Source organism: Qipengyuania xiamenensis (assembly GCF_019711495.1).
GTDB lineage: Bacteria > Pseudomonadota > Alphaproteobacteria > Sphingomonadales > Sphingomonadaceae > Qipengyuania > Qipengyuania xiamenensis.
The window spans coordinates 1-229459 of the sequence record NZ_JAIGNM010000002.1 but is presented as its reverse complement, the minus strand read 5'-3'; the positions used below and the strand labels follow the sequence as shown (position 1 = coordinate 229459).

Sequence of the window (229459 nt, the reverse complement as noted above, 5' to 3'; positions counted from 1 at the left end):
GTCGTCGCCACGACGCGGCCCGAGACCATGCTCGCCGACATGGCAGTGGCGGTCCATCCCGATGACGAGCGCTTCAAATCGGTCGTCGGCAAGCACATCGTGCTACCCATCACCGGCCGCCGCGTTCCGATCGTGGCCGACGAGCATGCCGATCCGGAACTCGGCTCGGGCTGCGTGAAGATCACGCCGGGCCACGACTTCAACGACTTCGACGTGGGCAAGCGCGCTGGCTTCAAGCCGGCTGAAATGCTCAACATGCTCGATGGCGAGGCGAACGTCTGCCAGACCGCCGACGGGCTGGTGCCGGACGAATTCATCGGCCTCCACCGCTTCAAGCGCGACGGGGTGGACGGTGCGCGCGAACTGGTGGTCCAGCGCCTCAAGGAACAAGGCTACCTCATCCCGCATATCGCCAAGACCAAGAAGGGCGAGGATCAGGAACTCGACGCCGAACCACGCACAATCGCAACTCCCTTCGGCGACCGCGGCGGCGTGGTGATCGAGCCCTGGCTAACCGACCAGTGGTATGTCGATGCCGCAAAGCTCGCCAAGGCGCCGATCGAGGCGGTGAAGGACGGCACGATCGAGATCGTCCCGAAGAGCTGGGAAAAGACCTTCTTCAACTGGATGGAAAACATCCAGCCCTGGTGCGTCAGCCGTCAGCTCTGGTGGGGTCACCGTATCCCGGCGTGGTACGACGCCGAGGGCACGGCCTATGTAGCAATGACCGAGGAAGAGGCTCAGGCGCAGGCCGGTGATGGCGTCGCCCTCACCCGCGACGACGACGTGCTCGACACGTGGTTCTCGTCCGCGCTTTGGCCCTTCGCGACGCTCGGCTGGCCGGACAAAACCGACCTGCTCGACAAGCACTATCCCAACGACCTGCTGATCTCGGGCTTCGACATCCTGTTCTTCTGGGATGCGCGCATGATGATGCAGGGCATGCACCTGACCGGGAAAGCGCCGTGGCCGCGGCTTTACCTCCACGGGCTGGTGCGTGCAGCGGACGGGGCAAAGATGTCGAAGTCGAAGGGCAATGTCGTCGACCCGCTCGGCCTCATTGACCAGTATGGCGCCGATGCATTGCGCTTCTTCATGTCGGCCATGGAAAGCCAGGGCCGCGACATCAAAATGGATGAGAAGCGCGTCGAAGGCTATCGCAACTTCGCGACAAAGCTCTGGAATGCAACGCGTTTCTGCCAGTCCAACGGTATCGGCGCGAGCACCAGCATCGCCGCGCCCGCCGCCACGCAAGCGGTCAACAAGTGGATCATCGGCGAAGTCGTCGAGACCAAGAATGCGCTCGAACAGGCGATGGCCGACCTGCGCTTCGATGCCGCCGCGAACACGATCTACCACTTCGTGTGGGACCGTTTCTGCGACTGGTACATCGAGCTCATCAAGGGCAATTTCGACGAGGAAACCAAGGCCGTCGCCGGCTGGGCGCTCGACCAGATCCTCGTCATGCTCCACCCCTTCATGCCCTTCATCACCGAAGAGCTGTGGTCGAAGCAGGGCGACCGCCCCGACTACCCGCTGATCACCGCCAAATGGCCCGATCCGCAGGCAGAGGTCGACGCCGAAGCGAAGGCCGAGATCGACTGGCTGATCGCGCTCACCAGTGCGGTACGCACGGCCAAGAACGAGCTCGGCATTGCCCCGGGCGCGAAGCTGGAAGCCTTCTGCCCCTCGCCATCGACGCTGGGCCGCAAGGTCGTCGAGGAGAACGCAGCGGCTATCGAACGCCTCGCACGCCTCACGCCGGTGAACTTCGCCGAAGCACCCGGCGGCGCTGCAATGCAGGTTGCCGCGGGCGACGACGCGTTCATCGTCCCGCTCGAAGGCGTGATCGACATCGAAGCCGAGAAGGCGCGCCTCACCAAGGCACTCGAAGCTTCGACGAAGGAGGCCAAGTCGCTCGAAGGGCGCCTCGGCAATGCGAACTTCGTCGAACGTGCGAAGCCCGAGGCAGTCGAAAAGGCCCGCGCCGACCACGCGCATCACACCGCAGAGATCGACCGCTTGAAGGCCGCGCTTACGCGCCTAGGTTAGGCGCATGAAGCTCGATCACATGGTGGTGCTGGTTCGCTCGTTAGAAGCAAGCCTGCCCTGGTACGCGGCCTTGCTGGACCTCATCGGGTTCACCAAGACGCGTGACCACGTGTGGACGAGCGATGACGGGCTGAGCATCGACCTCAAGCAGGCCAAGGCGAGCACTTCGGATTACGAGCGCTATGCCCCCGGCCTCAACCACCTCGGCTTTACCGCACCCGACATGGCGGCACTCGACGCCGTGCGCGAAGGCATGGCCGTTGCCGGTTTCGAAGTGCCGGAAAAGCAGGCCTTCGAAGGCGAGACCGCGACTTTCTTCCGCGATCCCGAAGGCATGCGCGTCGAAGTGACGGTGTATAGCTGAGATGGCACTCGTCCTCGCCACCGATGACGACGGCGGGCCGGAGATTTTCGCCTCCGTACAGGGCGAAGGGCCGAGCGCCGGCATGCCGGTCGCCTTCATGCGGTTGTCGCGCTGCAACCTCGCCTGCGAGTGGTGCGACACGGCCTACACCTGGCATTTCGAGGGCGACAACCGTCCGCACCGCGACGGGGTGACATACGAGCGCAAGGCCAACCAGGTCACGCTGGACGAGGAAGAAGTAGCCGCGCGAATTACGGCGCTGGGTCAAAAGCGCCTCGTCATCACCGGCGGCGAGCCGCTGCTGCAGGCGCCTGCGCTCGCCAAGCTGCTCGACCTGTTGCCCGATATCTCGGTCGAGATCGAGACCAATGGGACGACGAAGGCCGGCACCGCGCTCGACATCCGGATCGACCAGTTCAACGTCAGCCCGAAACTGTCGCACAGTGGCAATCCGGCCGAACTAGCGCTGATCCCCGAACGGCTCGATGCCTATGCCACCGACCCGCGTGCGTGGTTCAAGTTCGTGATTGCAGAACCCTCGGACGTCGACGAGGTGCTGGCACTACGCGACCGCTATCGCTTCAAGCCCGGCCACGTCTTCCTCATGCCCGAAGGCACGGACAGCGAGACGTTGCGCGAGCGGGAGAAATGGCTCGCCGACCTATGCGTGAAGCACGGCTTCCGCATGAGCGACCGCCTGCATATCCATTTGTTTGGCGACACAAGAGGGACGTAGCCCTCTTGTGACCCTCAGACGCCGGGCGCCGCAGTAGCGGCGGCGCGCAGTCGCGCTTTGACTGCCGTGACCAAGAACCGGGCCGGTGGAGGCCCTGCAAGGGCGACCGCCCGCCCGCAGGCGCCCGTAGCGAAGCGAAGGATTAGCGCCGAGGTCGCGCCGACGGAGGTCGGTGCGGAAGACAAAATCAGCCCTGCGAACGCCAGCGCTGTACGGTGCGCTGGACGATGTCTTCCTCGCCGCCCGGGTTGTTCCACATTTCGACGAAGCTCGGGTCTTCCGACGCCGGACGCTTGACCTCTTCGAGGTTGTCGAAGCTTACGCGGATCGGAATTGCGACACCCTCGCCGCAGATGATGCACTCGCGGTTGCGCAGCGCCGGAATGGCGTCGAGGAAGCCTCGTGCACCTTCGGGCATCGCTGCACGGACGAAGTCCTGGTCTCGGTCGTTGTTCAGACGCATCGAGATGATCGTACCGCACTGCGACAGCACGCCTTCGGCAAGGTCGGACGGACGCTGCGTGATGAGGCCCAGCGAGATACCGTATTTACGACCTTCCTTCGCAATACGCGAAAGGATGGTGCCGACCGAGTTTCCGTCGGCGTTCTTCTCGTTCGGGACGTAGCGGTGCGCTTCTTCGCAGACCAGCAGGATCGGCGTACACTTTTCCTCGCGCCCCCAGATAGCGAAGTCGAAGACGAGGCGACTGAGAACGGCCACCACGGTCGAGGTCACGTCCGAAGGAACGCCCGAAACGTCGATGATCGAGATCGGCTTGCCGTTCGAAGGCATGCGGAAGATCTTCGAGATGAAGTCGGCCATGGAATCGGCCACCAGCATGCCCGAGAACATGAACTGGTAACGCGGATCGGCCTTCAGCTCGTCGAGCTTGTTCTTGATGCGCATGTAGGGCGCGGAGTTGGTCGCCTTGTCGAGCTTGCCCATCTGGTCCTGGATCTCGTTGGAGAGGTCCGAAAGCAGGTAGGGAATCGGCGAATCGACCGTAATCTTGCCCATGGTCTGGGCCAGCTTGCTCTTGCTGCGCGCCTTCAGGAGACACTTGGCGAGAATGTCGGCATCGACCTGGCGCTCGTTGCCGTTGCTGGTCAGCAGGACTTCGCAGTGTTCCTCGAAGTTCATGATCCAGTACGGCATCTGCAGGTTCGAGACGTCGAGGATGACGCCCGTCTGGCGGAAGGCTGCCGAATATTCGCCGTGAGGGTCGATCATCACGATGTGACCTTCGGGCGCGGCCTCGCAGATGCGGTGCAGGATCAGCGCGGCACTGGTCGATTTACCGGTACCGGTCGAACCCAGCAGCGCGAAATGCTTGCCGAGCATTGCGTCGACATAGAGGCCGGCGCGGATATCCTTGGTTGGATAGACCTTGCCGATCGTGACCGCGCTGCGGCCGTCGCTGGCATAGACCTGCTTCAGGTCGGCGGTCGACGCCGGATAGACCATCGCGCCCGGCACCGGGTAGCGGGTCACACCGCGGCGGAAACCGTGCAGCTTGCCGGTGAGCTTTTCCTCGATCCCTTCGCCGAGGAAGTCGATGTTGGCGAGGATGCTGCCGGCCTTGCGGTCCTGTTTCTGGTTGCGGACGCTGGCGAGCAGCCAGCTGTTGCCGATACGGATTTTGATCTGCGAACCGACCTGGCCGGCCATGGCGATGGCAGGGTCGGGGTCCTCGCCGCATTCGGTCAGGCGCTGCAGGTCGATCGCGATCATCGATCCGGAACCTGCGATTTCCAGCACGACACCGATGGGCTGGAGTGCATTGTCGCTGAGGGGCTGCTCTTCCTCGGGCTCTTGCGGCTCGGGTTCGGGGGCAGCCTTGGGTGCGAGGTCCGAAGGACGCGGCGGCGCTTCGCCAAGTTTGGCGGCAGGAGCAGGAGCCGGAGCGGATTCGACCGGAGCTTCGGCCTGCGCTTGCGGCTGGGGCTGAGGCTGGGACGCTACAGGAGCTTCGGGCTTGACGGCCTGCTGCTGCGTCGCCTGGGTCTCGGGCTGCGGAGGGGCCTGTTCGCCCTGCGGCTGGTGGACATAGCCCGAGCGCGACTGGGCGGCAGCCGGTGCCTGTTCGCTATCGGCCGAGCGCCGGATACGGTCGCGCAGGCTGTTGCTGCGACGCTGCGGCTGTTCCGCCTCCATCTGGCGCTGCGGATCGTAGGAACCGAAATTTCCGTTGCCCATATCGTTCATTAGTCTGCCCTGGCCCTCGTTTGGCGCACACGCGCCTTCGACCAGCGTGATGGCGGAAAACGGTTAAAATCGCGTCAACGATGGTGCGCGACTGGCCGTGATCAGAGGCGGGCGAACAGCCGGCCTGCGCCCCAGCCCATCAGGACGGAAAGCATGACCGCGACGAAGCCGTAGAGCAGGCCATACTGGTTCGCGCTCAGTTCGACGAAGCGTTCGAACCCGACCTTGCGCACCTCGACTTCAGCTACGGCGGAGGCAATGACACGGCCGCGTGTGACCGCGAAAGTCTCTGCAGAATAGGTGCCGGTCGTCACGTTCGAAGGCAGGGAGATGCGCGCCTGATAAAGCACGCCTTCGCTGATCTGCACGCCGCCGAAGTCTTCCTTGTAGAGCCCTTGCCGACGCTTAAGGTCCACGAGCCCGAGCGAAAAGCGCTCCTGTTCCTCGGGATTGATGCTGCCGCTGGGCGACAGCTGGATATAGCCCGTGCCGAATTCGTAGATCGCGGCGGTCTTGGCATCGACGATCTCCTCGATCGGGCGCGAGGACGCGACAGCGAAATAGCTGGGTACGGAGCGGAAATCGTTGCTGTCGGCATTGACCCAGACGCCCGCGAAACGCTCTTTTTCACGCAGGCGGATCGGTTCGGAGGGGCCCTTCAGGACCACCACGATGTCATAGTCCTGCCCCGCCCTGCCCGCCGGGTCGAGCACGGCGCCGAAGAGGAGGAGTTCGGTCCCCGTGAAGCCCTGCCGGACCTGCACGTCGTGCTGCGAAACCTCTGGCACCAGCACCGGATCGCGCTGGCCGCTCAGCATCAGCGCGGCGAAGAGAAGCAGCAGCGCCCTCACAGCGGATAGACCGTGTAGATTTCGTCGGGCTGGTAGAACAGGCCGAGGAACATGCGGAAGGCGATCAACAGAACGATGCTGGCAAGTACCAGCCGCAGGACTTCGGGTTTGGCCTTCACGGCAAGCTGCGAACCGAACTGCGCGCCGGTGACCGAGCCGATCAGCAGCAGCCCGACGAGGACGATATCGACCGCGCGCGTCGTCAGCGAATGCATGATCGTGGTGGCGATGGTGACGAAGAGGATGTTGAACAGGCTGGTGCCGACCACGACGTTGGCGCTCATCCCGAGGATGTAGAGCATGGCGGGCACGAGGATGAAGCCGCCGCCCACGCCCATCAGCATGGTCAGGATGCCCACTGCAATGCCGACGATCAGCGGCGCGAGCGGGGAAATGTACAGGCCCGAGCCGTAGAACCGCCAGCGCCAGGGCAGGTTGGCGACCAGCGGGTGATGCCGCCTGCGCGCCGCCTGTTTCGTGCCGCTGGATTTGCGCAGCAATTGCAATGATTCGCGCGCCATCAGGATGCCGATCGACCCGAGCAGCACGACGTAGAGCGCATTGATGACCACATCGATCTGGCCGATTGCGCGGAAGAAGCGGAACAGCAGCGCGCCGATTGCTGCGCCGATGATACCGCCGCCGACCATGACGGCGCCCATGCGGTAATCGACACCCTTGCGCTTGCCATGTGCGATGACGCCGGAAACGCTCGCACCTGTCACCTGCGTCGATGCGGATGCGGCAGCGACAGTGGGCGGGATGCCGTAGAAGATCAGCAGCGGCGTGGTCAGGAACCCGCCGCCGACACCGAACAGGCCCGAAAGGACGCCGGTCAGCGCACCGAGTGCGACGATCCAGAGACCGTTCACCGAGAGGTTCGCAATGGGCAGGTAGACGTCCATAGGGACCGCCCTATCGCAGGGCGACCTTGTATGAAAGCCGAACCATTGTCCGGCCCTGCCTATCTGCGTTTTGAGAGCGCTGCGGAGCTCTCAATCATGCGAAGCGGACATCCACAGCATGTCGTGACCGGCGGCGACCGAGCTGTCGATGAAACGGCTGTGCTCGTGCGCGCCAGGGACTGGCTCGAGGCCCTCGACAAGCGTTGCAGGCCCGGAGACCGCGCCTGCCTTGGGCGCCTCGACAGGGGTCGCGGCGAGTTGGCGCGGCGCGGGTTGCGCTGCTTCGGGCGCAGCAGGACTTGCCGGCAGCTGCCAGGCGACCGCGCGCACAGCCACCCAGATCAGCCCTAGAGTGGCGAGGAAGACGAGCGGCCTGCCCTTGGCCGGTTTCGCCCGTGCGCTCATGCCGTCTTCTCCTCGGTGAATATCTGCGCCGGATGGGCGGAATGCTCTGTCTTGTCCCAGACCACCGGCGCTCCCCTCAGCGTGCGGATGTAACCGGCAAGCGCGCGCCTGCCGCTCATGATGGAAATGACGTTGGAAACGATGACACGCGGGATTGCGCGAAACCCTTCGGCAAGGCCGTATTCGCGTCCGGTGAAAACGGCGCGTAACCCCGTCCGCCACACAAGACCGGCGAAAGTGAGGATCAGCAGTCCCTCCAGCCCCGGGGACAGATCTACAGGCTGCATAAGTCCCGCCTGCGACGCGAAGGCAGCAACCACCCCGGAAACCAACAGCGCGTAACCGATGAAAAGCAGCAGCGCGACCAGCGGTCCGCGCCGGTCGCGGAACGTCATCCAGCGTTGCAGGGCGTTGCCTTCCCAGCCGAGCCGGTCCCAGCCCTGCAGCGCAATACCATGCGTCCAGCGGGTCTTCTGGCGCACGGCGGTTACCAGTTCGTCCGGGAAATAGGCGCGCGTGGCGATCAGTCGTCCGTCTTCGGTCCGTAGTCTGAGGAACCGGCTCGAACCACCCGCTGCGCTGACACGCATGCCCAGTTCGTAATCCTCGGTCAGCGCGCCTTGAGCGAAGGGCTGGCCGCCAGCCTCTACGGCGAGCTTTGCCAGCATCTGCCGACTGATCGCGCAGCCGACACCGGCGCCCGGGATCGCGCAGCCAAGCGCGTCGCGCACCACCATGTGCTTGGCATGCGCTTCGGCGAATTCGTCGGAATAGTGGCTCGCGATCCAGCGCGAATCGGACGGCGGCAGCGCCATGACCGGCAGCTGCACGAAATCCGCATTCCAGATCGCGTGGTCCAGAATTGTGAGCGCCGCGGGATCGACCATGTCTTCTGCATCGTGAAGCACGACCATGTGCGCTTTCCTGCCCGAACGCACCTCGTCCTGTGCGAGCGCTTCGTGAAGCCGGTTGAGGCAATGCGCCTTGCAGGTCGGGCCATCCTCGCCGACCACGACGAGCCGCACTCTCTCATCGCCGCGGGCAGCTGCCACGACCGAGGCAATCGTCTCCGCATCGTTGCGATAGCAGCCGACATAGATGCGCAGGTCGTCCTGCGGCCATGCAGCCAGCGCATGCACGATGGTAGAACCGATAACGGCGTCTTCGCGCCAGGCCGGGATGAAGACTGCGGCCATTCCGCTCAGCATGTTGTCCGGAAGCGCCTCTTCAGGGACCCGGTGTGTCCGCGCTCTCCCGGTCAGCCGACACCACGCATAGGCGATATCGATCGCGAGTTCGTCGACGAGGCCGATTGCAAAGAAGACAGCTGCGAACAGCAGCAGCTCGATCTGGACGAGCGCCAAGACCTCCAAAAGCGTTATCTGCGAGATGGTTACGACTTCTTTTTCCCCTGCCCAACCCCTATCGCGCGGAATCCGCCCTTGCAACGGGGCATCGATTGAGAAAAAGAGCCTCCCGACATGAGTGAACGTCCTTCAGCATTCCGCATCGTATTCGCCCCCGTCCGCGCGCTGTTCGTCAGCGACGCCTCGGCCGGCATCCTGCTCATCCTCGTCGCGTTTGCCGCGATGCTGGCTGCAAACTCTGCCTTTGCGGACGAATATCATCACCTCTTCCATGGCGAGATGTTCGACGCCTCCGTGTTCAAGCTGAACACGATGCATTTGTGGATCAACGACGGGTTGATGGCGATCTTCTTCTTCGTCGTCGGGCTGGAGGTGAAGCGCGAATGGATCGAGGGGCAACTCTCGACCGCGCAGCAACGCCGCATGCCAGTGCTGGCAGCGGCGGCGGGCATGGCAATTCCCGCACTCGTGTATCTCTTCTTCGTAAATGCTGAAGGCGCAGGCGAACTGACGCGCGGCTGGGCCATCCCTGCAGCGACCGACATTGCCTTTGCGATGGGCGTGCTTGGCCTGCTGGGTAGCCGGGTACCTGCCTCGTTGCGCCTGTTCCTTCTGACCGTCGCTATCGTCGACGATATCGGTGCAGTGCTGGTGATCGCGCTGTTCTATACCGCCAAGATCAAGATGAGCTGGCTGATCGGGGCAGCGCTGGTCACCGCGGCCATGTTCGCGATGAACAAGATGAAGGTGAAGGCATACTGGCCCTTCATCCTCGCTTCGATCGTGCTGTGGTTCCTGGTGCTGAATTCTGGCGTGCACGCGACCATTGCGGGCGTTGTTGCAGCGCTGACCATTCCCATGATCGGCAAGGACGACGAGACCATGGTCGAGATCATGGAGCACAATCTCGCTCCGTGGAGCGCCTATCTCATCGTGCCGGTCTTCGGTTTTGCCAATGCAGGCGTGCACCTTGGCGATCTGGGCGTGGCAGGCATCCTGGCCCCGCTTCCGCTGGCGATTGCAGCAGGCCTTTTCCTCGGCAAGCAGGTGGGCATCTTCTCGGCGATCTGGCTGGCCGACCGCTTTGGCTTCGCGCCGCGGCCCGACCAGGCGAGCTGGCCCGAGATCTGGGGCGTGTCGATCCTGTGCGGCATCGGCTTCACCATGTCGCTGTTCATCAGCGGCCTGGCGTTTGCCGGCAACGCATTGCTGATCGAGGAAGCCAAGATCGGCATCCTCATGGGCTCGTTGATCTCGGCTGTGGTCGGTTACACCATCCTCCGGATGACCACCGATCATCCGGACGATGCCAAGAACCCCTACGTCGAGGAGTAAGCTCGCGGTTGAATTACCGGCGGTTTACCAGCTGCCGGTGTTCTCCATGCTCGCCCAGGGTTCTACCGGGTCGAGATAGCCGTCCTGCAGCAGTTCGATGGAGATGCCGTCCGGCGTGCGAACGAAAGCCATGTGGCCGTCACGCGGCGGACGGTTGATCGTGTGCCCCGCATCCACCAGCCGCTGGCAGGTGTCGTAGATATTCTCCACGCGATAGGCGAGATGGCCGAAATTGCGGCCGCCCGAATATTCTTCGGGCGCGCTGCCGTCTTCGGGGGGCCAGTTGTAGGTCAGCTCCACCTCGGCCACGCCCTCCTGCCCCGGTGCGGCAAGGAAGATGAGCGTGAAGCGCCCCTTCTCGTTGTCGAAGCGGCGGACTTCCTCGACGCCGATCAGCTTGAAAAAGGCGACGGTGGCTTCCGGATCGGAAACGCGGATCATGCTGTGTAGATATTTGGCCATGCGGGCCATCTAGGTGTGCACCACGCAAAGGAAAAGGGGCGCACCCGAAAGCGCGCCCCCAACCATCGCCAGCGAATTCTCAGAAACTGGCGGTGATCGTCCCGACAATCGCGTCATCGGTGAAACCGTCGATAGAAGGACCTTCGACGCCGACATAGGCAACCCCGACTTCCACAATACCGGACGAAACGCTCGCGCCGATGGACCAGTCGAGTCCGCTGTCGTCCGCATCGCCTGCCAGAAGCGGCGGTGCGAGCACGCCGTCGGTGTAGCCAAGGTGGCCGCTCAGCGAGATCGGAGTGTTCGGCAGGCTGAAGCCGACGTCGGTGTAAAGGTAGAGGTTGTCGTCACCGCCGAGCGAATCCTGCTCGAAGGCGTAGGCGGCACCGACCGTGGCTTCTGCCGGGCCGAGGTTGAAACCGACCGAAGCATAGGGCTCCCAGTAATCGGTATCGAGGCCGAGTTCCTCTGTGGGATAGGCGTAGTAGAGCAGGCCGACATCGACCGTGACGCCTTCGGCGACATCGCCCGACCAGCCGCCGTAAACGTCGAATTCCATCTCGCCATAGGCATCGCCGCCCTCGATCGAGGAAGCCCAGACACCGACGTAGAAACCACTCTCATGGCCGACGTCGAGGCCGCCCTGGATTGCGGGATCGCCGCCCGAGAGCGACACGCCGCGGAAGCGGTAGTCGGTCGTCAGCGCAACATTGGCGGATACGGTGTAGGCACTGTCTTCGGTGGTTTCGTCCGCCTCGTCGGCGGATTGCGCCATCGCCGGTGCAGCGACGCCGAGGGAGAGTGCGGTAATCGAAGCGGCAAGAGTGCCGCGAAAGGACGTGAGCATTTCGAACTCCTTAAAGGTTCGGTTTGGTGCTTCGTCCCACCTGCGTTTTCGCCGGGCCTTGGATTTATTGAGAAAGGATCCTCGGGCGAAATCGAAATGATCGTGCATGACTGTCGGGAGTCGCGCAAGATGTTCGGGAAAACTTTTCGCTACTGCAACATATAGCGTGGCTATTGTGCAACTGCGAAAGCCCGCCGCCCGTCCGGCAAAGCTTGTAGGCTCCGAGCGGGGCCACTAAGTGGTCTCCACCCCAAGTGACCCCGCACATAGCAAGCATGCTCGAAACCATCCGCAAACTCTTCGGCAAGGCGCCGCCCGCACGACGCATCGCACGCGTGCCCGATGGCGAACGCTGGTATGTTATCGGTGACATCCACGGCTGCCGCGACCTGCTCGAAGAGCTCAAGGATGCGATCGAGCAGGACGATGCCGCCGCAGCGCCTGCCGATACGACCGTGGTGTTCCTCGGCGACCTCGTCGATCGCGGTCCCGACAGCGCGGGAGTGATCAAGCTCGCCCGCAAGTGGGGCAAGAAACGCAAGGTGCGCTACCTTGCCGGAAACCACGAGGAGATGTTCCTCCAGGGTTTCGACAACGACGAGATCCTGCGCCACTTCCTCAAGCATGGCGGGCGCGAGACGGTTCTCAGCTACGGGCTGAAGCGCAAGGAATACAACAAGCTCAAGGTCGCCGAAGTCCAGAAGGTGATGCGCAAGATCGTCCCGCAGGAAGATCGCGATTTCCTGGCTTCGTTCGAGGAAATCATCCTCGTGGGCGATTATGCCCTCGTCCATGCCGGGGTAAATCCGGCGTTCCCCGTCGATGCGCAGCAGCGCAAGGACATGCTGTGGATCCGCGAGCGCTTCCTGCGCCACGAAGAACCCCTCACCCATGTCATCATCCACGGCCATACCATCTTCGAGAATGTCGAAGACCGTGAACATCGTATCGGAATAGACACCGGGGCATTCCGAACGGGGCGCTTGACCGCAATGGTGCTGGAAGGCGATAGGCGCCGCATAATTCAGGCCGTCGCCGGCGAAGACGGCGAAATTTCTATCGAAAAGGGGATGCGTAGATGAAGATCGCAATGGTTGGTTCGGGCTATGTGGGCCTCGTTTCGGGTGCCTGCTTCGCCGATTTCGGTCACGACGTCGTATGTATCGACAAGGACCAGTCCAAGATCGATCGCCTGCATGACGGGATCATGCCGATCTACGAACCCGGTCTTGCCGAGCTCGTTGGCAGCAACGTCAAGGCTGGCCGCCTGACCTTCACCACCAGCCTTGCCGAAGGCATCAAGGGCGCGGATGCGATCTTCATCGCGGTCGGCACTCCCAGCCGCCGCGGCGACGGTCATGCCGACCTCTCCTTCGTCTATGCCGTGGCCAAGGAAATCGGCGAGAACCTTGCGAATGACGCGGTCGTCGTGACAAAGTCGACCGTTCCCGTCGGCACGGGCGACGAGGTCGAGCGCATCCTCAAGGACAGCGGCACGAGCCACAAGTTCTCGGTCGTCTCCAACCCCGAATTCCTGCGCGAAGGCGCCGCCATCGGCGACTTCAAGCGCCCCGACCGCATCGTGATCGGTGCCGAGGACGATTTCGGCCGCGAAACCATGCGTGCCGTGTACCGCCCGCTGTTCCTCAATGAATCGCCGATCCTGTTCACCGGCCGCCGCACCAGCGAGCTGATCAAATACGCCGCGAATGCTTTCCTCGCCACGAAGATCACCTTCATCAACGAGATGGCGGACCTGTGCGAAAAGGTCGGCGCGGACGTGCAGGACGTCAGCCGCGGTATCGGCATGGACAACCGCATCGGTTCCAAGTTCCTCCACGCAGGGCCGGGCTATGGCGGATCGTGCTTCCCCAAGGACACGCTCGCGCTACTCAAGACGGCAGAGGATTACGACAGCCCGACCCGCATCGTGGAAGCGGTGGTCAAGGTGAATGACACGCGCAAGCGCGCCATGGGCCGCAAGGTGCTCGACGCGCTGGGCGGTGCAGACAATGCACGCGGCAAGAAGGTCGCGCTGCTCGGCCTGACCTTCAAGCCCAACACCGACGACATGCGTGACAGCCCCGCCATCGCGGTGGCGCAGACGCTGACCGACGCAGGTGTTAATGTCGAAGCCTATGACCCCGAAGGCATGGAGCTGGCCAAGCCGCTGATGCCCGAGGTCACCATGGTCGAGGATCCCTATGCCGCGATCAAGGATGCCGACGTGATCGCCATCGTGACCGAGTGGGACGCCTTCCGTGCCCTCGATCTCGACCGCGTGAAGGACCTCGCCAAGGCACCCGTCCTCGTGGACCTGCGCAACATCTATCGCCCGGACGAGGTCCGCGCGGCAGGCTTCGAATATACGAGCATCGGCCGCGGCTGAACGCCGCTCCGCTCAGCCGAACCAGTGGTGGCGGTTGGCGCGCGGCTTGAGGCCGAGCACGACCGCTGCAATCACGAGCACCCCCGAGACGAGGCAGGCCAGCGCGATCGCGCCGCTTTCCTGTCCGCCGCGAAAATAGATCGCCAGCAGCGCCCAGCAGAAGACTGCCGCATACCACGGGTTGCCGCGGCTGCGCGCGACGGCGATGGCTGCGATGACGCCGCCTATCGCCACGATGATCGAGGTGATCATCGGATACCGGAACTCGCCGCCGATGCCGTAATAGGCGAGCGTCGCGGAAATGTTCACGATGCTGGCGGCCGTCAGCCACGCGGCGAGCGCGCTGAAAGTAACCGCCACGATGATCCGCTCGGCACGGCTCATGGGACGCTCGAATGCCACTATCCTTCGCACGATAACCAATAGTGCGACGAGCGATGTCAGGATGATGATCGCCGAAATCACTGTTAGGTTCTCGAACTGCGTATAGGTCGCCCAGATGCCCTGCATCGATAGCGCGATTACGGACGGCCAGCCGATCTGGTCGAGCAGGACATTGTCGCGCTGGTCCGGCAAGGCCTGCCAGATGGCATAGACCGCAGATCCGAAGAACAACGGCCCCCAGATCGCGAAGGCCCAGCCCGAGGGCGTGATCAGCGTGCGGACGCTGTCCGAACGGTCGCCGATGGGTTCTCCGAAGCCGAGCTGCGGCAGGAAGGTCGCGCCGATCTGGATGACCACGGCAAGGACGATGGCGATGCGCTGCAGGGCGCTGCGATGCGTGTGAGTGCTCATGACCGGCCCAATCGCCGGAGGGGCAACATGTTCCGGATGATAATGCCAGGGGGCCTGTAAGCCGGGTTCTGTTCCGCACGCGGTATGCTTGCACACCAGCCGCGCGGCGGCAGCCATTCGTCTGGACCATGGATTGCTCCATGGTTCGAGCAGCCAACCCGGGCGGTCGATACGAAACGCATCTGCCTTGCGGCGCGCCGCCCCTATTTGGCCTTGCTCCGGGTGGGGTTTGCCATGCGGGCGCTGTTACCAGAACCCCGGTGCGCTCTTACCGCACCCTTTCACCCTTGCCTGATCCCTTGCGGGCCATCGGCGGTATGCTCTCTGTGGCACTTTCCCTGAGGTTGCCCTCGGCGGGCGTTACCCGCCACCCTTGTTTCGTGGAGCCCGGACTTTCCTCGCATAAGCGCGGCTGCCCGGCCCCCTGGCGAAGGCGCATATAGTGTGCGCAAAGCAGGATTGGAAGCGTGCTCAGCCGGCCGCGCTATCGGTGTACTGGTCGTAGGCCTCGAGCGCCTGCGCTGCATACATCGCGCTGGGGCCTGCCCCCATGTAGATCGCCAGCCCCATCGTCTCGGCGATTTCCTCGCGCGTCGCGCCCTTCTTGCGCGCGCCTTCGATATGATAGGTGATGCACGGATCGCAGCGCACCGCGACCGAGATAGCGACCGCCAGCAGTTCCTTGGTCTTGGCATCGAGCGCGCCGCCCTCGTGCGCCGCGGCGCCCATCTCGCGAAACGCCTTCATCACCCCCGGGGCGCCCTTGTGCAGCTCCTTGATCGCGGGGATGAAATTGGCGGCCATGTCCGGCCAGTTCTTGAATTCGGTATGCGCCATGTGCGGCTCCTCGATTGCTGTCGAAAAGCGCCCTGCACGCATTGGCGCGGCACATCATTGATGCAGGTCAATTGTCCTAGCGCGACACGCCCCGGTCGCGGTCCAGCAGGAGCTGGAACAGGATCGCGCGCACCTGTCCGTCGATCACGCCGTCGATCTTTTCCGGACGCCAGCGGCGCTGGAAGGCCTCGACCGCCTTGTGACCGTCGGAGATGTCGTAGCCGAACCGTTCGAGCGCGAGGTAGAAGCTCGCGTCATTGTCGAACGGATCGCCGCGTTCCAGTTTCTCTGGGCGTGGCAGGCACAGGCCGTATTCGGCGAGGCGGTCCCACGGGAATAGCTCGCCCGGGTCGATCTTGCGCTGCGGCGCGACGTCGGAATGACCGACCACATTGGCGCGCGGAATGTCGTATTCCTTGACCATGCGCGCCACCAGCGGAACCAGCGCCTCGAACTGGGCGTCCGAAAAGTCGCGGTAGCCATGGAGGTGGCCCGGGTGGTCGAGTTCGATCCCGATGCTGGCCGAGTTCACGTCCTTGTGCCCGCGCCAATAGGCGACGCCTGCGTGCCAGGCGCGCTTGTCCTCGGGCACCAGCCTCGTGACCGTGCCGTCCTCGGCAATCAGGTAGTGGGCGCTAACTTTCGCCTCGCCATCGCACATCCGTTCGAGAGCGGCCTCGGGGCCGAGCATCTCGGTGTAATGGATGACGACCATGCTGATCGGCAGGTTGCGGTCGTCGAAATTGGGCGACAACCGCTCTGCGTGGACCAGCTCGCCGCCGCTCACCCGATCAGGCCTTCTGCTTCGGGGAGGACCGCGCCAAGCACCAGTGTCTCGTCGGTCCTGGCATATTGCAGGCCGCCGCCGGCTTGTTCGGCCAGCAAGGCGATCATGTGCGCTGCCGCCGTGCGGCTGGACAGTTCCGAGTGCGGCAGGCTGCCGTCGAGCGCCTTGCCGATGCTGTCGTCGAACCCGATCTTCGTGCCGGTCGCGCGGACCACGATCTCGCAGTTCTTGCCGCGGACTTCGGCCCCGATGTCGAGCGAACCGCCACGCACCAACGCGTCGATGGCGATCTGAGCGAAGTTGAGCAGGACCTTTACCGCTGGCTTGGCGAGATTGGCCGTCTCGATCGCCCAGTGGACTTCGACCTTGTCCTTGTCCGCCACCAGCGCATCGATCAGCGCCTTGGGCTCTTCGACGTCCACGCGGTCGCCGAAGCCGCCGGCAGCGCCGAATGCGAGGCGGAAGAACTTCAGTTTGTTGGTCGAGGTCTTCGAGCTCTGTTCGAGCAGTTCGATCACGCTCTTGCGCATTTCGGGATCGGTTTCCATCGCCAGCAATTCGAGCCCGTTGCTGAGCGCGCCGACCGGGCTGAGCATGTCGTGGCACAGGCGCGAGCAAAGCATTGCCGCAAGGTCGATCGATTCACTGTCTTTCATTAAAAATCCCGTAGATACGCTTTAGGCGCAGCCTTCTAGCTGTCCTGAACTTCATAGGGAAGCGCAGTGAAACCGCCAGCCCCGCTGCGGAAAAAGCGCACATCACCTGCCGCGATTATTGCCCAGACCGCCTCGTCGCCCGCGGCAAGCTCCAGATCGGTAGCGGATGGCTGTGCCCGCCCGTTCGGATGCGAGTGGTAATAGCCGATGACCTGCCGCCCGCCCTGCCGCGCCGAACGATGCGCATCGACAAGGACTTGCGGGTCGATTTCGAAGTGCGTTTCGGGCGCGGGATGGACGTTATCCGCCACCGCAATCGCGGCGATGCGATCATCTTCGCCCAGCAGGATGCCGCAGCATTCGCGCGGGTGCGCGCTGCGCGCTTCTGCCAGCAGCCGTTCGACAACTTCGCTTGAGACTTGGAGCGCCATCGCGCATGGCCCTAGCATGTCCACGCCCGATGTCCTCACCGGAACGCTCGAAAATGCCGGCCGCCTCGACAAGGCGCTGGCGGAGGCGAGCGGGCTTTCCCGCGAACGGGTGAAGGGATTGATCGCGCAAGGCGCGGTGGAAATTGCGGGGAAGCCGGCAAAATCGGGTTCCGCCAAGCTTTCGGGCGGCGAGGCATACCGCATCGCCCTGCCCCCTCCCGAACCGCTCGAAACGGTCCCGCAGGATATCCCGCTCGATATCGTGTTCGAGGACGATCACCTGCTGGTGGTGAACAAGCCCGCCGGCATGGTCGTCCATCCTGCAGCCGGAAATCCCGACGGCACGCTGGTCAATGCGCTGCTGCACCACTGCGCGGGCAGGCTTTCGGGCATCAACGGCGTTGCGCGGCCGGGTATCGTCCACCGGATCGACAAGGACACCTCCGGCCTGCTCGTCGTGGCCAAGAGCGACGCGGCGCACGAGGGGCTGGCGAAACAGTTCGCCGACCATTCGATAACGCGGCGCTATCTCGCCGTTTGCGCAGGCCACCCCAATCCCCCGTCGGGCACGGTTTCGGGCCGGATCGGCAGGTCAGACAAGGACCGCAAGAAAATGGCGGTACTTCCCGACGACAGCACGCGCGGAAAGCATGCCGTCACGCATTACGAGACCGTGCAGCGCCTCGATCATGCATCGCTGATCGAATGCCGGCTCGAAACGGGGCGCACGCACCAGGTGCGTGTTCACTGTGCGTCCATCGGCCATGCGCTATTGGGGGATCCGGTTTACGGTCGTACTCCGAAGGCCCTTCGAGGGGTCTTGGAGGCACTCGATTTCAGGCGTCAGGCGCTGCATGCGGCGCGACTCGGATTCATCCATCCTATCAGCGGCGAAAGCCTGGATTTCCGCGCCGAATTGCCCCCCGACATGAACGAACTCATGCGGGAACTGATCGACGAAACCGCACGTTGATATCGACGAAAGTCAGTGCAAGTTAAGGCGGCTTGCGCTATATGTAACCGCGTGGCCCAAAAGAGCGGATGCCCATCAGGGGTCCGGCGAAAGAGGTCGACGCAAGAAAGGTCAGGGTTAAAGTGAGCAGTACCAGAAGTTTGAGCGTACCGGCGCTCGGCGGTGAGCAGAGCCTCAATCGCTATCTCTCCGAGATCAAGAAATATCCCGTGCTGACGCAAGAGCAGGAATACATGCTCGCCAAGCGTTATGAAGAGCACGAAGACAGCGAAGCTGCAGCGCAGCTCGTTACCTCGCACCTGCGTCTCGTGGCGAAGATCGCCATGGGTTACCGCGGCTACGGCCTGCCCGTTTCGGACCTCATTTCCGAAGGCAATGTCGGCCTGATGCAGGGCGTGAAGAAATTCGAAGCCGATCGCGGCTTCCGTCTCGCCACCTATGCCATGTGGTGGATCAAGGCATCGATCCAGGAATACATCCTTCGCTCGTGGTCGCTCGTGAAGATGGGCACCACCGCTGCGCAGAAGAAGCTGTTCTTCAACCTGCGCCGCATGAAGAAGAACCTCGATGCCTACGAGGACACCGATCTGCATCCGGACGATGTGAACAAGATCGCAACCGATCTCGGCGTGCCCGAGCAGGAAGTGATCAACATGAACCGCCGGATGATGATGGGCGGCGATGGTTCGCTCAACGTGCCTATGCGCAATGGCGAAGAAGGCTCTGGCGAATGGATGGACTGGCTGACGGACGACCGTCCGCTGCAGGACGAAACCGTCGCCGATGCCGAGGAAAAGGAAGTGCGTCACGACATGCTGGTCGAGGCGATGGACGCCCTCAACGAGCGTGAGCAGCACATCCTCACCGAACGCCGCCTGACGGAAAACCCGCAGACGCTCGAAGAGCTTTCGCAGGTCTACAACGTCAGCCGCGAACGCATCCGCCAGATCGAGGTGCGGGCGTTCGAAAAGCTGCAGAAGGCGATGAAGGCCATCGCCGGCGAGAGGCTGCTGCCGGGCGTCGCATAAACGCGGACAAACAGATAAGGAGCGGCGCGGGAGGATGGACCTTCCGCGCCGCTTTTGCGTAAGGACCACTCGATGCTGCGCCGCCTGACACTTTTCCTGTTCAAGTTCGCGATCGGGTTCGTCGCCCTCAGCTTCGTGCTGGTGGCGCTGTTCAAGTTTGTGCCCGTGCCCGTCACCGCGACGATGGTGATGGATGGCAATGGCATCACCAAGGACTGGGAGCCGCTGTCGGATATCGACCGCAATCTCGTTCGTGCGGTGATTGCGGCGGAAGACGGCAAGTTCTGCAGCCACGACGGTTTCGATGCCCAAGCGATTGCCAAGGCCATGGCAAGCAATGCCAAGGGCGGCCGCATCCGCGGCGGCTCCACCATCAGTCAGCAGACCGCGAAAAACGTCTTCCTGTGGCAGGGCGGTGGCTATTTCCGCAAAGGCCTGGAGGCTTGGTTCACGCTCCTGATCGAGAATGTCTGGGGCAAGCGGCGCATCATGGAAGTCTATCTCAACGTCGCGGAGACGGGCATCGGGACCTACGGCGCCGAAGCCGGGGCGCAGCGCTATTACCAGAAGGGCGCCAACTCGCTGACGCGAATCGAAGCTGCCAAGATGGCAGCCGCCCTTCCCCTGCCCAAGGAGCGCTCGGTGACCAATCCGAAGGGCTGGCTGCGCGGCCATGGTCGCACCATCGAGGCGCGTATCGGGGTCGTGGGGCGCGACGGTCTCGACGCCTGCGTTTACGAATAAGCGCAGAGACGAATTGCAAAAGCAGTGCAGTTTCACGGGCTTAGTGCTTGCACTGGCCGTGTAATACTATAACATCAAAGGCTTGTTATTCCGTATCATGCTGTTTTTACATGATTTTTCTTGATTGAACGGAGCGCAGCGGTCACATCGCTCTGACGGCTTTGGAATAGGGGAGAGCCTGATTGGGACTGGGTCACAGCCACGATCACACTGACGACCACGGGCATGGCCATGGTCATGGGGGGCACAGCCATGCCCCGGCCGACTTCGGCCAAGCCTTCCTGATCGGCATCATCCTCAATACCGGCTTCGTCATCGTCGAGGCAGCCTATGGCTGGATTTCCGGTTCGATGGCGCTGATTGCCGATGCGGGGCACAATCTTTCCGATGTACTCGCCCTGCTGCTCGCATGGGGCGCCAGCATCGCTGCCAAGAAGCCGCCGACCGAGCGCTTTACCTACGGCTACAAGAGCTCCACCATCCTTGCCGCGCTCGCCAATGCGGGACTGCTGCTCGTCGCCATCGGCGCGATCGCATTCGAGACCATCCACCGCATGGCAGAACCTGCGCCGGTCGAAGGCATGACCATGGTCATCGTCGCGGGCATCGGTATCCTGATCAACACCGGCACCGCCCTGCTCTTCCTTCGCGGGCGCAAGCACGACATCAATATCCGCGGCGCATTCCTGCACATGGCGGCCGATGCGCTGGTAAGCGTGGGCGTGGTTCTTGCCGGTATCGCGATCCTGATGACGGGTGCGCTCTGGATAGATCCGCTCGTCAGCATACTGATCGTCGCAGTGATCGCCTGGGGAACCTGGGGCCTGCTCAAGGATAGCGTAGCCATGAGCCTGCTCGGCGTACCCAAGGGTATTTCGGAAAGCGCGGTACGCGGATATCTTGCAGGCCTGGAAGGGGTGAAGGAAATCCACGACCTGCATATCTGGCCGATGTCGACGACCGAAACAGCACTCACCGCGCATCTGGTGATGCCCGGCCCGCATCCGGGTGACGGCTTCCTCCGCGAGATTTCGACGGAACTGAAGCACCACCACCGGATCAACCACGCGACCATCCAGATCGAACAATCGCGCGCGCATAGCGACAACGGTTGCTGATGAAGCGCGCCACCAGCGAAGCCCGCGAAAAGCTGAAGTCGGCCATGGGCCGGCTGGCGGGCGGCGACCGCGGCGCGCTGGAAGAGATTTATCGCGCGACTTCGACGAAACTTTTCGGAATCTGCCTCCGTATCTTGAAGGACAGAAAGGAAGCAGAGGACGCCTTGCAGGACGTCTACCTCACACTCTGGCGCCGCGCCGATCGCTACGACCCCGAACGGGCGAGCCCGATCAGCTGGCTGGCCACTTTCGCGCGCAACCGCGCGATCGACCGCCTGCGCGTTGGCAAGGTGCGGGGCGGCAGCGTGCCCGAGGAAGAAGCGGCGCCGGTCAGCGACCCTGCCCCGCTCGCAGAAGACATGCTGATCGATGCCGAGCGTGACGAGCGCGTGCACACCTGCCTCGAAAAGCTGGACGACAAATCCCGCGAAGCGATCCGCACGGCCTTTTTCGACGGTGCCACCTATGCCGAGATCGCCGAGAATACCGGTACGCCGCTCGGCACGATCAAGAGCTGGGTGCGACGCGGGCTGATGAAACTGAAGAAATGCCTGGAGGTCGGTCGATGACAGATGATCTGCACCCCGACGACGTGATGGCCGCCGAATATGTGCTCGGCCTGCTCGAGGGCGAGGAACTTCTGGCGGCACGCACACGCGAGGCTTCCGACCCCGCCTTCGCGGCAGACGTCGCCTTCTGGCAAGACCGCCTCGCCGCATTGCTCGACGAAATCGCCCCGCAGACCCCGCGCGAAGAAGTCTGGGAGCGCATCGCTGCCGAACTCGAAGGCGCATCGGACAGTGCAAAAGTCATCTCGCTCAATGCGCGTATCAGGCGCTGGAAGATGGCGACGGGCTTCGCCGCAGCGGCAGCCCTTGCAGCCGTGTCGCTGCTGGTCCTGTCGCCGTCGCAAACGCCTGCACCGGTTGTGGGTCCGGACACTGTCGAAGCCGAACCGCTCGCTGCCTCGATCCCCATCGGCGACACCGCGCTGCGCCTTGCCGTCACCTACCTGCCCGAACGCGAGGAGCTGTTCGTTTCGGCCAGCGGACTGACCGCCGATGGCGTCCACGATCACGAATTGTGGCTCGATCCGCAGGACGACAGCCCGCTGATGTCGCTCGGCGTGATTGCTCCGGGCGAAGAGCGCCGCGTGGCCCTTTCGCCCGAAGTTGCGGCCAAGATGGCAGACGGGTCTCCGCTGCTTCTCACGCGTGAGCCGTTGGGCGGAAAACCGCCCGAGGCTGCTGCCGGTCCGGTGGTCGCACAGGGGCGGCTGCAGAAAATCTGAAAATCTTTGCATCCGGCCTGGGTTGGCCTGCGTAACTCCATGCACAAGTTGGACGGGACTTGTGAACACAAGGAGTTACACAATGTCGATTTCCAATCCGCTCAAGGCCGCAGCGGTCGCTTCCGTCCTCGCGATGGGGAGCTTCGCACTGGCCACCGCCACCCCGGCCGCTGCCGACCATCACAAGTCGAAGCCGGCGCAGGCGCAGAAGAACATCGTCGAGACCGCAGTCGGCACCGGCGTGCACGAAACGCTGGTCGCAGCGGTCCAGGCCGCCGATCTCGTCGACACGCTCGCCTCGCCCGGCCCGTTCACGGTCTTTGCCCCCACCGATGACGCATTCGGCGCCCTGCCCGCAGGCACGGTCGACACGCTGCTCCTGCCGGAAAACAAGCACGACCTGCAGGACATCCTGAAATACCATGTCGTGGCCGGCCGCGTGCCTGCAGCCAAGCTGTCCGCAGCGATCCAGCAGAATGGTGGCAGCTACACCTTCGAGACCGTCGCTGGCGAGGAACTGACCGCCAGCTTCTCGGCCGACAACAACATCGTGATCACCGACGGCGCGAACCGCACCAGCACGGTGACCATGGCCGACGTGAAGACCACCAATGGTGTGATCCACGTCACGAACGGCGTCTTCCTTCCCGGATAACGCCCCTTCCCCTCCCCGTCGCTCCGGTCACCAACAACCGTAGAGCGACGGTCCTGGCCCCGCCCGACCAACCCCATCGGTCCGGCGGGGCCTTTTTTGTCCACCCGAACGAAAAGCGCCGCGAAGTCCGTAGACCGCGCGGCGCTTCGAAGATGTGTCGGAGAGAAGTGCCTAGGCGGCTTCTTCCTTCGGACCGTGGACCTGGATCGGGTCCTTCTTGCCTTCGACGACATCGGCATCGATCACGATTTCCGTGACGCCATCCATGTCGGGCAGGTCGAACATCGTGTCGAGCAGGATGCCTTCGACGATCGAGCGCAGGCCGCGGGCACCCGTCTTGCGGGCGATGGCCTTCTCGGCGATCTTCTTGAGCGCGTCCGGCTTGAAGGTCAGTTCCACGTTCTCAAGCTCGAACAGCTTTGCGTACTGCTTGCACAGCGCGTTCTTCGGTTCGGTCAGGATCGTGATCAGCGCATCCACGTCGAGATCGCGCAGCGTGGCGATCACAGGCAGACGGCCGACGAATTCGGGGATCAGGCCGAACTTCAGCAGATCTTCCGGTTCGCCCTTTTCGAGCAGTTCGCCGATGCGTCGCTTGTCCGGATCGGCGACATGCGCTCCGAAGCCGATCGAACGCTTCTGCAGGCGGTCGGCGATGATCTTTTCGAGCCCCGCGAACGCGCCGCCACAGATGAACAGGATGTTCGTGGTGTCGACCTGCAGGAATTCCTGCTGCGGATGCTTGCGGCCGCCCTGGGGCGGGACGGAGGCGGTGGTGCCTTCCATCAGCTTGAGCAGGGCCTGCTGCACGCCTTCGCCCGACACGTCGCGCGTGATCGAGGGGTTTTCGGCCTTGCGGGTAATCTTGTCGATTTCGTCGATGTAGACGATCCCGTGCTGCGCCTTCTCGACATTGTAGTCGGAAGCCTGGAGCAGCTTGAGGATGATGTTTTCCACGTCCTCGCCCACGTAACCGGCTTCGGTCAGCGTGGTAGCGTCGGCCATGGTGAAGGGCACGTCGAATGTGCGCGCCAGCGTCTGTGCCAGCAGCGTCTTGCCGCAGCCGGTCGGGCCGACGAGCAGGATGTTCGACTTGGCGAGTTCGACATCGCCAGCCTTGCCGCCGTGCTTGAGGCGTTTGTAGTGGTTGTGCACCGCAACCGAGAGGACGCGCTTGGCGCGGTCCTGGCCGATCACATAGTCATTCAGCGTTTCGAAGATTTCCGCAGGGGTCGGCACGTCGCCGTCCTTGCGGCCCGAGATACCGGCCTTCGTTTCTTCGCGAATGATGTCGTTGCACAGTTCCACGCATTCGTCGCAGATGAACACGGTCGGGCCAGCAATAAGCTTGCGCACTTCGTGCTGCGATTTACCGCAAAAGCTGCAGTACAGCGTGGACTTGTTATCGGTTCCGCTCAACTTGGTCATTTCCTGCTCTGCCCCCGCCAGCCCTTGAATACAGGGATTCGCCGACTCTAGGCCGGTGCGGGATTCGGTCAATATGTACCTACCAGCAACCCCTTGCCATAAGCTGAAGGCGCAGGGTTGCCGAATTCCTAGGACATTAATGCAACAGTCCCGTCATGGGACGCTGATTTGACTGGATTATTCGGGCGCGCCGCCCGAACCCTTGTCCTCGTCCTTGGTCGGTTCGTCGTCGCCTTCGGTTTCCGGACGCGCTTCGAAGACCTTGTCCACGAGGCCGAACTTCATCGCTTCTTCCGCTTCGAGGAAGGTGTCGCGATCCATCGCCTTTTCGATCTCGTCGAGGCTCTTGCCAGTGTACTGGACGTAAAGGTCGTTCATGCGCTTGCGGATACGAAGGATCTCGCGCGCCTGGATTTCGATGTCCGAGGCCATGCCGCGCGCACCGCCCGAGGGCTGGTGGACCATGATGCGGGCGTTCGGCAGCGCGATACGCATGCCCGGCTCGCCGGCGGCCAGCAGGAAGCTGCCCATCGAAGCGGCCTGGCCGATGCAGACGGTCGAAACGCGCGGCTTGATGTACTGCATGGTGTCGTGGATCGCCATGCCGGCGGTCACCACGCCGCCCGGCGAGTTGATGTACATGCTGATCGGCTTGGAGGGGTTTTCGCTTTCGAGGAACAGCAGCTGTGCAACGATCAGCGAAGCCATGTTGTCTTCGACCTGGCCGGTGACGAAGACGATGCGTTCGCGCAGCAGGCGGCTGAAGATATCGAACGCGCGTTCGCCGCGGCTCGACTGCTCGACCACCGTCGGAACAAGCGCCCCGGTGAGGGGATCGCGGTCAAACTGGCCCTGGCTGCCGTGTGCGTCGCTTCCGAACAGGTCGATCATGAAAATCCTTCCGTGAAAATATCGTGGGCCTATGTCGCTATAGGCGGCGCGATGTTCAAGGGGGTTAAGCATCACTTTGCCCAAGGATGCGGAACCCATGCCTTGCAGGGCGGTTATCGCAGCGAAGCCGGACTGCCATTCATCGGTTCCAGATCTGCATCTGTCGAACCGATCTTCACATCCTGCGCGGCAAGCACGAGGGCGAAGCTCAAGAGGACTCGCAAACCATCGTTACACGCCCAGCCAGACTGCTGCGTTTCGCAGCCCCCGTCGTTTCATGTGCCGCGCTCGCGCTGGGCATGCCCGTGCACGCGAATGCGGAAGAGGATACCGACGGTCAGATATCGGGCAATGTGAAGACCGACGGAGAGGGCAAGGAAAAGCCCTCGTCGACTATGGATGGACGCAGTTTCGAGCCCTCCTATTTCGAGCAGTTCGCCCCGCGCAACGCGCTGGACATGGTCGACCGCCTTCCCGGTTTCCAGATTTCCGGAGGCGGTGGCGGCGGAGGTCGCGGCTTCGGCCAGGCCAATGAAAACGTCCTCGTCAACGGCTCGCGGCTGACCTCCAAGTCCGACAGCGTGCGCGACCAGTTGCGCCGCATTCCGGCAAGCAAGGTCGTGCGGATCGAACTGCTCGACGGGACCGCGCTCGACATCCCCGGACTGGTCGGACTGGTCGCGAATGTGGTGGTCCGCTCGGGCGGATTGACGGGGCAGTTCATCTGGGAAGGCGCGGTGCGCACGACCGAAGTCGATCCCGAATGGTACGGCGGCGAGATTTCGATCTCGGGCAGCAGCGGCGCGCTCGGATACACTTTCGCCCTCGAGAACAACAACAACCGCTTCGGCGCGACCGGGCCCACCATCTTCCGTGATGCCAGCGGCGCACAGATTTTGCGCGAAGACACGATCTTTGTCGGTGCATTCGACGAACCGCGCGTCAGCGGCGCGCTGAGCTACGACTTCGGCGGCGGCACCACCGCAAACCTCAACGGCTATTTCGCCCGCAGCTTCTTCGACCGCCTGCGCAACGAAACGCGCACCTTTGCCGATGGCACGGTGGTCGATCGTTTCAACGCGCGCGACGGCGGATCTCCCGAATACGAAATTTCGGGCGATTTCAGCTTCCCGCTCGGCCCCGGCCAGATGAAGCTGATCGGCCTTGAGGCATGGGACGAGGAAGTCGCCTCCTCCACCATCATCGACACGCCGCGCGATGGCACGCTGGCGACCGGTAGCCGCTTCGCGGTGGGCGGCGGCGATGGCGAGCGGATCGGCCGTTTCGAATACAACTGGCCGATGCTCGGCGGCGAATTCCAGCTGGCGGGCGAAGCCGCCTTCAACCGGCTGGAACGGATCAGCAGCCTGTTCGAACTCGATGCAAACGGCGAGTTCGTCGAGATACCCTTCCCCGAAGGGACCGGCGGCGTCACCGAAGATCGCTACGAGGCAATCCTGAGCTACAGCCGCCAGCTGACCTCGAGGCTTGCGCTGCAGGCATCGGTGGGCGGCGAATATTCCAAGATCCGGCAAACCGGATCGGCAGCCAATTCGCGCAGCTTCCGCCGTCCCAAGGGTTCCGCCTCTCTCGCGTGGCAGCCGGAGGAGGGAATGGACATCTCGCTCGCGCTCGAGCGCCGCGTCGGCCAGCTCGATTTCGAGGACTTCCTCGCCAGCGTGACGCTTGAACAGGACAACAAGAACGCCGGCAATAACGAGCTGGTCCCTTCGCAGACCTGGGAAGTCACACTCGAAATTGCCAAGACGCTGGGCGAATGGGGGTCGACCACCTTCGTGGCGGAGCAGCGCTGGATCGAGGACTACACCGACCTCATCCCGCTTGCCGGCGGCGGCGAGGCGCGCGGTAATATCGACAAGGCCCGCCGCACCGAACTCGAATGGACCACGACCCTGCGCCTTGCCCAGCTGGGCTGGAAGGGTGCGCAGCTGGATTTGCGACTGGAGTACGAGGAAGGCGAGGTGCTCGACCCGCTGACCGGCGTGCTGCGCGATTTCTCCGGCCGTGCGGACCGTGAGCTGGAGATCGACCTGCGCCACGACGTCCTCGGCACCGACTTCGCATGGGGGGCCAGCCTCAATTACAATCGCATCCGCCCCAGCTTCCGCTTTTCGGAAGTCTCGCGCGACTACGAGGGTCCGGTATTTGCCGACCTGTTCATCGAGCACAAGGACGTGTTCGGTCTGACCGTGAACCTCACGGCCGCCAACCTTCTCGGCGGGCGCAGGTACTTCGACCGCACCGTCTTCGACGGATCGCGAAACGACGGCCTGATCCTGTTCACCGAGGAGCAGGACGAACGTCTGGGTCCGATTTTCCGGTTCAGCGTCGCGGGCAGTTTCTAGCGGCGCGCGCCGTCGAACCGCCCCTGAATCATCAAGAATCCAATACTTTAACAACATCCTGCAAGCAGCGATGGCGAACCCGCTTGGGTTTCGATCCGCCACCAAACTCGACGCTCGTCGACAAGTGTAGTCGTTAGTCGTCGTTCGAATGCTGCCCGTCGATGGCCGATACCGCCGTGCGTCTACAGATGTAGGCGAAGGCTCGGATCGCAGGAGAGCTTATGGCCCGCAGCCAACATTTTACCACCAGCATCATCGCCCTCGCATTTGCTGGCGCCACCCCCGCATGGGCCAATGAGGACCCGTCTCCGAGCGATGCCGCGAGCGGTGACCCGAACGTACCGTCGCAGCCCGTGACCGAGGGGGCGCGCGTGTTCGAACCGTCCTATTTCGAACAATTCGCACCGCGCAATGCGCTCGAAATGGTCGACAGGCTGCCGGGTTTCTCCATCTCAGGGGGCAATGATCAGGGCCAGCGAGGGCTTGGACAGGCGAACCAGAACGTCATCGTCAATGGCGAGCGTTTTTCCAGCAAGTCCGACTCGATCCGCGACCAGCTGGCGCGCATCCCTGCAGGCGATGTCATCCGGATCGAACTGGTCGATGGCAATTCGCTCGACATACCCGGCCTTACCGGCCTCGTCGCCAATGTGATCTACGAGAGCAAGGGCGCCTCGGGCCAGTTCCGCTACAATCCCGGCTTTCGCCCGTACAATACCGAGGCGCGCTATCTCGGCGGAGAGATCTCGCTCACGGGCAGCGACGGCCCGCTCGATTTCACCGTCTCGCTTTCGAACGAGAACAACCGCTTCGGTGCGGACGGCCCTATCCTCGTGACCGCGGCCGATGGCTCGCTGATCGAAGAGCAGCAGACCAAGTTCTCTGGCGGCTACGACAATCCCAAGCTCGCGACCAATTTCACCTATGATTTCGGCGGCGGGGCCTTTGCCAATCTGAACCTGAGCTATGGCGAGGACTTCGTGTTTCGCGACATGCCCGAAACCGGCTTCCCGACCGCGGGTCCGGTGCGCTTCCGCGAAGCCACCTACCATGAGCGCGGCCCCGAATACGAGATCGGTGGCGACATCGAATTCCCTCTCGGCCCGGGCAAGCTGAAGATCATCGGGCTGGAACGGTTCGAGCGCGATATCGGGGAAGCCCAGCTCATCGACACTTTCGACGACGGCAGCGACCCGAAGGGTTCGCGCTTCGAGCGGACCGACGAGGAAGGCGAGCGCATTGGCCGCTTCGAATATGGCTGGAACATGTGGTCCGCCGACTGGCAGCTGTCGGGCGAAGCAGCCTTCAACCGGCTCGACCGCCGATCGAAACTGTTTCTTCTCGACGATAGCGGCCAGTTCGAACGGATCGCCTTTCCGGCCGGGAATGGCGGTGTGACCGAAGACCGATACGAAGCGATCCTGAGCTACTCGACCCAGCTATCGCCGACACTCTCGCTCCAGGCGACGGGCGGCGCGGAATATTCCAAGATCGAACAGACCGGCTCGGCGGCGAACTCACGCTCGTTCCAGCGCCCCAAGGGTTCGCTGGCGCTGAGCTGGAAGCCGGCAGACGATTTCGACGTCTCGCTTACCGCTGCCCGCCGCGTGGGCCAGCTTTCCTTCGGCGCCTTCCTTGGCAGCGTGAACCTCAACGACGACAACCAGAATGGCGGCAACAACTCGCTCGTCCCGCCGCAGAGCTGGGAATTCGACCTCGAGGTCAACAAGGGCCTCGGCGCATGGGGTTTGCTCAAATTCGAGGCCAAGCAGGCCTATTTCGAGGACTTCATCGACTGGTTCCCGCTGGCTAACGGTGGCGAGGCACAGGGCAATATCGGCGACGCCAAAAGGACCCATCTCGAACTGACCGGCACGATCAACCTGGATCCGATCGGCTGGAAAGGGGCACGGCTCGATTTCAACGGCGTGAAGCGCTGGATGAGCGTGACGGACGCCTTCACCGGCGAGGACCGCGTGTTTTCGAACGACCTTGTCGACCGGCTCGAAGTCAACTTCCGTTACGACATTCCTGACAGCGACTGGGCCGTGGGCAACGGCATCAACACCTTCAATCCCGCCGGCTATTCGCGCCGCTACGAAACCGGCCGGGGATGGGAAGGCCCGACCTTCGGCTGGTTCTTCGTCGAGCACAAGGACGTGATGGGCCTGACGGTGCGCGCCTTGGCCGGCAACATGCTGGGCGCGCGCAATTACTTCGAACGCACGGTCTATGAAGGCGACCGGCCCGATGCACCCATCGCCTATCGCGAATACATGGACCGCCGGATCGGCCCGATCTTCAACTTCCGCATCAGCGGCGACTTCTGAGGCGCGCTTGCAATTAGCCGCGGCGCTGTCACTGTGCCGCGGTGGAATTCGACCCGCGCATTTTGATGTTCGTGATCTTCGGGCTCGGCCTGATGCTCGCCGTGCCGCTCGAGAAGTGGCTCGCGCGGTTCTGGCTGTCGCTGCCCATCGTCTACGTCGCTGCGGGATATGCGCTCTATTCGCTGCCGTTCGACCTGCCCCATATCAACCCGACCTTCGACGGGTTCGATGCGCTCGCCCTCGAATACATCACCGAGTTCATCGTCATCGCCTCGCTGATGGCGGCGGGAATTGCGATCGACCGACCCGTCAGCTGGAAGAACTGGCGACAGATCTGGCCGCTGCTGGTGATCGCGATGCCGCTCACAATCGCGGCGGTCGCTTTCCTGGGCTGGTGGGCGCTCGGGCTACCCGTTGCCAGCGCATTGCTGCTGGGCGCCGCGATGGCGCCGACCGATCCGGTCCTTGCGCGAAGCGTACAGGTCGGGCCGCCGGGTGAGAACGAGCGGCACGATGTGCGCTTTTCGCTCACGGTCGAGGCCGGTCTGAACGATGGACTCGCCTTCCCCTTCACCTACCTCGCCATCGCTGCAGTGGGCATGACTTCGCTCGGCGCGTGGACGCTCGAATGGGTGGCGCTCGATCTCGTGTGGCGGATCGCGGCAGGCGTGGCAGTCGGCTGGGCGGTCGGCCGCGCGGGCGCATGGTACGTCTTCGAACGCGAGGCCGATGCGGCGGTCAAGGATATCGAGGAGGATAGCGAGACCCAGCCGAAATACAGCACCAGCGAGGGGCTGATCGTGCTCGGCACGCTGCTGCTGGGCTACGGGCTGGCAGAATTGGTGGAGGGTTACGGTTTCCTCGCGGTGTTCGTGGGCGCTGTGACCGCCCGCCAGCGCGAGAACCGCAGCCGCTATCACAAGCTCAGCCACCATTTCATCGACCAGATCGAGCAGATCGTGCTGGTCGCCGTCCTCTTCGGCTTCGGTGCCATGCTGGCGAGCGGCGTGCTCGATGCGCTGACCTGGCCGGCCGCGCTGGTCGGGATTGCGCTGGTTTTCGTGATCCGCCCGGTCGCAGGGCTAATGTCGGAGGCGCTTAGCGATCTGCCCATGGTCGGGAAGCTTGCCGTCGCCTTCCTCGGCGTGCGCGGGATGGGATCGATCTACTACCTCGCCTACGGCCAGAACCACGCCGACTTCGAAGGGCTGAATATCCTCTGGGCTACCGCGAGCTTCACGATCCTCCTCTCGATCGTGTGCCACGGCATTATCGCCGGCCCCTTCATCGCCTATGTCGAGAAGCGACGCGCGCACATCCATGACGGGCAGGAAGAGGAAATGGCCTGCCTCGCACCGGACGAAAGCCGGTTGGCCGTCGAGCCTCACGCAAAGCCGGAATAGCAAAAGGGCGGCAGGATCGCTCCCGCCGCCCTCTCGATTGCTTGAACCGGATGAAGCTTACTTCTTCTTGGCTGCAGCCTTCTTGGCCGGAGCCTTCTTCTTGGCCGGGGCCTTCTTGGCTGCGGGCTTCTTGTTGCCCTCGTCCTTCTTGGCGGCGGCCTTCTTGGCCGGAGCCTTCTTGGCAGCAGGCTTCTTCTCGTCCTTCTTGTCGTCGGACTTCTTGGCAGCCGCCTTCTTGGCCGGAGCCTTCTTCGCAGCAGCCTTCTTCTTGGCCGGCTTCTTGGCTTCTTCGCTTTCGTCCGCTTCGATTGCGGCTTCGAGTTCCTCGCGCGTCACTTCGCGGTCGGTGATCTCGGCCTTGTCGAAGAGGAAGTCGACGACCTTGTCTTCATAAAGCGGTGCGCGCAGCTGGGCGGCGGCCATCGGCTCCTGCTGGATGTACTGCATGAACCGCTCACGGTCTTCCGGGCGATACTGCTGTGCAGCCTGCTGGATCAGCATGCTCATTTCGTTCGGAGTGACCTGGACATTGTTCGCCTGGCCGATTTCCGACAGCAGCAGGCCAAGACGCACGCGGCGTTCGGCGATGTTGCGGTAGTCGTCCTTCTCGGCGTCCATTTCCTTGAGCATCTCTTCGGGATTTTCCGAACGAGCGGCCTCCTGCTGGAGCTGGGCCCAGATCTGGTCGAATTCGGCATCGACCATGCTCTGCGGCACGGCGAAATCGTGGCCGGCAGCCAGCTGGTCGAGAAGCGAACGCTTCATCTGCGTGCGGGTGAGGCCGGCAGTTTCCTGCTCGAGCTGGCCGCGCAGCAGTTCCTTGAGCTTGTCGATGCCGTCGAGACCGAAGTTCTTGGCGAAATCGTCGTCGAGCTTGGTTTCGCCTTCGACCTTCACCTGCTTCACGGTGACGTCGAATTCCGCCTTCTTACCGGCGAGGTGAGTCGCCTGGTAATCTTCGGGGAAGGTCACTTCGATGGTCTTGGTGTCGCCGGTCTTCACGCCGGTGAGCTGGTCTTCGAAGCCGGGGATGAACATGCCCGAGCCGAGCACGAGAGCTGCGTCTTCGGCCTTGCCGCCTTCGAATTCGGTACCGTCGACGCGGCCGACGAAATCGATGATCAGCTGGTCGCCGTCGGCTGCCTTCTTGGTCTTGGCAGCGTCCTTGTAGCTCTTGTTGTTCTCGGCAAGCTTGCCGATCGCGTCCATGACTTCCTCGTCGGAAACCGGAACAGTCAGGCGCTCGATCTTGAGATCGTCGGTGCTGGGAGCTTCTACTTCGGGAAGAACTTCGAGTTCGACGGTGAGGGTGGCGTCCTTGCCTTCCTCATAGCCTTCGCCCAGCTCGACCTTCGGCTGCATCGCCGGCTTGAGCTTGTTGTCGGCCATCGTCTTGTCGACCGATTCGCGAATCATGTCGTTCACGGCCTGGGCGTGCATCTGCTCGCCATGCATCTTGCGGATCAGGTTGGCAGGGACCTTGCCGGGGCGGAAGCCGGGCATCTTCACCTGCGGGGCGACCTTCTTCACCTCGCCATCGACACGGGCTTCGATTTCCTTGGCCGGGATGGTGATGGCATAGGCCCGCTTAAGGCCTTCGTTGGCGGTTTCTTTGATCTGCATGGGTGTAGAACTCGTAGGTTTGTACTGTCTGTCTGTGCGAGAGTTTGCGATGAGCGAAACTGGTGCGGGCGAAGGGACTCGAACCCCCACATCTTTCGATACTGGTACCTAAAACCAGCGCGTCTACCAATTCCGCCACGCCCGCAAACTTGAAAGCGAAGCCCTGCGCTAACGAGGGTTCGCCGCGCATATAGGCGCGTGCCTCTAGTAGGATGCGACCAAAAGGGCAAGCGGGAGGGAGAGGAATGGAACCGGCAAATATGATAGACCGTTTCTTCCAGCGTCCCATCGAAGGATTTTGACATGGCCACGCAGCCCGACCCAGACACGATAAACCCCGGTGCGCCGCCGGAAATGCCGCCCGGCACCCAGCCTAACGAGGCACCGATGGAAGAACCGCCTTCGATCGAGCCGACGCCGCCCGATTTCGACGAGCCCGGCCCCTCGCCGCTCGAAACGCCGCCGCCGCCCGATTGATCTTGCCGCGCGCCCCCGCGCGCATTACAGGCGCGCGCCATGACCGAAGAAACCAAAGCCCAGACACCGCCCCTGCACCTCTCGGTGAACCCGAAGAGCACGCATTTCGACGTCGACGTGCTCCAGCGCGGCGTGGGCATCCGTTTCAAGGGCCGTACCCGCACCGATATCGAGGAATACAACATTCCCGAGGGCTGGGTGCGCGTGCAGGCCGGCAAGACCATGGACCGCCACGGCAACCCGCTGACGCTGAAGCTCAACGGCCCGGTCGAGGCATGGTTCGAAGACATGGGCGACGAACCGCCCGTCGCGAAGGCCGACTGATACGGCTTTCCTGCTTTCTTACGCCCGTGCCAATGCGGGCAGCATGAGAGCTTTCCGGTCCCGCAAACCGCGCATTTCCGCCATCCGGGCACGAAATGCGCGCCGCGGGACCTTTTCGTTCAGGACCGTGTTCCAAGCGCTCCACCCTGTAGGAATGGCCTCGCAAACTTGCATAAGCAGCGATTTGCGCCCACCTGCCCGCAAGGCACCATCATGACAGCAACCGAAAAACCCACCGTCATCATCATCGGCCGGCCCAATGTCGGCAAGTCGACGCTGTTCAACCGGCTCGTCGGCAAGAAGCTCGCGCTGGTCGACGACCAGCCGGGCGTCACGCGTGACCGGCGCATGGGCGATGCGGAAATCGCGGGCCTGGAATTCACCGTCGTCGACACCGCCGGCTGGGAAGACGAAGACCCCGACAGCCTGCCGGGCCGCATGCGCAAGCAGACCGAAGTCAGCCTCGAAGGCGCCGATGCCGCGCTGTTCGTGGTCGACGCACGCGCAGGCCTCACCCCGCTGGACGAGGAAATCGGCCGCTGGCTGCGCGGGCAGGATGTGCCCGTTGTGCTCGTGTGCAACAAGGCGGAAGGCAAGGCTGCCGAACCGGGCATTCTCGAAAGCTACAGTCTCGGCCTTGGCGAACCGCTGGGTATCTCCGCCGAGCATGGCGAAGGGATCGCCGACCTCTTTACCGGCCTTTGGCCGATCATCGGCGCGAAGGCAGAGGCCGCAGAGGCCGCTGCGGAACTCGAAGCGGAACTGGACGAGGAAGACCTGTCCGGTCCGCTCAAGCTCGCCATCGTCGGGCGCCCCAATGCAGGCAAGTCCACGCTCATCAACCGCCTGCTCGGCGAAGACCGCCTGCTGACGGGCCCCGAAGCAGGGATCACGCGCGATTCGATTGCCGTCGATTACGAATGGCACGATCCCAAGACGAACGAGATGCGCGAGATCAGGCTGATCGACACGGCCGGTATGCGCAAGCGCGCCAAGGTCACCGAGAAGCTGGAGAAGCTCTCGGTAGCCGATGCCCGCCGTGCCATCGATTTCGCCGAAGTCGTCATCCTCCTGCTCGATGCCACCAAGGGTCTCGAACACCAGGACCTCAAGATCGCCGCCCATGCGCTCGAGGAAGGTCGCGCGCTGATGGTCGCGATCAACAAGTGGGACATCGCGGAGAACGCCTCCTCGCTGTTCAACGGCATTCGCGAAGCGCTCAACGAAGGCCTCAGCCAGGTGCGCGGCGTTCCGTTGTTCGCCGTATCGGCCAAGACCGGCAAGGGCCTCGACACCATGCTGTCGGCCGCCTTCGAAATCCGCGAGGCATGGAGCCGCCGCGTGCCGACTGCGGCATTGAACCGCTGGTTCGACGATGCGCTGGCCGCCAATCCCCCGCCCGCGCCCGGCGGCCGCCGGATCAAGCTTCGCTACATCACGCAGGCGAGCGTACGTCCGCCGCGCTTCGTGGTCTTCGGGACGCGTCTCGACGATCTGCCCAAGAGCTACGAACGCTATCTCGTCAACGGTATCCGCGCGAAGCTCGGCTTCGATGCCGTGCCGGTGCGCGTGGTGCTGAAGAGCCCCAAGAACCCCTACGATTCGAACCGCGGAGGTGGCGGCAAGTTCAGCGGCGGTGAAGGCCGTGACTGACGCGCTGCTGTTGATCCCGGGTATCGAGCTTCTCGAACGCACCAGTTCCTCGATCCGTGTGCAGAACGTGGTCCAGCTATCCATGGCCCCCGCCTTCCTGCTGGCAGGCATCGGTGCGGTCATGAACGTGATGACAAACCGGCTCATCTGGGTCGCCAACAAGATCGAGAAGATCCTGAAAGCCGGCAGGGACGACGAGACCAACGACCTGCTGGTCGAAATTCCGGCGCTGGAGAAGCGCCGCGTCCATGCCCAGCGCGCCGTGATGCTGAGTACGGCCTCGGCATTCACCATCAGCATCGTCATCATGCTGCTGTTCGTCAGCGCCTTCGTGAAGGCCCCGCTGGGGACCTTCGTCGCGCTCACATGGCTCATCACCATGGGCCTGCTGATGGCCGGCCTTGCCTCTTTCCTGCTCGAGACGCGGGTGGCAGCACGGCGCAATCGCGAACGGATGGAAGAGCGCACCTACGGCCCGTAGATTTGGCCGACTCGACCGGGCGGTGCTAATCCCGGGGCACAACAGAAAAGAACAGCATCCACTTTCATGGGTCGCGGACGGAGACCGACCATGAAAACCCCCATCACACTGGGCATTGCCCTCGCCGCCCCGCTCGCGCTGTCCGGCCCGATGAGTTCGCCCACGTCTGCTGCGCTGAGCGAAGCGCAACTCGCCGCGCTCGACCCCACCCTGCCCGGCCGCAACGCTTGCCGGGGCTTCTTCACGGGAGCCGCCGCGCTCGACAGGCGGCTGGAACTGGCGCGGTCCTTCGGTGCCAGCCAGCTTGCGACAGGGGCCACCATTGGCCTGATCGGAAATACCGGTCGCTACGACATTCCGGCCACCGAGCTTACCGGCGAAGCGCGCAGCTATTTCGACCAGGGCATCGCGCTCACATACGGGTTCAATCACAAGGCGGCGATCCGCTCTTTCCGCGAGGCGGCCCGGCTCGCGCCCGACTGCGCCATGTGCTGGTGGGGCGTGGCGCTGGCCAATGGCCCGAACATCAACGCCGGCATGGACGATGCCGCAAACCGCGATGCGCTGGCGGCACTCGAACGCGCGACCGAACTCGCGGCGAATGCAAGCGAGACCGAGCGGGCGATCATTGCGGCGCAAACGCAGCGCTATTCTTTCGATGCGGACCGAGCCGCGCTCGACGCGCAATACGCGGACGCGATGGCGGCGCTAGCCGATGCCAATGCCGACAATGACGACCTCCAGATCCTCGCGGCCGAAGCGGCGATGAACACCACCCCTTGGAACTACTGGACGGAAGGCAAGAAAGCGCAGCCGCGGATCGGCAAGGCGGTCGAGCGTATCGAGACCGTGCTCGCGCGCAATCCGCAGCATCCGCAGGCCTCGCACCTGCTCATCCACCTGCTCGAAAACGGGCCCGATCCCAAACAGGCAGAGGCCGCGGCGGACGAGCTCAACCGCAGCGGCCCGCGCGCGCTCGGCCATCTCGTCCACATGCCTGCGCATATCTACTACCGGATCGGTCGCTACGGGGATTCGATCGAGGCGAATATCGCCGCCGCGCGCGCAGACCAGGCCTATCTCGCGAGCGCACCGGAAGATGCGCTCTATCGCTACGGCTACTATCCGCACAACGTCCATTTCCTGCTGACCAGCGCGCAAATGGTGGGCAACATGCGGGCAGTCGCGAGCGAGACAGCGCGGCTCGAGGGCATCCTCGATGCCGATATTGCGCGCCAGCTGGCGTGGGTTCAGGCGATCCATGCCGCGCCGCATTTCGCCCTTGCCCAGACCGGGTCTCCGCAAGCGATCCTTGCGCTGACGAATGAGAAGTCCGACCTCGCCTATGTCGACGCGATGCGGCTCTATGCCCGGGCGGTCGGCCATGCGCTGGCGGGTGACGAGACTTCCGCCGAGGAAGTGATCGGCCAGATCGACGCGATGATCGAAGCTCCCGACGTGCAGGCGATGACTGGGCAGGGCTTCCCCGCTCCCGATATCGTCAAACTCGCGGGACTTGCCGCGCGCGGGCGGCTGGCGCTGGCGAGCGGCGATCCGGCAGCCGCGGTGCGCTATTTCGAACTGGCCGAGAGTATCGAGGCGACCATCCCCTATTCCGAGCCGCCCTTCTGGTACTATCCGGTCGCCCAGTCGCGCGGGGCTGCGCTCTACAAGATGGGCCGTCACGAAGAGGCTGTCGCGGCCTTCCGCAAGGCTTTGTTCCAGGCCCCGAATAACGGCTGGGCGCTTTACGGACTGTCCAAGGCACAGGCTGCGGCAGGCAACCGGATGGAGGCACGTGCGGCCAAGGCCAAGCTCGACGAGATCTGGCAGGGCGAGACCGAATGGCTCTCGATGGACCGGCTCTAGATCACTCGGTTGACCCTGCTTTTCCGCCAGACCGGGGGCAGGCAGTTCCTGTGGTGAGACCGTAGGTGGGCGGTTGCGCGCTGTTCATTCCCGCTGCGCATCAATCCGCCACAGCAAGAGAGGAGAACGCCATGACGCGGATCCACGTGTCGATAGAAGAGCGGTGCTCGAGCGGTGGCGACCCCATGATCGTCGACGCGCTGGACGTGCCCACTGCCCTCGCCATTGCCGACATCAACATGCAGGATGGCAGCGCCGAGCTGTGGGAGGGCGAGCGCAGGCTTGGCCGACTGACCAAGCACGGCGGCGACCATGCAAGCTTTTGGGAGCTGGGGCCGAACTAGCCTTCTTCGCCCTCGCCGGCAGCCTTGGAATTGAGCTGCACGTAATTCTGGAGGCCCATCCGCTCGATCATGTCGAACTGCGTTTCGAGGAAATCGACGTGCTCTTCCTCGCTCTCGAGGATGCGCTCGAAGATTTCGCGGGTGGTGTAGTCGCGGACTTCCTCGCAATGTGAAATCGCATCCTTGAGCAGCGGGATCGCTTCCATCTCGACCGCGAGATCGGCCTTGAGGATTTCCTCGACCGTCTCGCCGACCTTGAGCTTGTGGATTGCCTGGAAGTTGGGGAGGCCGCCGAGGAAGAGGATGCGCTCGGCCAGGACATCGGCGTGCTTCATCTCGTCGATCGATTCGTGCCGCTCGTATTCGGCGAGCTTGGTCACGCCCCAGTCGGCCAGCACGCGATAATGGAGCCAGTACTGGTTGATCGCGGTCAGCTCGTTGGTGAGTGCCTTGTTCAGGAATTCGATGACCTTGGGATCGCCTTTCATGGCTCACTTCTCCGCTAGAAAATCTCAGGCGAAGCTATGCGCGCTCGATGCGGCGGAAACAAGGCCGGATAGCGAGGAAATGGCGGAATTCCGCCAGTTGCGAGCGATTTTCAGTAGCGGAAACTAGGCGGCGACAGTGGTCGGTTCGAAGGCCATTTCGCGCTCTTCGAAGATGATCGCGTCGGCTTCGTCGAGGCAGGTCCCGCAAGCAGGGCGCTTGCCGAGGGCAGCGTAGCACGCCTCTGCATCGCCCGGACAACGGCGCGCCACGTTGCGCAGATCGCTTTCCCGAATGGCATTGCAAATGCAGGTGTACATGCGCCGTGAAATCCTTTGCGATTGATTCGCAAAAGCAGATATAATGCGACTTATTCGCAATAGCAAGCAATCAGCGACGCAGTTGGAAGACCTTGCCGTAGGTCAGGCAGCGCCACAGCCATTCGAGCGGTCCATACCGGAAATGCTCCAGCCACAGGCGCGACCACAGGAGCATTACGACCCAGGACAGAATCACCACGAGGTAGAGCAGTGTCCGCGGCAACTCGCCGAATAGGTCCAGACCCCAGTTGCCGAAGATGAACAGCATCATGATCGAAGCACCGAGGTAGTTGGTGAAAGCCGCCCTCCCCGCCGCCTTGATGCTCTGCCCAAGCCATCCGCTCGCCCGGGGCGCATAGCTGACCAGCAGCCCGAGCATGCCGAGCATCATGACGAGGCGCGGGACAGGTGCCCACCCGGTCGATGCGGCGAGCCCCTCGTAATAGCCTATGCCGCCTTCCAGTGTGTCGAGAGCGATCCACAGCAGCGCCGCGCCTCCGACCACAAAGCTTGCCCACGAGGCGGCTAGCAGCCTTCGGCCATTCAACCTGCCTTCGAACAGACCGAAGCGATAGAGCGCCATGCCGATCGCCATCAGCGGTAGCGCCTCCATTGCCCCGTCGAGCAGGCTGGCGAATGGCTCTGTGGCGTGCACCTCGAAAGTATGCGCCACGAAATCGAAATAGGTGCCGTCTTGCCGGATAGCGGTTTCGACCTGCGCATCATCGAGACCGTATTCTGCTGCCTCCATGAAGGCGCGCCCCATACCCTCAAGCGAGTTGTCGCTATCTATTGCGCGCAGCGTGATGAAATTGACGAGTGCGAAGAATAGTGCACCGGTCAGATAGCCGATCAGGCCGAAAGCCAGCTGCAGCCGTGCCGACAGGCCAGAAAGCGCGATCACGCCGAAACCGCACACCGCATAGAGGAACAGGATGTCTCCCGCCCAGATGAAGTAGTAATGGATGAGGCCGAAGCAGCCGAGCCAGAACAGCCGCCGCGCCTGCAAGCCCAATGTGCGTCCGCTTTCCCAGCTCTTTTCGAGGAAAAGATATAGTCCCGCTCCGAACAACAGGCTGAAAAGCCCGCGCATCTTGCCATCGATCAGGACGAATTGCCCGACCCAAAGCTGCATATCCAGATCGGTCGGCGTCAGCGTGAAGGCGCCGGGGAAGAAGGCGGCCTCGAACGGCTGACCCATGGCGATGATGTTCGCGACGAGAATGCCCATCACCGCTATTCCGCGCACGAAGTCGAGGCTTTCGATCCTATCGCCGCTCTCGGCGATCGGCTGGATCATGTCGGGTGTCGTGTCGCTCACGAGAGGCTGCTGTCCTGCATCATCCCGCTCACCCATAGCGGCATCGGCGAATCAGGAAAGGCGGCCGGATCACCGGGTCACAAGACAATCATGCCCGCGGCGCTTCAGCGCGGCGCAGGCGGCATTCGCCTGCGAACGGCTGGCGTAGCCGCCAGCCTGCAAGATCGTGAGCCGCCCTGCCGGCTTCTCGATTCGCTCACGTCCCTCGATCTCGGGAAGCGCGGCGACACTGTCCCACATGCGTCCGACGTTGCCCGGTACGCCGAAGGCACCAAGCTGCACCTTCCAAGGACCCGCGGCTCTATCGGCGGATGCAGTGCGAACTTGCGTTTCAGCCTGACGTTGCGCTGCCGGAGCGGGAGATGGGGCAGGAGCGGGTGCAGCGGTTCGCACTTGGCGGGTCGGTTCTGCCTTTGCGCCAGGCGCCATGGCCATGAGGCTGATGTCCCGCTTCGGGGTCAGCCCGCTCTCGCCGATCTGTTCGGCCAGCAACAACGCCTCGCGCTTCTGCTCGGCCGAGAGATAGGGATCCATGCGCCCGAGCGCGCGGGTGGCTTGCGGAAGGCCACCGACATCGGCCAGCGATGCAAGGGCATAGGCCAGCGGCCAGTCCTTCTCCGCCACATCGCCATTGAAATGGGCGAGCGAGAGAAAATATCGCGCTGCCGTGTTCCCGCGCCTCGCGGCCGTACGCAGATAGGGAAGCGCCTCTGCCTCGGCGCCGCGCTGGAACAGCAGGATGCCATAAAGATCGGCTGCATCCTCGTGACCCGATGCGGCTGCTGCAGCATAAAGTTCCTCGGCGCGGGTCAGATCCTGCGACACGCCGCGGCCATAACGATAGGCCTGCGCGAGGTTGAACTGGGCATTTGCATCGCCTTGCGCGGCAGGCGCCTGCCATTCGCGGACCGCGGCAGAGTAATCACCCGCATTCCAGGCGATCACGCCGGACCGCGTGTCTGCAAGCGCAGGCCCCGCGCAAACCACCGCGATTGCCGCAGAGCCCAATGCCACCAAATATTTACCCGCCGCCGTCATAAGTCTGCCCCGATCCAAGTGGGAGCGGGACCCGTCCCGCCTTGCTCCACGGAATAGCAGGCCGTGCGTTAACATCTCGCAGCCACCCGGGCGATGCGGAATGTTTAACAGGATTAACCTTAAATTAGGGGTAGTCTGCGATCCCCTCAATTCGAGACCGCCGCACACCAGCGGCATAATGATTGTTACAGGCGCTATAGGGGGACCTAGCCTTGCGTGTACTGGCTTTGGCATCGCAGAAGGGCGGATCGGGTAAAACCACGCTCTCCGGACATCTGGCCGTTCAGGCCCAGCGAGCGGGCGCTGGCCCGGTCGTCCTGATCGACATCGACCCGCAGGGGTCGCTCGCCGACTGGTGGAACGAACGTGAGGCGGAACTGCCCGCCTTCGCCCAGACCACCGTCGCACGGCTTGCAGCCGACCTGGCGATTCTCCGCCAGCAGGGTTTCAAGCTCGCGGTCATCGATACGCCGCCGGCGATCACCATGGCTATCCAGTCGGTGATCTCGGTCGCCGAACTGATCGTGGTTCCGACTCGCCCCAGCCCGCACGATCTTCGTGCCGTTGGCGCAACGGTCGACCTGTGCGAACGCGCCGGCAAGCCGCTGATCTTCGTGGTCAACGCAGCAACGCCCAAGGCCAAGATCACTTCGGAAGCAGCAGTCGCGCTCTCGCAGCACGGCACGGTTGCCCCGATTACCCTTCACCATCGCACCGATTTCGCAGCCTCGATGATCGACGGCCGCACCGTGATGGAAGTCGACCCGGAAAGCCGTTCGTCGGCAGAGGTCACTGCTCTCTGGAAGTATATTTCGGATCGGCTTGAAAAGCAGTTCCGCCGCACCGTCTTCTCTGCGCCGAATCAGCAGGCGCAGCAGCCCGGTGCATATCGCCCCGCCGGCGGCTTCGGTCGTCGGGTGGCCCAGTAAGAGCAACTAAGGAAAGGCGGAGGCCAGCCGGATGTCAGACGCCAATTTCGCATCTCTTTCTTCGACCCTGCTTGCACGCAAGGGCGGCGCGAAGCCTGCCATGCGTCCGCAGTCCGCGGCCCTCGGCCCGGTCGACGGCGTAGCGGCAGCTGCCAATCTCGAGGACCTGGGGTGGAACGACATGGGTGAAGATGCCCCGTCGCCTGCCTACCCCGAAGCCGGAAGCGATGCGGGCGAAGCGCGCCGCATCATGCCCAAGGCACCCTCGCTGTCCGAATCGAGCCTGATCCAGGCTGGTCCGGTCGAGCAGGTCGAAGAGAACGATTTCGCACAGGACAATGACGAGCAGCCTTCCGAGGGTGCGGACATCGTCCCGATCAACGCACGTCAGGGCGACGAATCGCCGACTGCGAACCAGGTCCGCGAATCGATCGACAAGATCACCAGCCAGCTTGCCAGCCGGGAAGAAGGCAACATCGCCGAACCGGAACAGAAGACCGAAGTCCGCTTCGAAGCTTCGGCAATGGCTGCACCCAAGAAGAACAAGACCAAGCCCGCCACGCGTACCAGCGCGGCGAGCAAGGGTAAGCGCGCGGCCTTCACGCTGCGCCTCGACCCGGAACGTCACCTGATGCTGCGTCTTGCCTGCACCGTTCGCGGAAGCAGCGCCCAGCAGCTCGTGACCGACGCTCTTGACGGCCTTTTGGCCGAAATGCCGGAAATCGCCAGCCTTGCTGCCCAGGTGCAGCAGCGCTCACATTGAACTTGAAGGACGTGGGATCGCCTTTTGAGGGGTAAAGTAATGACCAACAGGAACACCTTGATCCGGCTTGCCGTCACCACGGCACTTGCATCGACCGCTCTCGCCGGTTGCACCGGCAAGGTCGCGCCCACTGCCGCGCATTCTGCCGCCAAGGCCGAAACCGCGCTGAAGAAGGGCAAGAGCGACAAGGCCGTCGACCACGCGGAAGCCGCTGTCCTTGCCAGCCCGCGCGATGCTTACACCCGCACCCTTCTCGGCAATGCCTATCTGGAAGCAGGTCGCTTTGCTTCGGCAGCACAGGCATTCTCGGACGCGATCGAGCTCGGCGACACCTCGCCGCGCACGGTCATCAGCCTCTCGCTCGCACAGACCGGCATGGGCGACCGCCCGGCCGCGATCTACACGCTCGAGCGCCATGAAGCCGCGATCGATCCGGCCGACTACGGCCTTGCCATCGCACTCGCCGGCCAGCCGCAGCGCGGCGTGCATGTCCTGTCCAACGCACTTCGCGGCGGCCAGAACACGCCCAAGGTTCGCCAGAACCTCGCCTATGCCTATGCGATGAGCGGCCAGTGGCGCGAAGCGCGCATCATGGTTGCCGAAGACGTTCCGGCCGACAAGGTCGGCGATCGCATGGCCGAATGGGGCGCAATTGCCCGCCCCGAACAGTATCGCACCCGCATCGCGAGCCTGCTGGACGTCGAGATCCAGAACGATCCGGGCCTGCCGACGATGCTGGCGCTGAACAACAATCCGAGCGTCGACATGCTCGCTTCGGAGAACGTCGAACAGGCGGACAGCGATTTCGCATTCGCAGCCGAACTTCCCGCAGCCGCACCGGCTGAGGAAATCGAAAGCTTCGACGTCGATACCGAGGCGACTTTCGCCGACGCAGCGCCTGCAGTTCCGGTCGCAGACGAGCCGCGTTTCGTTCCGGCCCAGCCGGCAGCGGACAAGCCGGTCGTGGTTGCGTCGCTTGATAGTGAAGATGAGGTTTCCAAGCCGATTGCGAAACCTGCTGCAGCCTCGAAACCGGCACCTGCCGCAAAGCCCGCACCGCGCCTCGCGGCTGCCAAGGGTGATTACAACATCCAGCTCGGTTCCTACTTCACCATGGAAGACGCGCTGGCAGGCTGGGACAAGTTCCAGGCCATGTATCCCGAGCTGGCCGATGCAGAGCGCACGATCAGCCGCGCACGCGTCAATGGCCGCCTCTACTTCCGCGTAGCCGCCACCGGCTATGCGAAGGACACGGCGCGCTCCATGTGCTCCAGCGTCAAGGGCAAGGGCGGCGGCTGCATCGCCTACGCCCAGGACAACCCGCTGCCGGGCGCACTGCTCGATAACGGTGCCGTAAGGGTCGCAGCGCGCTAAGCGCGAACCAGAAATACCACCGAGCCTTGCCCCTTCCGGTTCCGACCGGGAGGGGCTTTTCTTTTGGGCGGAGCGTCAGAGCGCGACTTCGACGCCGCCCTTCCACAGCTTGAGCACGCTCCCCTGTGTGGGTTGGCCATCGAAGGGCGTATTGCCTGCGCTCGCTTCCATCTTCGCGCTCTGGATGACCCAGGGCTTGTCGGCATCGATCAGCGCGATGTCTGCCTCGAGGCCTGCCTTCAACTCGCCCGCCTCGACGCCGAGAAGGCGCGCAGGATTGCGGCTGACGAGGTCGAAGGCACGCGGCAGGTCGATGACCTCGTCGCGCACGAGCGAGAGCGTCATGGCAAGCAGCGTCTCCGCGCCGGCCATGCCCGGTTCGGCATCGGCGAACGGCAGTCGCTTGTCTTCGGGCCCGCGCGGATCGTGTCCGCTGGAGATTACGTCGATGGTGCCATCGGCAATCGCTTCGCGAACGGCTTGCCGGTCGTCCTCGCTGCGTAGCGGGGGCGAGAGGCGCGCAAAGGTACGGAATTCAGCCGTCGCAAGGTCGGACAGCATGAAATGCGCGGGCGTAACGCCTGCCGTGATCTCCTGGCCCGCGGCCTTGGCCTTACGGATCAGTTCAAGGCCGGCACGCGTCGTGACCTGCCGGAAATGGAGGCGCGCTCCCGCCATCTCGGCAAGCGCGAGGTCGCGCGCGATGGCGATGGCCTCTGCCTGCGCCGGTGCACTCGGCAGGCCCCTGCGCGTGGCATATTCGCCTGCCGTGGCGACGGCTTCGCCCACGAGAGCCGCATCCTCGGCATGGGTTACGACCGGCATGTCGAGCATGGCGGCATATTGGAGCAGCCGCAGCATGACGCCGCTATCGGCGATCCACTGGCGTCCGGTTGCGACGCCCCTCGCCCCGGCATCGCGCATCAGGGCGATCTCGGCGATTTCGCGTCCTTCAAGACCACGCGTCGCGGCGGCCAGCGGGTGAACCCAGAAATCGGGCTTCCCGCTCTTTGAAATATATGAAATCCGGCTCGGCAGGTCGAGCATCGGCGACTGGTCGGGCATCAAGGCTGCGCGGGTAATGCCGCCGAAATGGAAGGCCGGCTTGTCGATAGCGAAAACGCCCAGATCGACGAGGCCGGGCGCGACCAGCTTGCCGCGTACGTCGAGGTTATCCCCCTCGTCCGCCACCGCACCCTCGACCGCAGCGATCTTGCCATCTTCAAGGCGCAGCGAGCCTTCATGAACGCCATCCGGCGTGACGATGCGGGCGTTGGTAATCGTGATGGGAGTATGCTGCTTCATGCGACGTCTCCCCATCCCTCGACCCCGCGAGCGCGGCGCGTGAGCACGTCGAGGCAGGCCATGCGGATCGCCACACCCATCTCGACCTGCCGGGTGATGATCGAACGGTCGATCATGTCGGCAACCTCGCTGTCGATCTCCACCCCACGGTTCATCGGCCCCGGGTGCATGACCAGCGTATCGGATTTCGCCTTTTCGAGGCGCGCTTTCGTGAGGCCATAGAGGTGGTGATACTCCCGCGCCGAGGGAATGAACTGGCCGCTCATCCGCTCGGTCTGGAGGCGCAGCATCATCGCGACATCCGCCCCGTCGAGTGCGGCGTCGAAGTCATGGAACACCTCGGCGCCCATCCCCTCGATCCCGCTCGGCATAAGTGCGGGCGGTGCGCAGAGACGCACTGTCGCACCAAGCGCCTGCAGGCAGAGCAGGTTCGAACGCGCAACGCGGCTGTGCAGGATGTCGCCGCAGATCACGATGACGAGGCCGGTGAAATCGTCCGCCGTCTCGCCCCGATCGCGCAGGGCATGGCGCAGCGCCAGCGCATCAAGCAATGCCTGTGTAGGATGTTCGTGCTGGCCATCGCCGGCATTAAGGACGGGACAGTCGACCTTGTCCGCGATCAGGCCTGTCGCCCCGCTCGATCCGTGGCGGATCACGATGGCGTCTGCGCGCATGGCATTGAGCGTGATCGCCGTATCGATCAGCGTCTCGCCCTTCTTCACGCTGGACTGTGCAGCGTGCATATTGACCACGTCGGCACCGAGCCGCTTGCCCGCGATCTCGAAGCTCAGCAGCGTGCGCGTGGAGTTTTCGAAAAAGGCATTGATGATCGTCAGGCCGGCCAGCGCGTCGCTGTGCTTGGTGCGCTGCCGGTTGAGGGCGACCCATTGCTCCGCCTCGTCGAGCAGGAACAGGATTTCGTGTCGCTCCAGCTGGCCGATGCCCAGCAGGTCGCGATGCGGGAAGGCCAGCGCACCCGCAGGATAGCGGGCCGCGTGAGGCGATGTGTCCGAACTTGTCATTAAAGCCACGCCCTTAGTCGAGTGGTTTAGCACCCTCAAGCATATTCCTGTGGCACATCGCCCTCCCCTTCCCTACCTCAATAGGCAAGTACGCATTCAAAGGACGAGAATTCATGGGTTTTGCAGGCAAGGTCTGGCGCTTGCTGGTCGGCATCAAGGACGGCCTCGTGCTGCTCTTCATGCTGCTGTTCTTCTGGGCCCTGTTCGCGGTCCTGACCGCACGGCCCAGCCCCGCGCAGGTGCGCGAAGGCGCTCTCCTGCTCGAGCTCGACGGCGTCGTGGTCGAAGAACGTACTCCGATCGACCCGATCGCGGCTCTCCTTTCCCAGTCGGCGCCGGTCGGCGAATACCAGGCGCGCGATCTCGTGCGAGCAATCGACAAGGCGGCGGAAGATGACCGGATCACCGCGGTCGTGCTCGACCTCGACGGTTTCCTTGGTGCAGGCCAGGTGCACCTGCAGGATATCGGCGAAGCGCTCGATCGGGTGCGTGCGGCGCAAAAGCCGGTGCTCACTTACGCGACCGCCTATGCCGATGATGGCGTGTTCCTCGCCGCGCACGCCAGCGAAGTCTGGCTCAACCCGCTCGGCGGCGCGGTCGTGGCCGGCCCCGGTGGTAATCGCCTCTATTACGCGGGCCTGCTCGAGAAGCTGAAGATCAACGCCCGCGTCTACAAGGTCGGCACCTACAAGAGCGCGGTCGAACCCTATACCGAAACCGGCATGTCCGATCCCGCGCGCGAGAACGCGAACGCGCTCTACGGTGCGCTGTGGGAAGAATGGCAAGCCAATGTGAAGGCCGCCCGTCCCGCGGTCGATCTCGACCTAGTGATCAAGACGCCCGCCGAATGGGTCGAGGCCGCCAACGGCGACCTTGCTGCGGCCTCACTGAGCGCAGGACTGGTCGACAAGCTCGGCAGCCGGGTGGAATTCGGCCAGCGTGTCGCGGAACTTGTCGGCGAAGACGACTGGAGCGACCTGCCCGGCGCCTATCCCTCGACCCCGCTCGATGCGTGGCTCGAGGCCAATCCTTGGGACAGGAATGGCAAGGCGATCGGCGTCGTCACCATCGCGGGCGAGATCGTCGATGGCGAGGCAGGCCCCGGCACGGCAGGCGGTACGCGTATTGCCGACCTTCTCGACGAGGCACTGGACCGTGACTTTGCAGGGCTGGTGGTCCGCGTCGATTCCCCGGGCGGGTCGGTGCTTGCTTCGGAAGAAATTCGCGACGCGATCCTGCGCCACAAGGCGCGCGACATCCCCGTGGCGGTTTCGATGGCCAATGTCGCCGCGAGCGGCGGCTATTGGGTGTCCACTCCTGCGGACAGGATTTTTGCAGAGCCCGATACGATCACAGGCTCCATCGGTATCTTTGCCGTGCTCCCCACTTTCGAAGATGCAGCGGCCAGCATCGGTGTGAACGCCGACGGCGTGCGGACCGGCCCCCTGTCGGGCCAGCCCGACCTGATCGGTGGCTTCACGCCCGAGGTGGACCGGATCCTGCAAGCCTCGATCGAGGACGGCTATACCGACTTCATCACCCGCGTTGCCGAAGCGCGCGGCATGACGAACGACCAGGTGGATACCGTCGGCCAGGGTCGCGTGTGGGATGGCGGAACCGCGCGCCAGCTTCGCCTTGTCGACGAGTATGGCGGCATGGACGAAGCGCTCGCCTGGGTTGCCGGTCAGGCGGACCTTGGAACCGGTGAGTGGCATGCAGCCTATCTCGGCGATCAGGCCAGCACCGCCGACACGATCCTGCGCCAATTGCTCATGGGCGAGGAAGAATCGGGCAGCCGCGATGTCTTTGCCATGCTGGCCGAAGGCGAGAGCGCTCGTGCGGGAATGATCGTGAACGATGCGCAGCGACTGCTGACGACGCGCGGCGCGCAGGCCTATTGTCTCGCCTGCCCGGCCCCGGCTTCGGCAAGGGCACAGGGGGCACGCACGGTCGATGGCTTCTTCGCGCGACTGGCGGCCTTTTTCGCCGACTGAGGTGCTTGCAACCTTGCGATTCGCAGCGTAAAGGCCCGCCCCTGCCCGGCGCTCTGGCGCCACATTCGGGCGGGCGCGTAGCTCAGTGGTAGAGCACACCCTTCACACGGGTGGGGTCGCAAGTTCAATCCTTGCCGCGCCCACCATCTCCCAGCCAAAATCGGACGGCCTCGAAGCTTTCCTCGTTCGCGTGAAGGCGATCCGCGACCGCTGGCAGTTGCACCGCATTGCCCCTGCCAAAAAAGCGAACGTGCGGGTGGAACGATTTCGTGACTCCGCGCGTTCGAACCGCACGAATAGCGTATAAACCGGGGAATCGCGCAGGAATGACCGATGTGATGATCGTCGATGACGAGGCACTTGTGCTTTTCGATCTCGTCATGACAGTCGAAGATCTCGGCTACGGGGTGCATTCGGAATCCACCACCATCGAAGATGCGATTTCCGCCATCGAGACCGGTTCGCCTCCCGATGTGGCGCTGCTCGACATCGATGTCGGAGGCAGTCCCGTATGGCCGCTCGCACGCAAGATCGTGGAGCATGGAAAGCCGGTTGTTTTCGTCAGCGCAAACCTGAACCACGAAGAGCTGCGCGAGGAATTCGCTTCCTGTGGCCGCCTGGACAAACCCGCATCGCGCGACGAGATCGCCGAGGCGATCGCCGGCGCTCTAAACTGATACTACGACAATCGCCTCATTGGGATGAGGTCGGGTAGACGAGGGTCCGCCGGTAGCCTTCTTCCGTAACCTCACCCGTAGCCGTGCCATGCAACTGACGTGCAGCGGTTTCGATGAGGCGCGTTCCGAAACCTGCGACATCTTCGCTTTCCGAAGCGGGTCCCTTCTCGATCCACTGAATCGAAATTTCGCCGTCAGTGACATTCCAGTCGATGGCGATCGAACCCGTCTCACTCGACAGGGCGCCATACTTGGCCGAGTTCGTTGCCCATTCGTGGAAGATAAGCGCCAGCGAAGTTAGCTGCTCGTCGCCGACCTTCACCATGCTGGAGGGCATCGAGATCTTCTGTCCACCGCGGCTTGGCTGGAGGACGGTTTCGACCAGGTCCTTCAGCTCAACTTCGCCCCGCCGCCCTTCGGGCCGGGGCGTGGTGAGGGCATGCGAGCGCCCGAGCGCATGGATGCGGTCTCGAAGCGCGGTCGCGAATTCCTTCACATCTTCCGCGCCGCGCGACGAAATACTGACCATCGCCGAGATGACCGAGAACAGGTTCTTCACCCGGTGGTTCATCTCGCGGATCATGAGATCGCGCTGGGCAAGGATCGAGCGTTCCGGCGTAATGTCGAAAGTCACCCCGATGAACTTGCGTTCGCCAGCGATTTCGATCGGCTTGCCAAGCCCGTGCAGCCAGCGGAATTCGCCATCGGGTAGCGGGAGGCGGAAGGTCTCGTCGAATGTCTCACCGCCGTCGATCGCAATACGCAGCGCGCGATTGATACGGTTGCGGTCTTCTTCCGAGAGGAGATCGAGGATCGGCTCCATCGAATCGCCGGGATCGTCGTCCGAAAGGTTTAGAAGCTCGCGCTCCGTTTCATCGAGGACCGTACGATCGGTTTTCGGCTCGTATTCCCAGATGCCGATTTTCGCGACCTCGAGAGCCAGTCTCAGGCGCTCCCTCTCTTCGCGCAAGTCGCGCTCCAGCGACAGTGCCTGGGTCACATCGGTAAAGACAAGTGTTGCACCTTCGACGTCCCCATCGAGCAGGCGATAAGGGATGACGCGCAGGATGAGCTCTGTGTCGAGTTCCTTCGAATGCAGGCTGATCTCGCTTTGCCTGCCCGAGCCCGCAGCCTCGCGCGCGAGATTGACGAACTCGGTGGAAGCCAGCCGGTGCGGCAATTCACCCAGCTGCTGGCCGATATAGCTCTTGTCGATGGGGAAAAGATCGAGTGCTTCGTCGGTATAGCTGCGCAGGCGGAGATCGGGATCTACAACGAGCACTGCGAGCTGGGTGCTGTCGAAGAAGTTCTTGAGGTCCGAGTTGGCAACGGTGAGCTGGTCGACCTTGTTCTTGAGCTCGTCATTGACGGTGGTGAGCTCCTCGTTGGTCGATTGGAGCTCCTCGTTCATCGACATCATTTCTTCGTTGGAGCTTTTCAGCTCCTCGTTCGTCGTCTCGAGTTCCTCGACAGTCGAACGTAGGCGATGCCGCGTGGCCTGAAGCTCCTCTTCCAGGAACTGGCGCTGCCCGTCTTCAAGATCGAATTCGTCGAAATCATCGACTTCCGATAGCTTCAGCGTACCGGTTTCCTGGATCACCAGCAGGAAGCCCGATGACTGGACTTCTTCGCAAACGATGCGAGCCTCGATGGTCCCGAAGTCCGTACGAATCTGGATGTTCTTGGCGGCCGCTCGCCGCCCGGTTTCCTTCACCTTGCGGATAAGCGGCGAGATGACTTCACGCAGGCCGGGCCGCGCTAGTGTCGGCACATGCACATTGCGCTCGATGCGGTCGGGAAATTCGAGGTAGCGTCCCGCCGAGCCCCAGCGTTCGAGGAGCATGCCTTCATGGTCGACGAGGAGGCTGACCGGCGAGTAGCGATCCGCGAGAATTTTCAGCGCCCGAAGTTCGTTCGGACGATTGTTGCGCGGCGCGCCCTCTTCGGGGTTTCTCGTCCGCAATCTGGACGTGCGGGCCATCTCTCCCGGAAGACGCAGGGTGTAGTTCCCCTTCACGTTCTTCTTGCGGAAGATGCGCGTACTCTGTTCCGCTGTCTCGAAGAGGTCGTCGTGACGCCCGATCGTTTCGGACGAGCCGAGGAAAAGGAAGCCGTCCTCGGCAAGAGCGAAGTGGAACAGCGGCAGGGTCAGCTTCTGCAGGTCTTCGTTGAAATAGATCAACAGATTGCGACAGCTGATGAGATCGATCTTCGAATAGGGCGGGTCGCGAACGACGTTGTGTTCGCTGAAGCGAACCATGTCCCTGATGCGCGGCGAAATCGAAAAGCGGTCCGTGCCGCCGAAGATGTATTTCTCCTGATAGCGGTCGGGAATATCCTTCAATGAGGACAACGAATAGGTCGCCGATCGGGCGATCGAAAGCATGCCCTCGTCGATATCTGTGGCGAATATCTGGACATAGGGGCGCTTGCCCTGCCGCTCGCTGGAATCGGCGAACATCATGGCAATGGAATATGCTTCCTCACCGCTCGAACAGCCGGGCACCCAGACGCGGATATCCTGCCCGTCCCTCGCCTGTGCCACGAGGCTGTCGATCACCGTTTCCTGCAGCACCTCGAAATGCTTCGGATCGCGGAAGAACTGGGTGACGTTGATCAGAAGATCGCGGAACAGCGCGCGGCACTCTTCCTCGTTTTCACGCAGATGATCGACATATTCCTTGCCCTCGTCGATTCCCAGCACCTGCATGCGGCGCGCGACGCGGCGATTGAGGGTGCTGCGCTTGTACCCGCTGAAGTCGTGCCCGACGCGGTCGCGCAGGATCTCGCAAAGCTCGATCACATGGTCTGCGATCCGCCCATCGTCGGTCTCCGCAGCTTCCACCAGATGTCCGCGTTCGAAGAAGTCGGCGAGGTATTTGAGTATCTCGCTCGGGGGGCACTTGATATCGACCAGTCCCGTACCGATGGCTGCAGCCGGCATGCCGTCATAGGCTGCGGTTTCCGGCTCCTGTGCAACGCAGATACCACCGCGCTCCTTGATGAGGCGCAGCCCCTTGCTGCCGTCTGCGCCGGTGCCCGACAGAATGACACAGGCGGCATTGTTGTCGCGGTCCCGCGCGAGGCTTTCGAAAAAGTCGTCGATCGGGCGCCGCATTCCGCGCGGATCGGTGAACTCGGTGAGTTTCAGGACGCCGTCCTCCACGGCCAGGCCGTGGCCGGGCGGGATGACGTAGATGTGGTTGGGCTCGATCTTCTCGCCGCCCTCTGCCTGCTTCACCTCCATCGGGGTGTAGCGCTCGATCAGCTGGGCCATGAGCGATTCGTGCGTGGGGTCGAGATGTTGGACCACGACGAAGGCCATGCGGAGCTCTTCGCTGTAACCGCTGAACATCGACCGCAAGGCTTCCAGCCCCCCAGCAGATGCTCCGACACCGATTATCGGAAAAGTAGATTTGCCAGCATTCTTTTCGGCCACAGGTACGCCTGCCCCTCACTCAATGGCTAAGGTTCGATCCTCGCCTGTGCTATGATCGCATGACTCGAAGCGAGTGCCTCGAGGCTGGTTACAAGACTCCAATTCGTTTTTTCAGTCAATAGTTTGAGGCTGATCAAATCTTCGTGCAAGGCGCGGTCGTAGATGTCGCTTTCGTAGGCGCCGACCCTGCTGATATCGAACTGCGAACCGAGGATCAGCGCCGTGCGCCCGTCCCGCTGCAGTTTCGACATGTAAAGCAGGTTTAGGAACGGCGTCCCGTCCTTGCGCACATTGGGCACGACGAAGCGGTCGTGATCCATGCTTTCGTCGCCCAGGAAAGCACGCATTCTCTCGCGTACCGGGCCGGCCCCTCCTTCGGGCTGGAGGAAACGGCAATTCCTCCCGAGGCATTCCGAGGCGGTGTATCCGGAAAGCTCGGTGAAGCGCGCATTGATCCCGATCAGCGGGCAATCGTCCTGTGTGTAATCAGCCAGGGAAAGCGAGATCGTGCTGTCCCTGAACAGGTCGCTCATCCCGCCAAGCGGGTCCTCGACTGAGAAATGCGCGCTCATTCAGTCGAGTTAATCCCAATCACCGAGCGCCACAAGTTTTGCCGCAAACGCACGCATACAAAAAGGGCCGCCCAAGCGGACGGCCCTTCGAGCTTATGCGAAAGACTGGTCATGCAGCCTTGCGGGCCTTGGCCTTCCCTTCCGGCTCGCTCGCGGTCGTGGTGCCGCTGGGTTCGGAACTCTTCTTCTCGAAAACCTTCTTGGCGACATAACCGCCAGCGCCAAGAGCAAGCATTGCAGGCAGGCTCATGCGGCGAAGCACAGATGCTGCGACCACGCCGAGCGCGGCGCCGCCGGCACCGCCGAGGCCGCTGGTCTGCTTGGCGAGTTTGTCGCCTACGAATGCTCCGATTACCTTACCGATCATATGAATTCTCCTTTGCCCTAACAACGGGTTGGAGCCTCATCTGTTCCGCGTCCGGCTACCGCGCGACACCCCGGGCGAGCATCGCATTGGCGGCTCGCGCGACCTCATCGCTGTCGGGGTCGCCCTGCTCGCGCCAGATGGCAAATCGCAGGCCGAGGAAGACGTTCATACCCATCAGGGCCCATGTTTCGATTTCGCCGAGACCATCGCGCAATTCGCCCTTTGCGCCCCCCGCCTCCAGACGTTCGCGAATGCGTGCCGCCACGGTTTCGTAGTGATCGCGATAGCTTAGCGGATCGACGAATTCGGCCTCGTCGATGATCCGGTAGACTTCCTTGTGCTCACCCGCGAATTCGAGGAAGGCCTGCAGCGCTGCACGCTCGATCTCGAGCGGCTGCATGTCCGGCACGATCGCCTCGCGCGCGGCGACCTTCACCGCCTCGCTCATGTCCTGCACCAGCGCGCGGAAGATTGCGTCCTTGCTGTCGAAGTATGTGTAGAAACTTCCCAAGGCTACACCCGCGCGCCGCGTTATCGAGCTGATCGAAGCCTCGTGAAAACCATGATCGCCAAATTCGCCAGCCGCCGCATCGAGCAGCTTGCGCAGCGTCTTGCGCCCCCTTTCGGTGCGCGGAGCCTTGGCGGCAGCAGGCGGCTTTGCAGCGATAATCCTTCCCCTCTCCCGGCGTTGGCTAATCGATCACAGTGGCAAATTGCAAGTTCAAACTTGAAAGGTGGTTCAGTTTTCAATATTGGAGGTGGCGAGAGATAATCCGGGAGGGAAAATCAAATGCACTTCGAACGACGCCACCTGTCTGCCCTGCTGCTTGCCGGCACGGCCACCCTGGCATTCGCCACTCCGGCCGCCGCGCAATCGGAAGATGTCACGGAGCCGGATACGACCGCTGCCGAGACCGATGAGAGCGACGTAATCGTCGTGACCGCGCGTCGCAGGGAAGAACGCCTCGTCGACGTTCCGATCGCCGTTACCGCAATCGGCGGGGAACAACTGGCCCAGCGCGGTGCACTCGATATCACCGACATCGCCCAGTCGGTGCCGAACGTCACCCTCGAAGCGAGCCGTGCCACGAACTCAACCCTGTCGGCCTTTATCCGCGGCATCGGCCAGCAGGATCCTGTATCGGGCTTCGAACAGGGCGTCGGTATCTATCTCGATGATGTCTACCTGAACCGACCGCAGGCCGCAGTGCTCGACATCTACGACGTTGAACGGATCGAAGTGCTGCGCGGACCGCAGGGTACGCTCTACGGCCGCAACACCATCGGCGGCGCGGTCAAGTACGTGACGAAGCGCCTGCCGCTCGAAACCTCGATCAGCGCCCGCGCCACCTACGGCACTTACGACCAGGCCGAAGGCGTGATCACAGCCTCGACGCCGCTGGGCGACCAGGCGCGTATCGGCGGTTCGCTGGCACGTCTTTCGCGTGGCGGTTTCGGTGACAACCTCACCACGGGCCTCGAAAACTACAACAAGGACATCTGGGCCGGCCGCCTGAGCCTTGAAGTCGGCGGCTATGACGAACCCGGCTTCATCCGCATCCAGGGCGACTACACCCGAGACAAGAGCAATCCGCGCGGCGGCCATCGCCTGATCCCGGGCCTGTCCTCGGGCGCACCGGTCCTCGACAATGTCTACGACACGCGCGGCGCTCTCAACGATCCGGAACAGGACGTCGAGAGCTACGGCGTCTCGATGCATGCCGAACTGGAACTGAGCGATGCGCTGACGCTGCGCTCGATTTCGGCATGGCGAACGGACGACAGCTTCACGCCGATCGATTTCGACGCGCTTCCGGCGGTCGACCTCGACGTTCCCGGCGCCTATTTCAACGAGCAGCTTAGCCAGGAAGTCCAGCTCCTCTGGGACGATGGCGGCGCGCTGACGGGCCTCGTCGGGTTCTATTACCTCGATGCCAAGGCCGACACGCTGTTCGACGTTCGCATCTTCACCACCTTCCCCGGCCTGACCGCTTTCACGCGGGCCGATGTCGACACGGAGACCTATGCCGTCTTCGGTGACTTCACCTTCGACCTGACCGAGCAGTTCAGCCTGTCGGTAGGCGGTCGCTATACGTGGGACGAACGGAGCGCGGACATCCTGCGCCAGAACTACCTCGGCGGTGGCTCGCCGATCTTCGGCGGCGCGGGCGTGCCCTTCGGCGGCCCGAGCACCGATTTCGACGGCAGTCGCGAATTCAAGAAGTTCACCCCGCGTGCCTCGATCAGCTTCATGCCGACGCCCGACCACAACATCTACGCAAGCTATTCCAAGGGCTTCAAGGGTGGTGGCTTCGATCCGCGCGGTGTCGGTGCGAACGCTCCGTCAGCCACCCCCGGCGCTCCTACCGATGACGAGGTTGCCGCATTCCTCAGCTTCGCACCTGAAGAAGTCGACAGCTACGAGCTCGGCTACAAGGGCGATCTGGGTCTGGTCAGCATCGCGGCTGCGGCCTTTTATGCCGATTACACCGACGTCCAGATCCCGGGCTCGGTTGCCTGCACCGTTGGTGGCCTGCCCACCTTCTGCGGCGTCGTGTCCAATGCGGGTAAGGCGACCTTCAAGGGTCTCGAACTGGAAGCACGCACCAACTTGAGCGGCGGGTTCAACCTGTCCGGTTCGCTCGGCTATATCGACGCGGAATACGACGAGTACATCACGAACATCGGCAGCACGCCGACCGATGTCGCCGATTTCCGCGTGGTCCAGAACACGCCCGAGTTCACCGGCAGCATCACTGCCAGCTATGAAACCATGCTGGGCGAAGGCGATCTCTACCTTGGCACGACCTTCTCCTACCGGAGCAAGACGAGCCAGTTCGAGATCCCCAATCCCTATCTCGACCAGGACGGCTACGGCCTGCTCGATGCGAGCGCTGTCTACACCGCACCTTCGGGCAACTGGAGCCTCGGCATCTACGGCAAGAACCTGCTCGACAAGGAATACAAGACGAGCGGCTACACCTTCGTCGCCACCGATCCGGTGACCGGCGAGATCGTGAACGGGGCCAACGGTTTCCCGATCCCGACGCTTGGGCCCGAGGGAACGCTGACCGCGTTTTACGGCAACCCGCGGCAGGTCTTCGCGACTATAACCTTCAACTACTGAGGCCAACTTCACCCAAGACTTGGGCGGCAAGCGATTCCTCCGCTTGCCGCCCTTTTTCTTGACTGGAAAAGCGCACGCACAATCGGCATAGCGCCGCCCATGCACGATATCGCTTTCATCCGAGCCAATCCCGAAGCCTTCGATGCCGCCATGAAGCGGCGCGGCGGCGAGCCCGTTGCAGACCAGATCGTCGCGCTCGACGCGAAGAAGCGCGAGGCGCAGACCCGCGTGCAGGAAGCGCAGAGCCGCCGCAACGAAGCCTCAAAGGCGATCGGGCAGGCCATGGGCCAGGGCGACAAGGACAAGGCCGAAGCGCTCAAGGCCGAGGTCGCCGAGATCAAGGCTAGCATGCCCAAGTGGGAAGAGGCGGAAGCCGCTGCGGGTGCCGAGCTCACCGACATGCTCGCCCGCCTCCCCAATATCCCCGCGGACGATGTGCCCGAGGGCGCGGACGAGAACGACAATGTCGAAGTCTCTACCTGGGGCGAAAAGCGCGACTTCGGTTTCGAGCCCAAGGAGCACGCCGATATCGGCCCTGCACTCGGCATGGATTTCGAGACCGGCGCGGCGCTTTCGGGAGCGCGCTTCACCTTCCTGCGCGGCGACATGGCACGCCTCCACCGCGCGCTCGCCCAGTTCATGCTCGACAAGCAGACGCGCGAGAACGGCTATACCGAGTGCAACCCGCCAGTGCTCGTGAACGACGATGCTATGTACGGCACCGACAAGCTGCCGAAGTTTGCGGAAGACAGCTTCCAGACCACTGATGGGCGCTGGCTGGTGCCGACCTCGGAAGTACCCCTGACCGCATCAATCGCTGGCCAGATCATCCCCGAACCCGTCGAGCCCATCCGCATGACCGCGCACACGCTGTGTTTCCGCAGCGAGGCTGGTTCGGCGGGCAAGGACACGCGCGGTTTCATCCGCCAGCACCAGTTCGAAAAGGTCGAACTGGTCAGCGTCTGCCGCCCCGAAGACAGCGAAGCCGAGCACGAGCGCATGACGGGCTGTGCCGAAGGTATCCTGCAGGCGCTCGACCTGCCTTATCGCAAGGTGCTGCTCTGCGTCGGCGACATGGGCTTCGGTGCGCGCAAGACCTACGATCTCGAGGTGTGGCTGCCGGGACAGGGTGCCTATCGCGAGATCTCGTCCTGTTCGAACACGGGCGAATTCCAGGCCCGCCGGATGAATGCGCGCTACAAGCCCGAGGGCGAGAAGAAGACGCGCTTCGTCCACACGCTCAACGGCTCGGGCCTCGCCGTGGGCCGTACGCTGGTCGCGGTGATGGAGAACTATCAGGAAGAGGACGGCATCGTGCGCGTTCCCGAATGCCTCGCCCCCTATATGGGCGGCGTGACCAAGCTGGAGCCGCAAACGTGAAAATCCTCCTGACCAATGACGACGGCATTCTCGCCCCCGGCCTCGAAGTGCTGGAAGCGATCGCGCGGCAGTTCTCGGACGACATCTGGATCTGCGCGCCGGACGAGGAACAGTCGGGCATGGGCCACGCGCTCACGCTCACCAAGCCGGTGCGCCTCAGGAAGCATGGCGAGCGCCGCTTCTCGGTCACCGGCACGCCGACGGATTCAGTCACCATGGGCCTCCGCCAAGTGATGGACGGTGCACCCGACGTCATCCTGTCCGGCGTCAACCGCGGCGCGAACCTCGGCGACGACATCACCTATTCGGGCACGGTTTCCGCCGCGATCGAAGGCGCGCTTGCGGGCATTCCCTCGATTGCCATGAGCCAGGTCATCGGCCGCGACGATGCGGGCAACAACATGTCCTTTTCCGCCGCCGAAGAATGGGGCGCAAAGGTTCTCGGCCCGCTACTCGAAACGCCGCTGCCCGAGCGCACGCTGGTCAATGTCAACTTCCCGCCGCGTGCCCCAGCCGAGGTGAAGGGCATCCGAGCCGTCGCGCAGGGCTTCCATGACTATTCGCGCGGCACGGTGGTTGAAGGCCGCGACCCGCGCGGTTTCAAGTATTACTGGTTCGGCCTGCAGGCGATCGAGCACACTCCCGACCACGGCACCGATCTGGAAGCGATTGCAGACGGTTACGTTTCGGTCACGCCGCTCCAGCTCGACCTCACCCATCACGCCTCGATGCAGGCGCTGGGCGAGCGTTTCGAGAAGTAAGCGCTATTGACCGCACCCCTGCACAGGGCCACCTAGGCACCGGATGACAGAGCCGAAACAGATCGACCGCGTTGCGCCCGGGAAGGGGGAGCCACATTACCGTGGTCCGCGCTTCAAGCCGTTGCGCCGCGCCGTGAAACTGCCTGTCTGGGGCGATCTCGGCATCCGCCTCGGCGCTGCGCTATTCCTTATCGGTGTGGTCGTCATGGTCCACTGGTGGGACCGCGAAGGTCTGGTCGACAATCTCGACGGGGAAGTCAGCTTCCTCGACGTGATCTATTTCACCATGATCTCGATCACCACGACCGGCTTCGGCGATATCGCGCCGATCTCGGACCGTGCGCGACTGGTCGAGGCTGTGATCGTGACGCCGATCCGTTTCGCCGTCTTCTTCATTTTCGTGGGCACCGCCTACAACTTCATAATCAAGCGTAGCTGGGAGAAATTCCGCATGGCCCGTATCCAGGAAAAACTCTCGGACCATATCGTGGTGCTGGGCTTCGGCGTTTCGGGTTCCGAAGCGGTCGACGAACTGGTCGAACGCGGTACCGACCCCTCGTGCATTGTGGTCATCGACCCGAGCGAAGATCGCCTTGCCGAGGCAGAGGCGCTGGGCTGCAACGTGATGGCAGCCGACGCGACCCGCGACGAAACGCTGAAGGCCGTGCGGATCAGCGAGGCCCAGAATGTCCTCATTTCGGCAGGGCGCGACGATACGACCATCCTGATCACGCTGACCGTGCGCGCGCTCGCGCCCCATGTGCCGATCAGTGTCGTGGTACGCGCGGACGACAACGAATCGCTCGCCCGGCAGGCGGGCGCAAACAATGTCATCAACCCCGTGCGCTTTACCGGCCTGCTACTGGCCGGAAGCGCGAAGGGCGAACACATCGCGGATTACCTGGCGGATCTCGCCAGCGTCTCGGGCCGTGTCCAGCTGGTCGAGCGCGAGGTTACCGAGGACGAATGCGGCTGTGCGATCAGCGACCTGCACAGCGGCGGGCGCGGCCTGCGCATCTATCGCGGCGGTCGTGCGATCGGTTTCTGGGAAGAGGAATGCCAGAACCTGCAGAAGGGCGACATCATCGTGGAGATCGTCGCCACGCCCAATGGCGAGAGAAAAGGCGACGGGCACGAAGGCCGCTCCAAATAAGGAGCGCCCCCGCGCCGTGCGGTACTAATTCCGGTTAAATACCGGCGGGACCGACGAATTCGGTTTCGGGCGGCAGGCCCTTGCCTGCATTGTTCCACTCGCGATTCATGTCCTCGAGCGAGTCGACATAGGCGATCCATTCTTCCTGCGGCATGCAGATGCGCTGGAAGCGAACGCGGCTGCCGAGCTGTTTCTGGCGCACACAAATACGCGCATCCTTGTTCTCGTCCGACAGCTTCAGCTTGGCGGCACGATGCGCGTCCTTGGCGTAGACATACTGCGGTTTATCGTCACCTTCGTCATCGCCGGCAAATGCGGGAACGGCCAGGAACGAAACGGCAAGTGCCGCAGAAAAACCAAGTTTGAGCATCGCAAATCTCCTAATTTCAGGAACTCGTCAGGGCCTCCCAAAGAGTGTCCGCCGGGCAACGCGCACAGGCCGGCACCCTCGATCGCTATTTGATAAGCTTGCCCTTGGCTGCATTGTTCCATTCGTCATCCATCGCATCGAGCGATACGAGGTAAGCCTTCCACTCGTGTTGCTGCATGCAGATGCGATTGAACCGGACCCGGCTACCAAGCTGTTTCTGCCGAACGCAGATGCGGGCATCCTTGTTTTCTTCCGAAAGCGTCATCGAGGCAGCCTGATGCGCATCCTTGGCGCGCAGCATCGTGGGCTTGTCGTCGTCGCCGGCTACCAGCGGAGTGGCGGCCAGAAGCGCTCCGGCGGCGACGCAATAGATAGCTTTCGACAAGATCGTTCCCCTACTTTGCTGCTTAAGCGAGTAACTAAGCAGTCATTGAGTGATGCGTCAAACTTGCCGGGCGGTTCATTTCTGGATCACGAAAGAAAAGCGTGCACCAGCCCCATCGCAATATAGAAAAACAGCCAGTATCCACCGTCGATCCAGTAAAGCGGCTTCTTCGCATCTTGGAAAAGATAATTCGTCCAGAGCGCAGGAAGAATGAAACCGACCGCGACGCCGACTGCAGTCAGCACCTTGACCATTACAGAGAGGTCGACCGCGTAGCTCGCGAATGTATGTGCCAAGGTCCAGCTCGCCAGAAGCGCCAGAAGAAAGGTCAGGCCGTACGTCTTTGCCGGGTTGATGTTCTTCAGGTCTTCTTCGGTCTTCCCGACGGCTACCATCCAGCTCTTGCCCATGATCGGCCCGTACCAGATGCCGCCCACGACAAATCCGGCTAGCGCGGCAAGAACGACTGCCAGCCAATTCACATCCAAAAGATTCATTTGCCCTCTCCCTCCCAGAGCCGACCCACGCTTGTGCTAGCGCAAATGCGCGAAGGCGTGTAGGGGCGCGCGCAAATCCACGGACATTGGCATGAACACCTCCACCTCCCCGATCCCCGACCAGAAGAAGGTCGGCATGGTTTCCCTCGGCTGCCCCAAGGCGCTGGTCGACAGCGAACGCATCCTTACGCGCCTTCGTGCCGACGGCTATGCGATGAGCCCCGACTATGCCGGCGCGGATGTCGTGCTGGTCAATACCTGCGGCTTCCTCGACAGCGCGAAGGAAGAAAGCCTGGCTGCCATCGGCGAGGCAATTTCCGAAAATGGCCGCGTGATCGTGACCGGATGTATGGGCGACGAGGCAGAAGCAATCCGTGCAGCGCATCCGCAGGTCCTCGCAGTGACCGGTGCACACCAGTACGAACAGGTCGTCGAGGCGGTCCACGAACATGCCCCGCCCAGCCAGGGTCCCTATATCGACCTCATTCCGCAGCCGGATGTGAAGCTGACGCCGCGCCACTACAGTTACCTGAAGATTTCCGAAGGCTGCAATCACTCCTGCGCCTTCTGCATCATCCCCGACCTGCGCGGAAAACTCGCCAGCCGCCGGATCGATGCCGTGCTGCGCGAGGCGGAAAAGCTGGTCGCGGCGGGCACGAAGGAACTGCTCGTCATCAGCCAGGACACGAGCGCCTATGGCGTCGACACGCGCCACGAGAGCCGCATCTGGAATGGCCGCGAGGTCCGCGCCCACATGACCGACCTCGCCCGCGAGCTTGGCCTGCTGGACATCGGCGGCGGCACCCCGCCGTGGGTGCGGCTGCACTATGTCTACCCCTACCCGCATGTCGATGCGGTTATCCCGCTGATGGCCGAAGGGCTGCTGACGCCTTATCTCGACATTCCCTTCCAGCACGCCAGCCCCAAGGTTCTGCGCGCGATGAAGCGTCCCGCGAACGAGGCCAAGGTACTCGATCGGCTCAAGGGCTGGCGCGAGATCTGCCCCGATATCGCGGTCCGCTCCAGTTTCGTGGTCGGCTTCCCCGGCGAGACCGAGGAAGACTTCCAGTACCTGCTCGACTGGCTCGAAGAGGCGCAGCTCGACCGCGTCGGCGCGTTCCGTTTCGAACCCGTCGAGGGCGCACAGGCCAATGCCCTGCCCGATCACGTGCCCGAGGCCGTGAAGGAAGAACGATACGCGCGCATCATGGAAGTGACTGCGCGGATCAGCGCGGAAAAACTCGCTGCCAAGGTCGGCAAGACCATGCCCGTCATCATCGACGAGGTTGGCGAGCCCGACGAGGACGGCGATATCGGCGCAACCGGCCGCAGTCAGGCCGATGCACCGGAAATCGACGGCGCGGTCTACCTTCGCAATGTGCCCGAAACGCTCGCGGCGGGCGAAATTGTTTCGGTGAAGGTCGAGGACGCCGACGAACACGACCTTTTCGGTGTCATCACCTGAGGCAAGTGCCGGGCGTCAGCAGGTTAACCCTGTTGACGCACCCCACCACTCTCGATCCATTCGATTGAATCGAAACGGTTAATCGCCCTCCGGATTCTGCGGCAATCCAAGGAAACGACGCAAGCCGTTAATCCAACATCCTACCGCGCCTTTAACCATTGTGAGGCCAGCTTTCGGGCGCATCCCGTGAAAAAATCGCGCCCGCGTCAAAACATTCTTAAACTTAATGAGCGCATAAGCGCCTCGGATGAACGACCGAAGCGCCTTTACCCAAGGCCCCGGCCCTAGCGAAACGCCGACTTCCGGTATTTCGAAGGGCTTGCTGGGACGCCTGCGCCACCTGCTCTACGCAGGTGCGGTTTCGCTCGCCCTCATGTTTTTCCTGTTCCTTGCGCCGATCGACCAGTTCAGCTGGCTGTTCCAGTCCAAGCTTGCGAACCACTCGCCCTCCGGGGAAATCGTCTTCATCGGCGTTCCCGGCGACATGGAAGATCCCGCCCTCGACCATCGGCGCATCGAACTTGCCGAAACCCTGCGAGAGCTCGACCGTCAGGGCGTCGGCAAGATCTACATCGACCTGGTGCTTGACCGCGCATCGACCAGCGAAAGCGATCAGCAACTCGCGGAAGCTATCGCCGACCTGGGCCCGCGCGCCGCGATAGTGGACCATATCGAACGCTCGCCGACTGCAGGCGAAAGGACACGTCGCACGATCGATGCGATCGCCGGGAACAGCGACCGCGTCGTCACGCGCCGTGCGACCAACTGGCTCGGTCTCGTCTGGACGAACGAATACGGACACACGGTCGGAGGGCGCCGCTATCCTTCGCTTGCTGCGTCGCTTGCCGGCATCGACGATGCACGGCCCGGCGAATTCCAGATCGATTACACGATTCCGTCCGACGAGTTCGCGTCGGTAGAGCTTGCCGCATTCGCTCGCGGCGATTCCGATTTGAACCTTGCCGGCCGCACGGTCATCATCGGCGAAGGCGAAAGCGTTGCCGATGCCCAGATCAAGGTACCGGGCAATTACGGCGTCCCGCCAAGTTTTGTCAGCATCTACGCCGCCGAAACGCTGCGCGCCGGCCGGACCGGCTTCGTTGGAGGCCTTCGCGCCCTGACGATCTTCGCTTTCCTTCTCGGGGCGATGATCATTGCGGTTCGCAAGCGCAAGCGCCGCCAGCTCGGATATGCGGCGCTGGTCCTGTGCCTGCCCACCGCGCTTTATTTCGGCAGCCACATCGGCGTGCGCATGGAACTGTCCTACTGCTTTGCACTCATCGTAGGGTACGGCTTGTTCCGCTCGCGAGCCCAGCTCAAGGACCGGCTTGCGCTCGTCGATAACGAGACCGGCCTGCCGCGCCTGCGCGCGCTCGAGGTCAGTGCGCTCAAGAACAACCTCACGCACGGTCACATCGTCGTTGCCCGCATTCATGGATACGAGCACGTTCTCAAGACGCTCGCGCGCGAGGACCGCTCGCAATACATCCTCAAGCTTGTCGATCGCCTGCGGGCTTCCGACAGCGAACTGGCGATCTTCTACGAAGGCCACCATCTCGGCTGGCATACCAAGGAAGACGATACGGAAGCGCTGGCAGATCACCTGGAAGGTCTGCGTGCGATTTTTGCCGCGCCGATCAGCGTTGCCGGTTCCTCGGTCGATGTGGGCATCAGTTTCGGCGTGGCGCGCCTCGACGGCGATCCCTCGACCCGCCTAGCCGCCGCGCTGGCGGCTGCTGAGGAAAGCTCGGAAGCCCTCAACCCGATCAAGATCGCGGAGACGGGCTCGCACTTCGACCAGCTGTGGGACATCTCGCTTCGCGCACGCATCGACGAGGCGATGGAAGCTGGCGAGATCTACTGCGTCTACCAGCCCAAGATCGATACCGTGCACAACACCATGACCGGTGTCGAGGCACTGGTACGCTGGCATGATCCGGCGCGCGGCTTCATTCCGCCGATGCACTTCATCGCCCAGTGCGAAAAGGCCGGACGCATGGAGCACCTGACCCGCTACGTGCTGCAAAGCGCGTGCAGCGCTGCAAGGCTCATGCATTTCCGCGGCCGCACCGTGTCGATGTCGGTCAACATGTCCGCGACGCTGCTCGGCGATATGCGGATCGTCGGCATCGTCCGCAATGCATTGCAGGCATCCGGCTTCGATCCGCGCTTCCTGATCCTGGAAGTGACAGAAACTTCGCGTATCGGCGACCTTGCGACGGCTTCCACCATTCTCAATGAACTGAAGGCTCTTGGCGTCCGTATTTCGATGGATGACTTCGGTACCGGCGCGGCCAATTACGAAACCTTCTTCGAACTGCCGTTCGACGAACTGAAGATCGACCGACTATTCGTCTCCAACCTGGCCAAAAGCCAGAAAGCAAAGGCGATTGCGTCAAGTGTTGTGGCGATGGGTAAGGAAGCGCGAATCACTGTCGTCGCAGAGGGTGCCGAAGACACGGAAACCCTGAAAATCCTTAACGAAATCGGCTGTCACTACGTCCAGGGCTACGTTTTGTCGCGACCGATCTCCTTGACTAACCTTTTGAAATTCAACGTTTCCGGTAAGGACGATGCGCTTGAAGCATAGTTAACGCTTTACAAACAGTTATGGTTAATGAAACAAGGATCCTGTTAACCAACAGGAGGCCTTTATGTTCGATTTCTGGGGTTGGCTGATGGGCAAGTAAGCCCAAACAAGCCTTTATTATACGAGAGGGTCCCTTCGCGGGGCCCTTTTTCGTTTCCGGAAGGAGCATTTTCGACCACCCTTCCCTTCCCCCGAAACCTTAGGCTGTCTGTGACGTTTGTGGACCATGCCTATCGGGATAGAAACGCGCTTCGCCTTCCATTTACCGCGACCCACCGACGTGTTGCTGCAGTTCGAAGCTGCCGCGATCCCGGAACAGACCATCCTTTCTTCGAAAACGCATTTGTCCGACACGCACCATTGCGCCCGCGTTCCGGCCCAGGACGATATCGGCGAGCGCATCTGGATCCGCGCCGAAGGCGATTTCGAGGTCCGGTACGAGGCAGAGGTATCGCCCGAGCGGCAGCTAGCCGAACTCGCCAGCCTCAAACGCCTGCCCCCGCACGAAATGCCCGGCGAGGCTGTCGAATACCTGTTCGACAGCCGCTATTGCCCGGCGGACCGCTTCCAGACCTTCGTCGAGGATGAATTCGGCGGGACCGATGGCGGTGCACGCATTGCCGCCATTCGCGACTGGATCCGCCAGAACTTCCAGTATGTGCCCGGCGCTTCCGGTATCCACACGACGGCGCTCGACACCTTCATCGAGCGCCGCGGTATTTGCCGCGACTATGCGCATACGCTTGTGACGCTGGCTCGTGCCAGTACGATCCCGGCCCGATACGTCGCCTGCTATGCCCCCGGGGTCGATCCGCCCGATTTCCACGCGATCGCCGAGGTATTCCTCAACGACCCCGAAACACCGGGTGGCGGCACCTGGCAACTGGTGGACGCCACCGGCATGGCCGACCCCGCCCAGACCGCGAAGATCGGCATCGGCCGCGACGCTGCAGACGTGAGCTTCCTCACCAGCTTCGGCGCGAACGACTTCAAGTCGAGCTCGGTCCGGGTGCGAACCCTCGACAAGTGAATAGGAATGCGATGCTATGGCGCATGATGCGGGGCGCTGATAGGCCACGCATCAAAGGGAGAGCTACGCCGATGAAGGCACCATGCAAGAGCTGACATTCACCGCCGACCGCCTGCTCCTGTTCGGAGCGACCGGCGACCTTTCGCAGCGCATGCTCCTGCCGTCGCTTTGCGCGCTTCACGCGGACAACCTGCTCGATCCGAACCTTCGCATCGTCGCGACCGCGCGTTCCGAGATGAGCACGAAGGAATTTCGCCAGTTCGCCCGCGAGGCGCTGGAGAAATATCTCCCGAAGAACCGCCGCGGTCCGATGGCCGATTTCCTCAACCGGCTGAGCTACGTCCCGGTCGATGCGACGACGCCCGAGGGGTATGACGAGCTGGCCAAGGAGGTCGGCGAATACAACGGCCTCGCCATCTTCCTGTCGACCGCACCGAGCCTGTTCGAACCGACGATCGCGGGCCTTGAACGTGTGGGCCTGACCAAGGGCAATGCCCGCATCGCGCTCGAAAAGCCGCTCGGCACCGATCTCGACTCAAGCTGCGAGATCAACGATGCGGTGGCCAAGGCCTTTACCGAAGACCGCATTTTCCGGATCGACCATTATCTTGGCAAGGAGACGGTGCAGAACCTCCTCGCGCTGCGCTTCGCCAATATCCTGCTCGAGCCAGTCTGGAACTCGAATTATATCGAGCATGTGCAGATCAGCGTGGCCGAGACGGTCGGGCTGGAATCACGCGTCGCCTATTACGACGACAGCGGTGCGCTGCGCGACATGGTGCAGAACCACATGCTCCAGCTGCTCGCACTGGTCGCGATGGAACCGCCCACCAGCTTCGACGCCACCGCAGTGCGCGACGAGAAGGTAAAGGTCCTGCGCGCCCTGCGCCCGATCAAGGCGAACGAAGTCGTGACCGGCCAGTATCGTGCAGGTGCCGTCGATGGGCAGACCGTGCCCGGCTATGACGAGGAACTGGGCAAGGACAGCGACACCGAAACCTATGTCGCGGTGAAGGCCCATGTCGACAACTGGCGCTGGCGCGGTGTGCCCTTCTACCTGCGCCACGGCAAACGCATGCCGCGCCGCGTGACCGAGATCGTCGTGCAGTTCCGCTGCATCCCGCATTCGATCTTCGAAGGACGCGGTGCGAAGACCGAACCCAACCGGTTGGTGATCGAAATCCAGCCGAAGGAAAACATCCAGCTTTCGATGATGGCCAAAGTGCCCGGCCTCGGCAGCGACGGTCTGCGCCTGCGCCCGGTCCCGCTCGACATCGCCATGCCCGATGCCTTTTCCGACGTGGTGCGCCGGATCGCCTACGAGCGCCTGCTGCTTGACCTGATCCACGGCGACCAGACGCTGTTCGTCCGCCGCGACGAGGTGGAAGCGCAGTGGGACTGGATCGACCACATCCGCGCCCTGTGGGCCGAAAACGAAATCAAGCCCAAGACCTATGCAGCAGGTACTTGGGGGCCGAGCGCGGCAGTAGCGCTGGCCGAACGCGACGGGGTTACCTGGCACGATGACTAAGCCGCTGAACGATACCATCCACCGCGTTACGCAGCGCGTGATCGAGAACTCGCGCAAGTCGCGCGGGGACTATCTCGAGTTGATGGACCGCGAGGGTGACAAGCAGATCAACCGCCACTCGCTGTCCTGCTCCAACCTCGCCCATGCTTTCGCCGGGGCGGAGGAAGACCAGGAAGCAATCAAGGCAGCCCGCGGGCCGAACCTCGGCATCGTGACCGCTTACAACGACATGCTTTCGGCCCACCAGCCCTATTATCGCTATCCGGAACGGATGAAGATCTGGGCGCGCGAAGTGGGCGCTACCGTCCAGGTCGCCGGCGGCACACCCGCCATGTGCGACGGGGTGACGCAGGGTGAGGCGGGCATGGAGCTGTCGCTCTTCAGCCGCGACACGATCGCCCTGTCCACGATCGTAGCACTCAGCCACGCCATGTATGACGGCGTCGCGCTGCTCGGCATCTGCGACAAGATCGTCCCGGGCCTTCTCATGGGCGCACTGCGCTTCGGGCACCTGCCCGCCGTATTCGTGCCGTCGGGGCCGATGGGGACCGGCATTTCGAACAAGGAAAAGCAGCGCACCCGCCAGCTCTATGCGGAGGGCAAGGTCGGGCGCGACGAACTGCTGGCAAGCGAAATGGGCAGCTACCATTCGCCCGGCACCTGCACTTTCTATGGCACAGCCAATTCGAACCAGATGATGATGGAGATGATGGGGCTCCACATTCCGGGCGCAGCCTTCGTACCGCCGGGTGCCAAGCTGCGGCAGGAAATGAGCCGCAAGGCCACCCACAGGCTTGCCGAACTCCGCAAGAACGGCGACGATTTCCGCCCGCTGGGCCGCGTCGTCGATGAAAAGGCGATCATCAACGCGGCGATCGGCCTGCTTGCCACCGGCGGATCGACCAACCACGCGATCCACATTCCCGCCATGGCCCGCGCTGCAGGCATCAAGTTCGATTGGACCGACCTGTCCGACCTGTCATCGGCGGTCCCGCTGGTCGCACGCGTCTATCCCAATGGATCGGGCGACGTGAACCACTTCCATGATGCCGGCGGCATGGGATATGTCATCGGCACCTTGCTCGACGAAGGACTTGCCCATGCGGATATCCTGACCGTCGCGGAAGGCGGCTTCGAGGCCTATTCGCGCGAACCGGGCATGGATGGCGACGAACTGGTCTGGCGCGATCCGGGTCCGAGCGGCGATACCGAAATGCTTCGCCCTGCCTCCGATCCCTTCCAGGCCGATGGCGGCATGCGCCTCGTCGAAGGCAATCTCGGCCGCGCCTGTTTCAAGTCCTCCGCTGTCGAGCGCGAACGCTGGACGATCGAGGCACCGTGCCGCATTTTCGAGGACCAGCCGAGCGTCAACGAAGCCTTCAAGAAGGGCGAACTCGACCGCGATGTGGTCGTAGTCGTCCGCTATCAAGGCCCGCGCGCGAACGGCATGCCCGAGCTGCACAAGCTCACTCCTGCCCTCGGTGTCCTGCAGGACCGCGGCTATCGCGTGGCGCTCGTGACCGACGGCCGTATGTCGGGTGCGAGCGGCAAGGTGCCCGCAGCCATTCATTGCACGCCCGAAGCGCTGGGCGGCGGCCCGCTGTCCAAGCTGCGTGACGGCGATATCGTAAAGGTCTGCGCCGAAACCGGAACGCTCTCGACCGATGCGGACCTCGACAGCCGCGATGCCGCCCCCGAACCTCAGGCGGAGACCGGAATGGGCCGCGAATACTTCGCCATGTTCAGGCATGGCGCCGACGGCGCCGAACAGGGCGCGTCCTCGATGCTGGCAATTGCGGGGCTCTGAGATGGAACTGGTAAGCGTAGACATCGGCGGAACCCATGCCCGTTTCGCCATCGCAACGATCGCGGATGACGGCTCGATCAGCCTCACCGAGCCCGAAACGATCCACACCAAGGATCACGCCAGCTTCCAGACCGCATGGGAAGATTATCGCGACCGTATGGGTGGTTCGCTCCCGCCGCGCGTCTCGATGGCCATCGCAGGCCCCGTGGGCGGCGATGTCATCCGTTTCACCAACAATCCCTGGATCATTCGTCCGGCGCTGGTGCAGGAAAAGCTGGGCGTAGAAAACTATTGCATCGTCAATGACTTCGAAGCCGTGGCCCATGCGGTTGCCCGTGTCGGCGAAGACCAGTTCATACACCTGACCGGTCCGGACAAGCCGCTCGCACCCACGGGAAGGCTCAGCGTGCTCGGCCCGGGCACGGGGCTCGGCGTCGCGCATCTCTATCGCGAGTCCGACGGCACTTACCGCGTGTCCGCGACCGAGGGCGGCCATATCGATTTCGCACCGCTCGACCAGATCGACGACGCGATCCTCGCCCGCCTACGCAAGCGCCATAACCGCGTCTCGGTAGAGCGTGTGGTGGCAGGCCCGGCCATTTCGGACATCTACCAGACGCTCGCCGCGATGGAGGGCAAGCCCGTCGCCGAGGAAGACGATATCGCAATCTGGACGCGCGGACAGGACGGCAGCGACAGCCTCGCCGCCGCAGCTGTCGACCGCTTCTGCATGTCGCTGGGTAGTGTTGCCGGAGATATCGCGCTGGCCCAGGGCGGTTTCGGCGGCGTCGTGATCGCTGGCGGTCTCGGCTACCGCATTCGCGAGACCCTGCTCAAATCGGGCTTTGCCGAAAGGTTCAAGGCCAAGGGCCGTTTTCAGGAGCTGATGGCCTCGATCCCTGTCAAACTCATCGTCCATCCGCAGCCGGGCCTGTTCGGTGCCGCTGCCGCTTTCGCAAGAGAACACACATGACCGCTATCGCCGACATCATGCAGACCGCGCCGGTCATCCCGGTGATCGTGGTCGACGAGGTGGAGCATGCCGTCCCCCTCGCCCGTGCGCTGGTCGCAGGCGGTTTGCCCGTTCTCGAAGTGACGCTGCGGACACCCGCCGCGCTCGACGCGATCCGTGCGATGAAGCAGGTCGACGGGGCGATCGTCGGTGCGGGTACGGTCACCAACCAGCAGGAACTGGCCGCTGCAATCGATGCGGGCAGCGAATTCATCGTTTCGCCCGGCCTGACCGAACCCCTCGGCAAGGCAGCGATCCGCGAGGGCATCCCCTTCCTCCCCGGCATCGCCAATGCAGGCGATATCATGCGCGGTCTCGACTTGGGGCTCACTCACTTCAAGTTCTTCCCGGCGATGGCTGCTGGCGGACTTCCGGCTCTGAAGGCGCTTGCGGCTCCCTTCGGCCAGTGCCGCTTCTGCCCGACCGGCGGGATCACGCTGGAGAATGCGCCGGAGTGGCTCGCCTTCGACCCCGTCCTGTGTGTCGGGGGAAGCTGGGTCGCGCCGCGCGGTGCAGTCGACGAGGCCGAAGTCGAAAAGGTCGCTCGTCAGGCTGCTGCGCTGGGCAACTAGCCGGACCGGCGCGGATTTTCCCGCGCGAAAATCCAGACGGGTCCATCGCTATCCCCGGACGGCGATGCGTGGATACCGCCGATGTTGATCGGCTCGGCTTCCATGAGTGCTTCCGCCATCCTCACCGCATCGCTGCGTGAGATACTGCGCCCGAAACGATCGAAGATCATGACTATTATCTCGCCCCAGATGGAAGGGCGGTAAACGGCAGATCGCGCCAACGGCCGATATTCGAAACGATCGCCATTGAGCTTACCGGCGAGTTCCATATCCTCTGCCGCGAGGGCAAGAATATCGTCTTCCATGTCGGCGAGGACCCGGGCGGATCGGGCGATGCCTTCGGGCTGCAGCCAGTCGGCCTTCACCAGAGCCTTGCGCATGCGCACACGGTCGTAGGCGGGGTCATCATTCGAAGGGTCGGTGACTGCAGAAAAGCCGCTTGCCGCAACGATCGAAGCGAGTTGCTCGCGGCTCCAGCCCAACAGCGGCCTTAGAACGACAGTCTCGCCCTGCGGTGCAAGTCCCGCAGCACGCACGCCGGCAAGGCCGGACAGTCCGCTCCCCCGATTGAGCCGCATGAGCAGCGTTTCGACCTGGTCGTCGCGGTGATGCGCGGTGCAGATCGTATCTATCCCGCGATCTCTCGCCCAATCGGACAGGGCACCATAACGGGCTTCGCGGGCGCGGCTCTGGGTGTTTCCCTCGGCAAGCTGCACAGCGAGCGTCGCGTGAGGCACACCCAGCTGCGCACAGATGGATGCACAATGGGCAGCCTCCGCAGCGCTTTCCTCCCTCAAACCGTGATCGACGGTTGCAGCCTCTACGCGCCCCGGCAAGGCAGAGGCGGCCAGCAGGAGAAGCGCAAGGCTGTCCGGACCACCCGAAAGGGCGATCCCGAGCTTCGCCTCGGGCTCGTCGTCATCGAGCCACAGGGCAGATAGATCGGCCCGGAACCGCTCCAACAGTTCCGGGTCGATACCCATCTTAGTTGCAGGTGACCTTGCTGCGGGCCGTTGCGTACTGGCCCTGCAGGCGACCGGTCGCGAGCGCCGGGTAGGTCTCGCCGAACTCGGAAAGCGCGATGCAGGCGCGCTGCTTGTCATCAAGCGCAATCATCGACTCCGCGAGGAACAGCAGGCTGTCACCGGCGCGAGCTGCGTTCTTGTCGGCCTGGTAGTTGCGCAGGAACCAGGGCGCGGCGTCGCCCGGCTTGCCATCGTCGAGATAGGCGCGGCCGAGCAGGTTGCGGCCGTAGGTTGCGCGCGAATGGTCAGGGTAACGTTCGACGAAGAGCGTCAGCTGCTGCTGAGCTTCGGGGAAGAAGCCGGCATCCCAGAGGCGGAAGCCATAGGAATATTCGTCGTCACCCGGATCATCGGTCTGCGGTTTGGTGATCTGCTGGACCGCGGCAAGCCGCGCGGGATCGGGCCGCTCTGCTGCAGGCGTGGTTGCAGCAGGCGTCGTTGCCGCCGGAGTTACCGCAGCAGGCCGCGTCGTGCTTGCGGGCGCAGGCGCCGGAGCATTGGCCGCTTCGAGCGCTTCGATCCGCTCTTCGAGCAGGCGCATGGCATTGCCGCCGACCTCATATTGCGCGGTCAGGCGCTGCAGCTGGGATTCCAGCGCATCGAGGCGGGTCAGGATGTCGGTCACCGCGGTCGTCGAGGGTGCAGCGGTGGTTGCCGGCTGCGTTGTTGCGGGGGCGCTGATCTCGGGCTCGAAATAGCGGCCGTCCGCACCCGGGAAGACCTTGCGCTGGAGGGCGCGGACTTCGGATTCCAGCTTGCGGATCCGGGCTTCGGAATTGTCTTGCGCGGCGACGGGCATGGAAGTCGCGGCGAGAGCCAGGGCGATGCCGCCGAGGCCGAGCGCGCGTGCACTGCGTGCGATCATGGTTCGGGATGCTCCTTTGAAGGGCTTCGTTATTGCGGAATCTGCCGTACCCCCGCGATCCTGTCGAGGGGATGAAGCCTGCTTATCCGCCGTGGATCAGGTGGTGGTGTCGTTTGCGTCGGCGGCGGGGGCCGGGTCTGCTGCGGGAGCAGTGTCGCGCGCCAGCAACGCCTCGGCACTAACCGCCACGTCGCGCACGACGGTATCTTCCTCGGTCAGCTTGGGCACCGACTGTCCGCCGATCGTGATTGCCAGCGCGTAAGGGCGACCGGTCCATATCTGCGGGCCATCCGCATCGGCGGGTATGGTGTAACTGTCGCCCGCCGCCATCTGCGCTTCGTAGAGGCGCGTACCGCTGGCGTCGTAGAACTTCACCCAGGTGCCATCCATCTCGCTGGTGAAGACGACCGGTCCGCCGGTCGGCTGGGCCGGAGCAGCAGCCTGCGCAGGCTGGTCCGCTGCCGCTTCCTCGGCGACCTGTTCAGCGGGGTCTTCGAGCGGTGCCGGGCCGAGGCCGGGCGCGAAATAGCTGGAGTAGAAGGCGTAAACGCCGCCCAAAAGAAGGATCGCGGCGAAGACGGCAAACCACGCGAGGCCGCGCCCCGGGACGCGCGCCGGATCGCCCGGTTCGAACTTCGCCGGCTGTTCGGCAGGAGTGCCGTCGGCTTCGGCCAGTTCCGCGCGGACCTGGTCGAGAACCTCGTTCTCGTCGAGCCCCAGCGTACGCGCATAGGTGCGGCTGAAGCCGATCGCGTAGGTCCGCGACGGGAGTGCCGAGAACTGTCCGGCCTCGATCGTAGAAAGGTGTCGCTGGGGGATGCGGGTGTCGGCAGCGACCTGCTCGATCGACAGTCCCTTGGCCTCGCGCGTTTCGCGCAAGCGTTCACCCACGCGCTGCACGCGCGTTTCCTCGATTTCGACGGCGTCGTCTTCTTCCATGCGATTCCCGAATGTATGACCCTACGCGGGTGTTCCCGTCCCTGGCTGGACGCGAAAAGAGGGGTTGCAGCAATTCCTGTCAAGTGCCGTGCATGGGTGCGGCAGACAGCAAGCCGACGAAGCGCACCGCATGAGCGACAAAATCACTCGATTTCAATGTCGTTGCTCAAGGCCCATTCGGTGAGCGCCGCGCGCATGTCCGCAGGAGGCGAAATCAGCCAGCGCTGCATCTGGCTGGTCAGGTCCGGCAGGTACACCTTGCGCACCAGTTCCTTGATCGGCCCGACTGCTGCCGGCGTTATCGACAGACGCGTGAAGCCGAGCCCCAAGAGGGCCAGTGCTTCGAGCCTACGCCCACCCATCTCGCCGCATACCCCGATGCGCACATTGCTACCGACCATATTGGCGGAAATCCGGGCGAGGAAACGCAGGATCGAGGGACTCAACCAGTCATAACGCGCAGCCAGTTTCGGATTGGCGCGGTCTGCGGCGAACAGGAATTGCGTGAGGTCGTTCGTGCCGATCGAAATGAACGAGAGGCGCGGCAGCAGTTGGTCGAGCACTTCGGCGAGCGATGGCACTTCCAGCATGCAGCCATATTCGATCGCTTCGGGCAAAACCTTGCGGCGTTCACGCAGGAAGTCGAGCTGTTCTTCGAAGATCGCCTTGGCGGCGTCGAACTCCCAAGGCTCGGAAACCATGGGGAACATGACCGAAAGCTGCCTGCCGGACGCCGCTTCGAGCAGCGCACGGGCCTGTGCCTTCAAGAGGCCCTCTCGTTCGAGCGAGAGGCGCAGGGCTCGCCAGCCCATGGCCGGGTTCTCGTCACGCTCTGCGGTATCATTGTCGAGATACGGAACGGCCTTGTCGCCGCCGATGTCGACGGTGCGGAAAATGACCGGCTTGCCATCGGCAGCGTCGAGCACGTCGCGATAGAGACGCATCTGCCTCTCGCGCGCCGGCAAGGTGGAGGAAACGAGGAACTGGAACTCGGTCCGGAAGAGGCCGATCCCGTCCGCGCCGGTGAGTTGCAGGGCGCTCACATCGTCGCGCAGGCCCGCATTGATCATGACCGTGATGCGGGTGCCGTCGCGCGTGAACGGCTCGACCTCGCGCATCTCGGCATATGTTGCCGCGCGTTCGCGGCTCTTGGTGAAGCGCGCGTCGAAGGCGTCGAGCAGTTGCTGCGAAGGACGAAGCGTCACGGTGCCCTTGTCGGCATCGACCAGCACCTCGTCACCTTCCGCAACCCGCGACCTCACTCGAGCGACCCGGCCCAGCACCGGAATGCCCATCGCCCGCGCCACGATCACGACGTGCGCGGTGAGCGAGCCTTCTTCCAGAACGACGCCCTTGAGACGTCGCCGGTCGTATTCGAGCAGTTCCGCCGGCCCCAGATTGCGCGCGAACAGGATGGTGTCGCGCCTCAGGCCCTGCGTTGCCGCAGTGCCGAGCTGTCCGGAAACGATCCTCAGCAGGCGGTTCGAGAGGTCCTCCAGATCGTGCATCCGGTCGGCGAGCAATGGATCGTCGATTTCGCGCATGCGCATCCGGGTGCGCTGCTGGACGCGCTCGATTGCCGCCTCGGCAGTCAGCCCGCTATCGATCGCCTCGTTGATGCGGCGGCTCCAGCCTTCGTCATAGGCGAACATCTTGTAGGTCTCGAGAACCTCGACGTGTTCGCCGCCCTTCCCGAATTCCGGTTCGCGGCCCATCGCGTCGATCTGGTCGCGCATTTTGTCGAAGGCCCGGTAGACGCGCTGGCGCTCGGCCTCGATGTCTTCAGCCACGACCTGGTCGATCTCGACCCGCGGCTGGTGGAAGACAGCCCGCCCGGCAGCCAGCCCCTTCACGAGCGTCAGCCCTTCCAGAACCTCGCATTCGGTCGGCACTTCGTCGAGGTCGATCGTGTCCTCGTCATCGACGAGTTCCTTGTGCGCGATCAGCTCGGACAGGACCATCGCGGTGGTTTGCAGCGCCTCGATCTCGACGTCCTCGTAGCGTCGCGGCTCGACATGCTGGACGCACAAGACGCCGACAGCCCGCTCGCGGTAAACGATCGGAACCCCTGCAAATGAATGGAATTTTTCTTCGCCCGTTTCGGGACGATAGAGGAAGTCGGGATGCGCCTTGGCCTCGGCCAGGTTGAGCGTTTCGATGTTCTTGGCGATCATGCCGGTCAGCCCCTCGCCGATGCCCATGCGCGTGACATGGACCGCTTCGGGGTTGAGGCCGCGGGTCGCGAACAGTTCGAGTTCGCCCTCGCGCAGGAGGTAGATCGAGCAGACCTCGCTCGTCAGGCTGTCGGCGATGATCTCGACGACGCGGTCGAGCTTGTGCTGGGCATGATGGCGGCCAGCCATGACCTCATGCAGTTGCGTGAGAATCTGGCGGGCGGATGCAGCTGCTGACATGGCCAGCGGCTATAGCAAAAATGCGAGGGTGTGGAAGCGGGGCGAAGAGAGGAAATCCTTTTCGCCCCGCAATCTAGGAGGGCCGGCCTCAGTGGGCGGCGATCTCTTCCTTGAGCTTTAGCTTCTGCTTCTTAAGCTGCTGGATCATCGAAATGTCGGGCGACGGCCGTGCCTGTTCATCGTGCAGGCGGGCTTCCAGTCCTGCGTGCTTGGCCTTGAGTGCGGCGACATGGGATGATTGCATCGATGCGTCTCCTTCAGAGTGTGACGACCCCAAAGCGACTCGAACCGTGCGGAACGAGCCGCAGACCAACTATCAAATCACAGCTTTGCGAATTTACAAAGCCCCTCTCACAGGCCATGCGATAAAGCGAGATTCAAGGACGACGACGGTGAACGAACAGGAATTGCGCAAGCGACTGGAAACGCTGAGGAGCGAGCATCGCGACCTCGACGCCGCCATCGCTGCGCTTACCCAGGCAGGTGATGAGGGCGGCTTCGTCGACCAGCTCCAGATCGCCCGTCTGAAGAAGCGCAAGCTGCAGTTAAAGGACCGCATCTCGGCGATCGAGGACAACCTGATCCCTGATATTATCGCCTGATTGCCGCGCCGGACGCGCGTCCCGGATCGGGACGCAGGTCAAACCGGCGGTGGGCGGCGCGGATCGATAGTGGTAACGCGATGTTCACCATGGACATGGACCGTACGATTCACGAGCAGGTCGTCGAAGACCTATACGCCGAAGCCCTTGCGCTTGCCGACGAGGCACGCGCCGTGTTCGACCTGCGCGACGAGGCAAGTCGCGGCAACTCTCCCGACGAAGTACGCATCGCCCTGTCGGTCGAAGGACTGCGCACCACGACCCGGGTCATGCACGTGCTCGCCTGGCTGCTCAACCAGCGCGCCTATCACTCGGGCGAACTAAGCAAGTCGCAGCTGCGCCGCCACGGCACGCTCGGCGAAGAGCGTCCGTCCGATCCGGCGAACATGGAACTGCTCGAACCGGCGACGCGCATGTTGATCCGCGAAACCGAACGCCTGCATGCCCGCATTGCCCGGCTCGACGAAGAAATGCGCTCCGGCGACGAAGCCGAAAGCGATCCCGTCAGCGCGATGCAAGGCCGTATCGCGCAGGCTTTCCGGGTGGCCTGATCAGGCCACCGAAAGCGCGCGGGCGTACCGCGCAAGCCGGTCCTTCCTCACATTCGCGGACATCGACGGCGTAAACGTCCGCGTCGCGCCGCGCATGGCGCTGGCCGCATTTCCGAGATCGGGATAGAGGCCTGCCCCCACGCTTGCGCATATTGCCGCACCCAGCGCTGTGGTTTCCACGAAATCGGGCCGTTCGACGGGAAGGTCGAGGATGTCGGCAAGGTCCTGCGCCATCCACTCGTTTGCACTCATGCCGCCATCGATCTTGAGGCTCGTCCAGGGCGCTCCGTCGGCTGCGAATGCGGATGCAAGGTCGTGCGTCTGGTGCGCCATTGCCTCCAGCGCCGCGCGTGCGATCTGCGCTTTCCCGCTGGCAAAGCTCAGGCCTGAGAAGACGCCGCGTGCATCCGGCTTCCAATGCGGCGCGCCGAGCCCGGCAAGGGCGGGCACGATCACCACCTCGCCGCTGTCCTCGATCGACCGTGCGAGATCTTCCGTTTCCGAGGCGCTCCCGATCAGGCCCAACTGGTCGCGCAAATACTGCACCAGGCTGCCTGCGACGAAGCACGCGCCCTCGATCGCATAAGTCCGCGTTCCGCCTGCCTGGTGCAGGACGGTGCCGAGCAGCCGGTTCTCCGAACGTGGCAGGTCGGTTCCCTTGTTGGTCAGGACGAATGCGCCCGTGCCGTATGTCGCCTTTGTCTCGCCGAAGGACAGGCAGCCCTGCCCGATGGTGGCCGACTGCTGGTCGCCGACAAGGCCGCAGATCGGGACTTGGCTTCCCAGCCATTCCGCGTCGCTTGACGCAAGCTTGCCGTGGGTATCCACCACCCGGGGCAAGGCTGCCTTCGGCACACCGAAAAGTTCGCACAGCTGTTCATCGAACTGATCGCCCTCCAGCGCGAGCAGCAGCGTGCGGCTGGCGTTGCTCGCGTCCGAGATATGCTCACCGCCCGAAAGCTTGAAGACGAGCCAGCTCTCGACGGTCCCGAATGCCAATGCTCCGTTTTCCGCAGCAGCGCGGACCGCATCGTCATTGTCGAGCATCCAGCGCATCTTCGTGCCCGAGAAATAGGGATCGAGCAGGAGGCCGGTGCGCTCCTGCACCGATGCCTCGTGCCCGGCCTCTTTCAGTTCCGCACAGAAACCGGCGGTACGACGGTCCTGCCAGACGATGGCGCGTGCAAGCGGTTCGCCAGTGTTGCGGTCCCACGCGACAACCGTTTCGCGCTGGTTGGTGATGCCGATCGCCGCAATCGACGACGCATCATCTCCCACTACCTCGCGCATGCAGGACAAGGTCTTGTCCCAGATTTCGCTCGCATCGTGCTCCACCCAGCCGGGCTTCGGATAGTGCTGCGTCAGCTCTTCCTGCGCGACGCGCTCCATGCGGCCCTCGCGGCTGAAGACCATGGCTCTCGTCGAAGTCGTCCCCGCGTCGAGGACCAGAATTTTCTCTCCCATGCGTCCCTCCCTATCGACAAGCCGCGCCATTCGCTACAGGCTTGAGGCATGGCAGGAATTCCCCCCAAGCCCTGGCCCACGGGCGAAGCGATGCAGCTTGAGCCGCTGGTACGCCGCGTGCTCGCTCCCAATCCCTCGCCTTATACCTATACGGGCACACAGAGTTACATCGTCGGTCTCGGCGATGGCTGCGCGGTGATCGATCCCGGTCCGGACGAGAAGGCGCATTTGCTCGCACTCGATGCCGCCATCGGCGAAGAGCATGTCTGCGCAATCATGTGCACGCATACCCACCGCGACCATTCGCCCGCTGCCAAGACGCTAGCTGCCCGTACCGGCGCCCCCATCGTCGGCTGCGCGCCGCTCGTGCTCGACGACAGCGGGCCTCGCGCGGATGCAAGTTTCGACCGCACATACGAGCCCGACCGCGTGCTGGAAGACGGCGAGGCCATGACCGGCCCCGGCTGGACTCTCCGCGCCGTCGCAACGCCCGGCCATGTGTCGAACCACCTGTGCTTTGCGCTGGAAGAAAGCGGCGCGGTCTTCACCGGCGACCATGTCATGGGATGGTCGACCAGCGTGGTCGTCCCGCCCGATGGCGACATGGCCGACTACATGGCCAGCCTCGAAAAGCTTTACGCCCGCGAGCAGGACACGGTCTATTACCCCGCCCACGGCGAGGCGATATCCAAGCCGCGCCAGCTGGTTCGCGGGATGATCGGCCACCGCCGCCAGCGCGAAAACCAGATCCTGCGCCACCTGCGTGAAGGCCCGCATGAGGCTGCCGATTTCGTGCCCAAGATGTACAAGGGTCTCGACGAGAAACTGCACGGCGCAGCGAAAATGTCCGTGACTGCGCACCTGATCGATCTCGAACGCCGAGGTCTTGCCGGTCGTGACGGCGATGTTTGGAAGGCAGCCTGACGCTTCTCCACATGCTGGCGATTGACTGCGCGCGGCAGGGGTAATAGCCCAAAAAGAAAATGGAAAAATGGTCGCTCGTTCTTGGGGGAGTTACGAGTATGGCTACGGCAGCCGCATCACCGGATAATGCAATTCGCGGAAACACGCGTTTCTTCACGATCATGGCCTTCGTCATGTCGCTAATCATCGTGGCCGGTTTCAGTGTGAACTTGGCGATGGGGCGGTCGAGTTTCGACGTTCCGCTCGCCTATCACATCCACGGCGTGATCTTCATGAGTTGGCTGGGCATCTACTGCGGCCAGCATCTCACCGCATCGAGCGGCAACTGGTCGCTCCACGCGACTTTCGGCAAGCTCGCCTATCTCTGGGTGCCGCTGATGGTGATTTTCGGCACGGTAATCATGGTCGTGGTCGCACGCCGCACGGGCGGGCCGTTTTTCTTCCACGTCAGCGAGTTCCTCTGGAGCAATACCGCGCTCGTCTGGCTGTTCGGCGGGCTGACCTTCTGGGCGCTGCGCCGCCGCCGCTATACAGGCTGGCACCGCAGGCTGATGTTGTGCGGCATGGCCATCCTGACCGGTCCGGGGCTCGGCCGCCTGCTTCCGCTACCGCTGATGATCCCCAACGCCTGGCTCATCACGACTCTGTGCACGATGATCTTCCCGGCGATCGGCATGATCGCGGACAAGCGCAGCCAGGGCCGCGTGCATCCAGCCTATTGGTGGGGTCTGGGCCTCTATATTGCGGTCTTCGCGATTTCGGTCGCCATCGCTCACACATCGTTCGGCATGGGCATTACCGAGCAGGTCATTGCCGGTACTCCGGGGGCCGAGCGTCCGATGGAGGCCTTCCTGCCGCCCGGCTTCACCATGTAAGTCGGATCGGGGAAGGAACCCCCTCGCCAGCCGGCTCGTTCCGTCTATAAGCGCCTCAAAGCAATTCAGACGGGACACGAACCATGACCGCCGAAACCAGCCTTCCGACAGGCGACGACCTGCTCGCCGAGATCGATCGCCTCCGCAAGGAAAAGAACGCGATCATCCTCGCGCATTATTACCAGAGCCCGCAGATCCAGGATCTGGCGGACTTCGTCGGCGACAGCCTCGAACTGTCGCGCAAGGCGGCGGAAACAGATGCCGATGTGATCGCCTTTTGCGGCGTGAAATTCATGGCCGACACTGCGAAAATCCTCAGCCCTGAGAAGATCGTGGTCCTGCCCGACATGGATGCAGGCTGCAGCCTCGAAGACAGCTGCCCGCCCGAAAAGTTCAAGGCTTTCCGCGAAAAGCACCCCGACCATATCGCGTTGACCTACATCAACTGCTCGACCGAGGTGAAGGCGCTCAGCGACATCATCGTCACCTCTTCCAGCGCCGAAACCATCATCAGCCAGATCCCCGAAGACCAGAAGATCATCTTCGGCCCCGACCGTCATCTGGGCAGCTACATGAGCCGCAAGTTCGGCCGCGACATGCTGCTGTGGCCGGGTGTCTGCATCGTCCACGAAGCCTTCAGCGAAACCGAATTGCTCAAGCTCAAGGCGAAGCATCCCGATGCCCCTGTCGCCGCGCACCCCGAATGCCCGCCGACCATCGTCGAGCATGCCGATTATGTCGGCTCGACCAGCGGCATCCTCCAGTTCGCGCAGACTTTCGAGGGCGATACGCTGATCGTCGCGACCGAGCCGCACATCATCCACCAGATGGAAAAGGCACTGCCTGAAAAGACCTTCATCGGCGCGCCCGGTGCGGACGGTAACTGCAGCTGCAATATCTGCCCCTACATGGCGCTCAACACGCTGGAGAAGCTCTACAAGTGCCTCGACACGCTGGAGCCGCGCATCGAGATCGAGGAAGGCCTGCGCCTCAAGGCCAAGCAGAGCCTCGACCGCATGCTCGAAATGGCCAGCGGCACCATCGGCAAGGGTGATCTGGGCAAGGTATGATGCGCCAGCTTTGTGCGTTTCTTCTCCTGTTCGTTTTCGCCGGCCCGCTGGCTGCCGATGAGGGCGGAGAGTACGAAGTCGGACAGATTTGGGCGTTTCAAACCGCTCCGGCCGACACCGGCGCCTTGATCAAGATCCAGGCTATTGAATTCATTGGCCCTGACGAAGCTTCGATGGAGGTATTTCACATCTCCATGATCGGCGTGAACTATTCGTCGATCCCGGGAAATGATGTGGTCCAGCATCTCCCCGTGTCACGGGAAACTCTCGACATGAGCGTCACATCGATCGTGTCGAGTGACCGGGATTTTCCGGACCACAGCGAAGGTGTTGCAATGTGGCGCGAAGCGAATGGTGGGGTCTTCACGATCTCGCTAGCCGAGATCGCGGAGGTGCTGCGTGAAAGCTATGCGCAAATGCAGCAGGAGCAAGCACAGAACCAGCCGCATGCGCCGAACTAGGCAACCCTTTGGCGGGAAGCGCGTTTAGGCATTCATGACAGCGGAATTGCGATTTTTCTGGGCGCGCCTGAACGCCAATTACTGGTTCTATCCGGCGCTTTTCTCGCTTCTTGCCGCTGTGCTCGCCTCGGTCATGGTGTGGCTCGACCGCTCCGGCTTTGCCGAATTCCTGAACGATGTCGAATGGATCGTGCCGTCGCGTCCCAAGGGGGCGGCGGACATGCTCACGGTGATGGCCGGCAGCATGATCGGCGTTGCCTCGACCGTCTTCTCCATCACGATTGCCGCGGTCGCCTATGCCAGCGGAAATTACGGCCCGCGCCTCCTGACCAACTTCATGGAGGATCGGGGCAACCAGATCAGTCTCGCCACCTTCATCGGCAGCTTCGTCTATGCGCTCATCGTGCTGCGCGCAGTGCGTGCGGAAGACGAGACGCCCGCGACCGGCGGAGACGCCGTCGCCACCGCCCTCCCCGGATTCACCCCGCAGCTATCGCTGCTGGTTGCCTACCTGCTCATGGCGTTCTGCGTTGCGGTGCTCGTTTTCTTCCTCAATCACATCCCGTCATCCATCCGCATCAACAAGGTGCTGGAGGGGATCGGCCGCCGTCTGCTCGATGCCATCCGCGAAACCTACCCTGTCGAGGACGAGTTTTCCGATGCGATCGAACCCAGGGGCGGAAAACCGCTGACGGCCTGGAAGACCGGCTATGTCCAGCTGATCGACTTCGAAGATTTGGAAGACGTCGCACGCGATTGCGGCTGCACCTTCTCCCTCAAGGTCCGCACGGGCGACTTCGTCCACCGCGATATGCCCTTCATGGAGATCGAGGGCTGCGACCCTGAAAACATCGAGAAGCGGGTGCGCGACTGTTTCACTCTCGGATCGACGCGCACGCCCGAGCAGGACCCGCAGTTCCTTCTCGACGAGCTGGTAGAGATCGGGCTGCGGGCGCTTTCGCCTGGTATCAACGATCCTTTCACCGCGATCACGGCCTTGCACTGGCTCGGCGCGTCGACTTCGGAAATCGGACGGCGCGATTTGCGCAAGGACATCTGCGGCGAGGACGCGGAGGACTGCCCGGTCATTCCGCTTCCCGACAACTTCGATCACTATGTGAAGCGCGGTTTCGGCGCGATCCGAAGCGCGGTCGCCACCTCGCCGATCGCCGCGGAAGTCATGCTCGATACGCTCGCGAAGGCTGCCGGGCCGATCAAGGACGAGCGCAGGCAGAAGATCCTCAAGGACGAAGCCGACAAGCTTGCCGCTCAGGCCCGCCTGAGCCTGAAAGGCCCCGATCTTGAGCAGTTCGAGGCGCACCACGTCGAGTTCAACCGGGAATTCTGGTAGTCAGCCTTCCGGCCGCGGCTGCACTCTCGGAGGGCTGCTGCGGGCAAGGATCAGCGCCGTACCGACCAGCACCATCCCAAGGATGTCGAGCGGCACCAGCAGCTCGCCGAAGACCAACCATCCGATAGTCGCCGCCACCGCCGGCTGGGTCAGCAGTGCCATGCCGATGATCAGCGGCGGGAAGTGGCGCAGCGAGTAGACCAGCAGGCCCTGACCGATGATCTGGCTGCTCAGGGCGAGCAGCAGCACGGGCGTCCAGCCCGCTTCGCCCGGCCACACCGGCTCGCCTGCGAACACGGCCATGCCGAGCAACAGGGGCGAGGCCGCAAGGCTCACCAGCAGCAGGACGCTCCACTGGCCCAGCACCGCACGGGCGCGCTGGGCCGGCAAGAGGTAGAAGGCGTAACAGACGCCTGCGAAAAGGCAGAAGAGATCGCCGATGAAGGTAGTCGTCGAGATCTCGAGACTACGTCCGAGGAGGATGGCCGCTCCGACCATCGCCGCCAGCACTCCGCCACCTTCGCGCCACGATGGTGCACGGCGCAGCGCGATAAGACCCCAGACCATCAGGATCACGCTGCCGGAATTACCGAAGAGAACGGCATTGCCAAGACGGGTCTGTTCGATCCCGATGTGCCAGCTGGCAAGGTCGAGCGAGAAGAACACGCCCGCCGCCATCACCAGCAGCGCCAGCCGCCAGTCGATCTTCCCGGGCGACCTCCCGCGCCACGCGAGGAAGGCGATCAGCGGTATGGGCAGGAAGAGCCGCCAGAAGGCGGCGGAAACCGGCCCCGTGTCCGCAAGGCGTACGAGCCACGGGCCCAGCGCCAGTGCGACATTGCCGGCAATCAGCGCGGCAAAGTGCCATGCACTGGCCTGAAAGCCATTCTTGTCAGCCGTGGCGCTTGTCTCTCCCATGACCGCCCCCTAGCTCTTGTCGCACACAAGGACATCCAAAAAGGACTTCGCCGCAATGCACGAAAAACTGTTCGATCCGCTCAAGTTTGGCGCCATCGAGGCGAAGAACCGCATATTCATGGCTCCGCTCACGCGTGGTCGTTCGACCCAGCCCGGCTCGATCCCGAACGAGATGATGGCGACCTATTACCGCCAGCGAGCCGGTGCGGGCCTCATCATTTCCGAAGCCACCGGCATCAGCGTCGAGGGTCTCGGCTGGCCTGCAGCTCCGGGCATCTGGAGCGATGAACAGGTCGAAGGCTGGAAGCTGGTTACCGATGCCGTGCACGAGGAAGGCGGAAAGATCGTCTTGCAGATGTGGCACATGGGCCGGCTCGTGCATCCCGACTTCCTCGGCGGCAATCCGCCGGTTTCGGCGAGCGCCACCAAGGCTCCGGGCCATGCACATACGTTCGAGGGCCGCAAGGATTACGAACAGTCACGCGAGCTTTCGAAGGACGAGATCGCGCGCGTCGTGGCCGATTACCGCCATGCTGCCGAGAATGCGAAAAAGGCCGGTTTCGACGGCGTGCAACTACACGGCGCCAATGGCTATCTCGTCGACCAGTTCCTGCGTGACAGCACCAACCTGCGCGAAGACGAATATGGCGGCAGCCCCGAAAATCGCACGCGCTTCCTTCGCGAAGTGCTCACTGCGCTGGTCGATGTCTGGGGCGCGGACCGCGTTGGCGTACGCCTGTCCCCCAATGGCGAGACGCAGGGCTGCGACGATAGCGATCCGCCCGCGACCTTCGGCGCTGCCGCCAAGGTGGTCGAAGAGCTGGGCCTTGCTTTCCTCGAACTGCGCGAACCGGGTCCGGACGGCACATTCGGAGCGACCGAAGTGCCCAAGCAGAGCCCGCTGATCCGCCAGCTCTATTCGGGCACCCTCGTCCTCAACAGCGATTATTCGCCCGAACAGGCTGTGGCCGACATCGAGGCGGGACGCTGCGATGCAGTGAGCTGGGGCCGCGATTTCATCTCGAACCCCGATCTGCCCGACCGTTTTCGCATCGGCGCAGAGCTGCAACCCAATGTAAACGTTCCGCAAAGCTGGTACCTGCCGGGTCCGGAGGGGTATATCGATTACCCGATGCTAACCAAGACGAGCGATATTGCCGCCGGGTGATTCGCGCGAAAGGCGCTGTCGGACACCCGCCCGGAGAATCGTTCGCATGCGCTCGTGGTTGCTCGCACCAGCCGACAAGGAGAAGGCCCTCACGCAGGCCTCGACGGCCGGTGCGCATGTAGTTGTTGTCGACCTGGCGCGGGCGGCCCCTGAAGAGCGCAAGCAGCAGACCCGTCTTGCTGCCCGCGATTTCCTGATGTCACACCGCGAACAGCTGGTCGCTGCGCGCAAGTTCGCCCGCTGGGTCCGCGTGGGTCCGATGGTCGGGATGGAGTGGCGGCAGGACCTCGCCGCCGCCCTCGAAGGGGCCCCCGAGGGGATCGTCCTGGCCGAATGCCACGGCCCCGAACAGGTCAAGGAACTTGCAGCGGCGCTGTACGAGCTCGAAGGCCGCGTCGGCCTGAAAACAGGATCTACGCGGATCGTGCCCGAGGTCGGCGGATCGGCCGCATCGGCACTGCGCCTGAGCCAGTTTGCGGACGAGTTGCACGCACGCGTTTCCGGCCTCCTGTGGGATTCAGCATCGCTTGCCCGCTCACTCGGCGCGCGCCGGATGCGCGGCCCCGGCGGATTGTGGACCGATGCGCTCGCCCATGTTCGGGCGCAGGTCCTGCTGGCGGCCCATGCACAGGGCCTCGACGCGCTGGAAGCGCCATTCCGCAACCTGCGGGAACCGGAAGGCATGAAACGCGCCGCAGAAGCGGCAGCGGCAGACGGTTTTACAGGGATGCTCGCGATCAGCGATACGCAGGTGGCCGACATCAACATGGCGTTCCGACCCAGCCAGGAGGAGGTCGCCGAAGCGCGCGAAATCGTCGGTCTGTTTGCACTCAACCCCGATGCCGAGCGCATCGCTTTCAGGGGTCGCTATGTCGGGCAGGCCGAACTGGCCAAGGCCAAGGCGCTCACCGGATAGGGCTGCCCCCTTAGTCTGACGCTTCAGTTTCGGGTTCCGGATCGGACACCGGCTCGGCGACAGGCTCGGGTTCCGGCTGCGGTTGCGGATCGGGCTGCGCATCCGGCTCGCTGCTCGAAGTCTCGTCTACCTCGCCGCCAGCGCTGATATCCTGACCTGCTCGCGGGGGCGATTGCGATTGCACCGTGTCGAGCGGGAGCATGTCGTCGCTGATCGTTCCGCCCAGCACTTCGCCGCGGGCGGTGCTGTCGGCATTGCGCTCCTCTACCTCGGCGGCGTCCTTGCCGCAGGAAGCCAGCACCAGCGATACGGCCAGAACACTCACGAGACGCTTCATGGCAATGCGCAACCCTTCTTATCCAGCGCGTCGAGGAAGTCGCCCGCGCGGTTCTTCAATGCCTCATCGAATTCCTGCGGCGCAAGTGTGATCCCGAGCTTTTCGAGACTGGTAACCCCGAATTCCTCGATCCCGCAGGGCACGATCCCGGCAAAATGGGACAGGTCGGGCGACAGGTTCACGGAAAAACCGTGCATCGTCACCCATCGCCTCACGCGCACGCCGATCGCACCGATCTTCGCCTCGCGCCCGTCGACGTCGCGCGTCCAGATGCCGATCCGACCTTCGCTGCGCCAGCATTCGACCCCGATATCGCCCAGAGTGGCGATCACCCAGCCCTCGAGCGAATGGACGAAGCAGCGGACATCGCGGCCGCGTTCCTTCAGGTCGAGCATGGCATAGCCGATGCGCTGGCCCGGCCCGTGATAGGTATAGCGTCCGCCTCGTCCGGCCTCGACCACCTCGAAGCGGGGATCGAGCAACTCGGCGCCATCGGCGCTGGTACCCGCGGTGTAGACCGGCGGGTGCTCGAGCAACCAGATCAGTTCGCGCTCGCCATCTTCAGAGATCGCCCGGTTGCGCTCTTCCATCGCTGCCAGCGCATCGAGATAGGGCACTTGCCCGCTTTCTGTGCGCCATTCGATGTTTTCGGGGAGTTGCCGGGTCATCGAAGATTGCGTGGCGATCAAAGCTGCGCTTATCAAGGGGGCAGAAGGGAAAGCGGCATGAAATTCGATCTCGACACGGCATGGAAAGACACATCGCGGCTGCTGCGCGACAATTTTGCGCTGCTGGTCGTCCTGGCGGGCGTATTCTTCTTCGTGCCCTATGCAGCCCTAATGCTGTTCGTCCCCGAGATCGCAGAACTCGGCCAGATGCAGGCCGATCCGGGCTCCGACGCGATGTTCGATGCCGTGATGGCGGTCTACACGAACTACTGGTGGGTGTTCCTCATCGTTGCCATTGTCCAGGGCATCGGCCTGCTGGCCATGCTTGCCCTGCTGCGACATCGCGACAAACCGACCGTGGCCGATGCGATCACGACCGGCGCAGTATCCTTCCCCTCCTATTTCATCGCACAGCTCCTGCAGAGCCTGCTGCTCGTTTTCGTGTCGACCCTGTTGATCGGCATACCTCTCGCGATCGGCTTCAGCGTCGGCGCGTTTCTCGGCGTAATCGCGGCTTTCGTGGCCTTCATCTACATCCTGACCAAGCTCTCGATGACATCGCCGATCATTGCGATCGACGGGGTTCGCAACCCCATCAATGCGCTCGGCGGATCGTGGAAGCTGACGAAGGGCAACAGCCTCCGCCTCTTCGCTTTCTATGCGCTGATCTTCGTCGCCTTCATCATCGCGTCGACCGTGTTCTCGCTGATCGTGAACTTCATCTTCGCGCTCGCAGGGCCCGAGATCATGCTGTTCGGGACCACGATCGTATCCTCGGCGGTGAACGCCTTCTTCATCATGCTGATCGTCTGCCTTTTGGCTGCGATCCACATGCAGCTGGTACGGCTTCAGAAAACCGGCGCGCCGAAAGCCTGAGGGTCAGTCCTTCGGTTCTTTCCAGCCCCAGAACAGCTGGCACGGCAGGATGTTGAGCGCTTCGAAACCGCTCTCGATCCGCTCGAAATGGCGCGCCATATAGTCGCGCGCCTTGGCGGAAAACTGATAGACGAGGAATGCGCCGCCCGGCCGGATCACGCGGTAGGTTGCCGCAGCGATTGCAGGTCCCACGCCATCCGGCAGGGTCGAGAAGGGCAGGCCGGACAGCACGTAATCGGCATGGTCGTGACCATGCGCCTTGACGATTTCCTCGACGTCGGCAGCCGAGCCGTGAACCGCGCTGAAGCGGCTGTCGCGGAAATGCTTGGTGAGATAGTCGATATAGAGCGGGTTGGTGTCGATCACGATCAGCTGGCCATCGCGGGGCAGCCGGTCGAGGACTTCCTGGCAGAACGTCCCGACACCGGGCCCGTATTCGAGGAACACCTTGCACTCGTCCCACTTCACGCGGCCAAGCATCTTGCGGATGGTGAAGCGCGAGGACGGAATGATCGATCCGACCATGCGCGGCTCTTCCAGGAAGCCCTTGAAGAATACGCCCCACTGCCCGAACAGGCGAGCGGCCTTCTGCTTCAAACTGCGGCGTTCGATGGCGCCAATACCGTTTTGACCGGTCAAATCTCTTACCTCGTGCGACCCAAGACAGGCAGCAAGGTCTGACAGCCCCACCAGCCCATTGCAAGCACGTGCGAGCAGGACTAGCGCAGGCATCATGTCGGAGCGTGATCCAGCAGTCTTGACCGAAGCGCCGCCTGCGCCCCCGCGCAAGGCGATCCCGCGCGGGCGCATGGCGCTCCTGTTTGCAGTCATGTTGACCACTGCGGCCGGCAATACAGCGATGCAGTCGGTCATGCCCTCGATCGGCACTGCCCTCGAAATCGACGACGTGTGGATCAGCCTTGCCTATAGCTGGTCGGCATTGTTGTGGGTGATCTGCGCACCGCTTTGGGCGGAGCGATCCGACCGTCGCGGACGCAAGGCCATGATGGCGCTTGGCATGATCGGTTTCATCACGTCGATGGCGCTTTGCGGCCTCGCGCTGTGGCTGGGCCTCGTCGGTGTCCTTGGCGGTACGGCTGCGCTGATCGCCTTTGCGATCGCCCGCAGCCTTTATGGCGGCTTCGGGAGCGCTGCACCGCCGGCAGTGCAGGCCTATGTCGCCAGCCGCACGCCGCGCTCGGAACGCACGCAGGCGCTTTCACTGATTGCGTCGAGTTTCGGCCTCGGCACGGTCATCGGTCCTGCATTGGCACCGCTGATGGTCCTGCCCTTTGTCGGACTGACCGGACCCTTCATCATCTTTGCACTGATCGGCCTCGCGACACTTGTCACGCTGCGCCTCAGGCTGCCGAACGACGAGCCGCAGTTTCCCGCACGCGGACAGACCTATGACGCGCCCTATGCGGGCGGTTCGACATCTTCACACGAACGCGATGAAGAGGACGAGGACGAAGAGGCGGTAGAGCCGCACAAGCTGCGCTGGTTCGAACCGCGCCTGCGGCCATGGGTGACTGTCGGCCTGCTGGGCGGGCACGCACAGGCGATGGTGCTCGGCATCATCGGCTTCCTCGTGCTGGACCGGCTCGGGCTTCGCGCGACACCCGCCGAAGGTACCGGGCCGATCGGGCTCGTCCTGATGTGCGGAGCGATCGCCACCCTGCTGGCGCAGTGGGGGCTGATACCGCGACTCGATCTGGGTCCGCGGGCAGCAACACTTTCGGGGATCGTGATCGCCGCAATTGGCGTGCTTTATCTCGGCGTTGCGGACGATCTGCACGCGATCGCGCTGGCCTACGCCATTGCGTCACTGGGGTTCGGACTGTTCCGCCCGGGAAGCACGGCGGGCACCTCTCTGGCCGTAACCCGCGCGGAGCAAGGTCAGGCCTCAGGCATCACCGCATCGGTGGCCGGGGCGAGCTTCATCTACGCCCCGGCGCTCGGTGTCTGGCTATATAACCACTCCGACTGGCTCGGCTTCGGCCTTATCGTGGCGCTCTGCCTCGCTGTATTCGGTTATGGCTGGCTGGCCTTGCAAGCGGACAAGAAGCTTACCCGCGACAAGCGTTAGAGGATTTCCAGGACCGTATCCTGCGGTCGGCAAAGGCGGACGCCCTTGTCGGTTTCGACCAGGGGCCTTTCGATCAGGATCGGATCGGAGGCCATGGCATCGAGCACGGTCTGCGCATCGGCATCGGGCAGGCCGCGCTCGGCAGCGTCGGTTCCGCGGATACGAAGGCCTTCGTTGGGCGTGATGCCCGCGTCCTTGTAGAGCTGCGAGAGCTTCTCCGCACTCGGCGGATCCTTGAGATATTCGATCACCTCGACTTCGACCTTCGACAGGTTCTCGAGAATGGCGAGCGTCTTGCGAGACGTGCCGCACTTCGGGTTGTGCCAGATGGTGGCCTTCATTCGATGTCTCCTTTGCCGGTGCGTCTAATCGGGTGTTGCGATGAGTGAAAGCGGCTCTTGCGATTTTTTCATCCCGAAAATCGCGATTGAGGGTTGCTATTGCGAATAGGTCTCAATAGCAGGGGGTCAGCAATTGATAATCATTCTCAATAAGAAAGATTCGTATGAGGCCCTTCGCCACTCTCGCAATTCTGCTTTCCGGAACTGCCCTCGCCGCCCCCGCAGCGGCTTCGACGCTCACCGCTGATGCACAGCCGGAGAGAGACTACCTCCCTACCGATATCGTGGTGACGGGCGAGCGCGCTGACGGCTACGACAATGAAGACGGCTCGACTGCGACGAAGACCCCGACCCCGCTGATCGATGTCCCCCAGGCCGTCAGCTTCATCACCGAAGACCAGCTCGAAGACCAGTCGATCCGCCAGCTCAATGACGCCCTGCGCTACGTCCCGGGTGTCAGCATGGAATCGGGCGAAGGCCACCGCGACGAGGTCTTCATCCGCGGCCAGGAAACCACGGCCGACTTCTATATCGACGGCCTGCGCGACGATGCGCAGTACTATCGCTCGCTCTACAACATCGAGCGTGTCGAAGTGCTCAAGGGTGCCAACGCCCTGATCTTCGGCCGCGGCGCGGGTGGCGGCGCGATCAACCGTGTTGCAAAACGCGCAGACCTGACCGATGCATTTGTCGGCGGCGAAGCCTCGGTCGACAGCTTCGGTGCATTCGCACTGCTCGCCGACCTGAACCAGCCGGTGACCGACAATCTCGCGCTGCGCCTCAACACGACCTATGAGGAATTCAACAACGACCGCGACTTCTACGATGGTCGCTTCATCGGCATCTCGCCCACGCTGACCGCAGCGCTCGGCCCTGACACCACGCTGATCGCCAGCTACACCTACGACAATGACGAGCGCGTGACCGACCGCGGCGTGCCCTCGCTCGATGGTGGCCCGCTGACCGGCTACGACAGCACCTTCTTCGGCGACCGCGATTTCAACTTCTCCGAAGCCGAAGTGCACATCGGCCGCGTTCGCCTCGAGCATGACTTCAACGGCGGTCTTTCGGCCAATGCCAGCCTCCAGTTCGCCGATTACGACAAGGCCTACCAGAACATCGTTCCGGGCGGCACCGACGGCACGACCGTTTCGCTGGGCGGCTATCGCGATACGACCGAGCGTACCAACTGGATCGGCCAGGCCAATGCCATCTGGCAGGCCGAGAGCGGCGATCTGGAATCGACCTTTCTCTTCGGTGTCGAGGCCAGCAGCCAGGACACGCAGAACGCGCGCCAGACCGTCAGCTTCGACACGACCAATGAAACCGCTCTCGAAGACGTCATCTTCGTTCCGGCGTTTTCGCTCAATCCGACCTCGCGTTCGCGTGACAGCCAGCTCAAGACCCTGTCCTTCTATGCCCAGGAACAGCTCCAGATCGGCGAATTCATCGAGTTGGTCGGCGGCCTGCGCTGGGATCGCTTCGACCTCGAGACGCTCGACCTGATCGGCGGCGTCGCGGGTGACCGGGTCGACGAACAGTTCAGCCCGCGTGCCGGCCTGATCGTGAAGCCGACCCCCGACCTCTCGATCTATGCCAGCTATGCGGAAAGCTTCCTGCCGCAGGCGGGCGACCAGTTCCTCGTCCTCTCGCCCGACCGCAGCCAGTTCGAGCCGGAGAAGTTCACCAATTACGAGATCGGCGCCAAGTGGGCCCCGCTCGACAAGGTACTCGTGACCGCGGCGATCTTCCGCCTCGAACGCACCAACATCCGCGCAGTCGACCCGACCGATCCGACGCTGACCGTGCTTGCCGGCGAAAGCCGTGCGGAAGGCTTCGAACTCGGCGCAGTCGGCGAAGTCGCAGATTTCTGGAAGGCCAATCTCGGCTACACCTATCTCGACGGCGAGCTCCTCAACGACAACGCCTTCGGTGCCGCCGGCCAGCGCCTGCAGCAGCTGCCGCGTCATTCGATCAGCGCATGGAACCGCTTCGACCTGTCGGAACAGCTGGGCTTCGGTCTGGGTGTAATCCACCAGTCCGAACAGTTCGCCAGCTTCTCGAACGATGTCGTCCTGCCGAGCTATTGGCGCGTCGATGCAGCCGCCTACTACACGGTGAGCGAACAGCTGAGCATCCAGCTCAACATCGAGAACCTGCTCGACGAGAATTATTACCCGAGCGCGCATGGCGACAACAACATCCAGCCGGGCGATCCCTTCACCGCCCGCATCGGAGTGCGCTTCGAGATCTGATCCGCGCAGCGGACCCGATAAACGAAACGGCGGCCCAAAAGGGTCGCCGTTTTGCGTTTGGGGCTATTCGCGTTCGGGCGCTTCTTCGGGAGCGCTCAGTGCCGGGACGTCCTGTGCGGCATCCTCGGCGCTGATACCCGGCGCAGGTGCTGCGCTTATGCGTTCCTGACGGCGAGCGACGCGGCCTGCACGCTGGATGGCCCGCACCAGCCGCGGATAGACTCCGCAGCGACAGATATTGGGGATCGCTGCCTTGATTTCCGCCTCGCTTGCACCGGGATTGCGGTCGATCAGCGCGGCAGCTGCCATCACGATACCGGGCGTACAGAACCCGCACTGGATCGCCTGTTCGGCGACCATGGCCTGCTGCACGGGATGTGTCCGGTCGCCCGACAGTCCCTCGATGGTCGTGATGAACCGCCCTTCGGCCTCGGCGATCGTGACGAGGCAGCTGCGAAGGGGTTCGCCGTCGATATGCACGATGCACGAGCCGCAATCACCCTCGCCGCAGCCGAACTTGGTGCCGGTAAGGTTGGCAGCATCGCGCAGCGCCCACAGAAGGGGCGTTTCCGGGTCCATCAGGAATTCGATGGGACGTTCGTTGACCGTCATGCGGGACATGGCGGTGCTTTCGCTTCAATCGGCTGGAAAGTCGAGAGGCCTTACGACATCCAGCTGTCGTCGATCTTCGACACGCGACGCTTCCAAGCCTCGAAATCGAAGATGCCTGCCCCGCCCTGGTCGCCCACGACGTGAAGGTCGCGCTGGTGCACATCGACCACTTCCTGCGGCACGATGTTCGCCTCGCCCTGGCTGAGCGTGGCGACCTGGATTTCGCAGGCGCGCTGCAATGCCCACATCTTGAGGAACATGCCCGGAATGGTCTTGTCCATCACCACCGGACCATGATTGCGCAGCATGAGGATCGAATGGTTGCCGAGATTCTCGACCAGCCGTTCGCCCTCTTCGGGGCGCACCGTGACGCCTTCAAAGTCGTGATAGCCGATCTGGCCCTGGAAATTGCAGGCATAGAAATTGGTCGGAACCAGCCCGTCCTTGTGGCTGCACACCGCCATGGTGGCCGTGGTGTGCACGTGACAGATTGCGGTCGCACGCTCGCCGAGATGCTTGTGGAAGTGCGCATGCTGGGTGAAGCCAGCCTTGTTCACCATGTATTGCGACTGGCCGACATTGTTGCCCTCGACATCGATCTTGACGAGGTTCGATGCGGTCACTTCGTCATAGAGAAGCCCGAAGGGGTTGATGAGAAATGTGTCCTTTTCGCCCGGCACTGCCACGGAGATGTGGTTGTAGATGCTTTCGCCCCAGCCGAGGTGATCGAAGATGCGATAGCAGGCGGCCAGATCCTGACGGACCTTCCACTCTTCTTCGCTGCATTCGAACTTGGGCTTCATCTGCGTTGCCATGGCGATCTCTCCTTGGGTCTCTATTTGCAACCTCTATCGCACGAGCGCCCCCTGTGCGGCAAGGAGTACGAAGCAACATGACGCTTTCCAAGCGCGTCTTGCCCCGCTAGCGCCGCATTTGCATGAGCGAGACGGCCAAACTGACCAAGGGCAGCATCCGCGGCCATCTCGTCACCCAGACGCTACCGATGATCATCGGGGTCGCGGCAATCATGTCGGTCGGCCTGATCGACGCATACTTCATCGGCCAGCTGGGCTCGGCCGAACTGGCCGCAGTCAGCTTCATCTTTCCGATCACCATCGCGCTCTCCAGCCTCGGCGTCGGTGTCATGGTCGGTATCAACTCGGTGATTGCCCGCGCGCTTGGCGAAGGCGACGAGGCACGCGCCGAGCGGCGCGCGAACTTCGGCGTCGTCTTCGCCCTGACGATCGGCGTCATTCTGGGCTTCGCCCTTTTCCTCCTGCTCGATCCGCTGTTCCGCCTGATGCAGGCCAGCGACGAACTGCTGCCGCTGATCCGCGACTACATGCAGCCCTATTCGCTCGGCATGCCGGTGCTGCTCACACAGATGGGCCTGCAGGGTGTGCTCCGCGGGCAGGGTGAAGCGCGTTACGTATCCATGATCTCGATCACCTATTCGGTGGTCAACTGGATACTCGACCCGATCCTGATCACGGGCGCTTTCGGCTTCGACGGCTTCGGTGTCGCCGGGGCGGCCTATGCGACGATTGCAGGATTCCTGGTCGCGATCCTCGTCGCACTCTTCTTCATCCGCCGGACGAGTATAGCCATCCACCCCACCCTGATCCGGGAATGCGATCTGGGCGCGTCAAGCAAGGCAATCATCGGCGTCGCTGGACCCGCGGCCTTCTCCAACGCGATCAATCCCATCGGCCTTTCGGTCCTCACCGCCCTGCTTGCCAGCCAGGGCGAAGACGCCGTTGCGGGCTTTGGCGCAGCGGGCCGCCTGCAAAGCTTTGCCGTCGTTCCCCTGCTCGCCCTTTCCGGGTCGATCGGTGCGATCGTCGGGCAGAACTGGGGTGCGAACCGTGCCGACCGCTCGCGCCGGGCGATGTACTGGGCCGGTCTCTTCTGCGTCGGATACGGCATTACGACCGCACTCGTGCTGTTCCTGTTCGGCGACTGGTTCGCGGACTTCTTCACCGACGATGAAGCGGTGATCGCGCAGTTCTCTCGCTACCTCGAAATCTCGGTCTGGGGCTATGCCGGCTTCGGCCTCCTGATCACGGCCAATGGCGCGCTCAATGCAGTCGATCGCGCGCCCTTCGCCCTCGCCCAGAGCGCGGCGCGCGTGTTCCTAGTCATGCTGCCGTTTGGCTGGCTGCTTCGCGGCGCCTGGGGCGCCGATGCGATCTACGGCGCCGAACTGGTCGCGAACCTTGCCGGCGGGGCGCTGGCGGCGCTGGTTGTCTGGTGGGTCCTCAAGAGTGGCCCGCAAAGCGCCGGGTCAGGCCAAACGAAACGTTAACCATCTTGCCCCATAGCGGACCCTAACGAGAACTGGGGGTCCAAGACCGATGGATGAACTGCTGGCCGACTTTGTCGCCGAAACCCGTGAAATGCTGGAGCAATCCGGCAGCGAACTGGTCGCATGGGAAGCCGATCCGTCCGACAAGGCGAGAATCGACACCATCTTCCGCTTCGTCCATACGGTGAAGGGCAATTGCGGCTTTTTCGACTTCCCCCGTCTCGAAAAGCTGAGCCACGCGGCAGAAGACGCGCTGGCGGAATGCCGCGCCGGTCGGCGCGAACCCGACAGCGCCCTGGTGACCGCAGTTCTCGCCATCATCGACCGCATTTCGGAAATGACCGACGCGATCGAAGCGGGCGAGGATCTGGGCGAAGGTGGTGACGACGCGCTGATTGCCGCGCTCAACCCCGATGGTGAAGTCGAGGTCCAGAGCGATATCGAAATCTCCGATCTCGAAACGCGGTCCGCAGAGGCTGCCAAGGCCGACGACGGCAGCGACACCCAGAAAGCCGCACCGCGTCAGGGCGTGCAGCGTTCGATCCGCCTTCCCGTCGACCTGCTCGACGAGGTGATGAAGGGCGTTTCCGACATGGTGCTGGCGCGCAACGACCTTGCCCGCCGTCTGCGCGAAGCCGGTGAACAGCCGACCATCGACGGCCCTTTCGAGCGCCTCTCGGCCATTCTCGCCGATGTTCGCACCTCGATCACCCGCATGCGCATGCAGCGCCTCGAGCATCTCTTCTCCTCGCTTCCACGCCTCGTCCGCGACCTGTCCAACGAACTGGGCAAGCAGGTCATGGTCGACTTCGAGGGCAGCGAGGTCGAACTCGACCGCGAGATGATCGAAATGGTCCGCGACCCGCTGACCCACATCATCCGCAACGCCATCGATCACGGTGTCGAAACGCCCGCGCAGCGCCTCAAGAACGGCAAGCGCGAAATCGGCATGCTGAAATTCGCCGCCCGCCAGTCGGGCAACCAGATCAGCCTCGTCATCACCGATGACGGTGGCGGCATCAATGTCGAGAAGGTTGCTGCAAAGGCGCTCGCCAACGGCCTCTACTCGCGCTCCGAACTCGACGCGATGTCGGAAGGTCAGAAGCAGAACCTGATCTTCGAACCGGGCCTTTCCACCGCAGAGGAAGTCAGCTCGGTTTCCGGTCGCGGCGTCGGCATGGACGTGGTGCGATCCAATATCGAGCGCGTCGGCGGTTCGATCGAAGTGACCAGCAAGCCGGGCGAAGGCACCAGCTTCCACCTCAAGCTGCCGCTGACCCTGTCGATCATCGCGGCCCTGACAGTGGGCTCGGGCGACCAGCGCTATGCAATACCGCGCAGCTACGTCGAGGAAATCGTCTTCGGCAACTCGAGCCATGTAGAGTTCGCGCAGGCCGGCGACCGCCGCCTCGTCACTTTCCGCGACAAGCGCGTTCCCTGCCTCTCGCTTGGCGAAGTGCTCGGCAGCGAGACCAACGACAATTGCGAATGGGAGAGCAAGACGCTCATCCTCGTTCGCCTCGCCAGCGACGATGTCTTCGCCCTCGCCGTAGACCGCGTGTTCGATCACGAGGACGTGGTGGTGAAGCCGATCGCACCGGCGATCATGGAAACGCGCCTCTACGCCGGCACGACGCTGCTCGACGATGGCCGTCCGATGATGCTGATCGACCTGCCCAGCATCGCACAGATGCGCGGCATGGCTGGCGGCGTCCGCGCCAAGGCCGCTCCGGTCGAGCGCGAGAAGGAAGTCGAAGCGAAGAAGGCCGTTCCGGTCATGCTCTTCGCAGGTCTCGATGGACGCCACCGCGCAGTTCGCCTCGAACTGGTTCGCCGCATCGACACGATCTCGCGCGACGCCATCGACATCGAGGGCGACCGCGCCCAGGCGATCATCGACGGCGAGATCCTGACGCTGGCCGGCCACGACACGGGCGAGTTGCCCGAAGAGCGCTGCCGCCTGCTGCGTCTGTCTGATGGCGAGAACGAACTGGTCTATGCCGTTCGTGAAGTCCTCGACGCAGCCGATGTCACCGACGATGTCGTGCCCAGCGAAGCTGACCGCAATATCGAAGGCGTCACGCTGATCGGCGGCAAGCCGATCCCGCTGCTCGACGGTCATGCGGTCTTCTCGCGCTACAAGGCAGCGCGGAAAGTAGATCACACGCTTACCTGCCGCATCCCTTCGGACAGCGAATGGGCCCGCACCATTCTCGAACCGCTGGTCTCGGCAGCAGGATACCGGATCGCTAGCGATGAGGACGAAGGCGAAGCAGATCTCGCCATCGCGCTCGCCGAAGATACCGACGGCGCCAAGGGCGTCGCCCGCGAGACCATCCGTCTGCGCCCTGATCCGGAAGAGTCCGGCGACGACACCATCTACCGCTACGACCGCGACGGCCTGCTCGCAGCGCTCAAGCGTATCCGCACCGGGAGGGCGGCATGAACGAATTGCTTCTGATGTGCACGATTGCCGGACGCCGCGCGGCGATCCCCGCAGTCGCCGTCCAGTCGGTCATCGAGGTGGAAAACATCACCCCGATCCCCGGCACGCCCGACTTCATCTGCGGCCTGACCGCATTGCGTAGCCAGGCGCTGACCGTGATCGACAGCTCGCTCGCGCTCGGCATCGACCAGCCTTGCGTGTCGCGCGACCAGCGCGCCGCCGTGGTGGAAGTCGAAGGCCATCTCTACGCGATTATGGTCGACGAGGCGCATGACGTGGGCGAAGCCCGCAGCGAACCGGTCGCGGTTCCGGGCGGTTTCGGCGACGGCTGGCAGCGCGCCGCCAGGGGCATGGTCGAGACCGACGGCGGTCCAGCGCTCCTCGTAGATATTCCGCAACTCGTATCGGGGCCGATAGCGGCCGCAGCTTAAGCGAAAAGTTACCGCCTGCCGTTATGACGGTCTGGCAAGTGAAGGGATCGTTCCAATGAAAACCTGTCTTATCGTCGATGATTCGCGCGTTATCCGTAAGGTTTCGCGTCATATTCTCGAAACTCTCGGCTTCTCGGTCGACGAAGCCGAAAACGGCCAGGAAGGCCTCAACAAGTGCATGGAAAACATGCCCGACGTTGTGCTGCTGGACTGGAATATGCCCGTCATGACCGGCATCGAGTTCATCACCCAGCTGCGCCAGCGCGATGGCGGCGACAAGCCGAAGGTCGTCTTCTGCACCACCGAAAACGACGTTGCGCACATCCGCGAAGCGATCAGCGCCGGTGCCGACGAATACGTCATGAAGCCGTTCGACCACGAAACGCTGCAGATCAAGCTTCAGCTCGTCGGCATGGCCTGAACCGGAGGGTCAGAGCCGTGGTGACCGCGCTCCGCTCAGACAGATCAGAGGCGTCACAACGCAAGCCTGCCGCAGGTACCGTGCGCGTCATGCTGGTCGACGATTCGTTGACCGTGCGCACGGTGTTCACGCGCATGCTGCAGCGTGCCGGTGGCATGGATATTGTCGCCAGCGCCAGCACGGCCGAAGCCGGGCTCAACGAGTTGCGCAACCATCGCGTAGACGTGATGCTGCTCGACCTCGAAATGCCCGGCATGGGCGGACTCGAAGCGCTACCGAAGATCCAGCAGCAATCGCCGGAAACCAAGGTCCTGGTGATTTCTTCGCTGACCGCGGAAGGTGCCGAGCACACGGTCGAGGCGCTTCGCATGGGCGCCGCCGACACCATGCTCAAGCCGCGCCCTGGCGGTTTCAATGACGACTATCGCGACCAGCTGATCGGGAAGATCCGCGCACTTGCGGGCCTTGCTCCGCACGAACTGCCCAAGCGCAGTGCGCCCGAACCCGCAAAGCGCCGCGCCGGTAAGCGTCCGCAGGTCATCGCCATCGGCGCATCGACCGGCGGTATCCACGCGCTCAACCTGTTCCTGCGCCAGGTCCCGAAGAATTTCGATCTGCCGATACTCATCACGCAGCACCTGCCTGCCAGCTTCATCCCGGTATTTGCCAAGCAGATGGAAATGGCATCGGACCGCGAAGCGGTTCTCGCGGATGAAGGCGTCGAGATCCGCCGTGGTCAGATCGTCATCGCGCCGGGTCACGGCCACATGGTCGTTCGCAAGACAGCCGGGCGCTATCTCACCGGCCTTGCCTACAATCCGGTGAAGAGCGGCTGCACACCATCGGTCGATCCGATGTTCGAAACGCTGGCAGAAGCTTACGACGGCCATGTCGCAGGCGTCCTCCTGTCGGGCATGGGCCGCGACGGAACCGACGGCGCCGATGCTATCATCGATGCGGGCGGTTCGGTCTACGCACAGAACGCGGATAGCTGCGCCGTCTGGGGCATGCCGCGCGACATCACCGAACGCGGTCTCGCGACTGCCGTTCTTCCTCCCGCAGAGCTTGCGGACAAAGTCCTTTCCAGCGTGGGAGCTGATGCATGGCGGTAGAAGACGCCTCTCACAAGATTATTGCCGACCTGCTTGAATCGCGTACCGGACAGACCCTGAGCGAGAGCCGCCGCTGGCGCATCTCGACTGCTCTTTCCGGCCTTTTCCGCGAGTTCGGCATCCAGAATGTCGACCAGCTCGCCTGCATGCTGGAACGTCCCGGTGAGCACCAGCTTGCGACCCGCGTGGTCGAGGCGATGCTCAATAACGAGACCTATTTCTTCCGCGACCATGCCTATTTCGCGACGCTCGCGAACACGGTCCTGCCCGAACTCCAGCGCAAGCGCGCCGACAGCAAGCGGATTTCGATCTGGTCGGCCGGCTGTTCGACCGGACAGGAAGTGCTCAGCCTTGCGATGACGCTCGCCGAGCAGCCGGGGCGCTGGCAGGACTGGAAGATCGACATCCTCGGCACAGATGTTTCGGGCAAGGCGATCGCCCAGGCGCGCACGGGCACTTACTCGCAGTTCGAGATCCAGCGCGGCATTTCCGTGGCGCAGATGCTGAATTTCTTCACCGAAACCAAGCAGGGCTGGAAGGTCGCGGACAAGGTCCTCGAAATGACGCGTTTCGAGCAGCAGAACATCCTCGACTACCCGCCGATGCCGGGCCGTTTCGACCTCGTGCTGTGCCGCAACGTCCTGCTCTATTTCGATCCGGACACCCGCCGCCAGGCATTCGACCGGCTCGCCAGCGCCACGGCGCCCGATGGCCTCCTCATGCTCGGCGCGGGCGAAACCGTGGTTGGCCAGACCGACAAATTCGAACCGGCTGCCTGTGGTTCGGCGATGTACTCGCCCAAGGCCGTTGGCGGTGTTTCATCCATACTCAGTAGCGCGACCTCCAAGGTCGCCTGAGGACCCGGGGCACGCAAGGGGAACAAGGCGCAGACCCGCAGCCTGCCTTGTCCTTCAAGGTAAAATTTCGGTTTACCGTTCTTTAGCGAATGCCCGTTAGCGATTGGAAGCCCGGCACGACTGTCGGCTGCCGAGGAGTTTTTGGTGCGAGTTCAGTCCGACAAGACGCAGCGCAAAACGCGGTTCGCAATTTTTGCGCCCCTCGCCGCGCTGGCCGGCATCGTTCTCACGACTGCGGTCCTGGGCGTGGTCGGACCTCGGACCGGCACGGTTTCTCTCAATGCAGTTCTCGGTGGTGGTCTGGTCGCTTTCTTCGCGAGCATCATCGCATTCTCGCTTATGGGAATTCGCCATCTTCGTGCGCTGGACAGGCTTTCGAACAACGACACGCTGACCGGCCTGCCCAATCGCCGTGCACTGCACCGTGATCTGCAAAACGAATTTGCCAAGGACCACGAGACCGCCCTGGCTCTGGTCGATGTAGACGGCTTCAAGGTCGTCAACGATCACTATGGCCACATCCTCGGCGATGCGGCGATCAAGCAGATCGGTGCGATCATCGCCGATATCTGCGGGGAGGAAGCACGGGTCTACCGGCTGAACGGCGACGAGTTTGCCGTGCTCATGTCGGGCCAGCTCGCCGGCACCCTGCTCGAAGGGCAATCACGCCGGGTCATCGAACGCATGTCGAAAACCATCAAGGTCGAAGACCGTCGCCTTACACTTGGCGCAAGCATCGGGCTTGCGCGTAGCATCCCCGGACAGGAAATCGATTCCTCCGAGCTTCTTCGCCGGTCCGACGTGGCGATGTATGCGTCGAAGCGCGGCGGCAAGATGCGTTGCACCTGGTTCAACGAAGCCTTCGATCGCAGCCGCGAACAGCTCAAGGAACTGGAAGACGAGCTTCGCGCCGCGCTCGCGCTGGGGCAGTTCCACCTGCATTACCAGCCGCTGCTCGACAGCCGGAGCCAGCGTATCACGGCGGTCGAAGCCCTGCTTCGCTGGGACCGCCTGGACGGCAAGGACATCGGACCAAGCGCTTTCATCCCGGTGGCCGAGGAATCGGGACTGATCAATCCGATCGGTTTGTGGGTGCTGCGACAAGCGTGTTGCGATGCCCAGCAGTGGGAAGGCGTCACGCTGTCGGTGAACATTTCCGCCGCCCAGCTGCGCAATCCGGAATTCCCGATCCAGCTGGGCCATATCCTCGAGGAAACGGGCTTCGAGCCCGAACGGCTCGAGCTGGAAATCACCGAAACGTGCCTCGTGCTCGATCCTGTCGTTGCCGAGCGCAGCCTCGCGCTCATCCGCGGCTTCGGAGTTCGCGTCGCACTCGATGATTTCGGCACGGGATACGCCTCGATCGGCTTCCTGCGGCAATTCCGCTTCGAGAAGCTGAAGATCGACCGCAGCCTCGTGGCACAGGCCAGCGAAGACGAGGGCAGCCGCGCCATGATGCTGTCCAGCATCACCGTCGCGCGGGCGATGAAAATGGATGTGACGGCAGAGGGCGTGGAAACCGAAGAGCAGGCCGCGATGGTCCGCTCGGCAGGCTGCGACCAGATGCAGGGCTGGCTCTATTTCAAGGCCATGCCCGCCGATGAAATCACGAAACAACTCGCAAAGAACAATGACGGCGCGAAGGAAGGCGACCGTCCAGATGAGGGAAGCAAAGTAGCATGAATGCGCCGACCGGGGCCGCCAGCGAACTGATGGCCAACGCCATACTCCTGCAAGACCATGACGCGGACTTCGAAGCCGAAGCGCGGTTCGATGCCTCCGAAGGTGCGTATCGCAAGGGCGTGCTGGGCTTCTTTGCCGACATGTCGCTTGGTTCGAAGCTGCGTTCGCTCTCGCTCGCCAATATCGGCGCAGTTGTCCTGATCCTCGCGTCCATCCTCATTGGTGGCTGGCTGGCGCTCGACCTGCGCTCGGATCGCATGGAAATTTCGGACGCAATCGCGTCTGCCAGCGAGCTGAAGGTCAATGCGACCACCGCGGTTGTAGAGGTTCAGCACTATGCGCTGAGCGGAAACCGCGAGGCGCTCGAGAGCGGCCGAACGGCAGCGAAAAATGCCCGCCGCAACCTCAATGATCTTGCACCGATCGCGAGCACTCACCTGCCGGAGCATCTCGAAACGATCGAAGCGCTCCGCGGTCAGCTCACAACGTTCGAGAGCGACATCGACCGTTCGCGCAATGCGACCGACGGCGAACAGCTGCGCGATATTTCGCTGGCAGCCGTGGCTGACGGCAATGCCTTCAACGACGCGAGCACGGAATTGCGCTCCGACCTGATCGACTACGCTGTCGAACACGACGCCTATTCGCGCACCGTCATCGGGTGGCTTTTCGTCGCCTTTTTCACAGCGGCAGGTCTAGGAATCGGCCTGATCCTCGTGACCACCAAGATCATCGCACGCGACGTCACGCGGACGGTCGGCCGCCTGACTGACGTTTCGCAGCAGCTTGCCGAGGGCGACAAGCACGTCCACATCCCTGCTCTCCAGCGCAAGGACGAACTGGGCGATCTGGCCCGTTCGCTGGATGTTTTCCGCGAAGCTGCTTTCCGGATCGAAGAGATGGCCAGCGAACAGAACGCCATGCGCGGTGAGCGCAAGGCCGAGTTGCAGCGCCTTGCCGTAACATTCGAAGCGACTGTCGGCGAAGTGGTGAATGGCGTTGCTGCTGCATCATCGCAGCTTAACACCACTGCATCGAGCATGGCTGCGACTGCAGAACAGGCGACCCAGCAGAGCGGCGCTGTCAGCCAGTCGATGGAAACGGCCTCAGGCGGCGTCACCGCAGCCGCGGCCGCATCGGACGAATTCGCCATGTCGATCGGCGAGATCAGCCGTCAGGCCTCGCACTCGGCAGAACTCGCCCGCAAGGCTGCAGACGATGCAGAAGGCGCAGACGAGACGATCTCCACCCTCGCCGCTTCGGCGGAACAGGTCGGCCAGATCGTCGAACTGATCCAGTCGATTGCCCAGCGCACCAACCTGCTTGCGCTCAACGCCAGCATCGAGGCCGCACGCGGCGGCGAAGCGGGTCGCGGCTTTGCGGTCGTGGCCAGCGAAGTGAAGGAGCTGGCTGCGCAGACCAGCCGTGCGACCGAGGAAGTCGCAGACCAGATCCGCAACATGCAGAACTCCACCGGCGCCAGCGTCAACGCGCTGCGTTCGATCGGTGACCAGATCAAGCAGCTCGAAACGACTGCCATCTCGATCGCCAGCGCAGTCGACCAGCAGTCTGTCGCAGGTCAGGACCTTGCGCGCAGCATCGATCTTGCGGCGCGTTCAACCGATGAAGTGTCGTCGAGCATCGTGCAGGTGCGCGAAGCCAGCCTCGCCACCGGAGCTGCCGCATCGCAGGTCCTGGGCAGCGCCGACGCGCTCGAGGCGCAGGCTTCCGTCTTGCGCAACCAGGTCGATCAGTTCCTGCAGCAAGTAAGAGCCGCATAGCAAACTGTTAACTATAGGCGGCTATGACAGAAAGACTGGTTTGGGGAGCCGCCTGAAATGAATGCTCAAAGCAATATTCTGGCTGAAGAATTAAGCCGCGAAATCGCGGAAGTGGAAACTGGCAGCACGGTTGAAACTACCGAACTTAAAGGTGTTTCTGCCTGGTTCATGGCGAAGTCGCTTCCTGAAAAAGCGAAGATCGCCTCGATCTTCACTCTTGGCGGCGTAATTACCGTCTCGATTGCCGGGCTGGTCGGCATCTCTTACGCCGAATATGCCGGCGCGGCCCGGACGGTGATCCTCTTCGTTGCGATACTCTCGCTGCTTGGCGGCTATTTCAGCCTGCGGTTCCTGCTGAATAATGTGATTGCACCCTTCCAGCATGTTGCCGGAGAAATGCAGCGCCTTTCGCAGGGGGCACGCGATATCGAGGTCGGAGACACTTCGCGTGTCGATGAAATCGGCGATCTCGCCCGCTCGCTGCTGGTCTTCGCAAAGTCCGGAACCAAGCTCGACGAGCTCTTCGCCGGACGCAAGGGAGCCTCCGAAAAGCGCAAGCAGGAACTGCTGGCATTCGCCGAAGGCTTCGAAAGCACGATCGGCGAAATCGCCGGAAGCGTTGCCAGCGCTTCGAGCCAGCTCAACTCCACCGCCTCGAGCATGGCGTCCGCTGCCGAGCAGTCCGCATCGCAGGCAAGCGACGTGTCGGGCGCCATGGAAAAGGCCTCGGGAGGCGTCACTGCAGCCGCTGCTGCCTCAGACGAATTCGCCATGTCGATCGGCGAGATCAGCCGTCAGGCATCGCATTCGGCCGAACTCGCCCGCAAGGCCGCAGACGATGCCGAAGGCGCGGACGAGACGATTTCCACCCTCGCCGCTTCGGCGGAACAGGTCGGCCAGATCGTAGAGCTGATCCAGTCGATCGCCCAGCGCACCAACCTGCTCGCGCTCAACGCCAGCATCGAGGCCGCACGCGGCGGCGAAGCGGGTCGCGGCTTTGCGGTCGTGGCCAGCGAAGTGAAGGAACTGGCCGCGCAGACCAGCCGTGCGACCGAGGAAGTCGCTGACCAGATCCGCAACATGCAAAACTCCACCGGTGCCAGCGTCAATGCGCTGCGTTCGATCGGTGACCAGATCAAGCAGCTCGAAACGACTGCCATTTCGATTGCCAGCGCAGTCGACCAGCAGTCGGTCGCAGGCCAGGACCTGGCCCGCAGCATCGATCTGGCCGCGCGCGGTACCGACGAAGTTGCCGGACACATCGGCCAGATGAAAGATGCCAGCATCGCCGCAGGTGCAGCCGCCAGCCAGGTCCTCGCATCGTCGAGCGACCTCGAAAAGCAGGCCGGGAACATGCGCTCGGAATGCGATCAGCTCATCGCCCGCATTCGCGCTTCGTAACGCGCATTTACAGATACCCCAAGGAAAAGGGCGGCCCGGTCATCCCGGGCCGCCCTTTCGCTTTTCAGCGGGGTCGCGATCACTCCCACCAGTAAGGCAGGCGCTCCTCGTCTCCCGTCTCGACCTCGTTCATGGTCCTGGCGTCGTAGAGACGGCCACCCAGCATCACCTGGGCGATATCGTCGGAGTTGCGGATGTTCTCGGCCGGATCGGCGGTAAGGATGACGAGGTCGGCCAGCTTGCCGACTTCGAGGCTACCGATATCGCGGTCCATGCCGAGCGACTTTGCCGGCTCGATGGTGCCGGCACGCAGCGCCTCGACCGGCGACATGCCCCCGCGCACGAAGCTCCACAGCTCCCAATGCGCCGCGATGCCTGCCTGCTGGCCGTGCGCACCGATGCTGACCTTCACGCCGCGATCGGCAAGCTTCTTGGCTTCGCGAGCCGAATTGTCATCGACGAAGGCCCAGTCGGGCGCCTTGGTGCGGCGCGCCGTCGAAGCGAGCAGCATCTTGGGCGGCGTGTGAACCAGCAGCGGGTTGTCGAACACGTCGGTCGCCTGGCGCCAGTAGGGATCGCCTGCAAGGCCGCCATAGGTCACCGTAAGCGTCGGCGTGTAATTCGTGTCCGAGCCTGCAAACATCTGCAGGACGTCCTCGTACATCACGTCGACCGGGATATTGTGTTCGACCGTCGAATTGCCGTCGGCGATGAGGTTCATATCCATGCCGAAGAGCGATCCGCCTTCCGCCACGACCAGCATGTTCTCCTCGCGCGCAGCCGCCACGACCTGCTGGCGCTGTTCGCGCCGGGGCTGGTTGTAGTTCTTCACGCTGATGCCGCCCTGCGCCTTGATCCGGCGCACGTGGGCAAGTGCATCTTCGTAGCTGTCGATCCGCGCATAGACGCTGGGCGCCTTGGCACCGTAGATGATCTCGCCGGTGGAGAAAGTGCGCGGAGCGAGCAAGGTACCCGCCTGCTGACGCTCGGCAGCGGCGAAGATCATGCTGGCGGAGGACGAGGGATCGTGGATCGTCGTCGTCCCCATGGCGAGGGCCTGGACCTGCGACCAGTTCTGCTGCGGAATGAGGTCGCCCGTGCCCTGTGCCCCATGCGCATGGGCATCGACGAGGCCGGGCATGACGACGCGGCCACCTGCGTCGATTACCGTCGCCCCGCTCGGCACCTGCACGCTCGATGCCGGACCGATCGCGGCGATGCGGTCGCCTTGGATGATAATCGTACCGTTCTCGATGGTGCCGGCACCCTCGCCCGCCATCGTATGGATACGCGCGCCGGTGATCGCCACCGTGCCGGTCGCCTTGTCGGCTGCGACCGTGCGCGCCATCGAGGTTCCCGTGTCGGGCGGCGTGAACTTCGGAGCTTCGTCACCCGGAGCATTCGGCGTCAGGGCGCCGGTACTGGCGCGATAGAGCACAGGGCCCATAGACCAGTGGAGTGTCGAACCATTATCCGCCCAGCCGATATAGTCCGCCCCGCCCTTGCTGACCTTGGTCACCGGCAGCGAGCTCGCCGTTTCGCCAACCGTCACCGTCTGGCCGCCGGGAAGCAGCGGCATGGCGAACACTTCGTAATTCTGGCGGAAGGCCACGTAATCGCCGCGCGGTGACACGCGGAAATCGTTGGCAAGATCGCCCTGCGCATGGACGCGGCGCTTCTCGCCATCGAGATCGGCCGAGATCAGCTGGAGATTGCCTCCTGCCCGCGCCAGCATGAAGACCCGGTCGTCATCCGCAGCGAACTGCGGCGTGGCCGTGTCGCGTGCCACGAGGCGCGGAGTGCCGCCGCTGGCGGAAACCGCATAGACACCCTCGTTCTCAGAGAAATCGGGCGAAGTCAGATAGCCGCCGCCGCGCTTTTCGAAAACGATCGTATCGCCATCGGGCGAGAACTGCGGAACCGCGTAGTGGCCGCGCTGGCGGGTCACGACGCGTTCGCCGCGACCGCGCGGATCGACCGTCACGATGTTGCCCAGCCCGCTGTCGGTCCAGCGCACGAAGGCAATGCGGTTGCCGTCGCGCGACCATGTCGGCCAGAGCTCGAGGCTGTCATCCCCGCCCGAAGTCAGGCGGCGCGGCTCGGCACTGCTGCCGACCGGCTTGGTGTAGAGCTTGCCGAGGCTTTCGAAGACCACGGTACGCCCGTCGGGAGACACGCTGGCAAAACGCGGGATCTTGGCCGTGAAGCTGTCGGGCGCGACATCGATCACCGGATGCGGAGCTTCCGCGACCATGCGGGTGTCGGTGATGCGGAAGGGAATGTCCTGCGTACCCGAGCCATCGGCGGCAACGCGGCGCAGCTTGCCGCCCGCCCAGACGACCATGCTCTGGCTGTCGGGCATCCAGTCCATCATCGGATAGACACCATAGACCGCCCAGGTCTCCTGCAGGTCGAGGTCGAGCGCGCCGTAGATCATGCGCTCCTGCCCGGTGGACAGGTCCTTGACCCAAAGCTGGGACTGGTCCTTGTCGCGGCGAACGAAGGCGATGCTCTTGCCGTCGGGCGAAGGTGTCGGGCGCACCGCGCCGCCATAGCCGCCGACTGCCGTCGTCACTTCGCCGGTGTCGATATCGTAGCGCTCGATGCGGAAGATGCCGGCATTGGAATCCTGCGCATATTCGAAGATCGGGCCGGAGCTGACGTTGCGCGTGTAGTAGATCGCATTGCCGTCAGGCGCGTAGATCGGCTCGCCGAGTTCTTTCTGCACGGCTTCGCTGGCGCGCTTGACCAGCTGGACGCCGCCGCCACCCGACACGTGGTAGAGCCAGATCTCGCCGGTACCGGCGCTGCGCTGCGTGGTGAAATGCTTCTTGGCGACGATGTAGCGCCCGTCGGGCGACCAGCTGGGCTGGTTGAGCAGGCGGAAGGTTTCTTTCGTCACCTGCTGCTTGTTCGATCCGTCTGCATTCATCAGCCAGATATTGTCGCCGCCCCCACGGTCGGAGATGAAAGCGATACGGCTGCCGTCGGGCGAGAAGCGCGGCTGAATTTCCCAGGCGAGGCCTTCGGCGATCCGCCTCGGCGTCCCGCCCGTGATGGGCATGGTGTAAATGTCGCCCAGCATCGAGAAAGCGAGTGTTCGGCCGTCGGGCGAGACGTCCACGTCCATCCACGTGCCTTCGTCGGTGTCGATCGCGACTTCGCGCAGGACCGATCCGCGCGGGGCGGTTACGTCCCAGCCCTCGTCCTTCTTCTCCGATCCGGGAATGGGAACGGTCGCTGCTGCTGCATCGACCTCTTCGCCGCTGCCTTCGGGCGGGAGTTCGTCCTGCGAAGCATCGACCTCCTGCTCCTCGACCGGGTTAGGGCTCGGTTCGGGCTCCTGGCTTTGTGCGTGGGCCGAGCCCGCGCACAATACGAGCGCGAGGGCGGAAGCGATGCTGGTCTTCATGAAAGTCTCTCCCCAATGAGATGTGGGGGAGGCTTAGACGCGGCAGGAGGCGATTGGCAAACCGCCAATCGACGAAAGACTTCAGCGAGCGCTCGAACGCTCTACGAGCCGCACCGGAACGCGCCGCTCTGCCTGCTCCTCGCCGGCGGCAAGCGCGGTCTCCACCAGCAGGCGACCGGCTTCGGCAAAGTCCGGCTCCACCGTGGTGAGCGGCGGATTGCTGAACTCGCCCGATCCCAGCCCGTCGAAACCGACCACACCGACCTTGCCCGGTACATCGACGCCGCGCGTCGCAAATTCTTCCAGTGCGCCGAGCGCCATCGCGTCGCAGGCGAAGAACAGGCCGTCGAAGTTGGCACCCGTCTCGACCAGCTGCGCCGCGGCATTGCGGCCTTGCGAAACGCGGTCCTCGCCTTCCGACACGATCGGATCGCGCGCTTCGAGACCGGCTGCTGCGATAGCTTCCTGATACCCCTCGAACCGCTCGCGAAACTGCTTCTGCGAGGAGTTGGTATCGCCGACGAATACGATATTCTTCGCGCCGCTGGCGATCAGGCGCTCGACCGCGATACGCCCGCCATCGCGATTGTCCGAACGCACCCAGACCGCATCGTCGAACGGCGAGCCCCAGAAGGCGATTGCCTTGCTCGATCGGGCCACCTCGCGGAAATAGTCCCAGGCAGGGCCATTCGTCGCCGTGCCGATGACGACGACCCCGTCCGCCTGGCGGCGTCCGACATAATGGCCGAAAAGTTCGTCTTCCTTCGCCTGGAAGGACACGAGCGCTTCATAGCCGCGCTCTGCAGCGGCCGCGCAGGTGCTGCCGAGAAGGCTGTAGTAGAAAGGATTGATCGCAGCCGGGCCCTGCCCCTCGCGCCCGATCACGACGATGGCGATGGTGCCGGTTTCGCCCTTGCGCAAGCCCGCTGCACGCATGTTGACGTGATAGCCCAGTTCGGCCGCAGCCTGTTCGACGCGGCGGCGGGTTGCCTCGGTGATCGTTTCGGATCCGGACAGCGCACGACTGACCGTCGACTGGCTGACACCGGCACGTTCGGCGACATCGATGGAAGTTACCCGATGCGGGCGCTCGTTTGCGTCTTTTGTCATTTTCGCTGCAATCTCCCGGCTCGGCCCTAACCCAAGCCAAACAAGAATGCGAGAGGCCTTGCGCACTGTGGTTCCTCATGGAAAAAGGCGACTGCAGCACGAAGGTGGGGGTCCATGGAAAATCGTCGTAGCGAACGGCATGAAGTGAAGGTCGCAGGCGCCTGGCGCCAGCGGAACAATTACTCGCGCGATGTCTGGATCAAGGACATTTCGGAAAGCGGTTGCCGCTTCCATGACCGTTTCTCGATCCTCGAAGTCGACAAGGATATCCTCGTCCGGATCGGCAAGATCGGGCCCATCCCCGCCACGGTTCGCTGGCGTGAAGGGCACATCGTGGGAGCCTCCTTCGAGAAAACCCTTCATCCCGGGGTGCTCGACCACATCGTGAAGTTCATGTCCGAAAAGGGCGATGACGAATAATCGTCCGCTCTGACACGCCATGAGCGGCTTTACAGTTTCGCAGGGCACGAAGGAGCTGGGATCCAAGGTCCCGGTCCGCTTCGTGCACAACGACAGGTTCGGCGCGCGCGAGGCGATCGCGTCGGAAGATTTCGAGGCCCTGCTGCTGCAGCGGCCCGACATCATGAGCTCCTTCGCGGAAAATGGCGACCTGTGCTGGACAGTGCAAACATGGTGCCGGCTCCGCGATGCCGGATTCGGCGGAATAGAAATTGCCACGGAACCCGCCGAGGGTCGGATAAATATCGCCAAGGCGAAGACACTCAGCAGGTCGGGACCGGGCAAGGGACTATTCCAGGTTTCGATCCAGGCCGACTACCCGCGCGTGCTTTGGGCGCAGTTCCATATCCAGCAGAATGCCGACCTCCTGTGCGACGATGCAGCACTGCAATATCTCTGGCCGCAGGCAGGCATCATTCCTCGCGACCCGACCCGTGAGGGCGTGAAACGGATCGGCTTTCTCGGCAATGTCGAAGGAAATCTCGCGGCCAGTGAGGACGAGTGGCGGGAGCTCATGGCGCAGCGCGGTCTCGAGTTCGTCGCCCGCCCGCCCGAGCTCTGGCACGACTTTTCCGATATCGACATCGCGATCGGCTTGCGCAGCTTCGGCAATTCGCGCCATTCGCGCAAACCCGCCAACAAGATGATCAACGCCTGGTTTGCGGGCGTGCCCTTCATTGGCGGGGCCGATTCCGCTTTCGCGCAGGTCGGCACTGCGGGGATCGACCACTTGCTTGCCACCAATCGGCAGGAATTGCTGATGCAGGTCGAGCGACTGCGCAGCGACGCGTTTCTATACCAGTCGATCGCAAGCGCCGGACACCAGAAGGCCGAAGCCTTCGCGCCCGACAGGCTGGTCGAGCAATGGGTCAGCCTGCTCGAAGGGTCGATATCGGCGCGCTACAAGCAATGGGCCGCGCATCCGCGCCGCGAGCGCAATCGCACGCTCGCATACGGGGCCGCGCAATCGGCCGTCGAAGCTGCCAAGGCCGTTGGCCGGAAACTGCTGGGCCGCGGATACGAAGAATGAGCGATCGCCGCCGCATCCTGCGCGGGGTTGCCGCAAATCTCGCTTCGATCGCCACCCGCATTCTCGTCCAGTTCGCGACGCTCCCGATCTTCTTTGCCAGCTGGAGCGCGGAGCGTGTCGGGACATGGCTGATCGTTTTTTCGGTCCCCGCCTACATCGCGCTTGTCGGAACGGGTTTCGCAGGTGCCGGAGGCGCTGCTGCACTGGCCGCCGCCCGCGGCGGTGACATCGAGCGCTCGCGCAGCGATTTCCGCACCTCCTGGTCGATCGGAGCGGTGGCGACTGCCATGCTGGCGCTACTCTTCGCAGGAACGGCGATGTTCGCTGCACCGTCCTTCATCGATCCCGGCGATACGGTTGCGATCATGGATGTCGCTTCGGCCGCTGCATGGCTCGGTCTCTATATCTTCGCGACCAGCCAGATGGCGGTGTTCGACATCCCGTTCCGCGTGGCCGGACGCTATCCCGATCACATCTTCCTCTACAATGCGGCGAGCCTCGTCGAGATCGTGGTGATTGCCGCCGCTGTCACTTTTTCCGACAGCCTCGCCACGCTTGCAATGTGGCTCGCCCTCACCCGCTGCCTTGCCGCCGCAGTCATTTATCTCTCTGCCCGGAAAGCCAGCCCCGAATTGTTCGACGGTCCGCGCAAACCGGCGCGCGAAAGCCTGGCCGAGATATGGAAGCCCTCGCTTGCTTTCATGCTGATGCCGCTGGTCTTCGGCATCAATTTGCAGGGCTATGTCCTCGTGGTCGGAGCGGGCTTCGGGGCTGTCGTCCTCGCAGGCTTCGTCGCAACCCGGACGCTGACCCGCCTGCTCGATTTGTTCACCAACATGTCCTACGCGATGCAGTATTACGAGAGCGGCTATCTGGAAGGCGACCGGCGAGACCTTCAGCGCCGCTTGCTCGCGACCATGACCCTCGTATCGCTTGTCGTCTCCGTAATGTTCGGCAGCGCCCTGCTGGTTGCGGGCGCATGGCTGCAGGACCTCTACACGCTGGGCCAGACCGCATTTAACCCCGCTGTCGCCGTGATCCTGATCGTGGCCGCCACCTTGCGCGCCTTGTCGGCAGCTCCTGTCGCCGTGCTTGCAGCCGACAATCGCCATGCACGCCTGATCGGCATTTACCTCACCGGCTCCATTGCCGCACTACTGTTGGGTGTCGCGCTTCTGGCCGTGGGTGTGCCCCTTCATATCCTCGTCCTGCCGCTCGTCATCGCAGAGGCCAGCCAGTTCATCCCGGCTCTCGCGAGGGCGCTCAAGACGCTGGAGTGGAGCTTTGCCGATTACTGCGCGCAGGTGGTTTCCCGCGAACGGGCGGAGGATGTGCGCAATCTGATCGGCCTTCTCAGGGCCAAGCCATGACGGGCCTGTTTTCTCGCCTTCCGCGGCGCTAGAAGCTTCGCCAGTGTACGACTTCCTGCTCCTCGCCTCGGTCATCGTCTTTCTGGCGACAGTGACCGCATACATGCGGCACACGGCAGCAGCGCTGGCGCACCCGGCCAGCTTCTATCTTGTCTTCCACGGCTTCATCTTCGTTTTCCGGCCGCTGATCGCGCGCTGGTACGATTTCGACTTCGTCTATCGTCTGTACGATTTCCAGCCGTCGATGTCCGACAAGATCACGGTGATCCTTGGCGCGAACCTGGGCATGCTGGTGTTCGTCGCGCTGACCCTCGGCATCGGCTCGAGAGGACCCGAAGCACAACCGCGTGAGGCTTACGACAGGATGCGCGTGGTGGTGTTCAAGCCGTTCCTCGCTGCGATAGCGCTGCTCACCCCGGTCGCCGCCTATTCGCAGATCGGCAACTGGGTCCTGCGCGTGAACAATTTCGAAACCATGGTCCGCGATGCGGCAACCGGGAACATGGTCAATATACAGGGCAATGGCTGGTTCACCGATGCAGCGCTGATGATGGCGCCAATGGCTGTGATGACGGTCTGGCTGTCGCGCTATCGCTGGTGGGGCTGGGCCTATTTCGCCGGCTTTGCATTCCTGCAGGCAGGAACGGGAACACGCCACGCGATCATCTACGCGACCGCTGCGGTCGCCATCTGCTGGCTGCTGGAAAAGGGGCGCAAGTGGTTCGACTGGCGGGCGGTTGCGCTGGCGCTGGTCGCCGCCGTTGCCTTCAACCAGATCGTGATCGATCGCGGAGGCGCGGTTCGCGCGATAGTGGCCGAGGATCTCGGAGACGGATACATCGACGAACAGACGCTCGATCCGCTCGAGCACATGGATTTCGCCAGCCTCGAGTACTTCGAATACCTCGTCTATGCAGTGCCCCAGCGCACCGGCACTTACGATTATTTCGCCCATGTGCTGCAGATTTTCACCGAGCCTGTCCCGCGCGCAATCTGGGAAGACAAGCCTGTCGGGTCGCCCGTCCAGCACTTCTCGCTATGGGACTATGGGCGCCCCATCGGCATGACCGCCTCCATGCCGGGAATCGGCTGGATGAGTCTCGGCTATCCGGGCATCGTGATCCAGGCTTCGATCTTCGCGCTGATCTTCGGAGGGATCTACCGGCTGCTGCTGATGCGTCGGGGTGGCCCGCTCGCAAGGCTGGCCTATGCGCTTGCCATCGCCATGACAGTGCTGGGATTCCGCGACGGCACCTTGCTGACCCTGCTGCGGACCCTGCCCTTCTATTTCGGCCCGCTCTTGCTCGCCTTGTTGTTCGTGCGAATCTCGCGGCCGGCCGGCATCCCGGACGTCATGCTCGCGCAAGAGGCAAACACGCCCCGCTTCCTCGAACAGACCCCAGCGGAAAGGCGCCGCTCGCTCGCCGCGAAAGCACCCTGAACCGCAGGATAGGTTGCACCGCGCAACTTACACTTCCCCTCGCGGTCCGCTTGGGGTAGTCTGGTTCTCATGGGAGAGAGACCAACGAGCAACCGCGCCACCGATTTCGATGTGCTGATCGTGGGTGCCGGCATTTCCGGCATCGGCATGGCAGCGCACATGCGGGAGAAGGCGCCCGATCACAGTTTCGCGATCGTCGAACGGCGCGAAAACCTTGGCGGCACATGGGATCTGTTCCGATATCCCGGCATCCGTTCGGACAGCGACATGCACACGCTGGGCTTCGATTTCGAACCGTGGAAGCACGAGAAATCGATCGCCGACGGCCCTGCCATCCTCGAATATCTCGACCGAATCGTCGATGAGCGCGATATCCGCCGCCACATCCGCTTCGGCCACAAGGTCATTTCGGCCGACTGGCGCGGGGCAGACGCGCGCTGGCACGTTACGCTCGAAACCGACGATGGCGAGCGCAAGATGCTCACCGCCAACTGGCTCTATCTCGGCTCGGGCTATTACGATTACGACGAGCCCTATGATCCGGGCTTCGATTTCGGCGAATTCAGCGGGCAGGTGATCCACCCGCAATTCTGGCCGAAGGACCTCGATTACACCGGCAAGAATGTCGTCGTGATCGGCTCGGGCGCAACGGCCGTCACGATCGTCCCCTCGATGGCGGACAAGGCGGCCAAGGTCACGATGCTCCAGCGCACGCCGACATGGATGTTCTCGCGTCCGGCGAAGGACGGACTGGCCAACTTCCTGCGCAAGATCCTGCCCGAGAAGCTCGCCTATCGCATCACCCGGTTCAAGAACATCAAGCTGCAGGACATCAGCTTCAAGCGGGCACGCACCCGCCCCGAGAAGGTGAAGCAGTTCCTGCACAAGAAGATCAGCAAGATCATGGGAGAGGACTTCGACCTCACTCCCTTCACCCCGCCCTATGACCCTTGGGACCAGCGTCTGTGCCTCGTGCCGGACGACGACCTCTTCGAGGCGATCAAGCACGGCAAGGCCGAGGTCGTGACCGGCCATATCAAGGCGTTCGAAAAGGGCGGCGTGCGTCTCACCGACGACACGTTCCTGCCTGCCGACATCGTCGTCACCGCGACCGGGCTCAAGCTTGCCGTGGCAGGCAAGATCCAGCTGTCGCAGGAAGGCCAGCCGGTCGATCTGGCGGACCGCTTCTATTACAAGGGCTGCATGTTCTCGAACCTGCCCAACCTTGCGGTGGTGTTCGGTTATCTCAACGCCAGCTGGACGCTGCGCGCCGACATCAATTCGGACTACGTCTGCCGTGTGCTGAACGAGATGAAGGCAAAGGGCGCCGATGTCGCCGTACCCGTCCTGCCCGAGAACCACACGCTGGAGGAGGACGATATTTTCGACTTCTCTTCCGGCTACATCCAGCGTTCCAAGCACATCATGCCCAAGAACGCGGTCAATTATCCGTGGCGGCTCAATCAGGAATATGTGCTCGATCGCAAGCGGATGAGCACCGACCCGGTCGATGACGGAATCCTGTCGCTGCACCGCAAGGGCGCCAATGCACGCGGTGCGGAAGAAGAACTCGAAGCAGCAGAGTAGCTTTCCGCCGCCAGCCGCATTACGAGTTCCGGCATGACTGATCGCATCTATACTGCGGGCCTCGTCGTCATCGGCGACGAGATCCTCTCGGGCCGCACCCACGACAAGAACATCGCGCAGGTCGCCAGCTGGCTTCAGGTCCAGGGCATTCGCCTGTCCGAGGTGCGCATCGTACCCGATGTGATCGAGCGGATCGTCGAAGCCGTGAACGCGCTGCGCGAAGGCTACGACTACCTCTTCACCACCGGCGGGATCGGCCCGACGCATGACGACATCACCGTCGATGCCGTGTCGCAGGCGCTCGGCGTGCCGGTCATCATCCATCCCGAAGCGCGCGCGATCCTCGAGAAATATTATGCCGACAAGGGTGGCCTTACCGAAGGGCGCCTGCGCATGGCGCGCGTACCCGACGGTGCGGAACTGATCCCCAATCGCATGTCCGGCGCGCCGGGCATCCGGATCGGCAATGTCCACCTGATGGCAGGCGTACCCCACATCACGGCGGGAATGCTCGATGCGCTCACCGGCAGCCTCGAAGGCGGCGCTCCGCTCATTTCGGAGACGGTCGGCGGATTCATTCCAGAAAGCGAAGTCTCCATCCTGCTTCGCGACGTCGAAAACGCCTACGAGAACTGCCAGATCGGCAGCTATCCCTTCTTTCGAGACGGGCGCGTGGGCTCTAACTTCGTCGTACGCTCCACCAACCGGGCCGATCTCGACAAGTGCCTGAAGACGTTGTGCGAAGGGCTTGCCGAAGCAGGCTTCGATTTTACCCACGGCGGAATCTGAGAGCGGCTTGCGCTGGACGCGAAGCGCGCTAGCCTTTCCGCATAATGCTCTGGATCCTGGTCCTCGGCCTCATGGCGGCCTGCGCTGCGCTGTTCCAGCGCCTCTACAAGGCCGAGCTGCGCCTTGAAGAACTCGAACTGCGCCAGTCGCATACAGATGCCCGCCTTATGGATCTGGCGCTGCGCGGTGTAGAACCGCCTGCCGATACACAGGTCGCTGTCGCAGAGCCGGGCATGGCTGACGAAGCGGAAGACGAGCCGGAATTCGCAGTCGAAGTCGAACCGCCTGCCTCGAGTGTTACGCTTTCGACCCGCTCGGACGAGCCGGAAGAGCTTGAAGCTGTCACCCGCGAGGCGGCATTCGAACAAGAAGACGAGAAGATCGTCGAACCCGCTGACTTTGCGCCTCGCGGTTTCGATTTCGAAGAGATCTTCGGCCGCCGCCTCCCGATCTGGGTCGGCGGGATCACGCTTGCAGTCGCCGGAATACTGGGCGTGCGCTACTCGATCGAGGAAGGGCTCCTTACCCCGCCCGTTCGGGTAGCACTCGCCTTCCTGTTCGGCGTCGTCCTCCTCGCTGGCGCGGAGGCGGCCTATCGCTTCCGGGAGCGCGTGGGCGACGACCGTGTGCGACAGGCATTGTCGGGTGCCGGTCTCTCCACGCTCTACGCAGGTTTCTACCTCGCCGGAACGCAATACGGGCTGATCGGGCAGACCTTTGCCTTTCTCGGCCTTGCCACGGTCACCGCACTGGCGATCTTCGTGTCCTTCCGCTTCGGCTTGCCCAGCGCAATTCTCGGCCTGATCGGAGGCTTCATGGCCCCGCTGCTGGTCGGTGGGGACGAGGCAAACCTCCCGCTGCTCTCGCTCTATCTTGCGCTTGTCACGAGCGGGCTGACCTACACCGGCAACCGGCAGGGCCGCCCTTGGCTGGGCCTTGCCGCCCTCGTCGCAGGCCTTGGCTGGGGCTTCCTCCTCCTGATGGATGGCGGGATGAACTCTGCGGATGTCGCGGCCGTCGGCGTCTATGGAATCGTACTTGGCGCGATCCTGCCGACCATGCTGGTGTCAAAGGTTCACGAGAACCCGGCGCGGCTGATCTCGGCGGGAGTGGCGAGTATCCAGCTCGCAATTCTCGTGGAATCGGCGGGCTTCGGGCTGCTGGCATGGGGGCTCTATCTCCTGCTCGGTGCCGCACTTGCCTTCTTTGCGTGGGAGCGGCCCGAGATGCGGGTCGGCAATGTCATGGCGGGGATCATCGCGGTGATCCTGCTCGTGCTGTGGCCTGAGTTCGGCACCTTCGAGTTCTCGCTTGTCGCAGCTGCCATCGTGCTGCTGTTTGCAGGCGTCCCGCTCTTCCACCTGCATCACGACCGCGACAGCCTCGTCGAACCGGCCATGGCGGCGGGCATTCCACTGGCAGTCGGCGTGGTCGTGCTGACCCAGTTCGACAGTCTCGCGACCGACACTCTTCAGTGGCCCGAGGCACTGGGCCTCATCGCGCTCGCCGCTTTCCCGCTTTACGCCGCAAGGCTGCTTTGGAGCGAGACGCGCCCGTTCGAGACCGTCGCGGCGCTCGCATCGGGGGCAATCCTCACCTTCCTTGCCGCGCTATGCATCTTCCCCGACTGGATGACGCCGCTTGCCGCTGCGGCAATCACGCTCGGCCTTATCGCAACCATGCGAACTCGCCTCGACGCGAGCCATGTCTATGGCGCGCTCGCGATCCTCTTTGCTGTTGCGACGGCCATCAGCCTCGTGCCGAGCGATGGGGGCTTCCGCGAAGTCGAACGCCTTTTCATTGGTAGCGGCGTCCCGGATTTCAGCGCGGCACTACGCTGGTTCTCTGCGGCAGCGGTCTTCGCCGCTCTGGCGATCGTCGACCCGGCCGAAAAGCGTCGCCACGCGGCCGAGTTTATCTCCGCGCTGCTTGGCTTTGCGACCTTCGCCCAGCTTATCCCGCCGATAGCCCTCGTCTGGCTGGCGCTGGCCGCGATCCTCGCCATGCGCTGGCGCCTGCCGGCGCGCGAAATGGCGATGGTTGCGCTGTCGATCTGCATCGCGCTCTGGGCGCTCGATCCGCTGTTCTTCTGGCTGGAGAACGGGCTGGAAGCCCTTGCCGGCAAACCGATGATGCTCGCCGACTTGCCGAGCGTCCGCGAAACTGCCGGCTTCCTCCTGCCCCTCGCAATCGCAATGGGCGCGATCCCCCTCGTGGTACGCCTCGCGGGCGACCGCGCCGTGGCCCTCTGGCCTGCGGCTGTTCCTGTCGCGGTCGTGACGCTGCACGTATTCTTCAAGCAGGTCTTCGCGATCGACAGCATGACCGACTTCCGCGATGTCGGCCTCGCCGAGCGGACTGCTTGGCAGGCACTGTTGCTCGGCGCGGCTTGGTTCGCGGCGAGAGGCGTTGTCGGGATCGGAGCGAACATCCGGACAGCTTCGATGCTAGCCAGCCTAGCACTCGCCCACTTCGCCTGGTTCGGGCTGTTGCTGCACAACCCGCTGTATGATGCACAGGCCGTCGGTCCTGCGCCGCTGGCCAATCTGGCCCTGCTGTCGGGAGCCGTCGGGATCGGCGTGCTGGTCTCGCTCCGCATCTGGATGCCTCGCTTCCGCGTGGCATTCGACGGGGCGATCATGCTGGTCGCGCTGCTGACGGCGATTACCCTGCTGCGTCAGGTCTTTGCCGGCTCGATCCTGCCACCCGAACCGATGACGCAGGCAGAGGACCTGCTGCGCTCGCTCGTGGGGATCGTGATGGCGATCGTCTTCCTGCTGATCGGCAGCCGGCGCGAAGAGAGGACATGGCGGGTCGGTTCGCTGGTGCTGATGACCGCGACCGTGATCAAGGTATTCGCCTTCGATACGGCCGGCCTGGAAGGACTGATCCGCATCGCCAGTTTCGTGGCACTGGGCGCCAGCCTGATCGGGATCGGCTGGTTCTACTCGCGGCAGTTGAAGGCCACGCCTGCTGCACAATGAGAAAGGGCCGGAGGTTTCCCCCCGGCCCGTTTCTTGTCTGCGTTACCGCCTACCGGCTGCTTAAGCGAGAAGTGCGCTCAAGTAGCGAAGCGGTAGGCCGAAAAAAGCTTACGCGCCTTCGACTTCGCCGAGATCGACCTTGAGGCCCGGGCCCATCGTCGAGGTCAGCGTGACCTTGCGGACGTACTTGCCCTTGGCGCCCGAAGGCTTCGCCTTGACGATCGCGCTGGTGAGCGCGTCGAAGTTCGCCTTGAGGTCAGCATCCTTGAAGGACAGCTTGCCGATGCCGCTGTGGATGATGCCCTGCTTCTCAACGCGGAATTCGACCTGACCGCCCTTGGCGTCCTTCACGGCCTGTTCCACGTTCGGCGTGACGGTGCCGAGCTTCGGGTTCGGCATCAAGCCCTTGGGGCCGAGAACCTTACCGAGACGGCCGACGACACCCATCATGTCCGGGGTCGCGATCACGCGGTCGTAGTTGAGGTTGCCGTTCTGCATGTCTTCCATGAGATCTTCGGCACCGACCTTGTCGGCACCAGCTGCAGTGGCTTTTTCAGCGTTGTCGCCGCGAGCGAAGACGGCAACACGGACGTCCTTGCCGGTGCCGCCCGGAAGCGAAACCATGCCGCGGACCATCTGGTCCGCGTGGCGCGGATCGACGCCGAGGTTCATGGCGACTTCGACGGTCTCGTCGAACTTGCCCTTGTGCTCGCGCAGCGTGGCGAGAGCTTCGTCCACGGTGTAGAGCTTCTCGCTGTCGAGCTTGGCGACAACCTGCTGCTTCTTGGTCTGCTTGGCCATGTTCTTAGCCCTCCACCACTTCGAGGCCCATCGAGCGCGCGGAGCCTTCGATGATCTTCATTGCCTGGTCGATATCGTTCGCGTTGAGGTCAGCCATCTTGGCTTCCGCGATTTCCTTGACGGCGCTCTTCTTGATGGTGCCGGCCGAAACCTTGCCCGGCTCCTTCGAGCCCGACTTAAGCTTGGCGGCCTTCTTCAGGTAGAACGAAGCAGGCGGGGTCTTGGTGGTGAAGCTGAACGAACGGTCCGCGTACACCGTGATGGTGGTCGGGATCGGAGCGTTCTTTTCGAGGTCCTGCGTGGCAGCGTTGAACGCCTTGCAGAATTCCATGATGTTCACGCCGCGCTGACCCAGAGCCGGGCCGATGGGGGGCGAGGGGTTTGCAGTGCCCGCGGGCACCTGCAGCTTGATATAGCCTTCGATCTTCTTGGCCATCACTGGCCTCCTTTCACACTGTCGGCTGTCTCTTTCGATGCAGCCTCATGTTGAGCGGTCGAGCGGTTTGCATAGTGCAAGCCTCCCGCGTGGAATCCCGAACTGTCGCTTGGGAAGGCGCGCACATAGCGATTCTGCCCGCAAATGCAAGCGTTGGAGCACCCTGCTGGACGCGGGCTGGAAGTTCCCACTGGCGGTTCCTTAAGGAAGGAACACTTGGAACACGGTCCTGAAGCGAAAACCGCTCGGACGAAGGCCTCGATAGGGTCTTGGGCAAGGAACAACGATGCGCGCAGCGAAAGTCATTCGCGGGCGTTACGAAAGTCATCGAGAGTAGGAAATTCGGGCTATACCGCATTCGATGGTTAAAACTGCGCTATCTTTCCGGTCTCAAAGCCTTAATACATTGTCGTTAGGCAAGTATTTGACTGCAACAGGGGGACGCAAAGATGTTTCGCATCGCCATCCAGGTGAAAGAACTGATTTCCAGCAATGTGACGAGCGCGCTCGACGGCGCGTCGAACCCGGCCAAGATGCTGGCCCGGCTCCAGGCTGAAATCGAGGAGGCGCTAATCGGGCTTTCGGGCGAAATGTCCAAGGCTCGCCGCCAGAAGGACCGCCTCGAAGCGGAGCTGACGCAGGCCGAACTGCGCGAAGCCGACTGGGGCGACAAGGCCAAGATCGCGATGGACAATGGCCGCGAAGACCTCGCCCGCCAGGCGCTGATCGCCCGCGAAGATTGCCGCGGCGGTATCGACCGCCTCAAGCAGGACATCGACAAGCTCGGCGCTGACATGGCCGAAATGGAAGCGGCCGAACGCGAACTGGAAACCAAGCGTGAAGAGGTAAAGCAGCGCCTTTCCGACCAGCGCGCCTCCGACGGCAATGCCAGCGGCCGCGCATCGGGCGGCGGCTATGCAAGCCGCACCGAGCGCCGCATGGACCACATCGAGAACCTCGAAAAGCGCACCGCATTCGCGACCGAAGACAGCGCCGCGTGCCGCGGCAATGCGAGCGTCGAGCGCGAGATCGAAGAGATGCGCCGGGAGCGTACGGTAGAGGAAGAACTCGCCGCGATGCGCTCGGGTGGCTCGGCCAAGGCCAAAAAGGCGCCCGCAAAGAAGGGCGGAAAACGCGCCAAGGCATCGTGATCGCGAAGCCATGAGTTGATAGGGCGGTGCCGGGGAGGCGCCGCCCTTTTCATTTGCGAGCGCATATTGGGGGCAGGTTCATGACGTCCAGCGATCTGAAGAATACCGAAGAACAGGTCCCGTCCAGCGGCGGTGCAAGCCAGCTCGGCTGGGGACGCTTCGCGCTGCAGTTCTTCACTGTCGTAATCGCCTATTTCATGTCGGGCATCCCCGCCATCGCCATCTGGGGCGAATCCTCGACCGGCGCGGCTGTGTCGGTCGCGACAAGCATGGCAGGCGCCTTGTTCGTTTCGTGGCTATGGCTGCGGGCCGACGGGGCGCTGGGCGAGGCGTGGAACCTGCGCACACCGCAAAGCTGGCCCAAGACCCTTCTCTGGGCGGTTATCGCGACGATTTCGATCGTCGTCTGGTTTACCGTCGGCGCAATGCTGGTCGAGGCAGCAGGTTTCGGCCTGCCCGACGTCGAACAGGTGATCGGCTGGGCGACCGAGAGTCACTTCGCATTCCTGCTGTGGATCGTCCTGGTGGCGCTTTTCGCAGCCGGTCTCGGCGAGGAACTGCTGTGGCGCGGCTTCCTGATGGACCGACTGTTCCGCCTGCCGGGGCTGGCCGGGCAGATGTGGCCGGTCATCCTGATACAGGGCGCGCTGTTCGGCCTTCCGCATTTATACCAGGGCTTTGGCGGCGTGATCATCACCGGCGTCGTGGGTATCGGCTTCGGCTGGCTGCGGATGCGCTTCGGCGGCAATCTTTGGGCCTGCGTGTTGGCGCATATGGCGGTCGACGTGCTGATGCTCAGCCTCGCCTATTCCGAGAAGCTGGGCCTGATCGCTGCATAGGCGAAGCCCCGGTCAAATAGACACGCCACAAAGAAAAGGGGCGCCTCGCGGATTGCGGGGCGCCCCTTTTTCGTGGGTCCGGAAATCCGGTCTTACTTGACCAGTTCGACCTGTTCGAATTCCAGTTCGACCGGCGTTGCGCGGCCGAAGATCGAGACCGAGACCTTGACCTTCTGCTTGTCGAAATCGAGTTCCTCGACGAGGCCGTTGAAGCTGGCGAAGGGGCCGTCGAGCACCTTGACCTGGTCGCCGATTTCGTAATCGACCGAAACCTGCTTCTTCGGGGCCGACTTGGCTTCTTCCACACCGCCGAAATAGCGTGCGGCTTCCTTTTCGGAGATCGCCTGCGGCTTGTTGTTGTTGCCGAGGAAGCCGGTGACCTTGGGCGTGTTCTTCACGAGGTGGTAAACGTCGTCGGTCATGTTGAGCTTGGCGAGGACGTAGCCGGGCATGAACTTGCGTTCGACCTGGACCTTCTTGCCGCGCTTGACCTCGGTCACGGTCTCGGTCGGGACCTGAACTTCTTCGACGCCTTCGGACAGGCCCAGACGCTCGGCCTCGGCGATGATCGAATCGCGGACCTTGTTTTCGAAGCCCGAATAGGCGTGGATGATGTACCAGCGTGCCATAATGTTCTCGTTACCCCTGGAAAATCAGGCCAGCGTCATCAGCCAGCCGACCACGGCGCTGAAAAGCGAATCGACGCCGAGGAAGAAGAGCGAGAGAATCGTCATCATGATGAAGACGAAGATCGAGATGCGGATCGTTTCCTGGCGGGTCGGCCAGACGACCTTGCGTCCTTCGGTCTGGACCTGACGGACGAATTCGGCGGGCGACGTCTTGTTCGCCTTGGCTGCCTTGGGTGTCTTGTCGGGCGTTTCGGCCATGATCTGCTCGTGCTCTCGCGTTGAAACTTACGTCTCTTCCGGGATGGGGGTTTCGCCGCCCCGATACAAGGTCGGGAGGGGCTTTTCCTTCATCGATGTCGGAAGACGCAGAGGCATTTAGGCGGCACGCGCTCAAAAGGCAAGCGGTGGAGAGCCGCGTTTTTGCGCCTTTCCAAGCTGGCGCGACGTGGCTAGCTTGCGCGCTTTACCGAATACGGGACGTTTGAGGGGAATACCTAAAATGGCAAATGCCGCACCGCCAAGCTTTGGCGAACGGATGATCGAACCGGTCACCAACCTATCCGACTTCATCTGGGTAGGCACCTGGAACGGGGCGGAGGTCCTGCCTTTCCCGCCCATGACGATCATCCTCCTGGGCATCGGCCTGTGGATCATGGTCGGCCTGCGCTTCTACCCGATCGTCAAGCTGGGCGCGGCCTTCAAGGGCCTGTTCGCCGGACGCAAGAGCCAGGGCGATGGTGAAATCTCGCCCTTCGCAGCGCTTTCGACCGCACTTTCCGGACAGGTCGGCACGGGTAACCTCGCCGGTGTAGCCACCGCGATCGCGCTCGGCGGTCCGGGCGCGATTTTCTGGATGTGGATCACCGCGCTGTTCGGCATGGCTCTGGGCTTTGCCGAGGGTTCGCTCGCCATCCGCTATCGCGAACGCACCAGCGACGGTGTGCTGCGCGGCGGCCCGATGACCTACATCATGATGGGCCTGGGCAAGAAATGGACCTGGCTCGCCGTGGTCTTCTGCCTCGGTACGCTGTTCTCCGCGCTGGTGACGGGCAACTCGATCCAGGCGAACGCGGTGGCCGACGGCCTCAACGAACTCTTCGGTATCGAGGAATGGCTCGGCGGCCTGATCGTCGCGATCCTCGTGTTCATCGTCATCATCGGCGGCATCAAGTCGATCGGTAACGTCGCCGAAAAGGTCGTTCCGTTCATGGCTGGCGCCTACATCGTGATGGCCGTGATCGCGCTGATCCTGAACTTCGGGGACCTTGGCGAGACGTTTTATCTCATCTTCCACGGCGCGTTCAACTTCCAGAGCGCAACCGGCGGCTTCGTGGGCGCTGCGATGATCATGGCGATCCGGGCCGGTGTGGCCCGCGGCCTGTTCTCGAACGAGGCGGGGCAGGGTTCGACCGCGATCGCGCACGCGGTGGCGCAGACGAACGATCCGGAACAGCAGGGCCGCATGGCGATGCTGGGCACCTTCATCGACACCATCGTAATCTGCACCATGACGGCGCTGGTGATCCTGACGGTGCGTGGTGACTTCACTGCCGGCACCGAAGCGGTAGCGCATGCCTGGCAGTCCGACCGCGTCGGCTTCGAGATGACCAGCGGCGCCTTTGCCGCGGCCTTCCCGATGCAGATCGCCTCGATCCCGATCGGTACGCTGATCGCTTCGATTGCGCTGATCCTGTTCGTGTTCACCACGCTGCTGACGTGGAGCTACTATGGCGAGCGTGCGATCACCTTCCTCTATGACCGGATGAAGGGTTCGAACCGCGCAGGCGAAAAGAAGCTGCACATGGCGTGGCGCGTGCTGTGGTGCGTGGTCATCTTCCTTGGCGCCGCACAGCCGAGCGAGCTGGTCTGGCGCCTTGGCGACATCTCGAATGCTGCCATGGCGCTGCCGAACCTGCTGGCGCTCGCGCTGCTGTCGGGCGTGGTGTTCAAGCTCGCCCGCGGCGAGAAGGATGCAGGACCCACCCACACCGCCGACACGCCGGAGGAACCGGAGGAGTACTGACCTCCTCCGCCTCCAGCGACGGACAAAGATAAGGGGCCGGGAGTCTATGCGACTTCCGGCCCCTGCCCTTTTACGACTGAACCCTCAGCTTACCGCCGGCCGAACAGACGAGCCAGGAAACCTGGTTCCTCCATCGGGATGATCTTGCCATGGGCCTTAAAACGCAGCGATGCGTCGCTATAGGCCTTGGGCTTGACCCACCCGTCGGGGCGGCTGCTGCGGAAGGACATGCTAGACATGGTATACCTCCATGAACTCATTCCCTCCGTCCTGACCGGTAAAACCACCTATGCAGCGAATAGGTTCCCCTATCGCCGCACTTGCGCGCCTAAAGTCCCGATTTGAAACAGTTTCGCGCAGGCGGGAGGTGCGCTATCTCCAGCGATGCGCGCGGCTTCCGGCAAGAAAAAGCGGGTTTTCGAGGCGATGCGGATCTCCCGCTCGCCGGGAGCGCGCCTTAGGCGCCGCCCCCTGCTATCCAGCGATCGATCTTGGCCTCGAGGACCGGCAGCGGAAGTCCGCCGGTATCGAGAACCTGCGTGTGGAAGGCCTTGATGTCGAAATCGTCGCCAAGCGCTTGCTCGGCCTTCGCGCGCAGTTCCTGGATCTTCAGCGCGCCGACCTTGTAGGCCAGAGCCTGCGAAGGAATGGCGATGTAGCGTTCGACCTCTGCCACGACCTCGGTGCGGGTCATGCCGCTGTTGTCCAGCATGAAGTCGATCGCCTGTTCGCGGGTCCAGCCCTTGGCGTGGAGGCCCGTGTCGACAACGAGACGCATCGCGCGCAGCTGCTCGTCCTGCAGCGTGCCATAGCGGTTCCACGGGTCTTCGAAGAAGCCCATCTCGTAACCCAGCGTCTCCGAATAGAGCGCCCAGCCCTCGACGAAGGCGGTGGTACCGCCGAAGCGCATGAACGCAGGCAGGTCGGTGTTCTCTTGCGCGAGGCTGATCTGGAAGTGATGCCCCGGCGCGCCTTCATGGAGGTAGAGCGTGACATTGCCGGTCGTCAGGCGGCTCGGCAGGTCATAGGCGTTGAAATAGAAGGTGCCCGGGCGCGACCCGTCGGGTGCGCCGCTCTGGTAGGAACCACCAGCGGAGAACTGCTCGCGATAGGGTTCGTACGGCTTGATCACCAGCTCGCTCTTGGGAACGAGCGAGAAGTAGTCGCCGATCTTCTCGTCGACCTCTTTCCCGATATCGTAATAGGTTTGCGTCAGCGCTTCGCGGCTGGCGGGCTTGAACTGCGGATCGGTGCGGACGTAGTCGAAGAACTCGTTGAGCGTACCTTCGAAGGCGACCTCCGCCTTGATTTCCTCGAGCCCGTCCTTGATCCGCGCCACCTCGGACAGGCCGAGGTTGTGCAGGTAATCGGGTTCGAGCGGCAGCGTGGTCGTGTTCTCGATAAGCTGGCGATAGAGCGCCTCGCCGCCCTTCATCTGCGCAAGGCCAACGCTTTCACGGGCCTCTTCGTAATAATCGTCACGCAGGAAATCACGCAGGCGGGCATGGGCTGCGTAAACCTCGGAGATGGAGGCGCGATATTCGCGCGTCAGGCGCGCCTTGTCGGCTTCGCTGAAATCTTCCGGGAAATTGGTCACCGGCATCCAGAACGGCGATTCCTCGATGTCGAGCGCAAGCTGCGTATCGAGCTGGGTGATGACATTGCCGATCGTCAGCTGGGTTTCCAGCACGCCGCTGTCGAGACCTTCGCGGAAGCGCGCAATCGCGCGGTCGGTCAGCTCGACGTAATTGGCGTGGCGCTTCAAATTGTTCTCGTAGTCCTCGACCGTCTTGAACGGCGCTGCGCTCTGCCCGCTGGCGAAGTCGGGATAGAAGGTGTGGAAGCCGGAGAAATGGTTCACCGGTCGCACATCGGTGACGGCGAGGATTTGCGGCGTCAGCGCCTTCAGTGCCTGGCGCTGGTTATATTCGAACACGTCATAGGCAAGCTGGTCGGTCGGCGAGAGCGCGGCGCGGTCGATTTCCTTCAGCTTGGCGAGGTTGAGCTCGGCATCGGCGCGCGACAGGTCGTTGTACTCGTCGGTCAGGTAATCGCCGATCCGGTCCGCATAGCGCATGTCGCCGCGGAACAGGGCGCCGATGGGATTAAGCTCGAGATTGCGCTCGTCGGCATCCTCGAACAGCGCGAACAGGGCGTCATGGGCCGACTGGTCGTCGGCATCGGGAATTTCCATCGTCCCGGTGAGCTCGTACTCCCCGGTCTGCGATACGGTTACTCCCTCGCCGGGTGTCGAAGCACAGGCTGCGAGCGAAAGGGCGGACACACCAAGCAGCGCACCGGTCACGATTTTCATTTCTGGAACCCCTGTTAACTATTGCGAGCCTTGTAGGCGCGTCGCCGGAAATTGGAAATATTCCCCGATTGCTGCGGTATCCGCTTCGACGAACGGCGCGATTGCGGCCTGCCCCGGTTGCCAACATCGGGCCGCTCATCCATGCTTTTGCTCTGGTGGAGAGAGAACGCATGAAGACACCCCTCGCCCTTGCGGTTTTCGCGCTCGCCCTTCCGGCAGGTGTAGCGGCGCAGGAAGTCAGTGAGACGGAGGAAGAGGAAACCCCTCCCCCGCCAATCATCGTCACTGCCGATCCCGACGAAAAGCCGCGACGCGTCGCGCTGGGATCGCGCGTGCCGAGAACCGCGCATTTCGCCAACAGCGGCATCGCCTCCAATGTCGGCACTCCCGGCCTCACACCGCAATCGGGCATGACGCCGCACACACACAAATTCATCATGCGCAAGCGCAAGGGCTGCGAATCCGAAGACCCGCTGCTGAGCAAGACGGTAGTCTGCATCCTCGCCTCGGGAGACGATCTGGCGGCGGAAGGCGATCTGGCAGGCGCCATCGATCACTATCGCCACGTTGCCTATACCGAGAGCTATTCTGCGCGCGAACGCCATGTCGGCAGCGAAAAGCTGTTTGCCGCCGCACAGGACGCGGATGATGCAGGTTTGCGCGAAGAGGGACTGCTCGCGCTGCTTTCAACCGGCGAGCTTTCGCCTGCGAGGGCGCAGGAAGCACGCCGGTCGCTGGTCGCGCTGGCGCTCGCCAGCGGTGACGATCGCACAGCGATGCAGCGGCTCGAAGAAGTAGTCGCGAACGATCCAGAGGATGCGCGCAGCCTCGCAAATCTCGCCGCGATCCAGGAGCGCAACGGCATGGCCGCAGCGCGCGAGACCATTCGCCGCGCCATCGCAGTGCAGGAAGCGAAGGGTTACTCGGTTCCGAGAAGCTGGCGGCAACTGGCCGCAAGCGAATAGCGCCTCAGTCGAGACAAATCCGGTCGCCGCGCCGCGCGACATGAAAGCCCCGCGCCTCGACCTCGCGACTCTCGGCGCTGTCCGGTTCGCGCAGCGGATTGGTGTGATTGTAATGGATGAAGTGCACCTTCGCTCGCACGTCAGCGGGATAATGCTGCAACAGGTCCATCGTCCCGGTGACGCGTGGGTGGGGTATTTCGCTCATGTCGCGTCCGGGAAGCTCGTTATCGTCCCAGAAGGTTGCGTCGACGAAGATATGATCCGCCCGGGCAAGCATGGTGGCGAGCATCGGTCCGTTTGGCCAGCTCCATTCATCCCAGCTGTCGATGTCGGGAAGGTAGAGGGCGCCGCCGCCACCTTCCGGCATGATGTAATATCCGACCGTTTCGGAGAATTCATCGCGATGCGGCACCGGCAAGGCAACCACCACCAGGTCGGGCGCTAGCGACACGGCCTGGAGCCCATTCCCGTCGCCCAGCGTAACCACTTCAATCTGCCCAAGCTCGACCAGCTGGCTCCATGGGCCATTGTCGCGCAGGAACTGAGCCATACGCGGCATGGCATAGACCGGCACACCTTTTGCGCTTGCAGCCTCGCGCCCGAGATAGGCGAGACCAAGATAGTGGCCGATATGCGCGTGGGTCAGGAAAATGCCGTCCAGCCCCAGGCCGCCTGCGGGCGGCGCGATGCGGTCCAGCGCCGCCAGTTGCTCGGTAATCGCGGGAGACGCATCGAAGAGATATCGTGCACCTGCCTCGCGGTCGATCAGCGCAAGCGAACTCGGCAGCAGTTGCGGGCCATCGTCCTGCGCATTGCCGATCTGCGGCGCACCGGCATCCTGCCCTGCGCCAAGGACGACCAGCTCGCGCTGGCATATCTCGGTTTCCTCGGCGCCCAGCTGGCCTCCTGCAAGCAAGGCAATCGTGCAGGCGGCAATGCGGGAACGGATCACTCGATTACGCGTCCGCGCACCATGACCCAGTCGACATCCTCGAGCACGGTCACGTCTTCGAGCGGGTTGCCTTCCACCGCGATGATGTCGGCCGAATAGCCCGGCGCGATGCGGCCGATCTCGCCTTCCATGCCGAGGATCTGGGCAGCACCCGTGGTTGCACTGGCAAGCGCGTCACGGTCGCTCATCCCGTTGGCCTTGAGCAGGGCGAACTCGCCCGCATTCTCGCCATGCGGGAAGACGCCTGCATCGGTGCCGAAAGCGACGTTCACGTTCCAGCGGCGGGCGCGTTCGACGATGGTGCCGGCATATTCGCTCACTGCGCGGATCTTGTCCTCCACGACCGGCGTGTAGAATCCGGTGCCGAGATTGGTCTTGATGCCTTCGAACGCCATCAGCGTGGGCACCAGCGTGGTGCCGTTTTCGCGCATGGCCTTGGCAGCAGCCTCATCGAGATAGGTGCCGTGTTCGATCGTGTGCACGCCTGCGCGCGCCGCAGCTTCGATCCCGCGCGCGCCATGGGCATGTGCGGCGACCTTGAGGCCGAGCGATTCCGCCGTGGTGACGATGCTGCGCATCTCGGCATCGGTGAAATGCGCCTCAAGGCCCCGACCCTGCTGGCTGAGCACGCCGCCGGTCGCCGTAATCTTGATCAGGTCCGCGCCGTATTTCGACGCCTCGCGCACCCGCTCCGCGCATTCGACCGGCCCGGTGCAGGAGAAGGACGTTCCCAGCGAATCGTTCACTTCGCGGCGGAAGCCGTTGATGTCGCCATGTCCGCCGACGATCGCGATGGTGCGACCGCTGGTGACGACACGCGGTCCGGGCAGCATGCCCTCCGCCGTCGCGCGGCCGAGCATCTGCATGACCTGGTCGGTGCGCGAACCGACGTCGCGCACGGTCGTGAAACCGGCCTTGGCGGTGATATGCGCATTCTTGGCCGCGACGAGCACGTTCCATTCGGGCGGCGTGGTGGCTGCGCGCCAGAATTCGCCGCTAGGGTCGCCCGACAGGTGCGTGTGCAGGTCGATCAGGCCCGGGACGAGCGTCTTGCCTTCGAGATGGATCATCTCAGCACCGTCGGGAACGCCCTGCCAGCCGTCCTCGACGCTGACGATCCGTCCGTCGGTTACCGTGACCGTGACGCGGCCCTTCACCGGCTCGCTTGCGTCGGTGACGATACCGTCGGCGTGGATGATCGTGGTCTGTGCCAGAACCGGCGCGGCGGTTGCCATCAGTCCGGCTGCAATCCCTGCAAGCATTGTACGCATCGAGTCTCTCCCCTGTGTCTCTCGCAGGAGGTGATGCCCGCTCGGCCCGGCCCTGCCAAGCCCCCGGTTTGCCATGCGGCGCTGCATCGCTATGAGTGCGCGCGACCAACAGGAGAGGATCGCCAATGCTAATTCGCACCACCGCCATCGCCGCCAGCCTGCTCGCGGGCGTCTCGCTCGCAGCGACCGCTCAGGCGCGGCCGATGACGCCGGAAGACGTTGCCAAGCTGGAAAGCGTCGGCACCATCGCCGTCTCGCCCGACGGCACACGCGTCGCCTACACGACGGCCAGCCTGCCCGACATCACCGATGGTGAGGATAACGGCAGCACGACGCAGCAGCTCAAGATGGCCTACGCGCCCGGCAACGCGCGCGACTTCCTGCCCGACGACATGGCCGTTTCGGGTATCGCGTTCTCACCCGATGGCCGCATGGTCACCTTCATGTGGTCCGATGGCGACGAAGATCGCGCCGTCTGGGGCATTCCGGTGGACGGCGGCGCGCAGCGCAAGCTCGCGGCGGTCGACGGTGCCGGTGTGCGCTCCTACGCATGGAGCCCCGACGGATCGCGCATCTGGATGCTTGCCTCGGCAGAGGAAGACAAGGCGCGCGACAAGGAATCTAAGGCCGGCTTCAACGCCATCGTCTATGAGGAAGAGGCCCGCCTCAACCGCCTGTTCTCCGCCAGTGTCGGCAGCGAAGTCGATGGCGAGCCGGTGGCAGTGACCATTCCCGGCTACGTCAGCGCCTTCAAGATCGCACCGGGCGGCAAGACCGCCGTGGTCGACAGCGCCCCGACCCCGCAGATCGACGACGCATACACTTCCAAGCGCGCGCATGTGATCGACCTTGCAAGCGGCAAGGTGCTGCGCGTGGTCGAAACCCCGGGCAAGCTGGGTGACATCGAAGTCTCGCCCGACGGCAAGCAGCTCTCCATGATCGCCGGCGTCGATATGAATGATCCGGCCGACACCACTCTGCACCTCGTCGACGTGGCAACGGGCAGTTATCGTGCGCTCAATGCAGGCGCACCGGAAGCCGCGGTGGATGCCGAGTGGCTGGCCGATGGCCGCCTCGCTGCAGTGGTGCACAAGGGTGCCCAGAGCGCGCTGCGGATCTACAACGCGGACGGCACCGTCGCCGAAGAGCATGACGGGGGCGAACTGATCCTCTCCACCGTCGAGGCAGGCGGCAATACGCTCGCCGTCGAGGCCAGCAGCCCCAAGCATCCGACCGAACTGTTCGTGTGGCAGAACGGCAGCTTCACCCGCTGGACGCAGCACAACAGCTGGCTGTCGGAAATCGATTTCGGCGAGCAGCGCACCTTCCGCTACACCGCGCGCGACGGACAGGAAGTCGAAGGCGTTCTGATCGAGCCGGTCGGCGGAGCCCCGCGCGGCGGCGCACCGCTGATCCTCAACGTGCATGGCGGCCCCGAAGCGCATGACAGCAACGGCTGGCAAACCGCCTATTCGAAGCCCGGACAGGTCGCTGCCGGACAGGGCTATGCCGTATTCCTGCCGAACTATCGCGGCTCGACCGGCTACGGCACCGCTTTCTCCAAGCAGCACACGGGCAATTACACCGATCCGGAATTCACCGATCTGGTCGACGCCAAGCGCGCTCTGGTGGCCGAAGGCATCGCCGATGCGGACCGCGTGGGCGTGACCGGCGGTTCCTATGGCGGCTATGCCACCGCGTGGAGCTCCACCGCGCTGAGCGACGAGTTCGTCGCCGGGGTGATGTTCGTCGGCATTTCGAACCAGATCTCGAAGTTCGGCACGACCGACATTCCCTACGAGATGTACAACGTCCACTCGGGCAAGTGGCCGTGGGACGACTGGCAGGCGATGCTCGAAGTCTCGCCGATCTACCATGTCGACAAGGCCAACACGCCGCTGCTGATCATGCACGGTGCCGAGGACACGCGCGTCGCGCCGAGCCAGAGCTACGAGCTCTATCGCTCGATGAAGGTGCGCAAGCCCGATGTGCCGGTGCGCCTCGTGCTCTACCCGGGTGAAGGTCACGGCAACCAGAAGGCCGCCGCCCGGTACGACTACAACCTGCGCATGATGCGCTGGTTCGACACCTACCTGAAGACGGGCGACCGCGATGCGGCGATGCCCGACACGCGCCCAGACCTGCCCGAAGGCACGACCGGTGCAAGCACCAAGGAAGACTGACAGGCTTAAATCTTAAGCCCTGAAAGCTATAACCCGCCTTCTGGACCATTCGGGAGGCGGGTTTTTTGCGGGCGATACTGGCCATTCTGGTGGGCTGCGGCCTGATTGCCGCGGGCCTGCGCATGTTTCCCGACATGGAGGACATGCCCACGGCGATGGCCGTCATCCTGACGATCTTCGGGGCGGTCACCATCCTTGCGGGAATTTCGCACCTCAAGCTGCGCATCAACCGCCGACGGGCCTACGCCGGGGGACGCGACAGGCGCGGCACCGTCCGCCTGTTCAAGCCGACCGGCGACGACAGCGATATCGTCTATCTCATCTTCGCCAACAGCCACTCGGAATGGCTCATGTCGGTCGATGCCGGCAGCATCCGTAAGGTGGACGGCAATCTGGAAGAAGGCGTCCCCGCACGCGCCTATCTGGGCGAGGACGACCGCATTTACGGCCTCGATATCGGCGCTGTGAAGTCGCTGCCGATTTCGCCCGGCGTTCCTTATGACGGCAAGCTACGCGACCGCGTGGACTGGGCCGAACGGAAGAAGGCCGAATGGGCCGAGCGCGCTTCGAAAAATTGAGCGATCAGCCCAGCGCCTGCCATTCGCGGATGAATTCGAACGGGTAGACCAGCATGATGACGTTGAGCGTCAGATTGTCACGCACCACAAGCGCCGCGACAATCTCCATGATGATCGCCAGCGCGATCGTGACTTTCACCGGCAGTTTGAGGGCGAGGTAGAAGCCGAAGCTCATCCAGCCGATATCGGCCATCGAATTGATGATGCTGTCGCCCGAATAGCCCCAGTTGACGGTCACCGAACGATAGCGGTCGATCACCAGCGGCGTGTTCTCGACGATTTCCCACGCCGCCTCGATCGCAACAGCGAGCGTGAAGCTCCACTTGCCTGCCGACTTGCCGCCGAGGCCCCATTTCGTGAACAGCAGCCAGCCGAGCGCATAGAAAATCATGCCGTGAATGATGTGACTCGGCGTGTACCAGTCCGACAGGTGCTGGCTGTTGCCCGAGGCGTTGATGTCGCCATACCACAGGCTGACGTAGCCGCAGGTGCAGATCGGCGGGCGATCCATTGCGAACAGGATCGCCAGCGTGACGAACGTGACGACAAGCGCGGCAATAACGGCCTTGCGATGCGGGGAGAGCGGATTTGCAGTCATGCGGGCAAGACTGCGCAGTTCTGCACTATGCCTGCAAGATGCCTGCGAATTCTATCCGCTAGAAAGTGTATCCCACACCCAGGGCCACGAAATACTGGTCGTCGTCGCCGCGGATCGAAGTAAACGGCGTGTCGGCAGCATCGCCCACCAGTTTCGACCAGCCGCCGATCCCGACCAGCGACAGTCCGCCATCAGTCACATCACCGCTGAGGTCATGGGCGAGCAACAGGTTCACGCCGTAGCTCTGCATGCCGCCCTCGGCCTGGAAGCCGGGCAAGACATCCGGATCGGGAAGCAGCGTGTTGATGGTCGGCACCGAGTAGTAATAATCGGCGAAATTATCGTCCACGAATGTGGTGCTGAGCGATAGCGATGCAGCCGTCGCGCGGCTGAGCGGCGTGAAATAGGTGACGCTCGGGCTGATCGCCATGCCCTCGTGCGCGCCGGCTACGTCCCATGTTGCGTCGAGATTGATGCTCAGGCTGTCGAAGGGATTGAGCAGCTTGGGGAACTTGACGCCTACGCTTCCGCCGATCTCGAAAGCACGGTCGAGTTCGCCATAGGCGGCCACGATATCGTCGTTGATATCGTCGACATCGGCGCGGTCGCTGCGCAGGCGGAACATCGGCCCTGCGGAGAACGCCATTCCCTCGTCGGGATCGGGCACGAGATCGAGGGCAAGACCCGCAGGCCGAGGATTGATGCCGATACCCCCGAGCGAGCCCTGCACGATCGGCAGGATGTTGACGTTGTAGTCGTCGCTGCCCGAATAGCTGGCATTGTAACCGACACCAACGCCCACGCTCAGGTAATCGCCGTCGAACACGGTTTCAGGCGGTCCGGCGGGAGCCGGCGGTTCTACCTCGACTTCTTGCGCCATGGCGGGCGCGGCGAAAGCGATTGCGGCAACGGCCACGGGCAGGAAGCGATACATTTTTGGATTTCCCTCTGTTTATAGCGTGCAAACGGCCTTGCCGCCCGCGCGTTCCACAAGAGGCAATCACACGATTGCGCCATGCCTCGGTCCGTCGTAGAACTAAGCCTATGAAACACCTTTTGATTGCCGCCGCTTCGCTTGGTCTGGCCTTCGCCCTTCCCGCTTCAACTCTCGCGCAGGATACCGCCGCCAGCCAGCCCGCCCAGCCGACACCCTATGTCGAACTGGTCGCGGCGATGCAGGACGGGATCGACCAGGAAATGGTCATCGAGAACCAGCTGGTCGTGGTGCGCTCGATCTGGCAGGCGGATCCGAACATGGTCGCTGCGGAAGCGGCCTACCCCGGCCTGTTCGACGCGATGATCGACGCGGGCCGCCCCATCATCACGCGCCAAAACCAGGAACTTCAGGATGAATTCCGTCCGCGCTACGTGTCAGCACTTGCCGAAGTCCTGACCGAGCAGGAAGCTGCCCGGATCGCCGAATTCTACCGCTCGCCGCTCGGCATGAAGCTGCTCGGTGGGCTGAGCCGCACGATGGACAACCGCGCCTCGATCGAGGGTGGCGTCGCCAATGGCGAAATCGACATGAAGGATTTCGACAAGGATGTCATGAAGAGCGCCGGGAAGATCGTCGGAACGCTTAGCGCGGAAGAGCAGGCTGAACTCGTCCGGCTTTTCACCACCGACCCCGCCCTCATGAAGTTGAACGACCTGCAAGGCGTCGTCGTGCCGATCCGGGCGGAAATGGAAAAAGCGGGCATGGCTCCCGCGCGCCAGAAGGAAATTGAAGCGGCTATCCAGACCGCCGCCCAGCGGCATCTGGCAGGAGGCTGAGGCGCGGCGGAACGGCGCGATGCCCGATATTGCCATCATCGGCGGGGGCCTTGCCGGAGGCCTCACTGCGCTCGCCGTCACCCGTAGTGCACCGGAGCTGTCGGTCCGCCTGATCGAAGCCGGTGACAGCTTTGGCGGCAATCATCGCTGGAGCTGGTTCGAAGGGGATCTCGGACCGCAAGAGACTGCGCTGCTCGAACCGTTCGACAAGACGCAGTGGAGCGGTGGTAACGACGTGCGGTTTCCGGCCCACGAACGCCGGCTGGCAGGCAATTACCGCTCGCTCGACAGCCGTGATTTCGACGCGGGCCTGCGCCGTCTGCTACCGCAGGAAACGATCCTGACCGGCTCGCGCGTCGTCGGTCTCGACGGTCAGGGGGTGACGCTGGAGAGCGGCGAACGCATCGCCGCAAAGGCAGTCATCGACTGCCGCGACGCCGTGCCCAGCAAACATCTGGAAGGTGGCTGGCAGGTCTTCCTCGGCCAGCATCTCCGAACCGCCGGACCGCACGGCATCGACAGGCCGGTGATCATGGACGCAGCGGTGGGCCAGCCCGATGCCTATCGCTTCGTCTACCTGCTCCCGCTGGGGGCCGACGAGATTTTCGTCGAGGACACCTACTATACGGACAGCCCGGTGGTGGATGCCGCGACACTTCGCGACAGGATCGCGAAATATTGCGCGCAGAGGGGTTGGCAGACCGAAACCCTCCACGAAGAAACCGGCGTCCTCCCGGTCATTACCGGAGGGGATTTCTCCGCCTATCGTGCATCGCTGGCCATTCCGGGCATTGCGCTTGCCGGCGCGCGGGGCGGCTTCGTCCACCCCCTGACGAGCTACACCCTGCCGATTGCCGCCGAAAATGCGCTGGCGATTGGAGATGCCGCCGCAAAGGACGCCGCCAACCTACCCGATTTCGTGGAAGAACGTGCCCAGGCGCACTGGAAACGAACCGCCTACTACCGCCTGCTGGGAAAAATGCTGTTCGAGGCGGCAGAACCTGCGGAACGATACAGGGTGTTCGAACGCTTCTATCGTCTGCCGGAACCACTCATTTCACGCTTCTATGCCGCCCGCTCCACGCCGCTCGACAAATTGCGCATCCTTACCGGAAAGCCGCCCGTACCTGTCGGTCGAGCAATCAAGGCGCTGCTTGGCAAGGGCGCGCCCCTCGTCCAAGGATAATTCATGAACGCCGAAATCATGTCCTCACCCATTGCCACGTCCGGCGATGGTCCGATTATTCCCGAGCCGACGGGCAAGACGGCCTGCGTCATCGGATCGGGCTTCGGCGGGCTCGCACTTGCCATCCGCCTGCAATCGGCAGGTATCGCGACGACCGTGATCGAAGCGCGCGCGAAGCCCGGCGGCCGCGCCTATTACTGGGAGAAGGACGGCCATACCTTCGATGCCGGCCCGACCGTGATCACCGACCCCGATTGCCTGCGCGAACTATGGGCGCTGACCGGTCACGATATGGCCGACGACATCGAGATCATGCCGGTGATGCCCTTCTACCGGCTGAACTGGCCCGACGGCACGAATTTCGATTATTCGAACGACGAAGAACATCTCTTCCGCGAGATCGCCGAACTCAATCCGGCGGATGTCGCAGGCTACCAGCGCTTCCTCGACTATGCCGCCGGCGTCTATGAGGAAGGCTATGTGAAGCTCGGCCATGTGCCCTTCCTCGACTTCAAGTCGATGATGAAGGCGGCACCCGCGCTTGCGAAGAAGCAGGCATGGCGCAGCGTCTATTCGATGGTGTCGAGCTACGTCGAAAACGAGAAGCTGCGCGAGGCGCTCTCGTTCCATACGCTGCTGGTCGGGGGTAACCCGATGAAGACCAGCAGCATCTACGCGCTGATCCACAAGCTGGAAAAGGACGGCGGCGTCTGGTGGGCAAAGGGCGGCACCAATCGCCTGGTCGCGGCCATGGTGAAGCATTTCGAACGGATCGGCGGCACCTTCCGCCTGCATGACCCGGTCGTGCAGGTCCACACGCTCGGCAACAAGGCCAGCGAGGTGGAAACCCATTCTGGCTTCAAACAGCGCTTCGACGCGGTCGCCAGCAATGCCGACATCATGCACAGCTACAAGGACCTCCTGGCCGGGACCAAGCGCGGCGAAAGCTATGCCAAGTCGCTCTCGCGCAAGAAGTTCTCTCCCAGCCTCTTCGTGGTTCACTTCGGCGTCGAGGGCACCTGGCCGGGGATCCCGCATCACATGATCCTGTTCGGCCCGCGCTATAAGGGCCTGCTCGAGGACATTTACGATCACGGCGTCCTGCCGCAGGACTTCTCGATCTACCTGCACCACCCCAGCGTGACCGATCCCAGCGTCGCGCCCGAAGGCATGAGCACCTTCTACGCGCTGGTTCCGGTCGCCCATATGGGCAAGCTGTCGGTCGACTGGCAGGAAATGGGCCCGATCCTCGAAAAGCGTATTCTCGACGAAATCGAACGCCGCCTGATCCCGGGCCTGCATGGCCGTATCCGGACCAAGTTCCACTATGCGCCGCGCGATTTCGCGATGGACTTGAACGCCTACAAGGGCAGTGCGTTCAGTCTCGAACCCCTGCTCACGCAGAGCGCATTTTTCCGCGGGCATAACCGCGACGATGTGATCGACAATTTCTATCTTGTCGGTGCAGGGACGCACCCCGGCGCCGGGATTCCCGGCGTAGTCGGCAGCGCGAAAGCGACCGCCGGATTGATGGTTGAGGATTTGATCGAAGCATGAAGCGTCTAGCTGTCTATTGTGGCTCGGCATCGCCCGAGGACCCGCGTTATCTCGAACTCGCCCGCGACGTCGGTGCAGGGCTGGCGGAGCGCGGCATCGGTGTCGTCTATGGCGGTGGCCGTCTCGGCCTGATGGGCGCAGTCGCTTCCGGCGCTCTGGACGCGGGCGGCGAGGTGATCGGCATCATTCCCGAAGCCCTCGCCAACAGCGAAGTTTCCAACCACGACTGCACCGAGTTGCACACCGTTTCCGGCATGCACGAGCGCAAGCAGAAGTTCACCGACCTGTCGGACGGGTTCGTCACCATTCCCGGCGGTGTCGGCACGATGGACGAGCTGTGGGAAGCAGTCAGCTGGGCGCAGCTCGGCTATCACGACAACCCTGTCGGCCTGCTAAATGCCTTCGGCTTCTACGACGACCTGATCGCCTTCAACCGCAAGATGGCGGACGTCGGTTTCGTCCGCCCCGCGCACCAGGGGATCATCATCGCCGAAGAGACGTTAAGTGCGTTGCTGGAGAAAATGGAAAGCTACCAGCCGCATACTCCGATCTTCAAGATGAAGGCATCCGACCTCTGAACAAGCCCCGCCCCCTGACCACGCAGAACCTGCGGCCGACCGTTCCCAAGGCGGGCGGCGGGCGCGAACGGCGTGCGCTGGTGGCGAAGGCGCATGAATCGATCGAAGTCGGCTCGCACAGCTTTGCAGCGGCCTCGAAACTCTTCGACAAACCCACGCGCGAGCGCGCCTGGCTCCTCTATGCCTGGTGCCGCCGCTGCGACGATATCGCCGACAACCAGGACAAGGGCGGCCCGCTGGGCGACCAGGGCACCCCCAAGGAAGCCGAGGACCGCATCCAGGCGATCCGTGTGCTGACCCGCCGCGCGCTCGAAGAACAGCCGACCGCCGATTTCGCCTTCGACGCCTTCGGCCTCGTCGCCGACGAGTGCGGTTTGACCTACGAGATGGCCAACGATGTCATCGGTGGTTTCGCGCTCGACGCGACTGGCTTTAGTCCGAAGAACGAGCGCGACATGCTGCGCTATTGCTACCACGTGGCGGGCGCGGTCGGGATCATGATGGCGCACATCATGGGTGTGCACCCCGAGGACGGCGATACGCTCGACAGGGCAAACGATCTCGGTCTCGCGTTCCAGATCGCCAATATCTCGCGCGATATCGTGGAAGATGCCGCGGCGAACCGCGTCTACCTGCCTGCAGAATGGCTGGCCGAGGTCGGACTCGCCCCTGGTGAACACGCGAAGCCGGAAAACCGCTTCATCCTCGCCAGCCTGATGCCGCGCATGATCGCGCTGATGGAAAAACACGAAGCCGCCGCGAGGCTGGGCGCGAAACGCCTGCGCTTCCGCCATCGCTGGGCCGTCCTGTCTGCTGCAAACATCTACGGCGCTATCGGGCGCAAGGTATTGACCCGAGGCCAGCTGGCTTGGGACAGCCGCACGCGTGTGAGCGGTCCGGAAAAGGCCTGGCACATGACGACGGCACTCTTCCAGGCGATCTGGAACCGCCCCGCGGGCCCGCAAGAACCGATCATCTGGTCACGCCACGATTTCCGCCCGGTTGCGGGATGGTAGCTTGAAGCGCGCGCGCCTCTGGCGTAGCGACCCCCAGCATGAGAGGACACATCCTATTGGCCGCGGCTCTGCTTGCCGCACCCGCCCACGCAAACGACACCAGTGACAGTCTCAGCGACGAACAACGCGCAGTTACTGCCGGGGTCGATGCCTTTTTCGATGCCCTGCGCAGCGATGACAAGACCGCCCTCGCCGGGACACTGGATTCGAATGGGATGATCTACATCCATAACCGGATGGAAGAAGGCAATTGGCGGGTTCAGCATCGTACGGCGGCCGATCATCTCGAAAACTGGCTCAACTCGCCCACGGGCCTCGATGAAATCATGGTCTACGAGACCGTCCTCGTCGACGGCGACATGGCGCTCGTCTGGGGGCCCTACAGCTTTCATGCCGGCGACACGGTCGTTCACTGCGGGATCAATTCGATGAGCATGGTGAAGGCCGGGGACGGATCCTGGAAGGTCGGCAACGTCAGTTTCACGATGGTCCCGCCATCGCAATGCGCCGCTGTCGGTGCAGATTGGGTCGCACTCGATGATAACTAAGCTCCTCATCGCCAATCGCGGCGAAATTGCCTGCCGCATCATCCGCACCGCGCGCGAGATGGGGATCGCCACCGTGGCGGTCTATTCCGATGCCGATGCCAAGGCGCTGCATGTCCGCACTGCGGACGAGGCGGTGCATATCGGCCCCTCGCCTGCTGCCGAGAGCTATCTCGTGGGCGAGAAGATCATCGCCGCAGCCAAGCAGACAGGCGCCGAGGCGATCCACCCGGGCTACGGCTTCCTGTCCGAGAACGCCGGCTTTGCGCAGACCGTGATCGATGCAGGCCTGATCTGGGTCGGCCCCAAGCCATCGAGCATCGACGCGATGGGCCTCAAGGACGCAGCCAAGAAGCTGATGCGCGATGCCGGTGTGCCCGTCACTCCTGGCTACGAGGGTGAGGATCAGTCGGTGGAGCGCCTCAAGAAGGAAGCCGACGCCATCGGCTACCCCGTGCTGATCAAGGCCGTTGCAGGCGGCGGCGGCAAGGGCATGCGCAAGGTCGATAGGCCCGAGGACTTCGAGGCGAGCCTCGAAAGCTGCCAGCGCGAGGCCAAGGCCAGCTTCTCCAACGACGAGGTGTTGCTGGAAAAGTGGATCACCTCGCCGCGCCACATCGAGGTGCAGGTCTTCGGCGATGCCCACGGCAATGTCGTACACCTGTTCGAACGCGACTGCTCGCTCCAGCGCCGCCACCAGAAGGTGATTGAGGAAGCCCCCGCCCCCGGCATGGACGAGGCTACGCGCGAAGAAATCTGCGCCGCCGCCGTGCGCGCTGCCAAGGCGGTCGACTACGAAGGTGCGGGCACCATCGAATTCATCGCCGACGCCAGCGAAGGCCTGCGCGCTGACCGCATCTTCTTCATGGAAATGAACACCCGCCTGCAGGTCGAACACCCGGTGACTGAGGAGATCACCGGCGTCGATCTCGTCGAATGGCAGCTGCTCGTGGCGAGTGGCGAATCCATCCCGATGAAGCAGGAAGACCTCTTCATCGACGGTCACTCGATCGAAGCACGCCTCTATGCCGAAGACCCCACCGGCGGCTTCCTGCCCTCGACCGGACGGCTCGAACATTTCGACCTCGGCGTCGAAGGACGGATCGAGACCGGCGTCGAGGAAGGCGACATGATCTCGCCCTTCTATGACCCCATGGTCGCCAAGCTCGTCGTCTGGGGTGAAACCCGCGCTGAGGCCATCGACCAGCTCGCCGATATCGCCGAGAGCGTCGAGATCTGGCCGGTGAAGACCAATGCCGCCTTCATCGCCGCTTGCCTGCGCGACGAGGACTTCGAGGACGCCAATCTCGACACCGGCTTCATCGAGGCGAAGCTCGACACGCTCGTGGCATCGGACGAGGCGGATGACGATATCTGGCAGACCGCTGCGGACTTCATCGCGCTTGCCGAAACCGAAGAGCACGAGGACCTGCCGATCGGCCTGCGCCTCAACGCCCCGGGCAAGCTCAACGCAACGCTCACGCACAAGGGCGAGACGCGGACCGTCAGCGCAGCACGATCTCATATCGACAGCTTCGCAACCGGCTTCGTCGATCCCGAACGCGCCGTGGTATTCGCCGATGGACAAAGCTTCGTATTCGAACGCCAGTCGCGCGGCACCGGTGCAGGTGCGGCAGGCGACGGCGCCATCCTCGCGCCGATGCCGGGCAAGGTCATCGCGGTCGATGTGGCAGAGGGCGACACGGTCAACGCCGGACAGCGCCTGATGGTGCTCGAGGCGATGAAGATGGAGCACGCGCTTACCGCGCCCTTCGACGGGACGGTGACCGAGCTTTCCGCGAGCCAGGGCGCGCAGGTTCAGGTCGAGGCCGTGCTGGCGGTTGTCGAGCCCAAAGAAGAATAGGGCTTCCCTTTCCGCCAGTTGCTTGCAAGCGTGCCTTCCCGAGGAGTGAGGGCACGAATGAGCTGGGAAAACGAACTCGAGGAACTGCGCCGCCGCGAGGCAATGGCCGATCAGATGGGCGGACCGGACAAGCTCGCCCGCCAGCACGGGCGCGGCAAGATGGATGCCCGCGCGCGTCTTGCGGCACTGGTCGACGACGGCTCTTTCCGCGAGATCGGCAAGATCGCCGGCAAGGGCCGTTATGACGAGGAGGGCAATCTCGAAGGCGTCCTTCCCGCCCCCTTCCTCTTCGGCAAGGCCCTGATCAATGGCCGCCCCGTGGTCGCCACGGCCGACGATTTCACCATTCGCGGCGGCGCGGCCGATGCGGGGATTTCCCGCAAGATGGTCCAGGCCGAGAAGATGGCGCATGAGCTCAAGCTCCCGCTCATCCGCATGATCGACGGCACTGGTGGTGGCGGCAGCGTCAAGACACTCGAACAGATCGGAGCGACCTACATTCCCGCAGTTCCCGGCTGGTCCGACGTGGTGAAGAACCTCGACACCGTGCCGGTCGTGGCACTGGCGCTCGGCCCTACCGCTGGCCTCGGCGCGGCGCGGACCGTCGCCAGTCATTACTCGATCATGGTGAAAGGTCTCAGCCAAATCTTTGCCGCCGGGCCCGCCGTCGTCGATGGTCTCGGCGAGAGTTACAAGGGTTCGACTGACCACAGCCAAGCCAAGGAAGACCTCGGCGGCAGCGGTATCCACACGCGCAACGGCGTGGTCGATGACGAGGTCGGCAGCGAGGCAGAGGCCTTCGCCCGCGCGCGCCACTTCCTCTCCTTCATGCCCGAACACGTCGGCCAGCTTGCCCGCCGTTCGAATTGCACCGACCCGGTTCACCGCCGCGAGGAGGCGCTACTCAGCCTCGTCCCGCGCGAGGACAAGCAGGTCTATTCGATGCGCCGATGCATGGAGATGGTGTTCGACCAGGGCACCGTGTTCGAGATCGGCCGCATGTGGGGCCGCGCCTGTATCACTGCGCTTGCCCGCCTCGACGGCTGGCCGGTCATGGTACTCGCCAGCGACCCGTCCTATCTCGGCGGGTCATGGGAAGCGAAGACCAGTGAGAAGGTCGAGCGTTTCGTGAAACTGGCGGACCAGTTCCGCCTGCCCATCGTCCACCTTGTCGACAATCCCGGTTTCATGATCGGGCGCGAGGCGGAAATGGCGGGCACGATCCGTTATGGCGTGCAGGCGATGAACGCGATCTACAAGGCCAGCGTCCCGCTCGCCTCGATCGTGATGCGCCGCGCCTATGGCATTGCCGGCAGCGCGATGAGCAATGCCGAGACCTTCCAGTACCGCTATTGCTGGCCTTCGGGCGACTGGGGCAGCCTGCCGATCGCGGGGGGACTGGAAGTCGCCTACAAGTCCGAACTCGAAGCTGCCGAGGACCCGGAAGCCGAACTCGCCGCCATCCGCGAGCGGCTGGACAAGGTCACCTCCCCCTTCCGCAGCGCCGAACGCTTCAATGTCGAGGACATTATCGACCCGCGCGACACGCGGCCGCTGCTGTGCGAATTCGCCGGACTTGCATGGAGACGGCTGGAAAGCGAATAAGGCAGCCGGGGAGGGAAATTCATGGCCGCATCCGAAGTGCCTGCGCAATCGCATCGCAAGGTGATCATCGCCTCATCGCTCGGCACGGTGTTCGAGTGGTATGATTTTTACCTCTACGGCCTCCTTGCCACGATCATTTCCGCCCAATTCTTCTCGGGCGTCAACGATACGACCGCCTTCATCCTCGCGCTCGGCGCCTTTGCCGCAGGCTTCGCAGTCCGTCCCTTCGGCGCGCTGGTGTTCGGGCGCGTGGGCGACCTTGTCGGGCGCAAGTACACCTTCCTCGTGACCATGGGCCTCATGGGCCTGTCGACCTTCGCAGTGGGCCTCTTGCCGAGCTACGCCAGCATCGGCGTTGCCGCGCCGCTCATGCTGGTGGGGCTGCGCCTCCTGCAAGGCCTTGCGCTGGGCGGAGAATATGGCGGCGCGGCGATTTACGTCGCCGAGCATGCCCCCGAGGGCAAACGCGGGCTCTACACCAGCTTCATCCAGACCACGGCGACGCTTGGCCTGTTCGCAGCGCTGCTGGTGGTGATCGGCCTGCGGACCGCGATGGGCGAAGAAGCCTTCGCCGAATGGGGCTGGCGCCTGCCCTTCCTGCTGTCCTCACTCCTGCTTGCAATCTCGATCTGGATCCGCCTGCAGCTCTCCGAAAGCCCGGTCTTCCAGCAGATGAAGGAAGAGGGCGAGACTTCGAAAGCCCCGCTGTCCGAAGCATTCGGGCGCTGGGGCAATCTCAAGTGGGTTCTCGTCGCGCTACTCGGTGCCGTCGCGGGTCAGGCAGTGGTCTGGTACACCGGCCAGTTCTACGCGCTGTTCTACCTTGAAAAAATCCTCAAGGTCGACGGTGGGACGGCCAACATCCTGATCGCCATCGCGCTGGTAATAGGCACGCCCTTTTTCGTGTTCTTCGGATGGCTGTCGGACAAGATCGGTCGCAAGCCGATCATCATGAGCGGACTGGCGCTGGCCGCGCTGCTCTATTTCCCGCTGTTCGGCGCGCTTACCAATGCGGCTAATCCGGCGTTGGCGGAAGCCCAGGAGCGCGCACCGGTCACGGTTACCGCCGATGTCGACAGCTGCTCCTTCCAGTTCGACCCTATCGGTAAGCAGACTTTCGACACGACGACTTGCGATATCGTGCAGAGTGCGTTGGCCAAGTCCGGTGTCCCGTATGAGAGCCACGAGCTGTACGACATGTTCGGTGGCACGCTGGTCGGCATCGGCGACGAGACGTTCGACATCCGCAGCAAGGATGATCTGCCACAGCTTCAAACGGCCATCGCAGAAGCAGGCTATCCAGCCTCAGCCGATCCCGCGCAAATCAACAATCCGCTGGTCGTCGCGATCCTCACCGCACTCGTGCTGCTGGTGACCATGGTCTACGGCCCCATAGCAGCGCTACTTGTGGAACTTTTCAGCGCGCGTATCCGCTACACCGCGATGAGCCTGCCCTATCACATCGGCAATGGCTGGTTCGGCGGCTTCCTGCCCACTATCGCCTTTGCCATGGTGGCGGCCACGGGCGATATCTACGCAGGCCTGTGGTATCCCGTCGGGGTCGCGTTGCTGACGCTCTTCGTCGGCTTGCTGTTCCTACCGGAAACCTTCCGACGGACCATCGGCCACCGCGAAAGCTAGTCGTAATCGTCCATCTTCTCGCCGAACAGCTCGCCGCGTTCGGAGAAGAGCACGAAAACCAGGCTCAGCACGGCAGTGATCAGAAGCGCCGTCGCGAGCGGGCGCGCAGTGCCGTCATACATGTAGCCGATATAGGCGCCCAGCGCTGCGCCGCTCGTCATGCGCAGGAAGCCCTGCGCGCTCGAGGCCGCGCCCGCGATATGGCGGAAAGGCTGCAGGGCAATCGAACCGAAGTTCGCGCCGATGAAACCGAGCAGGCTCATGTTGGCTGCCATCAGCGGCACGAAGGTCCACAGCGTCTCGTCCGGATCGTTAGCGAACCAGAGCTGGAGTGCTGCCACGCCAATGAAAGCGAACAGCGCGGCATGGCTAACCTTGCGGGCGCCGAAGTGCTCCACGATGCGGCTGTTCGACCAGTTGGCGATTGCCATGCATCCGGCACAGATCGCAAAGATCAGCGGGAAGCTGTCACCCGCACCGAAAGCCTCGCCGATGAGCTGCTGCGAGGAATTGATGAAACCGAACAGTCCGCCGAAGACCAGCGCGCTGCCGAGCGTGTAGCCGATGGTTTCGCGCAAGGTCACTGCGCTCTTCATGTTGCGCGTGATGGTCGGCAGGTGGATATCCTGCTTGTCTTCCTCGTGCAGCGTTTCAGGCAGGCGGAAATAGACCCATGCCGTCATCGCACAGCCGAGCACTGCCATGGAGGCGAAGATCCAGCGCCAGTCTCCCAGCGCGACGAGGATGGCCTGCCCGATGCTCGGCGCAACGGCCGGTACGAGCAGGAAGATCACGAAGATCAGGCTCATCATGCGGGCCATCTTGTCGCCACCCACGCGGTCGCGAATGATGGCGGGCGGCAGCGCGATGATGCCTGCAGCGAAGAACCCCTGCGCGGCACGCAGCGCGACGAGCATGTCGAAGCTGCTCGCCAGCGCGCAGGCGATCGAGAGGACGATGTAGAAGGCCAAGGCCACGAACAGCACGGGCCTGCGCCCGAAGCGATCGGCAAAAGCGCCTGGCACCAGGATACCGAAGCCGGCCGCCAGCAAATAGGAGCCGACGATGAACTGGCGGTCGTTGCCGGCTGCACCGAGATCGGCGGCAAGCACGTCGAGCGCAGGCAGGATCGCATCGATGCCGAAGGCGTTGCACGCCATCAGCAGCGCCATCATCCAGATCAGCTCGCGCTCGCCGATTGCCGCGCGCCTGGCGCGGTCGGGAAGCGGGCGTTCACCGCTGGCAAGTTGATCGTTTCGCATCTGCACAAAATGGCGGGTGAACCACAAGGTTCCGATTTGCAACCCGGATCGCTATCTAGCGCAGCATGAGCGAGGCAGACGACAGCGATGAGGGCGAGGCCGACGGCCTGCGCAAGATCATCCATGTCGACATGGATGCCTTCTTCGCCAGCGTGGAACAGCGCGACAATCCCGAACTGCGCGGAAAACCAGTCGCGGTCGGCGGTTCGAGCGGGCGCGGCGTGGTGGCGGCGGCAAGCTATGAAGCGCGCAAGTTCGGCGTGCGCAGCGCGATGCCCAGCGTCACGGCCAAGCGCAAATGTCCCGACCTCATCTTTTGCAAGAGCCGCTTCGACGTCTATCGCGAGGTGAGCCAGCAGATCCGTGCGATCTTCCGCCATCACACCGACCTCGTCGAACCGCTCAGCCTCGACGAGGCCTATCTCGATGTGACCGAGGACAAGCTCGGCATCGGAAGCGCGACCCGCATCGCAGAGCTCATCCGGCAGGAAATCAAGGCAAAGACGAAGCTGACGGCGAGCGCTGGCGTGAGCTACAACAAGTTCCTCGCCAAGCTCGCGAGCGACCAGAACAAGCCTGACGGGATGTGCGTGATACGCCCGGGGCAAGGTGCGGATTTCGTCCAGTCGCTGCCGGTGAGGCGTTTCCACGGTGTCGGCCCGAAGGCCGAGGAAAAGATGGGCCGGCTGGGGATCGCCACCGGAGCCGATCTCGCGGCCAAGGATATCGAATGGCTGCGCGCGCATTTTGGTAGCTTTGCCGATTACCTCTATCGTGCGGCCCGCGGGATCGACCTGCGCCCCGTGCGATCGAGCAGGACGCGCAAGTCGGTAGGTGGCGAACGCACCTTCAGCCGCGACCTGTCATCGGGCAGCGAACTGCGCGAGACGCTGGAGGACATCATCGATATCGTCTGGGGCTATATCGAGCGCGCCGAGGCGAAAGGCCGCACGGTGACGCTGAAGATGAAATACACCGATTTCCAGATCTTCAGCCGTGCGAGAACGCTCGACCAGCCGATCGCGAGCAAGGACGAGTTTGCCGAGGTCTCGCGCGTACTGCTCGAAGAAGTGCTTCCCCTGCCCATGCCGATCCGGCTGATGGGCCTCACGCTATCGAAGCTGGAACGCGACGGAGAGGAACCTCCCAAGCGTCCCGATGCGCAGTTGAGCCTGCTCTAGCTCTTGCGCGCCTGCCACATCTTGAGCCGCAGCCGCGTGGTCGGGGCAAGCGGTTCGGGAAGCGAGTGGGTCGGAAACATCCGTGCCTCGATGATTTCGCGACCGTCGGCCTTGGGCATATCCTCGATCACACCCTCGAACAGGTGCGCCTTGTGGCTGGCGCCGGACAGTTCTTCCTCGACCATGCCGACCAGCCTGAGCCCGACAATCTCGCAGCCGGTTTCTTCCATCAGCTCGCGCTTGGCCGCGTCTTCCGGGCTCTCTCCCGACTTGATGCCGCCACCGGGAAAATACCAGCCTTCCGGTCCGTAGCTATGCCGGACCACGAGTATCTGCCCGTCGATGTCGCGGCCGATCACGCTCACGCCGTCGCGCGCCGTACCTGTCGTACGGCGCATCCGCTGCTGCAGCTTGTATCCGATCTTGAGGGCGAGCCGGTGAAGCGGCGCAGGTATCAGGTGAAGCATGTGACAGGCTGTTTAGCGCCTGCCAGCAGCCGGGCAACCGGCAAATCGCTTTTACCCGCAAGGGCTTGGTCGAACACGGTCCGCTTGTCCGTACCGCGGATCACGAAGAGGATCCGGTCGCTCGCGAGGAGCGAAGGCAGCGTCAGGCTGATGCGGTCGAACGGCGCTTCTGGCGGCAGCGGATCGGGCGTGAGACGCAGGATGCTGCGCGGTTCGTCGAGCTTCGGATCGGTATTGGGGAAGAGCGAGGCGATGTGTCCGTCGGCCCCCATGCCGAGCCATGCGAGGTCGAAGTGCGGGACCTGCTCCATGATGGTGAGCGTGACGACTTCGGCGCCTGCCGGTTCGAACAGCTTGCGCAGCTTGCCTGTGTTCGATGCCTCGTGATCCTCGGGCACGATGCGGTCGTCACCCGGCCACACCACCAGCCGTGACCAGTCGAGATCGCGTTTCAAAAGCTGCTCGATGATCGGGAACGGGGTCGAGCCACCCGGCACGGTGATGGTCACCGGCCCCTCGGTTGCCGCGAATGCTTCGCCAAGCCGCTGCGCGAGCCAGTCGGCAATATCGCCGTCGGTCGCGTTCTCGATGATCGTTGCTTCTGCCATGGCCACTCCAGATACACGAAACCCGCCGGGGTTTAAGGGTCCCGGCGGGTCTGCATTGCTATTCTCGCGAATTACTTGCTGGTCTGGTTGAGGAACCAGATGCGCTCTTCGCACTGGTCGATCCAGTCGTCGACGATGCCGCTGGTGGCGTTGTCGCCCACTGCTTCGGCTTCTTCCTTTACCGACCCGAGACGGTCGTGAAGCTTCTTGTTGTCGTCGCGCAGTTCGGCAACCATCGCATCGGCAGTGATGGTGACGTCGTCCTGGTCCTTGATGCTTGTCTCGGCCTGGATGGTCCCGATCGAGGTAAGGGTGTACTCGTCATTCTTGCGGACCCGCTCACCAATCGCATCGACCGTACCGATCAGCTCTGCCGCCTGCTCGTCGAACAGGAGGTGGAGGTCGCGAAAGCGCGGCCCTGCGACATGCCAGTGAAAGTTCTTGGTCTTGAAATAGAGCGCCATCGTGTCCGCCAATGCACCGTTAAGCGCCGTAACGAGACCAGATTTCGCATTGTTGCCGAGTTCGGCCATTGTAGATTTCCCTTCTTGAATTCGTTCACTCTACCAACGGCGGAGAGACGCTAGAGTTTCGCGAAGGGTTTCGAGTGCAGTGATCGCTTCAATCGATCAACCAGCACACCTCATTCGTTTATTGCGATTAATTATCAATCGCGTCAGCCGTACCAGGGACCGGTGATCGCGAAGGTCCGCGTCGGCGAATAGGCGTTGACGAAGAACCACTTCCCATCGGGCGAGAAGCAGCCGCCCGCCAGTTCGGTCTGCATCGTCAGGCGCCCGAAGACATGCGGTTCGCCCTTCGGTGTGATCAGGATCAGGCGGTTGTCGACAATCTCGGTATACTGGTCCTCGCACACGATCAGGTGCCCGTTCGGCGCGACCACGAGATTGTCGCCGTAATTGAACTGCTCCTTGCTTTCGCTCTCGAAGAACAGTTCGACCTCGTCCGGTTTGCGGTTGCGACCGGGGACGAGCTTGAAGATCTGGCCAAGCTTCATCGCCCCGCCGCTGGTCGAGCAGATAAAGAGTTCGTCCAGCCCCATGTGGATGCCCTCGCCGCGGGCGATGATAGCGGCACCCTGAGCTGCTGCGCGCGTGCGCAAATCGTCCAGCGGAGCCTCGACATTGTCGAGCGTTATCCAGTCGACCGAATAGCGCGTGCCGACCGGCATGGCGGCTTCGGCCCAGTTGCGGGTGTCCGACAGGCCGGCAATCCGCATCGCCTGCAACTCGCCGCCCTGCGCGAGGTCGCCCGGCACCTTGGGCACGAAGCGATAGAGCGCGGAGTCCGTACGGTCCTCGGTCAGGTAAATGAGGCCTGTTTCCGGATCGACGCATGCAGCCTCGTGATTGAAGCGGCCCATGGCCTTCAGCGGTTCGGGGTTGATCTGCTTTCCGGCATCGGCGGGCACTTCGAAAATCCAGCCATGATGCTTGGCCAGCTTGTCGGGCGCGATCTGGTCGTCGGTCGTGACGAATTCCTCGCAGGTCAGCCAGCTGCCCCACGGCGTCACGCCGCCTGCACAATTGCGCATGGTCCCGGCGAGCGAGCGGTATTCGCGCTTCTTGCGCAGCGTTTTCGCATCGAGCACGATCGTGGTGGTCCCGCCCGGCAGGACGGCCTGGCCGCCGACCTTGTCGAAACCGGTTTCGAGGAATTCCGATCCGCCGGCGCCGGGCATCAGCTCGTGATTGCGCACGAGGGCAATTTCCCTGCGCGACAGCGGGATGCAGCCCATGCCGTCGGCCGCGTCGGGTACCGGTTCGCCATCGTCCATCTCGTGGCCGAACGCCGAAATCAGGCGATAGGAGAAGCCCTCGGGCAGGTTGAGCATGCCATTGGGATCCGGCACGAGCTCGCCATAGCCTGTAAACGGCAGCGGCGTTGAACCAACCCGCGTCTGGCAGCCCGACAGCGACAGCGCGGCAAATGCGCTGGCCGTTGCGGACAGGAACTGGCGTCGATGCAGGTCGGCGGTCATCACTTAACTCCTTGGCGTGTCAGCCTGCCTCATGCGATAGCAATGTGGAAGCAAAATGACACGACAGGAGAGACGAGATGCAACTGACCGAAGGCATGGCAGCGGTAGTAACCGGCGGGGCAAGCGGCCTCGGCAAGGCTAGCGCGAAGGCACTGGCCGATCTCGGGCTAAAGGTGACGATCTTCGACATCGACGAAGAAGGCGGTCGCGCCCATGCCGAGGCAATCGGCGGGATTTTCGCCAAGGTGGACATCACCGATGAGCAATCTGTGGTCGAAGGTTTCGACCGCGCCCGCGATGCCCACGGGCAGGAACGCGTCACCGTCCATTGCGCGATGACCAGCCGGCGCGGCAAGACACTGGGCTGGGACAAGGAAAAGGGCGGCTACAAGCGCCTTTCCACCGAGGATTATGCCTATGGCGCGGAAGGCATCCTTGTCTCCTCATATCGGATCGCCAGCCACTCCGCTCTCGGCATGGCGAACATCGAGCCGCTCAACGATGACGGCGAACGCGGCTGTATCACCCTGACCGCCAGCGTCGCGGCGCAGGACGGCCAGATCGGGCAGGTCATCTATGGCAGCTGCAAGGCAGGCGTGAATGGCCTCGTACTACCGATGGCGCGCGATCTCATGGACCTCGGCATCCGTGTGAATTCGGTCATGCCCGGAATCTTCGCAACGCCGCTGATGCTGGGGATGAAGGACCGCAATCCGCAAATGTGGGACCAGCTCAATGCCAGCGTGCCCTTCCCCAAACGCCTCGGCGAACCCGAAGAATTCGCCTCGCTGATCTGCGAGATTGCGCGCAATTCCTATATCAATGCGCACCAGTTCCGGCTCGACGGCGCGATCAGGATGCCGCCCAAGTAACCCGGCGGCTTCGCCTGGCCGATCTTCAGATACACCAGTCGATCTGTTCGCCCTTGGGCGCATTCCCGTCGTAACGCTCGCGCCCGTGGATCATGCGGTCGGCCAGCTGGCGCACCGCGCGGCTTCCGGTGGTCTTGCACCAAAAGGGAAAGATGCCGTGCACGAGGCAGGCAAAGCCGGCGGCAATCAGGCTGACGCCGAAACTGCCCGCAGTCACGAGATGCTCGAAATAGCTCTCGCCCACCGAATGCGGGTGATCGGTAAAGATGCTCATCGCTGATTCCCTCTTCGCAGATGCGGCTTTCGGGTAGCGCAAAGCGCAGCAGCGTTCAAATCGCGGGCGGGTCGGGAAGCGCTGGAGCGGGTGAAGGGAATCGAACCCTCGTCGTCAGCTTGGGAAGCTGCTGCTCTACCATTGAGCTACACCCGCGATCGCGAGGCCATTTGCCGCCTCGCCAACCGACGGTCAATGGCGCGCTTGTCCCGCAAGCATGCCGCGGCCGATGACCTGCGCCTGGATTTCGCCAGCACCTTCGAAAATGTTGAGGATACGCGCGTCGCACAGCACCCGGCTGATCTGGTATTCGAGCGCGTAGCCGTTGCCGCCGTGGATCTGCAGCGCATTGTCGGCATTACTCCAAGCCACGCGCGCAGCCAGCAGCTTCGCCATTCCTGCCTCGATATCACAGCGCTCGCCCTTGTCCTTGTGACGCGCCGCCGAATAGGTGAGTTCGCGAGCCATGACGGTCTCGGTCGCCATGAGCGACAGTTTGTCCGCGACACGCGGGAATGCGAGCAGGGGCTTGCCGAACTGCTTGCGTTCCAGCGCATAGGAAAGGCCGAGATCGAAAGCATTCCACGCCACCCCGATCGCGCGGGCAGCGGTCTGGATGCGTGCGCCTTCGAAGGTACGCATCAATTGCTTGAACCCCTGTCCTTCAGCTCCGCCGAGCAGGCCGTCCGCAGCAACTGCGAAACCATCGAAGCCGAGCGCATATTCCTTCATCCCGCGATAACCGAGCACCTCGATTTCGCTGCCGTCGATGCCGTCATCCGGGAACGGGGCGGCATCGGTGCCGCGGGTTTTCTCGGCGAGGAACATCGACAGGCCGGAATAGCCGGGGCTCTCCGGGTCCGAGCGGCAAAGGACCGTCATCAGGTCTGCGCGCGCCGCGTGGGTGATCCACGTTTTCGCGCCGTCAATGGTCCAGCTGCCATCGTCCTGCTTCCTAGCGCGGGTGCGCACGGAGGCGAGATCGGAACCCGTATCCGGCTCGGTGAAGACAGCTGTCGGCAGGATCGAGCCGTCGGCCAGTTTAGGCAGGTATTTCGCCTTTTGCTCGGGCGTACCGTTCTCGCCGATCAGCTCGCCCGCGATTTCGGAGCGCGTGCCGAGAGAGCCTGCACAGATCCAGCCGCGCGAGAGCTCTTCGGACACAAGGCACATTGCGGTCTTGCCGAGACCGAGGCCGCCATATTCCTCGGCGATGCAGACGCCGAAGACGCCCAGCTCGGCCATCTCATCGACCACTTCAATCGGAATGAGTTCGTCCGCGAGGTGCCATTCGTGCGCCTTGGGCGCGATGCGATCGGTGGTGAAAGCGCGGAACTGCTCGCGGATCATGTCGAGCGTCTCGTCGTCGAACGCCTCGTCGGGGCGCGCTCCTTCGGCGAGCAATGCGGCAAGCCGCGCACGGTTCGATGCCGTATTGCCATTCTCGAGGAAGGGCTTCGCAGCCTCGGATTGCGCGAGCTTTTGCGCCGCCTCATCCACCAGGAGTTCGGACGGGCGGACATATTCATTCTGGCTCATCGCGAGCGCCGAAGTCAGCTGGTGGAGGTATTCACCGAAGCCGATCATCAGGACGAGTTCCTCGACCTCGCCGAACCGCCCTGCCCGCTGCGAACGCGCTGCCCAGTCTGTAACCGCCTCGAGCGCAGCGACACTCGTGCCGATCCACGCAAATCCGTGAAGCCGACGCTGGTGCTGCTCGACAAGGTCCGTCTGCGGCTTGCCGTCGGGGGCAACGAGCCCCGCGGTTTCCACACGGACCGCTTCGAGATAGGCTTGCGCTTCGCCGCATGCATCACGCGCAAGTTCGATCCAATCGCCCATGTCTTCACCGTCTCCTCAGTACCCGCTTTCGTGCTGGGGAAGGCGCGATTGCGGGTCAACATGGTTTTTCTTGCCGCAAGCCGCTAGGCAGGCCCGCAAACATCCGATTGGGAGCGGGACGCACACATCATGATCAGCGACGATCGCATTATTCTCGGGCTTCTGGCCGCACTTCTGGCCTTCGTATTCGCGACGCGCGACCGGCCTGCGTGGAAGAAGTTCTACGTCTTCGTGCCGATCATCCTGGTCTGCTATCTCGTGCCCTCGCTGTTCGTTACCACCGGGCTGATCGACACGAGCGAAAGCCAGCTGTGGCCGATCGCCAAGGACTATTTCCTTCCCGCTGCGCTGTTCCTGATGACGCTGAGCATCGACATCAAGGGCATCCTCGGCCTCGGCAACAAGGCGATCATCATGTTCCTGACCGCGACGGTCGGGATCATCCTCGGCGGACCGCTCGCGCTGTGGATCGTCGCGCAGTTCGACCCCACGGTAATCGGCTCGGGCGACACCGCCGCTTGGCGCGGGCTGGCGACGCTGGCAGGAAGCTGGATCGGCGGCGGCGCGAACCAGACGGCGATGCTCGAAGTCTATGGCTATCCGCTCGAAGGCTTCGCTGCCCTGCTCGCGGTCGACATCATCGTGGCCGAGATCTGGATGATCTTCCTGCTTTACGGCGCAGGCGCGCATGAGCGGGTCGACAAGTGGCTCGGCGCGGACAGTTCCTCGATCACCAAGCTGCAGGACACGATGCAGGACTATTCGGACAGCATCGAGCGTGTGGCCAAGGCAAACGACTACGTCCTGCTGTTCGGCGCCGCCTTTGCGGTCGTTGGCCTGTCGCACCTGCTTGGCGGATGGCTGGGCAACTTCTTCGCCGAACTGCAGGGTGAGGACGCCACGCTCGCGAGCAGCTTCTTCTGGGTCGTCGTGGTCTCCACCACCGCAGGCCTTCTCGCCAGCTTCACCCGCGCCCGCGAACTGGAAGGCATCGGCGCGAGCAAATTCGGCGTGCTCTTCATCTTCCTGCTGGTCGCGATCATCGGCACGCGGATGGACGTGACCAAGATCATGGACGCGCCCGCATTCATGGCGATCGGCGCGATCTGGATGCTGTTCCACATCGTCCTGCTGCTGGTGGTCGCGAAGATCATCAAGGCACCGTTCTTCTTCGTGGCGGTGGGCAGCAAGGCCAATGTCGGCGGCGCGGCATCCGCACCGGTGGTGGCAGGCGCATTCCATCCCGCGCTGGCGCCGGTCGGCGTGCTGCTGGCAGTGCTCGGCTACGCGCTCGGCACTTATGGAGCGATCCTGTGCGCGCAGATGATGGCCGCGGTCGGCTAGCCTTCTCACGCAAAGGTTTCATCTGAAACCGGTTGATTTCGGACCTCTCGCTTGCCAAGGCCGTTGGCAAGGAAAGAGAGGATTCTCCCATGCGTCAGGTTGACCATTTCATCGTCGGCGAAAGCCCGGCCCCCACCCGCAAGCACCAGATCTGGAACCCCTCGACCGGCGAGGTCCAGGCCGAAGTCGCACTGGGCGATGCCGCCCTGCTTCAGAAGGCGGTCGATGCGGCCAAGAAAGTCCAGCCCGAATGGGCGGCGACCAACCCGCAACGCCGCGCTCGCGTGATGTTCAAGTTCAAGGAACTGGTCGAGGCGAACAAGCAGGAGCTCGCAGAGCTGCTGTCGAGCGAGCACGGCAAGGTCGTCGACGATGCGCATGGCGACGTGCAGCGCGGTCTCGAAGTGATCGAGTTCGCCTGCGGCATCCCGCAGGCGCTGAAGGGCGAGTACACGCAAGGAGCGGGGCCCGGTATCGACGTCTATTCGATGCGCCAGCCGCTCGGCATCGGTGCGGGCATCACCCCTTTCAACTTCCCCGCCATGATCCCGATGTGGATGTTCGGCATGGCGATTGCGGCGGGCAACGCCTTCATCCTCAAGCCTTCCGAGCGCGACCCGAGCGTTCCGGTACGTCTCGCCGGATTGTTCCTCGAAGCGGGCGCCCCCGAAGGCCTCCTGCAGGTCGTCCACGGCGACAAGGAAATGGTCGATGCCATCCTCGACCATCCCGATATCCCGGCGATCAGCTTCGTCGGCTCCTCCGACATCGCGCAGTACATCTACTCGCGCGGCTCTGCGAACGCCAAGCGCGTGCAGGCATTCGGCGGCGCGAAGAACCACGGCATCGTGATGCCCGACGCCGATCTCGACCAGGTCGTCAACGACCTTGCCGGTGCCGCTTTCGGTTCGGCTGGTGAGCGCTGCATGGCGCTGCCCGTGGTGGTCCCCGTCGGCGAGGACACGGCAGACAAGCTGCGCGAAAAGCTGATCCCCGCGATCAACGCTCTTCGCGTTGGCGTCTCGAACGATCCCGACGCGCATTACGGTCCCGTAGTCACGCCCGAGCACAAGGCACGCGTCGAAGGCTGGATCGACACGGCCGAGAAGGAAGGCGCCGAAGTCGTCATCGACGGCCGCGGGTTCAGCCTGCAGGGCCACGAGGACGGCTTCTTCGTCGGCCCGACGCTGCTCGACCGCGTGACCACCGACATGGAAAGCTACAAGGAAGAAATCTTCGGCCCCGTCCTCCAGATCGTGCGCGCCAAGGATTTCGAGGACGCTGTCCGCCTCCCGAGCGAGCACCAGTACGGCAATGGCGTCGCCATCTTCACCCGTAACGGCCACGCGGCGCGCGAATTCGCATCCCGCGTGAATGTCGGCATGGTCGGCATCAACGTGCCGATCCCGGTGCCGGTCAGCTATCACAGCTTCGGCGGCTGGAAGCGCTCGGGCTTCGGCGACATCGACCAGTACGGCATGGAAGGCCTCAAGTTCTGGACCAAGGCCAAGAAGGTCACCCAACGCTGGCCCGACGGCGGCGGCGACGGATCGAACGCCTTCGTCATCCCGACCATGGGGTGAACCAGAGGCGGGATAGGAACAGCAGGCGGGGCGTTGGAGACAGCATGACACAGTTCAAGCTCCTTCGCTCCGCCCTTCCTCTCACACTGCTAGCGCTCGCAGCCTGCGGCGATCCGGTCGACGATACGCCCAGGGCCGAAGAAACCATGATGCCTGTCGAACCCGACGGCGGAATCGGTGACGGAGCGGAGCCCCTCCCCGAAATCCTGGGCAAGGACATCCCCCGCGGACTCCACGGACGGTGGGGACTGGTTCCTGCCGACTGCACCAGCACTCGCGGGGATGCCAAGGGACTAATCGACATCGATGGCGAGGGCATCAAGTTCTACGAATCGCGTGCAGTCGTGGACGAAGTCGAGGCCAAGGAAGCCACGATGATCAGTGCCCGTTTCGCTTTCTCGGGCGAAGGGCAGGAATGGACGCGCGACATGGAATGGCGCTTGTCGGATGACGGAATGCAGCTAACCCGCTCGGAATCGGGAGATGAAGCCATTCCCGAGCCGCTGACCTATACCAAGTGCGAAGCTGAAGGAGAGGCATCATGAAATCGGCCCTTTTGACCCTGTGCACCCTGTCGCTCGCCGCCTGCACCACGGCCTATGCCGGCAGCGATGCGCCCGCAGCCCCGGCCGCTGGCGGCACCTGCGATGCGGCTCCCGCCCAGTACCACATCGGTCATGACGCAACTGCGGAAATGGGCGCGGCGATCATGAAGGATACGGGCGCCCAGACGCTGCGCTGGGGTCCGCCCGACTCGGTCTGGACGATGGACTACCGTGTCGAGCGCGTGAACGTGCGCTACGACCGCGCAATGGAAATCACCGAGATCACCTGCGGGTGAGCGGGCGTCAGCGCACCACCAGCGGCTCGCCCTTCGAGGAGCAGTTCGGCTTCTGCCGCGCCATTCGCGAAGGCAACCGCATCATCGTGGCGGGCACCGGCCCGATCGAGCCCGACGGATCCTCCACCCAGGGCGATGCCGCCGCACAGGCCGCGCGCTGCTGCGAGCTTATTGTCGCGGCGATCGAGGATCTTGGCGGGAGCGCAGGCGATGTGGTGCGCACCCGCATGTTCCTCACCGACTTCGAAGACCAGGCAGCCGTCGGCGCAGTCCACGCACGCTTCTTCGGCACTGCAAAACCGGCCGCAACAATGGTCGGCGCACCATGGCTTTGCCGCAAGGAATGGAAAGTCGAAATCGAGGCCGAAGCAATCGTTCAGGGCTAGGCTCTCGCGCCTCTTCACTTGCCTGCCTTAGCGGTCTAGAGCGCAGCCCATGACTACGAATTCAGGACAGTTCCAGCTCACCGAAGAGCAGCTCGCGATCCAAGAAATGGCGCAGCGCTTTACCGCCGACAACATCACGCCGCATGCCGGCGAGTGGGACGAGAAATCGCACTTCCCGCGCGAAGTGATCCAGAGCACTGCCGAACTCGGTTTCGGGGCGATCTACGTTTCCGAAGAAAGCGGTGGCATCGGTCTCGGCCGTTTGGAAGCCGCGCTGATCATGGAAGCCATGGCCTATGGCTGCCCGACCACCAGCGCCTTCATCTCGATCCACAACATGGCGAGCTGGATGATCGACCAGTTCGGTTCGCAGGACGTCAAGGACCGCTACCTTCCCGACCTCGTCAGCATGGAGAAGATCGCCAGCTACTGCCTCACCGAACCGGGCAGTGGTTCAGACGCGGCAGGCCTCAAGACCAACGCCGTACTCGACGGCGACCACTATGTCCTCAACGGCACCAAGCAGTTCATCTCGGGCGGCGGCGTCAACGATGTCTACGTCACCATGGTCCGCACTTCCGAGCACAAGACCAAGGGCATCACCTGCCTCGTGATCGACAAGGACACGCCGGGCGTCTCATTCGGCAAGCCGGAGAAGAAGCTTGGCTGGAACGCCTCCCCCACCGCGCAGGTGATCTTCGAAGATGCGCGCGTACCCGTCGCCAACCGCGTCGGTGACGAAGGCGAAGGCTTCCGTTTCGCGATGATGGGCCTCGACGGCGGCCGCCTCAACATCGGTGCTTGCTCGCTCGGCGGTGCGCAGCGTTGTCTCGACGAAGCGGTGGCCTACACCAAGGTCCGCAAGCAGTTCGACACGCCGATCGCCGACTTCCAGAACACGCAGTTCATGCTCGCCGACATGGCAACCGACCTCGAGGCGGCGCGCGCACTGCTCTACCTCGCGGCGGCGAAGGTCACCGACAATGCGCCCGACAAGTCGCGCTTCTCGGCGATGGCCAAGCGCCTTGCGACTGACAATGGCAGCAAGATCGTCAACGACGCGCTGCAGCTGTTCGGCGGCTATGGCTATCTCAGGGAATATCCGATCGAGCGTTTCTGGCGCGACCTGCGCGTCCACTCGATCCTCGAAGGCACGAACCAGGTCATGCGCATGATCGTGGGCCGCGACCTGCTGCGCCAGTAAGGACCTGCGCGATGACCGATGAAGTAAACATCCATACCCATGGCCGCACCGGCCATATCTCGCTCAACCGCCCCAAGGCCCTGCACTCGCTTACGCTCGACATGTGTCACGCGATGAGCAAGGCGCTCACCGGCTGGGCGGATGATGACGGCATCGAGGCGGTGGTACTCGACCACGCCGAGGGCCGCGGTTTCTGCGCAGGCGGCGACATCAACCTGCTGCGCAATTCCGCCCTCAACGATGGCGGGAAGAGCGGGCGCGCCTTCTTCCACGACGAGTACCAGCTAAACCACCAGATGATGACCTATGACAAGCCGATCGTGGCTTTCATGGACGGCATCACCATGGGCGGCGGAGTGGGCATTGCGCTGCCCTGCAAGTACCGCGTCGCGACCGAGCATACGCGTTTTGCCATGCCCGAAACCGGCATCGGCCTCTTCCCCGACGTGGGTGGCGGCTGGCACTTGTCGCGTCTTGGTGGACGCCTCGGCCAGTTCCTCGCGCTCACCGGCGCGCGGCTCGACGGTGCGGAATGCGTCTGGGCGGGCATCGCAACGCACTACCTGCCGAGCGAGAAGCTCGCCGAAGCCAAGGCGCGCATCACGGAGCATCCCGACCGGATCTCGGGCATCCTTTCCGAACTTTCCGAAACGCCGCCATCGGCGCGGATCGAGGGCAATGCCGACCTCATCAAGAAGCATTTCGCCTCCGACCGCTACGAGGACATCCTCGCCAGCCTCGAGGCCGACGACAGCGAGTGGGCAGCCAAGGAACTTGCCACGCTTCGCACCAAGAGCCCGCAGACCTGCAAGGTCGCGCTGCGCCAGCTGGCGGAGAGCGAGAAGCTCGACAGCTTCGCCGACAACATGGTCATGGAATACCGCATCGCATCGCGCGTCCTGACCCGCCCGGACTTTGCCGAGGGCGTGCGCGCAGTGATCGTGGACAAGACGAACGACCCGAAATGGGATCCGGCAACGCCCGAGGGCGTGAGCGAGGAGCTGATCGACAGCATATTCGCCCCGCTTCCCGCCAACGAGGAATGGAAACCGCTATGAGCTTCGAAACCATCACCGTCGAACAGCGCGATGCCGTCACGCTGATCACGCTCAACCGCCCGAAGGCGCTCAACGCGCTCAACAGCAAGGTGCTCGAGGAACTGATCGAGGCTTTCGCAGCCTACCAGGCCGACAGCAGCCAGCTGTGCGCGGTGCTCACCGGCTCGGGCGACAAGGCCTTTGCCGCCGGCGCCGACATCAAGGAAATGAGCGAGAAGGAAGCGGCAGACTTCTATCTCGACGATTTCTTCGCGCCCTGGACCAGCGAGATCGTCAAGAAGACCCGCAAGCCGTGGATCGCCGCGGTGAACGGCTTCGCGCTGGGCGGCGGTTGCGAGCTCGCCATGATGGCGGACTTCATCATCGCTTCGGAAAACGCCAAGTTCGGCCAGCCCGAGATCAAGCTCGGCGTCGCGCCCGGCATGGGCGGATCGCAGCGCCTGACCAAGGCGATCGGCAAGTCGAAGGCCATGGAAATGTGCCTCACCGGCCGCATGATGGGCGCCGAGGAAGCCGAGCGCAGCAACCTCGTCGCGCGCGTGGTGCCGCATGACGAACTGCTCGACGATGCCATGAAGACCGCCGCGCAGATCGCCGCGATGCCGCCGATGGCAGCGATCGCGAACAAGGAAATGGTCAACGCCGCCTTCGAAACCAGCCTCGACCAGGGCCTGATCATCGAACGCCGCATCTTCCAGATCCTCACCGCGAGCGAGGACAAGAAGGAAGGCATGGCCGCCTTCGTCGAAAAGCGCGAAGGCAAGTGGAAGGGTAGGTAATGAGCCCGGAAATCTATCCGCTGATTGGCCTCGTGTGCGGCCTTGTCGGGGGATGGATATGGGAAAATGTGATACCAAGCGGGATTGCGGCGATAGCGATAGCGCTCCTTGCGGGATTGATCGCGGAGGCGTCTTCCAGCTTTGATGGGCTAGGCCTCTTGATGGTCGTCCTTGGAACAATCCTGGCCGGACTCATGTCCTTCTTCGGCACCGTCACAGGCACCCGGCTGAAAGAATACTTCGAGAGGAAATCAGAATGAAAATCGCCTTCATCGGCCTCGGCAACATGGGCGGCGGGATGGCCGCGAACCTCGTCAAGGCGGGGCACGAGGTGAACGCCTTCGACCTTTCGGAAGAGGCACTTGCGACGGCTAAGGACAATGGCTGCGCGACCTTCACCGATGCCTCCGAAGCCGTACAAGGTGTCGATGGTGTCGTGACCATGCTGCCCAATGGCGGGATCGTTAAAGCGGTCTACGAAGGCAGCGTGATCGGCAAGGCACCCGAAGGCGCAGTGCTGCTCGACTGCTCGACCATCGATGTCGCCACCGCGAAAGAGGTGATCGCCGAAGCCGAAGCTGCCGGATACGACATGGTCGACGCTCCCGTTTCGGGCGGTATCGCTGCGGCCAATGGTGGGACGCTGACCTTTATGGTCGGCGGCACCGACAAGGCCTTCAAGCGCGCCGAGGAGGTGCTGAACGCCATGGGCAAGGCGGTGATCCACGCCGGTGACGCAGGCGCGGGCCAGACCGCCAAGATCTGCAACAACATGCTGCTCGCCATCACCATGATCGGCACGACCGAGGCGATGAAAATGGCCGAAAAGCTCGGCCTCGACCCGCAGAAATTCTACGAGATCAGCTCGCAGAGCTCTGGCTATTGCTGGCCGCTCAATGCCTATACGCCGATGCCCGGCGTGGGCGTCGATAGTCCGGCAGACAACGACTATCAGGGCGGCTTTGCCACCGCGCTGATGCTCAAGGACCTTCGCCTTGCCATGGAAGCTGCGAACAGCGTCGATGCCAAGACCGCGCTCGGCAAGCATGCCACCGAAATCTACGAGACTTTCGCCGAAGAAAACGGCGGGCTCGACTTCTCGGCGGTGATCAAGACCCTCTGAGTTCGTCGAGCACCGTTGCAAGCCAGTCACGCGGGGCCCTGCGCCGGCCGATGTCGGCGACGAATTCCTGCCCGCGTGCGACGCTCCTGAGCCGGCCGCCGCGCAGCCAGCGATCCGCGCGGTCGTGGTACGATAATCCGCCCTTTTTCAGCCATTCGGGCCGCTCCCATAGCGAGGGCGGGCCGCCGGGCACGGTGAGGCGAAGCGCGTTGCACGCCCGGGGCGCGGTGCCGCCCGGACCCACGTAGATGCAGTCGTTGGAGCCGTGCATTTCGAGCGCATGCGGATGTGCGTGCGCCGCCAGATCGGAACGCTCTTCCTGGTCACACTCCGCGAGATGGACCATGCGCTCCACCTCCATCCAACCGAAGATGCGGTGGTGTGGTTCGCCGCTGTCCTCCTCGCGGAATAGTCCGAAGAACAGGAACACGTCGCCCTCGCCCACGCCCTGATTTGTGAGATGGGTCTGTGCTGCCCCGACCTGTCCGAACAGGCAGGTGCCATTGGCAAGAAACATCGGGTCATGATGGCAGAGATCGTCATCGCCCAGCTTGCCGCGACTGGAATGCGATGCATGCTCGCCCAGCCCGAGCTCTCCATAGGTTGTGCGCGAGGCCGCGCCCGCAGGGATCGGCAGGCTCAGCGGACGACCGTCAACGATCGGCGACGGGCCCCCACCCGCCGCGCTGTCGAAGCCCTTGCGGCTGAAGATGATCCTCAAGGCCGCGGGCGGGCGGTCAACGTCCGCCCTGCTCGCTCATCGTCGGCTCGCCAGCGGGAGGATTGGGCTCTTCCCAGGCGAGGATCGGCTTGCGCGCGGCCAGCGTCTCGTCGAGGCGGCGGCGCGGCGCATAATGCGGCGCGGTCTTGAGTGTCTCGTCGCCAGCCTTCGCACGCTCGGCAACGCTACGCAGGGCCATGATGAACTGGTCCAGCGCCGCCTTGCTCTCGGTCTCGGTCGGCTCGACCAGCATCGCGCCATGCACCACCAGCGGGAAGTACATGGTCATCGGGTGATAGCCCTCGTCGATCAGCGCCTTGGCGAGATCGAGCGTCGAGATGTCCTCCGCAAACCCCTTATCGCTGAACAGCGCCTCGTGCATGCACGGACCACTGTGGCCGAAGGGTGCATCGAGCACATCGTCGAGGCTGCGCAGGATGTAATTGGCATTGAGCACCGCGTCCTCGGCCACCTGGCGCAGGCCATCCGCACCGTGGCTGAGGATGTAACTCAGCGCGCGGGTGAACATGCCCATCTGGCCGTGGAATGCGGTCATGCGGCCGAAGCTCTGCATCTTGCCGCCGAAGTGTTCTTCGGAGAACGCATCTGCATCCTCTTCCTCGATCAGGTGGACAACGCCGTCCTTGGTACGCGCCGTGTAGGGCAGCGGGCCGAAGGGGCTGAGCGCCTCGGACAGCACCACCGGACCCGAACCCGGGCCACCGCCGCCATGCGGGGTGGAGAAGGTCTTGTGCAGGTTGATGTGCATCGCGTCGACGCCGAGGTCGCCGGGGCGGACCTTGCCGACGATGGCGTTGAAGTTCGCCCCGTCGCAATAGACGAATCCGCCTGCCTCATGGACCGCGTCGGAGATTTCCTTGAGGTCACGCTCGAACAGGCCCAGCGTCGAGGGGTTGGTGATCATCACGCCCGCGACATCGGGGCCGAGACGGCTTTTGAGCGCATCGAGATCGACGCGGCCGTCCGAATTGGCGGGGATGTCCTCGATCTTGTAGCCCGCGAAGGCTGCCGTGGCAGGGTTGGTGCCATGCGCGCTTTCGGGAACGAGGATGACCTCGCGCGCATCGCCGCGCGCTTCGAGGGCGGCGCGGATACAGAGGATGCCGCAAAGCTCGCCATGCGCGCCCGCCTTGGGGCTCATCGCGACGCCGTGCATGCCGGTAAGGTCGATCAGCCAATGCGCCAGCTCGTTCACGACCTCCAGCGCACCGCGCACGGTGTCGACCGGCTGCAGCGGATGCACGTCGGCGAAACCGGGCATGCGCGCGACCTTCTCGTTCAGGCGCGGGTTGTGCTTCATCGTGCACGAACCGAGCGGGAAGAGGCCGAGATCGATGGCGTAGTTCTGGCGGCTGAGACGCGTGTAATGGCGCACGGTCTCGGGCTCGGAGAGACCCGGAATGCCGATCTTCTCGCTGCGCTCGAGGCCGCCGAGGCGGTTCGCGCCGCCGGTCGGCTCGGGAAGGTCGACGCCGGTGGTCTCGGTGTTGCCGATTTCGAAGATCAGCGGTTCCTCGAGCATCAGCGCGCGGTTGCCGGTGACCGTGTCTGGGCCAGCCATCGCGTTGTGATCCTGCACGGGGGTGCCGGGCTTCCAGCCGGATGCGTTGGGCGCGTTCATGACAGCACCTCCTTCAGCGCGGAGACAAGCGTTTCGATGTCCTCCTCGGTGGTGGTCTCGGTCACCGCGACGATGAGGCCATCGGACAGCTCTTCGTGTTCGGGGAACAGGCGCCCCAGCGAGACGCCTGCCAGAATATTGTCCCTGGCGAGCTTACGCACCACGGCGCGGGCGTCCTGGCCGAGCTGGATCGTGAACTCGTTGAAGAAGGCGTCGTTGAGCACGGTCACGCCCGGCACTGCTGCGAGCTTGTCGGCAGCGAGGCAGGCAAGGCGGTGGTTCTCCATCGCGAGCTGGCGCAGGCCCTTTTCGCCGAGCAGCGTCATGTGGACACTGAATGCCAGCGCGCAGAGGCCCGAGTTGGTGCAGATGTTCGAAGTCGCCTTTTCACGGCGGATATGCTGCTCACGGGTCGAAAGCGTCAGCACGTAGCCGCGCTTGCCCTCGGCATCCTGCGTTTCGCCGCACAGGCGCCCGGGCATCATGCGCACATGCTTGGGATCGCGCACGGCGAAGAGGCCGAGGTAGGGCCCGCCGAACTGGAGGCCCACGCCGATCGACTGGCCTTCGCCCACGACGATATCCGCGCCCATTTCGCCGGGCGATTTGATCGCGCCCAGCGCCACCGGCTCGGTGTTGACGACGATCAGCAAAGCGCCCTTTTCGTGCGCGGCGTCGGCGACCGGCTGGAGGTCGGTGACGCGGCCGAGGATGTCCGGATATTGCACCACCACGCAGCTGGTGTTGTCGTCGATCCGCGAAATCAGCCCGTCCGTGTCGGGAGCTGCCGTCATCGCCGGCTTGGCGTGGGCGATCTCGTCGTCGGTGAACTTCGCCATGGTCTTCACAACCTCGGCGTAATGCGGGTGCAGCGCGCCCGAGAGCACGACCTTGCGCTTCTTCCCACGTGCGATGCGGCTCGCCATGGCGACCGCTTCCCAGCAGGCGGTCGAACCGTCGTACATCGAGGCATTGGCCACCGCGCAGCCATAGAGATGCGCGACCTGGCTCTGGAACTCGAACAGCATCTGCAGAGTGCCCTGCGCGATTTCCGGCTGGTAGGGCGTGTAGGCGGTCAGGAACTCGCCGCGCTGGATGATGTGGTCGACGGAGGCCGGGACATGGTGCTTGTAAGCTCCTGCACCGAGGAAGAAGGCCGCGTCTGCCGCCGCCAGGTTCTTCTTCGACAGCCGCCGCATGTGCTTTTCGACCGCCATTTCGCTGGCGTGCATCGGCAGCCCGTGGATCGGCCCGTCGAGGCGGGCTTCTTCGGGCACATCGACGAACAGCGCGTCCACATCGGGCGCGCCGATCTTTTCGAGCATCGCCGAACGGTCGGCATCGGTCAGGGGTAGGTAGCGCATCTATTACCTCTGTAGTCTCAGGGACAAGGGCACTAAGTAACCTGTTCTTTCAACGCAGATTGCTTCGTCGTGGCGGCAGGTTACGACCACTTTCGCTTTCACAACGACATAGCCCTGAGCAGGTAGAGCGATACCGTTCTCATTTTTGAGCACATGAGCCCAGCCACTTATCCTGCCCTTCTTCGCCGACCTCTCGTCATCGAACAGACCGCAAAGGGCATTTTCGTTCCTGCATCCGCCGATCCAGCCTCGCACCCGAACTTCCGACCCATCAAGTTCGTCGAAAGCCTCAATTAACTCGCGTACGGTGTAGGTGTCTGAAACAATAGCCGAATCCAGCGAAGTGCACGAAGTTGCCATCACTGCGGCTAAGACAAACATACGGCGCATCAAAGCCCGTCACAGAAGCTCTTGTAGGCCTTGTCGTCCATCAGCCCTTCCATTTCGGACGTGTCGGCGACGGTCATCTTGAAGAACCAGCCGTCTTCCTCGGGCGAGGAATTGACCAGTGCCGGGTCGTCTTCGAGGCTGTCGTTCACTTCGACCACTTCGCCCGAAAGCGGGGCGTAGACGTCGCTCGCGGCCTTGACGCTTTCGACCACGGCGGCGTCCTTGCCCTTTTCGACAACGGTGCCGACGTCGGGCAGTTCGACGAAGACGATGTCGCCCAGCTGGCCTTGCGCGTAATCGGTGATGCCGACCGTGGCGGTGTCGCCTTCGAGGTCGATCCATTCGTGTTCATCGGTGAAATAACGGGCCATCAGGTCACTTCCCTCTGTAGTAGCGGTTGGGGACGAAGGGCATGGGTGCGACCTTCGCGGGCAGTCTCTTCTTACGAACCTCGACTTCGAGTTCGGTTCCCTCTTCGGTGAGATCCGTGTCGATGTAAGCCATTGCAATCGGGCGCTGAAGCGTGGGCGAGAAGCCCCCGCTGGTCACGCGACCGACCTGCTTGCCGCCCGAATAGACGAGCGCACCTTCGCGCGCCGGCATGCGCCCCTCGATGTCGAGACCGACGCGCTTCTGCTTCGGACCATCGGCGAGCACCTTGGCCACTGCCTCGTGCCCCATCCAGCCGCCTTCCTCGCGGCGCTTCTTGGTCAGCGCGAAGAGGAGGTCGGCGGAGACCGGGTCGGTTTCTTCGGTAATGTCGTGGCCGTAGAGCGGGAGGCCCGCTTCGAGGCGCAGGCTGTCGCGCGCGCCGAGGCCGATCGGGCGCACTTCGATTTCGGCACACAGCCGGTCGGCGAGGCTCTCGGCGAATTCGGCAGGCACCGAGATTTCGAACCCATCTTCGCCGGTGTAGCCCGAGCGGGTGATGCGCAGCGGCCATTCGCCGAAATCGTGGGTGACGGAGTCCATGAAGACCATGTCGTCGATGACGTTGCGCATCACGCGGTTCAGTGCGGTCGCGGCGTTGGGACCCTGCAGCGCCAGCAGCGCATGCTCGTCCATGTGGGTGAGCGTGACATCGTCGTCGAGGTGCTCGCGAAGATGGGCGATATCGTCCCACTTCATCGCGCCGTTGACGACGAGATAATAGGCCGGATCGCCCCAATGGCCTTCGGTGCCTGCTTCCTCGTCCGCTTCGATCCAGGGCGTGGCATTGGTGACCATGAGATCGTCGAGGATGCCGCCGTCCTCGGCCATCAGCAGCGAGTAGCGCGTGCGGCCGGGCTTCAGCGAAGCGATCGCGCCGGGCAGCAGCTTTTCGAGTTCCTCGGCAGCCTTTTCGCCGGTGACCATCAGCTGGCCCATGTGGCTGACATCGAACAGGCCCGCCTGTTCGCGCGTCCAGTTGTGTTCGGCGACGATGCCTTCGTACTGGATCGGCATTTCATAGCCCGCAAAGGGCACCATGCGCGCGCCCTTGCCGCGATGCCATGCATCAAGCGGCAGCGTCTGCACTTCGTCGATGGTTTCGTTGTCTTCGCTCAAGTCCCGTCCTTCGCAAGCATGGGAGCGCCCGCCATCGGGACGCCAAACCAACCCATGCCCCCTCTGTCGGGAAACCTGAGAGACTGACGCGCAGATGAGCGCGCTTACCCCTTCGGTGGCCACGCGCATGAAGCGGCGACGCTTTCCAGAGTGTCGATGGCGGCGCACGGTCCATCTGCCTGAGAGTTTCCGGGGCGGTTGCTCCTTCGGCGTCAGGCGGCAGTCACCGCCTGAACTCTCCCGTGCGCGCCCGCTACAGAATCGTTTCTGCAGCCGACGGATATGCCCTGCGCGATTAGCCCAGCGTGGTCAATCCAGATTGGGCCGCAGCCAGCGCTCCGCAGTGGCGATATCCACACCGCGCCGCGCCGCATAGTCCTCCAGCTGGTCGCGGCCGATACGCGCGACCCCGAAATACTGTGCCTCGGGATGGCCGAAATAGAACCCGCTGACGGCAGCCGTCGGGTACATGGCGAAGTTCTCGGTCAATTCCAGGCCGGCATTCTTCGGCGCATCGAGCAGGTCGAACAGGATCGGCTTGAGGCTGTGATCGGGGCACGCGGGATAGCCCGGCGCAGGGCGGATACCGCGGTATTCCTCCTTGATCAGCGCCTCATTGGTGAGCTGTTCCTGCGGTGCATAGCCCCACAGGTCGGTGCGCACATGCTGGTGCAGCCGCTCGGCAAAGGCTTCGGCAAAGCGGTCGGCCAGCGCCTTCAGGAGGATGTCGGAATAATCGTCCTTGTCCTCTAGGAAGCGCTTCGAATGCTCCTCGATCCCGTGGATGCCCACGGCAAATCCGCCGATCCAGTCGCCTGCCGGATCGATGAAGTCGGCAAGGCACATATTCGCGCGCTCGCGGCTTTTCTTCACCTGCTGGCGCAGGAAGGGCAGGATCACCCGCTCTTCGCGATCAGCGAGGTGGAGCGTCACATCGTCGCCATCGCGCGCGCAGGGCCAGAAGCCAGCGACGCCTTTGGCGGTGAGCCATTTGTCTTCGATGATGCGGTCGAGCATGGCATCGGCATCGGCCTTCAACTGGCGCGCCGTCTCGCCAACCACCTCATCGTCGAGGATCCTGGGATAGGTCCCGTGCAGTTCCCATGCGCGGAAGAAGGGCGTCCAGTCGATGTAGTCGCGCAGATCCTCGAGCGACCAGTCGTCGAACACGTGAATACCGGGGCGCAGCGGGGGTGCGGCGCGGTCGCTGTAGAAGGGGTCGTAGTGGTTTGCGCGCGCCTCTTCGAGTGACAGGAGCACGCTCTGCGACTTGCCCTCACGCGCCTCGCGCACCTTCACATATGCGCTCGCCGTGTCGGAGACGAATTCGTCGCGCTGGGTATCGGACAGGAGGCGGCTGGCCACACCGACAGCGCGGCTCGCGTCCAGCACGTGGATCACCGGACCTTCGTAGGCCGGATCTATGCGCAGCGCGGTGTGGACCTTGCTGGTGGTCGCCCCGCCGATCAGGAGCGGCATGTCCATCTTCGCGTTCTGCATCTCCTCGGCCACCGTCACCATCTCGTCGAGCGAGGGGGTGATGAGGCCGGAGAGGCCGATCATGTCGGCATTGTTCTCGTTCGCGGCCTGGAGAATTTGCGACCACGGCACCATGACGCCGAGGTCGACCACCTCGTATCCGTTACACTGCAGCACCACGCCGACGATGTTCTTGCCGATGTCGTGCACATCGCCCTTCACCGTCGCCATGATGATCACGCCCTTGGCCTTGGCACCCTCTTCCTTCTCCGCCTCGATGAAGGGGATCAGGTGGGCGACCGCCTTCTTCATGACGCGCGCCGATTTCACCACCTGAGGCAGGAACATCTTGCCGCTGCCGAAGAGGTCGCCGACGACGTTCATACCGTCCATCAGCGGGCCTTCGATCACCTCGATCGGGCGGCCTCCGGAGGCCGCGACCAGCTCGCGCGCTTCCTCGGTATCGGCGACGACATGCGCATCGATGCCCTTCACCAGGGCGTGTTCCAGCCGCTTCTTCACGTCCCAGCCGCGCCATTCCTCGGCGGCCTTCTCGTCGGCGGCAGACTTGCCCTTGTAGCTTTCGGCAAGGTCGATCAGCCGCTCGGTCGCATCCTCGCGCCGCATGAGGATCACGTCCTCACAAGCCTCGCGCAAGGTCGGGTCGATCTGGTCGTAGACGTCGAGCTGGCCCGCATTGACGATCGCCATGTCGAGCCCGGCTGGGATCGCGTGGTAGAGGAAGACCGAATGCATCGCACGGCGCACGGTCTCGTTGCCGCGGAAGCTGAAAGAGAGGTTCGACAGGCCGCCGCTGGTCTTGGCATGCGGGCAGCGCTGCTTGATCTCACTCACCGCCTCGATGAAGTCGAGACCGTAGCGGTCATGCTCCTCGATCCCCGTCGCCACGGCGAAGATGTTGGGGTCGAAGATGATGTCCTCGGGCGGGAAGCCGATGCCGGTCAAAAGGTCGTATGCGCGGCTGCAGATCTCGACCTTGCGATCCTTCGTGTCGGCCTGTCCTGTCTCGTCGAAGGCCATGACGACCACGGCGGCGCCATAGTCCATGCACTTGCGCGCCTGTTCGAGGAACTGCTCCTCGCCCTCCTTCATGCTTATCGAATTAACGATGGGCTTGCCCGAAACGCATTTGAGGCCCGCCTCGATCACGTCCCATTTCGAGCTGTCGATCATCACCGGAACGCGCGCGATATCGGGTTCAGCGGCGATCAGCTTGAGGAAGGTCGTCATCGCCTTTTCGGCGTCGAGCAGGCCCTCGTCCATGTTGACGTCGATCACCTGCGCGCCGTTCTCGACCTGGTCGCGCGCAACCTCGACGGCAGTCTCGTAATCGTCCGACAAGATGAGCTTCTTGAACCGGGCCGATCCGGTCACATTGGTGCGTTCGCCGATGTTGACGAAGCGGGCTGTAGTCAAATCACTCATCACGCGGCAATCGTAAAGGGTTCGAGGCCGGCAAGGCGCATATCGGGGTCGATCGTGGGCACGGTGCGCGGCGCAATGCCGTCGACAGCCTTTGCCATTGCAGCGATGTGCTGCGGAGTAGAGCCACAACACCCACCCAGCGCGTTGACGCGGCCGTTCTGCGCCCAGACCTTGGTCAGCGCCGCCGTGGTTTCAGGTAGCTCGTCATATTCGCCCAGATCGTTGGGCAGGCCCGCATTTGGATAGGCCATCAGGTAGGTATCGGCGATGTCCGACAGGATCTGGACATGCGGGCGCAGTTGTTCGGCACCGAAGCTGCAATTGAGGCCGATGGTCAGCGGCTTGGCATGACGGACCGTGTACCAGAACGCTTCCACCGTATGGCCCGACAGGTTGCGGCCGGAGAGGTCGGTAAGCGTCAGCGAGATCATCAGCGGGATGTCGCGGCCGAGCTCGCGCTCCAGCTGCTTCACCGCCATGATCGCGGCCTTGCAGTTGAGCGTGTCGAACACGGTCTCGATCAGGATGAAGTCGGCCCCGCCCTCGACCAGCGCGCGCGCCTGTTCGACATAGACCTCGACGATCTCGTCATAACTCACTTCGCGAAAGCCCGGGTCTTCGACATCGGGGGACAGCGATAGCGTCTTGTTCGTCGGGCCCATCGCGCCTGCAACGAAGCGTTGGACGCCGTCGGTGCGCGCATCGACGGCTTCGCGGATGATCCTTGCCGCCGACACGTTGATATCGTGCACCAGCGCTTCCGCCCCGTAATCGGCCTGGCTGATGCGGTTGGCGTTGAAGGTGTTGGTCGCAAGGATATGCGCGCCGGCGTCGATGTAATTGTCGCAGATGGAGCGGATCACCTGCGGCTGGGTCAGGTTGACGAGGTCGTTGTTACCCTTCTGATCCGCTTCGAGCCCGGTATCGCCCGCATAATCCTCCGGCGCGAGGCTCGCGCGCTGGATCTCGGTGCCATAGGGCCCGTCCTTGATCAGGATGCGCTGTGCAGCGGCGGCTTCGAATTCGGCTCGCTTCGACATGGGTTACGCTTTCGGGCGCAGGCCGAGCATATGGCATATCGCATAGCTCAGCTCGGCGCGGTTGAGTGTGTAGAAATGGAACTGGCGCACGCCGCCGGCATAGAGGCGGCGGCACATCTCGGCGGCGATGGTCGCGCTGACCAGCTGGCGCGCTTCGGGACGTTCGTCGAGGCCGTTGAACAGCCCTTCCATCCAGTTCGGGATGGCGGTGCCGCACAGGCCCGACATGCGCTGGACCGCGGCGAAGCTCAGGACAGGCATGATGCCGGGCACGATCTCGCCTTCGATCCCTGCGGCGGCGGCCTTGTCACGGAAGTCGAAGAAGCATTCCGGTTCGAAGAAGAACTGGGTGATGGCGCGTGTCGCGCCCGCGTCGAACTTGCGTTTCAAATTGTCGAGATCGGCCTGCCGGTCGGGCGAATCCGGATGCACCTCGGGATAGGCGGCGACCGAAATTTCGAAATCGGCGACCTTCTTGAGGCCTGCAATGAGATCTGCGGCATTCTCGTAGCCTCCGGGATGCGGCGTGTAGGTCCCGCTGCCGTCGGGTGCGTCGCCGCGCAGCGCGACGATGTGGCGCACGCCTTCATCCCAATATTCGCGTGCAACCTCGTCGACTTCCTCGCGGGTCGCATCGACGCAGGTCAGGTGCGCCGCTGCAGGGATATCGGTTTCGCCCACGATCCGTCGCACGGCCTCATGAGTGCGCTCGCGGGTCGACCCGCCGGCGCCATATGTCACCGACAGGAAGCGCGGGTCGAGCGGCTTCAAGGTCTCGACGCTGTGCCACAGGGTCTCGGCCATCTTCTCCGTCTTGGGCGGGAAGAATTCGAAGCTCACTTCGATATCGCCGGGCAGGCCCGAGAATAGCGGCGTTTCGAGCGCCCGCTGCGCCTCGCGCATCTGGTCGAGCGTGGGGCTCATGCCGAATTCCTTTCCTGTATGCGCCGCCGTTCGGCGACCCAGATTTTCACCACCAGCTCGCCGTCCTCCAGCGACACGGGATTTTCGACGTCGAAACCGGCATCGTCGAGCAGGTCGCGCATGTGCGAATCCTCGAACCCGAGGCGCGCATGGGCATGACGGTCGCGCAGTTCCTCGCGCTGGTGGGCGGCGAAATCGACTATCGCGATCCGGCCACCGGCACGCGTCACGCGGGCGGCCTCGTAGAGAGCGGCGGCAGGGCTGTGCGCGAAATGGAGGACCTGGTGGAACAGCACCGTGTCGAAGCTGGCCGGCGGAAACGGCAGGCCGGAGAAGTCGCCCTGCACCAGCTCCACGCGTTCGGCCGGCAGGTGCTGCAGCTTGGCGCGAGCGACACGTAGCATGGCGAGGCTCTTGTCGAGCGCCACGATATGGTCGGCGCCTTCCGCGAAGAGCTCGGCCATGCGTCCGGTGCCGGTACCAATGTCCAGCAGTCGGCCCAGCCGCTTGTCACCCAGCGCCTTCGACAATGCCGCTTCGACCTGTTCGTCGGAAGAATGGAGACGCCGAAGCTCATCCCAGTCATGGGCATGGTCGGCGAAATACTGCTGCGCCTGTTCCTCGCGCGCATCGCGGATTTCGGCGAGTTTGCGGCGATCGACTTCGCATTGTTCGCCAAAGCCGGGGTCGGCGGATTCGGCCCGCGTCAGCAGGCGGGCGACATCCGATCGTAGTGGCACGGCGCCCTGCCCGTCGGTCTGCGCGCGCAGGAATATCCAGCTTCCCTCACGCCGTCGTTCGGCAAGCCCGGCGTCGCACAATATACCCACATGGCGCGACACGCGCGGCTGGCTTTGCCCGAGAACCTGCGCGATTTCGCCTACCGCCAGCTCCATCGAGCCAAGCAGTCGCATGATCCTCAGCCGGGTCGGGTCGGCCAGGGCGCGGAAGAGTGCTTCGGTGCGCATCGCCCGGCCTACATATAAAGATATTGTTATGTCGTAAATCGTCTTGTCGAAAGCTTTGCTTCAGCGGCCCAAATAGCGCGTTCCCGCGCAGGCTTACGTCAAATTTACCATTCAGGCGCACGATCCCTCGCTTCGGTGCACCGATTGCCGGCCCATCTGGCTTGCGATCGGCGCGCCCGTGAGAGGGCCTGTCGATGCGCAGCCTCTTGCATCGACTGGGAGGTTTTGTGCTCGGGCAGTGGCTCGTCGGAATTGGGATCAGGGTACCTGCACATGTGCGCGGGCGCGCGGACTTGCGCGCATGAACCGGTTCCGTATCGACCCCGATTGCGAGCGCTTCGTCAGCGACCTGCTGGCGCATATGACCTTGCTCGAGAAGGCCGGCCAGCTTGCGATCAGGCAGGCTCCGGACCCGGACAACCCCGAAGCCGCAGAGAGCTTTACCCGCGCCCTGCGGGCAGGCCGCGTCGGTATCGTTCGCGGTATCGCCGACCATGCCCAGGCCCAGACCATTCAGCAGATGGCGCAGGAAGAAACGCGCCTCGGCCTACCGCTGCTCTTCACCGGCCGGATCGGATCGGGCTTCGACACCCTGTTTCCGGAACCGGCCACCATGGCCGCCAGTTTCGATCCCGAAGCGCTCGCCAAGGCTGGCCAGGTGATTGCCAGCGAAGCGGCCGACAAGGGGATAAACTGGGGCCTCGGCCCCGAGATTTGCCTTGGCGAAGGATGCGCCAGCCTTGGCGAGGCATTTCACGCCGATCACGATCGGCTCGCAAGTATCCTTGCCGCGGCTTTCATCGACGGCCTGCAAGGCAGCCATGACAAGGACGGTGCCGCGATCCTCGCCTGCCTCGGCCTGACCCAGTCGCATTCGAAAGGTGGCGAGCAGGTCCATGAAGCTGCTCTCGCGCTCTGCTCGGACGTGATCGCGCGATCGGATGTTGGCGCCATCGCCCTGCATCGCCTGTCCGAAGGCACGCGCACCGCGATAGCACCGCATCTGGCGAAGGTTTCTCGTCCGGGCGGCTTTGACGGCATCGTCCTGCCTGAATGGGATGCGCTGGCCAGCGAGGCGAGTTTCTCGATGGAGGGGATGTCGCATTCTTCGATGCCGGTGGATTCGCTGGTCGAGGCGGTGACGACGAACCGAATCTCCGAACAGCGCTTCGAGGATGCGGTGGCGAGGGTTCTGCGCGCCAAGTACAGGCTCGGCCTCTTCGGCCAGGCGCTATCCGGAAGGCTTGCGACCTCGCGCACCAAGGTCCCCATGCCCGCACACAATCGCGAAGTCGCGCTCGACCTGGCGCGGCGCTGCGCGGTCCTCCTGCGAAACATGCCGGCCACGCTTCCGCTGGGCATCGATTCCGGCGAGATCCTGATCGTCGGCCCCGCCGCGAGCGACCGGCACATCTCGCTCGGCGGGCGGGAAGGTCTTGCGGCGAGCGTTATCGACGGGCTCGAGCAATTGGGCGTGCCGCATCGCTATGTCCCCGGCCTCGCCCTGCGTAACAACGGCACACCTGTCGACCGGCTTATCGATGCGGATCGCATGGCGATTGGCATGGCCTGCGAAGCGGCGAAGCGCGCGGGAACGGTCGTCGTGGTCCTGCCAACTGGCGAGAGTGCGGCGCTTGGAGAAGCGCAGCAGCAATTGCTCACTTCGCTGTCACGATCCAACGAGCAGACCGTGCTGGTCACCATCGGGAAAACGGCCATCGACCCCGTCGTCGAGGGCAAGTTCCTGCCGAGTGTCCTGCATGCTGGCGAACTCGGCGCGATGGGCGGTCACGCGATTGCCGAACTCCTGACCGCCGAGGCCAGCCCATCGGGCAAGCTCGTCCATGGTCTTCCCGGCACGAAGGATCGACCGGGCCTGCCGTTCGGACATGGCGAGACCTATGCCGATTTCGCGCTGACCGACCTTGCCCTCGATTTCGATTCAGGCCGTATCCGGGTCAGCGGGGCCTTGCGCAATGTCGGCGCGCGTGAAGGCACCGAAACCGCCCAGCTCTATGTTCGCCATCTTTCGGAGAGCGACGCCGAGCCCCGTCTTGTCGACATCGCAAGGGTCTGCCTTCGCCCCGGCGAACGGCAATTCCTCTCCTTCGAGATCACGCGCGAAGACATCGGACGACCGACATCGGGCAGCACATTTGCTGTAGCCAGCGGCGAGTACGAAATCTTTCTCGGCACAAGCATGGTCCGCGCGATCAGCGAGACCGCCGTGATCGACGAAGATTTCGCCCGGAGCATGGCAAGGGACGATGGCTCCGGCCTTTCCCCCGACGCGGGGCGCCGGACCGCCTGAGCGATCCGGTCAGCGTGACAGCAGTGCGAGCAGGGCGAAACTCGCGAGCCAGTGTTCGCCCATATAGTCTCCGGTTACATGCGGGAGCGAGGCCTCGAGATGTAGCCGCGCCCGCCTTTTCAGCAAGTCGATCAGCTCAGGCCGGTCATGCAGATAGGGGACCATTTCCCACAGGCAAAACGCCCTACTGAGGTTAAGCCCGTCCAAATGGGCGATTTTTCCGTCGCTGCGATCGGAAACCGTCACTGGCAAGCATTCGCTCTCCAGCCAGCCATTATCGATCACAAGTTCGTCGAACCAACGCACCCATTCTTCGCGCGGCAGCGCCCACTGCATCAGCGTGGCTGCGGTGAGGACGGGCGAGAGGAATTCATCTCCTCCCGGTTCCCAGCCGCGATAGTCCTTTCGCGGCAAGAACTGCTTTCTGGCCCAGACGGCGATGTCCTCAAGCATCTCAGGCTCCCATGTTTCGGCCCACTCACTGGCCAGCATCAGAGCAAATGCAGTGTTGAAATGCGTACCGACAGTGATCGGATAAGTCAGGATCGCGAGATATTCGCGCAACCGTTTGGCCAAGAGCCTCGCCATTGGTTCGAGCAGGCGGCCCCAATCCCGGTCTCCGTGCCGGGACGCTTCTAGGTGGAGGAAAAGTAGCCAACCCCAACCATAGGGACGCTCGAACCCGCGCGCGGATGGTCTTTCGAGATAGGCTAGCTCGACCGCCAGCTTCTCTTCGGTGAAGGTCTCGTCCGCAAGCGCAGCAATTTCCTCAGCTTCGGGCATCTCTGGAAACAAGCGGCGGAGCGTGAGCAGCGTCCACCATCCATGGACACAGGAATGCCAGTCATAGCTACCGAAGAATACCGGATGCGCATCGCGCGGCGCGCGGACATCGTGTTCGCTTTCGAACACGTGATCGTCCTTGTATGGAAAGGGCCGCATAACGTGGCCCAGAGCGGCGCGCGCGAAATTGCGCCCGATATCCTCGGTCAGTTCCACAGCAGGAATGCTCCCACATAGATGATCGCGACATTGCACAGCCACAGCGGGATCGCGGTCCCGATCTGCTGGCGAATCACGCCGTTCTGGTCCTTCAGCTCGAGCAGCGCGGCGGGCACGATGTTGAAGTTGGCCGCCATGGGGGTCATCAACGTGCCGCAGAAGCCTGCGAGCATCCCGACGGCGCCGATCACCGCCGGATTGCCGTCATAAGTCTCGACCAGCAGCGGGATGCCGATCGCGGCCGCCATCACCGGGAATGCGGCAAAGGCATTGCCCATGATCATCGTGAACAGCGCCATGCCGAGCGCGAAGACGACGACAGTGAGGAACACGCTGCCATCGGGAATGATGTCGCCTGCAACGCCGCCGATGATCTCGCCCACACCCGCCAGCGCAAAGACCGCGCCGAGCGCGGCGAGCATTTGCGGCAGGATCGCTGCCCAGCCGATGGAATCGAGCAGCCGCCTCCCCTCCTCCGCAGGCGCAAGCGCAGGCGGGCGCAGCCAGGCCATCGCCACCACCAGCGCGATCAGCACACCGACACCGAAGAGGATCAACGTCTCGCGGCGTGCCTCGAACAGGCCGGTCTCCTTGAGCGGCGTGTAATTGTAGAGCAGCGTACCCGCCACCGCGGTGATCGGGACAATCAGAGCGGGCACGAAGAGCTTGTTGCCCAGCACTTTCGAATAGTCGCGGCGCTCCTCGATGCTCGTAGTCTCCGGATCGCTGCGCTTCAGCGCGCCCGTGCCTGCAATCGCAACCATTGCGAGGACCAGCACGCCATTGGCGAAATCGGAGAGGTGGCTGCCGAAGAAGAAGCTCGCGGCAAGCAGGCCCCAGAAGGAGGCATTGCCCCAGCGCCCGTCGCGCAGGCTGAGCAGCGACCAGATCGCGAAGAACACGCCCGCAAGGACGTAGAGCCATTCGTAGGTGATCATGCGCCTGCCTCCGCCGGGGCCCGCCCGATCTTTCGGTCGAGCGCGCGGATGCGCCAGCCGTGGATGATGAAGGCACAGATCGCGGTCGGGATCGCCCACACTGACAGCTGCAGCGGAGTGAGGGGATAGCCGTAGCTTTCGAACACGCCCTGGATCAGCAGGATCGAGGCGATGGCAAAGAAGATATCCTCGCCGAAGAACAGCCCGACATTGTCGGTGGCAGCCGACATGGCGAGCACCTTCTGCCGATCGTCCTCGGCGAGCTTGCCATGCGACTTCTCCGCTGCGGCCTCGGCCATCGGTGCGACGAGCGGGCGAACCGCCTGCGGGTGGCCGCCGATGTCCTTCATGCCGATGGCTGCCGTCAATTGGCGGAACAGCAGGTAGACCGTCAGCAGCTTGCCCATGGTCGCGCCGCGCAGGTTCTCGATCACTGCACGGGCGCGCTGCTGCAGGCCGTAACGCTCGAGCAGGCCGATCACCGGCAGGATGATCCACGTCACCGAGATATAGCGGTTGTCGTTGAAGGCCTTGCCCAGTGCCTCGACCACGGCGACGAAATCGAGGCCCGCGAGGAGCCCGGTCGCAAGCGCCGCGCCGACCACGACCAGCAGCGGATTGAAGCGCAGCGCAAAGCCGATCACGACCAGCGCGATGCCCAGCAGGGGCCAGTAATTCATTGTGTTTCCTCCCCGAAACCGCCCCCTCCGGGCGTCAGGATCACGAATGTATCGCCGGGCATCATGTCCTTGTGCCCGGTCGCCCCGAATTCCTCGATAGTGCCGTCGGCCCGCTCGACCCAGTTGCGTCCGGGCTGCGCATCACCGCCGCCGTTGATCCCGCGCGGCGCCACCTTGCGGCGGTTGGCGAGCATATTGGCGCGCATTTCCTCGAGGAAGGTGACGCGCCGCTCGACTCCGTCGCCGCCACGATGCGCGCCCGCGCCGCCAGAGCCGCGGCGGATGGCGAAGCTCTCGAGCCGCACCGGCAGGCGTGTTTCGAGGATTTCGGCATCCGTCAGGCGGCTGTTCGTCATGTGGGTTTGCACCGCGCTGGTCCCGTCATGGTCGGGTCCGGCGCCAGAACCGCCGCAGATCGTTTCGTAATACTGGTGCGCCTCGTTGCCGAAGGTGAAGTTATTCATCGTCCCTTGGCTCGGCGCGAGCCTGCCGGTGGCGGCGAAAAGCGCGTCGGTGACGACCTGGCTGGTCTCCACATTGCCCGCAACAACTGCCGCGCCCGGCATCGGATTGAGCATGCTTCCCCGCGGCACAATTAGTTCAACCGGTCGCAAGCACCCGTCGTTCATCGGAATCTGGTCATCGATCAGCGTGCGCAAGACATATAGCGCCGCGGCGCGGGTGATTGAGCGCGGCGCGTTGAAGTTGTCGGGTAGCTGGTTGCTGGTCCCGGTGAAGTCGAAAACGGCGGAGCGGGTCGCATCGTTTATCCGGATCGCGATCTTCACGACTGCGCCATTGTCCATTGCGTAGGAAAAGCTGCCGTCCTTGAGCCGGTCGAGCAGGCGGCGCACGCTCTCCTCCGCATTGGCGAGCACGTGATCCATATAGGCTTCGACCACCTCAGCCCCCTGGTCGCGGGCCGCGCCCTGCAGGAGTTCCGCGCCGCGTGTGCAGGCAGCCAGCTGCGCGCGCAGGTCGGAGAGGTTGCGTTCGGGATTGCGGGCGGGGAATTTCGCCGAGGCCAGCACTTCGCGCACCGGCGCTTCGCGGAAATGTCCCTCGTCCACCATCAGGAGGTTGTCGATCATGACGCCCTCTTCCTCGATGGTCGCGCTTTCGGGCGGCATCGAGCCGGGCGCGATCCCGCCGATATCGGCATGGTGCCCGCGCGCGGCGACGAAGGCGTCAGGCTCGTCGCTTTCTTCGTCGTAGAAGACCGGCACGATCACGGTGATGTCGGGCAAGTGTGTGCCACCGCGATAGGGATCGTTGAGGACATAGGCATCGCCGCGCCTGAACCCGCGCCCGTCGCGGCCTTCCCCGCGCTCCTCGATCACCCGCGCGATACTATCGCCCATGCTGCCGAGGTGGACGGGGATATGCGGCGCATTGGCGATCAAAGCGCCTGTCCGGTCGAACAGCGCGCAGGAGAAGTCTAGCCGCTCCTTGATATTGACCGAAGTGGCGGTGGACTGGAGCACCACGCCCATTTCCTCGGCAATCGCCATGAAGAGGTTATTGAAGATTTCGAGCCGTACGGGATCGACCTCGGTCCCCACCGCAAGGTCGCGCTGCAGCGCCACGACACGGGTCAGGACCAGCGTCCCTTCCTCGGCGAGCTTCGCCTGCCAGCCTTGCTCGACCACCGTTGTCGAACCCGGATCGACGATCAGTGCGGGACCGGAGACCTCCTCGCCCTCGCCCATGTCGGCGCGGGCCAACGTGCGCCAGGAGCCGGATGCGTTGCCCGAGGTCGCAACCGGATCGGCCTGCGCCGTGCCGAGGCCGCCGGAAATGCCGCTCGCCTCGACGCTCAGTGCCTCGACGATGATCGGGGCTTCGGCATCGGAGTAACCAAAGCGCTGGCGGTGGAGCAGGCGGAAGGCCTCGTCCATCTCGGCGATATCGCCCACGTCTACCGTTAGCATGGAATCGCTGCCCTTGAAGCGCAGCCTTGCACGGCTTTCGAGCTGGATAGCCTCGTCGGAGATGCCCTGCCCGGTCAGTGCCTCGCGCGCTTCCGCTTCCAGCTCGGCCAGCGGCCCCATGAAGTCATCGGCGAGCGGTTTGACCAGGCTGACCTCGCGGATCGCCTTCACCGGCGCGAGGCCGATGCCATAGGCCGAGAGAATGCCCGCGAGCGGATGCACGAGCACGGTCTCGATCCCCAGCTCGTCGGCGACCTTGCAGGCGTGCTGTCCGCCCGCCCCGCCGAAGCAGGCGAGCGCATAGGTGGTTACGTCATGCCCGCGCGCCACGCTGATCTTGCGAATGGCATTGGCCATGTTGTCGACCGCGATGGCGAGGAAGCCCTCGGCAATGGCCTCCAGCGATTTCGGTTCGGGGAGCGATGCAGCGATATCTTCCAGACGCCGCCGCGAGGCTTCAGGATCGAGCGGTTGGTCGCCGTTCGGGCCGAACACGCTCGGGAAGAAGGCCGGATCGATGCGCCCGAGGAACAGGTTGCAGTCGGTCACGCTCAGCGGGCCGCCCTTGCGGTAGCAGGCTGGTCCCGGATCGGCGCCAGCGCTTTCCGGGCCGACGCGGAAACGCGCGCCGTCGAAGCTGCAGATCGAGCCGCCGCCCGCCGCCACCGTGTGGATCTGCATCATCGGAGCGGCCACGCGGACACCGGCCACGACGCTGTCGCCCGTCAACTCGTATTCGCCCGCGTAATGCGCGACATCGGTGCTCGTACCGCCCATGTCGAACCCGATGAGTTTAGTGTGCCCCAACGGCTCGGAGGCGGCGACCATGCCGACCACACCGCCTGCCGGGCCCGAGAGGATCGCATCCTTGCCACGAAATGCGCCAACCTCCGCCAGCCCGCCGTTCGACTGCATGAAACGCAGGCGGTCCGCATCGGGCAGCGCCGCGCGCAGAGTGTCGGTGTAGCGCCGCAAGACCGGCGAGAGATAGGCATCGACCACGGTCGTATCGCCGCGCGGGACGAGCTTGATCAGAGGGGCGACCTCGTGGCTCACGCTGACCTGCGCAAAGCCGATCTCGCGAGCGATCTCGGCCAGTCGCTCTTCATGGTCGCGATACTTCCAGCCATGCATGAGCACGATGGCGATTGCATCGAAGCCCTCTCCCCGCAGTGCCTCGAAATCGCGCCGGGCAGTTTCTTCGTCGAGGGGTGTCAGGACTTCGCCGCCGACACCGACGCGCTCGGTCACCTCGACCACGCGTGCGGGCAATTGTTCGGGCAGGACGATATGGCGGGCGAAGATTTCCGGACGCGCCTGCGCGCCGATCCGCAGCGCATCGCCGAAGCCTTGTGTGATCGCGAGCGCCAACCGCTCGCCCTTGCGCTCGAGCAGGGCATTGGTGGCCACAGTGGAGCCGATGCGCAGTTCCGCAATCGGACCTTCACCATGCGCGGCCATGAGACGGCGAACCGCCTCGCTCGCGGCATCGCGATAGTGATCGGGATTCTCGGAAAGCAGCTTGTCGGTCACCAGCCGTCCTTGCGGAGTGGTGGCTACGACATCGGTGAATGTTCCCCCGCGATCGATCGCGAAGCGCCATGCGGGAGGAGTAGCTGCCATGCCGCGCACACTAGGCACGCGTCATGGCAGCGCAAGTGGGGATCAGACGACAGCGTCGCGCTTGACCGTGATCACCTGCGGATAGGTGAACTCCTTCAGGCCATCGATGCCGTATTCGGCGCCGATGCCCGACTGCTTGTGCCCGCCGAAGGGCGCAAGCGGCGAGATGTGCAGGAATTCGTTGATCCACACGGTGCCGGTTTCGAGCTGTTCGGCGATCTCGACGCCTTTGTCGGTGTCCTTCGTCCAGACAGCGCCAGCGAGGCCGTATTCCGAATTGTTCGCGCGCTCGATCGCTTCCTCGACGCTACCGAACTTCATCAGCGGCATGACCGGACCGAACTGTTCTTCGGCCACGATGCGCGCATCTTCGGGCGGATTGTCGAGAATGGTGATCGGCACGTAATAGCCGGTGCCTGAAGGATCGACATCGCCGCCGGTCAGGAACTGGTAGCCATTGTCCTTGGCATCCTGGATCAGCTCGCAAACGCGGTCGAACTGCTTCTTGTTCTGGATCGGGCCGACGCCCGTGCCCTGCTGCGAACCGTCGCCTACGACAACGGTCTTGGCGTATTCCGCGATGGCCTTCGACAGGTCGTCGTAGATGTCCTCGTGGATGTAGATGCGCTTCGCCGCGACGCAGATCTGGCCGGCGTTCGAGAAGCTCGACCAGAAGAGCTGCTGTGCGACTGCCTCGACATCGGCATCGGGCAGCACGATCGAGGCGTCGTTACCGCCCAGCTCCAGGGTGATGCGCTTGAGGTCGCCCGCGGCACCTTCCATGATCTTCTTCCCCGTAGCGGTCGAGCCGGTGAAGGTGATCTTGTCGATATCGGGATGCTCGGTGATCATCGGGCCGAGCTCGTCGGGACCGGTGATGATGTTGACCGTGCCGGCGGGCACGAAATCCTTGATCAGTTCGGCGATCCGAAGCGTGGTAAGCGGCGTGAACGGCGAAGGCTTGAGCACGATGGTGCAGCCGGAAATCAGCGCAGGCACGATCTTCTGGATCGCCATCATGACCGGGAAGTTCCACGGCACGATGCCGCCGACCACGCCAACCGGCACGCGGCGGGTGCGTGACAGGCGCGTGTCGTCATCCTGGTTGATCACATCGTCGAGCGTCAGCGTCGACTGCGCGGCGGCGAGGCCTGCTGCACCGTAGATTTCCTGCTGGGCCTGTGCATGCGGCTTGCCCTGCTCGGTGGTGAGCAGGCGATAGAGCTCGTCGGCATTGTCCTTGATGGCTGCCGAAATGCCCATGACGACCTTCTGGCGCTCTTCCGCGCTGGTCTTCTTCCATGTCTTGAACGCGCGGCGGGCGGCGGCGACCGCTCGGTCGAGTTCGTCCTTGCCGCAGGAGGGGACGATACCCACGACCTCTTCATTGGCCGGATTGACGACTTCGAACGTATTGCTCGTCGTCACCATCTCGCCGTCGATCAGGTTCGCATAAGTGGTGGTCATGGCTCTCTCCTCAAAACGCAGAATCGGTTTCGGAGAGAAACTTAGGCATGCTGCACGGAATCGCAAACGGGATTCGATCACCGGCCCGCGGCGAGCGATGCGTCAGAGCACGAGATCGCTCGCCTACAGGTCGGTGAGATCGGACAGGAGGAAGTGGCGGAGCAGGAGGGAGCCACATATTTCGCCATAGGCCCCGCGACACGGGCTTTTACAGAGTCGTACCTCAGCCCATGCCCCCAAAGGTGCCCCCAGCCTCACTTGGATTCTCCGCCGAAATCGGAAAACGCGGGTAAGTGACTTTCTCTCGGCGGGTGCCCCCAATGCGTCTCCATCAGTTTGGAAGCCAGACGCAATGCATCCTCAGCTGCACGATGCGGTGGAGCATCCTTCCTTAGCAGATACGCAAGGTGGCGGTGCTGGTCAGCGCTGAAGTCTCGCGTCAGGACCTGAAAGTCGAGAACCTTGAAATTCTGCTCATGATCTGCGGCAGCGAACAGCGTGTCGAGCCAATCCTGGTCGTATCTGGGAGCATCTGTGGCAACAATGGTGTCTGTGCCGAGCAAACCGTTGAGCCAGTCACAGACCTCATCGGCGGATTCGCCCTCACGTTTCACTAGATCCAGAGGCATGCCGTGCACCGCTTCCGAAGACTTCGACCACACGCCGGTATCAAGCCACTTCTTGGTCGGTCGGATCAGCTTTGCTCCGACACCGATAGGCTCGGACGGCCCGCGAACGAGCGCCACACCCACTTCGATCGGATAGCTTCCCGCCTCCAGCGCCGATGCCTCGACGTCGAGGATAGCAATGTACCGGTCGCTTAGGTTCAGGATGTTCTTCATTTCTATTGTTCTCTTTTTTATCTCACGGAAATGCTTGGTTGCCCTCGCCCGGTCCTGCTGGTCTAGGCAGAGAGCCTGCGGACAGCGAGCCGTCACGAGCGATTTTCATGCCACTGACCGAGGTAGAAGAAGCTCGCTGGCGCATTCCGACCTTCATCAAACTTCTGGAGCTTCTGGCGGAGCGGATGCGAGATGAGGGTCTTCGAGAACGGAAAGTTTCCAAGTCCCGCCTTCACCGTCGCACCATTGGCAAGCGTGTGACCGATGTGAGCTGCCAGCTGGCGGCGGAACTCATCCTCGTCCCGAGCGAGGCCAGCCGCGAAGTAGACCGTGTGGCCGGTGCCCGTTGCCAGATCGCTCACTGTTCCAAGGAAGATACACCTTGGAAGATCGATCGCAGCCTCGCTTACTTCCCAAGGATAAGGAGGCAATTCGAAGAGGTTATGCCCGTCGGCGTATGGCTCGACCTCCCCGCTCGCCAGCAGCTGGCGAGCGAGGTCGATTGTGGCTTGCATCTTGTCGAGTTCTTCCGGTCCCTTGCGCGCCAGATGCTCAGCAAGGAAGGCTGAGGGAGCAGGCTTTGCTTCATCGCTCATGCTCCTTCATCCTCCCAGCTCTCCTTGTGTTCGCGCCAGGCTGCAAGCGCCGCTTCGTAGCCACGGTCGCTGCAAAGATCGGTGCACGCACCGCCGAAGCCATTGATAGTGACCTCGCGGGAAAGAACCGCGCAGTGAACATGATTGCCCTGCCCCTTGAGGCCAGCGAGGCCCGGGATATGTGCGATCAGGACGGTCGCAAAGCGATGCGCAAAGTGATGACGCGCGTAGCTGCGCACGCGTTCGAACCCGACGTGCCAGGCCTCAGCAGGATCGAGCATGATCTTCACGTGGACCATCGCGTGCTGCTCATAGGGCGGGAGAGTATCGTCGAACCGGTCAACGAGGGTCCCGAACCTGCCAAGATCCCCCGGAGCGGTCGGGGGCAGAAGCAGGTCGTACTTGGCCGCGCACCCGTACCGGCGGTCCTCGCCGGGGAAGAGCTTCTTGTCGAACCAGGGCCGGACACCAATCCTGTTCTCCTCACCTTTGTACCAGTGGCGCGAGAAGGCGAAGTCGCGATGGTCGTCGCAGCAATCGTGGACGAACACGCTCAACTTCGTCTGCGGCGACTCCACCACGTCATCGACAAGTGCGATATTGTTGGAAGTGATCTGGGCCATGATTAGAACCTCCCTTCGAACGACGGAGCTTCGATGGCGCGAATGATGCCGGCGTAGCGCTCGGACCCATTTGCGTAAGGAGCGCCTTCGAAAGCTTCGAGCCCGCTCTCGTTCAGGCAGAAGTACGGACCCGAAGCCCGAGCGGGCACCAGCCACATGTCTCCGCCATCGCGGCGCCAGGCGAGGAAGTCGCAGAGCCAGCTATCGCTGCCTGCCATCAGCACATCGAACGAGGCACCAAGGAGCGGATCGAACCGCATCAGGACCAAGTCCATCTGCAGGAACTGGGCGAGAGCCTCGCATTCGGGGAAGAAAAGCGGCCGGTCGCAAGAAGTGGCAGTCACGACCACGCTCGCTTCCCGGTCGGCATAGAATCCGTCTGCGGCGTGGGCGCTCATATCTTGGCCCCCGCTCGAAAGTCCTGTTGCGCTCAGGAAGGCGCCGAACCGGCTGTGCGTCCTGAAGGTCCTGTAGGTAGTAGGCGGCAGCACGGGTTCGCCCTCGAGAGGGCGTTGCAGGGTAATCATATTCACGTCGGATAATCCTTCGGGGGAGGCCGCTCTGGCCGAGCTCGCCCTCCCCTCTTAATTTCATAATCTACTCGGCCTTACCGCCGAGCCTCCACTTCATTCTTGGGATCAGCCGGGCCGGTTATCGGCCTCTTCCTCCAGAAGCAGCGTCGTGGCTTCGGCAATACCGCGATGCCGGTCGGCTTCGTCGGTCCAAGGCTGCGCGACCTTGCGCAGGCCGCGGTCGAACTTGAAGCACGGGGAGTTGCTTGTGGCCGTGTCTTCATCTGAAATGAGATAAAGGCCGCCTTCCCTATCGAACCATGGGCGCATAGCTGCAAAGCGTTCGGCTTTGCCGTTCTCTGCGAACAGCACCGTGAAGTCGGGAATTCGTTCGCCGTCAGGTTGGATCAGACATCGGACGCCAAGGGCGGATGTTCCAAGCATCGCGACGCCCCTCGCCATTTCGTCGGATGCCAAGCTGACGCCTGGCATGAGGACTAGCGACTGAGCGATGTTGGACGAGCCGCCGTCCTCATCTGGTATCAGTATCTGATCGCCGGCGAGTTCGTATGCGGTGAGTTCGCCAAGGTTTTGGCAAATGAGCAGCGCGCCTGCGTAGGACGCTGTGCCTTTCACATTCTTTCTTGTCATGAGAGTCTCGATGCGGCGCGCAGCTGGCTGCAAGTCTGCGCGCCTCTTGTGGAATTTTCACCTTTCGGCGTCAGCCACCAAACTTCTCAAATGACCATCCTTCCCCTTCTTCGTTGTCGAGTTGCCACGAAGGTTTCACCATTCATTGATGGCGGCTTTGCGCCCCAAAAGCAGCCATAAAGTCAGGCGAGGACAAACCTGAAAGCTGCCGTTCCAAAGTTTCGTCTGATTGAGGAAAATAAGCCTTCAATCGCAATAGGTCGAAAAATTTTCTTCGCGGTGCGTTTGGGTCGCTGAAGTGAGGCGCATGAAATCCTCATTAAGTTCGGCTTTGCCCTAACGTGACCGTGCACGAATTAAATTGCTCCTTCATTATGATTTTCGGATGAGCACCACCCCAGCAATCACAAGCGCGCCGCCAGCCAGAAGCCAGGATTGATCGACAAGCAACGCGCTAGCCACGATCAATGCGGCAGCTAGAGGGCCTTTCATGGACTGACGCTCATTGCGAAGTCCAGCGAGCTGCTCGATACTGAGCGGATCGAGCTGAACCGGCACATATCCTGACTTTGCGATCGAGTTCGCAGTGGCAAGTATGTCGGGCAAGGACGCCGACAACCCCAGCAGCTGACCGCGAAGTCTCTTCAAACCCGACCGAGCGCTAGCGAGCGAGAACCGCTCGGCGAGAAGCTCCGTCATGATCGGCCGGGTGTCCTCGGCAATGTTATAGTCGGGTGCCAGTGATCGGACGACACCCTCTGCCGTAAGCAAGGTACGCAGAAGGATAGCCAGATCGGGTGGCAGGACCAGTTGATAATCCCGCAAAAGATCGAAAACGCGGGAAAAAATTTGCGAGAACTCGATTCCAGAAAGCACGGTCCCCCTGAACTCTCCGATCAACTGATCCAGATCCACCGCGAGTGCATTGCGATCCACCTTCGGCTCCCCCGCCCATGCGAGCAGGACATCCGCGACTTCGCTCGTTTCCTCGCCAGCGATCGCAAGCACGAGGCGAACGATCTCGTCGCGCCTAGCCTTGGTGAGCGTCCCGACCGATCCGAAGTCGATGAAGCCGACATCCTGCTCGCCGATCAGGAAAACATTGCCGGGATGAGGGTCGCCGTGGAATTCGCCGTTCAGAATGATCATGCGCAGGACTGCGTTGGCATAGCGCTTGGCGAACGCCGCCACCTCCGGATCGCCCGATGAGGCGCCCAGCGAAGATGCGGGCCTGCCGTACAGGCGTTCCTGAACGTTCACCCGCAGCCCGGTCAGTTCCCAATGGATGGCCGGGGTCCTGACGTCGATGGTGTCGAGATATGCGCCGATCCGCTCGCAGGCTCGGGATTCCGCGGCGAGGTCCATCTCCCAGGCGAGATTGCGGCCGAAGGTCCGCAGGAACTCGACTGGCCGGTAACGCGCGATGTCCGGTGACCGTGCTTCCGCGATCCCGGCGAGGCGGACAAGGAGGCGCACATCCGCTTCCATCCGCGCGGCGGTGCCCGGGCGTCGAACCTTCACGATGACCTCGCTACCGTCCCGCAGCTTGGCGGAATAGGTCTGTGCAATCGAGGCGGACGCCAAAGGCTGTTCGTCGAATTCCGCAAAGTCGCTCCGCCAGTCCTCACCCCAGCTTGAAGCAAGTACGGGCTCGATATCTGCGAAGGGCACTGGCGACACCTGATCGTGCAGGGTTGAGAATGCCGTGATCCAGTGTTCGGTAAACAGATCGCTTCGGGTGGCGAGGAGCTGCCCCAGCTTTATGCCGACTGGCCCGATGTCACGGAGGAACGCGACAACTGCGGCCGGACGAAATTCGCGAGGATCGATGACATTGCTCGAAGAGGGAATAAATCCGAGGGCTCCGGCGAGATTCTTCGCGCCGTGCCTCATTAGGATTTGGCCGATCTCCGCGGCGCGAGCGATGCTGCCGATAGGCTTTTCCGGGGGCGAAGCCATGTTTTTACTCAGCCTCGGCCCGGTGTTGGTCCAGATTTTCCGATACCCTTGCAAGAATCTGCTGCAACGTTCGCTTCTCGTCGGCGGCAATGTCGCGCCAAAGCAGATCATGAAGCCTATCCGCGGAGCCTCTCAGTTCGGGCAGCAGATCATCTAGCTGCTCCGTGAGGATGAGCTGCCACGCTCGCCGATCCGTCTCAGCTCGAAGCCTTTTCATCAGCCCTCGTGCGCAAAGGCCTGCAACCGCCTGGCCGATGGTTGCCGATTCCAGCTCCAGTTTCTTGGCTATTTCAGCCTGCGTAAGGGCAGGATCGCGAAGAAGTTGTCCGATGATCCTCCACTGTGTCTGATTGAGACCGATCCTGGCGACCCTCGCATCGTACAATCTGCGCGCGCCGCGACTGATCTCGTCCATAAGATAGAGAATGCGGTCATCATCGGTGATGACCTTCTGCCGACGCTGAGACCGTGACATGGTATCTGGTTTTTCATCCATAGCGCTGTGTAGTCGGATAGCCTCGGATGCCCAAATGCAAACTGCTAAATGCCTTTACTATCTGACTCACGGCTTTTAGGGCGCGAGACGCGTTCACCTTTTACTGAAGCTGCCGAAAGAGTCAGATGACCGATACCTCCAACGAACCGGAGCAGGAGGGCACAACCCCAACGAAACCGCAATCGCGGCGTGGCTTGCGCATCGTGCTAATCATCGTTGGTCTTGCCGTGCTGCTTGGCGGGATCTGGTGGTACTACCGGCACGTAACCTACGGACAGTACATGCAGTCGACTGACAACGCCTATGTCGCTGCCGACAGCGTCGTTATCTCTTCCAAGGTAGCGGGATACGTCGAAGAAGTCTTCGTGGGGGAGAACGAGCAGGTTGCTCGCGGCGGAGCCCTCGTACAACTGGATCTGCGGGATTATCAGGCGCAAGCGCAACAGGCGCGCGCGCAGATCGCTGCGACCCTGGCCGGTGCCGACACAATCCGTTCTCAGGTATCCGAACAGGATGCAGCCATTCGCCAGGCGCGGGCCCAACTCGCCGCCGCGGGCGCAGCACTCGACCTCGCGAACGACCAGGTGGCGCGATATCGGCCCCTTGCCGCGACAGGAGCCGAACCGCGGGAAAAGCTAGACCAGTATGAGGCGCAGGCGCGGCAGGCGCGGGCCGAACTCGCCGCTGCGCAGGCGGCGGTGGCTGCCGCGACCGCTCGCCGGGGGACCCTGTTCGAGCAGATCAGCCAGACCCAGGCGCAGGCGGACGCTGCTCGCGCTCAGCTGGAAACAGCCGACCTTACGGTTGAATCGACCTTGCTGCGCGCCAGCAAGGCCGGCCGCGTCGGCGATCTCTCGGTGAGGGTGGGCCAGTTCGTGCAACCGGGTCAACGTTTGATGACGGTGGTTCCGGTGAGCGCGATCTACGTGACCGCGAACTTCAAGGAAACGCAGGTCGGCCTCATCCGACCCGGCCAGACCGTCACGCTCGAAGTTGACGCCCTGCCCGACCTTGAGATCGCGGGACGAGTGGCAAGCATATCGCCGGGAACGGGGGCGGAATTTTCCATCCTCCCCCCCGAAAATGCCACCGGAAACTTTACCAAGATCGTTCAGCGCATCCCTGTTCGCATCGCTATCGAAGCTCCCCCTGAAGTGCGACGCCTGCTCGTTCCCGGCATGTCGGTAGTGGCGACGGTCGATACCCGGAATGCAGCCGGCGAACTGGAAGAAATCTCGAGTCGGACGCAATGACTGAGGCACTGGCAGCCCCCGGCACTCCCGGAGGTCCGGCCGCGGGCCGAAAGAACGCAGACGTTACCGCCTGGGTCGCTGTGGCCGCGGGCGCGCTCGGCGCCATGCTCGCGACGCTGGACATATCAATCGTCAATTCCGCACTCCCCGTCATTCAGGGCGAGATCGGTGCCACAGGCGCCGAAGGCACCTGGATTGCCACTTCGTTTCTCGTTGCTGAGATTGTCGTCATTCCACTGAGCGCTTGGCTGGAACGGCTGTTCGGTCTGCGAACCCTCCTCATCATCGCGGTCAGCGCGTTCACCGCCTTTTCGGTGCTGTGCGGGATTGCAACCGACCTTACGACCATGATCATCGGCCGCACGGGTCAGGGCTTCATGGGCGGCGTGCTCATTCCGACGGCAATGACCATCGTGGCCAAAAGGCTGCCGCCGCATCAGCAGCCCATCGGAATGGCCCTGTTCGGCATGACAGTGATCCTCGGCCCCGTGATGGGGCCTTTGATCGGGGGTTGGCTGACCGAGAATCTGAGTTGGCACTATGCCTTCTTTGTCAATGTGCCGGTCTGCGGCCTGCTGCTGCTGCTGCTGCTCGTTGGCTTGCCCCACGAAAAGCCAAAGTGGGATTATCTCACCGACGCGGATTGGGCGGGCATTGTCGGGCTCATCCTGGGGCTGGGCGGACTTACGGTCGTCCTTGAGGAGGGCCACCGCGAGGAATGGTTTGAATCCTCTCTCATTCGCTGGCTCACAATCATCACAGTCGTCGGATTTGCCTCGCTGATCTACGGACAGGTGAAGGCACGCAAGCCAGTCTTGAAATTGCAGCTCCTGTTCAATCGACAGTTCGCCAGCGTCGCGATCATGGCGCTCGCCCTGGGTATGGTGATGTATGGTTCGACCTATGTCATCCCGCAGTTCCTCGCGATCATTTCTGACTACAATGCGCTTCAGACCGGGCTGGTCATCTTCTGGATGGGCGTCCCGGCCTTCCTGTTGATGCCTGTGCTTCCCTTGATGATCCGGAAGATCGACATTCGCATCGCCGTCGGCGCCGGCATGTTGCTGATGGCGGTCAGCTGCTTTGTCAGCACCAGCCTTACAGCCGAATCCGGGGGTGCCGTTTTCACCGAGAGCCAGCTCTTGCGCGGTGTCGGCATGATCCTGTCGATGATGTTCCTGAACCAGGCGACGGTGGCTTCGGTCGCCAAGGAGGATGCCGGCGACGCTTCGGGGATTTTCAACGCCGCCCGCAATCTCGGTGGCTCTTTCGCTCTTTCGGCTCTGGCATCGTTCCAGGACCAGCGGATCTGGCATCATAGCCGGCGGATGGAAGAGACCCTGAATGCGAACAGCGTTTCGCTGCAGGACTATCTCGACGGGCTGGCGCGAAACTTCGGCGGCATGGAGGGGGCGATGGCCGTCCTGAGCCGCACCCTCCAACGCGAGGCGTTCATAATGACCTACAATGACGTCTTCCTGGTGATGGGGGTCCTGACCCTCGCGACGGTTCCGCTAGTCCTCTTCCTGAGGCCGCTTCCAAAAAATGTCTCCCTTTCGATGCACTGAGCCTAACATGATGCGCCGTCCAATACCATCGCTTCTCCTCATCGCCTTGCTGGCTGGCTGTACGGCTGGGCCGGACTACGCAGGCCCTCCGAAAATATTGTCGGCGGATACGGGCCATGGGTTTGTCCGCGCTGGCGAGGACGTAGGCGTCCTAAACCCGGCCCTTGCCGAATGGTGGGTGCCGCTCGACGATCCTGAACTGACCCGGCTGGTCGAAACTGCGTTGTCCGAAAATCCGTCGCTCCAGGCAGCGCAAGCGCGCATCGCGCAGGCCCGGGCATCGGTCAGGCAGGATCGGGCGGGCAGAATGCCAGCGCTGGGAACCCAGGCCACCACTATCCAGGGCCGGCTTCCCGGCCTCGACATCCAAGGAGGCCCCCCCCCCTCCTCACAGCAACCCGATCCGGAGGCGGGAAGCGACGACGCCCTCAGCTTTTACAATGTTGGTCTCAATGCCAACTGGGAGCTGGAGTTTGCGGGCGGCTCGCGGAGGCGTATCGAGGCCGGCAACGCGCAGGCTGCGGCAACGGTCGCCAATGCGGAGGACGCAAAGGTCCAGCTGACCGCCGAAGTTGCCAATAACTACGTCAACTTGCGGGAGGCTCAGTTCCGCGCCGACCAATACCGTACGCAGATCAAACTGCAGGAAGAAATCCTGGCCCTGACTTATCAGCGGTATCAGCAAGGCGCGCTGCCGCTGTTCCCGGTGGGCAATGCGAACGCCGAGCTGGAGGTGCTCAAGTCCCAATTCGCCGAGGCGGAGGCCGATACAGCCGTCCTGCTAGACGCGCTTGCGATCCTGTCGGGACGGATTCCGGGATCGACGGACGAAGACCTTTCGACGCCGCGTGATATCCCTATGCCCCCGGATCAGGTTACTGTCGGCGATCCGGCGAGTCTGATCGCGCGTCGGCCCGACATCAGGGCGGCTGAGCGCACTCTCGCCGCTGCAACGGCCAGGATCGGGGTGGCCGAAGCGGCAAGGTTCCCGAAGCTGTCCTTTATGGGGATTCTGGGCTTTGGCGGATCTTCCCCCGACGACATATTCGATGTGGGTGAATTTTCGGCATTGGCGATACCCCGCCTGGAATGGAACTTCCTCGATTTTGGAAGGGTCGACGCGTCGGTCGATCGCGCCGGGGCGGTCCGCGACGAAGCTGTCGCCAACTATCGTCAAACCGTCCTCGCGGCGCTACAGGATGCCGAGCGCGCTCTGGCACGATTTGGCCAACAACGGGTCGCGCTGGCAGCCAGCGCGCAGATCAAGAGCCAGGCGGATAGCGCCGCCGATCTGAATCGCCAGCGCTATGCGGCAGGAGCGATCTCGAGGGCTGATCTCAATCGAGCGCTACGCGACCAGCAGCAGGCTTCGGCAGATCTCGTCCGGGCAAAAGGCGCCCTTACGCTGGCGTGGATTGCGCTGCAGAAGTCGCTGGGCCTTGGGTGGCAAGAGCCTGTTCGAGATCAATAGTCCCGCCGCGCTGATCAATTGATCCGGTTGACGAGAAGTAGGCGCCCCTGCCGCTGGCGACCAACTTGCCGTCGGGCCCGAGAACCCGGGTTTCCGCCACCGAAATCTGTCGCCCGATCTTCACGATCCGTCCGTGAGCAGTGAGAGGTCCTGAGGTTGCAGGACGGTGGTAATCGACATGCAGATCGGCCGTCGCTCTCGCCGCGACGCCCCCCGCAAGCAGAGTATAAAGCCCGGTGAGGTCGACCAGTGAAGCCAGGACCCCTCCATGCGCCGACCCAATCATAGGGTTCGACACGATCTCTTCGCGCCAAGGCATGGTGATCTCGATTCCCTGGTCGGAGCATGTTGCAATCTCCAGCCCAAGCCATCGGTGAAACGGCGCGATATGCAGCATTTCCTGCAAGCGCTCTCGATCGATCATAGCTCCCTCGTCCCATGTGGCTGAGCTGTATCGGATGAGTGATGGCGCCCTAGGAAATCGACGATAGCGGCGGAAAAGGCATCGTTCGCATCGCCCACGACCATGTGCGTGGCATCGGCAATATCGGTGTATTCTGCATGGGGGGCGAGTTGTCGCAGATGCAAAACGGCCTCTTCGGAAACAAGATCGCTAGAGGCGCCTCGGATGAGGTGAAGCGGAAGCGTGAGATTCGCCGCAGCTTGGCTCAGCATTGCCGATTGACGTTCTTGGCTGTCTGGGTCGCCTTGTCTGGCTGCCATTATATTACGGATAAACACAGGGTCCCAGTGCCAATAGAAGCGCCCATCCGGCTTCTGCCGCAGATAGCTTTTCAGACCATCGCTCGCGCCCCGCCTGGGACGGTGCGGCATGTAGCGAGCGATCACGTCCGCTGCCTCCTCTGGTGAGGCGAAGCCGCTATCGACATGCTCTTCCATGAAACCAACCACGCGCATCACACCGCCGGGCTCCATGCGCGGGGCAATGTCGACCAATGTGAGCGAAGCAAAGCTACCTGGAGCAAGCTCCCCTTCGGCAATCAGTCCGGCGAGCCCGCCCAGTGAAGCGCCGACCAGCGCTGGCTTCTGGTCCAGGCGCGACGCTGCAGCGACCAGATCCGCCGCGAAGTCGCGCATTTCGTAAGCTCCGCATGGCGACCAATCGCTGTCTCCGTGACCGCGCATGTCGAAGGCGATTGCGCGAAAGCCGGCTTGAGCCAGCTCGCTGACTACCCTTCTCCACGCGCGCCGTGTCTGCCCGCCGCCGTGCGCAAGGAGGACGGGTAAGGCGTAGGCATCCCCCTCAGCCTCGGCTGTAAGGGAAATTGCGCCTGCGCCCTGAATCGTAAAGGATTCTCTCGCCATCTCTGGATGGTAGGAAAGGCGCGCTAAATAGTAAACCGATTTAGTTTGTTGCCCTCAGCTCCGTGTTGGCTGTCCTGCAAGGGCGTTTGGACGACGGCAAAAGTCTATGCCAAGAGGGGTTTCTCCAGACCATTCTCTAATGCACCGGATTGCGATACGGTCAACTGTCGCTGTCCGCTTGGTCTGCTCCAAGATATAAAAGCTGCCTTTCCGCTTCCGGCCCAATTCCAGTCATTCAGCGCTACTCCCTCACGACGGCAGCTTTGGGGCCGATAGCGGTCTGTCTGGTATTGGTGATCTGGCACTGCATAGCTGTCATTCGGATACGACCCGATAGCAGTCATGTGAAGCAGCTTCCTGATGCCTGCCGTCCAGTCAGCCTACTCGCTTATACCAATAGTGAGGCCGTTAGCAGACCAACGGCTTGTCGAGCGAAGCTGCTGCAAAGCAGCGGTGACCGACGCTCTCTAAAACATTTTCCTACCTACTAATAACGAAGAAGGCGCAGAGCGTTGAATACTACCAAAAGTGTGGACCCCTCATGCATCACGACAGCGGGTCCGATTCCCAGACCAAATATCGTCGCCGGGACTAGGATCGCCACCACGCCCAGACTGACGTAAACATTCTGGCGGATGATACCGCGGGATTTGCGCGAAAGACCTACCGCGAAGGGCAGATGACGCAGATCGTCGGCCATAAGCGCGACATCAGCGGTCTCAAGTGCGACGTCCGAACCTGCGGCTCCCATAGCGATACCGACCGTCGCGCGCGCCATCGCTGGTGCATCGTTAACGCCGTCGCCTACCATGGCGACCTTCGCCTCGGTACTTAGGGCCTCGATGGTCGCGACCTTATCGTCCGGCATCAGGTCGCCGCGTGCTTCGTCAAGTCCTACTTCGGCAGCAATCGCCTGAGCCACGTTGGTGTGATCGCCGGAGATCATCAGCATGCGCTCAATTCCGAGTTCGCGCAGTGCCGCAAGGGTTTCCTTCGCCCCCTCCCGCGCCGTGTCCATCATGGCGATCACGCCAAGGTCACGATTGCCATGGCGAATAGCCATGGTCGTGCGGCCTTTCTCGCGAAGCTGCGCAATTGTTTCAGCCACCTCGCTGGTTAGCGGTTTCAAGCCGTCGTTTCCGAACATCTCCGCTTTGCCGATCCAGACGGTCTCACCCTCGAGTTGTGCCTTCACTCCGCGACCTGTCAGGCTTTCGAGGTTCTCTGCGCTCGGAATAGCCGCGTCGTCCAAGCGCGCCTTGCCATCACGAACGACTGCCTGCGCCAAGGGATGATCGCTCAGTGCTTCGACCGCCACGGCAACCGACAGCAATTCCTTCTCTACCACGCCAGGGGCGGGAATAACTTCGGTGATCCGCGGTTCGCCCTCGGTAAGGGTCCCCGTCTTGTCGAATGCAATCGCTTTAAGAGAGCCGAGGTCTTCCAGCGCGGCACCGCCCTTCACAAGGACGCCGCCGCGCGCAGCCCGGGCCACACCCGAAAGGACGGCGCTCGGTGTTGCAATGGCGAGAGCGCAGGGACTCGCCGCGACCAGTACGGCCATGGCTCGATAAAAGCTTTCGCTGAATGGCTCGTCAATCACTAGCGGCGCGCACAGGAGGACTGCGGCAAGCAAGAGCACGAGCGGCACAAAGACGCGTTCGAACTTGTCCGTCATCCGCTGCGTCGGCGAGCGCTCAGTCTCTGCTTGCGCTACGAGCTCGGCCACCTTGCTCAATGTACTTTCGCTGGCCTTGCGCGTTACCTCAACCTCCAGCGCGCCGCTGCCATTGATCGTGCCCGCAAATGCCCTCGATTTAGCCTTGATAGAAGCTGGCGTAGAGCGGGCAGCGCCCCGATCCTCTACTGGCGACTTGTCGACGGGAATGCTCTCTCCCGTGACCGGCGCCTGGTTGATAGCGGATTGGCCCTTCACGATGAAACCGTCTGCCGGTAGCCGCTCGTTGGGACGAACCAGGACGACATCGCCAACGACAAGGTCTTCAACGGAAAGATCGACCGGCGAACCATCGCGCAGAACAGTCGCGCGCTCAGGCGCGAGTTCCGAAAGTGCATCGATCGCGCGCTTGGCCCGACCCATGGCGAAGTTTTCGAGGGCGTGGCCGAGGCTGAAAAGAAACAGGAGCAAGGCACCTTCAGCAAACTCACCAAGGAAAGCGGCCCCTGCCGCTGCCACCAGCATCAACGAGTCGATCTTGACCTTGCCTGCCGATGCGTTTCCGATGGCTTCCTTGAGCGTATAGAAGCCACCGAAGAAATAGGCTGCAATATAGAAGGTGAGAGGAACCCAAGCCGGGGCTTGATCTGCCAGCTGCTCGATTCCGAAGCCAATCGCCAGACTGGACCCGGAGAGCAGAGCAAAAATCAGCTCCGTCCGCTCGCCAAAAATTCCCCCATGGTCGTGCGAATGAGAACCCTCATGATCGTGCTTGTCCGACAAGTGTCAGCCTTTCTCGTTGGGTAATTCGGTTTGCTTCTCGCGCAGTACGAGACCGGTTATCACCGGCAGAACAAACAGAGTGAGTGCGGTTGCGGTAAAGAGGCCCCCGATAACTACGGTAGCCAATGGACGCTGAACTTCCGCCCCCGTTCCGGTTGCTATGGCCATAGGCACAAAGCCGAGGGAGGCGACGAGAGCTGTCATCAGGACCGGACGCAGGCGCGCAATAGCGCCTTCTATGATCGCGTCGACCAGCGCCAGGCCCTCGGCGAGGCGCTGCTTGATGGCCGTGATCATCACCAGTCCATTGAGCGTCGCGACCCCTGAAAGCGCTATGAAGCCGACTGCGGCAGAAATGGAGAACGGCATCCCGCGTAGCGCGAGAAAGAACACGCCTCCGGCCAGGGCGAGGGGGATTGCGCTGAACACGGCCAATGCCGACGCCCAGCTGCCCACTGCCATGTAGAGCAAGAGCAGAATTACCGCAAAGACGAGCGGGACGACGATGAAAAGTCTCTGCTGCGCCTGTTGCAGGTTCTGGTATTGGCCGCCCCACTCAATAAAGGACCCCGACGGGAGCGTGACGCGATCTGAAACCGCTGCTTGGGCTTCGCTAACGAATGACCCAAGATCCCGTTCGCGGACATTCGCAGAAACGATCACTAGTCTGCGGCCTTGTTCACGCCGCACTTCCGCCAGACCGTCCACTACCTTGAATTCTGCAACGGCGCGCAACGGAACGCTGCCACCGTTCGGCAAGGCAATCGGCAGGACACCCAGCTGATCAAAGTCGTTGCGATTGGCGTCGGACAGCCGAACAACAATGTCGAAGCGACGGTCACCTTCGAAAACCAGCCCGGCGTTGCGACCACCAAGAGCGATGGCAACGGTCTGCGCCACATCTTCGACGGAAAGACCGTAGCGCGCGATCGTGGGACGGTCGAAAGCGACATCGAGAGTCGGGAAGCCCGACACTTGCTGCACCTTCACATCTGCCGCGCCGTCGATCCCTCCAAGAACGGAGGCCACTTGCTTGGCGGCGGTTGTCATAGCGGCAAGATCATCGCCATAAAGCTTCACGGCGACATCGCCGCGCACACCGGCGATGAGCTCGTTGAAGCGCAGTTCGATCGGCTGGCTGAATTCGTAGAGATTGCCGACGAGATCGCCGAGCGCTTCTTCCATCTCGTTCACCAGCTCGTCTTTCGGGATCGAGGGATCGGGCCACTCGCTTCGTGGCTTGAGGATGACATAGGCGTCCGAGATATTCGGCGGCATCGGATCGGTAGCGACCTCTGCCGTTCCGGTGCGAGAAAAGACCAGTTCGACCTGCGGAAATTGCTTAAGACGGCCTTCGACCTGCTTTTGCATATCGAGCGAACGCTCAAGCGGTGTTGAAGGAATACGGAGCGATTGCACCGCAAAGTCTCGCTCATCGAGCTGCGGCGTGAACTCGCTCCCTAGAAAAGCGAATACCACCGCTGCGAGTGCAAAAACTCCCACACCCGTTCCGACAATCGGCCAAGGACGAACGAGTGCCTTGCGAAGAAGAGGCTCGTAGCGCTCTTTGGCCAGTCGGATCGGCTTCATTTCCCCTTCGCTGACCTTCTTGCTCAGCAAAAGCGCTACCATCGCCGGAACGAAGGTGAGTGAGAGGATGAAGGCCGATGCCAGCGCGAGCATCACGGTGATGGCCATAGGCGAAAAGGTCTTGCCCTCGACCTCGCTGAAGGTGAGCAAGGGGGCGAAAACAAGTAGGATGATCGCCTGCCCGTAGACCGTCGGTTTGATCATTTCCTGCGCGGCAAGGCGTGTCTCAACGAGCCGCTCCGACAAGGTGAGCAGACGGCCCTCATGCTCCTGCCTCGCGGCGAGACGGGCGATACTGTTCTCGACGATAATGACGGCGCCATCGACGATCAGCCCGAAATCGATCGCGCCCAGACTCATCAGATTGCCTGATACGCCCAATCGGTTCATGCCGATCGCCGCCATTAGCATCGAAAGCGGGATCACCATTGCAGCTATGACCGCGGCACGAATATTGCCGAGCAGCAGAAACAGGATCACGATGACCAGTAGCGCACCCTCGGTCAGGTTGTTGCGAACCGTCCTGATCGTCGCATCCACCAGTGTGGAGCGATTGTAGACGATTTCTGCCGTAACCCCGAAAGGCAGCGACCCGCGCACCTCTTCCAATCGCTCGGCGGCACCGGCTGCGACCGTGCGGCTATTTTCGCCTGCCCGCATCAGGACCGTACCGATCACCGCCTCTTCACCGTTGAGCGAGCCCGCGCCGGTTCGCAGATCACCGCCGACTTCAACCGTGGCAATGTCGGCCACGCGAACAGGAATGCCCTCGCGTGTCGCGACTACGGCCTGTTTAATATCTTCAGTGGTACGCAGACGGGCATCGACCCTGGCGAGCAGGGCCTCCCCCGCGCGCTCGACGAAGTTCGCACCTTCGGCTTGGTTCGCGGCTTCCAGCGCCGTGATAACTTGCTCGATTGAAACGTCGTAGCCCGCGAGGCGATCTGGATCGGGCTGCACGAGATACTGTTTTTCGTAGCCGCCAATCGTGTCGACGCCGGCGACGCCATCGGTTGATCGCATGAGCGGAGCGACAATCCAGTCCTGAACCGTTCGCAGGTATGCCGCTCTCGCCACCTCGGTATCGAGGACCGCGCCGTCATCGGTAACGAAGCTCCCATCGGGTTGCCATCCCATCGGCCCGCCGCTCGACGCATCTTTGCCGTAGGCGCCATCGAACTCGATGGTGTACATCAGGACTTCGCCGAGCCCGGTGGAGATTGGTCCCATTGAGGGTTCGGCACCCGCTGGCAGCGAGGCGGCAAGCGTCGCGAGCCTTTCTTCAACCTGCGTCCGCGCGAAATAGAGGTCCGTGCCCTCTTCGAAAATCGCGGTTACCTGGCTGAAGCCATTGCGAGAGATCGAGCGGGTCATCTCCAGTCCTTCGATACCCGCCATGCTGGTTTCTACCGGGAAGGTGACCTGCGTTTCGATTTGCGAAGGAGAGAGTGCCGGAGCCTCGGTGTTGATCTGCACCTGCACATTGGTGATGTCGGGCACCGCATCGATTGGCAGGCGCGCGAGATTGACTGAACCCCAGATCGCGATGCCGAGAGCGATAAGCACAACCGCCCAGCGGTAGCGAACTGACAGATTGAGGATCGAACCGATCATTCCTGATCGGTGTTGCTGGTCGGGCGCGAGCGAAGAAGGATTATCAATGGCCATGCTCAGCCTCCTCCTTTCCGAGCTCGGCCTTGAGGAGAAAGGCATTGCGCGTTGCGATCTGCTGACCTTCGCGCAGGCCCGACCCAATCTCGATACGCCCCGCTGACCTCGTACCGGTCGTTACCGGCATGGCCTGAAACCCGCTTGCCATGCGGACAAAGACAACCTCGCGCCCTTCCACCATCTGTACAGCATCTTCGGGTACCGAAATCGTCGCGGTATCCAATTCGCCCGATGGGCGTATCCTTGCCTGCAAGAATGCCCCTGGTCGGAGATCCGGTGCGCCCCGCGCGAGTGCGATGACGGCGGTGGCGCTGCGGTTTTCGGGGTCAAGTGCGGGCGTGACGGAACGCACGCGCCCGCCGATCTCGCGGCCCTGCCCCAGTTCGAGCGTAGCCTCGTCCCCGGGTCTGATTCTCGCTGCATCATTTGCAGGAAGTGCGACCTGGACTTGCAATCCGCTGGCGTTGATGACCTGGAACAGCTCATCGCCGGCGGACACATAGGCTCCCAGAATAATCGGGGCGCTGGTGACCTGCCCGGCAATTGGACTGGTGACGGCGAGAGAGCGTCCATCGCCGCTCACTCCCGCTGCCGCGGCAGCCGCCTGAGCGCGAGACAATTCCGATTGTGCAACCTGAAGATTGGCCTGCGCCGCTTCGAGGTCCTGCCGCGCGGTGACGTTCGCTTCGAAGAGCCGACGTTCGCGGTCGTAGAGTGCCGACAGCTCGTTCACGCGCGCACGCGCGATTGCCACCTGCGATGCGAGTCCTGCCGCATCGGCGCTTTCGATGCGTGCTATCGCCTCTCCTTGCCGAACGTAATCGCCGAGGGTCTTGCTGACGCCGCGGACGACCCCGGAAGCACGCGCGTCGATACGAGCACTCGCATTGGGTGCCGCGGCGACGGTTGCCGGGAAAACGAGTTCGGTGACAGAGCCAATCTGGACCGTCTCGATGCCGATCGAAGAGGCTTCGATTTGCCTTTCACTAATTTGCACAATGCCTTCGAGCGTGCGGCTTTCTTCGCCGTGTTCGTCCCCGCTATGGTCGTCAGACGCTTCAGGCCAATATGCCCAAATGGCGATCGCAGTTAGAACGAAAATACCGACGGCGGCGAGTATGTAGTTACGTTTCATGACCCTAATCCTCACCCTGCCGTCAGCCAGATCAGGCGCGCTGCAAGAGTGGCGCGCGTCTCTTCTGCTTCGATCAGATTTTCACGGATGATGTCGCGCGCTTCGGCGGCAGCCAAGACTTCAATCAGGGGAAAGCGCCCGTTGCGATAGCCGATCTCGACCAGTCTGAGCGCCTCCTCGGCTTGCGGCAGGCTAGCGCGCGACAAGGTTTCAACCCTTGTATCGGCAGAGCGATAAAGCGTTAAGGTACGCTCGAATTCCAGTCGATAATCGGCTTCGATTATCGCTTCCTGTGCCTGCGCAGCGCGCGCCTGAGCTTCGGCGGCAGCGACATTGCCCTGGTTGCGGTTGCCGAAAAGAAGCGGGATCGTAACGCCGACAATAAAGGCTTGGTCGTTGCTGCCCTCGAAGCGCCGCACACCCGCCATGACCGTCGGGTCCGGCACGCCAAGCGATCGTTCGCGAGCGATCTCGGCCTGAGCGAATTCGGTACGAGCACTGGCCAATCGCAGCGGCAGCGGTTCCGACGCCTCATGCGCAGTAACGGGTGAGCTAATCTCGGGAAAGGAAGACTCCGTACGCCAAAGTGTTTCTGTGGGCACCCACAGCGCAGTGAGAGCTTGCCTCGAAGCAATCTCGTCAGCTTCGGCAGCCTGCAATTGCGCTTCCGCTTCGGCAAGCGCAGCCTGTGCTCGCATGGCGCGTAGAGGAGGCTCTCGCCCAACCTCGACCAGCACGGTTGCAACACGCGCAAGTTCGCGATTGCGCTCAACGATTTCACGCGCGAGTTCGACGCGTTGTCCAGAGGCGACTGCCGCAATGTAGCGCTCCCTCACGGCCAGCGCGAGTTCAGCGGTCGACATATCCCGGCGAACCCCAGCAATCCTCGCCGATGCTTCCGCGCTTCCGATGCGCGCGCGGCGCTTACCGCCAAACTCGATCTGCTGTGCAAAGCCCAGCGTGTACTCGCTGGATCGGAGACCGGAAAACGCGCCGGTTCCCGCAATATTCTCCGCCTCGAAGCTCAGCTCCGGATTAGGTCGCAGCCGCGCCTGCGCGATGGCTGCGCGCGCTGCCTCTTCCTCCGCCAAAGGCCCGTAGACCCTCGGATTGGCAGACGCTGCGTCCTCCGCGCCGCTGCCAACGCCCGCGAGTTCAAGCGCGTCGTCGAGCGTGATTATGTCTTGTGCCCATGTTTGCGAGCCGATGGACGCGGCTATCAGTGCCGCGGCCAGTGCAATGCACCGCATCTCGTATCTCCTGACTGAAACCAGGCGAGCGGGATAGCGCTCGCCTCAACATAAAGTCTCGGTCAGGCCTTGGGCGGTTGTTGGGGTACGGACGGCATACGCGACGCTAGGGCTGCTACCCGCAGCGGCCGCTTTAACTTTTCTCGATGCCACAAAGCATTCGATGCCAGGTTGCCAGTTTCGCTCAAATTGAAACTGCAATTGTGATGGTGGGCGCCCGTGTGGTCTTGTTGATTCTGGCCGTCATCCGGGAAATCAGCATCGAAGTGTTCAGTGCCATGCGCGTAGACATGGTCGGCGGCGTGCGCAAAAGTCTCCCCCTGTTCGGCATGCACATCGGGCACCATCAGCAGATTGCTGAAAAGCAGTGCCACAAGCGCAAGAAGAGGCATGATTACACGTCGCATCGCTACGCTGCCTCTAGGGTTTCGGCGAGATTCGTGCAAGGCGCTATCGTGGCGGCTTTGTCCGAACCCGCTCATGTATTTTCGCCTGCAAAGTATTGACACAGCTAAAAGCCGCCATCGGAATCGACAGGCTGCAAAATGGCGTCCGCTAAATCGTCCGGATAGGGCATCTCGGTAAATCCACTGACATTAGCGCGACCTGTATTGCCCAATGGAAGTTTGCCTGTAGCGTTGCCGATTGGTGCGAGAATCAGTCGAATAACCTGACCGACCACCTCGCGAAAATCACGCTGATTTATGGCGAGCGAAAGCATCTTCCAGTGCGACTGGCAATGTGGCCATAAACGGGTCTGGGCCAGAATGTGAGCGCGTTCCAGATGATGCCAAGCCAAGTCGATCTGGCGCGCTTCAACAGCCTTCTGTGCTGCGCGATATTCCTTGGCAAGCAGGTTTGCGGCTCTATTGGGTGCCGAGTCAGCCATGAGCTAGTTCGACTCGCGCTTGTTTGAAAACTTCCAAGCTGCCCCAGATGGCAAGGCCTGCCATAATGCCGGCAACTACGAGATCAGGCCAAGCTTGTCCGGTCCCCAGTACGCCGAGTGCTGCAGCCAGTACGGCCACGTTTCCGATCGCATCGTTGCGCGAACAGATCCAAACGGAACGCATATTTGCGTCGCCTTCCCGATAGCGGAACAGCATTAGTGCTACAGATATGTTCACAAGCAAGGCCGCGACGCCGACGACCCCCATGGTCGTGGGCTCCGGGTTTGATCCAACCGCAATCGCATAAACTGCGTAGCCGATCACCCATAGGCCGAAAACGAGCATGGTTGCTGCTTTAAGCATGGCCGCTTTGGCGCGCCAGGCAAGGGCAAGTCCGGCAACGCCGAGACTAACAGCGTAGTTCGCCGCATCGCCAAAGAAGTCGAGCGCGTCGGCCTGCAATGCCCGGGAGTCCGCAGCAAGTCCCGCAAAAATCTCGACAAGAAACATCGCGCCGTTGGCGATGAGCGCAATCCACAAGATCAGACGCCAGCGCGGATTGTTGTGCGCACCACCATTCGGTTCTGGTGTGCCGCAGCAGGACAAACTCATTTCGATTTCCTTGCAACGTTCGAGTCGCAAATACATATGCACCTTGTAGCAACTACAAGGTCAAGCAATGCGTATCGGCGAACTGGCGCGTGCCACCGGAACGAAAGCGGAAACGATCCGGTATTATGAGCGCGAAGGCATACTGCCCACCGCAGATCGAACCGACAGCAACTACCGCGACTATTCCACCGAACATCTGCAGATGCTCAGCTTCGTTAGAAGAGCACGAGGCCTGGGATTCAACATGGCGCAGGTGCGTGAATTGCTGGCTCTGTCCGATCATGACGAGAAGCCATGTAAGGATGTCGACCATCTTGTTCGGCAGCAACTGGCCGATGTCGAGCAAAGGATCGCCGACCTTGCATCACTGCGCGACGAACTCAGTCAGATGCTTCGCTCGTGCGATGCCGACAAGATTGGCGAATGCCGGATCGTGGAGAGCTTGACACGACCCATCGAGCTTTAGTCTGCTTTTCCGACGCCTTGTGAGTAGGCGGAATGACCGAAATGAGGGCGCAAAGCTGCCAATGAAAGGCAGCGAGCCGAACCCTCAAGACCGACCTTGGCCACCCTTATGACGCTGCCAATACGCGGCCAAATGCTCGGGCATTTCGGTGTTTCCTTGATTTCGACCAGAGAGAAAAGACTTTGATTTTGGGATGCGCGTTGTCGGTTGGTTGGCTAAGTGCTGATCTTTGGAATGCTCCTTGTTCGGAACCGACAATCGCTTCTTCGGACCAGTTGCTGTGACTGTCTTCTTGACTGTTTGGACAGGCCGCATCGCTGCCAGAACCGCGCCTGCTTTTTGACAACCCGCATCGGCACGAGCCGCTATAAACTGGTGCCATGTTGGCATTCGTCTGCGCCTTAGTGGCGATCTCTCGACTCTGTGGCGAGCTTCCAATTCTGCAAGCTCGCGCTTGCGGACTTGTTGCGAAAATCGCGAATAGAATGCTCGACGTTCCGACGGCTTCAACCGTATAGCTTCGTTTTTGCGTTGCTTCATGAGGGCGCGCCGTTTGGCGCGCAACTCACGGGTCTGGCGTATGCGCAAATCCGCTAGCTCGCGACGGCGTTCTTCCTGGTCGAGCTTGTGTTGAGCGACTTCCAGATCATAGTCTTGTTTGAGCTCTGACCGCGCATCTGGAGTTTGAAGAGGCTCAAAAGAGGACGACATCTTTCGTTCGGGCCACCATGTTTTGAAGTCTGGCGTGCCTTTGAGTATGCGTTTGTCCAGTGACCCCAAGCCGAACTTCTGAACGCCCGTGTCCAGTGCAGAGGCTTTCAGCTTGTTACCCGGATCCGAGATATCAGCGATAGTGAGACCGCGAAGCCTCTTCGTTTTTGTGCCAGTGTAGACAGGTTCAAGCTGCAAACCGATGGCTGCGAGTGCATCACTTCTCGATTGCCAAACTCGCTGGTCTAGAGCCTCTCGAATTTCTTCAGATCGTTCCATCAGCGGCACCGAACCCGTGCGCTCGGCACGCTTTCTCTGACCAGGTTCGGCTTCCCTTTCCAACGCTTTCAAACGCTGCGCTTTGGCCTCCTGCGGCGTATTCAGTCGGCGCAGGTCCAGCTCGCGCTCAACGCGGCGACAGACATCTTGTACCCTCGCCAAGGCGCGGAAGTCGAAGCTTCGCAGAGCGCGATAGGCCTCTGGAACGCGCGCAACCTGTTCAGTTGTCAGGGCTTGCGGGCCGATATTTTCAGTCGCGCAGCCCTTCTTAAGGAACCACATTTTGGGTGGTGTCTTCCCAGTTCGCGGTGAAATGGTGGACCAGAAGACATGCACGTGGTCATGCTCAGTGTCTTCATGACGCACAACGACAAATGCATGGCCGTCAAGGCCAAGGGCCTCTTGCTGCTGGCTTACAATATAAAGCCATTTGTCATCAGAAAGCTGGCCATCTTCATGGGCTGCAGAAAGCGAGAGATGGAGAAGCTTGTTCTTTGCGCGGCTGTTCAACGATGCGGCAGCCTCCATTTCCGCAGCGGCATTTTCGACGGACGATACCCCTTCAAAATGGAGGACCTGGTGGTCGCGGTTCTCGGTCAAGTAGTCGACAAGGCCCGCAAAGTTCGCGCCCCAGGTGGGGTTGGCAATCATGATCGCGCGACGCTCACGGCTTTGAGAAGCTGCTGATATGCAGCTGTCAGTTCATCAGCAGAGACCGGCTGCTCACTGTTGAGCTTCTTGGCGATCTGATTGACGTTCGTGCCAAGCCTAGTCACTTGGTAAACTAAATCGCGCGAAATGATAATCTGGTGGTTGGCACGGCAGACCAGGCGGCGAAGTAGCTCCGGGACCGAGCATCCGGAGTAATGCGCGAGCTCAGTCAGGTAGGCAAGTTCCTGGTCGCTCCAACGGGTTGTGCGAACGTGGTTGCGATAGCGGGTCTCGGATCCGGGTTTTCCAGGCATTTTCATTCCTTCCTCTTGTTAAGCATTAGTGGTTCAGTGTGGGGGTCTGGGGGCAGGCGAAACTGCCACCAGCAAGGTCAGGCTACGCAGGGTGCGCGACAGAGTTGAACGACAGAGAGCAGCCTCCGTGACGTCGAAGGACGGGCGCGGTAGTCGATAGCCAGCCCTTGCTCATTTCCTCACTATTCCGTTTAAGGAACCCATTGAGGTGGCAGCCGACCGCGAATGCGGTCGCACTACTTCACTCTTCAGTCTTATTGCTGCAGCGCCACGCGCCTTTGATCGTATTCTGCGGCGCAATTGCGCGTAGAAGCGCGCAACGCTTTTGCGGCGTCTCCGGGCCCTTTCCCGGACCGGATCTGCGATGCATGTTGAGCTGCATTGACCACGCAGAAGGCGAATTCGGTCTCGGTCAGAGCCTGCAGACTTTCACTGGCCGTTTCGTATGTCTCTTCGCTCGAGTTCCAGCCCATGTTGTAAAAGACAGCCCCCAGCAACGCAGACCAAAATGTGATCGCGATGAGCGTCCAGAAGACTTTCGTAGAGGCGCTGGGAGGAAGCTGTGCTTCGACACGGCGCCAGACCCGATTGGCAGCATCCATGGCCCACTTCTCGCCGTCGATTTCGACCTTGCGGCGAACCACATTTGCTGCTTCGTTCATCACTTCTTCGAGCTGCCGAATGTGGGCAGCACGCAAGACAAGCTCGGCCTTCATCCCAATATCATTCTTGAGTTCGTCGGGAAGGGTAATCGCCAATTTGTCGATCAATTCGCAGTCACGTTTGTCGGGCGAACGGTCGACCATACGAATGAAGAGTTCTTTGATCGTAACCATCAGCACATCTCCTCGATCAGGCGGATCAGCGAGGCCTGTTCGCGTTCGACTGCTGCCCTGAACGAGAGGAAGGTGAACCAGTCACCACGCAACCAACTCGCGGGGCGTTCCGAGGGAAAGGGCAGCCGTTGGTTGGCAATCATGTCATGCGGGCGTTGCGGCAGCTTCGGCAGAGTCACCTCCAATCCGCCTTCTGCGAGAAATTCAGCGCGTGTCCGGGAGTTCATCCAGATGTCGAAGCGACCAAGACTTTCATCGTTATGCTTGTTCATAACGAACGCTGTTCGTGATGCAGGTGCGATGGCCATCAGGTCGCGGAAAAGGCGAACCGAATCCTCACCTGGGGTTGCCACCCAGACATGTATCGTAGGCATTCCGAGGTCTTCGTTGGCGATAAGCCGCGCCGCTTCTTGGTGCAGCATGCAGCCTGCGCCTGCCGGAAGATCGACCACCACCGAATGATCTGCAGGAACATTGTCTAGGTGGTTGAACATGCTCGTCCAGCCAGCTTCGCTGCGGGCATCGAAGCGGACCGTATTGAGTTGGCTACTGTAGTGGCGTTCGAGGTGAGCGTTGCGCTCGTCTCCATCGCAAAGCGCGAGCGGAATGCCGCGACTATGGAGCTGCCAAGCCAAGACTCTGGCTTGGAAGCTCTTTCCAACTCCGCCCTTATCGCCGCCAATCGCCACGAGAGGACCCGCAGCGCATGTGCGCTGCGACTGAAACTGTTTGGTTGTCATATTGATTATCCCGGTTGTTGAGCCGGAAGCGGATCGATTGAGGAGCTATTGAGCGCGCTTGCGCCAATCCCCATCGATCACACTCCACACGCATTTCGCGATTCGATTGATCTAGAGGTCGGCGATAGTCCCATTGGCCACCCGGCCAGACGACATCGGCGAATTCTGCAGCCTGCCGGACAGCAAGTCGGGACTACTCGAATGCTGCCCGGCTTCACTTTTCTTCGTGCGCCGACGTTTGCGAGGTGGAACTTTGATTTCCGTTTTAGGCTCTTCGGCCTTCCGCTTTGCCCGTGCTTCCGTCAGGGCGGTCGCAAGCATATTCTTGCTGACCGCATATTGCTTCATCAGCTGTTCGGTTTCCGGCAGGGCATGCAACTGCGGCAGCTTCAGCTTCGGATGCTGATCGAGAACCGCTTCGACATACAGTCGCGCCGCGATTTTGCTTTCGTTCTGTTTGAGAAGCTTCTGATCAAGCTTCTCTGAAGCGGCCTTGGCCAGTTCAACGATATCTTTACTCACGTGTTTCAACTCCTGATTTGATCGGTTTTCGACCGACATCAGGTTTTCACCACAGATCGCAGTTCGATGGGCGGGGGGCACCCCACCCACCCTTGTTTGTCCTGCGCAAATTAGCGCCTTATCAAGCGCATTACAGATACATCAGGAGCTTGAATTGAGTGCCTTTTTCTCCAAAATCGATGTCGGGTCAGATTTCAGTGAAGAGGGTATTCGCAAAGCGATTGACAGCAATATCGATACCATTCTTCGAAAGAACATGAGCCGCTTTCAATATGCTCACGCTACCCTTGCATTTGACATACCGCAGCGACTTCCATTGCAGCATTTAATGGATCATCGCGTCCGGCTGCCACGCTTGCACGTTGGCGCTGAAGCTGCAGATCAAGTTCAAATCGATTCAGTTGTAGATCGGCTAAATCGGATGCTGTGTGTCCGCGCACATCCAGGTGCTCGTGAGCTCCTCGCAGATGCGCTCGATCTCGATCCCGTGCAGGACGCAAAAGATCTCGTTCGGATCATGAAGATAAGCCCGACGTCTTTCCATCTGCTGATCCGAGGGAGACTCGGCAAAGCGATCAAGGTTTCTATAGGGCGAACGACAGCGAGAGAAACTCGCGAACTTATGCAATCATTGATCGCTCGACTTCTGGTTTACCATTGCGCGCACCAAGTGCAGATGATTGCTGCGCGCGGTAACGTCATAGACCGATTCCCAATCCGACTGACGATCTCTGAACGAGAGCAAATGCTCAGTGGGCTCTACGCCGATGCCCATAAACTGCTCACTGCACTTGAGTTGATCTCAAAGAAAGTGATGGGAGAATCGAAACAATGGCCACAGCGTGATTTCGTCAAGGACCTCAAGCCAAAGGCCGAAGAGATTGTGGCTGGACTTACCTTTTCAGAGGATGAGCTGCTTGTCATCCTGCAGGGTGCTTGCACTAGTCGTCGAAGTGCGCTCAAGCAGGCTCTCACATTTTTTGACTTCCTTCGAAACCAGCCAGCCGACTCGCTCCACAAGGCGATTTTCGGCATGACATCCTTCGAAACGCTCATCTTTGCGGTCACGCGCTTAGTGCAGCTGAAGGACAATGCGTCGAAGATCGTAGGGAAGGGCGTTCTCGTGCGTCCTCGGATGATTCCATTCTCACCGGTAAACCTTCCGCGTGTAAACGATGCGGCAGTTTCAAAGGCCTTTCTTGTCTATCGTTCGATTTTGCTGCGCGATGATAAAGCTGAAGAGATCTTCAATGATACAAGACCCATAAACCTGCAGGACATCTGGTCCAACTGGCAAGCAAAAGGCGACGACTATGGAGTGGGCGGCTTCTCAGAGATTAGGCCCTGTTTTCATTTTCTGAATAGAGAGCAATTGAGTTTGCCCATGGCGGAACGGTTGGAAATTGGTCAGAAAGTCGATGTTTTACCGGAGTTTCTTCTACAGCAATGGGCACCAAAGAGAAGGGTTGGTGGGGTGCCCCATGCGCGGCTCGCCCTGGAAATGGGTAGAAACGCCCATGCCCAAAAACAATCGCATCGACCGCCGAATGTCCGCCGAGCGTCTGGAAAACGATGAAGAGATACCACTACGCCCGCTCGACAGCGGCACCCAACTGCCTTCTGTCGGCAACTACGCGCGTTTGGATCGGTTCATTCGTGTCGAAGAGGTTCTCTATGTGACGGGTATGAGCTGCTCCACCCTATACCGAAAAATCGGGAGGGGCACTTTCCCCCGCCAAGTTAATCTCGGCGTAAACATGGTTGCTTGGCGTGAGTCCCAAATCGCCGATTGGATGCAAAATCCAACCTAGCGAGACTTGGATAGTGGTCGCCTTGGCCCTTCAAGCAACTCGGTGCTGCTCATCTGCTCGTCCATGATCCAGTCGGCCCAGAGCTGCGCGATTTCGCGACGACGATCCATATATCCTGCTCTATTATATCGGCGTTCGGTTTCTGACATTCCAGCAGGCGTATGCGCGAGCATCAAGTCGACAATCAGACGCTCAAGTACGAGGCGCTGATCGGCTCCCACGTGTTGGCGCGCAAAATGCTCGTTCATGTTGGTCGAGAATGACGACCTCCAACCATGGCTGACGTGGCGGCCTTTGTAACCAAGGCGATGATACATATAGTTGACCGCATTCTCGCTCAAAGGACTAAACGAGGAGCGATTGCCCGGAAAAACCAGAGGTCCGCGACCAGTCAGTCGCCTAACCGTTTTAAGCACTTCGACGGACTGGCGAGCCAGCGGGACCTTGTGGTCGAAAGCGTCATCACCTTTCAATTCGAGTACCAGCTTCATGCGTCCTGCGGGAATGAGCCAATACGCATTCTCGTCAACTGCCCCAGCATCGGACCATGTTATGTCGTGGAATTCGGACCACGGCGCGGTTCGGATCATTCCCGGTCTCTGAGCCGTCAGGGCCATAAACCTTGACGCCAAGCGGGTGACTGGATTGGCGCCGGCACGGTCGACTGCAGCGATCAAGCCACGTATTTCGTCCAGATCGAGAAGTGCCGGCCACCGCTTGCCTCGGGGCACGGGCTTCAGGAGTTCGCCTATATCGGCAGGATTGTGTGTTACGACCTGCCTAAAGCGAGCAAACTTGAAAACACTCGCAATTCGTTGCCGGAGCCGGTGTGCGGTCTCGATCGCTCCCCTCGCTTCGACTGCCTGGAGAGTCGATAGAACTAGATGCTCATCGATGTCTGGCATGGCCAAGTCGCCCAAAACGGGAAAAAGATCCCGCTCCATACTGCTGATGACATCGTCGGCATGAACTTCCGTCCAGCGATCTTTCTGAACGCTGTGCCATTCGCGCGCCAACGCTTCAAACGTGTGCTCGTGACGCTGCGTATTAGTCAGTTTCGCGAGTTTGGCTTCGTAATTCGGATCCCGACCTTCTCGAAGAAGCCGTTTGGCGTCGTCGCGCATATTGCGCGCTTGGGCTAGTGACACTTCCGGGTATGGTCCGAAGACAAGTCGTCGTTCCTTGCCGCCGAATCTGTATTTGAAGCGCCACGATCGATGACCCGTTTTCGTAACGAAGAGATGCAGCCCACCGGAATCGGCCAGCTTATAATCTTTTTCGCGCGCCTTCGCTTTTCTGACTGCTGCGTCGGTCAGCATGCCCCCACCTCACTGATTTCGTGCCCCCAAACTGCCCCCACATCATCTGGCATTAGGCGACATTGGGTGACAACGCTTAGGACACCGAACACCGCCAAATGCAAGCAATTACAGTCGAATAGATAAGGGGTGGGAACCCTTGAGAAAGGGAAGTGGCGGAGCAGGAGGGATTCGAACCCTCGATACGGGGTTACCGTATACACACTTTCCAGGCGTGCGCCTTCGACCACTCGGCCACTGCTCCGCGCGCCCTTTCGGGAGAGCGGGCCTCTAGCGAGGTTCCGATGGGGGCGCAAGGCGACTTGCGCGGCGAGAATGCCCGCGACCGAGGCACCCGCGCCGGATCAGTGGGTGAGCCGCGTCCTCATGCGGTATCGGCCATTCTCGAAATCGCCGAAATACTGGTGCACATCGGGGTGCGATACAGGGCCTGCGAGCGAATCGCGGATGAGGTTCTGCTGGCTGACATAGGCGACGTAATCGCTCTCGTCGCTTTCGGCGAGCAGGTGGTAGAACGGCTGGTTGCGGTCGGGCCGGATCTCTTCGGGGATTGCCTGGTACCATTCGTCGCTATTGGCGAAGACGGGGTCGATATCGAAGATCACGCCGCGAAAATCGAAGACGCGATGGCGCACCACATCGCCGATGGCGAAACGCGTGCGGATGCGGCTGGGCGCCTCGATCGTGCGACCTGCCGTTGCGGAGAAAAACGTAGCCCTGTCCATGAGTGGGCAGGATATGGTGCGCTGCGGCGAATAGACAAGGGGTAGTGCCCCGCCGTCCCCCGATTTCAGCATCAAAAGGGGTTGGCAAGCCAGCCGGTGGCGGCTAATGGGCGCGCTCGCTTCGACCCGCGGGCCCTGCCCGCTCAAGCGCACCCGACATGCGGAGAGGTGGCAGAGTGGTCGAATGCGCTGCACTCGAAATGCAGTATACGGGCAACCGTATCGAGGGTTCGAATCCCTCCCTCTCCGCCACTACTCCCCGGAATACGTGAGCTTGTAGCTCGATTCGGAAGGGGATGCCCTAAAAGTAGCACCAATAGCACGCTCATAGGCGGCTGAGACGTAAGATACAGCTTGATTGTTTTTCAAGCAGGCGTCCGTGCTCGCTCGGGGCTTGAACACCGAACTGCTAGTTTCCAGGCTTTGCTACTTTAGAAACTTCGCGCGGGCGAGAAACTGTAATAGCGGTCTAGCTAGGTCCTCCGACCGCCCTCAGGTCTCCAATGGCAGGAATTCGACCGCCCCCTACCCCCCAATGTCCGGAAATGGGGTGGAAAGCGGACAATGCGGCCCACACGAAAAATGCCCCGCCATTGCTGGCAGGGCATTCCCGGTTCTGCGGCCCGAAGGGCTCCACTTGCGTAAGGTCCTAGGGGTCATATCAGGACCAAACACCGGGTTGCAGCCAAGCCCTTTTATAGATCGCCTAACGAAACCCTGTCCAGAAATTGTATAAAAACGCTATCGCTGATCGCCAGCTATCGGCGCACCGCTCGCGGCGCAGATCAGTCACGAGCTTGGTGGAAAGCGGATGTGTCCTACGCTTGATACACAAATCTTGTCATAATTTTGCGGGCGAGATTAATTGGTCAAACGAAGGCTCAGCTCGGATAGAATCCAGCAAGGGATCATTCGGAGCAAAAAGAACGCCAGGATCTCCAGTTTCGAATGCCCTCGCAAGAGCTGACAAAGCAGACGCTTTGTCACCCCATTGAGCATGCACTTGCGCCTGTTGATAGAGGCAAGCATCACCATATTCGTCGATCATCTCTCCAAACGCATTCCGAGCGCCTTTCTGATCGCCTAGCTTATCTGCGGTAATCGCGAGACCTGTCAGCTTGAAGATGGAAACGGGTTCGGCATCGAACGCTGATTTCGCACCAGGAAAGTCTCCTTTAATAAGTCGAGCGACACCAATGCCGTAATTCGCGCTGGCGATCTTAGGATTCAGCGACAGAGCCTGATCCATCCGTCTAATCGTCGCCTCGTAGTCGCGCCCGAGAAGGGCAATAAAGCCCGCGGTCCTAAACGACCGGGCATTCAGTGGATCGAGTTCGAGAACCCGATTGATCATTTCCTGTGCAATGATGCGCTGTCCGCCGTACGCATGGAATATTGCGGTATTTCCAAGGACCGCCGGGTCCCCAGGCGCGAGTTCCAACGCCTTCTTGTAATGACGAAAGGCGCCCGAGAAATCGAGCTTTCCGTAGCTCAGTGCAAAAGCAAGTGCCTGGTGACCATCTGCAAGATTTGGTTCAATCTCGATTGCCGTTCGCGCCGCAGAGATAGCGCTGGCAAACTGTCTATTGGCTTCGGCAGAATCCGAACTGGCGTTGGCAATTGCTGAAAACGCCGTTGCACGCGCCGCATGTGCCGTCGCGTACTTTGGATCGAGAGCAATAGCCGCCTCGAACCGCTCCAACGCGCCGCGGTCGGTCTCAACTCCGGACGAAAGAGTAAGGAACGCCATTCCTTGAAGATAAGCTTCATATGCCTTTATGTCCGATGTGCCGCCAACTGCCTTCTGCTGTTCTATCGTGCGGCGCGCCTCACCTTCGCTCGCGATCTGCGTGACCAAAGCAAAAGCAACCATCTCAGCGATCTCAGATTGGACGGCGAAGACGTCTTCAATGCTACGGTCGTAACTTTCGCTCCACTTCACGAACCCATCTTCGATCTCTAGCAACTCCGCGAAGATTCGAACCTTGTCTTGCATGCGCTGTACGCTGCCGCGCAGGATACTGCGCACGCCGAGCGATCTTCCAAGTGAGAAATCGTCTTCATCGACATCTGCTGTTGATGACGTCGGAGCGGAGACCCGAAGCAGTGGATTGCGCGAAAGGACCTGTCGTAACTCGTTCGAAAGTCCATCTGAGAACCATGATTGGCTTTCATCGCCGGTGAGATTGGCAAAGCGCAATACGGCCATTGAGATGGCGGCTGAACCTGCCGACTGAAATAATCCCATCTGCCACCCACCAACTGCAGCGACGCCGCCTGACAGGGCAATTCCGCCAACAATGAGTTTGCGACGAGACAGCGCACTCATCGCTGTCAAACCGTTGGCCGCTCCATTGGATAGTGCACCATCCGGCGAGGATTGGGCGTGTCGCGTCGAAGGCGATTTACCTTCTTCGTCTTGGTCGACTTCTTGAGCCAGCGCGCGCAATAGATCACGGAAAGCTTTCTCATCTTCGGGCCAGTTTGAGAAGTCAATCGACTGAATTTGACGGAACCCGAACGGAGGCAAGGTTCCTTCAAGCGAGATCGGAACCAGTTTATGCTCGTCGCGCGCGTAGCTGGCTTCATCGAGCACCCAGTGACTTTCCAACGATCTGGCAGACCAGGCTACAATCACTGCCTTGGCTGTTCTTATCTCCTTTTCGATGTCCTTGGCGAAATGTCGACCACCTTCGATCTGTTGGTCCCACCATAAGCTGTGGCCGTTCTCCTCAAGAGCAGACACGAGCTCGGCAATCTTCGATTGATCGGCTCGTGCGTAGGAGATGAAAATGTCCGCCACGATCTGAATTTGCATCCAAATAGATTGTATGTCGAGGATTGGCCAAAAATGCGGTTCTATGGCCGCCCCGAATTCGACGTCGAGTCCGATTGAACCTGGAAATCGCCATGGCAGGGCGACCGCAATCGGGCCGTTAGCTGCCCGTCCGGTCGTGGCACATCGCTAGCTCGGTGAAAGCGTCGTCAGATGGGTGGCAAGCGGACATTCAAGTCTGTTTGCTCGATCATCTAAGCATCGAACATATGTCCGATGCGCTGGCTACGGGTTTGGCTCATTTTCTTCTTGTCGATGCGACGATCAAGAAAGGAAACAGCCATGTTTAAATGCACGCTATGGGCGTTCTGCCTCGCAACCTACGTCGGAATTTGCCCATCCCCGACGCTAGCGCAGGATGCCCCGACAGAAGAGGTTCACTTTATGGATTTGGATCTCAGGACACCTGCCGGGGTGAATACCCTGGATACGCGGATAATGGTCGCAGCACGGAAGGTCTGCCGCAAAGTCAACTATTTGGGCACTTTCAAATTGCTTCACATTCGCAATTGCCGAAAGGAAACAATAGCTGACGTTCAGCCAATTCGCGATGACGTCATCGAAAATGCAAGACGCCGTCAGGGGTTCGTGGAAATTGTCTCACTTTCCGTCACGTCAAACGTGAAAACGAGATGATAGATCAGTAGTTGCCGGGCAAGTCATGCTGGCCTGGCAACTACTATCCACTGCGGAAGAGTCGCGGGGCGGCTAAGGTCAAACAAGAAGGCGGTGCCCTCCCTACTTGGGTTCCACTTAGTCAGCCGGTCCTCGCTCTCAACCAATTTGGCCGGAATATGCTATCATTGGATCGGAGCAACGCGGAGCCTGCACAGTGACGCAGCCTAATAAATTGGATCATGCTGTTTCGGAAATATATGAAGCAGCGCTCTCTCCTGAAAAATGGGACAGTGCTCTCGTTGCGATTGCCGAGGCGATGGGCGCATCTCATTCAGCCATGATGATCCTCGAAAATGGCCACCTGGTGGACGGCTCGATGCCCATGATGGATCCAGCACATCTCAAGACTTACGCGAATATAAAAGCAAATGAACCAACCGGCGAGTTTGGTATCCCCCCTGAAACGGTATCTCTGGGAAAAGTTGTCGGAATTGACAGTGAACGTGATCGTGAATCTTTTGAGGCAAGCGTTGAGTATCGAGAGTGGTGGACAGAACATGACCTCGGGATTGGTGCACTGTTCGCAAACTTAGCCATTGGCGGCTCGCGTCTGGCGCAAATAGGAATTTACCGACCGCGAGACGCTGGCTTCACATTGACGGACCGAGAGCGATTAGAAAATCTGTGTGACCACCTGTTGAGGGCAAGTAGAATTGAGAAGCGGCTTAGTTCGAACTTATCGCAAACATCAGGTAGTGACAGTCACGGGTTCACGACAAATCTGATTGTTGATCAAGACTATCAGATCCTGACTGACGCAAATCCAACTTTAGATTACCTTAGGGAGCTTGGCCTGATCGAAGCTTCTCGCTTTGGCGAGAAACTCGCTTTACGGCACAATGAGTTGAAAAATCTAATTGATAAAGCTCAGCCACCGGCGCAGTCTGGTGGTTCATTCGCCATCTCTTCCACAGACGGGCAAAGGGTATGGATCGATGTTACTCCAGCATCCCCCAAGGGCTCAGAAACCGATTGGCTTTGCCTTGATCGCCCGGCTGCGCTCGTCCAAGTTACATTGCCGAAGAAGCGTATTCCACTTCGAGTACACGGGCTCGCACGTGAGTTCGGTCTGACACCGGCGGAAAGAGCAGTCGCGGTTGAGATTATCAAGGGCGATGGAAGGGCTGCTACAGCTCGAAGACTGGGCGTTTCGGATAGTACAGTGCGATCACACTTATCCGTGATATTCCAAAAGACCGGCGTTCACCGACAAGCTGAGCTTATCGAACTTCTTGTAGGCTAAGCCTGCGAAGTGCGCAGGCACCGCAGTAGGCTCTAATGAAGAGCATCGCGTCGGCCGCAATCGGGTCGTTACCAGCCGGTCCGCTTTTGACACAGCGCCTGCTCGGTGAAGCTGTCACGAAGTGGGTGGAAAAGCGACAATCAGCCTCTTTGATACCGCACGGTATTCGACTGGTGCTGTCCAAGCGTCATTTACCGTCTCGTTGACCAATCAAGTGTCAATGTCACGGTCTCATATGCCGGATAGAACTCTTCAGGAAGATTGAAGGGCGCGGCCTCAATGATCGCGAAACGGGCCATTTTAGCGTGCTCACTAGCCAACCCTTCATCTCCCCCGAACCCAATCTGCTTTACGACGTTCGGGAGGGAGGCAAGCGATCCATCCCTGTTGAGGCGAAATGTCACCGTCGTAGACTGACCGTCCAACGTCGACTGCGGACGCCAATGGGGTCTGACAGCTCTGGCGATCATGTGAATGAGCATTGCCTTTTCACGCCGTGTCGGCTCACGGATTTCAGCTTCAGGGGCGTCACGCCGACCCTCGAGAAAGTCGGGATTGATCCTCGATTGCTGATTGGCCGAAACGCCTGAACCCGCCGCCAGAAATGCGCCTATGCCGCAGAATAGTGCCGTCTTCTTCATGTGCCCCCCCAACCTTCTATTTAGTCCTTTAGACGTAACGCAAAATTGCTGAATTTGCACCCCAAACGGTGTTCACAAGGTAAGCAGATGCACTCTGCCGAGCCTTGCAATGGCCAGCGGATCACAACCAAGCAACGCACTCAGACAATCAGGAGCCGAGGTTTCCGAACTGCAAGACGGTCAGTCTCACAACGACGGCAATCGGGTCGATACCCGCACGTCCGCTCGTGGCACACCGCTAGCTCGGCAAATCGGTCACGAAGTGGGTGGAAAGCGGACACTAAGGCTTAACAGCGCAGAAAGACAACTAGGCTCTCATATTCTGTTCGGCAGAAACCGGTCCTTCGGATGATAGCGGTATCGTTCGCATTCGGCTTGGAAGTCATAGGAAACCTCGTCTGCGCAATCCGGCCAACTGCCAGTTTCAAGCCAGTACTCTACAAGCCCTAGTCTAGCACACAGCTTCACGAAGCGTCGGTCTTGCCGCAACTGCGGATAAGCAGAAGAAAACAGCAGATGGGGACGATAAGCATTTTCTCCTAAGACGTCCCCCTCGTTCCCGGACGGCCCCAGGCGCACCGTTTCTGCGAGCCTATATCCCTCATCAGTGAAGCCCAAGTCCGACCATAGTGCGAGAAGAAATGGTTCGATTGAGCCAAACTTCGTCTGTCGCTTGGTGTAATCTTCAAGGAACGTCCTTGCGGCCTCCGTAGACCCGCTCAGTGCGAGCCGACCGGCGTCAGCCGCCCATGCATATTGACCAAGCGAATACTTGCGAAGAACGTCTGGGTCCAACAACTGGTCAAGAGCGTCGCGATCATTATCTCTTGTGTAGACGCCAATGAGCGTGGCTCGGACATTGTAGTCGCCGGGTTCCGCAGCGAGCGCCTGCTCCAGCATCTCCCGCCCCTTGGCAAACTGTCCAGCCCGCCAAATCGCCATACCGAGGTAGCTGTCAGCAACATATGCTTTCCGCGCACGATATTCTTGCATCAAGGCTATCGCTTCGCGCTTGCGCCCGACGCATTCGAGATGGAAGGGGTGGTGGACGTTGGCGATGCCCGACTGCTCCCACATCGCACTCCATTTTTCTTCGAGCTTTCCTTGCTCGACGAACTGCCCGAATGGCGAATAGAATGACCACTCAGCGGCGATTGCGTTTGGGCATTTCGGATCAATTGAAAGGGCACGCTCAAGCGCACCTTTTCCAAGTGCGATGATTGCATCGCGATCATTGTACGGTAGCTCGTGACTTTGCCAGCTAAGGATCAGAGCACGCAAAGCCCATCCATCAGCGAATTCTGGAGCCATCCTGACGAGGCCAGCAGACAAACTTTCGAACTTTTCGAGGTCCATGCTTCGATACATGAGTTGGCGCAGCTGAAGGTAGAGGTCATAAGCCAATGGATCGATCTTCGGCGCTTTGCTCGGCGAAAACGCTGCGTCGAGCGCCTGAGCGATAGCCTCTGAGATCTCGTCCTGAATCGTGAAGATGTCATCCAAGTCCCGATCGTAATGCTCCGACCAAAGAGTGGTAAGGCTTTCGACCTCGGTGAGGTGCGCGAATATCCTGACTTTGTTGCCAGCACGCCTTATAGAACCATCCACCAGATGGCTTGCGCCAAGGGCTTGCGCTGCCTTGGCTTTCTCTGTCCCCCTGAATTGGAAACTCAGCGCTCTTCCGACAACTTTTAGCTCGGAACCGGATGATACCCTTCCCAAAATGTCCTCTGATATTCCGTCGGAAAAATACGCCATCTCTCCGTCGGTCGATAAGTTGTCGAACGGAAGCACGGCGATCAATTTATCTCCCGATGGAAGACTTGATCGAGCGAACTCGCGCGGAGCTTCCACGCGCGTGCAAGCCTTCGAAGCCTTTTTCGCGCCTCCCCCTATTGTGGAAGAAATCTCTTCGACCAGCGCCCGCCAAGTCGGGTCGCTAGTCGCACCACTCCATCCCCTAAGGTCTGCCGATTGTATGAGCTCAAAAGCAATTGGACGCTCGCAAGCTTCAATCATGCAAGGGACGAGAATATCGCGGCGTTCCGCGAACGTGGCCTCGGCTCTCACCCACCGGGAGGCAACCGAGTTTTCCGACCAGAGGACAACGACGGCTTTCGCAGTTCGCAAGGCTATTTCGATTTGCTCGTCGAACGCTTGGCCACTTCGGATTACGTTATCCCACCAAACTTTCAGCCCCTCTTCCTCCAATGCGGTCGCGAACAATCGTGCGCGTTCGCTGTCGGCACGACTATAAGAAAGGAAGACATCTACTGCTGGCAAAAATCCCCCCATTATACACTGGGTCGAACGCAAGCCGGCCGGATTCGCTGATTAATCAGCACCAGAAGTGGGCGTAGTCATTGTCTGTCACACAATCGATCGTCGCACAAATAAATGCTGTGGTGGGAGGCCGCCTTACGGGTAACTGCGTGGGGCCTTGTCAGCGATCGGGTCATCAGCGCCTGGTCCGCTATTGTCACATCGCCAACTCTGCAAATCGGTCATGAAGTGGGTGGAAAGCGGGCGATGAAAGAACTGCTGCGGGCGCAAAGGACTTAGCGCTAAATCAAATTGGCCTTCAACATGCCTGCAGCTGCATCGGCTGCTCGGGCCGACATCGCCATGTAAGTAAGAGACGGGTTTTGGCATGCGCTTGAAGCCATCGCAGAACCGTCGGAGATAAAGAGGTTCGGCACGTCGTGCGACTGATTGAAACCGTTCAGAACCGACTTTGATGGATCCTTGCCCATGCAGGCCGTTCCCATCTCGTGGATCCCCTCGCCGGGAATGGCAAGCGGATCACTCTCAATCATAACCCTGCCGCCGGCGCTTTCGATCATCTCGCGGCAATCAACAATGGCCGTGCTCATCATCTGCTGTTCATTCGACCCATAAGAACAATCGATATGCGGCAAGGCTATGCCCCACTTGTCTTTCTTGGTTGGGTGCAGAGTGACTCGGTTTTTCGGGTTTGGGAGCATCTCCCCGAAGGCAACCATCACCATCCGCCAAGCGCCCGGGGTCCGGGCCTTTTCCATCAAGCCTTTGCCGATCCCCGATTGAGCCAGACCATTGTCCAAAATTGGAGTTCGTGTCCCCCACCACTGGATGCCAAAGCCGCGGGAAAAATCTGCAGGCTCGGTCACATTGCGATAGCGCGGAGTATAGCAAGTGGTAGGTCTGCGCCCCCGGTAGTAGGTTTTGGGACCTCCTTCGAACTGGCCTGATACAAAAGTGCTGGGGTGATCCATGAGGTTTCTGCCTACCATCCCGGAGCGATTGGCCAGACCTTCCGGGAAGGCCTCTGAGCGAGACGCAAGAAGGATCGCGGCGGTAGGGATCGTGGAGGCGTTGCAAAACACGATCCGGGCTTCATAGCTTCTGGCGTCCTTCGTTTTTGCATCGATGACACGAACGCCGGACACCCGGCCTGCCTGTGGATCGTACTGGATGGAATCGACTATGGCATCGGTTACTATAGTGAGGTTCCCCGTTCTTTCTGCTGCCGGCAAAGCTCCAGAAAGGCTGGAGTAATAAGCACCGTAGCTGCAACCGCTCTGACAGATATCGCGGGCCTGGCAGCGCCCGCGGCCCAACTCTTCTTGATGCCTCCTCGACTCGCTGAGATGCGCGGTACGCGCATGGATGAAGTTTCGTCCTGGGAATGCCGCTTTCATCTTCAGCGCAAATTCCCGCTCGAAATCGGTCATGCCGAATGGAGGAAGAAAGTCTCCATCCGGCAGAGTATCGATACCGTCGCGCGCGCCCGCCACACCGATGAAGTTTTCGATGTGGTCGTACCAAGGGGCGAGATCGTCATACCCGATCGGCCATTCAGACCCGATGCCTTCGCGGGCGTTAGCCTCGAAATCCATTTGCGAGAGACGATAGCTCTGGCGATGCCATGTCACGGATCGACCGCCGAGGTGAAACCCACGGTACCAGCGGAACGGGCGGTCTTCTGGGGTTGAATAGGGATGGTCGCTATCTTTTACCCAGAATTGCTTGGTGGCGCTGGTCATCGCATAACAGTTGCTCTGGATCGGATAGTCGCGGGCTGCCTCCTCTTCGGGAATGCCGTCCAAATGGGGTCTTTCCCAAGGCTCCATCCAATCCGTGTAATCGGTTCCATGCTCGACATGCCGTCCGCGCTCAAGCAGCAGTGTCTTGAGACCGCGCTCACATAGTTCCTTTGCCACGATACCGCCGCTCATCCCGGAACCTATGACAAGGGCGTCGAACATCAGCCTCTGTTCCAAAATTGCACGCGCGTTGCGCGTGTGAGGGGTATCGACGGGGTCCAGCCACCGGGGTCATGATCCCAGTCCAGCTCACGGTTCAACGCAATCTCGGAATGGTAGAAACCCGCGATCAAGAGGTTCTTCAGGGCCAGATACCAGCGGCCTTCATCGCCCTGCTTCTCGATGTCCATCATGTCGATGTCGTGGGTCTCCAAAAGACGCGATTGGGTGGTGGGGTCTGCAAGTGAGAAACCCACACCCGCCGAATGCAGGGCACCGATTGCATCGATAGCTGAAACGAGACCTGTGCGCGTTTGGGCGCTCGCCCATTCATCAAGCAAATCCACCACGATACGAGGCAACCCAGCGTCCAAGGCTCCTGTACCGTCACCGCCGGGAAGCATGGCATTGCTGGTGGCTGCGAGAATGGCGAAACGCTCTTCGGATAGCCCAAGCGGCTTAGATTGCGGCTCGCTGCAACCGCTTGCTGCGAAGACGAGACCTGCGGAAATCAAAGAATTTCGCAAGATTTCGCGACGACTGAAAGCAGATTGACGGATCATCGAATTCTCCCGTCCGCTTGAAGGTGCATATGGCATTCGATACATCACGACAAGTAGAAGGGATTGTGGTGTATGCATTGCGGATAAGCAGGAGAAACGCGCTCAAAGGCACCATGGCGACGCTTGGGTCGCTTATGGCTGCCGGATGTATGTCGGCACACAATTCCACCTTCTTTTCGCCTACCGGCCCTCAAAAGCTTGGCATCCAGCTTTATACGCTGGGTGACGAGGTCTGGACTGATGTGGGAGGCAATTTTGTCCGGCTCTGGGAACTTGGTTTCCGCGAACTGGAACTGCCATCAAACTATCCTCTGCCTGCACGCGAGGTCCGTCGTCTGGCAGAGGCTGCAGGGCTCGACGTGGTGAGTACGCATATCGACATATCAGCAGCTATCGAAACGCCTGAGGAGGTTCTTCGAGCTTGCACAGACTTGGGCGTGAAAGACGCCATTGTACCATTTCCAGATCTTGGGCCTGATTTTGCTGTGCCAGAGGGCGGCGACTTTGTCGGCGCGATCGCGTCGTTCTTCGGCGTCAAGGATGCCGATTACTGGACTCGAACGGCAGCAGACCTGAATATTGTCGGGGCTGGAATGAAAGCGGCTGGCTTGCGCTTCGGATATCACCACCACAACATGGAGTTTCGCCCTATCGATAGCCGGACAGGTTGGGATATAATTGTCGTGGAGACAGACCCGGATTTGGTCGGCTTTCAGATCGATACTGGCTGGGTGTCCGCTGGTGGTCTCGATCCCGTCGAGGTCCTCGCCTCAATTGGTGATCGCGTGATGTCATTGCACTTGAAGGACTTATCACCTTCATCGCAAACCGACTATGCACTTGGCCTTGCCACTGCCAACATCGGGCGAGGCCGGCTTGATTGGGAAACCATTCTGGCGGCCGCAAAACAGATCGGCGCAAGGCATTTCTTCTTTGAACAGGAGGGGCCGTTCGCCAGTTCGCGCATGGCCGCCGCGACCGAGGCTGGGCGCTACCTTGGTTCCCTCAAGTAACGCCACCTCCATCCATAAACCTGACTTTCCGCAATCGGGTCGTTAGCAGCCTGTCTGCTCCTGGCACAGCGCTAGCTCTGCAAATCGGTCACGAAGTGGGTGGGAAGCGGATTTAGAATCGCCCTCTCGGCAACTCCGAAAAATCTCCGGCGTCGACATCGACAGCCCGCAGTGCAGTCGATGCGACGCCGAAGCCGGGTGTCTCTTACTTGGCCGACTTGCTTCCGGCCGAAACCATCACAGCGAGCCGGGTGGGGGCGGCTTTGCCCATCGCGATCCGTGCAGCGGCATCTGCAATTTGCCGGTCAGCCTCGCTCCACGCCTTCGCGCGGCATTCGCTGTGATCCGGGTAGATATTGATCGGACCCTGGATGCGTGCGGGGCAGGCCCAGTTGACGGCCACGGCGACGCGGCTCCTCAGGCGCTCCATGTCCTGTGCCTGCGAGATGTCGAGATCATTGAAATCGACGATCCTGACCCGCGCATCAGGGGACGCCTCGACAAGGAGGTCTGGAGTTTCCTGTGCCTGCAGCGGTGCTGCAATCGACAGGGCAGCGAAACCGATGGCGATGGTTCCGATATGATTCTTGCTCATTTGATTATCCTTTCCTCATGCGTTTTCGGTCGCGGTGGGAAACAGGAAAATCCAGCCCGTACCGTGGGCTGAGCCCTCCGCGATCGTTCAAAGTGTTCTTCGTCCAGAGGGCTCGGGATTTCCGCTTGCCCGGTGGTGAGACCTTTTTGCGCCGGGGCGGGAAATGATGCCTTGGTGGTTGCATGAGGATTGCGTGAAACTACGCTGAAAACTGTTGTTTTCCTTAAGGGGAATCGGAGAAGATAAGGCAGATCAGCTACTTATTTCTCTGCCGAAAGTTCGCCAGCCGGCCCCACCAGAATTGGCAATTCGCCTCGGATTGTGACAAGATCGCCAGACCGACCGACGGCAACAGCTTTTCTTAAGGTCGGGGAAAGGTGCCGATGTGGAAGAGTTTCGCATCGGGTCGCATATCTTGCAGCCTCATCGCCAGCTCCTGCTGGATGGCGAGCATGTGCATCTTGGGCCGCGGGCTCTGTCGATACTCACTGTCCTCGCAGAAGCTGGCGGTGAGATCGTCACCAAGGACGAATTGATGCAGGCGGTCTGGCAAGACGTCACTGTCGAGGAAAACGCCCTGCAGGTGCATGTAACCGCTGTCCGCAAGGCACTAGGCGATGATGCGGGACGCCTGCACACCTTACGCGGAATCGGATACAGTCTAGAGACCGCAGAAAACCCAGAGCAGAACGGCGAAATCCTATCGACCAGCGTCGGTGAGGAAGCGGCATCGAGCGGTAACGCCGCTATTTCAAGCCCTCGCTCGAATCCGTGGCGCAATTGGGTCATCGCTTCGCTCGCAGCAGTTGGCCTCGTCCTCCTGACATTGGGAGCATTCTGGATCCTAGCACCTTCCGACCCGATCACCGCTGGGGAACGAGCTCCGACGACTTTGGCGGTCCTCCCGTTCGAGGTGACGGGCGACGAGGAATGGCAGAAACGTGGGGAGACGCTGAACGCCTCGCTTTCGAGCAACCTGACGCGGGTGCCCGATATCGAGTTTGTCTCTGTCTTCGCAGCAAGGGCGGTCGCTGACGATGATCTATCGCCTTCCGCGATTGGAGCGCGGCTTGGAGTGGATCATTTTATCGAAGGCGACGTTCAGGCGACCGGCGACCGCCTGACCGGTTTGGTACGTCTTGTAGAAGTATCCTCCGGGCGGCCGATCTGGAGCGGCGAAATCGAGGGCGACAAGAGATATCCTGACGAGTTCGAGGCTCTTCTCCTAAACAGGATTTCGGGCGTATTGATCGCGCTTCGCAAGATCGCTCAGGGTGACGTCGAGATCCCGCAAGACCTTGATCCGCGCGCATACGAGGCGTTCCTCGATGGAATGGCAAGGCTCACAGTCACAACCTGGGAGGACCATTGGGATGGATTTCGCCAGATGAAACTGGCCGCTTCGATAGAACCGGACTTTGCAGCGGCGCATGCCGGCATTTCCTTGACTCTCTCACTAGGATCGAATGCGACCTTCAACACGATGTCGCGAGAGGAATTTTTGGCGCAACATGAGGCGAGCATTGCCAAGGCCCTTGAAATTGATCCGGACAATTTCATGGCGCAATTAGCGGAAGCATTCGCGAAGCTTGGCGCTCACGGGGACATTCCTTTCGCACTCGAGAAGGCTGATGAGTTGCTTGAGCGTCGCCCTAACGACGGTCATGCGCACCAGTTGAAAGCGTATGCGCTAAACATGGCCGGTCAAACGCGCGAGGCCATGACGCATTTGGACAGGGCGATGGACGCTGATCCTTTCAACTATTGGTTACACGTCTATCGCCGCGGCAACCTCATAAGCCTTAACGATTACGCGGGGGTGAAACGAAGCGCCCTGAGCTGCAGGGTTCATTGCTGGCGTGCTGCAAACCAATGGTGGGCGGCGCTGCTCAAAATCGGCAGCAGAAACGACTACGAAAACGATATCGAGACGATGGCTGCCATGTATGACGATGATCGCGCCTACTATTCCGGAGAAGCCGGGCGGGCCCAATCGCTCAGGAGCCATGCCGAGTTCATTTTCCTAGATCGACCGAACCCGTATATGCGCGATTACGACATAGATGAGGGATCCGGGTGGGGCATCAATGACTGGAACCTGCTGCTTTTCCGATACGGTTATGTAGACGCAGCATTCGATCTCGCGATGGAAAAGGTCGAGGTGGCCCCTGTCGGACATATCGGTTTTTGGCTAAATGGCGGGCGCCTCGCCCCCAGTGAGGAAATAAGGGCCGACCCGCGTTATCACGCAATCTTCGAAATTCCGCGATTCAAGGCTGTTGCCGACTATCGCCGGGAGCGAGGGATTACCGACGGCTTGCCGTTTTTCCCTGTGAGGCCATACGAAGCGAATTGAGCGTCAATGTCCGCAATCGGATCGTTAGCCGTCCGTCCGCTCCTGACATAACGCTAGCTCGGTGAAAGCGTCGTCAGATGGGTGGCAAGGGGACATTCGCGGGATCGCATGATCGAAGTCCGCTAGCTTTAGAAGCAGACCCGTGCCGGACGCAT

At 62.3% G+C, this 229459-nt stretch carries 206 protein-coding genes, 5 tRNA genes, 1 other RNA gene and 2 riboswitches (1 of these 214 cut by a window edge); of the genes, 107 read left to right on the top strand and 105 right to left on the bottom strand.

Annotation, left to right across the window (positions count from 1 at the left end):
* The 3 genes in view from K3165_RS09345 to K3165_RS09335 are tightly spaced (at most 4 nt apart) and all read left to right on the top strand, a layout consistent with a single transcriptional unit that may run on beyond the window.
* Nucleotides 1–2052, top strand: the 3' portion of a protein-coding gene (locus K3165_RS09345) for a valine--tRNA ligase (RefSeq protein WP_221548617.1). 657 nt of this gene lie to the left of the window's left edge; 2052 of the gene's 2709 nt are visible here — the last part of the coding sequence; its start codon lies beyond the left edge, outside the window; its stop codon occupies nt 2050–2052.
* A gap of 4 nt (nt 2053–2056) precedes the next feature.
* Complete coding sequence (locus tag K3165_RS09340; RefSeq protein WP_221548616.1) at nt 2057–2416, top strand: VOC family protein; 360 nt, start codon at nt 2057–2059, stop codon at nt 2414–2416.
* Nucleotide 2417: 1 nt separating this feature from the next.
* The gene (locus K3165_RS09335) at nt 2418–3152 is read left to right on the top strand and encodes a 7-carboxy-7-deazaguanine synthase QueE (RefSeq protein ID WP_221548615.1); all 735 of its coding nucleotides are present in this window, start codon (nt 2418–2420) and stop codon (nt 3150–3152) included.
* Between the two features lie 187 nt (nt 3153–3339).
* Here the strand turns inward: K3165_RS09335 and K3165_RS09330 are convergent, their stop codons facing one another.
* From K3165_RS09330 to K3165_RS09310, 5 genes are all read right to left on the bottom strand, one after another.
* Complete coding sequence (locus tag K3165_RS09330) at nt 3340–5358, bottom strand: ATP-binding protein (protein WP_221548614.1); 2019 nt, start codon at nt 5356–5358, stop codon at nt 3340–3342.
* A 101-nt stretch (nt 5359–5459) separates the two neighbouring features.
* Complete coding sequence (locus K3165_RS09325; protein ID WP_221549010.1) at nt 5460–6176, bottom strand: TIGR02186 family protein; 717 nt, start codon at nt 6174–6176, stop codon at nt 5460–5462.
* Nucleotides 6177–6205: 29 nt separating this feature from the next.
* On the bottom strand, nt 6206–7114 hold the full coding sequence (locus K3165_RS09320) for a sulfite exporter TauE/SafE family protein (protein WP_221548613.1): 909 nt from the start codon (nt 7112–7114) through the stop codon (nt 6206–6208).
* 90 nt (nt 7115–7204) lie between these two features.
* A complete protein-coding gene (locus K3165_RS09315) occupies nt 7205–7519 on the bottom strand; it encodes a hypothetical protein (RefSeq protein ID WP_221548612.1) in 315 nt (104 codons plus the stop codon).
* Nucleotides 7516–8883 carry a glycosyl transferase family protein gene (locus tag K3165_RS09310; RefSeq protein ID WP_247714055.1) on the bottom strand — a complete coding sequence of 456 codons (1368 nt, stop codon included), beginning with the start codon at nt 8881–8883 and terminating at the stop codon, nt 7516–7518. The genes K3165_RS09315 and K3165_RS09310 overlap by 4 nt, the downstream gene beginning before the upstream one ends.
* Nucleotides 8884–9000: 117 nt before the next feature.
* On the opposite strand from K3165_RS09310, the gene nhaA reads away from it, so the two are divergent.
* Nucleotides 9001–10221 carry a Na+/H+ antiporter NhaA gene (nhaA, locus tag K3165_RS09305; protein WP_221548610.1) on the top strand — a complete coding sequence of 407 codons (1221 nt, stop codon included), beginning with the start codon at nt 9001–9003 and terminating at the stop codon, nt 10219–10221.
* A gap of 24 nt (nt 10222–10245) precedes the next feature.
* On the opposite strand, the gene K3165_RS09300 is transcribed toward nhaA, so the two are convergent.
* Together K3165_RS09300 and K3165_RS09295 are read right to left on the bottom strand one after the other, a co-directional pair.
* Nucleotides 10246–10683 carry a VOC family protein gene (locus tag K3165_RS09300; protein WP_221432309.1) on the bottom strand — a complete coding sequence of 146 codons (438 nt, stop codon included), beginning with the start codon at nt 10681–10683 and terminating at the stop codon, nt 10246–10248.
* Nucleotides 10684–10762: 79 nt separating this feature from the next.
* Nucleotides 10763–11530 (bottom strand): TorF family putative porin, encoded by a 768-nt coding sequence (locus tag K3165_RS09295; RefSeq protein ID WP_221548609.1) that lies wholly within the window; start codon nt 11528–11530, stop codon nt 10763–10765.
* A gap of 275 nt (nt 11531–11805) precedes the next feature.
* Between K3165_RS09295 and K3165_RS09290 the strand changes: the two genes are divergently transcribed.
* On the top strand, nt 11806–12612 hold the full coding sequence (locus K3165_RS09290) for a metallophosphoesterase family protein (protein WP_221548608.1): 807 nt from the start codon (nt 11806–11808) through the stop codon (nt 12610–12612).
* Nucleotides 12609–13919: a UDP-glucose dehydrogenase family protein gene (locus K3165_RS09285; RefSeq protein WP_221548607.1), complete on the top strand. Its 1311-nt coding sequence runs from the start codon at nt 12609–12611 to the stop codon at nt 13917–13919. Before K3165_RS09290 ends, K3165_RS09285 begins: the two co-directional genes overlap by 4 nt.
* 12 nt (nt 13920–13931) lie before the next feature.
* On the opposite strand, the gene K3165_RS09280 is transcribed toward K3165_RS09285, so the two are convergent.
* From K3165_RS09280 to K3165_RS09255, 6 genes are all read right to left on the bottom strand, one after another.
* Complete coding sequence (locus K3165_RS09280; protein WP_221548606.1) at nt 13932–14714, bottom strand: hypothetical protein; 783 nt, start codon at nt 14712–14714, stop codon at nt 13932–13934.
* 41 nt (nt 14715–14755) lie between these two features.
* An RNA gene (gene rnpB / locus K3165_RS09275) (RNase P RNA component class A) lies at nt 14756–15142 on the bottom strand.
* Nucleotides 15143–15185: 43 nt separating this feature from the next.
* Nucleotides 15186–15551 (bottom strand): carboxymuconolactone decarboxylase family protein, encoded by a 366-nt coding sequence (locus K3165_RS09270; protein ID WP_221548605.1) that lies wholly within the window; start codon nt 15549–15551, stop codon nt 15186–15188.
* Nucleotides 15552–15627: 76 nt separating this feature from the next.
* Nucleotides 15628–16338 (bottom strand): N-acetylmuramoyl-L-alanine amidase, encoded by a 711-nt coding sequence (locus K3165_RS09265; protein WP_345720854.1) that lies wholly within the window; start codon nt 16336–16338, stop codon nt 15628–15630.
* On the bottom strand, nt 16335–16994 hold the full coding sequence (locus K3165_RS09260; RefSeq protein ID WP_221548604.1) for a histidine phosphotransferase family protein: 660 nt from the start codon (nt 16992–16994) through the stop codon (nt 16335–16337). The genes K3165_RS09265 and K3165_RS09260 overlap by 4 nt, the downstream gene beginning before the upstream one ends.
* A gap of 35 nt (nt 16995–17029) precedes the next feature.
* Nucleotides 17030–17425 (bottom strand): M67 family metallopeptidase, encoded by a 396-nt coding sequence (locus K3165_RS09255; protein ID WP_221548603.1) that lies wholly within the window; start codon nt 17423–17425, stop codon nt 17030–17032.
* A 16-nt stretch (nt 17426–17441) separates the two neighbouring features.
* Between K3165_RS09255 and K3165_RS09250 the strand changes: the two genes are divergently transcribed.
* The 7 genes from K3165_RS09250 (at nt 17442) to K3165_RS09220 (ending at nt 23234) form a co-directional block, all read left to right on the top strand.
* Nucleotides 17442–18398, top strand: a complete 957-nt coding sequence (locus K3165_RS09250) for an RluA family pseudouridine synthase (RefSeq protein WP_221548602.1) — start codon at nt 17442–17444, stop codon at nt 18396–18398.
* Between the two features lie 122 nt (nt 18399–18520).
* Complete coding sequence (rpoH, locus tag K3165_RS09245) at nt 18521–19426, top strand: RNA polymerase sigma factor RpoH (RefSeq protein ID WP_221548601.1); 906 nt, start codon at nt 18521–18523, stop codon at nt 19424–19426.
* A 72-nt stretch (nt 19427–19498) separates the two neighbouring features.
* On the top strand, nt 19499–20170 hold the full coding sequence (mtgA, locus tag K3165_RS09240) for a monofunctional biosynthetic peptidoglycan transglycosylase (protein ID WP_221548600.1): 672 nt from the start codon (nt 19499–19501) through the stop codon (nt 20168–20170).
* Between the two features lie 182 nt (nt 20171–20352).
* Nucleotides 20353–21288 carry a cation diffusion facilitator family transporter gene (locus K3165_RS09235; protein ID WP_221548599.1) on the top strand — a complete coding sequence of 312 codons (936 nt, stop codon included), beginning with the start codon at nt 20353–20355 and terminating at the stop codon, nt 21286–21288.
* Nucleotides 21288–21857 carry a sigma-70 family RNA polymerase sigma factor gene (locus tag K3165_RS09230; protein ID WP_221548598.1) on the top strand — a complete coding sequence of 190 codons (570 nt, stop codon included), beginning with the start codon at nt 21288–21290 and terminating at the stop codon, nt 21855–21857. The genes K3165_RS09235 and K3165_RS09230 overlap by 1 nt, the downstream gene beginning before the upstream one ends.
* On the top strand, nt 21854–22579 hold the full coding sequence (locus K3165_RS09225; protein WP_221548597.1) for an anti-sigma factor: 726 nt from the start codon (nt 21854–21856) through the stop codon (nt 22577–22579). The genes K3165_RS09230 and K3165_RS09225 overlap by 4 nt, the downstream gene beginning before the upstream one ends.
* 82 nt (nt 22580–22661) lie before the next feature.
* Nucleotides 22662–23234 carry a fasciclin domain-containing protein gene (locus tag K3165_RS09220; protein WP_221548596.1) on the top strand — a complete coding sequence of 191 codons (573 nt, stop codon included), beginning with the start codon at nt 22662–22664 and terminating at the stop codon, nt 23232–23234.
* Between the two features lie 171 nt (nt 23235–23405).
* Here the strand turns inward: K3165_RS09220 and clpX are convergent, their stop codons facing one another.
* Together clpX and clpP are read right to left on the bottom strand one after the other, a co-directional pair.
* Complete coding sequence (gene clpX, locus K3165_RS09215) at nt 23406–24662, bottom strand: ATP-dependent Clp protease ATP-binding subunit ClpX (RefSeq protein ID WP_221548595.1); 1257 nt, start codon at nt 24660–24662, stop codon at nt 23406–23408.
* A gap of 177 nt (nt 24663–24839) precedes the next feature.
* Nucleotides 24840–25553: an ATP-dependent Clp endopeptidase proteolytic subunit ClpP gene (gene clpP, locus K3165_RS09210; protein WP_221430470.1), complete on the bottom strand. Its 714-nt coding sequence runs from the start codon at nt 25551–25553 to the stop codon at nt 24840–24842.
* Nucleotides 25554–25852: 299 nt separating this feature from the next.
* On the opposite strand from clpP, the gene K3165_RS09205 reads away from it, so the two are divergent.
* The 3 genes from K3165_RS09205 to K3165_RS09195 all read left to right on the top strand — a co-directional run bounded on the left by K3165_RS09205 (nt 25853) and on the right by K3165_RS09195 (nt 31652).
* Nucleotides 25853–27919, top strand: coding sequence for a TonB-dependent receptor plug domain-containing protein (locus K3165_RS09205; protein WP_221548594.1), 2067 nt, complete (start codon nt 25853–25855; stop codon nt 27917–27919).
* Between the two features lie 221 nt (nt 27920–28140).
* On the top strand, nt 28141–30249 hold the full coding sequence (locus K3165_RS09200) for a TonB-dependent receptor (RefSeq protein WP_221548593.1): 2109 nt from the start codon (nt 28141–28143) through the stop codon (nt 30247–30249).
* A gap of 41 nt (nt 30250–30290) precedes the next feature.
* Entirely contained in the window at nt 30291–31652 is a 1362-nt protein-coding gene (locus K3165_RS09195) for a cation:proton antiporter (RefSeq protein WP_345720846.1), read from the top strand.
* A gap of 57 nt (nt 31653–31709) precedes the next feature.
* On the opposite strand, the gene tig is transcribed toward K3165_RS09195, so the two are convergent.
* Together tig and K3165_RS09185 are read right to left on the bottom strand one after the other, a co-directional pair.
* Entirely contained in the window at nt 31710–33275 is a 1566-nt protein-coding gene (tig, locus tag K3165_RS09190; protein WP_221548592.1) for a trigger factor, read from the bottom strand.
* 60 nt (nt 33276–33335) lie between these two features.
* Nucleotides 33336–33420: transfer RNA gene (locus K3165_RS09185), tRNA-Leu, on the bottom strand.
* Nucleotides 33421–33578: 158 nt separating this feature from the next.
* Between K3165_RS09185 and K3165_RS09180 the strand changes: the two genes are divergently transcribed.
* The 6 genes from K3165_RS09180 to K3165_RS09155 all read left to right on the top strand — a co-directional run bounded on the left by K3165_RS09180 (nt 33579) and on the right by K3165_RS09155 (nt 38423).
* Nucleotides 33579–33752 (top strand): hypothetical protein, encoded by a 174-nt coding sequence (locus tag K3165_RS09180; RefSeq protein WP_221548591.1) that lies wholly within the window; start codon nt 33579–33581, stop codon nt 33750–33752.
* A 39-nt stretch (nt 33753–33791) separates the two neighbouring features.
* Nucleotides 33792–34076, top strand: coding sequence for a DUF3297 family protein (locus tag K3165_RS09175; protein ID WP_221548590.1), 285 nt, complete (start codon nt 33792–33794; stop codon nt 34074–34076).
* Between the two features lie 213 nt (nt 34077–34289).
* On the top strand, nt 34290–35729 hold the full coding sequence (gene der / locus K3165_RS09170) for a ribosome biogenesis GTPase Der (protein ID WP_221548589.1): 1440 nt from the start codon (nt 34290–34292) through the stop codon (nt 35727–35729).
* The gene (locus K3165_RS09165; RefSeq protein WP_345720843.1) at nt 35713–36210 is read left to right on the top strand and encodes a DUF2721 domain-containing protein; all 498 of its coding nucleotides are present in this window, start codon (nt 35713–35715) and stop codon (nt 36208–36210) included. Before der ends, K3165_RS09165 begins: the two co-directional genes overlap by 17 nt.
* A gap of 90 nt (nt 36211–36300) precedes the next feature.
* Nucleotides 36301–38079, top strand: coding sequence for a tetratricopeptide repeat protein (locus K3165_RS09160; RefSeq protein WP_221548588.1), 1779 nt, complete (start codon nt 36301–36303; stop codon nt 38077–38079).
* 131 nt (nt 38080–38210) lie between these two features.
* Nucleotides 38211–38423: a hypothetical protein gene (locus K3165_RS09155; protein ID WP_221548587.1), complete on the top strand. Its 213-nt coding sequence runs from the start codon at nt 38211–38213 to the stop codon at nt 38421–38423.
* Here the strand turns inward: K3165_RS09155 and bfr are convergent.
* The 4 genes from bfr to K3165_RS09135 form a co-directional block, all read right to left on the bottom strand.
* A complete protein-coding gene (gene bfr, locus K3165_RS09150) occupies nt 38420–38911 on the bottom strand; it encodes a bacterioferritin (protein WP_221548586.1) in 492 nt (163 codons plus the stop codon). The genes K3165_RS09155 and bfr overlap by 4 nt on opposite strands.
* Nucleotides 38912–39034: 123 nt before the next feature.
* Nucleotides 39035–39229: a (2Fe-2S)-binding protein gene (locus K3165_RS09145; RefSeq protein ID WP_221548585.1), complete on the bottom strand. Its 195-nt coding sequence runs from the start codon at nt 39227–39229 to the stop codon at nt 39035–39037.
* A 70-nt stretch (nt 39230–39299) separates the two neighbouring features.
* The gene (locus K3165_RS09140) at nt 39300–40550 is read right to left on the bottom strand and encodes a DUF418 domain-containing protein (RefSeq protein WP_345720839.1); all 1251 of its coding nucleotides are present in this window, start codon (nt 40548–40550) and stop codon (nt 39300–39302) included.
* Between the two features lie 69 nt (nt 40551–40619).
* Nucleotides 40620–41495, bottom strand: coding sequence for an SPOR domain-containing protein (locus K3165_RS09135; RefSeq protein WP_345720837.1), 876 nt, complete (start codon nt 41493–41495; stop codon nt 40620–40622).
* A gap of 305 nt (nt 41496–41800) precedes the next feature.
* On the opposite strand from K3165_RS09135, the gene K3165_RS09130 reads away from it, so the two are divergent.
* The 3 genes from K3165_RS09130 to K3165_RS09120 are packed head-to-tail and all read left to right on the top strand — an operon-like array spanning nt 41801 to nt 44654.
* The gene (locus K3165_RS09130; RefSeq protein ID WP_221548583.1) at nt 41801–42517 is read left to right on the top strand and encodes a ParA family protein; all 717 of its coding nucleotides are present in this window, start codon (nt 41801–41803) and stop codon (nt 42515–42517) included.
* A 31-nt stretch (nt 42518–42548) separates the two neighbouring features.
* On the top strand, nt 42549–43280 hold the full coding sequence (locus K3165_RS09125) for a hypothetical protein (RefSeq protein ID WP_221549039.1): 732 nt from the start codon (nt 42549–42551) through the stop codon (nt 43278–43280).
* Nucleotides 43281–43319: 39 nt separating this feature from the next.
* Nucleotides 43320–44654 (top strand): tetratricopeptide repeat protein, encoded by a 1335-nt coding sequence (locus K3165_RS09120; RefSeq protein ID WP_221548582.1) that lies wholly within the window; start codon nt 43320–43322, stop codon nt 44652–44654.
* A 75-nt stretch (nt 44655–44729) separates the two neighbouring features.
* Here K3165_RS09120 and K3165_RS09115 read toward each other — a convergent pair whose 3' ends face one another.
* Nucleotides 44730–45959, bottom strand: a complete 1230-nt coding sequence (locus K3165_RS09115) for a dihydroorotase (RefSeq protein ID WP_221548581.1) — start codon at nt 45957–45959, stop codon at nt 44730–44732.
* Entirely contained in the window at nt 45956–46981 is a 1026-nt protein-coding gene (locus tag K3165_RS09110; RefSeq protein ID WP_221548580.1) for an aspartate carbamoyltransferase catalytic subunit, read from the bottom strand. Before K3165_RS09110 ends, K3165_RS09115 begins: the two co-directional genes overlap by 4 nt.
* Before the next feature lie 113 nt (nt 46982–47094).
* Here K3165_RS09110 and sppA point away from each other — a divergent pair, with 113 nt between their 5' ends.
* The 3 genes from sppA to K3165_RS09095 all read left to right on the top strand — a co-directional run bounded on the left by sppA (nt 47095) and on the right by K3165_RS09095 (nt 49652).
* Entirely contained in the window at nt 47095–48975 is a 1881-nt protein-coding gene (gene sppA / locus K3165_RS09105; RefSeq protein WP_221548579.1) for a signal peptide peptidase SppA, read from the top strand.
* A gap of 71 nt (nt 48976–49046) precedes the next feature.
* Nucleotides 49047–49121 (top strand) — tRNA-Val (locus K3165_RS09100).
* Between the two features lie 180 nt (nt 49122–49301).
* Nucleotides 49302–49652: a response regulator gene (locus K3165_RS09095; RefSeq protein WP_221548578.1), complete on the top strand. Its 351-nt coding sequence runs from the start codon at nt 49302–49304 to the stop codon at nt 49650–49652.
* Nucleotides 49653–49668: 16 nt separating this feature from the next.
* Here K3165_RS09095 and K3165_RS09090 read toward each other — a convergent pair whose 3' ends face one another.
* The 4 genes from K3165_RS09090 to K3165_RS09075 form a co-directional block, all read right to left on the bottom strand.
* Entirely contained in the window at nt 49669–53091 is a 3423-nt protein-coding gene (locus K3165_RS09090) for a CheR family methyltransferase (RefSeq protein WP_345720826.1), read from the bottom strand.
* A gap of 26 nt (nt 53092–53117) precedes the next feature.
* Nucleotides 53118–53663, bottom strand: a complete 546-nt coding sequence (locus K3165_RS09085) for a PAS domain-containing protein (protein ID WP_221548576.1) — start codon at nt 53661–53663, stop codon at nt 53118–53120.
* 109 nt (nt 53664–53772) lie between these two features.
* Entirely contained in the window at nt 53773–54030 is a 258-nt protein-coding gene (locus K3165_RS09080; protein WP_221548575.1) for a hypothetical protein, read from the bottom strand.
* A 55-nt stretch (nt 54031–54085) separates the two neighbouring features.
* A complete protein-coding gene (locus tag K3165_RS09075; protein WP_221549005.1) occupies nt 54086–54700 on the bottom strand; it encodes a TetR/AcrR family transcriptional regulator in 615 nt (204 codons plus the stop codon).
* A gap of 120 nt (nt 54701–54820) precedes the next feature.
* Here K3165_RS09075 and K3165_RS09070 point away from each other — a divergent pair, with 120 nt between their 5' ends.
* The 4 genes from K3165_RS09070 to K3165_RS09055 all read left to right on the top strand — a co-directional run bounded on the left by K3165_RS09070 (nt 54821) and on the right by K3165_RS09055 (nt 60451).
* Nucleotides 54821–57157, top strand: coding sequence for a TonB-dependent receptor (locus K3165_RS09070; protein WP_221548574.1), 2337 nt, complete (start codon nt 54821–54823; stop codon nt 57155–57157).
* 99 nt (nt 57158–57256) lie between these two features.
* Complete coding sequence (gene serS, locus K3165_RS09065; protein ID WP_221548573.1) at nt 57257–58537, top strand: serine--tRNA ligase; 1281 nt, start codon at nt 57257–57259, stop codon at nt 58535–58537.
* A complete protein-coding gene (gene surE, locus K3165_RS09060) occupies nt 58534–59298 on the top strand; it encodes a 5'/3'-nucleotidase SurE (protein WP_221548572.1) in 765 nt (254 codons plus the stop codon). Before serS ends, surE begins: the two co-directional genes overlap by 4 nt.
* A 43-nt stretch (nt 59299–59341) precedes the next feature.
* The gene (locus K3165_RS09055) at nt 59342–60451 is read left to right on the top strand and encodes a potassium channel family protein (RefSeq protein ID WP_221548571.1); all 1110 of its coding nucleotides are present in this window, start codon (nt 59342–59344) and stop codon (nt 60449–60451) included.
* 34 nt (nt 60452–60485) lie between these two features.
* Here K3165_RS09055 and K3165_RS09050 read toward each other — a convergent pair whose 3' ends face one another.
* The 3 genes from K3165_RS09050 to K3165_RS09040 all read right to left on the bottom strand — a co-directional run bounded on the left by K3165_RS09050 (nt 60486) and on the right by K3165_RS09040 (nt 61703).
* Complete coding sequence (locus K3165_RS09050; RefSeq protein ID WP_221548570.1) at nt 60486–60821, bottom strand: hypothetical protein; 336 nt, start codon at nt 60819–60821, stop codon at nt 60486–60488.
* Nucleotides 60822–60906: 85 nt separating this feature from the next.
* The gene (locus K3165_RS09045) at nt 60907–61206 is read right to left on the bottom strand and encodes a hypothetical protein (protein ID WP_221548569.1); all 300 of its coding nucleotides are present in this window, start codon (nt 61204–61206) and stop codon (nt 60907–60909) included.
* An 86-nt stretch (nt 61207–61292) separates the two neighbouring features.
* Complete coding sequence (locus K3165_RS09040; RefSeq protein ID WP_221548568.1) at nt 61293–61703, bottom strand: DUF1761 domain-containing protein; 411 nt, start codon at nt 61701–61703, stop codon at nt 61293–61295.
* Nucleotides 61704–61794: 91 nt separating this feature from the next.
* Between K3165_RS09040 and rimO the strand changes: the two genes are divergently transcribed.
* The 7 genes from rimO (at nt 61795) to eda (ending at nt 71710) form a co-directional block, all read left to right on the top strand.
* Nucleotides 61795–63168, top strand: a complete 1374-nt coding sequence (gene rimO / locus K3165_RS09035; protein ID WP_221548567.1) for a 30S ribosomal protein S12 methylthiotransferase RimO — start codon at nt 61795–61797, stop codon at nt 63166–63168.
* A 247-nt stretch (nt 63169–63415) separates the two neighbouring features.
* Nucleotides 63416–65758, top strand: coding sequence for an EAL domain-containing protein (locus tag K3165_RS09030; protein ID WP_221548566.1), 2343 nt, complete (start codon nt 63416–63418; stop codon nt 65756–65758).
* 226 nt (nt 65759–65984) lie between these two features.
* On the top strand, nt 65985–66788 hold the full coding sequence (locus K3165_RS09025) for a transglutaminase-like domain-containing protein (RefSeq protein ID WP_221548565.1): 804 nt from the start codon (nt 65985–65987) through the stop codon (nt 66786–66788).
* Between the two features lie 82 nt (nt 66789–66870).
* Nucleotides 66871–68319, top strand: coding sequence for a glucose-6-phosphate dehydrogenase (gene zwf, locus K3165_RS09020; protein WP_221548564.1), 1449 nt, complete (start codon nt 66871–66873; stop codon nt 68317–68319).
* Entirely contained in the window at nt 68312–70126 is a 1815-nt protein-coding gene (edd, locus tag K3165_RS09015) for a phosphogluconate dehydratase (RefSeq protein ID WP_221548563.1), read from the top strand. The genes zwf and edd overlap by 8 nt, the downstream gene beginning before the upstream one ends.
* A gap of 1 nt (nt 70127) precedes the next feature.
* Nucleotides 70128–71099 carry a glucokinase gene (gene glk / locus K3165_RS09010; protein ID WP_221548562.1) on the top strand — a complete coding sequence of 324 codons (972 nt, stop codon included), beginning with the start codon at nt 70128–70130 and terminating at the stop codon, nt 71097–71099.
* Entirely contained in the window at nt 71096–71710 is a 615-nt protein-coding gene (gene eda / locus K3165_RS09005; RefSeq protein ID WP_221548561.1) for a bifunctional 4-hydroxy-2-oxoglutarate aldolase/2-dehydro-3-deoxy-phosphogluconate aldolase, read from the top strand. The genes glk and eda overlap by 4 nt, the downstream gene beginning before the upstream one ends.
* On the opposite strand, the gene tilS is transcribed toward eda, so the two are convergent.
* The 5 genes from tilS to K3165_RS08980 form a co-directional block, all read right to left on the bottom strand.
* The gene (tilS, locus tag K3165_RS09000) at nt 71707–72693 is read right to left on the bottom strand and encodes a tRNA lysidine(34) synthetase TilS (protein WP_221548560.1); all 987 of its coding nucleotides are present in this window, start codon (nt 72691–72693) and stop codon (nt 71707–71709) included. The two genes, eda and tilS, sit on opposite strands and share 4 nt — an antisense overlap.
* 1 nt (nt 72694) lies before the next feature.
* Entirely contained in the window at nt 72695–73600 is a 906-nt protein-coding gene (locus K3165_RS08995; RefSeq protein ID WP_221548559.1) for a tetratricopeptide repeat protein, read from the bottom strand.
* A 96-nt stretch (nt 73601–73696) separates the two neighbouring features.
* Nucleotides 73697–74539, bottom strand: coding sequence for a helix-turn-helix domain-containing protein (locus tag K3165_RS08990; RefSeq protein ID WP_221548558.1), 843 nt, complete (start codon nt 74537–74539; stop codon nt 73697–73699).
* A gap of 143 nt (nt 74540–74682) precedes the next feature.
* The gene (gene ptsP / locus K3165_RS08985; protein ID WP_221548557.1) at nt 74683–76953 is read right to left on the bottom strand and encodes a phosphoenolpyruvate--protein phosphotransferase; all 2271 of its coding nucleotides are present in this window, start codon (nt 76951–76953) and stop codon (nt 74683–74685) included.
* A gap of 88 nt (nt 76954–77041) precedes the next feature.
* On the bottom strand, nt 77042–77197 hold the full coding sequence (locus tag K3165_RS08980; RefSeq protein ID WP_221430430.1) for a DUF465 domain-containing protein: 156 nt from the start codon (nt 77195–77197) through the stop codon (nt 77042–77044).
* Between the two features lie 148 nt (nt 77198–77345).
* Between K3165_RS08980 and K3165_RS08975 the strand changes: the two genes are divergently transcribed.
* Both K3165_RS08975 and K3165_RS08970 read left to right on the top strand, forming a co-directional pair.
* The gene (locus K3165_RS08975) at nt 77346–77555 is read left to right on the top strand and encodes a YdcH family protein (protein ID WP_221548556.1); all 210 of its coding nucleotides are present in this window, start codon (nt 77346–77348) and stop codon (nt 77553–77555) included.
* Nucleotides 77556–77650: 95 nt separating this feature from the next.
* Nucleotides 77651–78106: a DUF1465 family protein gene (locus K3165_RS08970; protein WP_247714052.1), complete on the top strand. Its 456-nt coding sequence runs from the start codon at nt 77651–77653 to the stop codon at nt 78104–78106.
* Here K3165_RS08970 and K3165_RS08965 read toward each other — a convergent pair whose 3' ends face one another.
* Nucleotides 78107–79570, bottom strand: coding sequence for a glycerol kinase (locus tag K3165_RS08965; protein ID WP_221548555.1), 1464 nt, complete (start codon nt 79568–79570; stop codon nt 78107–78109). It lies immediately after the preceding gene.
* A 48-nt stretch (nt 79571–79618) separates the two neighbouring features.
* On the opposite strand from K3165_RS08965, the gene K3165_RS08960 reads away from it, so the two are divergent.
* The 5 genes from K3165_RS08960 (at nt 79619) to K3165_RS08940 (ending at nt 84251) form a co-directional block, all read left to right on the top strand.
* Nucleotides 79619–80494 (top strand): MBL fold metallo-hydrolase, encoded by an 876-nt coding sequence (locus K3165_RS08960; RefSeq protein ID WP_221548554.1) that lies wholly within the window; start codon nt 79619–79621, stop codon nt 80492–80494.
* Nucleotides 80495–80592: 98 nt separating this feature from the next.
* Entirely contained in the window at nt 80593–81369 is a 777-nt protein-coding gene (locus tag K3165_RS08955) for a hypothetical protein (RefSeq protein ID WP_221548553.1), read from the top strand.
* An 83-nt stretch (nt 81370–81452) separates the two neighbouring features.
* Complete coding sequence (nadA, locus tag K3165_RS08950; RefSeq protein WP_221548552.1) at nt 81453–82439, top strand: quinolinate synthase NadA; 987 nt, start codon at nt 81453–81455, stop codon at nt 82437–82439.
* Nucleotides 82436–82900, top strand: a complete 465-nt coding sequence (locus K3165_RS08945) for a hypothetical protein (protein ID WP_221548551.1) — start codon at nt 82436–82438, stop codon at nt 82898–82900. The genes nadA and K3165_RS08945 overlap by 4 nt, the downstream gene beginning before the upstream one ends.
* A 34-nt stretch (nt 82901–82934) precedes the next feature.
* Entirely contained in the window at nt 82935–84251 is a 1317-nt protein-coding gene (locus tag K3165_RS08940; protein ID WP_221548550.1) for a DUF2254 domain-containing protein, read from the top strand.
* On the opposite strand, the gene K3165_RS08935 is transcribed toward K3165_RS08940, so the two are convergent.
* Nucleotides 84252–85169 (bottom strand): DMT family transporter, encoded by a 918-nt coding sequence (locus tag K3165_RS08935; protein WP_221548549.1) that lies wholly within the window; start codon nt 85167–85169, stop codon nt 84252–84254.
* Nucleotides 85170–85224: 55 nt separating this feature from the next.
* Between K3165_RS08935 and K3165_RS08930 the strand changes: the two genes are divergently transcribed.
* Together K3165_RS08930 and K3165_RS08925 are read left to right on the top strand one after the other, a co-directional pair.
* On the top strand, nt 85225–86337 hold the full coding sequence (locus K3165_RS08930; RefSeq protein WP_221548548.1) for an alkene reductase: 1113 nt from the start codon (nt 85225–85227) through the stop codon (nt 86335–86337).
* Nucleotides 86338–86383: 46 nt separating this feature from the next.
* Nucleotides 86384–87253, top strand: a complete 870-nt coding sequence (locus K3165_RS08925; RefSeq protein WP_221548547.1) for an HpcH/HpaI aldolase/citrate lyase family protein — start codon at nt 86384–86386, stop codon at nt 87251–87253.
* A 10-nt stretch (nt 87254–87263) separates the two neighbouring features.
* Here K3165_RS08925 and K3165_RS08920 read toward each other — a convergent pair whose 3' ends face one another.
* Entirely contained in the window at nt 87264–87590 is a 327-nt protein-coding gene (locus K3165_RS08920; protein ID WP_221548546.1) for a hypothetical protein, read from the bottom strand.
* Complete coding sequence (gene lipB, locus K3165_RS08915) at nt 87587–88258, bottom strand: lipoyl(octanoyl) transferase LipB (protein WP_221548545.1); 672 nt, start codon at nt 88256–88258, stop codon at nt 87587–87589. Before lipB ends, K3165_RS08920 begins: the two co-directional genes overlap by 4 nt.
* 57 nt (nt 88259–88315) lie before the next feature.
* On the opposite strand from lipB, the gene K3165_RS08910 reads away from it, so the two are divergent.
* Nucleotides 88316–89134, top strand: a complete 819-nt coding sequence (locus K3165_RS08910; RefSeq protein ID WP_221548544.1) for a DUF7847 domain-containing protein — start codon at nt 88316–88318, stop codon at nt 89132–89134.
* A gap of 3 nt (nt 89135–89137) precedes the next feature.
* Here the strand turns inward: K3165_RS08910 and K3165_RS08905 are convergent, their stop codons facing one another.
* Nucleotides 89138–89773, bottom strand: a complete 636-nt coding sequence (locus tag K3165_RS08905) for a class I SAM-dependent methyltransferase (protein WP_247714051.1) — start codon at nt 89771–89773, stop codon at nt 89138–89140.
* Between the two features lie 94 nt (nt 89774–89867).
* On the opposite strand from K3165_RS08905, the gene K3165_RS08900 reads away from it, so the two are divergent.
* Entirely contained in the window at nt 89868–91223 is a 1356-nt protein-coding gene (locus K3165_RS08900) for an MFS transporter (protein WP_221548543.1), read from the top strand.
* Here K3165_RS08900 and K3165_RS08895 read toward each other — a convergent pair.
* On the bottom strand, nt 91220–91564 hold the full coding sequence (locus tag K3165_RS08895; protein WP_221548542.1) for an arsenate reductase family protein: 345 nt from the start codon (nt 91562–91564) through the stop codon (nt 91220–91222). The two genes, K3165_RS08900 and K3165_RS08895, sit on opposite strands and share 4 nt — an antisense overlap.
* A 164-nt stretch (nt 91565–91728) precedes the next feature.
* On the opposite strand from K3165_RS08895, the gene K3165_RS08890 reads away from it, so the two are divergent.
* Nucleotides 91729–93819: a TonB-dependent receptor gene (locus K3165_RS08890; RefSeq protein ID WP_221548541.1), complete on the top strand. Its 2091-nt coding sequence runs from the start codon at nt 91729–91731 to the stop codon at nt 93817–93819.
* Nucleotides 93820–93882: 63 nt separating this feature from the next.
* On the opposite strand, the gene K3165_RS08885 is transcribed toward K3165_RS08890, so the two are convergent.
* Both K3165_RS08885 and K3165_RS08880 read right to left on the bottom strand, forming a co-directional pair.
* A complete protein-coding gene (locus tag K3165_RS08885) occupies nt 93883–94440 on the bottom strand; it encodes a (2Fe-2S)-binding protein (RefSeq protein WP_221548540.1) in 558 nt (185 codons plus the stop codon).
* Nucleotides 94441–94481: 41 nt separating this feature from the next.
* On the bottom strand, nt 94482–95246 hold the full coding sequence (locus K3165_RS08880) for a class II aldolase/adducin family protein (protein WP_221548539.1): 765 nt from the start codon (nt 95244–95246) through the stop codon (nt 94482–94484).
* 122 nt (nt 95247–95368) lie between these two features.
* Here K3165_RS08880 and K3165_RS08875 point away from each other — a divergent pair, with 122 nt between their 5' ends.
* From K3165_RS08875 to K3165_RS08835, 9 genes are all read left to right on the top strand, one after another.
* Entirely contained in the window at nt 95369–96736 is a 1368-nt protein-coding gene (locus tag K3165_RS08875; RefSeq protein ID WP_221548538.1) for an MATE family efflux transporter, read from the top strand.
* A gap of 49 nt (nt 96737–96785) precedes the next feature.
* Complete coding sequence (locus K3165_RS08870; protein WP_221548537.1) at nt 96786–99182, top strand: chemotaxis protein CheA; 2397 nt, start codon at nt 96786–96788, stop codon at nt 99180–99182.
* Nucleotides 99179–99613 (top strand): chemotaxis protein CheW, encoded by a 435-nt coding sequence (locus K3165_RS08865; protein WP_221430409.1) that lies wholly within the window; start codon nt 99179–99181, stop codon nt 99611–99613. Before K3165_RS08870 ends, K3165_RS08865 begins: the two co-directional genes overlap by 4 nt.
* A gap of 55 nt (nt 99614–99668) precedes the next feature.
* On the top strand, nt 99669–100034 hold the full coding sequence (locus K3165_RS08860) for a response regulator (RefSeq protein WP_221430408.1): 366 nt from the start codon (nt 99669–99671) through the stop codon (nt 100032–100034).
* Between the two features lie 89 nt (nt 100035–100123).
* Nucleotides 100124–101146: a chemotaxis-specific protein-glutamate methyltransferase CheB gene (cheB, locus tag K3165_RS08855; protein ID WP_221548536.1), complete on the top strand. Its 1023-nt coding sequence runs from the start codon at nt 100124–100126 to the stop codon at nt 101144–101146.
* Nucleotides 101137–102003 carry a CheR family methyltransferase gene (locus tag K3165_RS08850; protein ID WP_221548535.1) on the top strand — a complete coding sequence of 289 codons (867 nt, stop codon included), beginning with the start codon at nt 101137–101139 and terminating at the stop codon, nt 102001–102003. The genes cheB and K3165_RS08850 overlap by 10 nt, the downstream gene beginning before the upstream one ends.
* 144 nt (nt 102004–102147) lie before the next feature.
* Complete coding sequence (locus tag K3165_RS08845; RefSeq protein WP_345720806.1) at nt 102148–103686, top strand: putative bifunctional diguanylate cyclase/phosphodiesterase; 1539 nt, start codon at nt 102148–102150, stop codon at nt 103684–103686.
* On the top strand, nt 103683–105467 hold the full coding sequence (locus tag K3165_RS08840; protein WP_247714050.1) for a methyl-accepting chemotaxis protein: 1785 nt from the start codon (nt 103683–103685) through the stop codon (nt 105465–105467). The genes K3165_RS08845 and K3165_RS08840 overlap by 4 nt, the downstream gene beginning before the upstream one ends.
* Nucleotides 105468–105635: 168 nt before the next feature.
* The gene (locus tag K3165_RS08835; protein WP_247714049.1) at nt 105636–106868 is read left to right on the top strand and encodes a methyl-accepting chemotaxis protein; all 1233 of its coding nucleotides are present in this window, start codon (nt 105636–105638) and stop codon (nt 106866–106868) included.
* Nucleotides 106869–106947: 79 nt separating this feature from the next.
* On the opposite strand, the gene K3165_RS08830 is transcribed toward K3165_RS08835, so the two are convergent.
* Together K3165_RS08830 and K3165_RS08825 are read right to left on the bottom strand one after the other, a co-directional pair.
* On the bottom strand, nt 106948–110280 hold the full coding sequence (locus K3165_RS08830) for an amidohydrolase family protein (protein ID WP_221548533.1): 3333 nt from the start codon (nt 110278–110280) through the stop codon (nt 106948–106950).
* Nucleotides 110281–110361: 81 nt separating this feature from the next.
* Nucleotides 110362–111390, bottom strand: a complete 1029-nt coding sequence (locus K3165_RS08825) for a LacI family DNA-binding transcriptional regulator (protein WP_221548532.1) — start codon at nt 111388–111390, stop codon at nt 110362–110364.
* A gap of 114 nt (nt 111391–111504) precedes the next feature.
* Between K3165_RS08825 and K3165_RS08820 the strand changes: the two genes are divergently transcribed.
* The 7 genes from K3165_RS08820 (at nt 111505) to K3165_RS08790 (ending at nt 121050) form a co-directional block, all read left to right on the top strand.
* Nucleotides 111505–111810 (top strand): PilZ domain-containing protein, encoded by a 306-nt coding sequence (locus K3165_RS08820; protein WP_221548531.1) that lies wholly within the window; start codon nt 111505–111507, stop codon nt 111808–111810.
* 19 nt (nt 111811–111829) lie between these two features.
* Entirely contained in the window at nt 111830–112879 is a 1050-nt protein-coding gene (locus tag K3165_RS08815; protein WP_221548530.1) for a glycosyltransferase, read from the top strand.
* Nucleotides 112876–114249, top strand: a complete 1374-nt coding sequence (locus tag K3165_RS08810) for a polysaccharide biosynthesis protein (RefSeq protein WP_221548529.1) — start codon at nt 112876–112878, stop codon at nt 114247–114249. The genes K3165_RS08815 and K3165_RS08810 overlap by 4 nt, the downstream gene beginning before the upstream one ends.
* A gap of 43 nt (nt 114250–114292) precedes the next feature.
* Nucleotides 114293–115690 (top strand): hypothetical protein, encoded by a 1398-nt coding sequence (locus K3165_RS08805; protein WP_221548528.1) that lies wholly within the window; start codon nt 114293–114295, stop codon nt 115688–115690.
* 69 nt (nt 115691–115759) lie between these two features.
* Nucleotides 115760–117277 (top strand): flavin-containing monooxygenase, encoded by a 1518-nt coding sequence (locus tag K3165_RS08800; RefSeq protein ID WP_221548527.1) that lies wholly within the window; start codon nt 115760–115762, stop codon nt 117275–117277.
* 33 nt (nt 117278–117310) lie between these two features.
* The gene (locus tag K3165_RS08795) at nt 117311–118066 is read left to right on the top strand and encodes a competence/damage-inducible protein A (protein WP_221548526.1); all 756 of its coding nucleotides are present in this window, start codon (nt 117311–117313) and stop codon (nt 118064–118066) included.
* 44 nt (nt 118067–118110) lie between these two features.
* A complete protein-coding gene (locus K3165_RS08790) occupies nt 118111–121050 on the top strand; it encodes a DUF2339 domain-containing protein (protein WP_221548525.1) in 2940 nt (979 codons plus the stop codon).
* A gap of 108 nt (nt 121051–121158) precedes the next feature.
* Here the strand turns inward: K3165_RS08790 and rplA are convergent, their stop codons facing one another.
* Together rplA and rplK are read right to left on the bottom strand one after the other, a co-directional pair.
* Nucleotides 121159–121851 carry a 50S ribosomal protein L1 gene (rplA, locus tag K3165_RS08785; protein ID WP_221548524.1) on the bottom strand — a complete coding sequence of 231 codons (693 nt, stop codon included), beginning with the start codon at nt 121849–121851 and terminating at the stop codon, nt 121159–121161.
* Between the two features lie 4 nt (nt 121852–121855).
* On the bottom strand, nt 121856–122287 hold the full coding sequence (gene rplK / locus K3165_RS08780) for a 50S ribosomal protein L11 (protein ID WP_221548523.1): 432 nt from the start codon (nt 122285–122287) through the stop codon (nt 121856–121858).
* Between the two features lie 449 nt (nt 122288–122736).
* On the opposite strand from rplK, the gene K3165_RS08775 reads away from it, so the two are divergent.
* Together K3165_RS08775 and K3165_RS08770 are read left to right on the top strand one after the other, a co-directional pair.
* Entirely contained in the window at nt 122737–123438 is a 702-nt protein-coding gene (locus K3165_RS08775) for a PspA/IM30 family protein (RefSeq protein ID WP_221548522.1), read from the top strand.
* Nucleotides 123439–123518: 80 nt separating this feature from the next.
* Nucleotides 123519–124277, top strand: a complete 759-nt coding sequence (locus K3165_RS08770) for a CPBP family intramembrane glutamic endopeptidase (RefSeq protein WP_221548521.1) — start codon at nt 123519–123521, stop codon at nt 124275–124277.
* A gap of 92 nt (nt 124278–124369) precedes the next feature.
* Here K3165_RS08770 and nusG read toward each other — a convergent pair whose 3' ends face one another.
* Together nusG and secE are read right to left on the bottom strand one after the other, a co-directional pair.
* Nucleotides 124370–124906 (bottom strand): transcription termination/antitermination protein NusG, encoded by a 537-nt coding sequence (gene nusG / locus K3165_RS08765; protein WP_221430388.1) that lies wholly within the window; start codon nt 124904–124906, stop codon nt 124370–124372.
* Between the two features lie 24 nt (nt 124907–124930).
* Nucleotides 124931–125164, bottom strand: coding sequence for a preprotein translocase subunit SecE (gene secE / locus K3165_RS08760; protein WP_221548520.1), 234 nt, complete (start codon nt 125162–125164; stop codon nt 124931–124933).
* A gap of 241 nt (nt 125165–125405) precedes the next feature.
* On the opposite strand from secE, the gene K3165_RS08755 reads away from it, so the two are divergent.
* Nucleotides 125406–126929 (top strand): alanine/glycine:cation symporter family protein, encoded by a 1524-nt coding sequence (locus K3165_RS08755; protein WP_221548519.1) that lies wholly within the window; start codon nt 125406–125408, stop codon nt 126927–126929.
* Between the two features lie 457 nt (nt 126930–127386).
* On the opposite strand, the gene K3165_RS08750 is transcribed toward K3165_RS08755, so the two are convergent.
* Nucleotides 127387–129243 (bottom strand): DUF885 domain-containing protein, encoded by a 1857-nt coding sequence (locus tag K3165_RS08750; protein WP_221548518.1) that lies wholly within the window; start codon nt 129241–129243, stop codon nt 127387–127389.
* 170 nt (nt 129244–129413) lie between these two features.
* Between K3165_RS08750 and K3165_RS08745 the strand changes: the two genes are divergently transcribed.
* A complete protein-coding gene (locus tag K3165_RS08745; protein WP_221548517.1) occupies nt 129414–130208 on the top strand; it encodes a hypothetical protein in 795 nt (264 codons plus the stop codon).
* Nucleotides 130209–130212: 4 nt separating this feature from the next.
* On the opposite strand, the gene K3165_RS08740 is transcribed toward K3165_RS08745, so the two are convergent.
* Both K3165_RS08740 and K3165_RS08735 read right to left on the bottom strand, forming a co-directional pair.
* Nucleotides 130213–131160, bottom strand: a complete 948-nt coding sequence (locus tag K3165_RS08740; protein WP_345720795.1) for an MBL fold metallo-hydrolase — start codon at nt 131158–131160, stop codon at nt 130213–130215.
* Nucleotides 131157–132431, bottom strand: a complete 1275-nt coding sequence (locus K3165_RS08735; protein ID WP_221548516.1) for a metal-dependent hydrolase family protein — start codon at nt 132429–132431, stop codon at nt 131157–131159. The genes K3165_RS08740 and K3165_RS08735 overlap by 4 nt, the downstream gene beginning before the upstream one ends.
* A gap of 125 nt (nt 132432–132556) precedes the next feature.
* Here K3165_RS08735 and K3165_RS08730 point away from each other — a divergent pair, with 125 nt between their 5' ends.
* Together K3165_RS08730 and K3165_RS08725 are read left to right on the top strand one after the other, a co-directional pair.
* Nucleotides 132557–134614 (top strand): S9 family peptidase, encoded by a 2058-nt coding sequence (locus tag K3165_RS08730; protein ID WP_221548515.1) that lies wholly within the window; start codon nt 132557–132559, stop codon nt 134612–134614.
* Between the two features lie 65 nt (nt 134615–134679).
* Nucleotides 134680–135192, top strand: a complete 513-nt coding sequence (locus tag K3165_RS08725) for a hypothetical protein (protein WP_221548514.1) — start codon at nt 134680–134682, stop codon at nt 135190–135192.
* A 4-nt stretch (nt 135193–135196) separates the two neighbouring features.
* Here the strand turns inward: K3165_RS08725 and K3165_RS08720 are convergent, their stop codons facing one another.
* Both K3165_RS08720 and K3165_RS08715 read right to left on the bottom strand, forming a co-directional pair.
* Nucleotides 135197–135790, bottom strand: coding sequence for a DUF2585 family protein (locus K3165_RS08720; protein ID WP_221548513.1), 594 nt, complete (start codon nt 135788–135790; stop codon nt 135197–135199).
* 58 nt (nt 135791–135848) lie between these two features.
* Nucleotides 135849–136724, bottom strand: coding sequence for a MipA/OmpV family protein (locus K3165_RS08715; RefSeq protein ID WP_221548512.1), 876 nt, complete (start codon nt 136722–136724; stop codon nt 135849–135851).
* 110 nt (nt 136725–136834) lie between these two features.
* Between K3165_RS08715 and K3165_RS08710 the strand changes: the two genes are divergently transcribed.
* The 9 genes from K3165_RS08710 to K3165_RS08670 all read left to right on the top strand — a co-directional run bounded on the left by K3165_RS08710 (nt 136835) and on the right by K3165_RS08670 (nt 147555).
* Nucleotides 136835–137563: a DUF2059 domain-containing protein gene (locus K3165_RS08710; protein WP_221548511.1), complete on the top strand. Its 729-nt coding sequence runs from the start codon at nt 136835–136837 to the stop codon at nt 137561–137563.
* 19 nt (nt 137564–137582) lie between these two features.
* Complete coding sequence (gene crtY / locus K3165_RS08705; protein ID WP_221548510.1) at nt 137583–138749, top strand: lycopene beta-cyclase CrtY; 1167 nt, start codon at nt 137583–137585, stop codon at nt 138747–138749.
* Nucleotides 138750–138767: 18 nt separating this feature from the next.
* Complete coding sequence (locus K3165_RS08700) at nt 138768–140306, top strand: phytoene desaturase (protein WP_247714078.1); 1539 nt, start codon at nt 138768–138770, stop codon at nt 140304–140306.
* Nucleotides 140303–140884 (top strand): LOG family protein, encoded by a 582-nt coding sequence (locus K3165_RS08695; protein ID WP_221548509.1) that lies wholly within the window; start codon nt 140303–140305, stop codon nt 140882–140884. Before K3165_RS08700 ends, K3165_RS08695 begins: the two co-directional genes overlap by 4 nt.
* Nucleotides 140885–140964: 80 nt before the next feature.
* Nucleotides 140965–141900 (top strand): phytoene/squalene synthase family protein, encoded by a 936-nt coding sequence (locus K3165_RS08690; RefSeq protein ID WP_345720788.1) that lies wholly within the window; start codon nt 140965–140967, stop codon nt 141898–141900.
* A 38-nt stretch (nt 141901–141938) separates the two neighbouring features.
* Entirely contained in the window at nt 141939–142448 is a 510-nt protein-coding gene (locus tag K3165_RS08685) for a Cif family virulence factor (RefSeq protein ID WP_221548508.1), read from the top strand.
* Complete coding sequence (locus tag K3165_RS08680) at nt 142438–144309, top strand: acetyl/propionyl/methylcrotonyl-CoA carboxylase subunit alpha (protein ID WP_221548507.1); 1872 nt, start codon at nt 142438–142440, stop codon at nt 144307–144309. Before K3165_RS08685 ends, K3165_RS08680 begins: the two co-directional genes overlap by 11 nt.
* A gap of 57 nt (nt 144310–144366) precedes the next feature.
* Complete coding sequence (locus K3165_RS08675; RefSeq protein WP_221548506.1) at nt 144367–145914, top strand: acyl-CoA carboxylase subunit beta; 1548 nt, start codon at nt 144367–144369, stop codon at nt 145912–145914.
* Between the two features lie 21 nt (nt 145915–145935).
* Nucleotides 145936–147555 carry an MFS transporter gene (locus tag K3165_RS08670; protein WP_221548505.1) on the top strand — a complete coding sequence of 540 codons (1620 nt, stop codon included), beginning with the start codon at nt 145936–145938 and terminating at the stop codon, nt 147553–147555.
* Here the strand turns inward: K3165_RS08670 and K3165_RS08665 are convergent.
* On the bottom strand, nt 147552–148817 hold the full coding sequence (locus K3165_RS08665; protein WP_221548997.1) for a multidrug effflux MFS transporter: 1266 nt from the start codon (nt 148815–148817) through the stop codon (nt 147552–147554). The two genes, K3165_RS08670 and K3165_RS08665, sit on opposite strands and share 4 nt — an antisense overlap.
* A 65-nt stretch (nt 148818–148882) precedes the next feature.
* On the opposite strand from K3165_RS08665, the gene dinB reads away from it, so the two are divergent.
* Nucleotides 148883–149998, top strand: coding sequence for a DNA polymerase IV (dinB, locus tag K3165_RS08660; RefSeq protein ID WP_221548504.1), 1116 nt, complete (start codon nt 148883–148885; stop codon nt 149996–149998).
* Here the strand turns inward: dinB and K3165_RS08655 are convergent.
* The 4 genes from K3165_RS08655 to K3165_RS08640 form a co-directional block, all read right to left on the bottom strand.
* Complete coding sequence (locus K3165_RS08655) at nt 149995–150465, bottom strand: NUDIX domain-containing protein (RefSeq protein WP_221548503.1); 471 nt, start codon at nt 150463–150465, stop codon at nt 149995–149997. The genes dinB and K3165_RS08655 overlap by 4 nt on opposite strands.
* Nucleotides 150453–151073 (bottom strand): 6-phosphogluconolactonase, encoded by a 621-nt coding sequence (locus K3165_RS08650; protein ID WP_221548502.1) that lies wholly within the window; start codon nt 151071–151073, stop codon nt 150453–150455. The genes K3165_RS08655 and K3165_RS08650 overlap by 13 nt, the downstream gene beginning before the upstream one ends.
* A gap of 71 nt (nt 151074–151144) precedes the next feature.
* Complete coding sequence (locus K3165_RS08645; RefSeq protein WP_221548501.1) at nt 151145–151606, bottom strand: Dps family protein; 462 nt, start codon at nt 151604–151606, stop codon at nt 151145–151147.
* A 143-nt stretch (nt 151607–151749) separates the two neighbouring features.
* Nucleotides 151750–153075: an alkaline phosphatase PhoX gene (locus K3165_RS08640; RefSeq protein WP_221548500.1), complete on the bottom strand. Its 1326-nt coding sequence runs from the start codon at nt 153073–153075 to the stop codon at nt 151750–151752.
* 77 nt (nt 153076–153152) lie between these two features.
* Between K3165_RS08640 and K3165_RS08635 the strand changes: the two genes are divergently transcribed.
* Complete coding sequence (locus K3165_RS08635; protein WP_221548499.1) at nt 153153–153947, top strand: SDR family oxidoreductase; 795 nt, start codon at nt 153153–153155, stop codon at nt 153945–153947.
* 25 nt (nt 153948–153972) lie between these two features.
* Here the strand turns inward: K3165_RS08635 and K3165_RS08630 are convergent, their stop codons facing one another.
* The 3 genes from K3165_RS08630 to K3165_RS08620 form a co-directional block, all read right to left on the bottom strand.
* Entirely contained in the window at nt 153973–154221 is a 249-nt protein-coding gene (locus tag K3165_RS08630; RefSeq protein WP_221548498.1) for a DUF6356 family protein, read from the bottom strand.
* A gap of 82 nt (nt 154222–154303) precedes the next feature.
* Nucleotides 154304–154377: transfer RNA gene (locus tag K3165_RS08625), tRNA-Gly, on the bottom strand.
* 36 nt (nt 154378–154413) lie between these two features.
* Nucleotides 154414–156063: an acyl-CoA dehydrogenase family protein gene (locus K3165_RS08620; RefSeq protein WP_221548497.1), complete on the bottom strand. Its 1650-nt coding sequence runs from the start codon at nt 156061–156063 to the stop codon at nt 154414–154416.
* A gap of 129 nt (nt 156064–156192) precedes the next feature.
* Here K3165_RS08620 and K3165_RS08615 point away from each other — a divergent pair, with 129 nt between their 5' ends.
* The 10 genes from K3165_RS08615 to mmsB all read left to right on the top strand — a co-directional run bounded on the left by K3165_RS08615 (nt 156193) and on the right by mmsB (nt 164381).
* Nucleotides 156193–157407 (top strand): DUF819 family protein, encoded by a 1215-nt coding sequence (locus tag K3165_RS08615; RefSeq protein ID WP_221548496.1) that lies wholly within the window; start codon nt 156193–156195, stop codon nt 157405–157407.
* 89 nt (nt 157408–157496) lie between these two features.
* Complete coding sequence (locus K3165_RS08610; protein ID WP_221548495.1) at nt 157497–158990, top strand: CoA-acylating methylmalonate-semialdehyde dehydrogenase; 1494 nt, start codon at nt 157497–157499, stop codon at nt 158988–158990.
* A gap of 44 nt (nt 158991–159034) precedes the next feature.
* Nucleotides 159035–159535, top strand: a complete 501-nt coding sequence (locus K3165_RS08605; protein ID WP_221548494.1) for a hypothetical protein — start codon at nt 159035–159037, stop codon at nt 159533–159535.
* Nucleotides 159532–159831, top strand: coding sequence for an I78 family peptidase inhibitor (locus K3165_RS08600; RefSeq protein ID WP_221548493.1), 300 nt, complete (start codon nt 159532–159534; stop codon nt 159829–159831). Before K3165_RS08605 ends, K3165_RS08600 begins: the two co-directional genes overlap by 4 nt.
* Entirely contained in the window at nt 159828–160217 is a 390-nt protein-coding gene (locus tag K3165_RS08595; RefSeq protein WP_221548492.1) for a RidA family protein, read from the top strand. Before K3165_RS08600 ends, K3165_RS08595 begins: the two co-directional genes overlap by 4 nt.
* Before the next feature lie 49 nt (nt 160218–160266).
* A complete protein-coding gene (locus tag K3165_RS08590; protein ID WP_221548491.1) occupies nt 160267–161421 on the top strand; it encodes an acyl-CoA dehydrogenase family protein in 1155 nt (384 codons plus the stop codon).
* 11 nt (nt 161422–161432) lie between these two features.
* Nucleotides 161433–162479, top strand: coding sequence for an enoyl-CoA hydratase/isomerase family protein (locus tag K3165_RS08585; RefSeq protein WP_221548490.1), 1047 nt, complete (start codon nt 161433–161435; stop codon nt 162477–162479).
* Nucleotides 162476–163258, top strand: coding sequence for an enoyl-CoA hydratase-related protein (locus K3165_RS08580; protein ID WP_221548489.1), 783 nt, complete (start codon nt 162476–162478; stop codon nt 163256–163258). Before K3165_RS08585 ends, K3165_RS08580 begins: the two co-directional genes overlap by 4 nt.
* Nucleotides 163258–163518 (top strand): hypothetical protein, encoded by a 261-nt coding sequence (locus K3165_RS08575; RefSeq protein WP_221548488.1) that lies wholly within the window; start codon nt 163258–163260, stop codon nt 163516–163518. Before K3165_RS08580 ends, K3165_RS08575 begins: the two co-directional genes overlap by 1 nt.
* Nucleotides 163515–164381, top strand: coding sequence for a 3-hydroxyisobutyrate dehydrogenase (mmsB, locus tag K3165_RS08570; RefSeq protein ID WP_221548486.1), 867 nt, complete (start codon nt 163515–163517; stop codon nt 164379–164381). Before K3165_RS08575 ends, mmsB begins: the two co-directional genes overlap by 4 nt.
* Here the strand turns inward: mmsB and K3165_RS08565 are convergent.
* The 9 genes from K3165_RS08565 to K3165_RS08525 all read right to left on the bottom strand — a co-directional run bounded on the left by K3165_RS08565 (nt 164368) and on the right by K3165_RS08525 (nt 175903).
* The gene (locus K3165_RS08565) at nt 164368–165102 is read right to left on the bottom strand and encodes an Nmad3 family putative nucleotide modification protein (protein ID WP_221548484.1); all 735 of its coding nucleotides are present in this window, start codon (nt 165100–165102) and stop codon (nt 164368–164370) included. The two genes, mmsB and K3165_RS08565, sit on opposite strands and share 14 nt — an antisense overlap.
* 16 nt (nt 165103–165118) lie before the next feature.
* Nucleotides 165119–166744: an aminomethyl-transferring glycine dehydrogenase subunit GcvPB gene (gcvPB, locus tag K3165_RS08560; protein WP_221548482.1), complete on the bottom strand. Its 1626-nt coding sequence runs from the start codon at nt 166742–166744 to the stop codon at nt 165119–165121.
* On the bottom strand, nt 166741–168108 hold the full coding sequence (gene gcvPA, locus K3165_RS08555; RefSeq protein ID WP_221548480.1) for an aminomethyl-transferring glycine dehydrogenase subunit GcvPA: 1368 nt from the start codon (nt 168106–168108) through the stop codon (nt 166741–166743). Before gcvPA ends, gcvPB begins: the two co-directional genes overlap by 4 nt.
* A gap of 389 nt (nt 168109–168497) precedes the next feature.
* A complete protein-coding gene (gene gcvH, locus K3165_RS08550) occupies nt 168498–168869 on the bottom strand; it encodes a glycine cleavage system protein GcvH (RefSeq protein ID WP_221548478.1) in 372 nt (123 codons plus the stop codon).
* 4 nt (nt 168870–168873) lie between these two features.
* The gene (gene gcvT, locus K3165_RS08545) at nt 168874–170046 is read right to left on the bottom strand and encodes a glycine cleavage system aminomethyltransferase GcvT (protein ID WP_247714048.1); all 1173 of its coding nucleotides are present in this window, start codon (nt 170044–170046) and stop codon (nt 168874–168876) included.
* A gap of 53 nt (nt 170047–170099) precedes the next feature.
* Nucleotides 170100–170203, bottom strand: a riboswitch (glycine riboswitch).
* A riboswitch (glycine riboswitch) is annotated at nt 170204–170299 on the bottom strand.
* A 56-nt stretch (nt 170300–170355) separates the two neighbouring features.
* Complete coding sequence (gene metH, locus K3165_RS08540) at nt 170356–172971, bottom strand: methionine synthase (protein WP_221548475.1); 2616 nt, start codon at nt 172969–172971, stop codon at nt 170356–170358.
* On the bottom strand, nt 172971–174011 hold the full coding sequence (locus K3165_RS08535) for a homocysteine S-methyltransferase family protein (RefSeq protein ID WP_221548473.1): 1041 nt from the start codon (nt 174009–174011) through the stop codon (nt 172971–172973). Before K3165_RS08535 ends, metH begins: the two co-directional genes overlap by 1 nt.
* A gap of 3 nt (nt 174012–174014) precedes the next feature.
* Nucleotides 174015–174935 (bottom strand): methylenetetrahydrofolate reductase, encoded by a 921-nt coding sequence (gene metF / locus K3165_RS08530; protein WP_221548471.1) that lies wholly within the window; start codon nt 174933–174935, stop codon nt 174015–174017.
* On the bottom strand, nt 174932–175903 hold the full coding sequence (locus tag K3165_RS08525) for an ArsR/SmtB family transcription factor (protein ID WP_221548470.1): 972 nt from the start codon (nt 175901–175903) through the stop codon (nt 174932–174934). The genes metF and K3165_RS08525 overlap by 4 nt, the downstream gene beginning before the upstream one ends.
* Nucleotides 175904–176204: 301 nt before the next feature.
* Between K3165_RS08525 and K3165_RS08520 the strand changes: the two genes are divergently transcribed.
* Nucleotides 176205–178214, top strand: coding sequence for a glycoside hydrolase family 3 N-terminal domain-containing protein (locus tag K3165_RS08520; protein WP_221548468.1), 2010 nt, complete (start codon nt 176205–176207; stop codon nt 178212–178214).
* A gap of 9 nt (nt 178215–178223) precedes the next feature.
* On the opposite strand, the gene K3165_RS08515 is transcribed toward K3165_RS08520, so the two are convergent.
* The 12 genes from K3165_RS08515 to K3165_RS08460 all read right to left on the bottom strand — a co-directional run bounded on the left by K3165_RS08515 (nt 178224) and on the right by K3165_RS08460 (nt 191534).
* Entirely contained in the window at nt 178224–179213 is a 990-nt protein-coding gene (locus K3165_RS08515) for a DUF2891 domain-containing protein (RefSeq protein WP_221548466.1), read from the bottom strand.
* Nucleotides 179204–180154: a DUF979 domain-containing protein gene (locus K3165_RS08510; protein WP_221548465.1), complete on the bottom strand. Its 951-nt coding sequence runs from the start codon at nt 180152–180154 to the stop codon at nt 179204–179206. The genes K3165_RS08515 and K3165_RS08510 overlap by 10 nt, the downstream gene beginning before the upstream one ends.
* Nucleotides 180151–180834, bottom strand: coding sequence for a DUF969 domain-containing protein (locus tag K3165_RS08505; RefSeq protein WP_221548462.1), 684 nt, complete (start codon nt 180832–180834; stop codon nt 180151–180153). Before K3165_RS08505 ends, K3165_RS08510 begins: the two co-directional genes overlap by 4 nt.
* Nucleotides 180831–184388, bottom strand: a complete 3558-nt coding sequence (locus tag K3165_RS08500; protein WP_221548461.1) for a hydantoinase B/oxoprolinase family protein — start codon at nt 184386–184388, stop codon at nt 180831–180833. The genes K3165_RS08505 and K3165_RS08500 overlap by 4 nt, the downstream gene beginning before the upstream one ends.
* Nucleotides 184389–184430: 42 nt before the next feature.
* Nucleotides 184431–185855 carry an aldehyde dehydrogenase family protein gene (locus K3165_RS08495; RefSeq protein ID WP_221548458.1) on the bottom strand — a complete coding sequence of 475 codons (1425 nt, stop codon included), beginning with the start codon at nt 185853–185855 and terminating at the stop codon, nt 184431–184433.
* 254 nt (nt 185856–186109) lie between these two features.
* A complete protein-coding gene (locus K3165_RS08490; protein WP_221548457.1) occupies nt 186110–186697 on the bottom strand; it encodes a 3'-5' exonuclease in 588 nt (195 codons plus the stop codon).
* A 92-nt stretch (nt 186698–186789) separates the two neighbouring features.
* On the bottom strand, nt 186790–187293 hold the full coding sequence (locus K3165_RS08485) for a hypothetical protein (protein WP_221548455.1): 504 nt from the start codon (nt 187291–187293) through the stop codon (nt 186790–186792).
* Nucleotides 187290–187916, bottom strand: a complete 627-nt coding sequence (locus tag K3165_RS08480) for a hypothetical protein (RefSeq protein ID WP_221548453.1) — start codon at nt 187914–187916, stop codon at nt 187290–187292. The genes K3165_RS08485 and K3165_RS08480 overlap by 4 nt, the downstream gene beginning before the upstream one ends.
* A 2-nt stretch (nt 187917–187918) precedes the next feature.
* The gene (locus K3165_RS08475; RefSeq protein WP_221548452.1) at nt 187919–188314 is read right to left on the bottom strand and encodes a hypothetical protein; all 396 of its coding nucleotides are present in this window, start codon (nt 188312–188314) and stop codon (nt 187919–187921) included.
* Nucleotides 188315–188554: 240 nt separating this feature from the next.
* Complete coding sequence (locus K3165_RS08470) at nt 188555–189112, bottom strand: hypothetical protein (RefSeq protein ID WP_221548450.1); 558 nt, start codon at nt 189110–189112, stop codon at nt 188555–188557.
* A 339-nt stretch (nt 189113–189451) separates the two neighbouring features.
* A complete protein-coding gene (locus tag K3165_RS08465; RefSeq protein WP_221548449.1) occupies nt 189452–191038 on the bottom strand; it encodes an ABC1 kinase family protein in 1587 nt (528 codons plus the stop codon).
* A gap of 4 nt (nt 191039–191042) precedes the next feature.
* Nucleotides 191043–191534, bottom strand: a complete 492-nt coding sequence (locus K3165_RS08460) for a MarR family winged helix-turn-helix transcriptional regulator (RefSeq protein WP_221548447.1) — start codon at nt 191532–191534, stop codon at nt 191043–191045.
* A gap of 125 nt (nt 191535–191659) precedes the next feature.
* On the opposite strand from K3165_RS08460, the gene K3165_RS08455 reads away from it, so the two are divergent.
* Genes K3165_RS08455 through K3165_RS08445 form a run of 3 tightly spaced genes read left to right on the top strand, consistent with a single transcriptional unit; the run spans nt 191660 to nt 195826 of the window.
* Entirely contained in the window at nt 191660–192787 is a 1128-nt protein-coding gene (locus K3165_RS08455) for an HlyD family secretion protein (RefSeq protein ID WP_221548446.1), read from the top strand.
* Entirely contained in the window at nt 192784–194355 is a 1572-nt protein-coding gene (locus K3165_RS08450; protein WP_221548443.1) for an MDR family MFS transporter, read from the top strand. Before K3165_RS08455 ends, K3165_RS08450 begins: the two co-directional genes overlap by 4 nt.
* Nucleotides 194356–194362: 7 nt before the next feature.
* Nucleotides 194363–195826 carry an efflux transporter outer membrane subunit gene (locus K3165_RS08445; protein ID WP_345720766.1) on the top strand — a complete coding sequence of 488 codons (1464 nt, stop codon included), beginning with the start codon at nt 194363–194365 and terminating at the stop codon, nt 195824–195826.
* On the opposite strand, the gene K3165_RS08440 is transcribed toward K3165_RS08445, so the two are convergent.
* The 6 genes from K3165_RS08440 to K3165_RS08415 all read right to left on the bottom strand — a co-directional run bounded on the left by K3165_RS08440 (nt 195756) and on the right by K3165_RS08415 (nt 205259).
* Nucleotides 195756–196250, bottom strand: coding sequence for a hotdog fold thioesterase (locus K3165_RS08440; RefSeq protein ID WP_221548442.1), 495 nt, complete (start codon nt 196248–196250; stop codon nt 195756–195758). The genes K3165_RS08445 and K3165_RS08440 overlap by 71 nt on opposite strands.
* Entirely contained in the window at nt 196247–197152 is a 906-nt protein-coding gene (locus K3165_RS08435; protein ID WP_221548440.1) for an alpha/beta fold hydrolase, read from the bottom strand. Before K3165_RS08435 ends, K3165_RS08440 begins: the two co-directional genes overlap by 4 nt.
* 487 nt (nt 197153–197639) lie before the next feature.
* Nucleotides 197640–199613 (bottom strand): heavy metal translocating P-type ATPase, encoded by a 1974-nt coding sequence (locus K3165_RS08430; protein WP_221548438.1) that lies wholly within the window; start codon nt 199611–199613, stop codon nt 197640–197642.
* A gap of 3 nt (nt 199614–199616) precedes the next feature.
* A complete protein-coding gene (locus tag K3165_RS08425) occupies nt 199617–202817 on the bottom strand; it encodes an efflux RND transporter permease subunit (protein ID WP_221548995.1) in 3201 nt (1066 codons plus the stop codon).
* A 43-nt stretch (nt 202818–202860) separates the two neighbouring features.
* Nucleotides 202861–204009: an efflux RND transporter periplasmic adaptor subunit gene (locus K3165_RS08420; RefSeq protein ID WP_221548436.1), complete on the bottom strand. Its 1149-nt coding sequence runs from the start codon at nt 204007–204009 to the stop codon at nt 202861–202863.
* An 11-nt stretch (nt 204010–204020) separates the two neighbouring features.
* Complete coding sequence (locus K3165_RS08415; RefSeq protein ID WP_221548435.1) at nt 204021–205259, bottom strand: TolC family protein; 1239 nt, start codon at nt 205257–205259, stop codon at nt 204021–204023.
* A 146-nt stretch (nt 205260–205405) separates the two neighbouring features.
* On the opposite strand from K3165_RS08415, the gene K3165_RS08410 reads away from it, so the two are divergent.
* Nucleotides 205406–205765 (top strand): hypothetical protein, encoded by a 360-nt coding sequence (locus K3165_RS08410; protein ID WP_221548433.1) that lies wholly within the window; start codon nt 205406–205408, stop codon nt 205763–205765.
* Between the two features lie 5 nt (nt 205766–205770).
* Here the strand turns inward: K3165_RS08410 and K3165_RS08405 are convergent, their stop codons facing one another.
* Nucleotides 205771–206148, bottom strand: coding sequence for a DUF3703 domain-containing protein (locus K3165_RS08405; RefSeq protein WP_221548432.1), 378 nt, complete (start codon nt 206146–206148; stop codon nt 205771–205773).
* Nucleotides 206141–206761 carry a cation efflux transmembrane domain-containing protein gene (locus K3165_RS08400; protein ID WP_221548994.1) on the bottom strand — a complete coding sequence of 207 codons (621 nt, stop codon included), beginning with the start codon at nt 206759–206761 and terminating at the stop codon, nt 206141–206143. The genes K3165_RS08405 and K3165_RS08400 overlap by 8 nt, the downstream gene beginning before the upstream one ends.
* A 67-nt stretch (nt 206762–206828) precedes the next feature.
* Here K3165_RS08400 and K3165_RS08395 point away from each other — a divergent pair, with 67 nt between their 5' ends.
* Nucleotides 206829–207227 (top strand): MerR family transcriptional regulator, encoded by a 399-nt coding sequence (locus K3165_RS08395; RefSeq protein ID WP_221548431.1) that lies wholly within the window; start codon nt 206829–206831, stop codon nt 207225–207227.
* 84 nt (nt 207228–207311) lie between these two features.
* On the opposite strand, the gene K3165_RS08390 is transcribed toward K3165_RS08395, so the two are convergent.
* From K3165_RS08390 to K3165_RS08370, 5 genes are all read right to left on the bottom strand, one after another.
* Complete coding sequence (locus tag K3165_RS08390) at nt 207312–208868, bottom strand: relaxase/mobilization nuclease domain-containing protein (protein WP_221548429.1); 1557 nt, start codon at nt 208866–208868, stop codon at nt 207312–207314.
* On the bottom strand, nt 208865–209182 hold the full coding sequence (locus tag K3165_RS08385) for a plasmid mobilization protein (protein WP_221548428.1): 318 nt from the start codon (nt 209180–209182) through the stop codon (nt 208865–208867). Before K3165_RS08385 ends, K3165_RS08390 begins: the two co-directional genes overlap by 4 nt.
* A gap of 254 nt (nt 209183–209436) precedes the next feature.
* A complete protein-coding gene (locus K3165_RS08380; protein ID WP_221548427.1) occupies nt 209437–210018 on the bottom strand; it encodes a hypothetical protein in 582 nt (193 codons plus the stop codon).
* Nucleotides 210018–210758 (bottom strand): P-loop NTPase family protein, encoded by a 741-nt coding sequence (locus K3165_RS08375; protein WP_221548425.1) that lies wholly within the window; start codon nt 210756–210758, stop codon nt 210018–210020. The genes K3165_RS08380 and K3165_RS08375 overlap by 1 nt, the downstream gene beginning before the upstream one ends.
* Nucleotides 210759–210869: 111 nt before the next feature.
* On the bottom strand, nt 210870–211280 hold the full coding sequence (locus K3165_RS08370) for a hypothetical protein (RefSeq protein ID WP_221548423.1): 411 nt from the start codon (nt 211278–211280) through the stop codon (nt 210870–210872).
* Nucleotides 211281–211434: 154 nt separating this feature from the next.
* On the opposite strand from K3165_RS08370, the gene K3165_RS08365 reads away from it, so the two are divergent.
* Both K3165_RS08365 and K3165_RS14190 read left to right on the top strand, forming a co-directional pair.
* Nucleotides 211435–212856, top strand: coding sequence for a hypothetical protein (locus tag K3165_RS08365; RefSeq protein WP_221548421.1), 1422 nt, complete (start codon nt 211435–211437; stop codon nt 212854–212856).
* Nucleotides 212762–213091, top strand: a complete 330-nt coding sequence (locus K3165_RS14190) for a helix-turn-helix transcriptional regulator (protein ID WP_345720757.1) — start codon at nt 212762–212764, stop codon at nt 213089–213091. The genes K3165_RS08365 and K3165_RS14190 overlap by 95 nt, the downstream gene beginning before the upstream one ends.
* On the opposite strand, the gene K3165_RS08355 is transcribed toward K3165_RS14190, so the two are convergent.
* The 3 genes from K3165_RS08355 to hspQ form a co-directional block, all read right to left on the bottom strand.
* Nucleotides 213088–214410, bottom strand: a complete 1323-nt coding sequence (locus K3165_RS08355; RefSeq protein ID WP_221548418.1) for a tyrosine-type recombinase/integrase — start codon at nt 214408–214410, stop codon at nt 213088–213090. The genes K3165_RS14190 and K3165_RS08355 overlap by 4 nt on opposite strands.
* A gap of 153 nt (nt 214411–214563) precedes the next feature.
* Nucleotides 214564–214654, bottom strand: a tRNA-Ser gene (locus K3165_RS08350).
* A gap of 100 nt (nt 214655–214754) precedes the next feature.
* Nucleotides 214755–215135 (bottom strand): heat shock protein HspQ, encoded by a 381-nt coding sequence (gene hspQ, locus K3165_RS08345; protein WP_221548416.1) that lies wholly within the window; start codon nt 215133–215135, stop codon nt 214755–214757.
* A gap of 162 nt (nt 215136–215297) precedes the next feature.
* Here hspQ and K3165_RS08340 point away from each other — a divergent pair.
* Nucleotides 215298–215387 (top strand) — tRNA-Ser (locus K3165_RS08340).
* A gap of 589 nt (nt 215388–215976) precedes the next feature.
* Here K3165_RS08340 and K3165_RS08335 read toward each other — a convergent pair.
* The gene (locus tag K3165_RS08335) at nt 215977–217953 is read right to left on the bottom strand and encodes a TIR domain-containing protein (protein ID WP_221548414.1); all 1977 of its coding nucleotides are present in this window, start codon (nt 217951–217953) and stop codon (nt 215977–215979) included.
* A gap of 234 nt (nt 217954–218187) precedes the next feature.
* On the opposite strand from K3165_RS08335, the gene K3165_RS14225 reads away from it, so the two are divergent.
* Both K3165_RS14225 and K3165_RS08325 read left to right on the top strand, forming a co-directional pair.
* A complete protein-coding gene (locus K3165_RS14225; protein ID WP_425594403.1) occupies nt 218188–218607 on the top strand; it encodes a UrcA family protein in 420 nt (139 codons plus the stop codon).
* Nucleotides 218608–218803: 196 nt separating this feature from the next.
* Nucleotides 218804–219892, top strand: a complete 1089-nt coding sequence (locus tag K3165_RS08325; RefSeq protein WP_221548411.1) for a helix-turn-helix transcriptional regulator — start codon at nt 218804–218806, stop codon at nt 219890–219892.
* A 191-nt stretch (nt 219893–220083) separates the two neighbouring features.
* On the opposite strand, the gene K3165_RS08320 is transcribed toward K3165_RS08325, so the two are convergent.
* The 4 genes from K3165_RS08320 to K3165_RS08305 form a co-directional block, all read right to left on the bottom strand.
* A complete protein-coding gene (locus K3165_RS08320; protein ID WP_221548410.1) occupies nt 220084–220533 on the bottom strand; it encodes a hypothetical protein in 450 nt (149 codons plus the stop codon).
* A gap of 315 nt (nt 220534–220848) precedes the next feature.
* Nucleotides 220849–222828 (bottom strand): TIR domain-containing protein, encoded by a 1980-nt coding sequence (locus K3165_RS08315; RefSeq protein WP_221548408.1) that lies wholly within the window; start codon nt 222826–222828, stop codon nt 220849–220851.
* Nucleotides 222829–223097: 269 nt separating this feature from the next.
* Nucleotides 223098–224780 (bottom strand): GMC oxidoreductase, encoded by a 1683-nt coding sequence (locus tag K3165_RS08310; protein WP_221548407.1) that lies wholly within the window; start codon nt 224778–224780, stop codon nt 223098–223100.
* Complete coding sequence (locus K3165_RS08305; protein WP_221548405.1) at nt 224780–225340, bottom strand: gluconate 2-dehydrogenase subunit 3 family protein; 561 nt, start codon at nt 225338–225340, stop codon at nt 224780–224782. The genes K3165_RS08310 and K3165_RS08305 overlap by 1 nt, the downstream gene beginning before the upstream one ends.
* A 29-nt stretch (nt 225341–225369) precedes the next feature.
* Here K3165_RS08305 and K3165_RS08300 point away from each other — a divergent pair, with 29 nt between their 5' ends.
* Complete coding sequence (locus tag K3165_RS08300; protein WP_221548403.1) at nt 225370–226353, top strand: sugar phosphate isomerase/epimerase family protein; 984 nt, start codon at nt 225370–225372, stop codon at nt 226351–226353.
* Between the two features lie 205 nt (nt 226354–226558).
* Here K3165_RS08300 and K3165_RS08295 read toward each other — a convergent pair whose 3' ends face one another.
* Nucleotides 226559–226948 carry a UrcA family protein gene (locus K3165_RS08295; protein WP_221548401.1) on the bottom strand — a complete coding sequence of 130 codons (390 nt, stop codon included), beginning with the start codon at nt 226946–226948 and terminating at the stop codon, nt 226559–226561.
* Nucleotides 226949–227333: 385 nt separating this feature from the next.
* Here K3165_RS08295 and K3165_RS08290 point away from each other — a divergent pair, with 385 nt between their 5' ends.
* Entirely contained in the window at nt 227334–229304 is a 1971-nt protein-coding gene (locus K3165_RS08290) for a winged helix-turn-helix domain-containing protein (protein WP_221548400.1), read from the top strand.
* The last annotated feature ends 155 nt before the right edge of the window (nt 229305–229459 follow it).

What these genes read in the sequence shown, in the direction of transcription:
- K3165_RS08315 (WP_221548408.1), bottom strand. Translation starts at nt 222,828, where the DNA reads ATGGGGGGATTTTTGCCAGCAGTAGATGTCTTCCTTTCTTATAGTCGT.
- K3165_RS09220 (WP_221548596.1), top strand. Translation starts at nt 22,662, where the DNA reads ATGTCGATTTCCAATCCGCTCAAGGCCGCAGCGGTCGCTTCCGTCCTC.
- K3165_RS08445 (WP_345720766.1), top strand. Translation starts at nt 194,363, where the DNA reads ATGATGCGCCGTCCAATACCATCGCTTCTCCTCATCGCCTTGCTGGCT.
- K3165_RS08525 (WP_221548470.1), bottom strand. Translation starts at nt 175,903, where the DNA reads ATGCGCACCGAAGCACTCTTCCGCGCCCTGGCCGACCCGACCCGGCTG.
- K3165_RS08585 (WP_221548490.1), top strand. Translation starts at nt 161,433, where the DNA reads ATGACCGATGAAGTAAACATCCATACCCATGGCCGCACCGGCCATATC.
- K3165_RS09285 (WP_221548607.1), top strand. Translation starts at nt 12,609, where the DNA reads ATGAAGATCGCAATGGTTGGTTCGGGCTATGTGGGCCTCGTTTCGGGT.
- nadA (WP_221548552.1), top strand. Translation starts at nt 81,453, where the DNA reads ATGACCGCCGAAACCAGCCTTCCGACAGGCGACGACCTGCTCGCCGAG.
- K3165_RS14190 (WP_345720757.1), top strand. Translation starts at nt 212,762, where the DNA reads ATGCGCGGCTCGCCCTGGAAATGGGTAGAAACGCCCATGCCCAAAAAC.
- K3165_RS09290 (WP_221548608.1), top strand. Translation starts at nt 11,806, where the DNA reads ATGCTCGAAACCATCCGCAAACTCTTCGGCAAGGCGCCGCCCGCACGA.
- K3165_RS08750 (WP_221548518.1), bottom strand. Translation starts at nt 129,243, where the DNA reads ATGAAAATCGTGACCGGTGCGCTGCTTGGTGTGTCCGCCCTTTCGCTC.
- K3165_RS09160 (WP_221548588.1), top strand. Translation starts at nt 36,301, where the DNA reads ATGAAAACCCCCATCACACTGGGCATTGCCCTCGCCGCCCCGCTCGCG.
- K3165_RS08535 (WP_221548473.1), bottom strand. Translation starts at nt 174,011, where the DNA reads ATGTCGAAGCGAGCCGAATTCGAAGCCGCCGCTGCACAGCGCATCCTG.
- K3165_RS08520 (WP_221548468.1), top strand. Translation starts at nt 176,205, where the DNA reads ATGAACCGGTTCCGTATCGACCCCGATTGCGAGCGCTTCGTCAGCGAC.
- K3165_RS08730 (WP_221548515.1), top strand. Translation starts at nt 132,557, where the DNA reads ATGCTAATTCGCACCACCGCCATCGCCGCCAGCCTGCTCGCGGGCGTC.
- K3165_RS08575 (WP_221548488.1), top strand. Translation starts at nt 163,258, where the DNA reads ATGAGCCCGGAAATCTATCCGCTGATTGGCCTCGTGTGCGGCCTTGTC.
- hspQ (WP_221548416.1), bottom strand. Translation starts at nt 215,135, where the DNA reads ATGGACAGGGCTACGTTTTTCTCCGCAACGGCAGGTCGCACGATCGAG.
- K3165_RS08410 (WP_221548433.1), top strand. Translation starts at nt 205,406, where the DNA reads ATGCCACAAAGCATTCGATGCCAGGTTGCCAGTTTCGCTCAAATTGAA.
- K3165_RS08770 (WP_221548521.1), top strand. Translation starts at nt 123,519, where the DNA reads ATGACGTCCAGCGATCTGAAGAATACCGAAGAACAGGTCCCGTCCAGC.
- K3165_RS08510 (WP_221548465.1), bottom strand. Translation starts at nt 180,154, where the DNA reads ATGATCACCTACGAATGGCTCTACGTCCTTGCGGGCGTGTTCTTCGCG.
- K3165_RS08865 (WP_221430409.1), top strand. Translation starts at nt 99,179, where the DNA reads ATGAACGAATTGCTTCTGATGTGCACGATTGCCGGACGCCGCGCGGCG.
- secE (WP_221548520.1), bottom strand. Translation starts at nt 125,164, where the DNA reads ATGGCCGAAACGCCCGACAAGACACCCAAGGCAGCCAAGGCGAACAAG.
- K3165_RS09205 (WP_221548594.1), top strand. Translation starts at nt 25,853, where the DNA reads ATGCCCGTGCACGCGAATGCGGAAGAGGATACCGACGGTCAGATATCG.
- K3165_RS09280 (WP_221548606.1), bottom strand. Translation starts at nt 14,714, where the DNA reads ATGAGCACTCACACGCATCGCAGCGCCCTGCAGCGCATCGCCATCGTC.
- der (WP_221548589.1), top strand. Translation starts at nt 34,290, where the DNA reads ATGACAGCAACCGAAAAACCCACCGTCATCATCATCGGCCGGCCCAAT.
- K3165_RS08465 (WP_221548449.1), bottom strand. Translation starts at nt 191,038, where the DNA reads ATGGCTTCGCCCCCGGAAAAGCCTATCGGCAGCATCGCTCGCGCCGCG.
- K3165_RS09295 (WP_221548609.1), bottom strand. Translation starts at nt 11,530, where the DNA reads ATGCTCACGTCCTTTCGCGGCACTCTTGCCGCTTCGATTACCGCACTC.
- K3165_RS09255 (WP_221548603.1), bottom strand. Translation starts at nt 17,425, where the DNA reads ATGGCGCTCCAAGTCTCAAGCGAAGTTGTCGAACGGCTGCTGGCAGAA.
- edd (WP_221548563.1), top strand. Translation starts at nt 68,312, where the DNA reads ATGACTAAGCCGCTGAACGATACCATCCACCGCGTTACGCAGCGCGTG.
- K3165_RS09315 (WP_221548612.1), bottom strand. Translation starts at nt 7,519, where the DNA reads ATGAGCGCACGGGCGAAACCGGCCAAGGGCAGGCCGCTCGTCTTCCTC.
- K3165_RS08480 (WP_221548453.1), bottom strand. Translation starts at nt 187,916, where the DNA reads ATGGCCCAGATCACTTCCAACAATATCGCACTTGTCGATGACGTGGTG.
- K3165_RS08615 (WP_221548496.1), top strand. Translation starts at nt 156,193, where the DNA reads ATGATCAGCGACGATCGCATTATTCTCGGGCTTCTGGCCGCACTTCTG.
- K3165_RS08830 (WP_221548533.1), bottom strand. Translation starts at nt 110,280, where the DNA reads ATGAAGACCAGCATCGCTTCCGCCCTCGCGCTCGTATTGTGCGCGGGC.
- bfr (WP_221548586.1), bottom strand. Translation starts at nt 38,911, where the DNA reads ATGAAAGGCGATCCCAAGGTCATCGAATTCCTGAACAAGGCACTCACC.
- K3165_RS08965 (WP_221548555.1), bottom strand. Translation starts at nt 79,570, where the DNA reads ATGGGAGAGAAAATTCTGGTCCTCGACGCGGGGACGACTTCGACGAGA.
- K3165_RS08640 (WP_221548500.1), bottom strand. Translation starts at nt 153,075, where the DNA reads ATGACCGCCGACCTGCATCGACGCCAGTTCCTGTCCGCAACGGCCAGC.
- K3165_RS08720 (WP_221548513.1), bottom strand. Translation starts at nt 135,790, where the DNA reads ATGACTGCAAATCCGCTCTCCCCGCATCGCAAGGCCGTTATTGCCGCG.
- K3165_RS09120 (WP_221548582.1), top strand. Translation starts at nt 43,320, where the DNA reads ATGACCAACAGGAACACCTTGATCCGGCTTGCCGTCACCACGGCACTT.
- K3165_RS08390 (WP_221548429.1), bottom strand. Translation starts at nt 208,868, where the DNA reads ATGATTGCCAACCCCACCTGGGGCGCGAACTTTGCGGGCCTTGTCGAC.
- K3165_RS08395 (WP_221548431.1), top strand. Translation starts at nt 206,829, where the DNA reads ATGCGTATCGGCGAACTGGCGCGTGCCACCGGAACGAAAGCGGAAACG.
- K3165_RS08460 (WP_221548447.1), bottom strand. Translation starts at nt 191,534, where the DNA reads ATGGATGAAAAACCAGATACCATGTCACGGTCTCAGCGTCGGCAGAAG.
- K3165_RS08415 (WP_221548435.1), bottom strand. Translation starts at nt 205,259, where the DNA reads ATGCGGTGCATTGCACTGGCCGCGGCACTGATAGCCGCGTCCATCGGC.
- gcvH (WP_221548478.1), bottom strand. Translation starts at nt 168,869, where the DNA reads ATGGCCCGTTATTTCACCGATGAACACGAATGGATCGACCTCGAAGGC.
- K3165_RS08790 (WP_221548525.1), top strand. Translation starts at nt 118,111, where the DNA reads ATGCTCTGGATCCTGGTCCTCGGCCTCATGGCGGCCTGCGCTGCGCTG.
- K3165_RS08670 (WP_221548505.1), top strand. Translation starts at nt 145,936, where the DNA reads ATGGCCGCATCCGAAGTGCCTGCGCAATCGCATCGCAAGGTGATCATC.
- dinB (WP_221548504.1), top strand. Translation starts at nt 148,883, where the DNA reads ATGAGCGAGGCAGACGACAGCGATGAGGGCGAGGCCGACGGCCTGCGC.
- rplK (WP_221548523.1), bottom strand. Translation starts at nt 122,287, where the DNA reads ATGGCCAAGAAGATCGAAGGCTATATCAAGCTGCAGGTGCCCGCGGGC.
- clpX (WP_221548595.1), bottom strand. Translation starts at nt 24,662, where the DNA reads ATGACCAAGTTGAGCGGAACCGATAACAAGTCCACGCTGTACTGCAGC.
- K3165_RS08655 (WP_221548503.1), bottom strand. Translation starts at nt 150,465, where the DNA reads ATGCTTCACCTGATACCTGCGCCGCTTCACCGGCTCGCCCTCAAGATC.
- metH (WP_221548475.1), bottom strand. Translation starts at nt 172,971, where the DNA reads ATGAGTGATTTGACTACAGCCCGCTTCGTCAACATCGGCGAACGCACC.
- K3165_RS08440 (WP_221548442.1), bottom strand. Translation starts at nt 196,250, where the DNA reads ATGATCGATCGAGAGCGCTTGCAGGAAATGCTGCATATCGCGCCGTTT.
- K3165_RS08860 (WP_221430408.1), top strand. Translation starts at nt 99,669, where the DNA reads ATGAAAACCTGTCTTATCGTCGATGATTCGCGCGTTATCCGTAAGGTT.
- K3165_RS09080 (WP_221548575.1), bottom strand. Translation starts at nt 54,030, where the DNA reads ATGATCGGTAAGGTAATCGGAGCATTCGTAGGCGACAAACTCGCCAAG.
- K3165_RS09040 (WP_221548568.1), bottom strand. Translation starts at nt 61,703, where the DNA reads ATGAATCTTTTGGATGTGAATTGGCTGGCAGTCGTTCTTGCCGCGCTA.
- K3165_RS08920 (WP_221548546.1), bottom strand. Translation starts at nt 87,590, where the DNA reads ATGAAGCGTCTCGTGAGTGTTCTGGCCGTATCGCTGGTGCTGGCTTCC.
- K3165_RS08505 (WP_221548462.1), bottom strand. Translation starts at nt 180,834, where the DNA reads ATGAATTACTGGCCCCTGCTGGGCATCGCGCTGGTCGTGATCGGCTTT.
- K3165_RS08955 (WP_221548553.1), top strand. Translation starts at nt 80,593, where the DNA reads ATGGCTACGGCAGCCGCATCACCGGATAATGCAATTCGCGGAAACACG.
- nhaA (WP_221548610.1), top strand. Translation starts at nt 9,001, where the DNA reads ATGAGTGAACGTCCTTCAGCATTCCGCATCGTATTCGCCCCCGTCCGC.
- K3165_RS09145 (WP_221548585.1), bottom strand. Translation starts at nt 39,229, where the DNA reads ATGTACACCTGCATTTGCAATGCCATTCGGGAAAGCGATCTGCGCAAC.
- K3165_RS08680 (WP_221548507.1), top strand. Translation starts at nt 142,438, where the DNA reads ATGATAACTAAGCTCCTCATCGCCAATCGCGGCGAAATTGCCTGCCGC.
- K3165_RS08880 (WP_221548539.1), bottom strand. Translation starts at nt 95,246, where the DNA reads ATGGCAACGCAGATGAAGCCCAAGTTCGAATGCAGCGAAGAAGAGTGG.
- K3165_RS09180 (WP_221548591.1), top strand. Translation starts at nt 33,579, where the DNA reads ATGGCCACGCAGCCCGACCCAGACACGATAAACCCCGGTGCGCCGCCG.
- K3165_RS08825 (WP_221548532.1), bottom strand. Translation starts at nt 111,390, where the DNA reads ATGACAAAAGACGCAAACGAGCGCCCGCATCGGGTAACTTCCATCGAT.
- K3165_RS08590 (WP_221548491.1), top strand. Translation starts at nt 160,267, where the DNA reads ATGACTACGAATTCAGGACAGTTCCAGCTCACCGAAGAGCAGCTCGCG.
- K3165_RS08810 (WP_221548529.1), top strand. Translation starts at nt 112,876, where the DNA reads ATGAGCGATCGCCGCCGCATCCTGCGCGGGGTTGCCGCAAATCTCGCT.
- K3165_RS08600 (WP_221548493.1), top strand. Translation starts at nt 159,532, where the DNA reads ATGAAATCGGCCCTTTTGACCCTGTGCACCCTGTCGCTCGCCGCCTGC.
- tilS (WP_221548560.1), bottom strand. Translation starts at nt 72,693, where the DNA reads ATGGGTATCGACCCGGAACTGTTGGAGCGGTTCCGGGCCGATCTATCT.
- K3165_RS08425 (WP_221548995.1), bottom strand. Translation starts at nt 202,817, where the DNA reads ATGATCGGTTCGATCCTCAATCTGTCAGTTCGCTACCGCTGGGCGGTT.
- K3165_RS08870 (WP_221548537.1), top strand. Translation starts at nt 96,786, where the DNA reads ATGGATGAACTGCTGGCCGACTTTGTCGCCGAAACCCGTGAAATGCTG.
- K3165_RS09260 (WP_221548604.1), bottom strand. Translation starts at nt 16,994, where the DNA reads ATGAAAGACAGTGAATCGATCGACCTTGCGGCAATGCTTTGCTCGCGC.
- K3165_RS09300 (WP_221432309.1), bottom strand. Translation starts at nt 10,683, where the DNA reads ATGGCCAAATATCTACACAGCATGATCCGCGTTTCCGATCCGGAAGCC.
- K3165_RS09095 (WP_221548578.1), top strand. Translation starts at nt 49,302, where the DNA reads ATGACCGATGTGATGATCGTCGATGACGAGGCACTTGTGCTTTTCGAT.
- rimO (WP_221548567.1), top strand. Translation starts at nt 61,795, where the DNA reads ATGAACACCTCCACCTCCCCGATCCCCGACCAGAAGAAGGTCGGCATG.
- K3165_RS08335 (WP_221548414.1), bottom strand. Translation starts at nt 217,953, where the DNA reads ATGCAAATTCAGATCGTGGCGGACATTTTCATCTCCTACGCACGAGCC.
- K3165_RS09050 (WP_221548570.1), bottom strand. Translation starts at nt 60,821, where the DNA reads ATGCTCAAACTTGGTTTTTCTGCGGCACTTGCCGTTTCGTTCCTGGCC.
- K3165_RS08735 (WP_221548516.1), bottom strand. Translation starts at nt 132,431, where the DNA reads ATGCGTACAATGCTTGCAGGGATTGCAGCCGGACTGATGGCAACCGCC.
- K3165_RS08305 (WP_221548405.1), bottom strand. Translation starts at nt 225,340, where the DNA reads ATGATCCGTCAATCTGCTTTCAGTCGTCGCGAAATCTTGCGAAATTCT.
- K3165_RS08295 (WP_221548401.1), bottom strand. Translation starts at nt 226,948, where the DNA reads ATGAGCAAGAATCATATCGGAACCATCGCCATCGGTTTCGCTGCCCTG.
- K3165_RS08900 (WP_221548543.1), top strand. Translation starts at nt 89,868, where the DNA reads ATGTCGGAGCGTGATCCAGCAGTCTTGACCGAAGCGCCGCCTGCGCCC.
- glk (WP_221548562.1), top strand. Translation starts at nt 70,128, where the DNA reads ATGGAACTGGTAAGCGTAGACATCGGCGGAACCCATGCCCGTTTCGCC.
- K3165_RS08755 (WP_221548519.1), top strand. Translation starts at nt 125,406, where the DNA reads ATGGCAAATGCCGCACCGCCAAGCTTTGGCGAACGGATGATCGAACCG.
- K3165_RS08610 (WP_221548495.1), top strand. Translation starts at nt 157,497, where the DNA reads ATGCGTCAGGTTGACCATTTCATCGTCGGCGAAAGCCCGGCCCCCACC.
- K3165_RS08935 (WP_221548549.1), bottom strand. Translation starts at nt 85,169, where the DNA reads ATGGGAGAGACAAGCGCCACGGCTGACAAGAATGGCTTTCAGGCCAGT.
- K3165_RS09230 (WP_221548598.1), top strand. Translation starts at nt 21,288, where the DNA reads ATGAAGCGCGCCACCAGCGAAGCCCGCGAAAAGCTGAAGTCGGCCATG.
- K3165_RS08820 (WP_221548531.1), top strand. Translation starts at nt 111,505, where the DNA reads ATGGAAAATCGTCGTAGCGAACGGCATGAAGTGAAGGTCGCAGGCGCC.
- nusG (WP_221430388.1), bottom strand. Translation starts at nt 124,906, where the DNA reads ATGGCACGCTGGTACATCATCCACGCCTATTCGGGCTTCGAAAACAAG.
- K3165_RS08840 (WP_247714050.1), top strand. Translation starts at nt 103,683, where the DNA reads ATGAATGCGCCGACCGGGGCCGCCAGCGAACTGATGGCCAACGCCATA.
- K3165_RS08960 (WP_221548554.1), top strand. Translation starts at nt 79,619, where the DNA reads ATGGCAGGAATTCCCCCCAAGCCCTGGCCCACGGGCGAAGCGATGCAG.
- K3165_RS08580 (WP_221548489.1), top strand. Translation starts at nt 162,476, where the DNA reads ATGAGCTTCGAAACCATCACCGTCGAACAGCGCGATGCCGTCACGCTG.
- K3165_RS08630 (WP_221548498.1), bottom strand. Translation starts at nt 154,221, where the DNA reads ATGAGCATCTTTACCGATCACCCGCATTCGGTGGGCGAGAGCTATTTC.
- K3165_RS08455 (WP_221548446.1), top strand. Translation starts at nt 191,660, where the DNA reads ATGACCGATACCTCCAACGAACCGGAGCAGGAGGGCACAACCCCAACG.
- eda (WP_221548561.1), top strand. Translation starts at nt 71,096, where the DNA reads ATGACCGCTATCGCCGACATCATGCAGACCGCGCCGGTCATCCCGGTG.
- K3165_RS09330 (WP_221548614.1), bottom strand. Translation starts at nt 5,358, where the DNA reads ATGAACGATATGGGCAACGGAAATTTCGGTTCCTACGATCCGCAGCGC.
- K3165_RS08435 (WP_221548440.1), bottom strand. Translation starts at nt 197,152, where the DNA reads ATGGCGAGAGAATCCTTTACGATTCAGGGCGCAGGCGCAATTTCCCTT.
- K3165_RS08795 (WP_221548526.1), top strand. Translation starts at nt 117,311, where the DNA reads ATGACTGATCGCATCTATACTGCGGGCCTCGTCGTCATCGGCGACGAG.
- K3165_RS08450 (WP_221548443.1), top strand. Translation starts at nt 192,784, where the DNA reads ATGACTGAGGCACTGGCAGCCCCCGGCACTCCCGGAGGTCCGGCCGCG.
- K3165_RS08490 (WP_221548457.1), bottom strand. Translation starts at nt 186,697, where the DNA reads ATGAAGAACATCCTGAACCTAAGCGACCGGTACATTGCTATCCTCGAC.
- K3165_RS08940 (WP_221548550.1), top strand. Translation starts at nt 82,935, where the DNA reads ATGACAGCGGAATTGCGATTTTTCTGGGCGCGCCTGAACGCCAATTAC.
- K3165_RS08925 (WP_221548547.1), top strand. Translation starts at nt 86,384, where the DNA reads ATGCGCTCGTGGTTGCTCGCACCAGCCGACAAGGAGAAGGCCCTCACG.
- K3165_RS08700 (WP_247714078.1), top strand. Translation starts at nt 138,768, where the DNA reads ATGTCCTCACCCATTGCCACGTCCGGCGATGGTCCGATTATTCCCGAG.
- K3165_RS08320 (WP_221548410.1), bottom strand. Translation starts at nt 220,533, where the DNA reads ATGAAGAAGACGGCACTATTCTGCGGCATAGGCGCATTTCTGGCGGCG.
- K3165_RS09175 (WP_221548590.1), top strand. Translation starts at nt 33,792, where the DNA reads ATGACCGAAGAAACCAAAGCCCAGACACCGCCCCTGCACCTCTCGGTG.
- ptsP (WP_221548557.1), bottom strand. Translation starts at nt 76,953, where the DNA reads ATGTCAGCAGCTGCATCCGCCCGCCAGATTCTCACGCAACTGCATGAG.
- sppA (WP_221548579.1), top strand. Translation starts at nt 47,095, where the DNA reads ATGGGTTTTGCAGGCAAGGTCTGGCGCTTGCTGGTCGGCATCAAGGAC.
- serS (WP_221548573.1), top strand. Translation starts at nt 57,257, where the DNA reads ATGCACGATATCGCTTTCATCCGAGCCAATCCCGAAGCCTTCGATGCC.
- K3165_RS08400 (WP_221548994.1), bottom strand. Translation starts at nt 206,761, where the DNA reads ATGAGTTTGTCCTGCTGCGGCACACCAGAACCGAATGGTGGTGCGCAC.
- zwf (WP_221548564.1), top strand. Translation starts at nt 66,871, where the DNA reads ATGCAAGAGCTGACATTCACCGCCGACCGCCTGCTCCTGTTCGGAGCG.
- K3165_RS08405 (WP_221548432.1), bottom strand. Translation starts at nt 206,148, where the DNA reads ATGGCTGACTCGGCACCCAATAGAGCCGCAAACCTGCTTGCCAAGGAA.
- crtY (WP_221548510.1), top strand. Translation starts at nt 137,583, where the DNA reads ATGCCCGATATTGCCATCATCGGCGGGGGCCTTGCCGGAGGCCTCACT.
- K3165_RS09340 (WP_221548616.1), top strand. Translation starts at nt 2,057, where the DNA reads ATGAAGCTCGATCACATGGTGGTGCTGGTTCGCTCGTTAGAAGCAAGC.
- K3165_RS09025 (WP_221548565.1), top strand. Translation starts at nt 65,985, where the DNA reads ATGCCTATCGGGATAGAAACGCGCTTCGCCTTCCATTTACCGCGACCC.
- K3165_RS08945 (WP_221548551.1), top strand. Translation starts at nt 82,436, where the DNA reads ATGATGCGCCAGCTTTGTGCGTTTCTTCTCCTGTTCGTTTTCGCCGGC.
- K3165_RS08835 (WP_247714049.1), top strand. Translation starts at nt 105,636, where the DNA reads ATGGCGAAGTCGCTTCCTGAAAAAGCGAAGATCGCCTCGATCTTCACT.
- lipB (WP_221548545.1), bottom strand. Translation starts at nt 88,258, where the DNA reads ATGACCCGGCAACTCCCCGAAAACATCGAATGGCGCACAGAAAGCGGG.
- tig (WP_221548592.1), bottom strand. Translation starts at nt 33,275, where the DNA reads ATGCAGATCAAAGAAACCGCCAACGAAGGCCTTAAGCGGGCCTATGCC.
- K3165_RS08930 (WP_221548548.1), top strand. Translation starts at nt 85,225, where the DNA reads ATGCACGAAAAACTGTTCGATCCGCTCAAGTTTGGCGCCATCGAGGCG.
- K3165_RS09200 (WP_221548593.1), top strand. Translation starts at nt 28,141, where the DNA reads ATGGCCCGCAGCCAACATTTTACCACCAGCATCATCGCCCTCGCATTT.
- K3165_RS09055 (WP_221548571.1), top strand. Translation starts at nt 59,342, where the DNA reads ATGACAGAGCCGAAACAGATCGACCGCGTTGCGCCCGGGAAGGGGGAG.
- rplA (WP_221548524.1), bottom strand. Translation starts at nt 121,851, where the DNA reads ATGGCCAAGCAGACCAAGAAGCAGCAGGTTGTCGCCAAGCTCGACAGC.
- K3165_RS08310 (WP_221548407.1), bottom strand. Translation starts at nt 224,780, where the DNA reads ATGTTCGACGCCCTTGTCATAGGTTCCGGGATGAGCGGCGGTATCGTG.
- K3165_RS08815 (WP_221548530.1), top strand. Translation starts at nt 111,830, where the DNA reads ATGAGCGGCTTTACAGTTTCGCAGGGCACGAAGGAGCTGGGATCCAAG.
- K3165_RS09325 (WP_221549010.1), bottom strand. Translation starts at nt 6,176, where the DNA reads ATGCTGAGCGGCCAGCGCGATCCGGTGCTGGTGCCAGAGGTTTCGCAG.
- K3165_RS08495 (WP_221548458.1), bottom strand. Translation starts at nt 185,855, where the DNA reads ATGACCACCACTTATGCGAACCTGATCGACGGCGAGATGGTGACGACG.
- K3165_RS08605 (WP_221548494.1), top strand. Translation starts at nt 159,035, where the DNA reads ATGACACAGTTCAAGCTCCTTCGCTCCGCCCTTCCTCTCACACTGCTA.
- K3165_RS09115 (WP_221548581.1), bottom strand. Translation starts at nt 45,959, where the DNA reads ATGAAGCAGCATACTCCCATCACGATTACCAACGCCCGCATCGTCACG.
- K3165_RS08420 (WP_221548436.1), bottom strand. Translation starts at nt 204,009, where the DNA reads ATGAAACGTAACTACATACTCGCCGCCGTCGGTATTTTCGTTCTAACT.
- K3165_RS08990 (WP_221548558.1), bottom strand. Translation starts at nt 74,539, where the DNA reads ATGGAAGAAGACGACGCCGTCGAAATCGAGGAAACGCGCGTGCAGCGC.
- K3165_RS08355 (WP_221548418.1), bottom strand. Translation starts at nt 214,410, where the DNA reads ATGCTGACCGACGCAGCAGTCAGAAAAGCGAAGGCGCGCGAAAAAGAT.
- K3165_RS08890 (WP_221548541.1), top strand. Translation starts at nt 91,729, where the DNA reads ATGAGGCCCTTCGCCACTCTCGCAATTCTGCTTTCCGGAACTGCCCTC.
- K3165_RS08485 (WP_221548455.1), bottom strand. Translation starts at nt 187,293, where the DNA reads ATGAGCGATGAAGCAAAGCCTGCTCCCTCAGCCTTCCTTGCTGAGCAT.
- K3165_RS08970 (WP_247714052.1), top strand. Translation starts at nt 77,651, where the DNA reads ATGGACCGTACGATTCACGAGCAGGTCGTCGAAGACCTATACGCCGAA.
- K3165_RS09335 (WP_221548615.1), top strand. Translation starts at nt 2,418, where the DNA reads ATGGCACTCGTCCTCGCCACCGATGACGACGGCGGGCCGGAGATTTTC.
- K3165_RS09070 (WP_221548574.1), top strand. Translation starts at nt 54,821, where the DNA reads ATGCACTTCGAACGACGCCACCTGTCTGCCCTGCTGCTTGCCGGCACG.
- K3165_RS08995 (WP_221548559.1), bottom strand. Translation starts at nt 73,600, where the DNA reads ATGATCGCACGCAGTGCACGCGCGCTCGGCCTCGGCGGCATCGCCCTG.
- K3165_RS08695 (WP_221548509.1), top strand. Translation starts at nt 140,303, where the DNA reads ATGAAGCGTCTAGCTGTCTATTGTGGCTCGGCATCGCCCGAGGACCCG.
- K3165_RS08300 (WP_221548403.1), top strand. Translation starts at nt 225,370, where the DNA reads ATGGCATTCGATACATCACGACAAGTAGAAGGGATTGTGGTGTATGCA.
- gcvPA (WP_221548480.1), bottom strand. Translation starts at nt 168,108, where the DNA reads ATGCGCTACCTACCCCTGACCGATGCCGACCGTTCGGCGATGCTCGAA.
- gcvPB (WP_221548482.1), bottom strand. Translation starts at nt 166,744, where the DNA reads ATGAACGCGCCCAACGCATCCGGCTGGAAGCCCGGCACCCCCGTGCAG.
- K3165_RS08895 (WP_221548542.1), bottom strand. Translation starts at nt 91,564, where the DNA reads ATGAAGGCCACCATCTGGCACAACCCGAAGTGCGGCACGTCTCGCAAG.
- K3165_RS09270 (WP_221548605.1), bottom strand. Translation starts at nt 15,551, where the DNA reads ATGGCGCATACCGAATTCAAGAACTGGCCGGACATGGCCGCCAATTTC.
- K3165_RS14225 (WP_425594403.1), top strand. Translation starts at nt 218,188, where the DNA reads ATGCGCTGGCTACGGGTTTGGCTCATTTTCTTCTTGTCGATGCGACGA.
- K3165_RS08620 (WP_221548497.1), bottom strand. Translation starts at nt 156,063, where the DNA reads ATGGGCGATTGGATCGAACTTGCGCGTGATGCATGCGGCGAAGCGCAA.
- K3165_RS09225 (WP_221548597.1), top strand. Translation starts at nt 21,854, where the DNA reads ATGACAGATGATCTGCACCCCGACGACGTGATGGCCGCCGAATATGTG.
- K3165_RS09110 (WP_221548580.1), bottom strand. Translation starts at nt 46,981, where the DNA reads ATGACAAGTTCGGACACATCGCCTCACGCGGCCCGCTATCCTGCGGGT.
- clpP (WP_221430470.1), bottom strand. Translation starts at nt 25,553, where the DNA reads ATGATCGACCTGTTCGGAAGCGACGCACACGGCAGCCAGGGCCAGTTT.
- K3165_RS08475 (WP_221548452.1), bottom strand. Translation starts at nt 188,314, where the DNA reads ATGAGCGCCCACGCCGCAGACGGATTCTATGCCGACCGGGAAGCGAGC.
- K3165_RS08500 (WP_221548461.1), bottom strand. Translation starts at nt 184,388, where the DNA reads ATGGCAGCTACTCCTCCCGCATGGCGCTTCGCGATCGATCGCGGGGGA.
- K3165_RS08650 (WP_221548502.1), bottom strand. Translation starts at nt 151,073, where the DNA reads ATGGCAGAAGCAACGATCATCGAGAACGCGACCGACGGCGATATTGCC.
- cheB (WP_221548536.1), top strand. Translation starts at nt 100,124, where the DNA reads ATGCTGGTCGACGATTCGTTGACCGTGCGCACGGTGTTCACGCGCATG.
- K3165_RS08380 (WP_221548427.1), bottom strand. Translation starts at nt 210,018, where the DNA reads ATGGTTACGATCAAAGAACTCTTCATTCGTATGGTCGACCGTTCGCCC.
- K3165_RS09155 (WP_221548587.1), top strand. Translation starts at nt 38,211, where the DNA reads ATGACGCGGATCCACGTGTCGATAGAAGAGCGGTGCTCGAGCGGTGGC.
- K3165_RS08745 (WP_221548517.1), top strand. Translation starts at nt 129,414, where the DNA reads ATGAAGACACCCCTCGCCCTTGCGGTTTTCGCGCTCGCCCTTCCGGCA.
- K3165_RS08980 (WP_221430430.1), bottom strand. Translation starts at nt 77,197, where the DNA reads ATGCAATCATCCCATGTCGCCGCACTCAAGGCCAAGCACGCAGGACTG.
- K3165_RS08715 (WP_221548512.1), bottom strand. Translation starts at nt 136,724, where the DNA reads ATGTATCGCTTCCTGCCCGTGGCCGTTGCCGCAATCGCTTTCGCCGCG.
- K3165_RS08665 (WP_221548997.1), bottom strand. Translation starts at nt 148,817, where the DNA reads ATGCGAAACGATCAACTTGCCAGCGGTGAACGCCCGCTTCCCGACCGC.
- K3165_RS08645 (WP_221548501.1), bottom strand. Translation starts at nt 151,606, where the DNA reads ATGGCCGAACTCGGCAACAATGCGAAATCTGGTCTCGTTACGGCGCTT.
- K3165_RS09320 (WP_221548613.1), bottom strand. Translation starts at nt 7,114, where the DNA reads ATGGACGTCTACCTGCCCATTGCGAACCTCTCGGTGAACGGTCTCTGG.
- K3165_RS08685 (WP_221548508.1), top strand. Translation starts at nt 141,939, where the DNA reads ATGAGAGGACACATCCTATTGGCCGCGGCTCTGCTTGCCGCACCCGCC.
- K3165_RS09125 (WP_221549039.1), top strand. Translation starts at nt 42,549, where the DNA reads ATGTCAGACGCCAATTTCGCATCTCTTTCTTCGACCCTGCTTGCACGC.
- K3165_RS08800 (WP_221548527.1), top strand. Translation starts at nt 115,760, where the DNA reads ATGGGAGAGAGACCAACGAGCAACCGCGCCACCGATTTCGATGTGCTG.
- K3165_RS08375 (WP_221548425.1), bottom strand. Translation starts at nt 210,758, where the DNA reads ATGACAACCAAACAGTTTCAGTCGCAGCGCACATGCGCTGCGGGTCCT.
- mtgA (WP_221548600.1), top strand. Translation starts at nt 19,499, where the DNA reads ATGCTGCGCCGCCTGACACTTTTCCTGTTCAAGTTCGCGATCGGGTTC.
- K3165_RS09250 (WP_221548602.1), top strand. Translation starts at nt 17,442, where the DNA reads ATGTCCACGCCCGATGTCCTCACCGGAACGCTCGAAAATGCCGGCCGC.
- K3165_RS08775 (WP_221548522.1), top strand. Translation starts at nt 122,737, where the DNA reads ATGTTTCGCATCGCCATCCAGGTGAAAGAACTGATTTCCAGCAATGTG.
- K3165_RS09030 (WP_221548566.1), top strand. Translation starts at nt 63,416, where the DNA reads ATGAACGACCGAAGCGCCTTTACCCAAGGCCCCGGCCCTAGCGAAACG.
- K3165_RS08910 (WP_221548544.1), top strand. Translation starts at nt 88,316, where the DNA reads ATGAAATTCGATCTCGACACGGCATGGAAAGACACATCGCGGCTGCTG.
- K3165_RS08850 (WP_221548535.1), top strand. Translation starts at nt 101,137, where the DNA reads ATGGCGGTAGAAGACGCCTCTCACAAGATTATTGCCGACCTGCTTGAA.
- K3165_RS09085 (WP_221548576.1), bottom strand. Translation starts at nt 53,663, where the DNA reads ATGAGCGCGCATTTCTCAGTCGAGGACCCGCTTGGCGGGATGAGCGAC.
- mmsB (WP_221548486.1), top strand. Translation starts at nt 163,515, where the DNA reads ATGAAAATCGCCTTCATCGGCCTCGGCAACATGGGCGGCGGGATGGCC.
- metF (WP_221548471.1), bottom strand. Translation starts at nt 174,935, where the DNA reads ATGAGCCCCACGCTCGACCAGATGCGCGAGGCGCAGCGGGCGCTCGAA.
- K3165_RS08385 (WP_221548428.1), bottom strand. Translation starts at nt 209,182, where the DNA reads ATGCCTGGAAAACCCGGATCCGAGACCCGCTATCGCAACCACGTTCGC.
- K3165_RS08885 (WP_221548540.1), bottom strand. Translation starts at nt 94,440, where the DNA reads ATGTCCCGCATGACGGTCAACGAACGTCCCATCGAATTCCTGATGGAC.
- K3165_RS08875 (WP_221548538.1), top strand. Translation starts at nt 95,369, where the DNA reads ATGAGCGAGACGGCCAAACTGACCAAGGGCAGCATCCGCGGCCATCTC.
- K3165_RS08675 (WP_221548506.1), top strand. Translation starts at nt 144,367, where the DNA reads ATGAGCTGGGAAAACGAACTCGAGGAACTGCGCCGCCGCGAGGCAATG.
- K3165_RS08635 (WP_221548499.1), top strand. Translation starts at nt 153,153, where the DNA reads ATGCAACTGACCGAAGGCATGGCAGCGGTAGTAACCGGCGGGGCAAGC.
- K3165_RS08710 (WP_221548511.1), top strand. Translation starts at nt 136,835, where the DNA reads ATGAAACACCTTTTGATTGCCGCCGCTTCGCTTGGTCTGGCCTTCGCC.